The 230,686-nt window shown below is 51.8% G+C and carries 197 protein-coding genes, 1 tRNA gene, 4 pseudogenes and 2 riboswitches (1 of these 204 cut by a window edge); of the genes and pseudogenes, 143 read left to right on the forward strand and 59 right to left on the reverse strand.

The genetic code is table 11. The annotated features are described in order from the left end of the window. Window positions 1-182 precede the first annotated feature (182 nt). From AB1S56_RS08980 to AB1S56_RS08990, 3 genes and pseudogenes are all read left to right on the forward strand, one after another. Window positions 183-395, forward strand: a pseudogene (locus AB1S56_RS08980) (YHYH domain-containing protein); the annotation flags it as partial. Between the two features lie 640 nt (window positions 396-1,035). Beyond that, complete coding sequence (locus tag AB1S56_RS08985; protein WP_340870001.1) at window positions 1,036-2,142, forward strand: DUF4236 domain-containing protein; 1,107 nt, start codon at window positions 1,036-1,038, stop codon at window positions 2,140-2,142. Between the two features lie 39 nt (window positions 2,143-2,181). Next, the gene (locus AB1S56_RS08990) at window positions 2,182-2,760 is read left to right on the forward strand and encodes a hypothetical protein (protein ID WP_340870003.1); all 579 of its coding nucleotides are present in this window, start codon (window positions 2,182-2,184) and stop codon (window positions 2,758-2,760) included. Between the two features lie 146 nt (window positions 2,761-2,906). Here the strand turns inward: AB1S56_RS08990 and yhbH are convergent, their stop codons facing one another. Further along, window positions 2,907-4,067, reverse strand: coding sequence for a sporulation protein YhbH (yhbH, locus tag AB1S56_RS08995; protein ID WP_340870004.1), 1,161 nt, complete (start codon window positions 4,065-4,067; stop codon window positions 2,907-2,909). Window positions 4,068-4,256: 189 nt separating this feature from the next. Between yhbH and AB1S56_RS09000 the strand changes: the two genes are divergently transcribed. Both AB1S56_RS09000 and AB1S56_RS09005 read left to right on the forward strand, forming a co-directional pair. Beyond that, window positions 4,257-5,432 (forward strand): exonuclease SbcCD subunit D, encoded by a 1,176-nt coding sequence (locus tag AB1S56_RS09000; protein ID WP_340870006.1) that lies wholly within the window; start codon window positions 4,257-4,259, stop codon window positions 5,430-5,432. After that, window positions 5,429-8,551: an SMC family ATPase gene (locus AB1S56_RS09005; RefSeq protein WP_340870007.1), complete on the forward strand. Its 3,123-nt coding sequence runs from the start codon at window positions 5,429-5,431 to the stop codon at window positions 8,549-8,551. The genes AB1S56_RS09000 and AB1S56_RS09005 overlap by 4 nt, the downstream gene beginning before the upstream one ends. Before the next feature lie 112 nt (window positions 8,552-8,663). Here AB1S56_RS09005 and AB1S56_RS09010 read toward each other — a convergent pair whose 3' ends face one another. Further along, window positions 8,664-9,155, reverse strand: coding sequence for a hypothetical protein (locus AB1S56_RS09010; RefSeq protein ID WP_340870008.1), 492 nt, complete (start codon window positions 9,153-9,155; stop codon window positions 8,664-8,666). A 64-nt stretch (window positions 9,156-9,219) separates the two neighbouring features. On the opposite strand from AB1S56_RS09010, the gene AB1S56_RS09015 reads away from it, so the two are divergent. Continuing rightward, window positions 9,220-9,603 (forward strand): DUF423 domain-containing protein, encoded by a 384-nt coding sequence (locus AB1S56_RS09015; protein ID WP_340870010.1) that lies wholly within the window; start codon window positions 9,220-9,222, stop codon window positions 9,601-9,603. A gap of 156 nt (window positions 9,604-9,759) precedes the next feature. Next, window positions 9,760-11,658, forward strand: a complete 1,899-nt coding sequence (locus AB1S56_RS09020; RefSeq protein WP_340870011.1) for an EAL domain-containing protein — start codon at window positions 9,760-9,762, stop codon at window positions 11,656-11,658. An 85-nt stretch (window positions 11,659-11,743) separates the two neighbouring features. On the opposite strand, the gene AB1S56_RS09025 is transcribed toward AB1S56_RS09020, so the two are convergent. Further along, window positions 11,744-12,217, reverse strand: a complete 474-nt coding sequence (locus tag AB1S56_RS09025; RefSeq protein ID WP_340870014.1) for a hypothetical protein — start codon at window positions 12,215-12,217, stop codon at window positions 11,744-11,746. A gap of 167 nt (window positions 12,218-12,384) precedes the next feature. Between AB1S56_RS09025 and AB1S56_RS09030 the strand changes: the two genes are divergently transcribed. After that, on the forward strand, window positions 12,385-12,690 hold the full coding sequence (locus tag AB1S56_RS09030; RefSeq protein WP_340870015.1) for a DUF1805 domain-containing protein: 306 nt from the start codon (window positions 12,385-12,387) through the stop codon (window positions 12,688-12,690). Window positions 12,691-12,763: 73 nt separating this feature from the next. Here the strand turns inward: AB1S56_RS09030 and mtnA are convergent, their stop codons facing one another. Both mtnA and mtnK read right to left on the reverse strand, forming a co-directional pair. Beyond that, window positions 12,764-13,819 (reverse strand): S-methyl-5-thioribose-1-phosphate isomerase, encoded by a 1,056-nt coding sequence (mtnA, locus tag AB1S56_RS09035; RefSeq protein ID WP_340870018.1) that lies wholly within the window; start codon window positions 13,817-13,819, stop codon window positions 12,764-12,766. Window positions 13,820-13,871: 52 nt separating this feature from the next. After that, a complete protein-coding gene (gene mtnK / locus AB1S56_RS09040; protein ID WP_340870020.1) occupies window positions 13,872-15,083 on the reverse strand; it encodes an S-methyl-5-thioribose kinase in 1,212 nt (403 codons plus the stop codon). Window positions 15,084-15,261: 178 nt separating this feature from the next. Between mtnK and AB1S56_RS09045 the strand changes: the two genes are divergently transcribed. The 6 genes from AB1S56_RS09045 (at window position 15,262) to sufB (ending at window position 21,154) form a co-directional block, all read left to right on the forward strand. After that, a complete protein-coding gene (locus tag AB1S56_RS09045) occupies window positions 15,262-15,846 on the forward strand; it encodes a DUF1802 family protein (RefSeq protein WP_340870023.1) in 585 nt (194 codons plus the stop codon). A 147-nt stretch (window positions 15,847-15,993) separates the two neighbouring features. After that, on the forward strand, window positions 15,994-16,773 hold the full coding sequence (gene sufC, locus AB1S56_RS09050; protein ID WP_340870024.1) for a Fe-S cluster assembly ATPase SufC: 780 nt from the start codon (window positions 15,994-15,996) through the stop codon (window positions 16,771-16,773). A gap of 21 nt (window positions 16,774-16,794) precedes the next feature. Further along, window positions 16,795-18,102: a Fe-S cluster assembly protein SufD gene (gene sufD / locus AB1S56_RS09055; RefSeq protein ID WP_340870025.1), complete on the forward strand. Its 1,308-nt coding sequence runs from the start codon at window positions 16,795-16,797 to the stop codon at window positions 18,100-18,102. Beyond that, complete coding sequence (locus AB1S56_RS09060) at window positions 18,099-19,325, forward strand: cysteine desulfurase (RefSeq protein WP_340870026.1); 1,227 nt, start codon at window positions 18,099-18,101, stop codon at window positions 19,323-19,325. Before sufD ends, AB1S56_RS09060 begins: the two co-directional genes overlap by 4 nt. Next, window positions 19,312-19,731: a Fe-S cluster assembly sulfur transfer protein SufU gene (gene sufU / locus AB1S56_RS09065; RefSeq protein WP_340870028.1), complete on the forward strand. Its 420-nt coding sequence runs from the start codon at window positions 19,312-19,314 to the stop codon at window positions 19,729-19,731. The genes AB1S56_RS09060 and sufU overlap by 14 nt, the downstream gene beginning before the upstream one ends. A 25-nt stretch (window positions 19,732-19,756) precedes the next feature. After that, window positions 19,757-21,154: a Fe-S cluster assembly protein SufB gene (gene sufB, locus AB1S56_RS09070; protein ID WP_340870030.1), complete on the forward strand. Its 1,398-nt coding sequence runs from the start codon at window positions 19,757-19,759 to the stop codon at window positions 21,152-21,154. A gap of 64 nt (window positions 21,155-21,218) precedes the next feature. Here the strand turns inward: sufB and AB1S56_RS09075 are convergent, their stop codons facing one another. The 3 genes from AB1S56_RS09075 to AB1S56_RS09085 form a co-directional block, all read right to left on the reverse strand. After that, the gene (locus tag AB1S56_RS09075; RefSeq protein WP_340870031.1) at window positions 21,219-22,304 is read right to left on the reverse strand and encodes an HD-GYP domain-containing protein; all 1,086 of its coding nucleotides are present in this window, start codon (window positions 22,302-22,304) and stop codon (window positions 21,219-21,221) included. A gap of 117 nt (window positions 22,305-22,421) precedes the next feature. Then, window positions 22,422-23,474 carry a ThiF family adenylyltransferase gene (locus tag AB1S56_RS09080; RefSeq protein ID WP_340870032.1) on the reverse strand — a complete coding sequence of 351 codons (1,053 nt, stop codon included), beginning with the start codon at window positions 23,472-23,474 and terminating at the stop codon, window positions 22,422-22,424. A 29-nt stretch (window positions 23,475-23,503) separates the two neighbouring features. After that, window positions 23,504-24,232 (reverse strand): molybdenum cofactor biosynthesis protein MoaE, encoded by a 729-nt coding sequence (locus AB1S56_RS09085; RefSeq protein WP_340870033.1) that lies wholly within the window; start codon window positions 24,230-24,232, stop codon window positions 23,504-23,506. Window positions 24,233-24,347: 115 nt separating this feature from the next. Between AB1S56_RS09085 and moaA the strand changes: the two genes are divergently transcribed. From moaA to AB1S56_RS09120, 7 genes are all read left to right on the forward strand, one after another. After that, entirely contained in the window at window positions 24,348-25,349 is a 1,002-nt protein-coding gene (gene moaA, locus AB1S56_RS09090; RefSeq protein ID WP_340870034.1) for a GTP 3',8-cyclase MoaA, read from the forward strand. A 41-nt stretch (window positions 25,350-25,390) separates the two neighbouring features. Further along, on the forward strand, window positions 25,391-26,836 hold the full coding sequence (locus tag AB1S56_RS09095) for a bifunctional metallophosphatase/5'-nucleotidase (RefSeq protein WP_340870035.1): 1,446 nt from the start codon (window positions 25,391-25,393) through the stop codon (window positions 26,834-26,836). 185 nt (window positions 26,837-27,021) lie between these two features. Next, the gene (locus tag AB1S56_RS09100) at window positions 27,022-28,140 is read left to right on the forward strand and encodes an HD-GYP domain-containing protein (RefSeq protein ID WP_340870036.1); all 1,119 of its coding nucleotides are present in this window, start codon (window positions 27,022-27,024) and stop codon (window positions 28,138-28,140) included. A gap of 120 nt (window positions 28,141-28,260) precedes the next feature. Then, the gene (gene yfkAB, locus AB1S56_RS09105) at window positions 28,261-29,406 is read left to right on the forward strand and encodes a radical SAM/CxCxxxxC motif protein YfkAB (RefSeq protein WP_340870037.1); all 1,146 of its coding nucleotides are present in this window, start codon (window positions 28,261-28,263) and stop codon (window positions 29,404-29,406) included. Between the two features lie 24 nt (window positions 29,407-29,430). Beyond that, window positions 29,431-30,462, forward strand: coding sequence for a sporulation integral membrane protein YtvI (gene ytvI / locus AB1S56_RS09110; protein ID WP_340870040.1), 1,032 nt, complete (start codon window positions 29,431-29,433; stop codon window positions 30,460-30,462). A gap of 78 nt (window positions 30,463-30,540) precedes the next feature. Beyond that, a riboswitch (TPP riboswitch) is annotated at window positions 30,541-30,643 on the forward strand. 187 nt (window positions 30,644-30,830) lie between these two features. Next, the gene (gene thiC / locus AB1S56_RS09115; RefSeq protein WP_340870041.1) at window positions 30,831-32,588 is read left to right on the forward strand and encodes a phosphomethylpyrimidine synthase ThiC; all 1,758 of its coding nucleotides are present in this window, start codon (window positions 30,831-30,833) and stop codon (window positions 32,586-32,588) included. A gap of 100 nt (window positions 32,589-32,688) precedes the next feature. Continuing rightward, window positions 32,689-33,417: a GT-D fold domain-containing glycosyltransferase gene (locus tag AB1S56_RS09120; protein WP_340870043.1), complete on the forward strand. Its 729-nt coding sequence runs from the start codon at window positions 32,689-32,691 to the stop codon at window positions 33,415-33,417. Between the two features lie 72 nt (window positions 33,418-33,489). On the opposite strand, the gene AB1S56_RS09125 is transcribed toward AB1S56_RS09120, so the two are convergent. After that, window positions 33,490-34,488 carry a ketoacyl-ACP synthase III gene (locus AB1S56_RS09125; RefSeq protein ID WP_340870044.1) on the reverse strand — a complete coding sequence of 333 codons (999 nt, stop codon included), beginning with the start codon at window positions 34,486-34,488 and terminating at the stop codon, window positions 33,490-33,492. A 214-nt stretch (window positions 34,489-34,702) separates the two neighbouring features. Here AB1S56_RS09125 and AB1S56_RS09130 point away from each other — a divergent pair, with 214 nt between their 5' ends. The 4 genes from AB1S56_RS09130 to AB1S56_RS09145 all read left to right on the forward strand — a co-directional run bounded on the left by AB1S56_RS09130 (window position 34,703) and on the right by AB1S56_RS09145 (window position 39,108). Next, complete coding sequence (locus tag AB1S56_RS09130; protein ID WP_340870047.1) at window positions 34,703-35,440, forward strand: YhcN/YlaJ family sporulation lipoprotein; 738 nt, start codon at window positions 34,703-34,705, stop codon at window positions 35,438-35,440. A 168-nt stretch (window positions 35,441-35,608) separates the two neighbouring features. Next, a complete protein-coding gene (locus tag AB1S56_RS09135) occupies window positions 35,609-36,943 on the forward strand; it encodes a nucleotide sugar dehydrogenase (protein WP_340870050.1) in 1,335 nt (444 codons plus the stop codon). A 36-nt stretch (window positions 36,944-36,979) separates the two neighbouring features. Further along, window positions 36,980-37,894, forward strand: coding sequence for an SDR family oxidoreductase (locus tag AB1S56_RS09140; protein WP_340870052.1), 915 nt, complete (start codon window positions 36,980-36,982; stop codon window positions 37,892-37,894). Next, the gene (locus AB1S56_RS09145; protein ID WP_340870055.1) at window positions 37,891-39,108 is read left to right on the forward strand and encodes a glycosyltransferase; all 1,218 of its coding nucleotides are present in this window, start codon (window positions 37,891-37,893) and stop codon (window positions 39,106-39,108) included. The genes AB1S56_RS09140 and AB1S56_RS09145 overlap by 4 nt, the downstream gene beginning before the upstream one ends. Window positions 39,109-39,141: 33 nt before the next feature. Here AB1S56_RS09145 and wecB read toward each other — a convergent pair whose 3' ends face one another. After that, on the reverse strand, window positions 39,142-40,215 hold the full coding sequence (wecB, locus tag AB1S56_RS09150) for a non-hydrolyzing UDP-N-acetylglucosamine 2-epimerase (RefSeq protein ID WP_340870056.1): 1,074 nt from the start codon (window positions 40,213-40,215) through the stop codon (window positions 39,142-39,144). Window positions 40,216-40,411: 196 nt separating this feature from the next. On the opposite strand from wecB, the gene AB1S56_RS09155 reads away from it, so the two are divergent. The 11 genes and pseudogenes from AB1S56_RS09155 to AB1S56_RS09205 form a co-directional block, all read left to right on the forward strand. After that, window positions 40,412-41,464: a Gfo/Idh/MocA family oxidoreductase gene (locus tag AB1S56_RS09155; RefSeq protein WP_340870058.1), complete on the forward strand. Its 1,053-nt coding sequence runs from the start codon at window positions 40,412-40,414 to the stop codon at window positions 41,462-41,464. Beyond that, window positions 41,452-42,573 carry a DegT/DnrJ/EryC1/StrS family aminotransferase gene (locus tag AB1S56_RS09160; RefSeq protein ID WP_340870059.1) on the forward strand — a complete coding sequence of 374 codons (1,122 nt, stop codon included), beginning with the start codon at window positions 41,452-41,454 and terminating at the stop codon, window positions 42,571-42,573. Before AB1S56_RS09155 ends, AB1S56_RS09160 begins: the two co-directional genes overlap by 13 nt. Before the next feature lie 6 nt (window positions 42,574-42,579). Then, window positions 42,580-43,296: a DapH/DapD/GlmU-related protein gene (locus tag AB1S56_RS09165; protein ID WP_340870061.1), complete on the forward strand. Its 717-nt coding sequence runs from the start codon at window positions 42,580-42,582 to the stop codon at window positions 43,294-43,296. Window positions 43,297-43,325: 29 nt separating this feature from the next. Next, entirely contained in the window at window positions 43,326-44,264 is a 939-nt protein-coding gene (locus tag AB1S56_RS09170) for a glycosyltransferase (RefSeq protein WP_340870114.1), read from the forward strand. 182 nt (window positions 44,265-44,446) lie between these two features. Beyond that, the gene (locus tag AB1S56_RS09175) at window positions 44,447-48,274 is read left to right on the forward strand and encodes a glycosyltransferase family 39 protein (RefSeq protein WP_340870062.1); all 3,828 of its coding nucleotides are present in this window, start codon (window positions 44,447-44,449) and stop codon (window positions 48,272-48,274) included. A 34-nt stretch (window positions 48,275-48,308) separates the two neighbouring features. Next, complete coding sequence (locus AB1S56_RS09180) at window positions 48,309-49,319, forward strand: glycosyltransferase family 2 protein (RefSeq protein ID WP_340870063.1); 1,011 nt, start codon at window positions 48,309-48,311, stop codon at window positions 49,317-49,319. Then, window positions 49,291-49,749, forward strand: coding sequence for a GtrA family protein (locus AB1S56_RS09185; protein ID WP_340870066.1), 459 nt, complete (start codon window positions 49,291-49,293; stop codon window positions 49,747-49,749). The genes AB1S56_RS09180 and AB1S56_RS09185 overlap by 29 nt, the downstream gene beginning before the upstream one ends. Window positions 49,750-49,751: 2 nt before the next feature. Continuing rightward, a complete protein-coding gene (locus AB1S56_RS09190) occupies window positions 49,752-50,483 on the forward strand; it encodes a class D sortase (RefSeq protein ID WP_340870067.1) in 732 nt (243 codons plus the stop codon). Window positions 50,484-50,611: 128 nt separating this feature from the next. Continuing rightward, a complete protein-coding gene (locus AB1S56_RS09195) occupies window positions 50,612-50,836 on the forward strand; it encodes a LuxR C-terminal-related transcriptional regulator (RefSeq protein ID WP_340870069.1) in 225 nt (74 codons plus the stop codon). A gap of 243 nt (window positions 50,837-51,079) precedes the next feature. Continuing rightward, window positions 51,080-51,445, forward strand: a complete 366-nt coding sequence (locus tag AB1S56_RS09200) for a nucleotidyltransferase domain-containing protein (RefSeq protein WP_340870071.1) — start codon at window positions 51,080-51,082, stop codon at window positions 51,443-51,445. A 66-nt stretch (window positions 51,446-51,511) separates the two neighbouring features. Next, window positions 51,512-51,829, forward strand: a pseudogene (locus tag AB1S56_RS09205) (HEPN domain-containing protein); the annotation flags it as partial. 345 nt (window positions 51,830-52,174) lie between these two features. Here the strand turns inward: AB1S56_RS09205 and AB1S56_RS09210 are convergent. Next, entirely contained in the window at window positions 52,175-52,690 is a 516-nt protein-coding gene (locus tag AB1S56_RS09210) for an HPr family phosphocarrier protein (protein WP_367903450.1), read from the reverse strand. A 9-nt stretch (window positions 52,691-52,699) separates the two neighbouring features. Then, the gene (locus AB1S56_RS09215) at window positions 52,700-54,316 is read right to left on the reverse strand and encodes a catalase (RefSeq protein ID WP_340870115.1); all 1,617 of its coding nucleotides are present in this window, start codon (window positions 54,314-54,316) and stop codon (window positions 52,700-52,702) included. A gap of 219 nt (window positions 54,317-54,535) precedes the next feature. On the opposite strand from AB1S56_RS09215, the gene AB1S56_RS09220 reads away from it, so the two are divergent. From AB1S56_RS09220 to nagZ (AB1S56_RS09250), 7 genes are all read left to right on the forward strand, one after another. Next, on the forward strand, window positions 54,536-56,152 hold the full coding sequence (locus AB1S56_RS09220) for an SWIM zinc finger family protein (RefSeq protein WP_340870076.1): 1,617 nt from the start codon (window positions 54,536-54,538) through the stop codon (window positions 56,150-56,152). Beyond that, window positions 56,149-59,055, forward strand: coding sequence for a DEAD/DEAH box helicase (locus tag AB1S56_RS09225; protein WP_340870078.1), 2,907 nt, complete (start codon window positions 56,149-56,151; stop codon window positions 59,053-59,055). Before AB1S56_RS09220 ends, AB1S56_RS09225 begins: the two co-directional genes overlap by 4 nt. A 5-nt stretch (window positions 59,056-59,060) precedes the next feature. Beyond that, a complete protein-coding gene (locus AB1S56_RS09230) occupies window positions 59,061-59,255 on the forward strand; it encodes a hypothetical protein (protein WP_340870080.1) in 195 nt (64 codons plus the stop codon). 114 nt (window positions 59,256-59,369) lie between these two features. Further along, entirely contained in the window at window positions 59,370-60,737 is a 1,368-nt protein-coding gene (locus AB1S56_RS09235; protein WP_340870081.1) for an extracellular solute-binding protein, read from the forward strand. A gap of 13 nt (window positions 60,738-60,750) precedes the next feature. Beyond that, window positions 60,751-62,562 (forward strand): sensor histidine kinase, encoded by a 1,812-nt coding sequence (locus AB1S56_RS09240; protein ID WP_340870083.1) that lies wholly within the window; start codon window positions 60,751-60,753, stop codon window positions 62,560-62,562. Further along, window positions 62,559-64,205, forward strand: a complete 1,647-nt coding sequence (locus tag AB1S56_RS09245; RefSeq protein ID WP_340870085.1) for a response regulator — start codon at window positions 62,559-62,561, stop codon at window positions 64,203-64,205. Before AB1S56_RS09240 ends, AB1S56_RS09245 begins: the two co-directional genes overlap by 4 nt. Window positions 64,206-64,251: 46 nt before the next feature. Beyond that, window positions 64,252-65,868 carry a beta-N-acetylhexosaminidase gene (nagZ, locus tag AB1S56_RS09250; protein WP_340870087.1) on the forward strand — a complete coding sequence of 539 codons (1,617 nt, stop codon included), beginning with the start codon at window positions 64,252-64,254 and terminating at the stop codon, window positions 65,866-65,868. Window positions 65,869-65,933: 65 nt separating this feature from the next. On the opposite strand, the gene AB1S56_RS09255 is transcribed toward nagZ (AB1S56_RS09250), so the two are convergent. Next, window positions 65,934-67,073, reverse strand: coding sequence for a YfbR-like 5'-deoxynucleotidase (locus tag AB1S56_RS09255; protein WP_340870088.1), 1,140 nt, complete (start codon window positions 67,071-67,073; stop codon window positions 65,934-65,936). A gap of 154 nt (window positions 67,074-67,227) precedes the next feature. Between AB1S56_RS09255 and AB1S56_RS09260 the strand changes: the two genes are divergently transcribed. From AB1S56_RS09260 to AB1S56_RS09280, 5 genes are all read left to right on the forward strand, one after another. Further along, a complete protein-coding gene (locus AB1S56_RS09260; protein WP_340870089.1) occupies window positions 67,228-67,560 on the forward strand; it encodes a metalloregulator ArsR/SmtB family transcription factor in 333 nt (110 codons plus the stop codon). Window positions 67,561-67,565: 5 nt separating this feature from the next. After that, complete coding sequence (locus AB1S56_RS09265) at window positions 67,566-69,845, forward strand: cation-translocating P-type ATPase (protein WP_340870090.1); 2,280 nt, start codon at window positions 67,566-67,568, stop codon at window positions 69,843-69,845. Between the two features lie 87 nt (window positions 69,846-69,932). Next, complete coding sequence (locus AB1S56_RS09270; protein ID WP_340870091.1) at window positions 69,933-70,910, forward strand: bile acid:sodium symporter family protein; 978 nt, start codon at window positions 69,933-69,935, stop codon at window positions 70,908-70,910. A 48-nt stretch (window positions 70,911-70,958) separates the two neighbouring features. Further along, the gene (pnpS, locus tag AB1S56_RS09275) at window positions 70,959-72,737 is read left to right on the forward strand and encodes a two-component system histidine kinase PnpS (RefSeq protein ID WP_340870092.1); all 1,779 of its coding nucleotides are present in this window, start codon (window positions 70,959-70,961) and stop codon (window positions 72,735-72,737) included. A gap of 96 nt (window positions 72,738-72,833) precedes the next feature. Continuing rightward, window positions 72,834-73,556 (forward strand): response regulator transcription factor, encoded by a 723-nt coding sequence (locus AB1S56_RS09280; protein WP_340870094.1) that lies wholly within the window; start codon window positions 72,834-72,836, stop codon window positions 73,554-73,556. Window positions 73,557-73,596: 40 nt separating this feature from the next. Here the strand turns inward: AB1S56_RS09280 and AB1S56_RS09285 are convergent, their stop codons facing one another. Further along, window positions 73,597-74,466, reverse strand: coding sequence for an AraC family transcriptional regulator (locus tag AB1S56_RS09285; RefSeq protein WP_340870095.1), 870 nt, complete (start codon window positions 74,464-74,466; stop codon window positions 73,597-73,599). A gap of 17 nt (window positions 74,467-74,483) precedes the next feature. After that, the gene (locus AB1S56_RS09290; RefSeq protein ID WP_340870096.1) at window positions 74,484-75,665 is read right to left on the reverse strand and encodes a M20 family metallopeptidase; all 1,182 of its coding nucleotides are present in this window, start codon (window positions 75,663-75,665) and stop codon (window positions 74,484-74,486) included. A 205-nt stretch (window positions 75,666-75,870) separates the two neighbouring features. On the opposite strand from AB1S56_RS09290, the gene AB1S56_RS09295 reads away from it, so the two are divergent. From AB1S56_RS09295 to AB1S56_RS09355, 13 genes are all read left to right on the forward strand, one after another. After that, entirely contained in the window at window positions 75,871-77,097 is a 1,227-nt protein-coding gene (locus AB1S56_RS09295; protein ID WP_340870097.1) for a methyl-accepting chemotaxis protein, read from the forward strand. Between the two features lie 127 nt (window positions 77,098-77,224). Beyond that, complete coding sequence (locus AB1S56_RS09300; RefSeq protein ID WP_340870098.1) at window positions 77,225-78,238, forward strand: PstS family phosphate ABC transporter substrate-binding protein; 1,014 nt, start codon at window positions 77,225-77,227, stop codon at window positions 78,236-78,238. A gap of 107 nt (window positions 78,239-78,345) precedes the next feature. After that, window positions 78,346-79,290 (forward strand): phosphate ABC transporter permease subunit PstC, encoded by a 945-nt coding sequence (gene pstC, locus AB1S56_RS09305; protein WP_340870100.1) that lies wholly within the window; start codon window positions 78,346-78,348, stop codon window positions 79,288-79,290. A gap of 1 nt (window position 79,291) precedes the next feature. After that, window positions 79,292-80,167: a phosphate ABC transporter permease PstA gene (pstA, locus tag AB1S56_RS09310; RefSeq protein ID WP_340870102.1), complete on the forward strand. Its 876-nt coding sequence runs from the start codon at window positions 79,292-79,294 to the stop codon at window positions 80,165-80,167. A gap of 23 nt (window positions 80,168-80,190) precedes the next feature. Beyond that, complete coding sequence (gene pstB / locus AB1S56_RS09315) at window positions 80,191-80,946, forward strand: phosphate ABC transporter ATP-binding protein PstB (protein WP_340870103.1); 756 nt, start codon at window positions 80,191-80,193, stop codon at window positions 80,944-80,946. 20 nt (window positions 80,947-80,966) lie between these two features. Then, complete coding sequence (gene phoU, locus AB1S56_RS09320) at window positions 80,967-81,626, forward strand: phosphate signaling complex protein PhoU (protein WP_340870116.1); 660 nt, start codon at window positions 80,967-80,969, stop codon at window positions 81,624-81,626. A 203-nt stretch (window positions 81,627-81,829) separates the two neighbouring features. Continuing rightward, window positions 81,830-83,305, forward strand: coding sequence for a GGDEF domain-containing protein (locus tag AB1S56_RS09325; RefSeq protein WP_340870104.1), 1,476 nt, complete (start codon window positions 81,830-81,832; stop codon window positions 83,303-83,305). 44 nt (window positions 83,306-83,349) lie between these two features. Continuing rightward, window positions 83,350-84,528, forward strand: coding sequence for an EAL domain-containing protein (locus AB1S56_RS09330; RefSeq protein WP_340870105.1), 1,179 nt, complete (start codon window positions 83,350-83,352; stop codon window positions 84,526-84,528). 121 nt (window positions 84,529-84,649) lie between these two features. Beyond that, window positions 84,650-87,328 carry a DNA polymerase I gene (gene polA / locus AB1S56_RS09335; RefSeq protein WP_340870107.1) on the forward strand — a complete coding sequence of 893 codons (2,679 nt, stop codon included), beginning with the start codon at window positions 84,650-84,652 and terminating at the stop codon, window positions 87,326-87,328. A gap of 67 nt (window positions 87,329-87,395) precedes the next feature. Beyond that, on the forward strand, window positions 87,396-88,250 hold the full coding sequence (gene mutM, locus AB1S56_RS09340) for a DNA-formamidopyrimidine glycosylase (protein ID WP_340870108.1): 855 nt from the start codon (window positions 87,396-87,398) through the stop codon (window positions 88,248-88,250). 164 nt (window positions 88,251-88,414) lie between these two features. Further along, on the forward strand, window positions 88,415-89,125 hold the full coding sequence (locus AB1S56_RS09345; protein WP_340870109.1) for a manganese efflux pump: 711 nt from the start codon (window positions 88,415-88,417) through the stop codon (window positions 89,123-89,125). Between the two features lie 33 nt (window positions 89,126-89,158). Continuing rightward, complete coding sequence (gene coaE, locus AB1S56_RS09350; protein ID WP_340870110.1) at window positions 89,159-89,761, forward strand: dephospho-CoA kinase; 603 nt, start codon at window positions 89,159-89,161, stop codon at window positions 89,759-89,761. Continuing rightward, the gene (locus AB1S56_RS09355) at window positions 89,758-90,357 is read left to right on the forward strand and encodes a lytic transglycosylase domain-containing protein (RefSeq protein WP_340870111.1); all 600 of its coding nucleotides are present in this window, start codon (window positions 89,758-89,760) and stop codon (window positions 90,355-90,357) included. Before coaE ends, AB1S56_RS09355 begins: the two co-directional genes overlap by 4 nt. 100 nt (window positions 90,358-90,457) lie before the next feature. On the opposite strand, the gene AB1S56_RS09360 is transcribed toward AB1S56_RS09355, so the two are convergent. Beyond that, on the reverse strand, window positions 90,458-90,673 hold the full coding sequence (locus AB1S56_RS09360; protein ID WP_257445210.1) for an alpha/beta-type small acid-soluble spore protein: 216 nt from the start codon (window positions 90,671-90,673) through the stop codon (window positions 90,458-90,460). A gap of 136 nt (window positions 90,674-90,809) precedes the next feature. Between AB1S56_RS09360 and nrdR the strand changes: the two genes are divergently transcribed. From nrdR to AB1S56_RS09400, 8 genes and pseudogenes are all read left to right on the forward strand, one after another. Then, complete coding sequence (gene nrdR, locus AB1S56_RS09365) at window positions 90,810-91,286, forward strand: transcriptional regulator NrdR (protein ID WP_340870112.1); 477 nt, start codon at window positions 90,810-90,812, stop codon at window positions 91,284-91,286. Between the two features lie 747 nt (window positions 91,287-92,033). Further along, a tRNA-Ala gene (locus AB1S56_RS09370) sits at window positions 92,034-92,109 on the forward strand. A 573-nt stretch (window positions 92,110-92,682) separates the two neighbouring features. Then, on the forward strand, window positions 92,683-93,975 hold the full coding sequence (gene ltrA / locus AB1S56_RS09375; protein WP_138224102.1) for a group II intron reverse transcriptase/maturase: 1,293 nt from the start codon (window positions 92,683-92,685) through the stop codon (window positions 93,973-93,975). A gap of 742 nt (window positions 93,976-94,717) precedes the next feature. Further along, window positions 94,718-96,154 (forward strand): group II intron reverse transcriptase/maturase, encoded by a 1,437-nt coding sequence (ltrA, locus tag AB1S56_RS09380; RefSeq protein WP_367903451.1) that lies wholly within the window; start codon window positions 94,718-94,720, stop codon window positions 96,152-96,154. 504 nt (window positions 96,155-96,658) lie between these two features. Continuing rightward, window positions 96,659-96,754, forward strand: a pseudogene (locus AB1S56_RS09385) (transposase); the annotation flags it as partial. A 549-nt stretch (window positions 96,755-97,303) separates the two neighbouring features. Then, window positions 97,304-98,020, forward strand: coding sequence for a type II toxin-antitoxin system PemK/MazF family toxin (locus tag AB1S56_RS09390; protein WP_340873744.1), 717 nt, complete (start codon window positions 97,304-97,306; stop codon window positions 98,018-98,020). 225 nt (window positions 98,021-98,245) lie between these two features. Beyond that, a complete protein-coding gene (locus AB1S56_RS09395; protein WP_340873742.1) occupies window positions 98,246-99,436 on the forward strand; it encodes a hypothetical protein in 1,191 nt (396 codons plus the stop codon). Then, on the forward strand, window positions 99,433-100,446 hold the full coding sequence (locus AB1S56_RS09400) for a hypothetical protein (protein WP_340873741.1): 1,014 nt from the start codon (window positions 99,433-99,435) through the stop codon (window positions 100,444-100,446). The genes AB1S56_RS09395 and AB1S56_RS09400 overlap by 4 nt, the downstream gene beginning before the upstream one ends. A gap of 101 nt (window positions 100,447-100,547) precedes the next feature. On the opposite strand, the gene AB1S56_RS09405 is transcribed toward AB1S56_RS09400, so the two are convergent. The 4 genes from AB1S56_RS09405 to AB1S56_RS09420 form a co-directional block, all read right to left on the reverse strand. After that, entirely contained in the window at window positions 100,548-101,729 is a 1,182-nt protein-coding gene (locus AB1S56_RS09405) for a site-specific integrase (RefSeq protein ID WP_340873740.1), read from the reverse strand. Between the two features lie 185 nt (window positions 101,730-101,914). Continuing rightward, window positions 101,915-102,142 (reverse strand): DUF5348 domain-containing protein, encoded by a 228-nt coding sequence (locus AB1S56_RS09410; protein ID WP_367903452.1) that lies wholly within the window; start codon window positions 102,140-102,142, stop codon window positions 101,915-101,917. Continuing rightward, window positions 102,139-102,939 (reverse strand): ExeA family protein, encoded by an 801-nt coding sequence (locus AB1S56_RS09415; protein WP_367903453.1) that lies wholly within the window; start codon window positions 102,937-102,939, stop codon window positions 102,139-102,141. Before AB1S56_RS09415 ends, AB1S56_RS09410 begins: the two co-directional genes overlap by 4 nt. Further along, on the reverse strand, window positions 102,932-103,417 hold the full coding sequence (locus tag AB1S56_RS09420) for a Mu transposase C-terminal domain-containing protein (RefSeq protein ID WP_340873595.1): 486 nt from the start codon (window positions 103,415-103,417) through the stop codon (window positions 102,932-102,934). The genes AB1S56_RS09415 and AB1S56_RS09420 overlap by 8 nt, the downstream gene beginning before the upstream one ends. A 337-nt stretch (window positions 103,418-103,754) precedes the next feature. On the opposite strand from AB1S56_RS09420, the gene AB1S56_RS09425 reads away from it, so the two are divergent. Together AB1S56_RS09425 and AB1S56_RS09430 are read left to right on the forward strand one after the other, a co-directional pair. Then, entirely contained in the window at window positions 103,755-104,132 is a 378-nt protein-coding gene (locus AB1S56_RS09425; RefSeq protein ID WP_340873611.1) for a Mu transposase C-terminal domain-containing protein, read from the forward strand. After that, on the forward strand, window positions 104,129-104,917 hold the full coding sequence (locus AB1S56_RS09430) for an AAA family ATPase (protein WP_340873596.1): 789 nt from the start codon (window positions 104,129-104,131) through the stop codon (window positions 104,915-104,917). Before AB1S56_RS09425 ends, AB1S56_RS09430 begins: the two co-directional genes overlap by 4 nt. Window positions 104,918-105,024: 107 nt before the next feature. On the opposite strand, the gene AB1S56_RS09435 is transcribed toward AB1S56_RS09430, so the two are convergent. The 3 genes from AB1S56_RS09435 to radC all read right to left on the reverse strand — a co-directional run bounded on the left by AB1S56_RS09435 (window position 105,025) and on the right by radC (window position 106,894). Next, a complete protein-coding gene (locus AB1S56_RS09435; RefSeq protein ID WP_340873597.1) occupies window positions 105,025-105,417 on the reverse strand; it encodes a hypothetical protein in 393 nt (130 codons plus the stop codon). Between the two features lie 104 nt (window positions 105,418-105,521). Then, window positions 105,522-105,896 (reverse strand): helix-turn-helix domain-containing protein, encoded by a 375-nt coding sequence (locus AB1S56_RS09440; protein WP_072327831.1) that lies wholly within the window; start codon window positions 105,894-105,896, stop codon window positions 105,522-105,524. Window positions 105,897-106,291: 395 nt separating this feature from the next. After that, on the reverse strand, window positions 106,292-106,894 hold the full coding sequence (gene radC, locus AB1S56_RS09445) for a DNA repair protein RadC (RefSeq protein WP_340873599.1): 603 nt from the start codon (window positions 106,892-106,894) through the stop codon (window positions 106,292-106,294). Between the two features lie 316 nt (window positions 106,895-107,210). Here radC and AB1S56_RS09450 point away from each other — a divergent pair, with 316 nt between their 5' ends. From AB1S56_RS09450 to AB1S56_RS09460, 3 genes are read left to right on the forward strand one after another with little or no spacing between them, the layout of a single operon-like run. Then, on the forward strand, window positions 107,211-108,740 hold the full coding sequence (locus AB1S56_RS09450) for a hypothetical protein (RefSeq protein ID WP_340873600.1): 1,530 nt from the start codon (window positions 107,211-107,213) through the stop codon (window positions 108,738-108,740). Next, window positions 108,715-109,248 carry a hypothetical protein gene (locus AB1S56_RS09455; RefSeq protein WP_340873601.1) on the forward strand — a complete coding sequence of 178 codons (534 nt, stop codon included), beginning with the start codon at window positions 108,715-108,717 and terminating at the stop codon, window positions 109,246-109,248. Before AB1S56_RS09450 ends, AB1S56_RS09455 begins: the two co-directional genes overlap by 26 nt. A 3-nt stretch (window positions 109,249-109,251) precedes the next feature. Next, entirely contained in the window at window positions 109,252-112,074 is a 2,823-nt protein-coding gene (locus tag AB1S56_RS09460) for an AAA family ATPase (RefSeq protein WP_340873603.1), read from the forward strand. Window positions 112,075-112,823: 749 nt separating this feature from the next. Here AB1S56_RS09460 and AB1S56_RS09465 read toward each other — a convergent pair. Then, entirely contained in the window at window positions 112,824-113,483 is a 660-nt protein-coding gene (locus AB1S56_RS09465; RefSeq protein WP_340873604.1) for a transcriptional regulator, read from the reverse strand. Between the two features lie 449 nt (window positions 113,484-113,932). Here AB1S56_RS09465 and AB1S56_RS09470 point away from each other — a divergent pair, with 449 nt between their 5' ends. After that, window positions 113,933-115,084, forward strand: a complete 1,152-nt coding sequence (locus AB1S56_RS09470; RefSeq protein WP_340873606.1) for a glycerate kinase — start codon at window positions 113,933-113,935, stop codon at window positions 115,082-115,084. Window positions 115,085-115,090: 6 nt separating this feature from the next. Here AB1S56_RS09470 and AB1S56_RS09475 read toward each other — a convergent pair whose 3' ends face one another. The 3 genes from AB1S56_RS09475 to AB1S56_RS09485 form a co-directional block, all read right to left on the reverse strand. Then, entirely contained in the window at window positions 115,091-116,044 is a 954-nt protein-coding gene (locus tag AB1S56_RS09475) for an NAD(P)-dependent alcohol dehydrogenase (RefSeq protein ID WP_340873607.1), read from the reverse strand. 58 nt (window positions 116,045-116,102) lie between these two features. Beyond that, on the reverse strand, window positions 116,103-116,528 hold the full coding sequence (locus AB1S56_RS09480; RefSeq protein WP_340873608.1) for a DUF6326 family protein: 426 nt from the start codon (window positions 116,526-116,528) through the stop codon (window positions 116,103-116,105). 191 nt (window positions 116,529-116,719) lie between these two features. Then, window positions 116,720-117,112, reverse strand: coding sequence for a hypothetical protein (locus AB1S56_RS09485; protein ID WP_340873609.1), 393 nt, complete (start codon window positions 117,110-117,112; stop codon window positions 116,720-116,722). Between the two features lie 168 nt (window positions 117,113-117,280). Between AB1S56_RS09485 and AB1S56_RS09490 the strand changes: the two genes are divergently transcribed. After that, complete coding sequence (locus tag AB1S56_RS09490; protein ID WP_340873610.1) at window positions 117,281-118,186, forward strand: helix-turn-helix domain-containing protein; 906 nt, start codon at window positions 117,281-117,283, stop codon at window positions 118,184-118,186. 24 nt (window positions 118,187-118,210) lie between these two features. Here AB1S56_RS09490 and AB1S56_RS09495 read toward each other — a convergent pair. Further along, window positions 118,211-119,331 (reverse strand): IS3 family transposase gene (locus tag AB1S56_RS09495; RefSeq protein WP_340873823.1). Its coding sequence is split into 2 segments (ribosomal slippage): window positions 118,211-119,106 and window positions 119,106-119,331, totalling 1,122 coding nucleotides; the frame shifts between segments, so codons are not numbered across the junction. A 216-nt stretch (window positions 119,332-119,547) separates the two neighbouring features. On the opposite strand from AB1S56_RS09495, the gene AB1S56_RS09500 reads away from it, so the two are divergent. Next, the gene (locus AB1S56_RS09500) at window positions 119,548-121,077 is read left to right on the forward strand and encodes a nitrilase-related carbon-nitrogen hydrolase (RefSeq protein ID WP_340872112.1); all 1,530 of its coding nucleotides are present in this window, start codon (window positions 119,548-119,550) and stop codon (window positions 121,075-121,077) included. 164 nt (window positions 121,078-121,241) lie between these two features. Here the strand turns inward: AB1S56_RS09500 and AB1S56_RS09505 are convergent, their stop codons facing one another. The 4 genes from AB1S56_RS09505 to AB1S56_RS09520 form a co-directional block, all read right to left on the reverse strand. After that, window positions 121,242-121,469, reverse strand: a complete 228-nt coding sequence (locus AB1S56_RS09505; RefSeq protein ID WP_340872109.1) for a hypothetical protein — start codon at window positions 121,467-121,469, stop codon at window positions 121,242-121,244. Window positions 121,470-121,553: 84 nt separating this feature from the next. Further along, window positions 121,554-122,750 (reverse strand): MFS transporter, encoded by a 1,197-nt coding sequence (locus AB1S56_RS09510; RefSeq protein WP_340872108.1) that lies wholly within the window; start codon window positions 122,748-122,750, stop codon window positions 121,554-121,556. Between the two features lie 112 nt (window positions 122,751-122,862). Next, entirely contained in the window at window positions 122,863-123,165 is a 303-nt protein-coding gene (locus AB1S56_RS09515) for a metalloregulator ArsR/SmtB family transcription factor (protein WP_340872105.1), read from the reverse strand. A gap of 57 nt (window positions 123,166-123,222) precedes the next feature. Next, on the reverse strand, window positions 123,223-123,858 hold the full coding sequence (locus AB1S56_RS09520) for a nitroreductase family protein (RefSeq protein WP_340872104.1): 636 nt from the start codon (window positions 123,856-123,858) through the stop codon (window positions 123,223-123,225). A 110-nt stretch (window positions 123,859-123,968) separates the two neighbouring features. Between AB1S56_RS09520 and AB1S56_RS09525 the strand changes: the two genes are divergently transcribed. Further along, complete coding sequence (locus AB1S56_RS09525) at window positions 123,969-124,334, forward strand: MerR family transcriptional regulator (RefSeq protein ID WP_340872102.1); 366 nt, start codon at window positions 123,969-123,971, stop codon at window positions 124,332-124,334. Window positions 124,335-124,391: 57 nt separating this feature from the next. Here the strand turns inward: AB1S56_RS09525 and AB1S56_RS09530 are convergent, their stop codons facing one another. Further along, window positions 124,392-124,964 carry a CGNR zinc finger domain-containing protein gene (locus tag AB1S56_RS09530; RefSeq protein ID WP_340872101.1) on the reverse strand — a complete coding sequence of 191 codons (573 nt, stop codon included), beginning with the start codon at window positions 124,962-124,964 and terminating at the stop codon, window positions 124,392-124,394. 154 nt (window positions 124,965-125,118) lie between these two features. On the opposite strand from AB1S56_RS09530, the gene AB1S56_RS09535 reads away from it, so the two are divergent. Together AB1S56_RS09535 and AB1S56_RS09540 are read left to right on the forward strand one after the other, a co-directional pair. Further along, complete coding sequence (locus tag AB1S56_RS09535) at window positions 125,119-125,556, forward strand: VOC family protein (RefSeq protein WP_340872100.1); 438 nt, start codon at window positions 125,119-125,121, stop codon at window positions 125,554-125,556. Continuing rightward, entirely contained in the window at window positions 125,556-126,410 is an 855-nt protein-coding gene (locus tag AB1S56_RS09540; protein WP_340872098.1) for a pyridoxamine 5'-phosphate oxidase family protein, read from the forward strand. Before AB1S56_RS09535 ends, AB1S56_RS09540 begins: the two co-directional genes overlap by 1 nt. An 18-nt stretch (window positions 126,411-126,428) precedes the next feature. Here the strand turns inward: AB1S56_RS09540 and AB1S56_RS09545 are convergent, their stop codons facing one another. After that, window positions 126,429-129,215 carry a polysaccharide lyase family 8 super-sandwich domain-containing protein gene (locus tag AB1S56_RS09545; protein ID WP_340872096.1) on the reverse strand — a complete coding sequence of 929 codons (2,787 nt, stop codon included), beginning with the start codon at window positions 129,213-129,215 and terminating at the stop codon, window positions 126,429-126,431. A gap of 221 nt (window positions 129,216-129,436) precedes the next feature. Beyond that, the gene (gdhA, locus tag AB1S56_RS09550; RefSeq protein WP_340872095.1) at window positions 129,437-130,819 is read right to left on the reverse strand and encodes an NADP-specific glutamate dehydrogenase; all 1,383 of its coding nucleotides are present in this window, start codon (window positions 130,817-130,819) and stop codon (window positions 129,437-129,439) included. Window positions 130,820-130,969: 150 nt separating this feature from the next. On the opposite strand from gdhA, the gene AB1S56_RS09555 reads away from it, so the two are divergent. Further along, on the forward strand, window positions 130,970-131,863 hold the full coding sequence (locus AB1S56_RS09555; RefSeq protein WP_340872094.1) for a LysR family transcriptional regulator: 894 nt from the start codon (window positions 130,970-130,972) through the stop codon (window positions 131,861-131,863). 78 nt (window positions 131,864-131,941) lie between these two features. Here AB1S56_RS09555 and AB1S56_RS09560 read toward each other — a convergent pair whose 3' ends face one another. Continuing rightward, complete coding sequence (locus AB1S56_RS09560) at window positions 131,942-132,409, reverse strand: SRPBCC family protein (RefSeq protein ID WP_340872093.1); 468 nt, start codon at window positions 132,407-132,409, stop codon at window positions 131,942-131,944. Between the two features lie 150 nt (window positions 132,410-132,559). On the opposite strand from AB1S56_RS09560, the gene AB1S56_RS09565 reads away from it, so the two are divergent. Beyond that, window positions 132,560-133,495 (forward strand): YafY family protein, encoded by a 936-nt coding sequence (locus tag AB1S56_RS09565; RefSeq protein ID WP_340872092.1) that lies wholly within the window; start codon window positions 132,560-132,562, stop codon window positions 133,493-133,495. A gap of 113 nt (window positions 133,496-133,608) precedes the next feature. Next, entirely contained in the window at window positions 133,609-134,112 is a 504-nt protein-coding gene (locus tag AB1S56_RS09570) for a DinB family protein (protein ID WP_340872116.1), read from the forward strand. Window positions 134,113-134,580: 468 nt separating this feature from the next. Here AB1S56_RS09570 and AB1S56_RS09575 read toward each other — a convergent pair whose 3' ends face one another. Beyond that, window positions 134,581-136,086, reverse strand: a complete 1,506-nt coding sequence (locus AB1S56_RS09575) for a phytoene desaturase family protein (RefSeq protein WP_340872091.1) — start codon at window positions 136,084-136,086, stop codon at window positions 134,581-134,583. Window positions 136,087-136,345: 259 nt separating this feature from the next. On the opposite strand from AB1S56_RS09575, the gene AB1S56_RS09580 reads away from it, so the two are divergent. From AB1S56_RS09580 to AB1S56_RS09630, 11 genes are all read left to right on the forward strand, one after another. After that, window positions 136,346-137,503 carry a glycosyltransferase gene (locus AB1S56_RS09580; protein ID WP_340872090.1) on the forward strand — a complete coding sequence of 386 codons (1,158 nt, stop codon included), beginning with the start codon at window positions 136,346-136,348 and terminating at the stop codon, window positions 137,501-137,503. Then, window positions 137,503-137,967, forward strand: a complete 465-nt coding sequence (locus tag AB1S56_RS09585; RefSeq protein ID WP_340872115.1) for a glycosyl-4,4'-diaponeurosporenoate acyltransferase — start codon at window positions 137,503-137,505, stop codon at window positions 137,965-137,967. The genes AB1S56_RS09580 and AB1S56_RS09585 overlap by 1 nt, the downstream gene beginning before the upstream one ends. A gap of 19 nt (window positions 137,968-137,986) precedes the next feature. Next, the gene (locus AB1S56_RS09590) at window positions 137,987-138,898 is read left to right on the forward strand and encodes a MerR family transcriptional regulator (RefSeq protein ID WP_340872089.1); all 912 of its coding nucleotides are present in this window, start codon (window positions 137,987-137,989) and stop codon (window positions 138,896-138,898) included. Between the two features lie 80 nt (window positions 138,899-138,978). Next, complete coding sequence (locus AB1S56_RS09595; RefSeq protein WP_340872088.1) at window positions 138,979-140,529, forward strand: phytoene desaturase family protein; 1,551 nt, start codon at window positions 138,979-138,981, stop codon at window positions 140,527-140,529. Continuing rightward, window positions 140,526-142,052, forward strand: coding sequence for a phytoene desaturase family protein (locus tag AB1S56_RS09600; protein WP_340872087.1), 1,527 nt, complete (start codon window positions 140,526-140,528; stop codon window positions 142,050-142,052). Before AB1S56_RS09595 ends, AB1S56_RS09600 begins: the two co-directional genes overlap by 4 nt. Beyond that, window positions 141,985-142,863, forward strand: a complete 879-nt coding sequence (locus AB1S56_RS09605) for a phytoene/squalene synthase family protein (RefSeq protein WP_340872084.1) — start codon at window positions 141,985-141,987, stop codon at window positions 142,861-142,863. The genes AB1S56_RS09600 and AB1S56_RS09605 overlap by 68 nt, the downstream gene beginning before the upstream one ends. Beyond that, entirely contained in the window at window positions 142,860-143,606 is a 747-nt protein-coding gene (locus AB1S56_RS09610; RefSeq protein ID WP_340872082.1) for a carotenoid biosynthesis protein, read from the forward strand. The genes AB1S56_RS09605 and AB1S56_RS09610 overlap by 4 nt, the downstream gene beginning before the upstream one ends. Then, window positions 143,554-144,315, forward strand: coding sequence for a lysophospholipid acyltransferase family protein (locus tag AB1S56_RS09615; RefSeq protein WP_340872081.1), 762 nt, complete (start codon window positions 143,554-143,556; stop codon window positions 144,313-144,315). The genes AB1S56_RS09610 and AB1S56_RS09615 overlap by 53 nt, the downstream gene beginning before the upstream one ends. After that, window positions 144,291-145,433: a glycosyltransferase family 2 protein gene (locus AB1S56_RS09620; protein WP_340872080.1), complete on the forward strand. Its 1,143-nt coding sequence runs from the start codon at window positions 144,291-144,293 to the stop codon at window positions 145,431-145,433. Before AB1S56_RS09615 ends, AB1S56_RS09620 begins: the two co-directional genes overlap by 25 nt. Next, a complete protein-coding gene (locus AB1S56_RS09625; protein ID WP_340872079.1) occupies window positions 145,433-146,911 on the forward strand; it encodes a phytoene desaturase family protein in 1,479 nt (492 codons plus the stop codon). Before AB1S56_RS09620 ends, AB1S56_RS09625 begins: the two co-directional genes overlap by 1 nt. A gap of 219 nt (window positions 146,912-147,130) precedes the next feature. Further along, window positions 147,131-149,584: an S-layer homology domain-containing protein gene (locus AB1S56_RS09630; RefSeq protein ID WP_340872078.1), complete on the forward strand. Its 2,454-nt coding sequence runs from the start codon at window positions 147,131-147,133 to the stop codon at window positions 149,582-149,584. 83 nt (window positions 149,585-149,667) lie between these two features. On the opposite strand, the gene AB1S56_RS09635 is transcribed toward AB1S56_RS09630, so the two are convergent. The 3 genes from AB1S56_RS09635 to AB1S56_RS09645 are packed head-to-tail and all read right to left on the reverse strand — an operon-like array spanning window position 149,668 to window position 151,545. Then, window positions 149,668-150,045: a GntR family transcriptional regulator gene (locus tag AB1S56_RS09635; RefSeq protein WP_340872075.1), complete on the reverse strand. Its 378-nt coding sequence runs from the start codon at window positions 150,043-150,045 to the stop codon at window positions 149,668-149,670. Next, window positions 150,045-150,698 carry an ABC-2 transporter permease gene (locus AB1S56_RS09640; protein ID WP_340872073.1) on the reverse strand — a complete coding sequence of 218 codons (654 nt, stop codon included), beginning with the start codon at window positions 150,696-150,698 and terminating at the stop codon, window positions 150,045-150,047. The genes AB1S56_RS09635 and AB1S56_RS09640 overlap by 1 nt, the downstream gene beginning before the upstream one ends. After that, complete coding sequence (locus tag AB1S56_RS09645; RefSeq protein WP_340872072.1) at window positions 150,691-151,545, reverse strand: ABC transporter ATP-binding protein; 855 nt, start codon at window positions 151,543-151,545, stop codon at window positions 150,691-150,693. The genes AB1S56_RS09640 and AB1S56_RS09645 overlap by 8 nt, the downstream gene beginning before the upstream one ends. Before the next feature lie 286 nt (window positions 151,546-151,831). On the opposite strand from AB1S56_RS09645, the gene AB1S56_RS09650 reads away from it, so the two are divergent. Together AB1S56_RS09650 and AB1S56_RS09655 are read left to right on the forward strand one after the other, a co-directional pair. Beyond that, the gene (locus AB1S56_RS09650; RefSeq protein ID WP_340872071.1) at window positions 151,832-152,365 is read left to right on the forward strand and encodes a cyclase family protein; all 534 of its coding nucleotides are present in this window, start codon (window positions 151,832-151,834) and stop codon (window positions 152,363-152,365) included. 242 nt (window positions 152,366-152,607) lie between these two features. Beyond that, window positions 152,608-153,786, forward strand: a complete 1,179-nt coding sequence (locus AB1S56_RS09655; protein ID WP_340872070.1) for a nitrate/nitrite transporter — start codon at window positions 152,608-152,610, stop codon at window positions 153,784-153,786. A 38-nt stretch (window positions 153,787-153,824) separates the two neighbouring features. On the opposite strand, the gene AB1S56_RS09660 is transcribed toward AB1S56_RS09655, so the two are convergent. Beyond that, on the reverse strand, window positions 153,825-154,676 hold the full coding sequence (locus AB1S56_RS09660; protein WP_340872069.1) for an AraC family transcriptional regulator: 852 nt from the start codon (window positions 154,674-154,676) through the stop codon (window positions 153,825-153,827). A 121-nt stretch (window positions 154,677-154,797) separates the two neighbouring features. On the opposite strand from AB1S56_RS09660, the gene AB1S56_RS09665 reads away from it, so the two are divergent. From AB1S56_RS09665 to AB1S56_RS09690, 6 genes are all read left to right on the forward strand, one after another. Beyond that, window positions 154,798-156,852, forward strand: coding sequence for a beta-galactosidase (locus AB1S56_RS09665; protein WP_340872067.1), 2,055 nt, complete (start codon window positions 154,798-154,800; stop codon window positions 156,850-156,852). A gap of 156 nt (window positions 156,853-157,008) precedes the next feature. Then, a complete protein-coding gene (locus AB1S56_RS09670; RefSeq protein ID WP_340872066.1) occupies window positions 157,009-157,356 on the forward strand; it encodes a DUF805 domain-containing protein in 348 nt (115 codons plus the stop codon). An 80-nt stretch (window positions 157,357-157,436) separates the two neighbouring features. Then, entirely contained in the window at window positions 157,437-158,141 is a 705-nt protein-coding gene (locus AB1S56_RS09675) for a GDSL-type esterase/lipase family protein (RefSeq protein ID WP_340872065.1), read from the forward strand. Window positions 158,142-158,413: 272 nt separating this feature from the next. After that, window positions 158,414-159,049, forward strand: coding sequence for a glycoside hydrolase family 11 protein (locus tag AB1S56_RS09680; protein ID WP_340872064.1), 636 nt, complete (start codon window positions 158,414-158,416; stop codon window positions 159,047-159,049). Window positions 159,050-159,122: 73 nt separating this feature from the next. After that, complete coding sequence (locus AB1S56_RS09685) at window positions 159,123-159,989, forward strand: SUMF1/EgtB/PvdO family nonheme iron enzyme (RefSeq protein ID WP_340872063.1); 867 nt, start codon at window positions 159,123-159,125, stop codon at window positions 159,987-159,989. 237 nt (window positions 159,990-160,226) lie between these two features. Further along, window positions 160,227-161,279, forward strand: coding sequence for an ATP-binding protein (locus tag AB1S56_RS09690; protein WP_340872114.1), 1,053 nt, complete (start codon window positions 160,227-160,229; stop codon window positions 161,277-161,279). Between the two features lie 80 nt (window positions 161,280-161,359). Here AB1S56_RS09690 and katG read toward each other — a convergent pair whose 3' ends face one another. After that, window positions 161,360-163,552, reverse strand: a complete 2,193-nt coding sequence (katG, locus tag AB1S56_RS09695; protein ID WP_340872062.1) for a catalase/peroxidase HPI — start codon at window positions 163,550-163,552, stop codon at window positions 161,360-161,362. 181 nt (window positions 163,553-163,733) lie between these two features. Continuing rightward, on the reverse strand, window positions 163,734-164,576 hold the full coding sequence (locus AB1S56_RS09700; protein WP_340872060.1) for an AraC family transcriptional regulator: 843 nt from the start codon (window positions 164,574-164,576) through the stop codon (window positions 163,734-163,736). Between the two features lie 126 nt (window positions 164,577-164,702). On the opposite strand from AB1S56_RS09700, the gene AB1S56_RS09705 reads away from it, so the two are divergent. The 12 genes from AB1S56_RS09705 to AB1S56_RS09760 all read left to right on the forward strand — a co-directional run bounded on the left by AB1S56_RS09705 (window position 164,703) and on the right by AB1S56_RS09760 (window position 180,526). Further along, the gene (locus tag AB1S56_RS09705; protein WP_340872059.1) at window positions 164,703-166,781 is read left to right on the forward strand and encodes a beta-galactosidase; all 2,079 of its coding nucleotides are present in this window, start codon (window positions 164,703-164,705) and stop codon (window positions 166,779-166,781) included. 331 nt (window positions 166,782-167,112) lie between these two features. Next, window positions 167,113-169,380, forward strand: coding sequence for a helix-turn-helix domain-containing protein (locus tag AB1S56_RS09710; protein ID WP_340872058.1), 2,268 nt, complete (start codon window positions 167,113-167,115; stop codon window positions 169,378-169,380). Between the two features lie 252 nt (window positions 169,381-169,632). Continuing rightward, the gene (locus tag AB1S56_RS09715) at window positions 169,633-170,595 is read left to right on the forward strand and encodes an ABC transporter permease subunit (RefSeq protein WP_340872057.1); all 963 of its coding nucleotides are present in this window, start codon (window positions 169,633-169,635) and stop codon (window positions 170,593-170,595) included. 17 nt (window positions 170,596-170,612) lie between these two features. After that, the gene (locus tag AB1S56_RS09720; RefSeq protein ID WP_340872056.1) at window positions 170,613-171,512 is read left to right on the forward strand and encodes a carbohydrate ABC transporter permease; all 900 of its coding nucleotides are present in this window, start codon (window positions 170,613-170,615) and stop codon (window positions 171,510-171,512) included. Window positions 171,513-171,574: 62 nt separating this feature from the next. Further along, window positions 171,575-173,203 carry an ABC transporter substrate-binding protein gene (locus AB1S56_RS09725; protein WP_367903454.1) on the forward strand — a complete coding sequence of 543 codons (1,629 nt, stop codon included), beginning with the start codon at window positions 171,575-171,577 and terminating at the stop codon, window positions 173,201-173,203. Between the two features lie 72 nt (window positions 173,204-173,275). After that, entirely contained in the window at window positions 173,276-174,313 is a 1,038-nt protein-coding gene (locus tag AB1S56_RS09730; protein WP_340872053.1) for a glycoside hydrolase family 88 protein, read from the forward strand. 241 nt (window positions 174,314-174,554) lie between these two features. Further along, window positions 174,555-175,586, forward strand: a complete 1,032-nt coding sequence (locus AB1S56_RS09735) for a BMP family protein (RefSeq protein WP_340872052.1) — start codon at window positions 174,555-174,557, stop codon at window positions 175,584-175,586. Window positions 175,587-175,641: 55 nt separating this feature from the next. Next, entirely contained in the window at window positions 175,642-177,141 is a 1,500-nt protein-coding gene (locus tag AB1S56_RS09740; RefSeq protein WP_340872051.1) for an ABC transporter ATP-binding protein, read from the forward strand. Then, window positions 177,134-178,201, forward strand: a complete 1,068-nt coding sequence (locus AB1S56_RS09745) for an ABC transporter permease (protein ID WP_340872050.1) — start codon at window positions 177,134-177,136, stop codon at window positions 178,199-178,201. Before AB1S56_RS09740 ends, AB1S56_RS09745 begins: the two co-directional genes overlap by 8 nt. After that, a complete protein-coding gene (locus tag AB1S56_RS09750; RefSeq protein ID WP_340872048.1) occupies window positions 178,185-179,108 on the forward strand; it encodes an ABC transporter permease in 924 nt (307 codons plus the stop codon). The genes AB1S56_RS09745 and AB1S56_RS09750 overlap by 17 nt, the downstream gene beginning before the upstream one ends. Before the next feature lie 19 nt (window positions 179,109-179,127). Further along, the gene (locus AB1S56_RS09755) at window positions 179,128-179,799 is read left to right on the forward strand and encodes a sulfite oxidase-like oxidoreductase (protein ID WP_340872047.1); all 672 of its coding nucleotides are present in this window, start codon (window positions 179,128-179,130) and stop codon (window positions 179,797-179,799) included. Window position 179,800: 1 nt separating this feature from the next. Then, complete coding sequence (locus AB1S56_RS09760) at window positions 179,801-180,526, forward strand: nucleoside phosphorylase (RefSeq protein ID WP_340872046.1); 726 nt, start codon at window positions 179,801-179,803, stop codon at window positions 180,524-180,526. Between the two features lie 137 nt (window positions 180,527-180,663). Here the strand turns inward: AB1S56_RS09760 and AB1S56_RS09765 are convergent, their stop codons facing one another. Both AB1S56_RS09765 and AB1S56_RS09770 read right to left on the reverse strand, forming a co-directional pair. Then, the gene (locus AB1S56_RS09765; RefSeq protein ID WP_340872045.1) at window positions 180,664-182,187 is read right to left on the reverse strand and encodes a NarK family nitrate/nitrite MFS transporter; all 1,524 of its coding nucleotides are present in this window, start codon (window positions 182,185-182,187) and stop codon (window positions 180,664-180,666) included. Between the two features lie 323 nt (window positions 182,188-182,510). After that, window positions 182,511-183,083 (reverse strand): TetR/AcrR family transcriptional regulator, encoded by a 573-nt coding sequence (locus AB1S56_RS09770; protein ID WP_367903455.1) that lies wholly within the window; start codon window positions 183,081-183,083, stop codon window positions 182,511-182,513. Between the two features lie 176 nt (window positions 183,084-183,259). Between AB1S56_RS09770 and AB1S56_RS09775 the strand changes: the two genes are divergently transcribed. The 7 genes from AB1S56_RS09775 (at window position 183,260) to gndA (ending at window position 190,252) form a co-directional block, all read left to right on the forward strand. Continuing rightward, window positions 183,260-183,832, forward strand: a complete 573-nt coding sequence (locus AB1S56_RS09775) for a hypothetical protein (protein WP_340872043.1) — start codon at window positions 183,260-183,262, stop codon at window positions 183,830-183,832. A gap of 3 nt (window positions 183,833-183,835) precedes the next feature. Next, window positions 183,836-184,066 carry a hypothetical protein gene (locus AB1S56_RS09780; protein WP_340872042.1) on the forward strand — a complete coding sequence of 77 codons (231 nt, stop codon included), beginning with the start codon at window positions 183,836-183,838 and terminating at the stop codon, window positions 184,064-184,066. Between the two features lie 169 nt (window positions 184,067-184,235). Next, window positions 184,236-184,799 carry an alkyl hydroperoxide reductase subunit C gene (gene ahpC / locus AB1S56_RS09785; RefSeq protein ID WP_340872041.1) on the forward strand — a complete coding sequence of 188 codons (564 nt, stop codon included), beginning with the start codon at window positions 184,236-184,238 and terminating at the stop codon, window positions 184,797-184,799. 11 nt (window positions 184,800-184,810) lie between these two features. Further along, complete coding sequence (gene ahpF, locus AB1S56_RS09790) at window positions 184,811-186,340, forward strand: alkyl hydroperoxide reductase subunit F (protein WP_340872040.1); 1,530 nt, start codon at window positions 184,811-184,813, stop codon at window positions 186,338-186,340. A gap of 247 nt (window positions 186,341-186,587) precedes the next feature. Continuing rightward, a complete protein-coding gene (gene zwf / locus AB1S56_RS09795) occupies window positions 186,588-188,102 on the forward strand; it encodes a glucose-6-phosphate dehydrogenase (RefSeq protein WP_340872039.1) in 1,515 nt (504 codons plus the stop codon). Window positions 188,103-188,118: 16 nt separating this feature from the next. Then, a complete protein-coding gene (gene fsa / locus AB1S56_RS09800) occupies window positions 188,119-188,787 on the forward strand; it encodes a fructose-6-phosphate aldolase (RefSeq protein WP_340872038.1) in 669 nt (222 codons plus the stop codon). Between the two features lie 25 nt (window positions 188,788-188,812). Further along, window positions 188,813-190,252 (forward strand): NADP-dependent phosphogluconate dehydrogenase, encoded by a 1,440-nt coding sequence (gene gndA, locus AB1S56_RS09805; RefSeq protein WP_367903456.1) that lies wholly within the window; start codon window positions 188,813-188,815, stop codon window positions 190,250-190,252. A 29-nt stretch (window positions 190,253-190,281) separates the two neighbouring features. Here the strand turns inward: gndA and AB1S56_RS09810 are convergent, their stop codons facing one another. Next, window positions 190,282-191,361 carry a serine hydrolase domain-containing protein gene (locus tag AB1S56_RS09810; RefSeq protein ID WP_340870625.1) on the reverse strand — a complete coding sequence of 360 codons (1,080 nt, stop codon included), beginning with the start codon at window positions 191,359-191,361 and terminating at the stop codon, window positions 190,282-190,284. A 130-nt stretch (window positions 191,362-191,491) separates the two neighbouring features. Between AB1S56_RS09810 and AB1S56_RS09815 the strand changes: the two genes are divergently transcribed. Continuing rightward, window positions 191,492-192,751 (forward strand): FAD-binding protein, encoded by a 1,260-nt coding sequence (locus AB1S56_RS09815; RefSeq protein WP_340870626.1) that lies wholly within the window; start codon window positions 191,492-191,494, stop codon window positions 192,749-192,751. 95 nt (window positions 192,752-192,846) lie between these two features. Here AB1S56_RS09815 and AB1S56_RS09820 read toward each other — a convergent pair whose 3' ends face one another. Then, entirely contained in the window at window positions 192,847-193,158 is a 312-nt protein-coding gene (locus AB1S56_RS09820) for a YbjQ family protein (RefSeq protein ID WP_340870628.1), read from the reverse strand. A gap of 207 nt (window positions 193,159-193,365) precedes the next feature. On the opposite strand from AB1S56_RS09820, the gene AB1S56_RS09825 reads away from it, so the two are divergent. The 12 genes and pseudogenes from AB1S56_RS09825 (at window position 193,366) to AB1S56_RS09880 (ending at window position 208,930) form a co-directional block, all read left to right on the forward strand. Further along, a complete protein-coding gene (locus tag AB1S56_RS09825; protein ID WP_367903457.1) occupies window positions 193,366-194,772 on the forward strand; it encodes an MATE family efflux transporter in 1,407 nt (468 codons plus the stop codon). A gap of 32 nt (window positions 194,773-194,804) precedes the next feature. Further along, window positions 194,805-195,905, forward strand: a complete 1,101-nt coding sequence (locus tag AB1S56_RS09830) for a metallophosphoesterase (protein WP_340870630.1) — start codon at window positions 194,805-194,807, stop codon at window positions 195,903-195,905. 129 nt (window positions 195,906-196,034) lie between these two features. Continuing rightward, window positions 196,035-197,060 (forward strand): annotated as a pseudogene (locus AB1S56_RS09835) (LacI family DNA-binding transcriptional regulator). A 95-nt stretch (window positions 197,061-197,155) separates the two neighbouring features. Next, on the forward strand, window positions 197,156-198,238 hold the full coding sequence (locus AB1S56_RS09840) for a Gfo/Idh/MocA family oxidoreductase (protein WP_340870631.1): 1,083 nt from the start codon (window positions 197,156-197,158) through the stop codon (window positions 198,236-198,238). Between the two features lie 190 nt (window positions 198,239-198,428). Then, complete coding sequence (locus AB1S56_RS09845) at window positions 198,429-200,171, forward strand: sensor histidine kinase (protein ID WP_367903458.1); 1,743 nt, start codon at window positions 198,429-198,431, stop codon at window positions 200,169-200,171. A 2-nt stretch (window positions 200,172-200,173) separates the two neighbouring features. Beyond that, window positions 200,174-201,784: a helix-turn-helix domain-containing protein gene (locus AB1S56_RS09850; RefSeq protein ID WP_340870633.1), complete on the forward strand. Its 1,611-nt coding sequence runs from the start codon at window positions 200,174-200,176 to the stop codon at window positions 201,782-201,784. After that, window positions 201,785-203,263: an ABC transporter substrate-binding protein gene (locus AB1S56_RS09855; RefSeq protein ID WP_340870634.1), complete on the forward strand. Its 1,479-nt coding sequence runs from the start codon at window positions 201,785-201,787 to the stop codon at window positions 203,261-203,263. It abuts the gene before it with no gap. 96 nt (window positions 203,264-203,359) lie between these two features. Beyond that, the gene (locus tag AB1S56_RS09860) at window positions 203,360-205,006 is read left to right on the forward strand and encodes an extracellular solute-binding protein (protein WP_340870635.1); all 1,647 of its coding nucleotides are present in this window, start codon (window positions 203,360-203,362) and stop codon (window positions 205,004-205,006) included. A gap of 77 nt (window positions 205,007-205,083) precedes the next feature. Continuing rightward, window positions 205,084-205,989, forward strand: coding sequence for an ABC transporter permease subunit (locus tag AB1S56_RS09865; protein ID WP_340870637.1), 906 nt, complete (start codon window positions 205,084-205,086; stop codon window positions 205,987-205,989). An 11-nt stretch (window positions 205,990-206,000) separates the two neighbouring features. Further along, window positions 206,001-206,882, forward strand: a complete 882-nt coding sequence (locus AB1S56_RS09870; RefSeq protein WP_340870638.1) for a carbohydrate ABC transporter permease — start codon at window positions 206,001-206,003, stop codon at window positions 206,880-206,882. 62 nt (window positions 206,883-206,944) lie between these two features. Continuing rightward, entirely contained in the window at window positions 206,945-207,856 is a 912-nt protein-coding gene (locus tag AB1S56_RS09875; RefSeq protein ID WP_340870639.1) for a nucleoside hydrolase, read from the forward strand. A 21-nt stretch (window positions 207,857-207,877) separates the two neighbouring features. Continuing rightward, window positions 207,878-208,930: an NAD(P)-dependent alcohol dehydrogenase gene (locus AB1S56_RS09880; RefSeq protein ID WP_340870640.1), complete on the forward strand. Its 1,053-nt coding sequence runs from the start codon at window positions 207,878-207,880 to the stop codon at window positions 208,928-208,930. 79 nt (window positions 208,931-209,009) lie between these two features. Here AB1S56_RS09880 and AB1S56_RS09885 read toward each other — a convergent pair whose 3' ends face one another. After that, window positions 209,010-209,987, reverse strand: coding sequence for a glycoside hydrolase family 43 protein (locus AB1S56_RS09885; RefSeq protein WP_340870641.1), 978 nt, complete (start codon window positions 209,985-209,987; stop codon window positions 209,010-209,012). 120 nt (window positions 209,988-210,107) lie between these two features. Then, the gene (locus AB1S56_RS09890; protein ID WP_340870643.1) at window positions 210,108-210,689 is read right to left on the reverse strand and encodes an NAD(P)H-dependent oxidoreductase; all 582 of its coding nucleotides are present in this window, start codon (window positions 210,687-210,689) and stop codon (window positions 210,108-210,110) included. Between the two features lie 121 nt (window positions 210,690-210,810). Here AB1S56_RS09890 and AB1S56_RS09895 point away from each other — a divergent pair, with 121 nt between their 5' ends. Then, window positions 210,811-211,821 (forward strand): AraC family transcriptional regulator, encoded by a 1,011-nt coding sequence (locus AB1S56_RS09895; RefSeq protein ID WP_340870645.1) that lies wholly within the window; start codon window positions 210,811-210,813, stop codon window positions 211,819-211,821. Here AB1S56_RS09895 and AB1S56_RS09900 read toward each other — a convergent pair. The 3 genes from AB1S56_RS09900 to AB1S56_RS09910 form a co-directional block, all read right to left on the reverse strand. Then, window positions 211,806-212,468 (reverse strand): NAD(P)H-dependent oxidoreductase, encoded by a 663-nt coding sequence (locus tag AB1S56_RS09900; protein ID WP_340870647.1) that lies wholly within the window; start codon window positions 212,466-212,468, stop codon window positions 211,806-211,808. The two genes, AB1S56_RS09895 and AB1S56_RS09900, sit on opposite strands and share 16 nt — an antisense overlap. A gap of 99 nt (window positions 212,469-212,567) precedes the next feature. Continuing rightward, a complete protein-coding gene (locus AB1S56_RS09905; RefSeq protein WP_340870649.1) occupies window positions 212,568-212,960 on the reverse strand; it encodes a helix-turn-helix domain-containing protein in 393 nt (130 codons plus the stop codon). Window positions 212,961-213,089: 129 nt separating this feature from the next. Then, window positions 213,090-214,010, reverse strand: coding sequence for an aldo/keto reductase (locus AB1S56_RS09910; protein ID WP_340870650.1), 921 nt, complete (start codon window positions 214,008-214,010; stop codon window positions 213,090-213,092). 180 nt (window positions 214,011-214,190) lie between these two features. Between AB1S56_RS09910 and AB1S56_RS09915 the strand changes: the two genes are divergently transcribed. Next, a complete protein-coding gene (locus tag AB1S56_RS09915) occupies window positions 214,191-214,592 on the forward strand; it encodes a MerR family transcriptional regulator (RefSeq protein WP_340870651.1) in 402 nt (133 codons plus the stop codon). A gap of 90 nt (window positions 214,593-214,682) precedes the next feature. Here AB1S56_RS09915 and shc read toward each other — a convergent pair whose 3' ends face one another. The 3 genes from shc to AB1S56_RS09930 all read right to left on the reverse strand — a co-directional run bounded on the left by shc (window position 214,683) and on the right by AB1S56_RS09930 (window position 218,619). Then, window positions 214,683-216,578 (reverse strand): squalene--hopene cyclase, encoded by a 1,896-nt coding sequence (gene shc / locus AB1S56_RS09920; RefSeq protein WP_340870652.1) that lies wholly within the window; start codon window positions 216,576-216,578, stop codon window positions 214,683-214,685. Between the two features lie 82 nt (window positions 216,579-216,660). Continuing rightward, window positions 216,661-218,286 (reverse strand): hypothetical protein, encoded by a 1,626-nt coding sequence (locus AB1S56_RS09925; protein ID WP_340870653.1) that lies wholly within the window; start codon window positions 218,284-218,286, stop codon window positions 216,661-216,663. 30 nt (window positions 218,287-218,316) lie between these two features. Then, window positions 218,317-218,619: an antibiotic biosynthesis monooxygenase gene (locus tag AB1S56_RS09930; RefSeq protein WP_340870654.1), complete on the reverse strand. Its 303-nt coding sequence runs from the start codon at window positions 218,617-218,619 to the stop codon at window positions 218,317-218,319. A 363-nt stretch (window positions 218,620-218,982) separates the two neighbouring features. Here AB1S56_RS09930 and AB1S56_RS09935 point away from each other — a divergent pair, with 363 nt between their 5' ends. Together AB1S56_RS09935 and AB1S56_RS09940 are read left to right on the forward strand one after the other, a co-directional pair. Then, window positions 218,983-219,609 carry an FMN-dependent NADH-azoreductase gene (locus AB1S56_RS09935; RefSeq protein WP_340870655.1) on the forward strand — a complete coding sequence of 209 codons (627 nt, stop codon included), beginning with the start codon at window positions 218,983-218,985 and terminating at the stop codon, window positions 219,607-219,609. Window positions 219,610-219,707: 98 nt separating this feature from the next. After that, window positions 219,708-220,184 carry an Rrf2 family transcriptional regulator gene (locus tag AB1S56_RS09940; protein ID WP_340870657.1) on the forward strand — a complete coding sequence of 159 codons (477 nt, stop codon included), beginning with the start codon at window positions 219,708-219,710 and terminating at the stop codon, window positions 220,182-220,184. Window positions 220,185-220,491: 307 nt separating this feature from the next. Here the strand turns inward: AB1S56_RS09940 and AB1S56_RS09945 are convergent, their stop codons facing one another. Together AB1S56_RS09945 and AB1S56_RS09950 are read right to left on the reverse strand one after the other, a co-directional pair. Continuing rightward, window positions 220,492-220,863, reverse strand: a complete 372-nt coding sequence (locus AB1S56_RS09945) for a helix-turn-helix domain-containing protein (RefSeq protein ID WP_340870658.1) — start codon at window positions 220,861-220,863, stop codon at window positions 220,492-220,494. Between the two features lie 126 nt (window positions 220,864-220,989). Beyond that, on the reverse strand, window positions 220,990-221,703 hold the full coding sequence (locus tag AB1S56_RS09950; RefSeq protein ID WP_367903459.1) for a FadR/GntR family transcriptional regulator: 714 nt from the start codon (window positions 221,701-221,703) through the stop codon (window positions 220,990-220,992). 122 nt (window positions 221,704-221,825) lie between these two features. Here AB1S56_RS09950 and AB1S56_RS09955 point away from each other — a divergent pair, with 122 nt between their 5' ends. From AB1S56_RS09955 to AB1S56_RS09970, 4 genes are all read left to right on the forward strand, one after another. Then, complete coding sequence (locus AB1S56_RS09955) at window positions 221,826-223,247, forward strand: FAD-linked oxidase C-terminal domain-containing protein (RefSeq protein ID WP_340870660.1); 1,422 nt, start codon at window positions 221,826-221,828, stop codon at window positions 223,245-223,247. Next, a complete protein-coding gene (locus AB1S56_RS09960) occupies window positions 223,240-224,610 on the forward strand; it encodes a (Fe-S)-binding protein (protein WP_340870661.1) in 1,371 nt (456 codons plus the stop codon). Before AB1S56_RS09955 ends, AB1S56_RS09960 begins: the two co-directional genes overlap by 8 nt. Window positions 224,611-224,764: 154 nt before the next feature. Further along, window positions 224,765-224,936: riboswitch (cyclic di-AMP (ydaO/yuaA leader) on the forward strand. Window positions 224,937-225,032: 96 nt separating this feature from the next. Then, window positions 225,033-225,698, forward strand: coding sequence for a TrkA family potassium uptake protein (locus AB1S56_RS09965; RefSeq protein WP_340870662.1), 666 nt, complete (start codon window positions 225,033-225,035; stop codon window positions 225,696-225,698). Beyond that, the gene (locus AB1S56_RS09970) at window positions 225,698-227,053 is read left to right on the forward strand and encodes a TrkH family potassium uptake protein (RefSeq protein ID WP_340870663.1); all 1,356 of its coding nucleotides are present in this window, start codon (window positions 225,698-225,700) and stop codon (window positions 227,051-227,053) included. Before AB1S56_RS09965 ends, AB1S56_RS09970 begins: the two co-directional genes overlap by 1 nt. Here the strand turns inward: AB1S56_RS09970 and nagZ (AB1S56_RS09975) are convergent. Further along, window positions 227,043-228,371 carry a beta-N-acetylhexosaminidase gene (nagZ, locus tag AB1S56_RS09975; RefSeq protein ID WP_340870664.1) on the reverse strand — a complete coding sequence of 443 codons (1,329 nt, stop codon included), beginning with the start codon at window positions 228,369-228,371 and terminating at the stop codon, window positions 227,043-227,045. The genes AB1S56_RS09970 and nagZ (AB1S56_RS09975) overlap by 11 nt on opposite strands. Before the next feature lie 57 nt (window positions 228,372-228,428). Beyond that, entirely contained in the window at window positions 228,429-229,439 is a 1,011-nt protein-coding gene (locus tag AB1S56_RS09980) for a UTP--glucose-1-phosphate uridylyltransferase (protein WP_340870665.1), read from the reverse strand. Between the two features lie 212 nt (window positions 229,440-229,651). On the opposite strand from AB1S56_RS09980, the gene AB1S56_RS09985 reads away from it, so the two are divergent. Continuing rightward, a protein-coding gene (locus tag AB1S56_RS09985) for a UDP-glucose/GDP-mannose dehydrogenase family protein (RefSeq protein WP_340870666.1) crosses the window boundary here: on the forward strand, window positions 229,652-230,686 show its 5' portion. Its footprint extends 249 nt past the window's final position; 1,035 of the gene's 1,284 nt are visible here — the first part of the coding sequence; the start codon lies at window positions 229,652-229,654; its stop codon lies beyond the right edge, outside the window.

Genomic DNA, 230,686 nt, shown 5'->3' on the forward strand with positions numbered 1-230,686 from the left:
TCAGAGCGCGAGTTCAGGAACCGCGTCATCCAATAGAAGAAGCTGCGCGCAACGTATTTCTCGAAGGAGCCCATGGATGAGGGGATATTATCATTAACTATAAGACATAGGGCTTGCTTCTGCCCTAAGTAGCTAGTTCCAAATTCTTCATTTTCATGTATAATGGTGGGGAATTTAAAAAAATGGGGGAGACTTACCTTGATAAGAAAGATTTTTTAATCAGTACATCGTTATTCCTACTTGTGAGCAGTATTGTAAATGCTCATCCAGGAAGGACAGACTCATCCGGAGGACATACATGCAGGACGAATTGCGAGAAATGGGGCCTTAGTTATGGGGAGTATCATTATCACAACGGAGGTAGTAGCAGCTCGTCAACGTCGTCATCCGCTTCGTACGAATATGTTGATACAAGAAGCGAGGAAGAAAAAGAAGCAGACGAGTACATCTGGCAAGGCAATTATTATTATAAACAATCTAGTTACTACAATGCTTTGTATTATTATTTGAAGGCTAAAGCCACAGCATTTGGTTGGAAAGTGGATTATTTTTATTACACGATCGCTGCGCAAAAATTGGCGGATCAAGCAATAGTTAACATGAATAAAGATAACTTGGCAGCTGCAAAACAGTATTTTGTTCTACTAGAACAAGACACATTATTGGCATATACATACAATGTTTCATCGAATATGGAATGGATAACAGAAAGACAAGCTTTCTTGAATGCATTTGGTGATGCGCGTTGGTACTACTCTCAGAAAAATTACATTAATGCTGTTTTGCTGGCTGATCAAAAGATGAATCTGGGACTTGCTAACAATTCTCATGCAATTAATTTTATCAATGATTCTGCACTTAAGCTCTCGCAACAAGCCTACGGAGCATTCCTTAAAACGGATTATGATCTTTCTCTTAAATGTTACACTGTTCTCGCGAATTCTAATTACGCTCCTAAGAAGTTGAAGGATGGAGCTGCTGTAAACGTTAAGGTTGTACAAGGCTATTTGCAATAAGTTATAAGGGGGAAGTGCTATGGGTTTTGGGTTTCGTAGGAGTTTTAAAATTGCACCAGGTATCCGTATGTCTGCTAGTAAATCAGGTATAGGGCTGAGTTTCGGCGGCAAAGGGCTCCGTTATAGTGTCCATAGCTCGGGGCGAAGACGAATGACCACAAGTATCCCTGGTACTGGCATTTCTTATACATCATCTAACTCCACACGAAGAAATTATCGGTCTAACCCGTATCAACGGCATCAGCAGATACTTCAAAGAGAACAACAAGCGAGAGAAGAGAAGGATCGAAATCGTTTGATTGTTGAGAAGTTTGATAACCGAATTGAAATGATTAAATCGATACACAAAGAATGCGATGATGAAATTGATTGGCTTGATATTAAAAATGTGCCAGCACCATTTCAAAGAGATCAGAAGGGGCCACTTGAAATTGCGGCGACAAGTAAATATCTAAACTATCGCCCTGGATTTTTTGTAAAGCTATTCAAAACGGAAACCAAACAAAAAAATAAATTATTATTGGATATTCAAAACGCATCGAAAGAAGATACGAGGGCTTACCAAGAATGGCTTGAACTTAACATTATTGCAAATCGTGTTTTAAAAGGGGACGTGGATGCTTTTTTCGAAGTCATTGATCAAATGTCACCGCTTGATGATTTACTTGAATTTGGAAGCGGATTCGAGTTTTTCTGCGAGAATCCAAATTTCATGAATATTGAATTCGATGTGCATAGCAATTCTGTTGTTCCTCAAAAAGCACTTACGCTTACTAAAACCGGTAAAATTTCTGAAAAAGAAATGACGAAAACCCAATATTACGATATACAGCAAGACTATATATGTAGTTGTATCCTACGTATCGCTCGGGATATGTTTGCTATATTACCGCTGAAGCATCTCGTTATAGATGCAATGGATGAGCAATTAAACACTGCAACTGGCTATTCGGAAAGAGTATGTATCCTTTCGGTTCATTTAAAGCGTGATCAAATGAACAGGCTTAATTTTGAATATATTGACTGCTCAGATGCTATAAGCGGTTTTGAGCATCGAATGAAATTTAAGAAGACGGGTGGTTTTGCACCTGTTCAACCAATTACAAGTCACGATATTCAAATATAACATAAAGAAAGGTTTTCAAGTAATTTATGAGGTGTTTCAATGAAGATTTCTCAAAAGAGTAAATGGCTATTTATCGTTAGTGCAGTTCTTTTTATGATTCTTCTTCTATTTGTACTCTTTAATCGGAGGTTAGATGAGGAACAGGTAAAGAACCCAATAAATTTAAACGTAAGCACAATATTCGAGCAATTAAACCTTGATACCTTAAAGGATGCTACCATTTTGGCTCTCATAACAGAAGAGGATAACTCGACAATTATTGTTGCTGATGATCCGAGAGAATCAACATTTTACGTACTCAAGGCACAATGTCCACTAATAAATGACTGCAAACTCATTTGGTTTGATGATATAGGTTATAATGAAAATGAACAAAAATGGATTAACTGGGGATTTGGGAATGGTAATATACCAAGTGGGGGATTGGTTGTAGGATTAATTCAGGATGAGATAGACCGTGTCCGACTAATAGGTATTCCTGAGCAGACCAGCCTGACTTACCACCCACTTGAAGGAAGTCATCTTAAATTGTTCTACGGTGTGTTCCAGGAGAGTATTGATCCTCCCGTAAATATCCAAGGTTTAAGCAAATCAGGAAAGATTCTGTTTGAAGATTAACGGACTTCTACAATTCGGATGACCTTATCAGATACTGAATAGAAAAAGCCATAGCGGATTTTTATCCCGCTTTGGCTTTTTCTATTATAGGTACCAAATGGAGAGCAACCGCTGAGAGATCATAAGCATGAGCTTTCATGATTTATTTAAGCTTGAGCCTGCTTTCTAGAAAAGAAAGTCGTCAACGCCTTATAAACCTCGCCTTTCTCCTTAATAATGGAGTACATAAACTTTTTATCGCTAATGTGCTTATAAGCCGACATCAACGTACTGCTTCGATTATACTGGTTAACCTCGCCATAACCGAACATATTGCAGCGTTCCATTAACTGAGAGATCAACCGAACGCATCGTTCGTTATCGGAGGTCAGATTGTCTCCATCCGAGAAGTGGAACGGGTAGATATTCCATGCGGAAGTCGGATATCTGCCGTCGATGATATCCAGCGCCTTCTGGTACGCAGAGGAACAAATCGTTCCGCCGCTCTCGCCGCGAGTGAAAAACTCCTCTTCCGTAACTTCCTTGGCTTCCGTATGATGGGCGATGTATATAATTTCGACGTGTTCGTATTTACGGCGGAGGAAGCGGGACATCCAGAAGAAGAAGCTGCGAGCGCAGTACTTTTCGAACGAGCCCATGCTTCCCGAAGTGTCCATTAGCGCGAGGATGACGGCATTGGATTGCGGTTTCACGATTTCGTTCCACGTTTTATAACGAAGGTCATCCGGGGAAATACCGCCAATACCGGCAATGCCGGCATTGGCATTCCTGCGCAGGTTTTCGATAAGAGTTCGTTTCTTATCGATGTTGGACATAATGCCTTTTTTGCGGATATCCGTAAATACGATTTCCCTTGTCTGCAGCTGCTCCTTCTGCTTTTGCTCCAGATTCGGAAGCTCAAGCTCCTCGAACAACATATCCTCTAATTCGTCGATGCTAATTTCCGTATCGACCATATCCTCGCCAGGCTGATCGCCGGCGCCTTCACCCTTGCCGCCCTTCTTGGAAGCCTGGGGATCGACGCCCAGCACGTCTCCGACCTGGCTGTCACCGTCGCCTTGACCCACATGCTTGTTCTTGTTGTAGTTATATACAAAACGGTATTCATCCAGGCTCCGAATCGGTACTTTAATGACCTGCTTGCCGTCAGACATGACGATGCTTTCCTCGGATACGAGATCCGGCAAATTTTGTTTGATCGCCTCGCGCACCTTCTGCTGATGTCGGGCTTGATCCTGATACCCTTTGCGGTGCAGCGACCAGTCTTCCTGTGAAACAATGAACATGCCTTTGTCCGATGGACGCATTTCAGAGCACCTCCTCGCTGAATGGTTGCTGTTATTCAATATATTCAGGAGACGTGCGGTTATGTGAACGAAATAAGTCCAAACTCACGGGGGACTATGGTTGATTGTGCCAATCCTGTGCCGCTGTGGCGATTCTAGCAGCCGCGATGATAGAATAGGAGTATGGAGCTAGATTTGAGGAGGGATTATATGAAGCTGCTGCATACGGCGGATTGGCATCTGGGCAAACTGGTGCATGGCGTCTATATGACAGACGATCAGCGGTATGTGCTGGAGCAATTGATTCAGGCTGTCCGCGATGAGAAGCCGGACGCTGTTATTATAGCCGGCGATTTGTATGACAGGGCCGTACCGCCGACGGATGCCGTCGATCTGCTTGACGAGACGCTGGAGCGGATCGTGATCGAGCTGAATACGCCTGTCCTTGCAATCGCGGGCAATCATGACAGTCCTGATCGGATCAGCTTCGGCACTCGCATGATGGAGAGCCGCGGCTTATACCTGGTGGGCCAGCTGCGTGCGGATGCCCCGCCTGTTGTGCTGCGCGACGAGCATGGAGAGGTCTGCTTTCATTCCATTCCTTACGCAGATCCCGCCGTCGTCCGTCATGTGCTGGAGGATGAGACGATTCGCTCGCACGACGATGCCATGGGGGCAATCGTGAAGCGATTGGAGGCGCGAATGGACCCCGCTGCCAGGCATGTGCTCATTGGGCACGCGTTTGTTACACCGACGGGCGAAGCAGCGGAGAATACAAGCGAATCCGAGCGTCCGCTGGCAATTGGCGGAGCGGAGTACGTCAGCGCCTCTCACTTCCGTTCCTTTCATTATACGGCGCTTGGGCACCTGCATCAGGCGCATTATGTGCGTGATGAATCGATCCGTTATGCCGGCTCGCCGATGAAGTATTCCATTTCGGAAGAAAAGCATCATAAGGGCTATTATATAGTAAACATCGACGGCACCGGAGCGGCGCAAGTAGAGAAGCGGGAGCTGAAGCCTCGGCGCGACATGCGAAGGGTCATGGTCGCTGTTGAAGAGCTGGAGTCGCATCCCGTGAATGAGGACTACGTATATGTCACGCTGATCAGCGACCATCCCGTTCTATTCCCGATGGAGAAGGTGCGGGCCGTGTATCCCAATGCCATGCATGTGGACAGGGTCAGCCAAGTGAGGGCGGCCGCTTCAGCGGAGCAGGCTGGGGACAAGCCGGCAGCCGCACCGCGGCGAAGCGAGACGGATCCTGTCGAGCTATTCGCCGCGTTCTATCAAGAGGTGAAGGAGCAGCCGCTTTCGGATGAGAAGAAGGCATTGTTCGCCAAAGAATGGGGAGCCTTGCTCCAGGAGGCAGGTGAAGGGCGATGAGGCCGCTTCGATTAACGATGAGGGCGTTCGGTCCTTACCGCGACGCCGAAATTATTGATTTCCAGAAACTGGAGGACCGCCGTCTATTCGTCATCTCGGGTAATACGGGAGCGGGTAAAACAACGATTTTCGATGCGATCTGCTTTGCGCTCTACGGCGCGGCGAGCGGGGAGGACCGCTCGGACACCCGGATGCTTCGCAGCCACTTCGCAGACGATGACACGCATACGTCGGTTGATCTCGAATTTGCCGTAGGCGCCAAACGGTATCGGGTATTCCGGCAGATGAAGCACCGCAAAGGCAATAATCGGAGCGAGACGGGGGAGAAATGCGAGCTTTATGAGTGCGGGAGCGACGGTGAGGCTCCGGCGGTTGATCGGTTTATGGCCACGGAGGTGAATGCCAAGCTGCTGGCTATTATTGGGCTGACGAGGGAGCAATTCAGCCAAATTGTAATGCTGCCGCAAGGAGAGTTCCGCAAGCTGTTGACCTCCGATACGGAGAACAAGGAGGAAATATTGCGCCGAATCTTCCGCACGGAGCTGTTCGAGCGGTTGGAGTCGAGGTTTCAAGCGAAAAATCGTGAGCTGCAGGATGCTTTGCGAGAAGCCAGAGCACAAGCGGGCGCGATTATGAAGCAAGCAAAGGAGGCGCTGCCAAGCCGCGAGGACAGCCCGCTTGCAGGGACGTTCCGACAAGAGGTGTACAGCCCTTCTCAGGTATATGTCGCAATGAAGACGGAAGCCGCTTTCTACAAGGAGCAGGCGGAGGTGTTGGCCAGAGACAAGGAGCGCTTATCTGCCGGGCTGGACGAATCGCACCGGCAGTACCGGGAGGCATTGGAACGGAACGGCAAGCTGGACGAGCTTGCGGCCAAGAAAACTCAGCTGGAGCTTTATACGGAGCAGGAAGCAGGCATTCGGGAGCAGGAGCAAGCGATTGAGCTGGCGGCCAAAGCGGCAAGGCTGCTCCCTTATGAGGAGCAGGCCGTGGCAGCTGCCCGTCAGCTGACTGTCCGCCGCGAAGGGCTTGTGCGGCGGGAAGAGGAGCGGCAGGCCGCCCATCAAGCGATGGAGGCCGCCGGTGCGGCGCATCGGGAGCAGTCGGCGAAGGAGCCGCTGCGCCGGGAAGCGGAGCGAGAGGTTATGCGGCTGATGGAGCTGACGCCGGTGGTGGCGTCGCTGGCTGCCCGGAAACAGGAGGTCGAGCGGCTGGAGAGACTGGAGCGAAGCGCTTCGACGCGTCAGGCCGATATGGCGAAGGGGCTTGACGAGCGGCGTGAGCTGAAGATAAGGACACAGGCGGAGCTCAAGGAGCTGGAGCAGGCCGCTCGTGAGCTGCCGGCTAAGCTGGAGCAGCTTCGGCAGATTGAGCAGCAAGGCAAAGCCGTGAAGAGGCTTATCGAATTGACTGCTGAGCAGCTGCGCTATGCCGAGCTGGAGCGCGAGTGCGGTCTGGCTCTGCAGCGGGCGAAGTCGGAGCATGAGCGGCTGGAGCGGGCTTGGCTGGAGGGCCAGGCTGGCATGCTGGCGGCGCATCTGAAGGCGGGAGAGGCTTGTCCCGTCTGCGGCAGCGAGGCTCATCCCTCCAAAGCGCATGCTTCGGAGGAGATCCCCACCAAAGAGAGGCTTCAGCAGTCGCTGGATACGCTCAATCATGTGCAAAGCGAGCTGTTGACGGCCAGGGCGCAGGCTGCTGCCGCTTCCTCCTCGCAATCGGAGCTTCTCCGTGAGCTCGCGGAGGAGGAGCTTGGTCTGGAAGCCAGAGCCTGCGGCGATGCTCTCGTAAGCAGGCTGCGGACGGAGCAGGCAACGCTTCGCGACCGCTGGAAGGCGCTGAAGGAGGAGATCGATCGGCAGCAGCTTCAAGCCAAGCGATTTGAGGAGCTGCGAGAGCAGCTGGAGCGCGGCGAGCGAGAGCTGGAGAGGCTGGAGCGCGAGCGGGAGGGGCTGAGGTCGGAGGAGCAGAAGCTGATGCTTGAGCGAGCTGCGGCACGCGCGGCGCTGGAGCAGGAGCTGGAGCGTATTCCGGCAAGTCTGCGTTCGCCGGAGGCGCTTGCGGCTCGTCTCCTGACGGAGCGAACGGCGTTCGAACAGCTCGAAGCGAGCTGGAAGAGTGCGCTGGAGGGGCTTCAGCAAGCTTCCGCCAAGCTGTCGGAAGCGAATGCTTATGCGGAGCAGGCGAAGGAGGCGCTCGTTGAGGCCGAGAAGGCACAAGCGATGGCGCAGGAGAGGTTCCGGGAAGAGCTGGCCAGGGCGGGATTTGCCAATGAGGAAGCCTATCGGGCTGCTGCCCTAAGCGAGACGGAGCTTGCCAAGCTGGCCGCTGGCGTACAGGCTTATCGCACCGAGGTTGCGGGGCTGAAGGAGCGCGTGGCGGCGCTTGAGCTTGAGCTTCAAGGCGCGGCCAGAGCAGACCTGCCTCAGCTCGCGGCAGAGCTTGCCGCTCTGAAGGAGCGTTATGAAGAAGCGGTCGCTTCGGAGGGGGGATTCCGGAGCTTCAGCCAAGAAGCGGAGCGGCTGGCGAATGCGATTGGCCAAGCCGCCTCGGCGATGGCGAGGCTGGAGCAGGAGCTGGAGAGCGTGCTCGACATTTATTCCATGCTGAAGGGCGATAACGCGCTGCGCATGTCGTTCGAGCGTTATATTCTAATTGAATATTTGGAGCAGATTCTGGCAATGGCGAATGAGAGGCTCTCGAAGCTGTCGAACGGCCAATTCCGGCTGGAGCGAAGCGACAGGCTGGAGACGAGGGGCAAGCAGAGCGGGCTTGGGCTGGATGTCTACGACTCCTACACGGGGCAGAATCGGGATGTGAAGTCGCTCTCTGGCGGCGAGAAGTTTAACGCCTCCTTATGTCTCGCGCTCGGAATGACGGATGTCATTCAGGCGCATCAGGGCGGCGTATCCATTGAGATGATGCTCATTGACGAAGGGTTCGGCTCACTTGACGAGGAATCGCTCCACAAGGCGATTGCGGCGCTTGTGGACCTCCAGCGGGCAGGACGAATGATTGGGGTTATCTCCCATGTGGGAGAGCTGAAGGAAGCGTTCCCCGCCTGTCTGGCAGTTGCCAAAACGAAGGAAGGCTTCAGCACTACTCAATTTATTTTGAAATAAAACATAAGGGATAGAATGCCCGGACAATAAATGAACAAGGCCTCACCCGTACCGCAGACGCGGGACAGGGAGACCTTGTTCTCCTCCGGCAGAATGGTTGGGCGGATGAGTCTTAGGCGGCCATCAATCCAATAGCCATTAACACGATGACGCTGAGGACCATAAGTCCGTTCAGAATGAGACCGATAATGGCAAATACTTTTTTGCGATTCTTCATAACAACGCCGATAATAGCCAGTATAAGGCCGATGATCGCAATGCCAATGGACAGCATCATCAGCAGTCCCGCACCGATAAGGGAAGCGGCATCGCCTCCGCCGCCTGAGAGCAGCTGCTCTTCGATCTCTTCGGGCGTGGCGCCAATAAAGTCTGTGGAGTTGGCTACTGCTACTACGCTAAGAATAACGCCGATGACTAACGCCAGCACCGCCAGTAAAGCGATAATGAAGGAAGCGATGCCGGGTCCGGAATGCTTCAGCTTCGCTGGGGGGACGCTTTCATGGTTGGCCATTGGCGTAAAGGCAGCGTTGCCGGCTGCGTTCCTGTCCTGGTGCTGGGGCTCGTTCGACAAGCTTGGCTCGTTCGATTGATGCTCATTGGTCATTTATGTATTCTCTCCTTCAATGGTTTGGGAAAATTATACACAATTTTGAAAGGGTTGAAAACAGATGTTTCCAAATTATTTTTTAATTGGGGCGGTTAATGCTGCGCTTGCCATTGCTTTAGGAGCTTTTGGAGCGCATGGACTGGAGGATCGGATATCAGAGCATTATTTAGACGTGTTCGAGACGGGTGTCCGTTACCATATGTACGCGGCGCTTGGCCTGATGCTTATAGCGGTTATGGACAAGGCTGTCGGCGCGGGCAAGCGGGCGCTGCTGGGCGGCAGGCTTATCTTCCTGGGCATGCTCCTATTCAGCGGAAGCCTGTATATACTGGCTTTAACGGGCTTCAGCAAGCTTGGCATGATCACGCCGCTGGGCGGAGTGGCGATGCTCGCGGGCTGGGGCTTCGTCATTGCAGCTGTGGCGAAATCGTCGAAACGCGTATAAAAAAGTTATGTTTTCGATCAATTGTGACAGCGATCGATTATTTTTTCGTCATTGTTATCCCCGTATAACAAATATTTCTATGCCAAATCGTTCAATTCGTTTATAATAATGCTAGCTATCGCTTAACAGACTTATATGAAGGAAGGAAGTTTGTGTGTGGCGAGACGGATTGAGAGTGGGATGGATCAGAAGCAGCAGCCCCGGGCGTATTTGCTCGCGCAGCTGCCATGGTCGATTAGCGCGGGGATAACCGTTTTATCTGCGACCTGGATCGCATTTTCGTTTTTGGTCATATCCGATGAAAGATACAGATGGGCTTCCTGGGCGGTTGCGGCTTCACTGCTGCTTACGGCGGTCATTCTTATGTTCAAGCGGCATAGTCCGAATCCATTGCACAATTATCATACCGCGCTTATCGATACGCTGATACGTTCGGAGGCGGTGCCCCTAGCCGTATTGAACCGCGATGCGATGGTCGTTGAGATGAATGAGGCATCGAGTCGAATGCTCGGCTATCACCGCAACGATGTTATCGGCGAGCCTATTATGCGTATGGTGGATCCCGGAAGCAGAATGGAGCTGCAGGAAGCGCTGGAAGAAGCCATGGACGGGAAGACCCATCAGAAGAATATTCTGATTACCCATCGTTCGGGCTTTCCGCTTGAGCTGCAGGTCGTATGCGCGCCGCTGCACCAGGACGGCGAGGTAATCGGGGCTCTCATGATCAGCCAGGATTTGAGCGACCGTAAGCGGAATATGGAGCGGATTCGCTACATGGCCTATTATGACGACATGACGGGCTTGCCGAACCGCACGCTGTTCCAGATGAAGCTGACGGAGAGCTTGTCCAGGGCGAAGGAAGAGGAGCGGATGATCGGGATATGTTATTTGGATCTCGATCGTTTCAAGCTGGTCAACGCTTCATTCGGCAGAGAGTTTGGCGACATGCTGCTTATGCAGGTGGCGGAGCGGCTTAACCGCGGACTGACCGGCGACGATTATGTCGCGCGCATGGAAGGCGACGAATTTGCCTTGCTGCTGGGCGGCATTCAGTCCGAAGAGGAGCTGATCGCGCGCTCCCGCGACATTATGAAGACAATCGAGGAGCCTTACGAGCTGAAGGGGTTCCCAGTACATATAACGGCGAGCGTTGGTCTTGTGACGAACCTGGTGGAGCAGGACGACGGGTATACGTTATTCAAGAAAGCGGATATTGCGCTCGTCAAAGCGAAGGAAAGCGGCAAAAACGACTGCATGCTGTATTCCGAGACGTGGAGCAACTCCTCCTTCGAGCGGCTCAAGCTGCAGCACGAGATGTATCGCGCGATTCAGCGCAATGAATTCGTCCTGCACTACCAGCCGCAATTCGACCTGGTGAGCGGCAAGATGGTCGGGGTGGAGGCTTTGGTCAGGTGGAAGCATCCCGTACGCGGTCTATTGTCTCCCGGGACCTTCATCCCGCTTGCGGAAGAGAGCGGCATGATTGTGCAAATCGGCGATTGGGTGCTGCAGGAGGCGTGCAGGCAGAACAAGGAGTGGCAGGATGCAGGCTTGCCTCCAATGCCGGTATCCGTCAACTTGTCCATTCGCCAATTCCTGCAGCATGATCTTGCCCGCCGTATCGCGGAGGTGCTGGAAACGACGGGACTTGAGCCGCAATATCTGGACCTGGAGATTACGGAGTCTATGACGATTGATATCGGCCATATATCCCGGTGTCTGCTGGCTATTACGGATCTGGGTGTTGGCATTAGTGTGGATGATTTCGGCACGGGCTACAGCTCGTTCCACTATCTGAAGAACTTCCCGATTGACAGGCTGAAGATCGATCGCTCCTTTGTGCGGGATATTCAGCAGGACCCAAGCGATGCCGAGATTGTAGCGGCTATCATCGCGATGGCTCACAACCTGAATATTCAAGTTATTGCGGAGGGTGTGGAGACGGAGGGGCAGATGGAGTTCCTTCGCAAGCATCAGTGCGACGAGATGCAAGGCTACTTCTGGAGCCCGCCAGTTCCCAGTGAAAATATTGAGCAGATGCTCAAGGCAGGATAAGCGACGATTACGAACCCTATATGTTGCAACAACAAAGGACGATAGTTGGCCGGGGGCCGATCTATCGTCCTTTGTTGTTGCCTTATTAGCCGCTAAAGTCCTCAATTTCGGTGAAACGGAATGTATATACTTGCTTCTCATCAACATGATAGACCGTCAGTATGTTCTGATGGTCGTCGATATTAATGATACGGCAAGGAATGTTCAGCTTAATGCCCAGCCCTCTGTTCACGATCAGGCGAATGAGCGTGTTGCTTTTCATGAGTGAACGCAATTGCTCCAGCCCCGGGAATTCGGCTTGCGCGGAGCTTGTCTCCTTCGCTTTCTCCTTTTCCTTGGGAGGGGTAATCGGAATCGGCGTTTGAGCTTCCGCCATTTGGGATCGCTGCTCGATTAAGCGGCCTAGCTGAATCCCTGACGTTATTCGATAATCCGGCCATTCGCCGCGGTTCAACCCCGCAATCAGCTTCGCAAGCGCAGTAGCATGATGCGAAGACTCAACCATAATATCAACTTGGAAAACGAAGGTTTGGTGTTTATTATCCTGCTGCTTGGTCATCTTCTACTCCCCGCCACCTCTTCTAGTCGATTCGTCGAACAATACCCCATACTTATAGACGGTTACCCATAATATGCATGTATCCACACTGGATTCGAATAGCCGCATATACTGGTTGTGCGGTTGGCATGCTGCGAATACTTACGCCCGAAGGAGGTGGATACGATATGATGCGGTTGGTTCCTCTCCTTCTGGAGAACGGAGAAACCGTGCTTGGCGCAGAGGTGAAGCTGCCCAAGACGACTCTCCTTTCCATCTCGACGGATCGAGGATACATTATGTGCGGAGCTCTCGATGTAGCTCTTCTGAACGAAAAGCTTAGCGATCGGGAAATCATCGCGGCTCGCGCGGTTGGTGTGCGCACGTTGGAGGAGCTGATGGAAGCTCCCTTAGAGTCGGTCACTCGCAAAGCGGAATCGCTTGGTATCGTTGCTGGAATGAAAGGCTCTGAGGCATTGCGCCTAATGCTGTAGCATTCCCGCCCTGATCGTATTCTTAGTCTTGAGCTTGACCGCAGCCCCGGACCGGGGCTGCGGCATTAGACCGTTATTGCTCGAACAGCTTGCGAAGATTAGGTCCGAATGGCGCTCGTACGATACCTTTTTCGGTAATGATGGCTGTTACATACTCATGAGGCGTGACGTCGAACGCGGGATTGTACACCTTGACGCCCTGCGGCGCCGTGCGCTTGCCAAACCCCTCGGTAATTTCCTCGGCGTCTCTCTCCTCGATCGGAATATCCGCACCCGTCGCGGTGTCCAGGTCGATTGTCGACAGCGGACAGGCCACATAGAACGGAATGCCATGAGCCTTGGCCAGTACGGCGACGCTGTAAGTGCCGATCTTGTTGGCAACATCGCCGTTCGCTGCCACGCGGTCTGTACCGACGATAACGGCGTCGACCCAGCCCTTGGACATAACCATGCCGGCCATATTGTCACAGATGAGGGTTACGTCAACTCCCGCTTGCTGGAGCTCGAATGCCGTCAGCCGGGCGCCCTGCAATACCGGGCGCGTCTCATCCGCGAATACCCGAAGCTTCATGCCTTGCTCCTTCGCCAGGTAGAAGGGGGCAAGCGCTGTACCATATTTCGCGGTTGCCAAGCCGCCTGCGTTGCAGTGCGTCAATACGCCCATGTCGTCCTGGAACAGCTCAAGCGCATGCTCGCCGATCAGTCTATTCGTTTCCTCGTCCTCGCTTTGAATCGCGATGGCTTCCCGCAGAAGCGCTTCCTTGCAAGCGTCCAGCTCAAGCCCCGAATCCATCAGGCGTTTCGCTGCCGCTTTCATCCGGTCCAGCGCCCAGAACAGATTGACCGCGGTAGGCCGTGAAGTGGCCAGATACTCTGATTCCTTGGCGACGGCGGCGCTCCAGTCCTGGAGCGTGGCCGCGGAGCGGCTGCCGAGCACGACGCCATACGCCGCGGAGATGCCGATAGCCGGAGCGCCGCGCACCTTCAGGTGACGGATGGCCTCCCAAACATCCTGCGATGTCGTAAGGGGCAAATAAACAATTTCTTCCGGCAGCAGCCGTTGATCCAGCAGGTCGAGCTGTTCGCCCCTCCAAATAACGGATTGCAGGCCAGCGTAGTTCTCATTCATAGGTTTCGTTCCTCTTTTCTTAGCTTATCCATTTGCCATTCCAATTCATGAATTATTCAGCCGAAGCTGTTGTGACGATGTCCACCAGCTCTTGGATGGTGGTTGCTGTTCTTCCGCGTTTGATGAGGCTGGTGCCAATGGCAAGCGCGAGGCGCTGAGCCTTCTCGCGGGCAGCGTCGTCTGGAATTCGGTCAATGTCCGCCACATGGGCGAGACCCACGATTCGGCGAACAATCTTGCAGCCCGCATAACCGAAGGTGTCCTGCAGCAGACGGTTCATATAGAATGCTTGATAGCCCGGCGCGGCAGAGGCGAGACGATCGACGCCATTCTCGTTCCATAGCGCGCGGAATTTCTCATCGAACAGACGCCAGGTGTCCTGGATCGTATCCAGCAAGTATTGGCGGAAATCAGCGCGGGCATTCCTGTCGGCGCTCCAATGCTCCTGGCCCGCATAGTTGAGAATCAAATTGGCGAATACCGCGCCAATATCGAAGCCCATAGGTCCGTAGAATGCAAATTCGGGATCGATGACCTTGGTGGATGCCGGTGTCGCGAAGATGCTGCCCGTGTGCAAATCGCCATGCAGGAGAGCCTGTGCGCTAGTCAGGAACTTGTCCCGCAGAATGACCACCTCCAGCTGCAGCTCGCCATCCGCGCGCAGCGCCGCGGCCGCATCCTCCACTGCGGGTGGAATGTTGTTGTTCGGCGATTCCGTATAGGGATCGTCGAAGATCAGATCCTCCGTTATTTTGCACAGCTCAGGATTGATGAACGCTTTCACCTGAAGCTTCTTCTCCTGCTGGTTCATGCCCAGGTCAGAAGTGAAAAATAATGTGCGAGCCATAAAGGTGGATATATGCTCGGCGAACAGCGGATAGCGTGTCCCGTTCATCAAGCCTTGTCGCATAATGGTATGGTCGCTAAGATCCTCCATCACTGTGAGCGACAGCTCAGGATCATATTTGTAAACAACCGGTACCAGCCCTGGAGCCAGCTTGCCCTCGATCAGCAGCTTCTCGCTTTCGATGCGGGCTCTGTCCAGTGTGAGGGGCCATGATTCGCCGACAACCTTCGCGTAAGGAAGGGCTTGCTTCATAATAAGGCTCTTGCCGCTGGCGCTGTCCGTTATATGAAATACAAGGTTTAAGTTTCCGTCTCCGATTTCTCTGGACGCCAGCTTGGCGCCAGGAGGGAAAAATCCTTCGAGGCCCTGCGCGATTTGGATCGCTTCTTGTTCGCTCAAGGGATGATAGGTAGACATATCGTGCACCTCCGAAATGATAGTGGCGTTCAAATACCATACCTTTTAGTATAATGGATATTTTTTTGTCATGGAATACCTTAACGCGGCAATGATTGACTTCAAGCGTTCTTTTTTTCAAAATAGAGAAAGAAGAAGGCGGAGGCTGCTGGAGCCGCCCCAGGATGGGAGAGGAACTATGGAAACGCAATGGAACCGTGAGGCTATCGCCCTCAAGGAATGGGCGGTATCGGTGAAGGCGCTGCAGGAGGGAAAGCAGATCATCGTGATGCGCAAGGGCGGCATTATTGAGGAAACGCGCGACTTTCAGCTGCTGAGCAACAGCTTCTACCTCATGCCGGCTTATGAGCATCAGAGGAAGGAGCTGCTGAAGGAGCCCTTCAGGGAGGAGATGGACGACACGCTGAAGGAATGGTCTCCGGAAGCCAGCTCCATCAAGCTTGAGGCCTATGCCGAAGCGACGCATGATATCGAGATTAACGATCAGGAGACGCTGGATAAGCTTCGTGATCTGCACATTTGGACGGATACGTTCGCGGAGGAGCGGCTGAAGTGGAAGCGCAAGAAGCCTCTGCATCTGCTGATCCTTAAGGTCTTCCGGCTGGAGGAGCCTATCTACGCGCCGATGCGCCCCGCGTATACGGGCTGCAAATCATGGGTAAGGCTGGAGGATGAGGTTGCCGAGCCCGCTATGGCGCCTGTTCTGACTGTTGATCTATTCGAGAGAGAGACGGAGCGTATTCTGAACGCGCTGAAGGGATAAGCGGGCGGTCAGCAATCGGGGGAATTCGCCATGCGCCGCACCGCTTACATTGATTTATAACAAAAGTTATATTAAAATGATTATTGAGAATCAAATGAGAATCAGTAATTAGATGAAGTAAACCAACCTTGGAGGGATCAGTATAATATGGCAACACATTTTGTCATCGACGGCCTGAAGGCCGAAATTGAAGGAAAAGAAATTTTGAAGGGCATCAACCTGGAGATCAAGGGCGGCGAAATTCACGCAATCATGGGTCCGAACGGTACGGGTAAATCCACCCTGGCTTCCGCGCTGATGGGCCATCCCAAATATGAAGTGACAGCCGGCACCGCTTCGCTGGACGGCGAGGATCTGATGGAGATGGAGACGGACGAGAGAGCCCGCGCTGGCCTGTTCCTGGCCATGCAATATCCAAGTGAAATTCCTGGCGTGACCAACTCTGACTTCCTGCGCAGCGCGATCAACGCTCGCCGCGAGGAAGGCAACGAGATCTCTCTGATTAAGTTCATCCGCCAGATGGAAGGCAAGATGAAAGAGCTGGAGATGAACCCGGAATTTGCGCACCGCTACCTGAACGAAGGCTTCTCCGGCGGCGAGAAGAAGCGGAACGAGATTCTTCAGATGATGCTGCTTGATCCGAAGATCGTCGTGCTGGACGAGATTGACTCCGGTCTGGATATCGACGCGCTCCGCATCGTGGCTAACGGTGTGAACGCTATGCGCTCCGAGGACCGCGGCTTCCTGATCATCACACATTATCAGCGTCTGCTTAACTATATTACACCTGACTTCGTTCACGTGATGATGCAGGGACGCATCGTCAAATCCGGCGGACCTGAGCTTGCTCAGCGCCTGGAGAACGAAGGTTACGATTGGGTGAAAGAAGAACTTGGCATTCAAGACGAAACGGTCGGCCAGGCTTAATCGGAGAAGGGGGATTACGAAATGAGCACACAACTAACCACTCCGACTGACCGCCAATCCGCGGAGACACTGGCGCGCGGCAAGGGCGAGCCGGAATGGCTCGTCAGCCTTCGCGGCGAAGCGGCGGAGCTCGCCGGCTCCATCGAATGGCCGAAGCCGGAGAAAGTACGTATTGAGCGCTGGAATTTGACCGCAGTTGGCAGCTATGAGCAGCCATCGGCTGTGTCCTCGCTTGCCGAGCTTCCTGCCGAAGTGAAGGAGCTTGTTGCTGAGGATGCGGAGAACCTGCTGGTTCAACGCAATTCCGGCGTTGTCTGGAAGCAATTATCGGCGCAGCTGGCGTCCAAGGGCGTTATTTTTACAGACCTGGAGACGGCCTGCAAGGAGCACGGCGAGCTCGTGCAGCAATACCTGTTCCAAGCGGTAGGCAAGGACGAGGACAAGCTGACGGCGCTGAACGCCGCGATCTGGAACGGCGGGGTATTCGTCTACGTTCCGAAGAATGTAGAGGTGGAGCTTCCGCTCCAGGCTGTGTTGTTTAATGACAACGCGGGCGCGACCTTCGCTCCTCATATTCTGATCGTTGCAGACGCCAACAGCCGTGTGACCTACGTTGACTGCGTTGTAACGGACAAGTCGAAGGCGAACGGCGAATTCGTGCATCCTGCCATCGTAGAGGTGTTCGTGAAGCCGGGAGCGCTCGTTCGTTACGGCTCTGTACATGCTCTTGGCGAGGGTGGAGTCGACATGTCCATCCGCCGCGCTGTCGTGGAGAACGATGGACGCGTGGAGTGGATTATCGGCGATCTGAATGACGGCCACACGCTGTCGGACACGAAGTCGATCATGAAGGGCCAAGGCTCGACCTCCGACGTTAAGGTAATCAGCGTAGGCAACAAAGCTCAGCAGATGAGCCTGACGACTCGCGCGGTTCACTTCGGCAAAAGCTCGGACAGCAACATGATCACTCGTGCGGTTATGAGGGATACGGCTTCGGCAATCATCAACGGCATTACGAAGATTGAGCATGGCGCAACCAAAGCGAACGGCGTTCAGACAGAGCGCGTTCTGATGCTCAGCCCGAAAGCTCGCGGCGACGCCAATCCTATTCTGCTGATTGACGAGGATGACGTAACGGCGGGTCACGCGGCCAGCGTAGGCCAGGTCAATCCCGAGCAGGTATATTATCTGATGTCGAGAGGCATCAGCAGACAGGACGCAGAGCGGCTTATTATTTACGGCTTCCTTGCTCCGGTCGTATCGGAAATTTCGGTCGAAGCGGTGCGGAACCAGCTGCAGCGTCTGCTCGAAAGGAAGCTTGAAGGATGAACATACATGCGATACGGGAGCAATTCCCGATATTGCATCAAGAGGTGAACAGGCATCCGCTCGTTTACTTGGATAGCGCGGCGTCTTCCCAGAAGCCGCGTTCCGTCATTGATGCGGTCAAACGTTACTATGAGCTGGATAACGCGAATGTGCATCGCGGCGTTCATACGCTAGGCTCGCGCGCTACGGACGCCTATGAGGGCGCTAGGGCGAAGGTAGCCGCATTTCTGAACGCGGAGACGCCGGAGCAGATCATTTTCACAAGAGGCACAACAACGGCTCTGAACCTTGTAGCCTCCGGATACGCAAGAGCGGTCTGCGGCGAAGGCGACGAGATCGTTATTACGCCGATGGAGCATCACAGCAATCTCATTCCTTGGCAGCAAGCGGCGAAGGCGACAGGCGCAACGCTGAAATACATTCCTCTGCAGCCTGACGGCACGATCTCGCTGGAGGATGCGGAGAAGACGATTACGCCGAATACAAAGGTCGTGGCAATGACTTATGTGTCCAATGTGCTGGGTGTCGTCAATCCTATCAAGGAAGTTGCCCAGATTGCCCATCGGAACGGCGCCATCATGGTTGTGGACGGCGCGCAGAGCACCCCGCACAAGCGCATTGACGTGAGGGAGCTCGGCGTTGACTTCTATGCGCTGTCCGGCCACAAGATGTGCGGACCAACCGGCATTGGCGCTTTGTACGGGAAGAAGGAGCTTCTGAATGGCATGGAGCCGATCGAGTTCGGCGGCGAAATGATTGATTTCGTCGAGCTGTACGACTCCACCTGGAAGGAGATCCCTTACCGATTCGAAGGCGGCACGCCGATGATTGCAGGAGCGGTGGGCCTTGGGGCAGCCATCGATTTCCTAGAAAGCATCGGCATGGATGAGATTGAGCGTCATGAGCGGAAGCTTGCCGCATATGCATACGATAAGCTCTCCGCTATCGACGGCATCGAGATTTACGGACCAAAGCAGGATCGTGTAGGCCTGGTCACCTTCAATTTGGAGGATGTGCACCCGCATGATATGGCGACCGTTCTCGATTCCAAGGGCATTGCTATTCGTGCCGGACATCACTGCTGCCAGCCGCTTATGAGATGGCTGCAGGTATCGGCAACGGCCAGAGCAAGCTTCTATCTATACAATACCGAAGAGGATATCGACCGGTTGGCCGACGCCCTAATCCAAACAAAGGAGTTCTTCGGCCATGCAATTGGATGATTTGTATCGCAGAGTTATAATGGATCATTACAAAAACCCTCGCAACCGCGGCACCCTGGAGGATGACGCGGTGACGATCAACCTGAACAATCCGACCTGCGGCGACCGCATTTCGCTGCAGCTGCAGGTTGTTGACGGCAAGGTGACGGATGCCAAATTTACGGGAGAGGGCTGCTCCATCAGCATGAGCTCCGCTTCCATGATGACGGAAGCCGTTAAGGGCCGTACCTTCGAGGAGGCTGTGAACATGGCGGAGAGATTCTCCGCACTGATGAAGGGCGAGCCCGTAGAGTTCGAGGAAAATGAAGACATCGAAGCCTTGTCGGGCGTGAACAAGTTCCCGGCGCGCATCAAATGCGCCACGCTGGCTTGGAACGCGCTCCGCAAAGGCATCGAAAATCAATAAACATTACGATAAGGAGTGAGACACCATGGCAAAATCAATGCCGGAAATGGAAGAGTATAAGTATGGCTTCCGCGACGAACATAAAGCGATCTTCCAGTCGGGTAAAGGTCTTACGCCGGAAATTGTTCGCACAATCTCCGAAATGAAGAACGAGCCGGAATGGATGCTGGAGTTCCGCCTGAAATCGCTGGAGCAATTCAACAAGATGCCAATGCCTCGTTGGGGCGGCGATCTGGACGATCTGGATTTCGACGACATCCAGTACTACGTGAAGCCTTCCGAGAAGCAGGGCAAGACGTGGGAAGAGGTGCCGCAGGAAATTAAGGAAACGTTCGACAAGCTGGGCATTCCGGAGGCGGAGCAGAAGTTCCTCGCGGGCGTCTCGGCGCAATACGAATCCGAGGTTGTCTACCACAGCATGCAAGAGGATCTGGAGAAGCAGGGTGTAATCTTCACAGATACGGATACGGCGCTGCGTGAATATCCGGAGCTTATGAAAGAATATTTCGGCACCATCATTCCTCCGAACGACAACAAATTCGCGGCTCTCAACAGCGCGGTATGGTCGGGCGGCAGCTTCATCTATGTGCCGAAGGGTGTTCAATGCGAAATTCCGCTGCAGGCGTATTTCCGCATCAACTCCGAGAACATGGGCCAATTCGAGCGTACGCTCATTATTGCGGACGAAGGCAGCTCCGTGCACTATGTAGAGGGCTGTACAGCTCCAATCTACAGCACGAACTCGCTGCACAGCGCGGTTGTTGAGATTCTCTGCAAAAAGGATTCCCGCGTCCGCTATACGACGATTCAGAACTGGGCTCCGAACATCTACAACCTCGTAACAAAACGTGCGGTTGCCGATGAGAACGCTCAGATGGAATGGATCGACGGCAACATCGGCTCCAAGCTGACGATGAAATATCCAGCTGTCGTGCTTCGCGGCCGCGGCGCCAAAGGCATGGTATTGTCCATCGCCGTAGCGGGCAAAGGCCAGCATCAGGATGCCGGCGCCAAGATGACGCATCTGGCTCCTGACACAAGCTCGACGATCGTATCCAAATCGATCTCCAAGCATGGCGGCAAGGTGACGTATCGCGGTCTCGCATCGTTTGGACGCAACTCCGACGGAGCGAAGGCGAACATCAAATGCGATACGCTCATTCTGGATAATGAGTCGACATCGGATACCATTCCTTACAATGAAATTCTGAACGACAACATTACGCTTGAGCACGAAGCTACGGTTTCCAAGGTTTCCGAGGATCAGCTGTTCTACCTGATGAGCCGCGGATTAACAGAGGACGAAGCGACGCAAATGATCGTTATGGGCTTCATCGAGCCATTCACCAAGGAGCTCCCAATGGAGTACGCGGTGGAGATGAACCGCCTGATCAAATTCGAGATGGAAGGCTCCATCGGTTAAAACAAATAGCCCTGCCCGCCTCACTGAGGCGAGCAGGGCTATTCTCTTGTATACGTTACGTCAGCTACATGTAGACGTGGGTAATTTCGTATTCGCGCTCAGCGGTCAAGTCGATAAAGCGCTGGTCAACCTGGATCAGAGGGCTGAAAAATTCAGTGGGATGAGTCATGACGATGATCCCGATGCTTCCATTGCTCAGCTTCACCCGTTTGCCTATAAAGTTCGGGATCATATGCTTGATGAAGGTATGTGTGACGACTGGATCCAGCTCCTTGAAGCTGAGTCGATGCAGCTCCTTCAGCACGAATAGAAGATCTCGTTCCTCCTGATAGACGCGAGCCGAAATCATCGCGCTGTAAATATCGACAACGGCGATAATCTTGGAAACGGGATGGATTTCATCGCCTGACAGCTTGCCTGGATAGCCGCTTCCGTCGATCCGCTCATGGTGCTGAAGAGCCCCAAGCGCTAATGATGTATCCTCGAAGGACTGAAGGATGATGTCATGTCCGAACTCCGTATGCCGCTTCACCAGCTCGTATTCCTCAGGCGTCAGCTTGCCTGGCTTGTTCAAGATGGCATCCTCGATGCGGCACTTGCCGATGTCGTGTAGAAAGCCAGCTTTGCCAATCTTCACCGCTTCTCCAGCTGGATAGCCAAGCCAAGTTGCCAAATAATAGGACAACATACCGACCTGAACGGAATGCTGGTACGTATAGTCGTCCTGTGTGTTAAGAAGCAGCAGCATGGAGACGACATCCCGTTCCAGCTGCAGATTGTTCAATAGCGGCTGCAGCACGTTTGTTACCTCTTGATCGTCTACCTTGCCCGTCTCGAGCGCAGCGGCGAAAAACTTCTCAAAGCTTTTGACAGCGTTCTCGTAAATAGGCTGAACCTTAGGCAGCCACTTGGGATTAACCGTTGATTCCAGCGTTCGAGCGTCCGCAGGAGCCGCCTCCGCGGAAGAGCTCGCTTCACTTAACTTCTCGCGGTCTCTAATATCTACAAAATCGATATGGTGCTGAAGCAGTCTTGAAATTTCATTTTTGTAGAGCTTTGTACCCTTGGACAGCACATGGAGCCCATAATCATTAAAGACATCGCCGCTCAGTTGGTCTCCGTCAATGATATCGGTAATATGTATACGCATAGAGACACCTCAGAAATTAGATTCAGCACTCGTGTAGGATAGGAGTATTAAAAAGTTTCACTCACTATAGTAACAATGAATTCACGAAATGGCAATATGAGCCATCGCAAAATACGACTAAACGCCTAATATTTCGGCATAAATCGATCTTGCTTTTGCTAAATCCTCGGTCCCTTGAACGAGGGCTCTTCCGTCCTTGAATAAGACCAATGACATGCCAGCGGGCAGCTCCAGCTTGAGCAGGAAAGCGTTGCAGGAAACAGGGCCTGCGGCGGAAAGCGATCTGGACAGCTGCTCCAGATCCAGATGGGCGGGAGCAGCAGGCGTCACATGTACGGAATGTCTGCCGCAGAGAACAACGGCCATGGTCTCCGAATGGCCGCCGTTCAAGTAGTCATATTGTCCCTTGCCGCATGCGGGGCAGTCTGGGCGGCGAGCTTCTCCCATCTGCAGCGGAAGCCAGGAATTGTTCCACAGATCGACCTGAAACAAGGTGCCATGCAGCGCGGCGATATTGCCTGTTAGCCATTTGAGCGCTTCAGAGGCTTGAACAGAAGCAATAATGTCTATAATGGGGGAGATAATGCCAGCCGTATCACAAGTGTCTGTTGTACCGGGAGCAGGGGCTTCCGGGAACAAGCAGCGATAACAAGAGGTATAGCCGGGACGGAAGGTCATCGTCATGCCGGACGCGCCCACAGCCCCGCCATAGATCCAGGGAATGCCGGACCGCAGGCTGTAATCATTCATTAGATAGCGAACACTGAAGTTGTCAGACCCGTCGAGAATGAGCCCTACATCTCCAAGCAGCTCATCGGCGTTCAAGGAGGTCAGGTCGGCGGTGTGAGCTTCAATCGTGACCGAGCTGTTCATCTCTCTCAGCCTGCTTGCGGCCGCTTCGGCCTTCGGAAGCAGCGCAGAGGCGTCCTGCTCTGTGTAGAGCATCTGCCTCTGCAGATTGCTCCATTCCACAACATCTCTGTCAATGATGCGTACATAGCCGACTCCGGCGCGGACCACATGCTGGGATATGGCGGAGCCAAGCGCGCCCATCCCGACAATGGCGACTCGCCCTCTCTGCAGCAGTGCTTGTCCGTCGCGGCCAATATGGGAGAAACGGATTTGGCGTGAATATCGATCCTGCAAGCTGTCTGTCGTCCATTCCTTCATCGTTGCCGCCGTCCTCCCGTTCTATTGCTCTATTCTAATGAAGCTGTTGGATCCCAGGGGCCCTTCTGATGGCCCTTCCATTCCGATCCGTCCGCCCATATTTCCTTTTTCCAGATGGGAACAATTTGTTTGAGCCGCTCAATAGCGTATCGGCTGGCGTCGTAGCAGCTGTCGCGATGCGGCGACGAGACGGCGATGACGACACTGGTCTCTGCTAGCTCCACTACACCAATTCGGTGCGTAATGGCGCAGAGCGTGCCTGGCCAGCGCGCGTCTATCTCGTCGCCGATCTGACGCATCATAGCCAGCGCCATGGGCTCATACGCCTCATAGGCCAGATGAACGGTGCGCTGGCCTTCAGTCCACTCCCTTGTGGTGCCTACAAACGCGATGGAGGCGCCATGCTCCTTCACAATAACCTTACGGGTTACAGCCTCGACGCTGATCGGCTGTGACGTGATGACGTAGCGCTCTTCCTGCTCAGTTGTCGCCTCCTCCTCAGTCTCTCCCCCGGATACGGGCGGCAACAGCGCCAGCTCGTCTTCGGCGCGCAGCTCCTGCTGGTCTGAGGAATAAACGTGATTGCGCGCGGCGAATGATATCATAATGAGGGAGGCATGCTCCGGAAATGCTGCAGCCAGCCCCTCCTTCAACTCGCGCACGGTCATCAGGCCTCGATCGTTCTGCAGAGTGAGCTCAGCCTTGCCCAGCCGCTCCTGCAGGCCTGCGAATAGCTTTATTTTCCATTCATATGTCATGTCATAAAACCTTTCATGATTAAGTAGTTTGCGTGTCTCTAGAATACCACAATCGTCGAAAAAATGTTATGCTAATAGGTACGAGAGGGACGAGAGCACGAGAGGGGGCGTAGTCATGGAAGCGTTGACCGACAGATTTGGTCGCATTCATAATTACTTGAGAATATCTGTGACGGATCGCTGCAATTTGCGCTGCGTCTATTGCATGCCGGAGGAAGGAATGGCGTTCACGGAATCGTCTAACCTGCTTTCTTACGATCAGATCGTAGAGGTTGTAGAGGCCGGTGCGGCGCTGGGCATACAGAAGCTGAGAATAACCGGAGGAGAGCCGCTGGTCAGGCCGAATCTGGATCAGCTAATCGGAAGGCTCGCGAGCATACCCGGCATTGACGATATATCGCTGACGACAAACGGTGTGTTTCTGGCCAAACAGGCGAAGGCCTTGAAGGCGGCCGGATTGAATCGAGTGAATATAAGCCTGGATACGCTGGATGCCGCGAGATTTGCTTTTATCGCGAGACGGAGCGAGCTTCGCAGAGTGATGGAGGGCATTGAGGCGGCCGCAGAAGCAGGGTTCCATCCCATCAAGCTCAACTGCGTGCTGCTCAAAGGAATTAATGAAGACGAAATTGCCTCCTTCCTGAAGATGGCCTATGAGCAGCCGCTGCATGTCCGATTCATTGAATATATGCCCATCGGCCACGCCGATGAGAATTGGCGCAGCATGTATCTGCCATTGTCGCGCGTCCTGGAGATCGCCGAGGAGCAAGGCTACAGCTTCTCCAGCAGAGACCAAGTGAAAGGCAATGGTCCATCCGAGGATTATCAGCTGGAGGGGGGCATCGGCTCGTTCGGGCTCATTCATCCTATCAGTGATCATTTCTGCAAAAATTGCAACAGACTTCGTTTGACCGCTGATGGGAATTTGAAGCCCTGCCTGTATTGGGTTGACGAGTTGAATGTGAAATCGGCGCTTGGCGATGTAAGCGAGATGAAGAGAATGTTCGCCAGAGCGATGGATATTAAGCCGGAAAATCATGAGATGGCAGCCAAGCTGGCGGACGGAGACCTGTCCCATGTGCCGACGGATCGGCGCATGTCCCAAATCGGAGGGTAGCGAGCTTGATTGACTGAAGACTGAGGAGGCGCGCAGGAAGGATGTCCCACACATTGCAGCATACAGAGATTATACTTCTGCACAGCAATGACATTCATAGCAGATTGGAAAACGCGGCTCGGATATCTACCATGATAGCGGAGGAACGCAGGGTGTGGGGGGCGCATCGGGTGCTTGCCGTTGATTGCGGCGATCATATGGACCGAATGCGGATGGAATCGGAGGGCACCGGCGGAAGGGTCAACCGGGACCTGCTCCAAGAGGCGGGATATGAGGCCATAACACTGGGTAATAACGAGGGGCTCACCTGCTCCGCGGATATGCTGGAGCAGCTCTATGGCACGACCTCCAAGCTGTCGGTTGTCTGTGCGAACATGAAGATAAGCAGTACAGGAGCAAGACCGGCTTGGATGCGGCCGCATATTCTGATTGAAAAAAATGGCTTGAAGGTTGGTCTTGTCGGCGCGACGGCCAATTTTGCGGAATTCTACGCATTGCTGGGCTGGACGACCACGGAGCCCTTGGCCGCTATCCGTGAGCAGGTGAGCGCCATTCGAGGGCAATGCGATATATTGATTGTTATGTCCCATCTTGGCATTACGCTCGATCGGCAGATGGCGGAGGAAATTGACGGCATTGATCTCATTGTTGGCGGGCATACCCATCATTTGCTGGAGGAGCCTCTGGTTATAGGGACAACGACGGTGTGCGCGGCGGGCAAATTCGGCGATTATTTGGGCCGCGTTGAAATCGGCTGGGATGCGGATACGAGCAGGCCAAGCTTTCGGGCGACCTGTGTGCCTACGGGGGCCTTTCCGGAGCGGGCTGAGGCGGATGCGGTCATCCGCGCTCACAACGAAGCGGCCAGGGGAACGTTAAGCCGAGTTATTACGCGTCTCAAGGAGCCGCTCCCGGCGCGAACGGACGCGGAATCGCCCCTCGCTAATTTGCTGGCAAGAGGGCTGCGGCGCTGGACGGACGCGGAGATCGGTCTGGTCAATACGGGGCAGCTGCTGGGCGGCCTGGCTGGTGGAGAGGTGACAGCGGGAGAGCTGCACGCCTTGTGTCCATCCCCTATTAATCCGTCTCGCATTGTCATTGCAGGTCGACATATTCGCTTGGCTCTGGAGCAAGCGCTTCTGGCGCATTATGTGACGAAGCCGATCAAGGGTTTCGGATTCCGCGGAGAGGTGCTTGGCACGTTAGCTATGGACGGCATGACGGTCCGCTATGACCATAGCCGGGAGCCTATGGGCCGCATTGTAAGCGTGCTGGCGAACGGAGAGCCGCTGCAGGATGAAAGGCTGTACGTTGTTGGCACCATTGACATGTTCAGCTTCCGTGTAGGCTATGAGTCCCTTGCGGATACGGAGAGCTGCAGGTTCTATTTGCCAGAGTTTATTCGAGACGTTATCGGCTCCGAGCTGCTGCGGGAGGATGCGATTGCGGCTTGTCGAGTACAGAACTGGATTCCACAATCGACTTGAGCTCCGGTGCTGATAACTGGACTTATGGAACATGAACAAAAAGGCTGGGTTCGACTTTTCGTGGCGCAAGCTGTCGAAATTTAGCACAAAACGGTTGCAGTTGGGCGCATTTTCACGTAAATTAACAATATATACGGTTTACTCCGATGTATAAGGTACAGAAGTCATGAAGGGGATGGACCGAAATGCGTTTGCTGCCCATAGCGAAGTGCGAGCCCGGCATGAAGCTAGCCAAAAAAATATTTTCCGCTGAAGGCATCGTGCTTCTTGGCGACGGCATGGAGCTTACGTCCCGGCTGATCGCCAGACTGGAGCAATGCGGCGTTCAGTATGTCTACATAGAGGATTCCCGCACGGAGGACGTGCAGGTGCCTTCCATTATTAGCGAGGAAACGTTCCGGATGGCCATTAAGGAAATCCGCACCAATTTCCGCGAGATGATGGATCGACCCAAGATGAAGAAGGGCGTTACCTATCCCTTTATCGCCGCACCCTTCCGCAGCATGATGAACTCCATTATCGACGAGCTGTCCAATCATAAGGACGCTATGATTATGCTTATGAATATGGGGCAAGTGGACCACTATTTGTTCCAGCATTCCTTGAACGTGTGCGTGTATACGACGCTGCTCGGCATGTCGAACGGCTACTCGCGAGACGAGGTGATGACCCTTGGGCTGGGGGCTCTCCTGCATGATATCGGGAAGACGCAAATCTCGATGCAGGTGCTCCAGAAGCCGGACGCGCTTACCAAGGAAGAGTTCGAGCTGATGAAGCGCCATGCCCAGCTCGGCTACGAGCTGCTGAAGGATGAGCCCAATTTGCCGCTTCTTGTGGCTCATTGCGCATTCCAGCATCATGAGCGCTTGGATGGCAGCGGTTATCCGCGCGGCATCAAGGGCAATGAAATACATGACTACGCCAAGTGGGTTGGGCTTGTCGACTCCTACGACGCGATGACGACGAACCGGGTCTACCGGTCGCCGATGCTGCCGCATGAAGCGGTGGAGCGGCTGTACGCAGGGACGGGCACCTTATACGAGCAGCGCATGCTGCAGCTGTTCCGGGACAAGGTGGCGATCTATCCCATCGGCATCAACGTCAGGCTGCAGAGCGGCGAGCGAGGTATTGTCGCCGGCTTGAACAACACGTATCCGCATCGTCCAACCGTGCGAGTCCTATACAATGAGGCTGGAGAAGAGCTGAAATCGCCATACGAAATCGACCTGTCCACGCAGCTGACGGCGATGATTGTCGGCGTGAATGAAGAGGAGTATTCGGAGCCGCTGGTTGCGGGCATATAAGGGGCCAAGCGGCTCCTTTTTCTATTGCTGGCCTGCGCATACTTCATTTGCTTCCTGCTGTCGCGGACATTACAATAAAAGAATACGCAATTACGAGAATATGAAGTCAGGTGCTGAATCATGAACGTATTAAACGCAAGGAATCATAGCTTTCATTCTGCCTTAACCCCGCTTTCGCCGGACAATGACCCCTGGGACCCTATTCGTTCCCTTCGCCAATACGGGCAGCACCGTTTGACCAGTGTTGAGATGACGGTCACGAATCTATGCAATATGCGATGCGAGCATTGTGCGGTCGGAGACACGCTAGTGCTGGCTGAGCCGGACAAGCTTCCGCTTGCTGACATGCTGAGACGACTGGATGAGGTGGAATGTCTGGAGACGATCAGTATAACGGGAGGCGAGCCAACGTTCTCTGGCCGCACGGTAAGCGAATATATGGTGCCGCTCCTGCAGTATGCAAGAAGCAGGGGCATCCGTTCTCAGATTAATTCCAATGTGACGCTGCCTTATTCAAGATATGAGCAGCTGGCTCCGTATCTAGATGTTATGCATATCTCCTTCAACTATACGAGCGCGAAGGACTTCCACGAAATCGGCTTTGCGAAGTCGGGACACAGCGTCTCGCTGGAAGCGGCCACCAAGCTGTACAATCGTATGATCGACAACGCTCGCCGGCTCAGCGACGCAGGTGTCCTGGTGTCTGCAGAATCCATGATTAATTACCGCACATACAACAAGATTGACCAAATCCATCAGTTAATTGTCGACATGGGCTGTCAGCGGCACGAGGTGCATCCCATGTATCCGAGCTCCTTCGCCAAGGATCTGCCCGTCATTTCAAGAGAGCAGATGAGCGAAGCCGTCAAGACGCTGCTGGATACTCGAGATCAAGAGGTTTGGATGCTCTTCGGCACACTTCCGTTCTACCAGTGCAGCGACAATGCGGAGGAGCGGGCGCTGCTTAAGAGGCTTTCGCAAGAGCGCAATGTGACAGTGAGGAATGATCCCGACGGACGCAACCGGCTGAATGTCAACTTGTTCACGGGCGACGTATTCGTAACGGATTTCTCTGATGTGCCGGCGTTCGGCAACATTGCGGACTCCAGTCTGGACGAGCTGTTCAATCGCTGGCTGGAGCATCCGCTGGCCCAAAGCGTTAATTGCCATTGCCCGGCGGCATCGTGCTGCGGTCCCAATCTGCTGGTCAAAGATATGTATTACAAGGAAGAGAATTTTCTCATGCGCAGCGCGAAATTAGAATAGAATCTGGGAGAGGAGGGAAACCGCATGTCCATTCGCACGATCGTGATGATTGCCGTTGGCCTGCTGTTGATTTATCTGTCATTCACAGTTGGAGCTCCGTTCCTGCTGGCCCTTGTCGTGGCCATCTTCCTGGAGCCTCTGAACGGTATGCTAATGAGGCGCTTCAAGCTGAACAGGCTCGTCGCGGCTATTATATCCAGCACGCTGTTCACCGTTCTGCTTATAGGCTTAATTGTGCTGCTAGGCATCAAAATAGTGGCCGAGCTGATCGCGTACCTGCAGAAGGTTCCGCAATATTTTGAAAACGCAAGCGAAATCGTCGACCAGCTCCTGGTGGATGCTCGGGGCTTGTACCAGAATCTTCCGCCTGACGCTATCGAGACACTGGAGGGCTACCTCCTGAAGCTCACCGGCACCATCACGACAATGGTGGGCAAGCTGTCAAGCTCTGTCGTGTCGTTCGCCTCTTCGCTCCCTGGCGTCTTCATCTTTTTTATCGTGTTCCTGGTCGCTGTCTATATGTTCAGCTTCAGCCTCCATACGATGAAGGCCTCGGTGCTGTCATTGTTCGATGAATCGTCTCGTCCGCAGGTGGATCAGATGCTGAATAACTTGCGCCGATCCATATTCGGCTTCCTTCGCTCGCAGATTATTTTAAGCGCCATGACCTACGTAATTTCCCTTGCGGGCTTGCTTATCCTGGATATCAAATATCCCATGGCGATTGCCCTGCTCATTATTATCGTGGACATTATGCCGATACTGGGCACGGGGTCGGTGCTGGTGCCTTGGGCGGCTTATCTGATTCTGACAGGTGATGTATATACAGGCATCGGACTCGTTATTCTGTTCCTGTTCATTACCGTATTCCGCCGTATCGTTGAGCCCAAAATATTGGGGGATTCTGTTGGAATCGGGGCTTTGTCGGCCCTTATCAGCCTATACGTGGGCTTCAAGCTGGTGGGCGTCATCGGCGTATTTATCGGACCGCTCATCGTCATTATTTATATGGCGGCCAGACAGGCGGGATTGTTCCAGCAGAAGATCAAGCTATAGGCTGGCACGGTATCGTTCACATAAAAAGTTGTATGACAGGTTGACAATAGCTGCCAGACAATCGTATATTGTAACAAGGAAATCCACTAGGGGCGCCGAAAGGCTGAGATAAAGCGATTGCTTTGGTCCCTTTGAACCTGATCTGGGTCATGCCAGCGTAGGAAAGTGGGAATACAGCTTTGCGAGCGCAAGCCGTTGTTATCGTTCCATCGGTGACGCGCAGGCTCGTCGCAGCTAGCGGCTGGCGGTATGCCTTGCCGTTAGTATAGTCTGCATGGGTGAGCCTTCTTGCCAAGCTGAAACTTTCTTATAGGTCTGAGTATGCCTCCAGGTGGAATTCCAATTCCATTTTAGGAGGTTTTTTTGTTATGCAAACAACACCAATCTCAGGAAGCCGCAAGAAGTACGTGCAAGGCTCGAAGCCCTGCATTCAAGTGCCTGTAAGGGAGATTGAGCTGAGCCCTAGTACGGGCAGGGATGGGCAGGAGAAGCCGAATGAGCCTATCCTCGTATATGATTCCAGCGGTCCCTATACCGACCCCTCTTATGTCGCCGATGTTCGCGCAGGTCTGCCGAAGCTTAGGGAAGGCTGGATTATGGAACGCGGAGACGTGGAAGCGTATGAGGGCCGGGAGGTGAAGCCTGAGGATAACGGCTTTACGACCGCCGAGAGAGCCCGTGAGAGAGGGGCGGAGCTTTTCCCGAACGTGAACAGCCGGCCGCTGCGCGCCAAAAAGGGGGGTAACGTCACCCAGCTTCATTACGCGCGGCAGGGCATCATTACGCCGGAGATGGAGTTTATTGCGATAAGGGAGGGCATGTCGCCCGAATTTGTCAGGGATGAAGTAGCCAGGGGACGAGCGATCATACCGGCGAACATCAATCACCCTGAATGCGAGCCTATGATTATCGGCAGAGGGTTTCATGTGAAGATTAACGCCAATATTGGCAACTCCGCGGTTGCCTCCTCCATCGAGGAGGAGGTAGAGAAGATGACATGGGCGACTCGCTGGGGAGCCGACACGATTATGGACTTGTCCACGGGCAAAAACATTCATACGACGCGGGAGTGGATCGTGCGCAATTCACCGGTGCCCGTAGGCACTGTACCGATCTATCAGGCGCTGGAGAAGGTGAACGGCAAAGCGGAGGATCTGAGCTGGGAGGTGTTCCGCGATACGCTGATTGAGCAGGCGGAACAGGGGGTTGATTATTTTACCATTCATGCCGGTGTGCTGCTGCGGTACATTCCGCTAACGGCGGCGCGCGTGACGGGCATCGTCTCCAGGGGCGGTTCCATAATGGCTGCTTGGTGCCTTGCGCATCATAAGGAAAATTTCCTGTATACCCATTTCGAGGAGATCTGCCTCATTATGAAGCAATATGACGTGTCATTCTCGCTCGGCGACGGCCTTCGTCCCGGCTCCATCGCGGACGCCAATGATGAGGCGCAGTTCGCGGAGCTGGAGACGCTGGGAGAGCTGACCAAAATCGCTTGGAAGCATGATGTGCAGGTCATGATCGAAGGTCCGGGACATGTGCCGATGCATCTGATTCAGGAGAACATGACACGTCAGCTGGAAGTATGCGACGAGGCGCCATTCTATACGCTGGGCCCGCTGACCACGGACATTGCTCCGGGCTATGATCATATTACTTCCGCGATTGGCGCGGCGATGATCGGCTGGTTCGGAACGGCGATGCTCTGTTATGTGACCCCTAAGGAGCATCTGGGGTTGCCGAATAAGGAGGATGTGAAGGAGGGCGTGATCACATACAAGATAGCGGCGCATGCGGCGGATCTGGCGAAGGGGCATCCCCGAGCGAAGGAGAGAGACGACGCCTTGTCCAAGGCTCGCTTCGAGTTCCGCTGGCGCGATCAATTCCATCTGTCGCTGGATCCCGAGCGGGCGATGGCTTACCATGACGAAACACTGCCGGCGGAGGCGGCCAAGTCGGCGCATTTCTGCTCCATGTGCGGTCCGAAGTTTTGCAGCATGAGGATTACGCAGGATATTCGTGATTATGCGGCGCGCAGCGGACTCGAGACCTCCGAAGCTATCGAAGCCGGCATGAAGGAGAAGGCGGAAGCGTTCAAGGCGGCGGGCAGTGAAATGTATACATAGACAGACCCTTGGCGCGGGCAGCTGTCCAATCCCTCCCTTATTCCACTCATATACTATCAGGACGAAGAATGAGAGGATCTGAATACTGGGAGGATTGCACATGATTGCACATATTCCGAACGAGAGCCTGCTGGGCAAGGATGAAATCATATCCCGCCTGAGGAACGCGCTCGTCGAGAAGAAGCCCTATTGTCTCGTACGCATTGGTGACGGGGAAAACTTTGTATTGTCGCAGGATTCCGTATATTCAATGGAGCAGACACTGAAGCAGCTGTGGGTGCAGGAGGCGAACAAAGGCAGGAAGGGCATCAGGCTGCCCAACCTTCCATTCCGGGATCAGCTGGTGACAGCCATTCGCGAAGCCGATATCGTAGGCATTTTGGCTCAAAATGATAATGTAATCCGGGCCCATCCCAATCACAAGCGGGCGCTGACAAACCGGATATTCCAGCATTTTGCCCTGGAGCCCAAGGCCGTCTGCAATGCGATTGTGAACCGGGAGCTGGTCCAATATCAGCCCTTCTGGAGCATGCTTGCGGAGCAAGGCGCTCGTGTTGTCCTGGTATCCCGCTGGGCGGGAGGAACGAAGCAGCGGCTTATTAAACCTCCCTTCAACCTGACCATCCCGTTCACGCTGCCGTTCGAGCGCAACGGAATGATGGAGGATACGCTGAGAGTGCTCGAGGAACGGAAGGACGAATACGATATGGTGCTCGCCTCCTGCGGCGTCAATGCCGTCGTGCTGGCCCATCAGGTAGCGGTACGTATGGGGAAAGTCGGAGTGGACTTCGGCATCGGCTCACAAATCATCTCCTATATGAAATCATAAATGGATTCTAAAGGATACAGCTATGCGCGCGGCAATCGCACGCACAAGCTGTATCCTTCTTTGTTGGCTAAGCTAAAGGGACCAGCGCATAATGACGCCGGCTTGCGTCAGTCCGCCGCCGAAGCCATAGAGCAGCAGCGTGTCGCCGCTCTGTACGCGGCCGTCCTTGACCGCGTCATCCAGAGCAAGAGGGATGGATGCTGCTGAGGTGTTGCCGTAGCGCGAGATACTGGACAAGGCTTGCTCCGGACGAAAGCCAGTTCTCTCGCACAAAGCGTCGATAATGCGTTGATTGGCATTATGCGGCACGAACCAGTTGAGCTGCTCCGCGTCCATGCCGCTGCCCGCCATCAGCTTGCGTATGCCCTCCGACACGTGGCTGACGGCCCAGCGGTAAACCTCACGCCCGTTCTGCACAATCTTCCCATGATCCAGCAGCTCATGCTCATCGATGCGATTCGCACTGTTGCTCAAATAAACATGGTGCCCGCCGGAGCCGTCCGTGTCGGAATAGGACGCCAGCATACAGCCTCCGCCTCCGCTCGAAGCTCGCTCCAGCAGCATGGCTCCCGCGCCGTCTCCGAACAATATACATGTCGTGCGGTCCGTATAGTCGGTCACTGTGGTCAACGCATCGACGCCGACAATTAATATTTTGCGGTAAATACCCGTCAGCAGCAGAGCATTGCCAAGCTGAAGCGCGGCAGTGAAGCCGGCGCAGGCGGCCTGCAGATCGACGGCGCCGCAGCCGCTAATGCCGAAGCGGGATTGAATGCGGGCAGCCATACTTGGGAATACGGTATCAGGAGTGGAGGTTGCGACAATAATATAATCGACATCGTCTAATGGAATCCCGTACCGCTCGGTCATGTTGTGCACGGCGCCGACGACAAGGTCAAAGGCACCTTCTCCTTGCGATAAGGCTCTGCGTTCACGAATGCCCGTTCTCTGGACGATCCACTCATCGCTTGTGTCCACCAGCTTCTCCAAATCGGAGTTCGTGATGATGTGCCCGGGGACATAAGTGCCAATTGCGGTTACGCACGCGTTCGATTGCAGGGTAGTTGTCATGAAACGGCTCACCTCGCTCTAATTGTTAGCACCAGGTACTAATACTTGATACTAATATAAGATGCCGGCGGCAAAAAGTCAATGCAGCCGAAAGCCGAATAGCGAGTATGCAAACTGCAAAATATATAGAGGATCAGGCCCAATATCGAAGCGCGGCGCACGGCGCGAGGCTTTGAAGGCTGGAAGCGACGACACGAGGAGGTAAGGAAAGCCTATGCGTAAACAGTTAGCGGCGCTGTCCGCCAGCGTGCTGATCGGCACGATGCTTGGCGGCTGCAGCGAATACCAAGGCGATCTCGGCAATAAAAATATTCGGATGAATGAGGTCCGGATGGACAGCTTCGGCAATGTGATTCGGGACAAGCGGTTCGCGCATGATAACGAAAACGAAAAAAATCGGGTGCGAGGCAGCCAGCAAACCAATAATAACGTAATCGGGTCTCATCAGAATTATCGTCTGGAATTGAGCGAGCAAATCGCCAACCGTATTCAGGATATAGACGGCGTAAAGGTCTCGTATGTGATGCTGGCCGATAAAAATGCGTATGTCGCGGTATCTCTGCAGGACGAATTGCCTCAAGGGGACGCCAGAATAATGAGCCGAACCCAAATGGGGATGATGGATCATGACAACCGGGACGAGCGCAAACGCATGAGCGCCATGTCCACGGGAGAAGAGCATTTGACTGCCCAACTGAAGGGGCAGATCGCTTCGGTGGTCAAGCAGTCCCATCCACAGATTGCCAATATTTACATCTCCGCCAATCCCGATTTCGTCATGCGAATGGGCAGCTATATGAATGACAGCGCGCATGGATACCCCGTGCAAAATTATATTATGGAGTTTAACGCGATGGTGGAGCGCATCTTCCCGGTAGGGCAGCCAGACGCGACCGGAGACGGCCTGATGAAGTCCACAAGCGTTAAGCGCAGACATCGCCTGCTGGAATAGAATATGAAGTACGAAGGCAAGAGGCTGATCGCCAATTAGGCGGTCAGCCTCTTTGCGCGGGAAACGCTCATTCGTCCATTCCATTTCTACCATTTCGTCATATGGTAATTCTAGCTAATTGAAAACCTGGCTGGAAAGAAGGCGAGAGACTACGAGATGGTTGAAAGTATGAATGAACAACAAGACGGGTTAATACCGGATGGACAGCATGTGAAGACGGTTGCGATTCTTGGCTTAGGTTATGTTGGTCTTCCACTGGCGCTCCTGTTCATCTCCAGAGGCTTCCGCGTTCTGGGCATCGATCCCGATATGGGCAAAATTCAAAAGCTTCAGCGGGGGATCAGCTACATTCACGAAATCTCCAATACGAGCATACAGGAAGCCATGGGAACCGAGCGCTTCCTCCCGACCAGCCAGCACGGAGCTATTCAAGCGGCAGAAGCGATCATCATCTGCGTGCCGACACCGCTCACAACATACGGCACGCCGGATCTCAGCTATTTGACAATCGCCGCGACCCAGATCAGCCATCGTCTCCAGAGGGGACAGCTGGTCGTGCTGGAAAGCTCGACCTACCCCGGCACGACTCGCGAGGTACTGCTGCCGCTTCTGGAACGATCGGGCCTGAAGGCGGGCGACGGGTTCTATCTGGCTTATTCTCCGGAGCGCGTGGATCCCGGCAATCGCCATTTCCCTCTAGAGCGTATACCCAAAATCGTCAGCGGCACAACGTCGGATTGCCTGGACCGTGTCCAGTCGCTGTATGGCGAGGTGTTCCCGAGCGTTCATCCCGTATCCAGCACGGATGCAGCGGAGATGGCCAAAATTCTCGAAAACGCCTATCGGCTCGTCAATATTTCATTTATTAATGAAATGGCGATGCTCAGCGACGAGCTGAATCTGGACATATGGGAGGTCATCGACGCCGCGGGAACGAAGCCTTTCGGCTTTATGCCCTTCTATCCCGGACCTGGAATTGGAGGCCACTGCATTCCTGTAGATCCTTCCTATTTGCTATGGAAGGTGAAGCAGCATGGACTGACCTCTGAGTTTATTAGCATGTCCAACGCTGTGAACCACAGGATGCCCCTCTATATCGTCCAGCAGCTGAAAAAAGCGATGGCACAAGGCTCGCTGTCTGACCGCAATGTGCTTGTATATGGAGCTGCGTATAAGCCCGACATCGCCGATTGCCGGGAATCCGCTTCGCTTGATTTGATGAAGCTGCTGCAGCTGGAGGGGGCGAATGTGTTCTATCACGACCCCTATATTCCTCAGCTGAAGCTGGGCGAGGACCAGCTGGCAAGCGTAGAGCTGACGCCAGAGCGGGTCGCAGGAATGGACGTCGTGATCATCGCCACACATCATAGCGCTCTGCCCCTTGATATGCTGGCTGCTCATGCGCCGTTCATCTATGATACCCGGAATGTGACAAGGCATCTGGCGGGCCATGGCAATTGGATGAGGCTCGGAGCTGGCCGTGGCGGCCGTTCTCTTCCGTAAGAGGAGTATGGAATATAGATACAGGGAGGGCTGAGCGTGAGCAGGGTAGTCGTATTAGGCGCTGGCGGCATGGCGGGGCATATGCTTGTGCAGTATTTGACCGAGCGGGGCCATGACGTAACGGCTGTAAAGAGGCGAGGAACGGACTCTCCTCTGAACACGAGGCAGGTGCATTTGGATTTGCGGGACCATGACAGGCTGCTAGCCGCGCTGAGCCAGCTCCGGCCAGATACCGTTGTGAATGCGGCCGGCATACTGAACGACGCGGCGGCGGAGCGGGCGGAGGAGGCGAGGCTTATTAACAGCCTTCTCCCGCATCGTCTGGCGGAGTGGGGGGATAAGCTGGGCTATCGGCTTATTCATATTAGCACGGATTGCGTATTTTCGGGGCAGGACGGACCCTACAACGAGACGGCTGAGCCTGATGGCACCTCCGCGTATGCCGTGTCCAAAAGCTTGGGAGAAGTGATGCAAGCGGGACATCTTACGATCCGGACATCCATTATCGGACCCGAACTCAAGCGGGACGGTATCGGCCTCTTCCATTGGTTTATGATGCAGGAGGGCAAGCTCAGCGGCTATTCCAGGGTCTACTGGAATGGCGTTACGACGCTAGAGCTCGCCTCCTTCGTAGATCGTATGCTGGCCAATCCGCTTGACGGCATCGTTCATCTCTCTGCCAGCGAGAGGGTGTCCAAGCATGAGCTGCTGATGCTGTTCAGGGAGGCGTTCCGGAACGGGCATCATGTCGACATAGAGCCCTGCGACAAGCTTCAGCACGACAAAAGCCTGCTCAATACGAGAAGCGATATGGCCCCTTATCCTGTGCCTGATTATCCGGAGATGCTGAGGCGTTTGGCGGAGTGGATGAAGGACCATGAGGAGCTGTACGCACAATACCGGCTGGATGGCATCGCGGGCAAAGCTTCTGATCGGAGGAGCCTAGATTGAAAATATGCAAGCTGATTCGAAGGCATTCCTTTCTTGACGCCAGAGTGTTCCGGAAGCAGGCCAGAAGCTTGGCGGCGCTTGGGCATGAGGTTTATCTTCTGGCGCCCCGATACAATGGGGTGCTGCTGAATGTGAACAAGGCTCCGCTGAAGGATAAGCAATACGAAGCTCCTTCATTCTTGCTGGATCAGGTTACGGTCATGCCGTACACGGCCAAGAGCTATTCTTCAGACCTGCAGAAGGCGAAAGCCGAAAAGGCCATGCTGCGCAGCCTGCAGCAGCTGTCGTTGCCGTATCAGCTGGATGGCTTGCTCGTGAAGGCAAGGGATGCGGGAGCCGACGTCTATCATGCCCATGAGCCGGAAACGCTGTACGAAGCGGTGCAGGCCAAGCGCTATTGGCGCGAGCAGGGGAGACCGGTCAGCGTAATATTCGACGCCCATGAGCTGGAGAAGGATACACCCTTGCTGCGAGAGCTGATGAAGGAGACCGATCGGCTCATTACGGTATCGGATCACATCGCCTCCCTATATGCCGCACGGTATCCGCAGGTGCCTGTTGTCGTTATTTATAATTCGCCGAAGCGGCTTGAGCGGCTGGCAGAGCCGGATATCTCGTCTCCTTTTACTATGGAGCGGCCTATGATCATCGGTTATGAAGGCATGGTGAAAAGGGAGAAGGGCGATCCAGCTCGCATGATTGGCATTCTGGACAGCTTGTCTCAGGCGGGTCTGCATGTACGGTTCAAAATATTGGGACAAGGCCAGCACGCCTCCAGGGCGGAGCGGGCGCTCATCGATAACCGCCTTCGTTCACACCCTCTCATCGACTATGCTTGGGTCGACTATGAGAGGCTCGGCGAACAATGGAGCAGCGTGGATGTTGGATATATCTACTTCGACCTTGGCTCGGAGAATCGAGCCAACGCGCTGCCGAACAAGCTGTTCAGCCTGTTGAACGCCGGCGTGCCCGTGGTTGTGAACGATGCTCCTGCGATGGCGGCTTTGCTGCGCAAGCATGGCTGCGGGCTTGTGGCGGGACGCAGTCCGTCAGCAGCGGATTATGCCAAGCTGTTTGCGCAGCTGTACCACGACCGACAGCTTCTCGCAGCCATGCGAAGGCAAGCCCTTGCGGCCATGGATGAGGAGTATGTGTGGGAGAAAATGGAGAAGCGTCTGTATCTGCTGTATCAGGAGCTGGAACGCCAACCATAGAAGCCTGCCGCGATTGTACGCGGCAGGCTTCTTCTATCCCTCCATATATTGTTCTATTGCATGGCATATCCGCGGGGCTGTTCTGCCATCTCCGAATACGCTGGGGTGATGCTCCGGCGTGTTCAAGCTGCTGTACGCTTCCCAAATCCTGTTCGTGTCCGCAGCGGCAAGTCGGTTCCAGCCATGGGCCACGGTCTCGACCCACTCCGTCTCTCGCCTCATCGTGACGCAGGGAACGCGAAGGAGGTAGGCTTCCTTCTGCAGGCCGCCGGAATCCGTTAGCACCGCATGCGCGTTGCCCGTCAAGTGGAGCATATCCAGATAGGACAGCGGTTCTGTCACAATGAGATTGGACGCCTCCAGCAGCGATTCCATCGTCCACTTGCGAAGGAAAAAGCGCGCTCTGGGATGAAGCGGAAGCACAACGGGGCGGTCCAGCCGGGCTAACGCTGTTAGAATATGGCGCAGGTTGCTCTCGGAGTCCGTATTTTCATTGCGGTGCACCGTCGCAACGTTATAGCGCTTGGGCGACAGTCCCAGACGGCTCAGTATCGTAGATTGCTTCCCGGCGATAGGGCGGAAGGCGAGCACAGCATCGCACATAATGTCGCCAACCATATGCACGTGTTTGCTGATGCCTTCTCTCCGCAGATTCGCCGCCGCATCATCCGTTGGACAGAACAGGATGGAAGACATGTGATCCGTCAGCACGCGATTCGTCTCCTCCGGCATGCGTCGGTTGAAGCTTCTCAGACCGGCTTCGACGTGAGCGACAGGTATGTGCAGCTTCGCCGCCGCAAGGCTGCCTGCAAGAGTGGAGTTTGTATCGCCGTACACAAGCACCAGATCGGGCGTTTCCCGAATGAGCACCTCTTCTATACCGGCAAGCATTCTGGCTGTCTGGCTGCCATGCGAGCCAGAGCCTGCTCCAAGCTCAATGTCCGGCGCGGGCAAGCCCAGCTCCTGGAAAAAAACATCCGACAATGATGGATCGTAGTGCTGTCCGGTATGGATCAGCAGCTCCTGGTGGTGCTGGCGAATCGCTCGGCTAAGCGGAGCAGCTTTGACGAACTGGGGACGGGCCCCAACGACGGTTGCTATCTTCAATACAAACATCCTCCCCTATCATTCGACTGCTTCTCTTACTCTTAGCGTATGACCGGTCCGTCTGGATGGCATATTGCATTCGGCTAGAGAGGGACCTAATTCGCAAGAATGATAGATTCGTCCATAGCAATCTCTCGGCCTATTCATATACTAATGGAGCGGTAACGTTCGATAGATAAAAAGGAGGAGGGCGATCATGGAACCATTGCGCGCCGCGATTATCGGATGCGGCCAAATCGCCGGCAAGCATGTCGCTGCGATGGCTGAGCTGGAGGGAGCCCTCACGCTTGCCGCAGTATTGGACCTGAACGAGAGCAGGCTGCTCCGTTTCGCTGAGGAGTGCAGGCCGATCTATCCGGCTGTTCGGGCTTTCCGCTCAGTTGATGAGCTGCTGGAGAAGTCGGACGCCGAGCTTGTGGTCATTGCCACAAGCAGCGATTCCCATTCGGAGCTGGCGCTGAAGGCGCTTCGCGCGGGCAAGCATGTGCTGGTGGAGAAGCCGCTGGCGTTGTCTATGAGAGAAGCGAGAGAGGCCGTCGCAGAAGCGAAGGCGCGAGGGCTGAAGCTGGCGGTGTCGTTCCAGGCGCGCTATATGCCTCAGCTGAAAGCGATGAAGGCAGCGGTGGAGCACAGCCGGTTCGGCGCCATTGGCCATGGCGTTGTGAAGATGCGTTGGAATCGCAGTCTCTCCTATTTCAAGGAAAGCCCATGGCGCGAGAGCTGGGCGAAGGGCGGGGGACTGTTCATGAATCAATGCATTCATTATGTGGATCTGCTTCAATGGCTGCTGGGTCCCGTTCAATCGGTCTACGCGCGAGCCGCCAGCTTCGGACAGGATATCGGAGTGGAGAACACGGGAGTCGCCGTACTAACGTTCCAAAGCGGCGCGATTGGCTTCATCGAAGCGACAACTAACGCTTATCCAGCCTCCCTTGGCACATCCATCGCGTTATTCGGGGAGAAGGGGTCCGCCGAGCTGGAAGGGGCGCTGCTGGATAAGGTGGCGCTGTGGCAATTCGCGGAGAAGGACGCTGTGCCGGTGCCGCAGCCTGAGGGCATATCCCATACACCGTTATATCGGGACTTGGCGAAAGCCATCCGTTCGGGTGCCGGCTCGCTTGTTGAGGCGGTCGATACCCTGCCGGCGCTTGAGATTGTTTTTGCGATCTATCGTTCCATCGCCAGCGGCGAGGTTGTCAAGCTTCCGCTGAACCAATTCGAGATGAGGGGCATGTCATGGATGGAGTGAAGGCGTTGAATATCCCATTAATTGATTTGAGAGCGCAGTATAAGGAGCTCAAGAAGGAGATTGACGCCGCCATGCGGCGCGTTCTGGACAGCGGCGTCTATATCGGTGGACCAGAGGTGGAGCTTCTGGAGAAGGAAATTGCGGCGCTGACGGGAGCGAGATTCGCGATATCCGTAGCGAATGGCACGGACGCGCTGACGCTTGCGCTGGAGGCGGCGGGCATAGGCGCCGGCGACGAGGTCATTACGACTGCGTTCACTTTTTTTGCTACGGCGGAAGCGATTGTCAGGGTAGGAGCGATTCCGGTGTACGCCGATATTGATACGGCTACCTTCAATCTGAATCCGGACGATGTGGAGGCGAAGGTTACGCCGCGGACCAAAGCGCTGCTTCCCGTTCATATATTCGGGCAGCCTGCCGATATGGACGCTCTGCAAAGCATTGCGGAGCGCCACAATCTGCTCATTATTGAAGACGCCTGCCAGGCGATCGGCGCAGCGTTCAAGGGACGGCCAGTGGGCGCAATCGGAGACATCGGCTGTATCTCCTTCTTCCCGACCAAAAATTTGGGCGGCTACGGCGATGGGGGCATCGTCGTCACCAACAATGAAGCGATTGCCGATCGTATTCGTCTGCTCTGCCATCATGGAAGCAGGAGAAAATATTTCCATGAGGAGGTTGGCTATAACAGCCGTCTTGATCCGCTGCAAGCGGCCGCGCTCCGCGTGAAGCTGGGCAAGCTTCATGAATGGAACGAGCGGAGGCGCGAGGCTGCGGCCTATTACCGCCAGGGACTGGATGGTCTGCCGCTGGAGCTGCCTGCCGATCCGCACGACAGCCGGCATGTGTATCATCTGTTTGTCGCGCTGACCAAGGATCGAGACCGGCTGGCGGTACAGCTCAAGCGCCATGGCATCTCGACGGGACACTATTATCCATGTCCGCTTCACCTGCAGCAGGCCATGCGAGCCTTCGGGATGAAGCGTGGAGATCTTCCCGTTACGGAGAGGATATGCGACCTTTCCTTTGCGCTGCCGATGTCGCCCCATCTGACCCGTGAGCAGCAGGACTACATTGCAGATAAGCTGAGAAGATACGCAAGGAGGTAAGGGAGCATGGGACAGCAGGCAGTAATAGGGCTTCACGCCGTTATCGGCCAAGGCGTTATTATTGGCGAAGGCGCGGTTATTGGCCATCATGCGGTTATCCATGACGGCACCCTCATCGGCAGCGGCGCGGTCATTCACGATCATGCCGTCATCGGCAAGCTGCCGATGAGGGCCGCCAACTCCGCGACGACAACCGTTGGCGAGGCATTGGCGCCCTCGATCATCGGAGAAGGCTGCACGATCGGAACGGGAGCGGTCATATACAGGGGGGCGGAGCTGGCGCCGCATGTATTCGTCGCCGATCTGGCTACTGTTCGCGAGAGGGTATTCATCGGCAGGAAGACGATTATTGGCCGGGGTGCCGCTATCGAGAACGACTGCCGGATCGGCTCCAATTGCAAGCTGGAGACGAACAGCTATATTTGCGCATACTCGGAGCTGGAGGATCATGTATTTGTGGCGCCATGCGCAGCAACGACCAATGACAATTATCTCGCCCGCTCAAGCGCCCGCTTCGGACAATTCAAGGGCGTGACGATCAAGAGGGGCGGCCGCGTCGGAGCGAATGCCACTATTCTGCCGGGCAGAACGATCTACGAGGACGGCGTTGCGGCCGCCGGAAGCGTCGTGACGAAGGACATTCCTGCCAGGACGATTGTGGCCGGCAATCCCGCTCGCAAGCTGCGGGACGTGCCGCCGGAGCAATGGCTGGATAACCAGTAAGCGGAGACGGGAGGAGAACTTATTTGTCCATGCAGCAGCAGCCGAAACAACTGAATGTTCTGATGCTCGCCAAGCGATTTGCGGATGCCATGCCGAAGCATCAGCATAAATTCGATATGCTGGAGGCGATTGGCGAGGCGGCCAAGGTCCACTATTGGACCAAGGACGGGGATATCCTTGATATTTTGTCCCGCCTCGACTTTAAGCCGGACGTGATTTTCCATTACGACTTCGAGTGGAGGAACGCCTTCGCCCCCCGCATACGCAATCTGGATCGCGTAGATATCCTGAAGGCCTGCTATGTGCTTGATATCCATTACAATCCCAAGGAGAGACGGGAGTACTTCGACCGCGCCGCCAAGCCCGACATCATCTTCTCCGCGAGCAAATATCCGTTCCTGAACGCGTTCCCCGAATGCGCCTCGCGCTTCGAGTGGCTGCCCTTCGGCATTAACAAGGAGCTGATCAAGGATTACGGTCTGCCGAAGGACATCCGCTTCTCCCTAATGGGGCTGCTGGAGGACAAATACCCCTTCAGGCGGGCGGTCGCGTCCCGTATGCGGGGCGTGGAAGGCTTCGTCCAATTCCAGCATCCCGGCCATCGGACGGCGGATCGGCCCGGCTTGTTCGTCAAGGAGGCTTATGCAAGAGCGATCAACCGGTCGATGATCTCGTTCACCTGCGGGAGCACCCTGCGCATACCGGTCGCGAAGTTCTTGGAAATTCCGGGCTGCCGCGCTCTGATGCTGGCTGAACCTAACCGGGATGTGGAGGAGCTGGGCTTCCGGGACGGGGAGCACTTTGTCGCTTGCGACAGCGGGAATATAAGCAGCAAGGCATTGTATTACGCGGCAGCGGACGAGGAGAGAGAACGGCTGACGGAAGCGGGCTTCAGATGGGTTCACGAGGCGCATACCAACGAGGTTCGAGCCCGGCAGTTTGTGGACGCCATCAGGGCGAAATTATAGGTCGCCTGCCGGCAGGCGCAGCCTGACGCGATATGTGCCGGGGGTAGAAGGGCTCCCGGCGCACCTATTTTTGCCAATGGGATTGACCATGAATGCCGCATTCGATAAAGTGATTATGAGTTTGATAACTTTTGACAGCCATAATCGTTAGTCAGCGTACTTGGAAAGGATCTGTGATCACAATGTGCAAAGGCTATTCCCGACTGACCGCGATACTGCTGGCGCTGCTTCTGCTGCTGGCGATCGTGCCGGGGACAAGAAGCTTGGCGGCGGACAATTTGCTGAGCAACGGAAATTTCGAGTTGGCGGATGGCAGCTTGCCCAGCGGCTGGACGATCGAAGCGTGGGTGAAGGATGAGGGCGTATCCCATTACGGCCTGGATCAGAACGAGGCTTATGACGGAGAGCGGGCCGCATACATACATAATACGAGCGACAATCACGCGCGGCTTGTGCAGACCATTAAGGTGAAGCCGAATACGAGCTACCGGTTCTCGGGCTACGTGAAGACGGAGGGAGTTCGCCAAGACGCGACGGGAGCTCACTTATACGTGGACGGCACCGCGCTGTACTACCCGGAGTTCAAGGATACGAACGGACAATGGGCGCACCTGGAGTTTTACGGCAAGACGGGACGCGAGCAGAAGGAATTGCTGTTCGGCGTCAGTCTTGGCGGATATGGCAGCCTGAATGAGGGACGGGCCTGGTTCGATGCCGTTGAGGTAGCTGAAGTGGCGAACGCGCCTGATGGAGCGGAGCTGTTCGCGCTGGATCAGACGGGTTCGGGCGGCGAGGAGGAGCAGAACCACAAGATATCGATCCTGAGCACGCTTATCTATGCCGGGCTGTTCGCCTCGCTGTTCGCCGTTGTTTATTCCCGGCTGCTGCGCGGCGAGGAACGGCTGGGCAGAGGGAAGGGACGGGGCGCCGCTCTGCCGATTCTGCTTGCGGCGGGCTTTGCTGTCGCGCTTACGATTCGCTTGTATATCGCGGCAGGCCATGGCGGCTATGCCAATGATGTGGCCCTGTTCATGCATTGGTCCAATCAAGCCGTGCTGGAAGGCATAGCGGGCTTCTACCATACCGATATGTTCGTCGATTATCCCCCAGGCTACATCTATGTGTTGTTCGCGCTGGGACATATCAAGAGCTGGCTTGGCATAACATCCGGCTCAGGGGCTGAGCTGCTGCTGTACAAGCTGCCCGCTATTCTCGCTGATCTTGGAGCGGCGGCTCTAATCTACCGGACGGCTCTGAAGAAGCTGGGAGGCGCGCCGGCGGTTGGCCTTGCGCTGCTGTGGCTGTTTAATCCGGCCGTAATACTGGATTCTGCGGCATGGGGGCAGGTCGACTCCGTGTTCGCGTTTGTGCTGACTCTATCTATATGCGGCATCGCGGAGCGCCAATTCGGGCGGGCTTCCGTCTGGTATGCCATTGCTGCGCTGATTAAGCCGCAGGCGTTCATCTTTATGCCTGTGCTGCTGCTTGCGCTCTGGCTCAGCAGGAAGTGGAGGAATGTGGCCATCAGCGCCTATTATGGTTTTGGCACGTTTCTTGTGCTTGCGCTGCCTTTCTTCTGGAGCGGCAGCGGACTGGGAGGACTGTATGAGCTGTATAAGGGTACGTTGTCCTCTTACCCGTACGCGACTTTAAACGCGTTCAACCTCTATTCGCTAAGCGGCTCCAATTGGAAGCCGATTACGGAGCAGTGGCTTTTTATGCCATTTGGCTATTGGGGCAACCTGTTCATTGTGGCGGCTGTCGTGCTGGCGGTGCTGTATGCGCGGCTTGGAAGGGGACGTAATGAAGGGGACCGCTCGTTCTATATAGCGATGGTGCTGATCGCCGTTGTCTTCCTGCTTGTGACCAAGATGCACGAGAGGTATATGTTCCCGTTCCTGCTGCTGAGCTTGTTCGCTTATGTGCAGTCGAAGGACCGGCGAATGCTTGGGCTGTTCCTCGGGTTTACCCTCACGAATTTCGTGAATATGAGCTATGTGCTGGCTTATAGCGCCTATACAACCAATGTGCCGAACGATGGCATTGTGCTGCTATGCGCGATCGCCAATTTGAGCCTGCTGCTGTATATGCTGTACGTAGGCTACGACCTGTACGGGCAAGGACGTCTGAAGGCTATGAAGCCTCTGACGGCGAATGACCGAAGGGCGGCCGATGATAGGCTGTTAGCGGCTTTCAAGCGAAAGGATACGATAGAAGAGCGCGCTTCTGGCAAGAATAGGATGAAGCGCAAGGATTGGTGGTGGATGGGCGGCTTGACCGGGGTGTACGCCTTCGTCGCGCTGGTTAATCTGGGCTCGTTCAGCAGTCCCGAGTCGGTATGGCAGCCCAGCCGTACCGGGCAGAGCTTCTATATTGATCTAGGGGCGCCTGTCGCGCTGGACCGCGTGACGACCTTCGGCGGCGTTGGCACCGGCAAGTATACGCTGGAATTCGGGAACGAGCCAGGCCAGTGGAGCAACAAGCTGGAGGTGGACAGCAGCCATGTCGCGGTATTCGCCTGGAAGGTGCATCCGGCTTCGTTCGAAGCGCGGTACATGAAGCTGACGGCGACTCAGCTTGGCTTCTCCATTCATGAGCTGGCTCTCTATGCCGCCGGCAGCCAGGAGCCGCTTGCCATCGCAGATGTGAACGACGATGAGGCGAAGGAGGCGAAGCGGGGTGCAGTCGCCAATCTGTTCGACGAGCAGTCGCTGGCGCAATACGAGCACAGCTTTCGCAAGGGCAGCTATTTCGATGAAATCTATCACGCGCGCACCGCGTCGGAGAATATCGAAGGCATTGTCGCTTACGAGAATACGCATCCCCCGCTGGGTAAAATCATTATAGCGGCGGGCATCAAGCTGTTCGGGCTGAACCCGTTCGGCTGGCGGATTGCGGGCACGGCACTTGGCATCGCCATGATTCCGATTCTGTACATGACCGCAAGGCGCCTGTTCGGCAGAACGTCCTTTGCCGCGCTGGCAGCGGGTCTGCTGGCGGCCGATTTTATGCATTTCACCCAAACCCGCATCTCGACTATCGACGTGTACGGCGTATTCTTCATCATGCTGATGTTCCATTTCATGAACAAATACGCGTCGCTCAGCTTCTACAAGGCGAAGCTGGCCGCTACGCTTGTGCCGCTGGGACTTGCGGGTCTGTTCTTCGGACTAGGCGTCGCTTCCAAATGGATTGTATTGTATGGCGGAGCGGGACTTGCGATTATGCTGGCCCTCTCGCTATGGGACCGCTATCGTGAATATTTGGCTGCAAGGCGGAAGCTTCGTGAGGACGGAGGCAAGGCGGAAGCGTTCGATGCTGAAGCGCTCAAGCGAATCGTATCGGTATTCCCGCGCTATACGCTGGCAACTCTCGCCGCGTGCCTGGTGTTCTATATCGCGGTTCCCGCCGGGATCTACGCCTTGTCGTACCTTCCCATTCTGTCGGTGATGCAGGGCGGCTACACCTGGAAGGCGTTAGTGGATTATCAGGTCAATATGTACAACTATCACAGCAATCTTGTATCGGCGCATCCGTTCTCCTCGTCATGGTGGGAGTGGCCCTTCATGAAGCGTCCAGTCTGGTATTATTCCGGGGACGGGCTTGCGCCGGAGCTGAAATCGACAATAGTGGCTATGGGCAATCCGGTCATCTGGTGGTTCGGGATCGCGGCGATGCTGCTCACGATCGCCATCAGCGTGAAGCGCCGGGACAAAGCGATGTATATGGTATGGATCGCTTTTCTGGCGCAATATGTGCCGTGGATGCTTGTGCCGCGCGAGACGTTTCTTTACCATTATTTTGCCATGGTGCCGTTTATGATTCTGAGCATTGTGTATGTGCTGGGCGTTGCAGAGGAGCGAAGCCCGTTCTTCCGCAAAGCTCGGATCGGCTATGCGGCTGCCGCTGCGGCGATGTTCATCCTGTTCTACCCCGCGCTGTCGGGCATGATTGTGCCGAAGTGGTATGTGGATGTCCTGCTTCGCTGGTTCCCGAGCTGGGTATTCTAGCGATGCAATTAGATCAAGGAGAAGGAGTCTTGCCATGAATGAGAAGCGCGTCACCTACAGCGTAATCGTCCCGATGTACAACGAAGAAGAAGTCATTGAGCATACGTACGGCAGGCTGAAGGCTGTTATGGATACGGCGGACAAGCCTTATGAGCTCATATTCGTGAACGACGGAAGCAAGGACCGTACCGTGCCGATTATGAAGGCGATTGGGGAAGCCGACGCCAACGTGCGAATGATCGACTTCTCCCGCAATTTCGGCCATCAGATCGCCATCTCCGCGGGCATGGATTATGCGCGAGGAGACGCGATTGTCGTCATCGACGCCGATCTTCAGGATCCTCCCGAGGTCATCCTGGAGATGATCGAGAAGTGGAAGGAAGGCTATGAGGTGGTGTATGGCCGCAGATTGAAGCGGAAGGGCGAGACCCTATTCAAGAAGCTGACGGCACTGGCATTCTATCGGCTGCTCAAGAGCATGACAAGCGTCGATATTCCGCTGGATACCGGAGACTTCCGGCTGATCGACCGCAAGGTATGCGATGTGCTGCGGGGCCTCAAGGAAAAAAATCGGTTCGTGCGCGGATTGATCAGCTGGATCGGCTTCCGGCAGACGAGTGTGGAGTACGTTCGCGAGGAGAGGTTCGCCGGAGAAACCAAATACCCGCTTAAGAAGATGGTCAGCTTCGCCTTGGACGGCATTACGAGCTTCTCTTACAAGCCGCTCAAAATCGCCAGCTACCTCGGCTTCGCCTTGTCGGTCGGCGGGTTTGCTTATCTGCTCATCGTCATCTCCCAGCGCCTCTTCACGGATACAACGGTAGAGGGCTGGACGACGATTGTGGCGCTTAATCTGCTGTTCAACGGGATTATTCTCATTCTGCTCGGCGTTATCGGCGAATATATTGGGCGTATATACGATGAATCCAAAAACCGTCCGCTCTATATTGTTCGGGAGGTGACCGGACATGGGGGAGATGAAGACGCCCATAACGAAGGTGGGGAGCGTCCGAAGCATGCCGAACGCGAGAAGCAAATGGTATAAGCTGATGGGCAACCGGACAACCCTCAAGCAGCTTGTGAGCTTCGGCGCCATCGGCGCGCTGAATACGGGGATCGATGTGGCTGTGTTTGCTCTGCTTGTTTTTTTTCACATGCACTACGCGGTTGCCCAGCTTGTCGCATACAGTGCCGGAATGGCGAACAGCTATCTCCTGAACCGGGCGATTACTTTCCGTACCGAGACCGCGAAGCGGGACAAGGCGGTGGAGCGAAGAAGGAGACTGCGGTTTCTCCTGTGGAATGGCAGCACGCTGGCGTTGTCCATCGCGCTGCTCGCCGTGACCCGGCATTGGCTGATGTGGAACGAGCTGGCGGCCAAAGCTGTTGTGACGGTGCTGATCGTCGGGATTAACTTTTATGGAAGCAAAAAGTGGGTATTCGCCGTGAAGCCGGCGGCCAAGATGGGAGGTTGAACATGAACAAGCTGAGCGCCTGCGGGTTGGTCGTTATCGGCCTCTTCATTATAGCGTTTCCCAAAGCGAGTGAATGGTACGAAACGAGGCAGGAGCAGAGTCTGCTGGCTGAGTGGGAGGAAGCTGCCGCGCAGGAGGAGGCGAACCGGGAGGCAGTAGAGCAATACGACAATCTGACGAATTTGTTCGCGGAGACGGAGTTTGAGGCTGCGGCAGATCCGGAGGCTGAGTTGACCGGGGTGGCTGAAGGGGAGTCCACCACGCCGTCATCGGGAGAGGCATCGTCTACAGCAGCCGCACCGTCCTCCGCGACGCCGGCTCAAGCCAAGCAATCCCCGAAGCCGCAAGCGATTGCCACCATCCAAATTCCGAGCATCGACCTGCTGTTGCCCGTGCTGGAAGGCGCCACGGAGAGCAACATGAAGGTAGCGGCGGTGCACCTGAAGGAAACGACGAAGCTTGGCGAGGTCGGCAACGCCGCCATCGCCGCTCATCGCATGCGGATCAAAGGGCGGCTGTTCAATCGTCTGGACGAGGTGGAGGTAGGCGACAGTATCACGATCAAGACGAAGACGGAGACCTTCCAGTACAAGGTATACAAGGTTTCAATTGTGGAGCCGAGCGACGTATCCGTGCTGCGCTACAACAATACGGACCGCCGGCTGACGCTTATTACATGCGATCCCCTCATCAATCCGACCCATCGCCTCATCGTTCACGCCCAGATGGAATAAAGACGGTTCTAATGCGCCCAAATTGCACATAGACAGCACCATCGGTTAGCCCCCTTCATATGATAATTTGACTGTATCCCTTGCCCTTGTTACACCACAAAATCCCGAGCAAGGAGGGGTGACAAACTTTGAAGGGAAGCGACCATAAGAGCAAGTTTTTATTGACCCATCGCGAACGAGAGGTATTCGAGCTGTTGGTGCAGGACAAAACGACAAGAGATATTGCGCAGCTATTGTTTATCAGCGAGAAAACCGTCCGCAATCATATCTCCAATGTTATGCAAAAGTTGAACGTCAAAGGTCGTTCGCAAGCGGTTGTCGAGCTAATTAAGCTTGGGGAGTTACAAATCTAACATAACAAGGTCTCTCCATTCTCGTTTATCAGGGCTACAGCCCTTCCACTGTAATAAGAAAAGTCAAGGTAGCATATCTCTATGCTACCTCTTTCTTATGCTCTCCTGTGCTTATGGATTCGCTGCTAAGGAAGATGATTAAAGAAAGCTTGAGATTTGCGCGTCGGATGGTACAATCAAAATAATAATTTCAAACTAGAATAGATTTGCACATTAGTATCTTTTTTAAGGAGGGACAAGTAAATGCGCAAAGATGCTCCTTCGGAAATAAACTCGTTAACTCTTCAAGAAAAACAAGCTTTAATCCATCTGCAGCACAGACTTGCGCTCGTCTTTCAACTAAGTGAGTTGATTATTTTCGGTTCCAAAGCAAGGGGAGATTATGATGAGTGGTCTGATCTTGATATATTGGTGCTTGTAGAGGACGAAAAAAATTGGCATAATCGTGAACTGCTCTCCGATATGGTTTATGAAATTTACTTGCAGTATGATACTCAATTGACGTGTATACTGGAAAACGCTGCTGAATGGCGGTCAGAAAAAGATTGCATATGGCTCCCCCTAAAAGACAATATTGTTGAGGAGGGGATTGTTATTGCGATATCTTAAAGCGATGGAAATAATGGTAAGCAAGGCAGAACAGAAATTCAAGCTTGCTGATTTTCTTTTTCCTCTGGGATGTATGATAGTTGTGTTAGCGCTTTGTATTATTCCGCTTTTCAATATGTGACAGCATTGATTTTAGCAAGAGGCGAAAAGGTTAGCAACAAACACACTTATGTCCGGGGTTGGGTCAACAAAAATCTTGGCGCAGCAGGTCTTCTATCAGTTGAACTTGTAAAGCTTTATAATCGATTAATGGATCACCGAGCAGAAGCCGATTATAGTGCCACAGTTACATTTTTGAAGGAAGATGTTGCCGAGTTGCTCAATCAGGTCAGAACTTTTAACCAAGCCATCGTAAAGATCATGGAGCAGGAAGCTGCCAAATGAATAAATGATTTCATTCAAAATGAAGTGGGGGGGCAGCATCATGTTGCGCCCTCTTTTTGTTGTGCAGACAGTTTGAGGCTTACGCTTCGAGCTCCGTCAGTTGAGCTATAACACAATCATGACGTTATATCCTGCGAATCTGCAGTAATTGATGCTCGTGAAGCTGGTTTGGAGTCAAATTGATGCGATTGTGCAGGATATGAGCCTGTTTGTGGACGTATTTGGCCCGATGTGTTTAAAATCCTGCACTTTCGCAACAATTCCTTCGTTTAAGCAAGGGGCTTAAATAAATCATGTATTTTTGCAACAATGTTCACCCGACACCACATAGCAAGCTCTTATTCTTCAGGGCTGATAAGCACCTGGCTGTACGCTGGTGAGCAGGTCGCCTATGGTGTCGACAATCGCTATCGCCGCCATGCCGTCATTTGCGCTGACGGTGACGATGTCTCCATATTTGGCGTCGGCGGACAGCACCTGCACGAGGCTTTTGGCGTCATATCGTTTGCCGTTAATTTCGAGCGACACGCTTGACGGGAATGTCTTGGCTGCTTGCGCGATATGGCGGGCCGGACTGGGCTGCAGGCCGAAGGGGTTTTGAATGGTAAATTGTTTCTCCAATTGCTGTAACCTCCGTGTAGATGATTCGGTTAAAAAGCGGCAAACCTGCTGCAGGCACGAGGCCTGCAGAGGTTTGCCGCTACTCAGCATGCCGCTACTCAGCATGCCGCTACTCAGCATGCCGCTACTCAGCATGCCGCTACTCAGCATGCCGCTACTCAGCATGCCGCTACTCAGCATGCCGCTACTCAGCATGCCGCTACTCAGCATGCCGCTACTCAGCTTACCGCTACTCAGCATGCCCCTTCGTCAGTAGCCGTCGGTGGAGCGGCCCAGCTCTGTCGACATCTCCATGCCTTCATTCGCGGACGGCGTGCCGACATGTCCCATTGACGAAGGGTGAGCGGCCTTAAGCCCTTCTGCCACTCTCCGGCCGTAATCGGGATCCGCTTCAGTGAAGTGGTGCAGCATCCGCTCCTGGATAAACGGCGTGCAGCCGCTTAGCGCGTCCACCAAATTCGCGATCAATTCGTCTCGCTCCCAATCCTCGAATTGCCGGTAGGTTTCCCCGGCTTGCTGGAAGTTGTTCGGCCGGTCGATTGGCTCGCGCGTCAGCTTGGCGTTGTATGGCGGCTCATGGGGAGCGCCAGGACGCTGAGCTTCCTTGAGTCCGCCAAGGGAGGACGGCTCGTAGTTGATATGCGGATTCTGGCCAGGCGCGATATCTACATAGAACGCCATTCCGCCATCGCGCTGATTGGTGGCGACCTTTTTCTTGGGCGCATTGATCGGCAGCTGCAGATAGTTGCTGCCGACGCGGTAGCGCTGCGTGTCGGAATAAGAGAACGTCCGGCCCTGCAGCATTTTGTCGTCGGAGAAGTCGAGTCCATCCACCAGCACGCCAGTGCCGAAGGCCGCCTGCTCCACCTCGGCAAAGTAGTTCTCCGGATTGCGGTTCAGCACCATCTTGCCCACGGGCAGCATCGGGAATTGGTCCGGCGGCCACAGCTTTGTGTCGTCCAGCGGGTCGAAATCCAGCTCGGCGTGCTCATCGTCGCTCATCCACTGCACCTGAAGCTCCCATTCCGGATAATCGCCCCGCTCAATCGCCTCGTACAAATCCTGTGTCGCATGATTGAAGTTTTTGGCCTGCAGCGCCTCCGCCTCCTTCTGCGTCAGGTTGCGAATGCCTTGCTTCAGCGGCTCCCAATGATATTTCACCAGCACCGCTTGGCCTTCATTGTTTACCCATTTGTATGTATTGACGCCTGAGCCCTGCATTTGACGGTAATTCGCCGGTATTCCCCAAGGCGAGAACAGGAACGTAATCATATGCGTAGCCTCCGGCGTCTGGGACACAAAGTCGAAAAATCGCTGCATGCTTTGGACGTTCGTGACGGGGTCCGGCTTGAAGGCATGCACCATATCGGGGAATTTCATGGCGTCGCGAATAAAAAATATTTTCAAGTTGTTGCCGACTAAATCCCAGTTGCCGTCCTCTGTATAAAATTTAGTCGCGAACCCGCGTGGATCCCGCAGCGTCTCCGGCGAGTGGCCGCCGTGCACGACGGTCGAGAAGCGGACGAAGACGGGTGTCCGTTTGCCGGGCTCCTGGAACAGCTTGGCTCGCGTGTAGCGCGAGATGGGCTCATCGCCAAGCTTGCCGTAGGCCTCGAAGTAGCCATGCGCCCCCGCGCCTCTGCCGTGAACGACGCGCTCCGGCACTCGTTCCCTGTCGAAGTGGGATATTTTTTCGATAAAATGATAGTTTTCCAGCGTAGAGGGCCCTCGGCTTCCAACCGTTCGAATATTCTGGTTGTCCGTAATGGGGTGGCCCTGACGATTCGTCAGTGTGTCCGGGGCTTCGCCCGGAGCCAGTCTGGAGGAGCCTGTCTGCTGTTCGGTATCGGGAGGCTCGTTGTTCATCATCGTGTTTCATTCCACCTTTACGCAAATTTTGGAAATACCTCCATGGTAGTATGAGAGGAAGGCTCTCCTTTTATTCTGGTCTAGAGTCCATCATTTATTGATGAGAGGCTGAGCCAAGCCCCCACTGTTCCAAGCACTTGCAGTCGGCGCGACCCTTATTATTTGTGATATAATAGTTGGAATGTATGGCGTACGGAAGGTGAGGCGAGAAGGACGATGAGTGAACATAATCTGCTTGACGTGCTCAAGGAGCGGATCGAAACCGAGCTTCCCGCTGTCCTCGTCAAGCGAGGCTACGAATATTATCAGGAAGGAAGGGTCCAGAGCACTCAGACTACGATGCACAGGACACTGACGGGGGTAGTCCGGGGCTCGGACCTGTACGCGGTTGTTATGGATGCCGACCACTTCCGCTACAGTACTTGCACTTGTCCATTCGGCGGCTTCTGCAAGCATATGGCAGCTGTTTTCTTTCAATATTTCTCGGAGACCCGTGGAAGAGAAGCCGCCGAGCGAGTCTACTTCCGCATGCTGGGGCTAACGATGGCGAGCGAGATCTGGCCGTCCGCTGCGCGGTCCGCTCCGCAGGAGGCTATTGCGCCGGAGCAACCAGCCGATGCGCGGCAGCAGCGTCGAGCGCCTGGCGAGGGAGGAACGGCTGAGGAGTGGATGGATTGGATGGAGGCCGAGTATGGGCAAACCTGGTTGAAATGCCGCCATTCGCTCCATGCGCTGCAGCCTGTGTTATCAGCCCTTAAGGGGCTGTCGAGAGATTGGGAGAAGCCCATGCAGCGTCTGCACTGGTCGACCTCGATCCTGTTCGTGCTGGAGCAGTCCGAGCGCGCCATTACAACGGTGGACAGCTTCAGCCGCTATTACCATGAAATGTCGTTTATTCGTATGGCTGAGCCTTGGATCGAGCATCTGCAGACGCTGATCGGCGAGCTGGAGCCGCAGCATATGTCCGAAGAGCAGCTGGCCTGGAGCGGCGTCCTTATCGGACTTGCGAAGCGCCGGGCGCTGCACCGCGACCGCCAGCTGTTCGAATGGGGGTTCCTCTATCTCGCTTTCTGCGAGAGGTTCAGCGAGCTTCGCGATTGGTTCCACAACGAGAAGATGTCCTTGCTGTCGGAGCTCGCGTCCCATCCGGACGGAGAGCTGAACGAAGAATTTGTCTATTCGTCGCTCGGGATGCTTTATTTCTTCGAAGGGGACGATGCGCGGTCCATTCAATATTTCGCCCAAGGACCGTTTGAGAAAATACAGAAGCTGATCTATCCCTGCGTCGCGCAGCGAATGGAGCTGGGAGAGTGGGCATGGACGGAGCGCTGGATGAGCTTTCTGTACGAGCGGGTGTACGCGAACAGAAGCGCGCGCAGCATCGGGCCCTTTATGGCGCTCTGCCGCAGAGCGGACGAGGATCGTCCGGACCTGCCGATCTGGAACACCTATATGACAGAGCTGCTGCCCTACTCGTACACAGAGCTGTCCGAGCATTGGCTTAGCGTGAAGCGATACGAGGATTGGGCAGATTTACAGCTGTTTGTGGGCGTGAAAGCGGAGGAGCTCAACGCGCCTGAGCTGCGCGAGGTGGCCAAGGCGGTCCCGCAGGCGCTGCTTCCGCTCTATCATCAGTCGATTGAGGCGGCGATCGCCACTCGCAATAGGCAAGGCTACCGCGTAGCGGTGAAGCAGCTCAAGAAGCTGGAGAAGCTGTACAAGGGAATGAAGGATACGGGCAAATGGGATACGTATCTAGCGGAGCTTGTGAACAAAACCCAACGGCTCCGAGCGCTTCAAGAAGAATTATGGAAGGGAAAAATCGTCACATGAGGACGCTAACCAGCGGTAGAGATATGAACATCGACGGATACGTAAGCGTGGAGGAAGGCGAGCTTTATGTCTGTCTGAGCGGCGGAGAACGCAGGGACCAAGTGGAAGGAAAGCTTCGGTCTATGCTGTTCGCGTGGCATAAAGCGAGCTGGTACGGCGGGAGAATCCAGGAAAGCAAGGCGGGAGCGCAGACGATTCTGAAGCTGTCCCCGCTAATGGCGGTCGATTATTTGTCAGCGCCGGCGCCTGTCCGACTGCTTCGGCCCACATGGTCGCCGCGTCTGCAGGCGTTAATGGCGCTCGCTTCGCTTATTCGGGAGGCGCTACTGAGCGGCTGGTATCTGCCTGACCATGCAAGCTGGTCGGAGCGGCGTCGCGCCTGGAAGGCGGCTTTCCCTGAGGAGCGTCCCGAGCTGGAGGTCAGATGGCTTGCAGCGTTGGGGGAGGCGCGGCAGGAAGGCTGCGCCGGCGTCGAGCTGTGGCTTGGCGAAGCGATCGAGGAGATATTGGCTGGCGACGAGAAGGCAGGCGCAATATGGCAATCCATCGGAGCCGCTGCGGGAGAAGGCGTGCTGAGGCGCAAGGGAGCGGACGAAGCGGATTGGCTTATTGCAATCGGCATTCAGAAGGATCTACTGCCGTTCCGTGTGGCGCTTCAGCTGGTGGAGCCGGAGGACGGCAAGGACTGGCGGCTGCGTCCCGCGCTGCAGGATCGCGCTGGGGGCGCTTGGCTTCCGCTGCATCGACCGGATGCAGCAGAGGCGGCCGCGTTAGGCGGAATGGCCGCGGAAGCGGCGCTGCCCGAGGAGTGGCTGCCTATGCTTGCAGGCAAGCTGGCCAAAGAGGAGGCCAAGTGGCTGGCCGCGCTCCCTGCTTTGGAAGCGGAAGAAGGCTCGGGCAAGGTGAAGGCGTCTCTCTCGGAGCAGGAAGCGTGGTCATTCCTTGAGCATGACAGCATTACGCTGCTGGAGGCGGGGGTTCCCGTGCTGCTCCCGGCGTGGTGGGAGGCGGTGCGTTCCCGGAAGCTGAGGCTGAAGGCGAAGATGAAGCAATCCGCCGGCTCCGGGGGTGAATCGTTATTCGGTCTGGACCAGATTGTGCAGTTCGACTGGAAGCTTGCGCTGGGCAACGTGGATCTGACGGAAAATGAATTTCTCCGTATGGCGGAGGAGAACCGAAGGCTGTTCCGAGTCGGGGATGAATGGGTTCATCTGGATCCTCAGGACGTGGCCCAGATCAAGCAGTGGATGAAGCGGGTTGGCAAACGTCATGGCCTGACCTTCCGCGATGTGCTGGAGATGCATCTGCGCGGCGGGACAGAGCTGGATGTGCTGGACGATTCCGAGCATGCGATGCGCGCGGAGGTCGAGCTGAATGAGCATCTCGCCATATGGCTGGAGCAGCTCCAGCATATATCGTCCATGCCGCTCGTCAGCCCGCCGGACTGGTTCAGGGGGGAGCTGAGGACGTACCAGCAGCAGGGGCTTACCTGGCTGCTGTTCCTTCGGAAATTCGGACTGGGAGGCATACTCGCCGACGACATGGGCCTTGGCAAGACGATACAGTTCATGGCCTATCTCTCTTGCGTCGTGGAGGGGGAGAAGGGGGCAGGCGGTCCGTCTCTGCTTATATGTCCGACGTCGGTTATCGGCAACTGGGAGAAGGAGCTGAAGCGGTTCGCGCCCCAGCTTCGAGTTCTGATTCATTACGGCGGCAAACGGGCAAAGGGAGACGAGCTTGCTGAGGCCGCTCGTGAAGCGGATCTTGTGATTACATCCTTTTCGCTGGCGCAGCTCGACGAGGAGGATCTTGCTCTTGTGCAGTGGAACGCGCTTTGTCTGGACGAGGCGCAAAATATAAAAAATGTGTACACGAAGCAATCTGGTGCTATCCGCCGCTTGGAGGCGCGCCACCGGATAGCCCTCACGGGCACTCCGATGGAAAATCGGCTGACGGAGCTGTGGTCGATTTACGACTTTGTAAATCCGGGATATTTGGGCAGCCTGAACGACTTCCGCAGAGCAATTGTCGCACCGATCGAGAGGACGCGGGACAAGGAGCTGATAGAGGGCTTGCAGCGCTGGGTGAAGCCCTTCATGCTGCGCCGCGTGAAGAAGGACCCGCAGATCCAGCTTTCGCTGCCTGACAAGATCGAGTCCAAGAGCTATATGACATTAACAGCGGAGCAAGGCGCCCTGTATGAGAATATTGTATCTGATCTGATGGAGAAGCTGGATAAGATGGACGCCATGCAGCGAAGAGGACTCATTCTCGCGACGCTGACGAAGCTGAAGCAGCTCTGCGATCATCCCGCTCTGCTCCTGAAGGAGACGGGAGTGGAGGCTTGGCAGGCGGAGCGTTCGGCCAAGATGGCGAGGCTGCTGGAGATGTGCGAGGAGATTGCGGCGGAGGGAGAGCGCTGCCTGATCTTCACGCAATACGTCGAGATGGGCGAGCAGTTGCAGCGTATGCTGGAGGCCGGACTCGGCATGCGGGTGCCTTATCTGCACGGCGGGGTGCCCAAGGCGAAGCGGGATGAGATGATAGCCGCCTTCCAATCGGAGGAGGAGCCGCGCTGCGCGTTTGTGCTGTCCCTTAAAGCGGGCGGCACCGGCCTTAATCTGACAGCGGCGAACCATGTATTCCACTTCGACCGCTGGTGGAATCCTGCCGTTGAGAATCAAGCAACGGACCGGGCGTTCCGTATCGGCCAAACCCGGCAGGTGCAGGTGCATAAATTTATTACGCTCGGCACGCTGGAGGAGAAGATTGACGAGATGATTGAGAGCAAGCAATCGCTTAGCGAGCAGGTGGTCAGCGGCTCCGAGAACTGGGTTACGGAGCTTAGCACGGATGAGCTGCGCGAGCTGTTCACGCTGCGCGAGGGTTGGCTGAAGGGGTGATTGTTGTGACGGGAGACACGCTGAAGGAAAGGGAGGGCCGGCTTCAGCTGGCTCGAGCAGCCGCGAAGGGAGAGCCGCGGAGCGAAGGCGATGAGACGACTCCTGCAGCCGCGAATCCGCCGGGACCAGCGGATTCCAATGAGCAATGGAAGGCGCTGTATGCCCGTATTCGGGAGGTAACGGAAGGCCTGCGCCAATAAATAATAGAAATGTATCCCTCTCCTTGTCGTTTTTTAACCTCGTATCGCTTAGGCGGCAGGGGCTATAATGAATGAGCAAGGGGTAATGCACTCTCCATAAGGAGGCTTCAAGCGTTGAATAAAGGCAACATCCTGATGGTGTTCATGCTTGCTTGGATGACGGTCGGAGCCGCCTGCGGCTTAATGAGGCAGAACGAAGAGGATACGAGCGTCCGCCATGATTATCGGGAAGTCACGTTGTCGCTTCGCCATACGCAAATCAAGGAAACGAGCCAGACGCGGCTGCGCGTGCTGGCGGATGTCGTGAACCAGACGATGCGCGAGAACAAGGGCGTGACGATCACGATGGAGGGCATCGACGAAAAAATTAACCGGGATACGAAGCTGAAGCAGGAGATGGCCGCAGGCAATCCTCCCGATATATTCGAGGTGTTCGGCGGCGCAGACTTGAAGCTGTACGTGAAAGCGGATCGCATGCTGGATTTGACGCCTATTCTGGAGGAGCTGGGCCTGACGGACCAATTCGCCAGCCTGGCGGAGTTTACGATTAACGGCAAGGTATACGGCATTCCGTATGGCGGCTACAGCGAAGGCATCTTCTACAACAAAAAAATATTCGCGGAGCTAGGGCTGGGCATTCCGCAAACCTGGGATGAGCTGATGGCAGCGGCGGAGAGGCTGAAGGCAGCGGGGTATGTGCCGTTCGCTATGGCGGCGAAGGATGCCTGGGTCACGGGAATGATGTGGAACACCATTATGGAGCGCTACGTCGGGATTGAGGCGTTCAATAAGCTGGTGACGGGCGAGACCAAGTGGACGGACCCCGCATTCATCCAAGGCTTCGAGGCATACAGGGAAATCGCAAGCAGGGATTATTTCCCCAGCGGCTCACTCGGCATCGCGGATCACGCGCTTGGCTCTCAGCTTATTCGGGGGCAGGCGGCGATGGTATTCACAGGCACATGGGATGTGAATCAATTCTCCGGTCCCAATGCCGGCGCGTTGAATGGACATATCGGATTTTTCACGTTTCCTTCCATCCCTGGGGGAATGGGCGACCAGCGCTCCATTAACGCCTCCTATTCCAACGGGTTCGGCTTCTCCTCCACATTGTCGGGGGAGCAGGTTGAGATTGTGAAGGCGTTTATCGCCAACTTCTTCAACGAAAAGGTGCAGAAGCGGGCGTTAATGGAGGACAAGCTGCTGCCCTCTATGAAGCTGTCTGATTTAACGGGAGTCGATCCGCTCATGAACGAGGTGTTGACGGTTATGTCCGAAGCGTCCAGCAGCTGGCCGGCCTTCGACGCGATTGTCCAGCCTACGGTCACGGCGGAGATCGGCGTCGGCCTGCAGGAGCTGATCGGCGACCTGAACACACCAGAGAACGTGGCTGCCAATATTCAAGCGGTGCAGGAGAAGGCGAATGCCGCCCAAATGAACGCCACAGGACTTATCACCCTGCCCGAGAAGGGAAGACAATAGGAGGCCAGGCGGAATGAACTTGCGGCCCAAGCTTATGCTTGCGTTTATTTCACTTATCATCATTCCCATGATCGGTCTTGGCATCTTCTCCTTTCTGAACTCCGAGACCCTGCTGGAGAAAAAATACAGCGAGCAGTCCGAAATTACGCTGAAGGCAATCGGCGGCAATATCTCGTATTTTTTCCGTGAGCTGGATCAGCTCTCCAATGGCAACGTCATAAGCTCCGAGGTGCAGAATACGCTTAGGCAAAGCGAGCTGCCCAAGGATGACAACAGCGCCCTTATTCGGATCACGCAGGCCGAGAAGGAAATGAGCAGCATCCTGTTCCAGCATCCCTCTGTCAGCTATGTCGTGCTGTATGCGGGGGACGGCACCATGTTCAGGGCGAATCGGAACGATCCAACGACCTTTAAGCCGATCTCGTTCGACGGTCTGCAGCGCCACTCCCTCTACGATGATGTCATCGAGCGAGGAGGGCGGCCGCTATGGATTGGACCTTACGAGCAGCGGGAGCTTACAGGCGTGGACCCTCCGCTCTTCACGATGATGCGCGTAGTGAAGGAGCTGGAGTCGCTGAACGATCTTGGCATCATGGTGACGCAGTACAAAACCGAGGAAGTCAGCAGCATGCTGAAGGCGTTCCAGAATCCCGAGGACGAGTCGTACGGCGCGCGTTATTTTATATTGAACAGCGAAGGGCTTGTCATGCTGGACAGCAACAGGCGTTATGACGGCCACAGCATTGATTTGTATACGGATTCCATGCCGCAGCTGACAGAAAATTACGAAAGCGCCCGCATGAGGTTCGACGGCGTGGACAGTCTCGTCTCGTCGTATCAACTGGATCGGAACGGCTGGATATTGCTGTCTGTGCAGCCTTGGGATTCGCTGACGGACGAGAATGTTCGGTTCGTGCAGTGGATTGGCATGATTACCGTGCTGGGGCTGCTGTCGGCGGTGCTGTTCAACGTCTTCTTCGTCAATCGGGTAGCCAAATCCATCATTAAGGTAGTCCGCAAAATGCGTCTGGTGGAGCAGGGGCTGCTGGATATTCGCGTGACGGCGCAGGGCAAGGACGAGACGGTGCTGCTCGCCAAAAGCTTCAACAGCATGGTGCAGCGGATCGGCGATTTGCTCAGCGAGGTGCGCAGGGAGCAGGAGCGGAAGCAGCATGCGGAGATGATGCTGATGCAGGCGCAGATCAAGCCTCATTTTCTATTCAATACGCTGGAGTCGATTAACGCGCTGGCCGCGCAGAATGAGGGCGGCAAAATCATGCTGATGGTGCGCCGTCTGAGCATTCTGCTTCGCACGAGCATGCATCATTCCGAGGAAATATCGATTAAGCAGGAAATTGAGCATGTGAGAAGCTACCTGGACATTCAGAAATATCGATTTGAGGAGCTCTTCTCGTATGATTTGGCTGTACCGGAGGAAGCCTTCGATTATAGGATTCTGAAGCTGACGCTGCAGCCGCTGGTCGAGAACAGCATTCAGCACGGCTTCGACGGCTATGAGGATGGTCAAGGCGTCATAGCCATTCATGTGAAGGTCGAGCCGCAGAAGCTGGTCATTATGGTGAGCGATAACGGAACGGGCATGAGCGGGGATGTGCTGATGAAGCTGTCCGAAGGCTATAATCCGTCCCGGAAAACGCATGAGGATGCGGAGATGGGCGAGCGGAGAGGGCTTGGCATCCGCAACGTGGCCGATCGCCTGCGCATTCATTACGGTCCCGGGTTCGGGATGATGATTTGCAGCTCGGAGGGGTGCGGCACTACCATTCGATGCGTAATACCGAAAAGCAGAGGTGAGGGGCTATGATAGGCAAAGTGCTCCTGGTTGACGACGAAGCACACATCACGAGAAATTTGGAGAAGGTCATTCCCTGGGAAATGCTCGGGCTTGAGGTGGGAGGCGTCGCCAAAAATGGCGTGGAGGCGCTGCAGCTCATGGAGAAGGAGGCCTTCCAGCTGCTGCTGTGCGACATCCGTATGCCTGTTATGGATGGGCTGGAGCTTGTCCGGCAAATCCGGGAGAGGGATATGCCTTGCGATATCATTATGCTGTCGGGCTATCAGGACTTCACGTATACGAGGGCGGCCATACAGTACGGCGTCAACGATTATGTGCTGAAGCCTATCCCTTACGATGAATTAACGGGCGTTATCGCGCGCATTATGTCTAATCAGCGCAATAAGCTGAAGCAGCAGCAGGAAGAGCAGCAGAAGCTGGGAAGAATGATTGATCTGGCCAGCGAAAAAATATTGTACGACATCATCATGGATTACACCGACTTCTCCGGCAGCCACTGGCTGTTCTCCGGCGATGAGAATCAGCTGCGGCTTCAGCAGTTCATTATGATTGTTCTGGATCTGGACGTCAGCTCCGAGCAAACAAGGGATTGGCGAGATTGGTCTGACAAGGATCGCAAGCTATGGAATTTCGCCGTCTGCAACGTGCTTCGGGAGAAGCTGCAGCATAACGGGCTTCATCATGCCGTTATTCAAACCCGGGACGGGGAATGGTGCGTGCTGATTGAGACGGGCATGTCGATGGCGTTTAACAGGGATGTCATTCAGGGCTGGGCAGAGATGCTCCTGACCGCGGTTCGCAATCATGTGAAGCTGTCGCTGAATGCCGGCATTTACCGCGATTTCGCCAAGGTTGAGGAGCTGTCGGAGGCCTACAAGCTTGTGCAGATGGGACTCCAGCTGACGCCTGCGCATAATGCCATAACGTTCTACCCTGCCGATCAGCAGGATTCCGCCGTGGCGGATCAGGCATTCTGGATGAACGCCGAGAAATTGATTGGCGCTGTCAAGCGAGGGGATCATTCCGCTGCGGACCAGGAGGTCGATCATATCTCACGCCAGCTTCAGCAGCTGTGCGAGCAGGATGGAGCGAAGGTGAAGCCGCTGCTGCATTTTTTTGTGCTGCATCTGATGCGGGAGATGAAGGAGATGGCTGTCTTCCCTCGCGAGCAGGAGGAGCTGCTGTGGAGAAGGCTGGACCATCGATTCGGCATTAAGGATTTGCTGTCGTTTATCCGGCAGCTGACGTCTGCCGTGTCGGAACGGTCGATGGATAAGAAGAAGCAGTCTGAGCATTCCATCACGGAAGCGAAGACGTACATGGACCGTAATTTGTTCCGAGATATGAGCGTGGAGGAGGCGGCGTCCCATGTCGGGCTCAGCACCTCGTATTTCAGCCTGCTGTTCAAGCAGACGTTCGGCGAGACGTTTATTGAATATGTCACCCGCCAGCGTATGGAGAAGGCGAAAAGCCTGCTGGCGGAAACGCAGAAAAGCGTCGCCGCGATTGCCAGAGAGGTGGGCTATGCGGAACGGCGTTATTTCACCAAGGTATTCATGAAATATACGGGCGACAATCCTACCGATTACCGGAGCAAGTTCGGCTTGCCGGTCCGAGGGACAGCGGCCGAAGGCTTGGAGGATGAAGGGTAGGAAGCGGTCCAATTGGATGAGCTGATGACATGAGGGAGGAAGATATATGGCACTTCGCAACGGGGATTGGAGAAGCTGGAGCTTAAAAGAAAAAATTGGCCAATTGTTTGTATTCGGCTTCTATGGCTATGAGCCTACGGAATCCATGAAGGAGCTTATCGATCAATACGGAATAGGAGGCACCATCTATTTCACTCGCAATGTGCAGGACGCGGAGCAGGTGCATGGCCTGTCCAGAGGGCTTCAGCAGCTGACGGAGGAGGCGGGGCGGCCGCCGATGTTCATTGCCATTGACCAAGAGGGCGGCATGGTGGCCAGGCTTGTGAACGGCGTCACGTTAATGCCGGGCAATATGGCGCTTGGCGCGACCGCTTCAGCGGAAGCTGCGGAAGAAACGGCGCGCATTTGCGGTGAGGAGCTGCGCAAGCTGGGCATTACAATGAATTATGCGCCTTGCATTGACGTCAACAATAACCCGGACAATCCCGTCATTAACGTCAGATCGTATAGCGACCGTCCGGAGGTGGTGTCCGAGATGGGTGCGGCAGCGGTCATCGGTTATCAGTCGGCGGGAGTTGCTGCGACGGTGAAGCATTTTCCCGGACATGGCGACACCAGCGTGGATTCCCATCATGCGCTCCCGGTACTGCCTCATGACCGCAAGCGTCTGGAGGCGATTGAGCTTCTGCCGTTCCGCGCCGCGATCAAGGCGGGTACGGATTGTATCATGACGGCTCATGTCTGCCTGCCGGCTCTTGAGCCAAGCGGCGTGCCGTCTACCTTGTCCGAAAGCGTGCTGACCGGCTTGCTCCGCAATGAGCTTGGCTATGATGGCGTTATCGTGACGGATTGCCTGGAGATGAGCGCGATTGACGAGTTTTATGGACCGGAGCAGGGAGCGGTGAAGGCGATCAAGGCTGGCGCGGATATGGTGCTGATCAGCCACACGTTCCAGAAGCAGGCGGCGGCGCTTGAGGCTGTTGCGGCGGCGGTGGAGAGCGGTGAAATCAGTCTGTCCCGCATCGAGGAGGCGGTTGAGCGCATTATGCGCCTGAAGGAGAAGCTTCGCCTGGATGAACCTATAGCTCCTTGGGAGCAGGTTCGGGAGGAGCTTGGCACCTCAGCGAGCAAGGCAGCCGCCCGCAAGTGGAGCGAAGCCTCGGTCACCCTCGTGAAATCGGAGGAAGGCGCATTGCCGCTGTCCAGAGAGACGCAGACGCTGGTCCTTTGGCCCGACATTGTGCCGGTGTCAGTCGCAGACGAGATGCTGTCAGGAGACGGCACGTTAGGCGATTTCCTGAAGCTGTACGGCGCTTCAGTTGTAGAACGGCGAATGGATGCAGCGGATGCGCTTGCGGATCTGGAGCAATTCCAGCAAATCGTCGTGGTCACCTATGACGCCTCCAAGCACCCGCAGGAGCTGCAGGCGGCGCGGGAGGCTGTAAGGCTGGCGGGCGACCGGGTTGTGGCGGTATCTGTACGCAACCCGCTTGATCTGCTCCTGTATCCCGATGTGCGTACGTATCTGGCCGTCTACGAGTGCAGACCTCTGGCTCTATCTTCAGCAGCTAAGGTATTGCTTGGCGAGTTGAAGCCGGAAGGCAGGCTGCCGCTTGATATATCCCCTGCATATCCGTTCGGGTGGCGCGCTCCTGTACAATAAGTTTTGTTGCCCGGCTGTCCGCCGGCTCCTGAGATGGGGCTGGGCGGACAGTTTTTTTTGCTTGTTTATTTTACAAAGTGATCGTAGGTCAGGTCATGAAGGATGTAGGCGAGGAAGAAGATGACGCAAGGATTCTCGTACGAATGCTGAATCTGAAGAAGCTGCTTATAATATTTGTCGCCGTAATGGGGATTGTTGCGCATCTCCATATTGCTTTTGATTAACGCGTCGATCTTGTCTGCAATATCCACCAGCTCTCCCTCATAGGTGGAGTCCTTGGCATGAACGAGGAAGTCCGTCAGCTCGTCATGGAATATAGCCGGCAGCTTCGCCACCATTCCCTTGGCTACATCCTGCTCATACCGCTCGAATGCTTCGCGAATCGCCGGAGAGGATTTTTTGATGGGGGAGGCGACATCCCCGCTTACTCCTTCGACAACATCGTGCAGAATCGCCTTCCCGATAAGACGATAATGATCGATTCCACCCCGTCCGAACCGTTCGGTCTCAAGCAAGCCGTTGAACAAGGCCATGGCGGCAACCCGGAAGGAATGGGTGGCGTCGTCGTCGGGAATAAGATTGAAGTTGCCGCCCCAGCGCTCGATTAAGTCGAGATTCAAGATGTGCTGGAGGAACTGCTTCACACCGTCATCGGACTCCGCATGCTCCAGCAGCCACCTCACCGATTGGCACTGGGATTGCGCCAGACCGTTCCTCAGCTCCTCATATTTGGCTCCGAACAAGGGACTGGAATCCCGCTCCAGCTCACGCTTGCAGAAGAGCATCCCATCAAAGGAATCGATGCCTCGCACAAGCTGGCCGATATAGCTGTCGTCCTCGGCGTTCACAATGTAGTCGTGGAAGCGGGGCTGCAGCGACTTGGACAGACGCGAGACGATTTCGACATTGACCTCAGCCTCCAGTCTGCGAATATGCTGGGACAGATGCTTATCCTTCTTCGTTACATATTTGATAGAGCCGGTGACGGTCTCGTTCAGATCGTGCAGCAGCGCGCGCGCCACAAGCTGCAGCTTGTCCAGCGGCCGCCCGAACACCCGCTCCTCGACGATCCCGGCCAGAATGGCGATTGCAGCGCAGCGGAAGCTGTGGCTTGCTGCATTATCCTTGTATCTTGGCGAAAATTCCTTCCAGCGGGACACGTATTGCATGCCAATAATCGCATGGGCAAAACGGCTGTTATTCATAGCACTCTCCTCTGGCATCATTAGAGAAATCAAATACATCTATATGGTAACACAACTGTCTCGGGAAACCAGACGACATTTCATATTAGCCAAAACGAATATGATGGTATATACTACATATTAGGATGATCTAATATGAAGGGGTGACTTACACATGGATCACACCATGTTAACAACTAAGGTTAAATTTATTCGCGGCTTTGGCGATAAGACGAGATTGCAAATTCTAGACAGCATCAAGCAGGAGGAGAAATCCGTCACTCAGCTGATGGCGGAGGTGGAAGCAAGCCAGTCCAGCATATCTCAGCATTTGGGCTGTCTGAAGGAATGCGGGCTGATTGTGGGCAGACAGGAAGGGAAATTTATGTATTACAGCTTAAGCAGCGACAGAATCAAACTTTTGCTCGATATGATGGATGAGGTATTCATGGAAGTACAGACAGGCGTCGAATGCTGCGACCAGCATTTCGAGACGTGTGAGGGGTGATAGGCATGGCAGACGAGCAACGAAGATTCAAGAAAGTCATATTGACGGCCTCTATGGAGAAGGCGAAGCCTGGCTGTGACGATGGCTGCTGCGGGGATGCTCCCGTGAAGGAGACGGCAAGCCAAACGTCATGCTGCAGCCAGGCTGAGCCGGCCATGACTGCAGATATCAAAGCTAATGACTTGATAGAGTCTAAAGGCAGCACCCGCGTGTACCACGTGGAAGGGATGGACTGCGGCTCCTGTGCCGCTACCATCGAAAATCATCTTAGACAAAACCCAAAGGTCAGAAGCGTAAGCGTAAATTTCCCCGCGGCCAGGATGCACATTGAGCATGACAACAGCATCGAGGACATTGTGAGGGAGGTAGCCAAAGCGGGCTATAAGGCCAAGCCGATGAGCACAAGGCGCAGCGGCGAGGAGCCAACGAAGACGAGCCAAACGGCTATGATTGCATCAGGCGTGTTCCTGGTCCTTGGCCTGATCGGCACGCTTGCCAAGTTGGACGCCTATCTCATTACGGCTCTCTATGCGGCATCTATCGTTGCGGGCGGCTTGAAGCCCGCCAGAAGCGCCTACTACGCGGTCAGAAGCCGCTCCTTGGATATGAATGTGCTGATGACGGCAGCAGCGGCTGGCGCGGCGTTCATCGGCGAATGGCTGGAGGGAGCGACGGTGGTGTGGCTGTTCGCGCTCGGCAACGCCCTGCAGACAAGATCGATCGAACGGACGCGCAATTCCATTCGCAGCTTAATTGATTTGGCTCCGCCCGCGGCATGGGTCAAGCGTGACGGCGAGCTGGTCCACATACCTGTTGAGGATATTGGGGTAGGCACGGTCATAACGGTGAAGCCGGGTGAAAAAGTACCGCTGGATGGAGTCATTGTGCAAGGCGCGTCTACCATTAATCAAGCGCCGATTACAGGGGAATCCATTCCAGTAGACAAGGAGATCGGCGATACCGTCTATGCGGGAACGATCAACGAGCACGGCTCCCTTGACATTGAGGTAACAAAGCTTACCCAGGATACAACCTTATCCCGCATCATTCATCTGGTGGAGGAGGCGCAAGCCCAGAAGGCGCCTGCTCAAGCCTTCGTGGATCGGTTCGCGGGCATATATACCCCGATCGTCTTCGCGCTGGCTCTCCTCGTGATCGTCTTCCCTCCACTGCTCGACATGGGGACGTGGGAGGAATGGTTCTATCGCGGGCTGGAGCTGCTCGTTGTGGCTTGTCCTTGCGCTCTTGTGATCTCGACGCCAGTCGCTATTGTGTCGGCTATCGGGCATGCCGCCAAGAGGGGTGTGCTGATTAAGGGTGGAGCCTTCCTGGAGGCGGCTGGGCATCTTACGGCCATCGCCTTCGACAAAACGGGAACATTGACCGAAGGAAAGCCTCAGGTCGTCAGCAATGTACCGATTGGTATGGATGGGCGTGAGCTGCTGTCCATTGCCAGAACGCTGGAGTCGCATTCTAACCATCCCATAGCGAAGACCGTTGTGGCATACGCCTCGGAGCGGGGAATCGCGGCACGCAGCGGAGATTCGTTTCATCATATCGTGGGCAAGGGTGTTGGGGCGAATATAGACGGAGCGGCTTATTACGCTGGCAATCTGAAATTATTCCAGGAGCTGAAGACGCCCCTTCGGGAGCTCGAAGGAAGGATCGAAGGGCTGCAGCACAGCGGACATACCTTGGTTATTGTAGGCACAAAGGATGTAATCATCGGACTGATTGCCCTAGCGGATACCATTCGAGGCACAACGGAGTCGGCCTTGCAGGGGCTGCGCCAGGCTGGCATTGTGGAGGTGGTCATGCTGACGGGGGATCATGAAGGCACTGCGGCAAGTGTCGCTGCAGGGACGAGTATCACACGGTATCACGCCAATCTGCTGCCGGAGGACAAGGTGGCCGCCATTAAGAAGCTGCAGGCGGAGGGCCACAAGGTAGCGATGGTGGGCGACGGCATCAACGATGCGCCTGCTCTTGCCGTGGCGGATCTGGGTATCGCAATGGGCGGTGTCGGAACGGATACAGCGATGGAGACAGCCCAGATCGTGCTGATGGCCGACAATCTGGAGAAGCTGCCTCATACGATAAAGCTGAGCAGGAAGGCTCTTGGCATCATTAAACAAAATATTTGGTTCTCCATCACTGTGAAGCTGGCTGCGCTGGCGCTTATCTTCCCTGGCTGGCTGACGTTATGGCTAGCCGTGCTCAGCGATACGGGAGCCGCCCTGCTGGTTATCTTGAACAGCATGCGATTGCTGCGATTTAAGGGATAATGAAAGTGTCTGCCAAGCTTCGTTTGTGCCATCTCGCATTTGGGCTTACAATATAACGAGACTATACGTGTAAATGAGGGATAGGCTTTGCGGGAGTGGGGGCTTGGATTTAACCGTTATTTTGAAAAATGGATGTTTCTTATTATTCCGGGATCGCTGGTGCTCGGATTTGCTGGAGGGGACGCGCTGCTGCCGATGGTGGGAGCCGTCCCCTATCTGTTCGCGTTCGTGACGTTTGCGATGGCGATCGGCTGCGGGTTGAGGGAGCTGTCCGGCGTGATGAAGAAGCCGGGCGTTATGGGGCTTACGTTCATCATTGCCCATATTGTGTCGCCGCTGGCCGCATACGGTATCGGATCGGCAGTATTCGGAGCGGATTCGCCGTACGTTGTAGGTCTTGTCTTGTTCACTATTATTCCCCTAGGCGTATCCACTGTGCTGTGGGTAGGCATGTCAGGGGGAAGCATACCGCTTATGCTGGCCATGGTGGTGCTAGATTCGCTGCTTAGCCCGCTTGTTGTGCCTGCCGGCATTCATCTGTTTTTTGATACAACGGCGCAGGTGGAAACATGGCCTATGATGGTGGATCTTATCGTCATTATTGTGCTGCCAACGATTGTCGGGGTTGGACTGAACGAATGGTCGAAGGGCAAGGCGCAGGCAGCGCTGAAGCCTTATACCGCTCCTTTATCCAAGCTATGCTTCGTTGGCGTAGTGGCGCTTAACGCCGCTGCGATCTCTCCGTATATGGAGCAGCTAAAGAAGGATATGGCCGTTCTGGTGCCGGTCGTTGTGCTGCTGGTGGGACTCTGCTATGCGCTGGGGTTCATCGGAACGTCCGCCGCCAAGGACAGCAAGGTGCAGATTACAGTTTCCTACGCGACAGGCATGCGCAATATATCGCTTGGCATCGTGCTTGCGCTTGGCTATTTCAGCCCGCTGGCTGCCGTGCCCGTCGTGCTGTCGATTCTGATCCAGCAGCCCATTGCGACGGCGCATCATTATATTTTACAAAAAATTAATAAGGATAAGACTAGCGCTCGCGGCGGCGCGCATGTAGGATAAGCTTTGAATGTTGTGTAAGGCACCGGCCAATTGGGGAGTGGGACAATAGTGAACAGCTTTCGTACGAGATTGACTCTGATTATGATATCGATGATTGCCGTTGCCGTATTCGCGGCGGGCTTCCTCATGATTAAGACCTTCAAGGATAATCATATTAAGGCGCTTGAGGAAAATATGGTCCGCACAATGAAGATTATAGCGGCCAATCTGGATTGGCGAAGCGGCGAGCTTCCGCAGCTTGTGGATTATTATTCGCTCAAGGCCAGCGAGCTCAGCGAGCTCGCCGACACCAGGGTCACGATCATTAGAAGCGACGGCGTTGTGGTCGGCGATTCCGATTACGACGTCGCCAAGATGGACAATCATCTGATGCGCCAGGAAGTTCAGGAGGCCTACGAGCTCGGAATCGGCCGTTCGGTGAGAGTGAGCGACACGGTGCAGAAGAATATGATCTATGTGGCGATGCCTGTGACGATTAATGAAGGAGAGCAGCCTTACATCTTACGAATGGCGATGAGCCTGGCTGAGGTGGACAAAAGCATCGGACAATTGACGATGGTGCTTATCGTCAGCCTGCTTATCCTGTTTGTCGTTGCGGCGGCTATCAGCTACAGCATTGCCCAGAGCATGACGCGGCCGCTGGAGCAGATTACCAAGGTGGCCAAGCGGATCAAAAACATGGATTACCGGGCGAGGGTCAAGGTGCGCAAGCAGGATGAAATCGGCGAGCTGGGCACTGCGATCAATGCTATGGCTGACAGCCTGCAGGTCCAAATGACGCGGATCAAGCAGAATGAAAGCCAGCTGGAGAGCGTCCTTGAGAACATGATTAACGGCGTAGTGATGATTGATGCCCAAGGTCAGATTCTGCTGATGAACCGCAGAGCGGAGGAGGTTCTCGGCTTCTCGGCAAGGGAGCTTGTCGGCCGGCATTTTGCGGAGGCGAAGCAGCAATATGAGCTGTCGCAGATTATTCAGGAGGCGCTGGACACCAGAAAATATTTGCGGGAGGAAATAACGTTCTACTTCCCTGAGGAGCGGCTGCTGGAGCTGAATCTTGTGCCGATTAGCCAGAGTGGGCCAGGTGAATTCGGCGGCGTTCTGCTTGTTCTGCAGGATGTGTCGGCGATTCGGAGACTGGAGCGGATGCGCAGCGAGTTTGTAGCGAATGTCTCGCACGAGCTGAAGACGCCAATCGCTGCGGTGAAGGGCTTCGCAGAGACGCTGCTGGGGGGAGCCGTTAAGGATGAAGAGACGGCCAGGTCGTTCCTGCAAATTATATTCGACGAAAGCGACAGGCTGAATCGTCTGATCGGCGACATTCTAGAGCTGTCCAAGATCGAATCCCGCCGGGTTCCGCTGCTGTTCTCGCCAGTGGAGCTCGAAAGCTTTGTGGCCAAGACGTTTGCTTTGCTGGAACCTGAAGCCGCGCGCAAATCCATTACGCTTCATCATAAGGTGGAGTCGGGGCTGTATGTAGAGGCGGACGAGGATCGGCTTCGTCAAATCGTTATGAATCTGCTCGCCAACGGCATCAATTATACGCCGGAGGGGGGGCGCGTTACGCTTACCGTTCTGGCGGCGGACGCTGACCATATCCGGTTCCAGATCAGCGACACCGGCATCGGCATTCCCAAAAAGGATCTGCCACGCATATTCGAGCGGTTCTATCGGGTAGATAAAGCCCGTTCGCGCAGCTCAGGCGGTACGGGGCTCGGGCTCTCCATCGTCAAGCATCTTGTGGAGCTGCACAAGGGCACATTGTCCGTTACCAGTACGGTTGGCGTCGGTACCACCTTTACAATTGAGCTGCCGATCATCCAATAACAAAAAAGGTTTACCTATTCTTTATGAATCCATGGTAAACTATATGCGATGATTCTGCGAATCCGAAGCGGATTGCAAGATGGAGGTCCATATGTCATGTCTCACAAAGTGCTTGTAATTGAAGACGAACCTACACTAGCTAGATTGTTATCATATAACTTGACCCAGGAAGGCTATGAAACGACTGTAATCGATCATGGCGGAGAAGGGCTGCAGGCTGCGCTTCAGCGCAGCTTCGACCTGATCATTCTGGATATTATGCTGCCTGGGCTGAACGGCTTCGAGGTGCTGAATCGGCTGCGCCAGAACGGCGTGCGAACGCCTGTTATTATTCTGACGGCCCGCAATGCGGAGGAAGAGGTTGTGCAGGGCTTGAAGCATGGCGCGGATGATTATATTACCAAGCCGTTCGGCGTAGCGGAGCTGCTCGCGCGCGTATCGGCCGTGCTGCGCAGAACGCAGCAGGATGAGACGCCGGTCATCCAGACGAACGAGAAGGTTATTTCCGTCGGCGAGCTGTCCATTTATCCTGAGAAATACGAGGTCATCGTAGATGGGGAGCCCATTCCGCTGCGTCCGAAGGAGTTCGAGGTGCTGCTCTATCTCGTTCAGCGCCCTGGCATGGTCATAACGAGGGATGATCTCATGAATGTCGTTTGGGGCTTCGATTATATTGGAGGCCAGCGTACGGTGGATGTGCATGTCAGCTCGCTCCGCAAGAAGCTGGAGCTGGGCCAGCAGTCCGTCCAGATTGAATCCATCAGAGGCGTCGGCTACAAGCTGGTTATGCCCAAAAAGCTCGCAAACCCTAAACGTTAGTTAGGGGCTGCGAGCTTTTTTGTCGTATATGGAGCGTCTGTCATTGCCGCTGCCACATCGTCATTTTGCGTTGAAACTGCTTAGGCGAGCAATCGTTGTATTTCTTAAACATCTTGTAGAAGTGGGCCATATTGGGCATGCCGATTCGCTCGCCAACCTCCGAGATACTGAGGTCCTTGGTGAGCAGAATACGCTCCGCCCATTTCACCTTGCGGTAATTGACATATTCCGTGAAGGAGAGGCCGACCGTTTTTTTGAAATATTTCACAAAATAATAATAGCTCATATTGGCGATCTTGCACACCTCCTCCACCAGTATGCGATCGTTCAGATGATTCTCCACATAATCCAGGACAGGCTTCAGTCTAATCTTGTCGAAGTTGTCCTGCTCCACCAATAGTTTGCGCGTATCGCCTCTCAGCAGAAGCAACAAAATCTGCTTGATCAGAATGCTGACCGCCAGCTCATAGCCGGTTTCCTTGCGAGACGCTTCCTGCAGGATACCTTCAATACAAGAGGCCGCCTGCGCCTTAATGGCTTCGTTCTCCTTGAATATATAATTCGCTCTGCTGAGGGGCAGCTGCGAATCCGAGAAGTAACGGATATACGGGATGGAGCTATGGTCGAAAAACTGCTCCAAATCAAATTGCAGCACAATGTAATCCAGATCCTTGCTGCCGCGGTCGCGGTGAAGCTCGGAATCCCCGATAATCAGCAAATCCCCGGACCGCATTTGATAGCTGTCAGCCTCCAAATAGACATCAAGCTTGCCGCTGAGCACGAGGAGTAATTCCAACTGCTTATGGTAATGCCAATTTGTATACTGGACTTCCCCCCTCCTCTGCGCCCGGAAGATCCGAATGGAAAGAAGCGGGTTTTCGTACATCACCTTTTCGTTGATTGCTTCCATAAGCCACAGAGCCTCCTCTAACCTTTGGACTTGCTGGCGGCGACGAATTCCGACTTCATTCGCGTGAGAAGCTCCGGGCTGGAGACAGCGTCGTAAGCCGTCGCTGCAAGCATCTTGGCCCCAAATACCATCCGGTCCATTGCGCGATCCGTCATCGCAGCGTCTCGAAACGCTTTGGTATGAAGGGCAAAAGGCTCCTCAACGATTTTGACATAAGGGTGGATTGCGGGGCATCTCACGGACACATTGCCGAGATCAAGCGAGCCGTGATCCTTGCCGGAGGCGATCTCGCTCTGGTCTACGCCGGCCTCCAAGAGGTTCGCCATAAACCGCTGGGATAACGTTTCGTTCGTCAGCAGCTCGTCGTACGAGAACTCATAGTAGCCCGTCCGGAGCTTGCAGCCCGTCGCCATAGCGGCCGCCTCCGCACAGCGGATCACCTTCGCCGTCAGCTCGTTGGTATAAGCGCGGCTTGCGGACCGCACATAAAATTTCGCCGAAGCGTAATCCGGAATAATGTTGGGAGCCCGGCCTCCGTTATCGATAATGCCGTGTATACGCGCGTCGCTTCTCGTCTGCTGCCTCAGCGCGTTGACGCTGTTGAATAATTGAATTACCGCGTCCAGCGCGTTAATGCCTTCGTACGGGCTTGCTGCGGCATGTGCAGCTAGGCCGGTATATTCGAAGGAAATGGCGTCCAGCGCTAACGAGCTGCCGGATTTCTCGAATGAATGGTATGGATGCGCCATTAACGCGAAGTCGCAATCGTCGAATAAGCCGGCTTCAGCCATTGGTACCTTGGCGCCTTTGGTTTCTTCCGCAGGCGTGCCGTAGACGCGGATCGTCCCGCCGTACGTATCCATCACCGACTTCAAGCCTACGGCTGCCAGCATGCTCATGGAGCAGATCAGGTGATGGCCGCAAGCGTGGCCGACCTCGGGAAGCGCGTCGTATTCGCACAGAAACGCCGCGACTGGTCCTGGCTTGCCCGTGTCATATGTCCCAAGGAAGGCGGTCGGAATGCCTAAGGTCCCACGTTCGACATGAAAGCCTTGACGCTCCAGCTCCTCTGCCAGCAGACCGGCAGCAAAGTGCTCCTCATGCCCAAGCTCAGGTCGATTGCCAATGGCGCGGGATATATGCCGGAACGTATCGGCATGCTGTTCTATGACGGCAAATACGTTAGGTTTGGTGCTCATCGGGCTGCCTCCGATTCTAATAAGGTACGTTTGAATTCTAGTGTATCATAACGGAGGCATAACGGAGAAGGAATCCTGATATGTGCATATCTATTCGGTAAAATTCGACATTTTACACTGCGTTGACATTTCCCATGAATCCAGATAATTCATCTGTCCTATATTGAATGTAGATATATAGTCTATAGGCGGGGAGTGTGCAGGCATGGATTCATTGGAGATGGTTTCACGGCACATGGGGCAAGAAGACATGGGACAGGCTGACATCATAGAAGAAGTGGAATCGAAGGAAGCAAATGAAGAAGCTGAAGCAAATGAGTCAGAGTCGCTGGAGTCGAATGATGCAGTCTGGCCGGAGCCGGATAATAGAATCGTCATGCTGCTGGATTACGCCAGAACGGTTCCAACCGTGACTTCCGATTTAACATGCAGCGAATTATTAACTGTAATTGGGAACAATAGGAGCGAATGCGTTGTGGTTTGCGATAAGGAGGGCCGTCCTGAAGGGCTCCTGATGCGCAACAGAATATACGCCAAGCTTCAGGGTCGATTCAGCGCCGAATTGTATTACGACAAGTCCATTATGAAAATTGCGGACACGTCGCCTCTCATAGCCGCTTGGGATATGGCGCCCCAAAAAATTATCGATCTGGCATTGTCCCGGGACGAGGAGACGCTATATGACTGCGTGCTTGTTACCAAGCACGGCAAGCTGGCCGGCGTGCTAGCAGTGTCCGATCTGCTGAAGCTGTCCCGCATGCTTCAGGAGAGGGCGGTAGTGGAGCAGCGCAGAACCATCCTATCAGCGGAGCGCCGTGTCAAGGAAATCGAAGAAATCGTCAGACAGACGAGGCATTCCGCCGGACAAGGCGAGACGCTGTCCATGGACATGGTGGATTTGACGCTGTCGGGCAAAAACGAGCTGGACAAAGTCAAACGAGCCTTCCATTCCTTTGCGGAATACGCCTCTCAGCAAGAGCAACGGATGACGGACTTGCAGAAGGAGGCTGGTTTTATTAGCAGCTTCAGCAAGCTGATCAAGGAGCTGGCGGAGCAAAGCAATCTGCTGGCGATCAACGCTTCTATTGAGGCGGCGCGAGCAGGCGAGTATGGCAGAGGCTTCTCCGTGGTCGCCTCAGAGGTGATGAACTTGGCCAATCAAACCAAGAAGTCGGCTGGAGAAATTACAGCGTTGACGGAGAGGATTGTGCGCGCCATTCAGGAAACAGCCGCACTTGCCCAAGAAGGACAAGCCGTAACCGCATCCAGCGAAGCCTATATGAATGAGACGGAAAATGTATTTAACTTGCTGTTCAAATCGGCAGCCGAAAACAGAAGCTCCGCCAAATCAATCGATGGGCTGTCGGAGCAAGCGCATTTGCGCGCCGTAGAGGTTACTGGCGAGATGGAAAGCTTGCGTCAGAATCTATGAATTAAATGATAGAGCAACATAAATCAAAATTTTTAACACGGATTTTACAAAAGAGGAATACCGGATTTACAAACGGCTAGTAATATTGAACTCGTAAAGGGAACAAGAGCTTATAAACAAATGAGGAGTGGTAAAGTTGGTAAAGAGCAAGGGTACTAAGGGGATTCTTACGTTGGCTATGGCAGCTATGCTGGTGTTCGCTGCAGCTTGCGGAAACAATGGTAACGGAGAAAACACAAATACAGGCGGAGCGAGCAACACGCCTTCGAATTCGCCGACTACTGAGCCAACTGAAGAAACAGCTAAGCTGACTGGCGAAATCAAAATCGATGGATCCAGCACAGTATTCCCTCTGACAGAGGCTGCTGCTGAAGAGTTCAGAGTTGAACACCCAGACGTTCGCGTACCAGTAGGCGTATCCGGAACAGGCGGCGGCTTCAAGCAATTCTGCGCAGGCGAGATCGCAATTGCAGACGCTTCGCGTCCGATCAAAGACGAAGAAGCTGCAGCTTGCCAAGAGAAGGGCATTGAGTTCACTGAGCTTTCCGTAGCTTATGATGGCCTGTCCGTTGTAGTAAGCAAAGAAAATGACTTCATCGACCACCTGACAGTTGAAGAGCTTGCCAAGATCTTCAAAACAGGCAGCACGGTTAAAAATTGGAGCGAAGTGCGCGATTCCTTCCCTAACGAGCCAATCGTTATGTTCTCGCCAGGCGCTGACTCCGGTACTTACGACTACTTCAACGAAGCGATTCTTGACAAAGAAGGCATTCGCAACGATGGCTCCATCTCCTTCAGTGAAGATGACAACACGCTTGTTGTAGGCGTATCCGGCAGCAAATACGGCATCGGCTACTTCGGTTTCGCATATTACGAAGAGAATCAAGACAAGCTGAAAGTAGTGCCAATCGACGGCGGCAGCGGTCCTGTAACACCGACTTACGACACCATTAAGGACAGCACGTATGCTCCACTGTCCCGCCCGCTGTTCATCTACGTAAGCAACAAAGAGCTTGAGCGTCCTGAAGTGAAGGAGTTCACGACCTTCTACATCGAAAACATCGGTCCTTTGGCTGGTGAAGTAGGTTACGTGGCGCTTCCAGATGAGAAATACGCGGAAGAAGCGGCTAAAATTCAATAAGTTTTCTGAATGAAAATTAGCCCGGTGATAAAGATGTGGTGTCTCGATGGACATCACATTTTTATCGCCAATAATGTTAAAGATTTGTAAACTGGAGGCACGCTATAATGCCGAATAAAGACACATCAAGCTTGAATACATCCACAATAAGCGGAAGCAATCCTTTCAAAAACAGCAAGGTTAGCATAATGAATAAGGTTATGCCGTTTCTTCTGTTTCTGTGCGCGATTGTATCTGTACTTACGACCGTCGGAATCGTCATTACCCTTGCGACCGAAACCTACCAATTCTTCAAGCATATACCGATATTTGATTTCCTGTTCGGAACCAAATGGTCTCCGCTCATCCCGCCGAAGAGCTATGGCATCCTGCCGCTGCTTGGCGGCACCCTGCTGATTACCGTCATTGCGTGTCTGGTAGCTGTACCGATCGGCCTGGCCAGCGCGATCTACTTGTCGGAATACGCGCCGAAGTCCGTGCGCAAAGTGATCAAGCCGATCCTTGAAGTGCTGGCTGGCGTTCCGACTATCGTTTACGGTTATTTTGCACTGAGCTTTGTAACGCCGATCATTCAGTTCTTCTTCAATAGCGCCGGCATATTCAACGCGCTTAGCGCTGGTATCGTTGTTGGTATTATGATTATTCCTATGGTTTCCTCGCTGAGCGAGGACGCGATGTCGGCCGTGCCGCGTTCGCTTCGCGACGGAGCCTACGCGCTGGGCGCAACTCGCTTCGAGGTAGCACTCAAAATTGTGGTGCCTGCCGCATTCTCCGGCATTGTTGCTTCAGCCGTATTGGCATTCTCGCGCGCCATTGGCGAGACGATGATCGTAACGCTGGCTGCGGGCTCAACGCCGAACCTGACTGTGAATCCGCTGGACAGCATCCAGACGATGACCGCTTACATTGTACAAGTCAGCCTTGGGGATACTCCGCATGGATCCCTGGAATACGGCTCCATCTTCGCCGTCGGCATGACCTTGTTCGTCATTACGTTCCTGCTTAACATATTGGCCCAATACGTGGCGAGACGATTCAGAGAGGAGTACTAGCATGAATATATTTGAAGACGCGAATCGTCGGCAAATCGCGAATCGCAGAAATATCGATTTCATCCTGCATATTCTGTTCGTGCTCGCCACGTCAATCGGGGTTGTCGCGCTTTGCGCGCTGATCGTCGATATCGTTGTAGACGGAGTCGCGCGGCTGCAGCCGGAATTGTTCACGGAGTTCCCTTCCCGCAAGGCCGAAAACTCCGGCATGAAGTCCGCTCTGGTGGGCACCATCTACATGCTCATCATTATGGCGCCAATCTCCTTTATCTTCGGGGTAGGCGCAGCCATCTATCTGGAGGAGTACGCCAAAAAAGGCTGGCTCACCCGATTAATTCAATTGAATATCAGTACGCTTGCCGGCGTACCATCTATTGTATACGGCATTCTGGGCCTTGCCTTGTTCGTTCGGCTAATGTCGCTGGAAAAAAGCTTGATAGCGGGCGCACTCACCATGACGCTTCTCGTCCTGCCCATTATTATCGTGTCTGCGCAGGAAGCCATTCGGGCGGTGCCGAAATCCCGTCGTGACGCATCCTTCGCGCTTGGAGCAACCAAGTGGCAGACCGTATCCCGTTCCGTTATGCCATCCGCGATTCCCGGCATTCTGACAGGTGTGATTCTCGCGATGTCCCGTGCGATTGGCGAGACCGCGCCGCTCGTTATGATTGGCGCTCTCACCTATGTTGCGTTCTTGCCTGATGGCTTGAAGGATTCATTCACGGTCATTCCGATTCAAGTGTACAACTGGCTGTCCAAGCCGCAGATTGAATTCAAGGAGCTTGCCGCGAGCGGTATCATCGTACTTCTGGTTCTGCTGCTTCTGATGAACCTGTCCGCGATCCTGCTGCGGAACAAATATCAGAAGAATGTGTAACGTAAACGATGGAGGGAAACGTTATGGAAACGTTAATCAATATTAATAAGCTGAACTTATATTATGGTTCATTTCATGCGCTAAAGGACGTCACAATGACGATTCCCCAAAAAGCAATTACCGCCTTTATAGGACCTTCCGGCTGCGGCAAGTCAACGCTGCTTCGCACGCTCAATCGGATGAACGACATGATTCCAGGCACAAGAATTGAAGGCGAATGCTCCATCGGCGGCACGGAGATCTACTCCAACGAGGTGGACGTGGAGACGCTTCGCAAGAAGGTTGGCATGGTGTTCCAGCAGCCCAACCCGTTCCCGAAATCGATCTACGATAACGTGGCTTATGGCCCGCGCCTGCACGGAATTACGAACAAGAAGCAGCTGGATGAAATTGTAGAAACGAGCTTGAAATCCGCTGCGCTGTGGAATGAAGTGAAGGATCATCTGAAGCGTTCCGCGCTGAGCATCTCGGGCGGACAGCAGCAGCGTCTCTGTATTGCCCGCGCGCTTGCGGTCAATCCGGATATTCTGCTTATGGACGAAGCGACATCGGCGCTTGATCCTATCTCCACGCTGAAAATCGAGGAGCTGGCTCAGGAGCTGAAGGACCGTTACACGATTGTTATGGTTACGCACAACATGCATCAAGCCGCGCGCGTGTCCAACCAAACCGTATTTTTCCTCAATGGCGAGGTTGTGGAGTACTCGGATACGGAGAAGCTGTTCTCGAACCCGTCGGACCAGCGCACAGAAGATTACATCAGCGGCCGATTCGGATAAGCGGAGGGATAAGCGATATGATGACAAAACGGAAAGAATTTGATCTGGGGCTGGAGCAGCTTCATAATTTGCTTGTAGAGATGGGCGGCTTCGTGGAGCGAGCGCTTGTTCAATCCATTGATGCGCTTAAGGCTGTCGATATGGAGAAGGCCAAAGAGGTTATTGCCGAGGATCCCAAGCTGAACGCGATGGAAGAGCAGATTATGGAGATTGGCTCCAAGCTGATCGCCACTCAGCAGCCTGTAGCCAAGGATTTGCGCCGCATACTGTCGGCCTTCCGCATTGCCAGCGATTTGGAGCGTATGGGTGATTTGTCCGTTGACGTGGCCAAGGTTGTGCTGCGCTTGGAAGGACAGCTCTTGATCAAGCCGCTGATTGACCTGCCTAGAATGGCGGAAATTATTCAGACAATGACCTACGAATCTATCCAGGCGTTTGTGCAGGAGAATGTGGATCTGGCCTACAAGATGGCTAAGGACGACGATCAGGTGGATGCTCTTTACGGACAGATTACAAGAGAGCTGATGCTGCTGATGATCGAGAATCCGCGCAACATCGCTCAAGCACAGCTGCTCAGCTTCGTTGGGCGTTATATGGAACGTTTCGGCGATCATGCAACCAATATCGGGGAGAGCGTTGTCTACTTGGTAACGGGCAAAAGACCTGACTTGAATATGTAGGTATGAAGAGGGACTACTTGACTCGCTGTGCTGCGATTCCAGGAATAGTCCCTTTTTACTATCCTTTTTATTATCCGTAAGCCATTTGTCGTTATTATTTTTACTTTGCACAAACAATTGATTGGAACATATTTCACATTTCAATGTTATTGTAAATAAAAGCTCTTATCATGTGCACGTACGAGTTCATTGAGGGGATGCCCATGGGCGAAGTAGGATATGGATTACTGAATGCCGAATTGCTGAAGGCTGTCAAGCGTGTGTGGGGACGGTACCCGGTCGTCTTGCTCTTCTTGCATATTCGTCTGCCGCAAGAGAAGTTGGAGGAAGCTATGCGAGCATGGGAGAGAGAGGAGCGCGGACTGTTCTGGAAGCAGCGACTAGGTCAGGATTATGTGTTCTTCCTGACAGACGAGGCGTGCTCGGCGCAAGAAGCTGGCGAGAGCTCTGGCAAGCTGCTGAGAGCGAAGCTGGCGAAAGCCTACATAGAAGGAAATGAGCACCATGACCATCAGGGCGGATTCCATATCAGCCGCTCCATCATTACGCCGCAGCAGGGAGTCCGGGCAGAGGATATCGTCTTTCGCGCCCTACTGCAGGCATGCGAGCAGCGTTCGGTGCCTGGAGCCATGCGTCACGATCCAATGGAGTCCGCAGCGGGCAGCCTGAAGGCTGAAAGCATGCCGGATGGGGGAGAGGATCGGAGAATCGGACAGCTGGCTTCGCCAATCGCCACTGTTCCTCATTATACACATGTGTCTGAGGTGGCGAATGTGTTCGAGAGGGACGCGCTTGTACCAGGCGTTGTGGTGTTGAAGAATGGGAAGCCTGTCGGACTGTTAATGAAGGAGAAGCTCCATCAGCTGCTTGCCGGCCAGTACGGCCTGCCGCTGTATTGGAACAGGCCGGTGGAGAAGATTATGGACGCACAGGCACTCATTGTGGACGAGTCGATGCCCGTGGAGCAGGTATCACAGCTGGCTATGTCCAGAACGGATTATCGGCTGTATGATGTCGTTATATTGACAAGGAATGAGTCCCTTCTGGGGGTCGCTACAATTCGGTCGATGCTGGAGTACATCACAGCGCTTCGAACGGAGGAAGCCCGTACGGCTAATCCGCTCACAGGGCTGCCGGGGAATGAAGGCATCCATTCAGAGCTTACCCGGAAAATCAAGGCAGGCAAGCCTTTCGCTATGCTGTACGCCGACTTGGACTATTTCAAATGGTTCAACGACTGCTTCGGCTTCGGGTTAGGCGATGATCTGATCCGCTATGTCGCAAAGCTGCTGCGAACGGTTCTCTGCAAGGAGGGAAGAAGCTCAAGCTGCTTCCTGGGGCATATAGGGGGCGATGATTTTATCGCGATTCTGGACCCTCATATAGCGGAGGAGGCTTGCCGGGAGCTCATTCAACGATTTGACCAGGGAGTTGTCGATTTCTACGGCGGCGCCGAAGTGACTGAGGTTGAGGATAGACGAGGTGCTCGAATTCAGCAGGATGGGGTATCGATATCCTTGTCCATCCTGTACTGGGACGGGATCGGAGAGCTGTCTCCGGAGGTTATTTCGCGGGATGCCGCCAAGCTGAAGAAGCAAGCAAAAGCCATCAAAGGCAGCGTTTATGTTATGGAAAATATTACGGAAATGCATCGCAGAGAGGAACGAACGCAGTCGTGAAATCATTGCGCATCTATCAAAGGCCCTCATCTCACAACAGGAGCATGATGATCGGCATGAACGGTTATCTGGGTATGATTTATTTGACCTGGTCTTGGTCACATGAGCTGGAGGACAGCTCCCAGTGGCATGCCATGCGCGAGCTATGGCGAAGAACGGCGGAATGCGAGGCCGAGGATGCTTTCCGTTCAGCGGTATTGAAGCCCGTTATGTGCTGGTGGAATGACGATCTGTATTTGTCCATCCAGCTGCCTGACGGGAAGCCGAGTGTGTGGGAGAAATGGCTGCAGCAGCTGGCCCATGACGCGGGACAAAAAATAGCGGATTCCTACCTGTCTGCAGCGCGAAGCGCATTCGGCAGCGCGGCTGAGGGCTCGGCACGTGTAGGCGCTGTCGTGCTTAATCCCAGGGCATACTCCGATGAGGAGAGCTTATGGTATGAGGCCAGCAAACGCGCCCTGCTGCAGGGACAGAGAGACGGCGATCTGCTGAAGGGCAAGCGCCGTCGCGCGCTCGATGATTTGCTGGCCGAGCGGTCGATACACCCCGTGTTCCAGCCTATTGTCTCGCTGCAGAGCCAAAGCGTCTTCGGATATGAAGCGTTGACAAGGCTGAAGGATAATCGTGTATTCCCTGGACCTCTGGAGCTGTTTCAATGCGCAGGCGAAGAAGGGAAGCTGTATTCGCTGGAGCGGATCGCGCGGGAGAAGTCGATTGAAGCATGCGACGCTCTAGGAACGGATCAGAAGCTGTTCATTAATGTAATGGCCCAAATTATGGAGGATCCCGGCTTCTCCCCCGGTCGGACGGCAAGACTGCTGGAGCAGCATCAGCTATCGCCTGAGCAGATTGTATTCGAAATTACAGAGAGAAGCGCCATTGAGGATTATCCTGCCGTCAAGCGGGCGCTTCAGCATTACCGCAATCAAGGCTATCAAATCGCGATTGACGATGTAGGCGCCGGGTATTCCTCACTCCAATCCATCGTGGAGCTGAGACCGGATTATTTGAAGGTGGACCGTTCCATTATTAGCAATATTCATGGGGATGATGTGAAGAAGCATATCTTGCATACGCTTCAGGAGGTAGGCGCGAAGCTGCAGGTGTCCTTGATTGCGGAAGGCATTGAGCTTGAGGAAGAGCTTAGCGTGCTGAAGGCGATGGGCGTGCAATACGCGCAAGGTTATTTATTGGGCAGACCCGGCCCGCTCCCGAGATCATAGATGGGCTTTTCCCAAGCGGTCGTTCGGCTTCATGCCGCTTGGGAAAAGCCCATTTTGTGGTATGATAGACTATAGCTCAGGATCAAATGAAAGCCAGTTGAAACGGGGTGCTACATAGAAGATGGAGAAATGGATGTTAATAGACGGGAACAGTGTGGCTTATCGCGCTTTTTTTGCGCTGCCGCCTCTGACGAATGCCAGTGGACTGCACACGAATGCGATATTCGGGTTCACCACGATGCTGCTGAAGCTGCTTGAGGAGCATAAGCCGACGCATGTGCTTGTCGCCTTCGACGCGGGTAAGGTAACGTTCCGGCATGAGGGCTACAGCGAATACAAGGGAGGGCGTCAGAAGACGCCTGCGGAGCTGTCCGAGCAGTTCCCCGTGCTGAAGGAGCTGATTGCCTCGTTCGGCATCGCCCAATTCGAGCTGTCCGGCTATGAGGCGGACGATATTATCGGCACGCTGACGAAGCAGGCGGACGAGCAGGGCGTGGATGCCATTGTTGTATCGGGCGACAAGGACATGCTGCAGCTGTCGTCGGCCCGGGTCACCGTGGCTGTCACGAAGAAGGGCGTCAGCGAGGTGGAGCTGTACACACCGGAGCTGATTCAGGAGAAATATGGCCTGGAGCCTGGGCAAATCATTGATCTGAAGGGCTTGATGGGCGATACGTCAGACAATATACCAGGCGTTCCGGGCGTTGGAGAGAAGACGGCGCTGAAGCTGCTTCATGAATATGCCTCCGTCGAGAATGTATTGGACAATCTGGACAAGCTGAAGGGCAAGCTGAAGGAAAACATGGAAGCGCATCGGGACGATGCTCTCATGAGCAAGAAGCTGGCGACCATCTTCCGCGAAGTGCCCATGGAGCGGGAGATCGAGGAAATCCGTTATGGCGGCTATGAGCCGGCGAAGCTGAGCGAGGCCTTCCGCAAGCTGGAGTTCAGGTCGCTGATGGAGAAGCTGGAGTTGAGCGGAGAGGGCGGAGCGACAGCCGCAGAAGCTAAGGCTGCGGCTGCAGAGCTGAAGATGACAGCGCTTGAGAGCGGAGCCGAGGCGGCGGACTGGGAGCGTCTCCTGGGCAGCCTGGCTGATTCAGAGCGACACGGCCTCTACATCGAAGCAATTGGCGAAAATCCGCATCATTCGGAGCTGATTGGTGTAGCCATCGCGACGGAGGACGAGGTGTTCGTCATGTCGATGGAGGCTGTTCGCGAGGAAGCTGCGGCCAAGTTCCGCGAATGGCTGGCGGATGAGACGAAGCCCAAATACGGCTTCGACATGCACAAGGCGGAGCTGGCGATGTTGTGGGCGGGGCTGAAGCTGGGAGGCGCCGCATTCGACGTGCAGCTGGCGGCGTATCTGCTCGACCCTACGGACAGCGCGCTGTCGCTCAGCGCGGTTAATGACCGGCAAGGCTTCGGCGGGGTGCCGTCCGATGAAGCGGTCTACGGCAAGGGCGCCAAGTTCAAGGTGCCCGGCGGAGAGACGTTGCAGCGCCACTTGGCGCTGAAGGCGGACGCGGTGAGGAAGCTTGTGCCAATCGTTACGGAGGAGCTGGCTAATCGCGGCATGAGCAAGCTGTACTTCGAGCTGGAGCATCCGCTTGCCCGTGTGCTGGCAGGAATGGAGCATCAGGGCATCAAGGTTGAGAAGGCCGTGCTTGAGGAGCTGGGCCGGACTCTGGAGGCGAAGCTGTCTTCCATTAACAGCGAGATCTATTCGCTGGCGGGAACGGAGTTCAATATTAATTCGCCGAAGCAGCTGGGCGAGGTGCTGTTCGAGAAGCTGGGCCTGCCGGCGAGGAAGAAGACGAAGACCGGTTATTCCACTGACGCTGAGGTGCTGGAGGAGCTGGCTCGCTACCATGATATCATTCCGCATATTCTGAACTTCCGGCAGCTGTCCAAGCTGCAGTCTACCTATGTAGAAGGACTGCTGAAGGAGATTCGCGAGGAAACCGGCAAGGTGCATACGTACTACCGGCAGACGATTGCGGCAACGGGCCGTCTCAGCAGCCAGTTCCCTAACCTGCAGAACATACCCATCAGGCTGGAGGAGGGGCGGCAGATCCGCAAGGCGTTTGTGCCATCCCAGCCCGGCTGGACCATACTAGCCGCCGACTACTCCCAGATCGAGCTTCGCGTGCTGGCGCATATCTCAGGCGATGACAATCTGAAGGAAGCGTTCATCCACGATATGGACATCCATACCAAGACGGCGAGCGATGTGTTCGGTGTGCCTGCGGAGCAGGTAGACTCCAATATGCGCCGTTCCGCCAAGGCGGTCAACTTCGGCATCGTATACGGAATCAGCGACTTTGGCCTGTCGCAGAATCTGGGCATTACCCGCAAGGACGCTGCTCAGTTCATCGAGCAATATTTCAGCGTGTTCAAGGGTGTGCGCAAGTATATGGACGATATTGTGGCGCAGGCGAAAAGCGACGGCTATGTGACGACACTGCTGGACCGACGCCGCTATCTGCCGGAGATCAAGGCCTCGAACTTCAATCTGCGTTCCTTCGCGGAACGGACGGCGATGAATACGCCGATTCAAGGCTCCGCTGCAGATATTATTAAGCTGGCTATGGTGCAGATGGACGAAGCGCTGCGGGAGCGCAAGCTGAAGAGCCGCATGCTGCTTCAGGTGCATGACGAATTGGTGTTCGAGGTGCCGCCAGACGAGCTGGAGCTGATGAAGAAGCTGCTGCCTGAGGTGATGTCCGGAGCTTTGAAGCTGGACGTGCCGCTCAAGGCGGATGTCAGCTTCGGCGACAATTGGTACGAAGCCAAATAATGGCGCTGCGGCGTTAGCCGCCACAGTGACGCTTCATGCGTTATAATGGTAGCTGAGGTGAGGAGAAATGCCAGAACTGCCAGAGGTAGAGACGGTTAGACGAACATTGATGGAGCTTGTGGCGGGCAAACGCATCGCGTCCGTGACGGTGAAGCTTCCAAGAATTATACAGAGACCGGCGGAGCCGATGGCTTTCGCTGACGCGCTTGCCGGTCGCACGATTCACACGGTTGAGCGGCGGGGCAAGTTCCTGCGCATTATTCTGGACGGCATGGTCCTGGTATCGCACCTCCGTATGGAGGGCCGCTATGGGGTATTCCCTGCCGCGGAGCCAGTAGAGCCGCATACGCATGTACTGTTTCACTTCGATGACGGCATGGACCTGCGCTACAAGGATGTGCGGCAATTCGGTACGATGCATCTATTCCTCCCTGGCGAGGAGTTTCAGCTTCCTCCGCTGAACAAGCTGGGGATCGAGCCGCTGGACGATGAGGCGTTTACACTGAAGGCATTCCGAGAACGGCTCCAGAAGCGTACAACGAAGCTGAAGCCGCTGCTGCTGAATCAGGAGCATATCGTCGGGCTGGGCAATATATACGTTGACGAAGCGCTGTTCCAGGCGCGCATTCACCCTGAGCGCGCGCCTGAGAGCCTAAGCGCCAATGAGTGGAAGAGGCTTCACGCGTCGATCCGGGCGACACTTAGCCGCGCGGTAGACGCGGGCGGGTCGTCCATCAAGTCGTATGTGAATGGACAAGGCGAGATGGGCATGTTCCAGCATCAGCTCCTGGTGTACGGTCGCAAGAATGAGCCTTGTCCAGCCTGCGGCAGACCGATCCATAAGTTTGTGGTGGGCGGAAGAGGCACTCATATTTGCACGAAATGCCAGAGGGTGAAGGTGAAGAAGGACCTAAAGGATTAACAGGATATGTGCTCGATCCGGGCGATCAGTCGTGCACCGGAAGCAGAGCCCCGCATATGATGATGTTACGAACGATAGGCGCATGCCCTATCGCCTCCCTCGGAAGCTTCATGCTTCCCAGGGAGCAGGGTTCGGGCATCCGCAATGCGGGGAGGAGCTTGAAGTTGATTGCACATCTGATGTCCCTGGTCGTGCTTGCGTTCGCCGTCAGCTTGGACGGCTTTGGCGTCGGCGTAACCTACGGCCTGCGCAAAATTCGTATTCCCATGGTGTCGGTGCTCATTATCGCGTGCTGCTCGGGCTTTATTATATGGCTGTCCATGCAAGCCGGGGGCTGGCTTAGCGGATATATCTCCGAGGCCGCTGCAGGGCTGATCGGGGCGATTATTCTGATCGGCATTGGCTGCTGGGCTCTGTATCAGCTTACGCGAAGCAAAACCGATGATGGCGAATCGGAAGCATGTACAGGAGAAGGCGAAGGCAAGATGGCTCCCGAGGGGGCTGCGCTGTCATCCGGAGCCGCTCTTGAGACCGCTCAGCTGCTGAAGCTTGAGCTGAAGCGGCTGGGGCTGGTCATTCAAATCCTGCGTACGCCGCAGGCCGCGGACGTCGACCGTTCCGGTATCATATCCGCCTCAGAGGCGGTGATGCTGGGTGTTGCGTTATCGCTGGACGCCTTCGGGGCGGGACTTGGCGCGGGGCTGCTGGGCTTGCCGGCGCTGCTGACCTCGATCATCATTGCAGCGGCCAGCGCGATTTTCCTCGTGACGGGAACTCAGCTGGGCTTGCGGTTTGCTGCTAAGCGAGGCATGCAGGCGCTCTCTTATTTGCCAGGTATATTACTGATTATGATGGGCATTATGAAGCTGTTGTAAGTGCAGAATAACAAGTAATTGGAGGTGATCGCTTTGATAATAGGCTTAACCGGCGGCATCGCAAGCGGCAAAAGCACAGTCGGCAGCATGCTGTCGGAGCTTGGCGCGAAGCTGGTGGACGCAGATAAGGTCGCCCGCGAGGTTGTGCTTCCCGGAGAACCAGCGCTTGAGGCGATCGCCTCTCTCTTCGGACAAGCCGTGCTGCAGGAGGACGGTACGCTGAATCGGGCTGCGCTGGGCGGAATTGTATTCCAGGATCCCGAAGCGCTGGCGAAGCTGGAGGGAATTACGCATCCCGCTATTCGTGAGGAGATGTGGGAGCGCATGCATACATACGCCGAAGAAGAACCCGGCGCACTCATTATCGGCGACGTTCCGCTGTTGTATGAGAAGGGACAGCAGGAGCAGTACGAGGGAGTATTGGTTGTCTATGTGCCGGCAGCGCAGCAGGTTGAGCGGCTGATGAAGCGGAATGATATGCCTCAGGAAGAAGCCAGGCGCCGGGTTTCCCTGCAGCTTGACATCGAAGAGAAGCGAAGGCGCGCGGATTGGGTAATCGACAACAGCGGCACGCTGGAGGAAACGCGCCAGCAAGTAAAGGCATTCTGGCAGCGCTGGCAGGCAGGAGCGTTATGATCCAGAAGATGCAAATGACGAAGAGAAGACGGCGTATTCGAGTGAAAAAGAGGTTTTTTCTCATCCTGTTAGCAGCGTTCTTATCCCTTCTATTCCTCAAATCCGATTGGCTGGCGCATTGGATGTATCCCATCCATTATAAAGCCGATATAAGGGCCAGCGCGTCGAATTACGGCTTGGAGCCTCATCTGGTGGCGGCGATTATTCGCGCGGAATCCAACTATGAGACGGGCAGGGAATCCCATAAGGGAGCGCTTGGCCTTATGCAGCTTATGCCGGATACGGCGCATTGGGTTGTGGAGAGGGCGGGCTTCAACAAGGTTACTGACGATATGCTGCGCCATCGTGCGGATATCAGTATCGAGGTGGGTTCGTGGTATTTGGACTCCTTGCACACGCAATTCGACCAGAACCAGGTCGCTGCTGTGGCGGCTTATAACGCGGGACCCGGCAACGTTCGCAAGTGGCTGGAGGCCGGCAGCTGGGATGGAAGCATGGACACCGTCAAGGACATTCCTTTTGGGGAAACAAGGCACTATGTACAACGGGTCTTTTATTATTATAATAAGTACAAGGATTTGTATCCCGAGTTCTGAATGACTGAATTCATTTTGCTGAACAGGAAGGAAGCCTTGAAGGGTTTTGTCGCTTCAGGACAAGCACCTCCAAGACTTCCATTATCTTACGGATAAATCATTATTTTGTGCCGGCCAGGGATTGTTCAGCAATTTGTACCAGGCGACGGGTGATGTAACCCCCGATGGAGCCTGCGTCACGCGTTGCCATGTTCCCATAGTAGCCGTCTTGAGGAATAGCGATGCCCAGCTCTTGTGCGACCTCAAATTTCATTTGGTCCAAAGCTGCTGTCGCTTGCGGCACTACCAGTTGGTTACTGCTGCGGGATGCGCTCATTGATGTTCACCTCCTTGCGGTTGGTAACTGTATTATGTGCGTTATTCCAGAGATCATTACAGGAAACGGCTGGGATTTACTCATTGCTGATGTGGAAGCCTTGTCTAGACGAACAATGGAAGGGAGGAACATAAGGATGAAATGCCCTTATTGCGATTATTCGGGAACCAAAGTGCTGGATTCCAGACCCGCGAACGAAAACAAATCCATTCGCAGACGCCGAGAGTGTGAGAAGTGCAGCCGTCGCTTTACGACCTTCGAGATGATCGAGGAGACGCCGCTCATTGTCATTAAGAAGGACGGCAGCCGCGAGGAGTTCAGCCGGGACAAAATATTGCGCGGGCTTATCCGCGCCTGCGAGAAGCGGCCGGTCCCCGTTGAACGGCTGGAGGTTATCGTCTCCGAGGTGGAGAAGGAGCTCCGCACAACGGCTAACGCCGAGGTCGACAGCAGCGAGATTGGCGGCTATGTCATGAATCAGCTCTACCCTGTAGACGAGGTAGCCTACGTCCGCTTTGCGTCCGTCTACCGCCAGTTCAAGGATATCGACATGTTCATGAAAGAGCTGAACAGCCTGCTGAACAAGCATCCCCTGAACGGCGGCGACAAGTAGCGCTCGAAATATTGGCGTGGGGTGAAGGTAGTGTGCGTGGCGAGAAATAGGTCGTTTGGCGACGGGGCAGCGTGCGTGGCGAGAAATAGGTCGTTTGGTGACGGGCAGCGTGCCTGGAGAGAAATCAGGTTGTGTGGTGACAGGTAGTGTGTGGAGAGAAATAAAGACGTGTGGAGACAAGCAGCGCATTTGGTGAAAATAGACAGCGTGCGACGAGATGTAGCGCGTTTGTTGGCCAACGTGAAGCTGCAAGGGCGGCAGCAGCCGCCTTGGTGGCGTTTGGTGCGTAGAAGTCGAGCAATGAAGTCCTTGGAAGAATGTGCTGGTTGTGTGGGGGGTGGCGATTGATCGTTGCGTAGGAGGATTGCCGCTAGCTATTGATACCAATTGTCACCAACTACACCAACTTCAATCTATTGCCACGAACTGCCTCAATCTGCCACCAACTGCTGATCTCTCCTCCTAATTCGTGCAAAAATGCAGTATTGTTGCTCGTCATGAGGAGTTCAGAGAGTAATTGATGTAATTTGTGCAGTATTATCCGCGTCATTTGGACCAAAAATGTGCTCCTGTAAACTAAAATAATGTACATTTGCAATAATTCATACGTTGGAGCAGAATTGAGGCATACATTGATGTATTATTGCAGCAATTACATCGCGACCGCAACCTAGAAAATAAACCGCACCATACTATTGACTCCATACGCCGCGCATGGTATTATCTATCTTGTCGCTAATTTTATACGGGGCCTTAGCTCAGCTGGGAGAGCGCATCGCTGGCAGCGATGAGGTCAGGGGTTCGATCCCCCTAGGCTCCACCAAACTTAAAAACTTTGAAACCCTTGCGTAGCAAGGGTTTTTTTGTGTGGCGTGCCCAGAAGCACGCATCTTCTAGCCGGTGAAAGTCCGGTCGCGGGAGGGGCCAAGCCCCCGCGTAGCTAGGATACCTGCGTACGGCGAAATCTGTGCGTAGAAGCGTATCGACGAAAGTACCTGTCGGAGACAGGGCGAGCGAAATACCAGGCCGTAACATGAAGTGAATCCTGCCGCGTCGTCAAAAAGGCCTCGCAAGAGGGACAAGAGGAAGCCGAGTCCCGCATACATGGACGAAGGCCAGGGAAACTGCTCTGAACTTGGAACGGCAGTGAAGAATCCTCCGGCGTAGAGGGAGCGGCATGGTATGAAAGAGGATGTAGTGAACTGGGGAGGCCCTCCCCTGCACGAGAAAAAAAAACTCGTAGCGAGGCGCTCTATAAGCTGAAAAAAAGGTGAAGTGAGATGTCTGCAGGAAGGGAGTCCGAGGGGCTCGTAGTACCAAGGAACCGTAGGACAACATAACCTGCGGGAGGGAAGGAGCTCTGCTTTGTTCACGTTTCTTAAGGAGGTACGAGTCAGTGAATGCCAATCGGCTAACAACACCAAAGGAAAACGTTCAACAACTCCAAGAGAAACTAGGTCATGCGGCCAAGGAAAACAAGAAACGCAGATTCCACGCTTTGTATGACAAGGTCTACCGAATGGACATTTTGTGGGAAGCATGGCGCAGGGTGCGAGCCAATAAAGGCTCGGCGGGCGTCGACGGTGAGACGCTGACGGACATCGAGAAGCAAGGCGAATACCTCTTCTTGCTTGAATGCCAACGGCTTTTAAAAGAGGGGCGCTACCACCCACAGCCTGTTCGGCGGCATTACATCCCGAAGAAAGATGGGAAGCAAAGACCGCTTGGTATTCCGACCATTCGAGATCGCGTCATACAAATGGCAACAAAACTAGTCATGGAACCGATCTTTGAAGCCGATTTTCAGGAATCCTCATTTGGATTCCGTCCGAAGAGAAGTGCGAAGGGAGCGCTGGACCGGATCCGGAAGGCATGCAATCGCAAGGGAAATTGGGTGATCGACGTCGACATCCAAGGCTACTTCGACAACATCAATCAAGAGAAGCTTATGAAACTGGTTGAAATGCGAATCAGTGACAGACGAATGTTGAAGCTGGTTCGGAAGTGGTTACAAGCGGGAGTGATGGAAGAAGGGACGGTAAGGCGCTCAGATTTGGGAACACCGCAAGGCGGGGTAATATCTCCGCTGCTTGCGAACATTTACCTCAATTACTTCGACATTCTGTGGGAACGACATGGGAGCGGTCACGGAGAACTAACGCGTTATGCGGATGACTTCGTGGTTGTATGCAAAACGAAGAAAGACGCAGACCGATCGTACGAACTTATTCGTGCGATTATGGATCGTCTCGAACTCACCTTGCATCCAACCAAAACGCGCATCGTCGGACTGTGGACAGGAGAAGAAGGCTTCGACTTTCTCGGTATGCATCATCGCAAGACGAAAGCAGAAACCTCCAAAGGAAAAGTGTATTACACCACTCAGCAATGGCTGACTCGGAAAGCAGAAGAACGCATTCGGGAAGTCGTAAAAGACCGTCTGGCACCGCCGGGTATGCGGCACAAGTCGTTACTTGAACAGGTCAATTGGTTAAATCCCAAGATACAAGGCTGGCGGAATTATTACTACACCGCCCACAGTCAGCGGAAGATGGCAAAGCTGGATTGGTACATTCTTCAGAGGCTTGCGAGATGGTACGCGAAGAAGCGGCAACGCGCACGATGGATGAGTTCTGTGCGCGAGGTTAAATTCATGGCTAGACAACATGGACTCAAAACGCTCTTGTAATCTGCATGCACATGAATGACGAACATCGGAAAGCCGTATGAGGGAAAACCTCACGTACGGTTTGATGAGGAGGGGCTGAAATTTTCAGCCCTTTACTCTAGCGACGGGCAGTCGTATCACTAGCGCTTATGCGCTATGAGTGATCAATTACAGGCGGCGGTAACGATACCTAAAGTAAAAACGAGCCGAGAGCCTGGAACGAAAACTTTTCTCGAAGGTGTAAGTCCTTCCTCAAGAGTTCTGGTACAGCTTGAGAAGCCTAATCTAGGGCAGGAATCGCGAGGTACTTGTCTGAAGGAGATGCGGATAGTCGAGAGACCCGTAGGCGGATGAGCAGACCCAAATGCGAAAGCGTGAAGCACGCAGCGGCGGGGTAAGTCGGCGACTGTGCGTAAATAACGGGAAGCCTGCTACACGGCAAACTGTTGCCCCAAGAGCCAGACGAGCAACAGTGACTTATCATGTGAAGGTGCTGGGTATGTTCAGAAGGAAGATAGGATGACCCCGTGAGGTTCTCTGTCCTCCCTGCAAAGGATGGGTATCTATAAGGCTTCGCCGAAGTGATACTCATGTCAGAGAATTCAGACGTTCTCATAGTACGGAAGTAGGCAGGCGACCAAACGTCTGCTGAACGGAAGGGGAACGACCTCGTGAACGAACACTTGAATGTAGCGTCGAACAACCGTAACGATACTGCGGTAAGAACGAACGGAATGGGCGCAATGAAAGGTGGGAGATAGACATGAATCAAGAGTTGAAGCTAAAGTGGCACAGCATCTACGGGCAGATTTTGTTCGAGAGGCGACTTTATGAAGCGTGGGAACAAGTCAAGGCAAATAAAGGAGCCGGAGGCATCGACGGAGTAACACTGGAAACGTACGGGAGGAAACTGGAGGACAATCTTGCCAGTCTCCTGAACAAGCTGAGGGCGAAGGAGTATGTCCCATCTCCCGTGCGCAGACGGTATATACTCAAGAAGAACGGGAAATTGCGACCGCTAGGTATACCCAATATCGAAGATCGGATCGTACAGCAAGCCATTGTCAACGTTCTTCAACCAAAGTGTGAAGAACTCATCTTCCATCGTTGGTCATGCGGATACCGACCCAACTATGGGGCGAAACGGGTAGCACAGATCATCCTATGGAACGTCGAGACAGATCACAATTACATTTACGACTGCGATATCAAGGGCTTTTTCGATAACATTTCGCACAAGAGTCTTATGCGAGTGCTTACGAAATATATAGCGGATGGAACAGTGTTAGACATGATCTGGAAATGGCTGAAGGCAGGGTACATGGAAGAAGGAAAATACCACGAGGTAGACTCTGGCACCCCCCAGGGGGGCGTGATATCGCCGCTACTTGCCAACCTGTATCTAAACGAGCTCGATTGGGAGCTAGAGGAGCATGGCATCCGATTCGTGCGCTATGCAGATGACTTCTTGCTTTTTGCCAAAACAGAAGAGGAGATCAAGAGAGCCGCGGAAATTACCCAAACGAAGCTACAAGAGCTAGGGCTCGAAGTAGCCATAGAGAAAACGAAAACGGTAAATTTCAATGACGACGATTTTGATTTTCTGGGCTTTACATTCCAGCATTGGCGGGAACGCAAGAAAGATGGAAAGCGCTACTTCATAGCCAAGCCGAAGGACAGCACGTGGAAGGACTTCAAACAGAAGATCAAAGCCAAAACGAAGAAGACGCTGACCCTCAACAAAAAGGAGTGGTTGGAGAGAGTAAATCCCGTCATACGTGGGAAGGTGAATTACTTTCTGAACTTGTTCAAAGCGATGGAGGAAAACAGAAGGTACGGGCAAGAAAGCCGCTGCTTCGTAAATGCATGTCGTAATAACCTACTAGACGTGGATGGGGATATAAGGAAGAGGCTACGAGTCGCCATGATACACAAACATCCAAGTCAAAGGAAGGGACATGCGATGAAAACGAAGTGGAACAACGAGTTCTTTGCTCGTATTGGACTCATTCCTGCGCACTGGCTGTACCTCCATGAGCAATATGGCTACTCCCTTGACGATTACCTAGATTACATGAAGACGCGTCAGGCAGCAAAACAACAACGTAAAGTGCAAAAAGCAAAAGAACGCGGCGAGGAGTATTACACTCCCGAGCGCGTTCGTAAAATGCAATATGCCCAGCGACTAGCAACTTATTGATCACATGTTGAAACACGTTGGTGAGCCGTATGCCTTAGTAGGGCACGTACGGTTCGATAAGGGGGAAGCCATGAGAGTGGTTTCCCTACTTTATTTTTTATGAATCAGAATTTGTACTCATCGAGCAAAGTTTTTGAACTTGGGGACGAAAATGGGGACGAAATTTAAAATATATTCCATTTCCTTGGATGACGCAATTAAATTTGTGTGCACTCTAATGAATCGAACGCGTGAACAAGGAACTACGTTAACGACTCTGGATTCCAGACAGCCCGACAAACATTTATGTAATCTGTGGGCTCTAGATTACAATGAGAAATGTGCCTAAGTGGTTTCTTAAATCGTACGGAACTGACCCAATAATGTGAGTCAAATTTAAATACCTTCAAGAGAATGACTCCATTTTGAATTGAAAAAAAATCAGCTAGCCGATTGAAGTAAGATGCAAGCAATAAAAAGGTGATTAGATGGTGTGCCGGTGTGAGAAGTTATGGATATCAACATGGAATCAAGAATGTGACTTAGGTGAAGGAGTGGATGGTGTGGCATCGTAATGGTGAGTTCCATCGGTTGGAGCAACCTGTAGGTAAGCAGTACAGCAAGCCAAAGACCCTGAGTATGTTCCGGCTCGAGAAGTTGAAACTAGAGAACCTGTTTTTGAAGTAACTATTGGATGTGCTAAAAAAGTACAAAACGTTGTTGAAGATATGCGGCTTAAAACGTAATCGCCGAGATAGAAGCTCTTCGAGGAATACTCATTGTAAAGCAGGTTTGTGCATGGCTAGGATTGAACGTTCTAATTACTATCGGTGGAATGCGAGCCATGAGACAAAGTAAGTGAATCAAATTAGCGGTAAAATTCGTTAACTCCGCATTTAGCACAAACTTAGGCGAATTAGATTAGGGATCACATTACTCTCCTCTAAAAGCAATTCTAAATAGATGAATGCCCTTGTGAAGGAAGGTTTTTTGCTCATTATATATCATCGAAACTATCTCGAGAGGCTTTAACTAAATAATTCTCAAAATCAAGTAAATGTCGATAAGAGCAGTCGAAAAATCAGTCGGTAAGTCGAAATAAAGGTTTTTTTCTATTTGTGACGAATATAAAAATTCATAGAATAATAATCTTGAAAAAGGGGTAATTTTGTGAAAAAGAAGTACAAAGATAAACTGCTTGAAGTCCAGGGGAAAAACCCGAAACCTAAAGTGAAAAGTGATGCTGAATCAATTCTAATGTTGAGAGAATTGATAGATCGAACTAATAAAGTAATGCTCGATTATGAAGTGGAATATGCAATGAAATGGTTAAATGGGCTAGAGAAATTCATTGAAGATAAAGAAGGCCGTGTAAATGCTAATTGGTTTCAAGCTCATTTAAGTCGTGGCCATATTGTTGAGGTAGAATTGTTTGGTCATTTTAATAAAGAATTGACGTTTGTACATCCGTGTGTTGTATTATACGACGGTTCATATACGAGTGGCGGAGGTTGGATGTTAGTTGCACCTATTTCAACACCTCGTTTTGGACGAGGAGATTCTTTGACAATTGACGTGAATGTAGAGGATGGTTTAAAGCATGAATCTGGAGTATGTCTTGATAATTTAAAAATTATTGACAAAAGACGTGTTCTCTATCAACACGAAAATAATGATGGTTCAAAATCTAAATTGAGATCAATTAAATTGGATGAAATCGACAATGCGATTCTAATTAATTTTCTTCCTAAAGCTCATGAAAAATATACAGCTTTGGATTCTTTGTATCAACAAGAAAAGGCTGCTCACGATCAGACCAAACAAGCATTGGAAGAACTTAAAGAAAAGTTTGAACAACTTAATAAGAAAGAAGTAACAACTAATTAAATCCCTCTTGATAAATGCAACAGTATATTGTATAGTTAAGTCACGAGCAGGACATAATTATTTTGGGCCCTAGCGCCCCGCGCAATTAAGCGCATTTAAAAAATGTTTTTCTGGGTCTTAGCGCCCCGCGCAATTAAGCGCAAGTAATAGCTTTCACATTAGTGAAGGCTATTACTTTTTTGTTTACTTTTTAATTTGTGAATTTAATTTCTGGAAGGTGATCCGATGGATTTTAGTTCAAGGAACAAAGTGTTTACGTTTCTTGATGAATATTCAAATGATGTTAAAGGACAAATTAATTCAAAAAAAACAATAAACATGCTCTTAAAATCTTATATTTTTGAAACTTATACATCAACCTCTAAATCTAAAAAAATTGAATTAGCTCAACTTTTTGCACTGAAAAAGTTTACTACTGTACAAATTGATGAAGAATTATTTTTAATCAAAAGAGGTAATGAAACTATTGGGTTTGTTGAAAAAGTTGATGAACGATTTTCAATCTTGTATTCAATAGATAAAGCTCAAAGAGCAGATATTTTGACAAACTTGCTTGTCAAGCAATTTCCTGTTCTTGATAATTTATGGATATCAGGGAAAATGTTTGACTACTTTTGGGATAACATTCAATCAGAACATATGCCGCATAGATATATTAAATTGAAATTTGAGTATGACGGATTTTTTGAAGTGCTTCAAGGATATAATATTAATAATGAAGAGAATATTGATGAAGATGAGATATTAGATGATCAGAGAATTACATCTATTTCTTTAGTAGAAGAGTTAGATAATCTTAGAGATAAAATAGATCAAGTCCGTTTATTATTTCCTGCATTTTTTGCTGTTGGGCTATTGAGATTTCCAAGCTTGGTAGGTAAAGGAGGGCATGATTTTTACCGCCATGGTAAAGTTACAAATCGTTCTGAAAGTTTTAATGATCATAGATACCAGATTATCAGCACAGTAAAACAATACAAACATATCACAGTTAATATTGAAAGTGATGTGTGGTTGAAATTTGATAAATTTACATCTGATAAGTTAGGTGTCAAAATGGAAGGAAGTCCAGTTGTATTTAAATTTTCTAAACGATTACAAGAAAAAGTTTTTTTGAATTTTGTTAATTATACATTTCCTACGGGAAAGGAACCGTTCAGGATTTTAGGAAGCCCAATTTGGGTGAATGAAAATAAGGTACATATTTACGGCAATGACATTCATCTTTGGCAAAAGGTGTTGATGGAGTTGAGTAGAGAGGAATTTGTAGTGATTTTACCTAGAGGAACATGTGGTAACACCATTCACAGATTGGTTACCAATATACAACGTTTTCTAGACCCCGCTGTTGACGTATTTATAGGTGATCAACGTTACGAGAAGTTTCTACGAAGTGGAAGGGAGTCGGACGTTTGAACACATTTAATTCCCTACACCATTTAAATTTATTTCTACATATGGCAATGAATTATCCGAAGGGCTCAAGTTTCACCCCGTTTTTTTATAATCTAGGTTATAGATTGCAGTACATAGGTCTTTCTATTCCGGTATCATCGCAAAAGAAAGAGATTTTAAGTCAATATATTAACTCAAATATTAATTCTGTTGTAACACCGGAGATGATTTATCGACAAGAAAATACGAATAATTATTTATTAATTGAGTGTAAATTAATTGATATTGTTGCAAAACTGGATACAAGAGACTCCAGACAAGCATTAGGATATCTTTCACTAACTGATAATGAATTAATAACGTATCTAGGATCTTTAAATAACAAAAAAGTTACAGGGATGTTAGAATATTCTGTTTTGGATGAGCACATTCATTCGTATAATAACAATCTCAAAATATTATCCGATGTGGTGGATAGGGCAATTGGCGATCATTTTCCCTACAGAATATCTAGTTTAAAGTTTGAAGGTTCGATTATTTACTATACTTATACGTTAAACGGAAAAAAAGAATCAATAAAAATAACATCTGATCCTCTTTTGTTGCTAATTCCACTAGATCCAGATGTTAATTTAAAAGATGAATACGGTAAAAAGGTCTTGGAAGAAAATTTGCGTATGACAGTGGCAAATAAAATATGTCCCTTCATTGGTATAATGGAATTTTCATTTAATTTAGAAGAAGTTTGTGAGGAAGTAATACCAGTTTGGGGGCTTTGGTCGAGAACATCTAAGAGAAAAATAAAAGAGTTGCTAAAATATTATCTCAATGAAATATCGAAAGAACTTAAAAAGAAAGGATTACAAATAGAGTATAATAGGGGAACTTATAATATACCTATGGTTTCTATAAATATTGCAGAAAAAGTTAGAGGCTATTTCAGAGTAAGTGACTCAAATAAAATAGCTAGTGATTCAATTAATTTATTAGATCAAATGGTAATAGATGAATTCACCAATGAAGAATTATAAGGGCACTTTAATCAGAACCAAAGATATAAAATTGCTTGTAATATTAGAATAATCAAATGGCTGATGAAAACTTATCAGCCTTTTGATTATTCTACAACGATCTAATTTTTCGATTTAAAGAAAGTTATATTGTTAAGTAGTGAATTGAAAGTGTTGGCAGCAGCCTGATCAGCACTTTGCAATACATGTCCATACACATTCATAGTGGTACGGATGTCAGCGTGTCCAAGTCTGCTGGCTATAATTTTCGCATGTACTCCCTGATTAATCAGAAGAGTGGCTGATGTATGACGTAGGTCGTGAAACCTAATCGGTTTAAAGTTATTCCGTTTAATAAAACGTGAAAGCCATTTGCCTGGTGCAGTGTGATAGAATGGCTTGCCAGTCTCCGAAAAGAAAACAACAAAACGTTCTCCTCCTTGCCACATGTCACCTAGCTGCTGTTTCATAGTTTTAGATTTTTCATAATAATGCTGCAGTTCTTTTATTAATGAATCCGGTATAGAGACTCTACGTTTGGAGTTCTTTGTTTTGGGTTCTTTTATTATGTTTACTCCTTTGCTGTGACTCAGTGACTGAGCTACTTGAATTACAGAGGAGTCAAAGTCAATATGCTTCCATTCTAAAGCTAATAATTCCCCTCTGCGCATACCGGTGGTTAGAGCAAGTGTGACCATGATCCGCCAATGTATAGGCTCATTCTCAAGGGCTTGAAAGAGCTTTGAGGCTTCCTGTTCATCATATACCTCAGATTCACGTTCTTTAATTTTAGGCCGTTTAACAGCGGATACAGGATTACTAGATATGATTTGCCACTCTACCGCTCTTTCAAAGATGTCTTTAAGCACTCTATGTATGAAACGGGTTGTGGTCGTTGATAAACCACCATTCTTACCATCTTTCCTTGCACCATTACGGGTCAGGGAATCAAGAAAACTAAGGATATGCATAGGCTTCACATCCGTCATCTTCATAGATCCGAAAATAGGTAAGATATGATTCTTAAGTAAGTGTTCATAGTTCTCCAAGGTTTTTTGTTCTAGATGCTTTTCTCCGTATAGTTCTGTCCACTTCTCAACAAAAATTGAAAATGATATTTTCTGAGGAACCACATACTGTCCGGATTCGACTTCAGACCGAAATTTGACAAGCTCCTTTTCTGCCTCTCGAATACCAGACACATTCACTGTTTTATAACGTTTAACTCGTTTGCCTAACTCGTCATAGCCAGCTTCTACGATCAGTCTAAAAGAATTCTTACTTCTTTTTTCAATACTAGCCATTTAGATCACCTGTTTAAGTTTTTATTATTATTCTCTCCAAGTTAAATTGGTAGAATACATGCTGTTGCTGCTGATCCATACTGTCCAGAAAATGATCGCGTTAGTTGTCCGAGGTCTGATCGTAATCATGTCCATAGAGATTCGATAAATGGGAAAGCCAAGAAATTTCGGCTTTCCCATTTCTGTTAAACGAATCGAATATGGTAAACTTCCTTATTCCTCAAGTTAAATCGCGTTTTTCTCATGATCACGTACCAATATCGGTCAAGCTCGAGTCGACAGGGAATGCCACGATCTCCAATGCGAATTTCAAAACATTCACCGCAATAAACAGGATAAGCTTTCTCTCCTAGCAGGACAAACCAACTATTCGCGTCCCGATCGTACGTCATCTGGTTCCAAGGCTCGTTCATGACAATTCACCCTGAATCACGTGCTTCACCATATGATCGTCAATGATGCGGCGCTTGATCTGGGCTCCGTAGATGAGGCAATGAGTGCTCAACTTGTTGATGAGTCTGGCCGATCCACCCGAGAATCGGTAAACTTCATTTACCGCCTCATCAGAGAATATCTCATGATTGGTGCCGGCATACGCTAACTGACGCTTCAGATATTCACCGACTTGGGAACGGTCGAAATAGGGCAGCTTGCACTGAAGGTCAATCCGCTGACGAATCGCTGCATAGGATTGAAGACGAAGCTTGTCCCATAGCTCGCTCTGCCCGACGAGAATCGGTGCCATAGGGCTTTGCGCATCCATCTTGCAGTTGAGCAGAAAGCGCACTTCCTCCAGCATCTCCCGATCGAGCAGATGGGCTTCATCTACGACGACAACCGGTTCCAGTCGATGGATGCCGCGCATGAGCTCCACTTCGCGATGCAACTGACGCTTCGCATCGCCTCGGTAGAACTTCGACTCGCATCCGAGTTGTTCGAGCAGCCCTTTGTAGAAGTGGCGCGGCGTTAGCTTGGAGTCCGACAGGTACAGCAGCCTATACTTCGCGGCATCCAGCATGGCGGCAAACCGGCGGACGGTCGTCGTCTTGCCTGTCCCGCAGTCGCCGCTGATGACGGCGAATAATTGGCGCTCAGCAGCGTATTGCAACCGGTCCAGCATCTCTTCCATAGCACTCGCCGGATAAAGCTCTGTCACGGGAATATCCCGAGCAAATGGTGTACGGGTCATGTCGTAGAAGGATTCAAACATCCTTGCCAGCCTCCTTCCTCAGCATGCGGTAGGAGACGGCCGGCGTTTGGATTTGTGTACGTTCGTCATGCTTCCGCTCGGCACCTCGGAGCAAGCGGGATTCCGTTGCTGGCTGCTTCTGCAAATGCTCCGGAAGGGCCGGCCGCTTGCCAGCCCTTTCTCCAATGATGAGCTCCCGTGCTTTCCATGGCGTACATCCCTCGTATTCAATCGTCACTTCTGTAATATCTGCCGGGTCATATACGACTTGAACCGTTTGCCCAATGAACAACAGCCCAACTTCATACTTCTTGCCTTGAAAGCTGATACAGCCGGCCTTATCCACTTTCCGCTGTTCCGCGTAAAGGAAGCTGGCCGCGAGGTGCTCAGGATTTACGAACTGCAGCGCTGCCGGATCGCTCCGAAACGCCGCTCCGGGTGTTTGTTTGTTCGCCAGCGCGGCATGGGGCTTATTCTGGTAACACTCTGAGAGCCACACTTGGAACCAGTCGTTAAGAGCGGTGAGCGTCTTAATGTTCTCGAGCGCGACCTCGTCCAGAAAGCTCTGAACAGCGCCGTTTAGACGCTCAACTTTGCCGCGTTTATGCGAAGCTTCGCATAATAAGGGGAAGGTTGAAAGGCTGTTCCAATTTGTAGACTCGAGCTTCCGTCCCGAGGTACAGGCGCTCGTGAATAAGGGTGGGGTGACAACGCTCGAAGAGTTGAATGCCGCACTGCGCAGTTGGCTCGATGGCTACTACCACACGCGCGAACATGGCAGCACAAAACAGTCCCCTAAGGAGCGATTTGTTGCGAGTGGCAAGCCGCGTAAGCGCATGCCGCTGGTGGATCTCAATGAACTCTTTCTGTGGGAAGAGACCCGGAAGGTGGACAAGACGGGCTGCATACGGCTTGATGGCAACACCTATGAGGTGGACAGCGACCTTGTGCGCCGGACGGTCACCCTGCGATACGACCCGTTTGATCTGAGCGAGCTGCAGGTATGGGACGGAGAGCAGCAGTATGCGGATGCTGTACCGGTGGAACTCAACAACAAGCGCAGCCGCAAGGCCGCTGCTGCTGCGCTTGACGGGGTGCCCGAGACGCCAGCGGACGAGACACTCTCGTTTCTGGCGCTAGCCGAGAGAAAACGCCAAGCGGCATGGACCACTGAAGAGCTTCGCTTTACTGGAAAAGGCGGTGATGTGCGATGAGCCTACGCCCATTTACCCGTGAGGTGGCGCCTTGTTATGCGTTTGGGGCCCACCAAGAAGCGTTTGAACGATTAAACATGGCTGTGGAACACCGTTTACTTGGCGTCTTGACCGGCGAGGTCGGCAGCGGGAAGTCTGCGTTGCTCAGGCGGTTATTTAGTGCGCTGGATCCCATGCGAACGCTGCTGATCTACCTGAGCATGGCGGATTTGAAGCCGCGGGATTTCTATGCACAATTGCTTGCGCATGTGGATGAGGAACCGCCTTACTCCGTCGCCAAGGCCCGGCGATTATGGGGCGAGGTGATGGTGCGCAGAGAGGCGCAGGCGGAACGAAGCGTCATCGTCGTGATTGATGAGGCACACGAGATGAGTGATGCGATGCTGCTCGAGCTCCGCTTCGTAATGAGTCACCAGATGGATGCACGATCCTTGTTTCCCGTATTGTTGGCCGGACAGCCGGAACTGCGCAAAAAGCTGCGGCTCAAGAAGAACGAAGCGATTAGCCAACGTATTGGCATCCAATACCATTTAAGCGGCATGAACAGGGAAGAAACGGCGGGGTACGTCCGGCACCATCTTGAAGCCGCAAAGATGGAACGCCCACTGTTCTCGGAGAGTGCTATTCAGACGTTGCATGCAGCGAGCCAGGGCATCCCGCGGGTCGTAAACCAGATTTGCAGCCAAGTTCTATTTCATCTGCCAGAGGGTCAAGAAGTTGTGGAAGATATGCACATTGGGCGAGTACTTACGGATATGGACAGGCAACGAGGCTCGGCGGGGTAACCCGCCGTTTCCGCCGCTATGAATGAGTGGCGTTCGGCCACTCACCAAATTGACGTGAGTGATGCATAAACGCTCACGTCATTGACGGCGAGGATTAAACCGACAAATTACGTGAGCGTTAACAGCGTTGTCGTATTTTTGAACGTAAAATATACGCCCCATGCTCCTTTTTCAATTTTAAAATCGGGATGTTGATTTATTGATGATAATTGCGTAAATAATTGATCGTCCGTTAAAGGTCTTGCCAGAGAATAATCCTTAAAATTTAATTTGAACAGCTTAATTCCCGAGACTCCTTGCATAAAGATATAAGACGCTGTCCATCCGATGACTGCTCCAAATAGAGCACCTACGGCCCCTCCCATTGCAGCAAGAGCAATCGTTCCTGCGGGAATGAGGATGAGGTATGCTTTTTTATAAGCTTTCATTGGGTTTTCAAGCTGGATTGGCTCTATATCCACTTTGGGAATAACAACGTTTTTATCGGCTTCGATTGACATAGCGATGCTCCTTTTGTTTGAATATGATCGACTACTTGACCTTGCTACACAACGCGGAACTCAAATTTGAATCTATAAATGCATCCTTTCATCGAGAATAGCTGTCATGGTAGGCTCATTCCATTTTTAACAGATTCATTGCTCTTGCATTCCGTTCGTTGACCTGACACTCTACTGTTTATGGTATCAACGATAAGCTTCTTTAAATCCTCAGTAGTAAGTACAGTCAGAACGGCATTTTTATCATTTGTCCGGTTGTCTAGCGGTGATTCACTACCAAACAAGTTTTCCAAAGAGCACCCCAGACCAGTCGCTATCTTTTCGAGTGTATTAATCGTGCAATTGTTTTTTTCTCCCCGCTCAATCTGTCCAAGGTAACTTATGTTAATAGATGAGTGAAGTGCCAGCTGTTCCTGGCTCATTCCTTTCTGTAGTCGCAATAGTCGTATTCGCTCACCGATATGTTGTCTTGGATTCATAATTCACACCCCCATAAAAATGATAGATTTTTCCTGTTTTTGCTTCAATATGATATAGCCACTAAAAAAGTATCTGGAGATACGATATCGTGAATAATCATCCGTATTTTATGGCTACATATATGAATTTCCGCCTTTGGGCAACAAAAAAGACGCATACAACGAAGGCAACTTTAAAGATTGCACGAGAAATAGTCTTCATCTCATGAATCTTTGAAGTTGTCCTGTGTCTGCGTCAAAATGTTTGTTATTATTGGCAGCTAGTGCAAAGTCATTATACTTTACGGCTGTGGAACCCTTTGCTGAAATCGCGAGTTCCATATCAAAAGTGGGAAAACCATTTATGATAATAATATACATATACTTACCAATAGTTTCAAGGGTTATTTTGTTCTTCACATTAAGCCTTTTTCTTTTAGACTGACGAAGGTGTTTCCTCCAATTATGAGGTGATCTAGCACTTCTATGCCCACAATTTCTCCTGCTCTCGCCAGCCGTTTGGTTAATTCAACGTCTTCTGGAGAGGGATTAGGGTCACCACTCGGATGGTTATGAGCACAGATGAGAGAGGCGCTACAACGTTTAATCGCTGCGCGGAATACTTCCCTTGGATGAACGATTGCAGCGTTGAGAGAGCCAATCGAAATGATTTCTTTAAAGATCACTCTGTTCTTTGTATTCAAAAATAAGCAAATGAAATGTTCTTTGGTTGCATACCTGAGTTCAGGTTCAAGTAAGTCAAATGCGTCTTTAGGACTGCGTATTGTTGTTTCCTCATAAGTTGGAATGGTCAAGTTCTTTGCAAGCTTTAGGGCTGTTAACTGACGAGCTTTACCCATGCCGATTCCTTTAATGCTCATGAGTTGCTGCTCGGTTACGTCCATTAGTTCTGCTATAGTCGGAAACTGGTTGAGTAGTTGTTGGATGGGATAGCTGTCGGCACGTTCACGTAAAACTTCTGAAATCAAATTTATCAGATCATCTTTGCGATTGTTCATTTAAATCTACCTCCTGATTATATTTATGGTTACAAAAAGGCTAGACACTTATGAAAGTGTCCAGCCTTTTTGTCGCCTCTCGCGAGGACTACCTATCTGTATAGGTATCAGAGGTATAATATGGAAACCAATGCACTCATTTTACTAAGCGAAAGCTTAATCTCAATTTAACGAAAATAGAACGTGTGTTTGGAAGGTGTTGGTAATTAATTGGCGAAATATGTAGAAATGAGTAGTTCTGCAGTCTTAGTGGATCCATCTAGTGTAGTTCACTAAGATAATTGATTTTATTATAGTGAACGGAAAGAAGGGAAATATGATGAGTTCTACGGATGTAAAGCATACAATTGCAGGGTTTTATTATCAACTACTGATTGCGGTTCGTGAGCTTGTTGGTATATCAGATTTTCCGAAGGGGTATGTTGGTGTCGAATGTGATGCTGATGTGCGAGTAAATAAAGGTCAAGATTTATTTATAGAGGTTAAATTTTATAAAGCGAACTCATTTTCAAGAAACGATGACCCGATAAGGCATACAATTTATAATTTTTATAATCATTTTAAGAAAACTAAAACAACTGGGTTATTCAATATTAGAACGAATGTTCCAATTTCCCTTAATGATCAGCATTTCTTTGTAAATTGGAATAATGGTATTTTTACTAATATTGATGAATACCTTATCTATATTAAAAACTGTCTAGTATCTGAGAATTTAAGTAAAAAACCCGTTAAAGAGCGGTTCGAACTGTTTAAGAGTCAATACGATATTAATCATCCTAATATGATAAAGCCTCAGTATAACAAAGAATTTATTAAATCATTAGTTAATGATCCTAATGAACTCTCATTTTGTGCTGATCCGGATGGTATTTTATCAGATGAAGAGTTAAAAGTGTTCATAAATCAAATATTCTTCAATTTTCCTTTATCAAAGGAAGATAAATATGACAGTGTTATTAAATTGAAAGATGAAACGGAAATGCTATTGAAAGAAAAGTTTCCAGATATTGAATCTAGTCAATACGATAATATTCGATTTATGATTCTTGATTCATTCTTAGATACAACGGTTGACGGCAAAAGAACGCACGTAACAGTGCAAGAATTGCACGCAATAGTTCATGATTATGATGCTCGCATTAAACTCTTTATGGAAAAACAATCTCTCGCTAAAACAATTGCTGAGATTGAAGCAGAAATAATACGTTACGAAAAATTGCTTCAAAGAAAAGGATATAGCGATAATATTCAACATATACTGAGAGTGGTCAATGACTGTACAGAACAGTGGTTTCAAGAAATTGGGAAATTTGGCCAAGATAAAGTGAATTCTAGGTACTTAATGGATGCGGAGCATCCTTACCCCTTGAAAATCCATGACTTATTTAAAGTAATGGGAGAAATATATTCTATGGCTGAAAGAAGTCTCGGGGAAGTTAGTCTTTCTGAGCAAGAGGGCTTAAATAATATCCAATTTTCGAATTTTAAAGCCTTCTCATTGATAACATCAGTTTCGAGCATTGTGCAGGAAGATGAATCTTCCTCCATTATTTCTTTTATTCATCACACTCAAAAAACTAATGATATTGAAAAAGCTCTTGGTGATGAAACAATTATTATGGATTTAGCCTGTGAAGTATGCAAGTTTAATAAAACAGAAATTGATAACTTAGTTCTTGACATTGGTAAACCAATTGAAACTGTTATAAATCAAAGTTACTATAAGTCATTCGACTACAAGTGTACGAAATGTTTGAAGTTAAACTCAAACGGAAACACATGTGAATTTTCGGAGTATTTTAAAGGGGTGGCTAGTTATGGAGGAGTTGTTACGCTTACTTGAGATAGAGAGATACTTGCTTTTCGAAGAATTGAATGGTGCTTACATATGTAATCTAAATGAAGATAAAATTCTGATAATTATAAGAATTGAACAGCTTGATGAAATAAACAAATTGGTTAATCATATTCCTTCCGTCCGAAATAAGATTATTCACGAGATTAATAATGAAAAAAATTTAGAATATGTAGAAGGTAATAAAATACCTATGGCAAAGTTTTTATGGGATTTATATATAATAGCACTTCATAATGTGATAAAACCAGAAAGTAAATTTCCTTCAGAGGTCTTATCTAGATACGAAAGAGATCGATTCATTGCACGAAAAATAATAATTCAATATGAACACGAGCAAGAACTTATCGATGAGTTTAGAAGAGTAGTGTTTCCACATAAAGAACTTGATAGAATTTCTTTATTAGATACTTATGAAAATGAGCCAGATATAAATTATGAAAAGTTAGACGAGTTCTTGAATAATGTTAATATTTTGGTTGATAAGGAGGCTTAATAATTGTATTTAACAGAAGTGAAAATTAGAAACTTTAGAGGGTATGGGGAAAACAATGCAAGGGAAGATAAATGTTATGTGTATAGTGCCCTTGACTCACAATTAGTCGTTTTCCACGGATTTAATGGCTTTGGAAAGACATCATTTTATGAAGCAATTGAATGGTGCTTAACGGATAATGTGTATAGATTAAACAAATTTTATGACGATGATACCTACATTGCAAATGAATTAAAAAAAAGCCATTATTTAAAATTCTATCATCCATTAGATGGGGCAAAAAGAAAAAGAGAAATTTATGTAGAACTACTTTTTGGCAATGGACTGTCTATAGTTAGAACTTCAAACAGCCCAATTCTGAAGACATCGAAGAACGATAAAGGGTATACATCTAATGTGTATATGGGCTTCAATGGGCAACTAGAGCGCGTAAGTAATGAGGAGGTATTGAATCAGTTTATTAAAGAGACTGAAGATAAGGATACCTTTTTCAATACACATATGTTGGGACAAGAAAGTATAAGTGATTTTCTTCGAAATAATTCGCCTTCAGAGCGAAGAGAAATATTTATGCGGTTGCTTCAGGAGGAGAAGCTTGCTTCTACAATACAACTCTTAGGAAAGCTTAAAGGACCAAATAATAAGGTTAGTAACAAACTTAAACAACTAAGTACGGATTTGACTCATTACAATAATATTAAGTCTGGGATCAGTCAATCGTTCACTAAACTCGGGTTTGAGAATGAATTACAATATCTAGATACTATAAGGCAAACGCTAGGACCAGTTTTAGAACTTATAAAAGTTGATATACTCAGTGAAGAGCTAAAGCTGTCTTTGCTCTCTAATAAGGAGATAAACTTACACAATATTGCAGAGTTATTCGAAAACATTTCAATTGTACATCAAAATGCTTCGAATCAGCAGACCTTATTGAATACAGAGATGGGAGAGCTGAACCGTAGGCATGAACGAACAAAGAAACTTGGTTTACTTCATAAAGCTGAAGAAATGATGAAGTTATCACACCATGCACAACTTCTTAAAGCAAGTAACATAGTAGAAATTAAACAGGAGATTTCGAGTATAATTGAAAGCGGAAATGTTATAAGGGGGAAAATTGAAAATATCTCTCATAAAAAAAATGAACTTAGTAAATACAACGCATTGTTTTTATCCATTACTAACAATCTTGATTATACCAATAAAGCTGTAAATGAAGCCTATTGGTCAAAATATATTATTGATAGAAATGAACTGAGCAAATTTAATCAAGAGTTTGTAAATTTATTACTCTTACAAGAAAATGAATACGTATTAATTAAAACTAGTACGGACTATGAATTATCGGAGTGGAAAAATAAAGAAGAATTATTCCAAAAAGAAAGACAGGCCCTATTACAAGAACTAGAGAACTGTAGTAACACTAAAAAAGAATTATCAGATTTAAATACAGAATATCAAAGATTGTTAACTATGGTTAAAGAATATATAGCAACTAACGAGGCAGATATCAGGGAATGCCCAGTATGTTTAAACAATAATTTCTCGGATGAGCGTTACAGAGAGTTATTTGTTAATTGGGGTGTTGACATAAGTGTTGCAAGTAAACTAACTTCAATTATTGACTTAACATTTGCAAAGGGAAACAAACAAATTGATATTATCTCCAAAAAGGAAACCGATGTACTAGCAAAGTTAAAAGAACTAGAAAATAATTTTGAGAAAGACATATTAAACTCAATGAAATTAGAAGTGGAATCCGTAAGAAATGCATTTGTTAAACAGTACACCTTTATTTTAAACAAATTAAATAGTGATAACCTTGCTCTAGATGAACAGGAAAGAGAGATAAATAATAGAAAAAATGAATTAGAACACAGTATTACTCAGGCAAGAGAATCGATAAAGGTTTTGTTCAATGATTTGGGGAATGAGGAGCAAATTAACAAGGATGAACTTGATAAATATATAGTTGACTGTAGAGAATGGATTCAAAAAAATCATATTGAAATGGGAATCTTACATCAACCTAATTTGTCAGATATTCAAACGGAAATAAAGTCGCTAAAAACTCAAGACTCAGGAGAAAATCAAGAAGAAGATAATTTGCTTATTAGTATTCAGCTCAATAAAAAAAACAAAGAGTTTGCTGAGCAACTTTCTAGATTTTTAAATGAAATATTAAAGTACAATATTCCTACTGAATTCTCTAAATCATTAGGGGAATTTAGCGAACTGGATAAAAAAATTGAGAAACTTGACAACCACATAAAAGCACTTGAAAGAGCTAAGGAAATTATAGATGACCAGTACGATAGATTATTTAATAAACAGAAGAGAGTTATTAAGCAACGCCTAGAAAATCACCCTGTAATTAGTTGGGTATACGAAGCAATTAATCCGCATCCTTTTCACAAAAAACTTCATATTACCAATACAGATCGTGGTACCAATTTTATTGGAGAGACACAACTTGAGGATAAAGTTGATCTCTATCTTGATCAAATTTTCAGTGCTGCTCAACTTAATATACTAGCGCTGAGTATATTTTTAGGTTTGGGTCTAACACAGAGCTATAGTGAATTAGAACAGCTTTTTTTAGACGATCCTATTCAAAGTATGGATGATGTAAATATACTAGCATTTATAGATGTCTTGAGAGCTATTATGGATTCTTCTAGATACCAACATAAGAGACTTATAATTTCAACTCACGATGATAACTTTGCACAATTATTGTCAATTAAAATGAGGAACAAAAACACGATCCAATATCATATCGTGGGGTATACTGAAGAAGGTCCGATTATAAAACAGATTTAAAAGATATTCAAATAGTTCTTAATGACATAAGCCACCATGAAATGTCATGAGGATTGTATTCTCGTTACTGACTGCGTGTGGTCACATTTCTGGTCACACTTTTTCTTTTACGAGCGCCGCGGCGCATTCGAACGTAGAAGCATAATATTCAAGAAAGCCTTGCCCCACAAAGCTTTCTCCCGCATTTTCCTTAACGCACAAAAACCCATCTCTCCACTGGCAGCGATGAGGTCAGGGGTTCGATCCCCCTAGGCTCCATACATAAGCAAAATCCGATCCAAATAATGGGTCGGTTTTTGCTTTGTATGGAGTGCCGCAAAGGGAGCGAACCCCGGGGTTCAGTCCGCGCGGAGGGAGTGGCAGGGATGCTTCAAAGAATAAGCTTCGAACGGACGAGCACGGCGTCTGAATCTACCGCTAAAAGTCATCGTCGATTATGCTTCGTCAGCCATTCGATCAAGATTCGGACATCCCATGTGGGATAGACGAGTTATTGCGAGTCAATCCCCCTAGGCGAAGGGGGCGAACCCCGGGGTTCAGTCCGCGCGGAGGCAACTGGGGCGGCGATTCTAACGGTTCTCATGGAGCTTAATGTGCCTGTTGCAAATAAAGTTAGAGTCTAACGGTTGTGAGTGTTGTTATTTTCCCTTTGTTTGCGATAATCCGGTACATTTCAAAGTATTAAGCACTGCTGCAACCGTTAAACTGCTATAGCTGCTATTTCCCATGAATAACCGTTATAGCAACCATTAGAATGAATCGCTTAACTGATAGGTCCGATATCTCTGTATGCCGCTGGCTACTATAAGTAATCTTTTATCTAACAGAGAACGCAAGACAACTCGGGTTCGGTTCTCTGAAAGCAGCAGGTGATCAGCAAGCTCACGAGGTTCAAAGGCTCGCATGACTCTGCGTGCATATCGAATAGTCTCTGCCTCGGCCCAGGTTAACTTCAAAGATATATCCACGGATAAGAACTTCCCTACAAATGACAGCACCAATTGCTTGCATACTTCCGGATCATCACGAATAGACAAATAAGCGATAGGGAGAAAATACCAATCATCAAGTACCAGCATTGCTTGCTTCATACATAAATCCTTAAAGCGACTGGTATCAACATCTCGGGCATGACTGCGATAATCATGAATTTCAATACAGCTTTTGGTGCCATTGGGCATATAAGCAAGATCCAGGTAACGATATTTATTGTTGAGGTCACGGACTTCATACTCAGGATACAAGTTGCTCAGGCTTCCAATTGTGGGGAACCATATGGACTGCAGAAATTTAACGGTACTGTGACTCAAGCCTTTATTAAGTAATTCTTTGCGTTTGGGATTTTTTTCGTTAGAAATATGGAAATTTAACCATTTATCATACTGCTTTTCAAATAGTGCGCTCATCATAGCTACCACCTTCGCCATTTTTCGCTATCGGAACTTTTCTTATTCGGAATTAGGCTTTCATAACCGTATAAAACAAGCAAGCCGCATGAATGGCTTTATGCTTCAGGAGTAGAAGCATAAAAGTATTCATGCGGCATGTTCTTCACACCATTTTTCTTCTTGTGTAATCCAATTCCAATTATATCATAAACGAAGACCGGGTACGTCGGTTTTTTATCCTAAAAAGTCAGTCGCGAAAGTAGACAGCTTGCTCCCGAAACGCGAATGGCACCGTCCATGACATATCCCGCGAGTCCTTTTTATGTGCCTATCGCATCATGATTCCACCTGAAATGGAAGAGATATTTGGACCAGTATTGTGTATGATAGAGGTGGGAGATATCTAGACCTGATGAGACTGAGAAAGTTGATATGATGTCAAGAATAAGGCATGAAAGGCGGAATGATGGATGAAGATTGTAATCGCGCCAGACAGCTTCAAAGGCTCCATATCTGCAGAAGCATTATGTGATGCGATAGAAACAGGAATCAAAGCCGTTTGCCCGGATGCAATCATTCATAAGCTCCCCCTCTCTGATGGAGGGGAGGGGTTGGTGTCATCGCTTATTCAGTCTTGCGGGGGCACTTATCGGCATGCGATGGTCCATGATCCACTGGGCAGAGAGATCAAGGCTCGATATGGCCTCATGGATGATGGACAGACGGCAGTGATTGAAATGGCGGAAGCCTCCGGACTGACTTTGTTGCAGCCTGAGGAGCGCAATCCCATGCGGGCCGACAGCTATGGCACGGGACAGCTCATCCAGCATGCCTTGAATCTGGGCTGCCGACGCTTTGTTATTGGCTTAGGCGGAAGTGCCACAGTGGATGGCGGGATGGGAATGCTGCGCGCCCTCGGCATGCGCTGGTTGGATGCACAAGGCAACGAATTGGAGCAAACGGGTGGTCAAGCTTTATTGGAGCTCCAGCATTACGACCGTTCGAGACTGGATGAAAGGCTGCGGCAATCGAGCTTTGTCATCGCCAGTGACGTCACGAATCCACTCTGCGGACCGAATGGGGCTGCAGCGATCTTTGGCCCGCAAAAAGGAGCCGATGCCGAACAAGTGTCTGTGCTGGATGAAGCTCTTGCTCGGTACGCCCAGTGCGTGGAAGCACAAGAGGGAATCAGGGTAAGCACGTTGTCCGGCGCTGGCGCAGCCGGGGGCATGGGAGCGGCCTTCGCGGCATTTCTGGGAGCGAAGCTGGCATCTGGCATCGATTATGTGATGGAAGCGACAAGACTGAGTGAGGCCATGGCCTCCGCGGATCTGGTCATTACGGGAGAGGGCAAGTTGGATCAACAAACGCTTTCAGGAAAAGTAATAGCTGGCGTATGCCAGTTGGGACAACGGCATCAGACCCCAGTGGTTGCGTTATGCGGATCGGTCAGCCTCTCCCTGCAGGAGATGAAACGGATCGGACTTGTAGCAGGGTTTTCGATTGTGCCTGGTCCGTGCAGCTTGGAAGAAGCCATGAAGCAAGCACCAGAATGGGCTGCTGAACGGACGATGCACATGATGAGAATCATGCAGTGTTTCGCAAATGGATCATGCAGATAGATGGGATCATTCCACATGAATCAATATTTTCCCTTTTGCATGCCCTTCCGCTATATAACGCATCGCATCGGCAGTTCTGTCAAGGGGGAATTGCTTGTCAATAACAGGGGTTACATCCCCCCGTTCTACAAGGCTTGCTATATAAGCTAAATCCTGTTGATTCGATTTCGCCATCAGCATCCGCATTTTTTTCGAACCAAACGACATCAGCCGAGCAAACAGCATGGACTTGAAAATTTGACTCAAAGTACCCCCAACCATAACAGATCTGCCGTTAGGATTTAACATGCGCTTATAAAGAGAAAGAGGATAATTGCCGTTAATGGCTAAAATCAGGTCATACGTCCTGTTCGTTTTAGCGAAATTCTCCCTTTTGTAATCGATGACGGAATCTGCGCCCAAGATTTTGGTCTGCTCAACATGCTTCGTACTGCATACGCCTGTTACGATTGCACCGAAGTATTGTCCAAGCTGTACGGCGAATGTCCCAACTCCACCACTACTGCCAACAATCAGAACATGTTGACCCCTCTGAATATGGCCTATGTCCCTCAAACCCTGCAGTGCTGTCACAGATGCCATAGGCAAGGCTGCCGCTTCTTCAAAAGAGATATTGGCCGGTTTATGTATTAAAACGGTTTCGAGAGCAACTGCGTATTGGGCAAAACCTCCAAACCCAACGTTAGATAGTTCGCCAATGACTTCATCCCCTGGTTTAAATTTTTTAATATTTTTTCCAACCGCCTCAACTATGCCTGCTAGATCGGCTCCAAATATCTTTTTCTTGGGGATCATGCCCATTTTCATAGAACGATAATCTGCCGCGTTTACTGACGCAGACTTCACCTTTATTAATACTTCATTGTCAGTAGGCGTTGGTATTTCTACATCACAATAAACGAACTTGTCAGGTGAAGCTTGTTTGTTATAGATGACCGCTTTCATCATGTTTTTCATCATCAACACCCTTTAATTGGAGGTAATATGACGGAACAGCATTAGCCCGAAACCGTGTTGCTTAGCTATCCAGTCTAGGCCACTTCCAGGCATACCATATAATTAGGCAAAGAAGAGTGACTTCTACAACAGTGCCAAACACCATGTGCACCCAAGCCTCTCCTGCCAAATTAAATAATGTATAGGGAATATACACCACTGAAACAAGGATATTTGTCCAGCGACTTGCTTTTGCCGGCAGGGTTACAGAAAGGAAAATCATGAGAGCAGGAATGGTTACAGAAATCAGCGCGACCAATAGAAAGACATAGGAGATGTCAAATATATAGATTTCTCCTGCCAGAATGCCTTCGATTTTGCCCGGCATATATAATGCGAAATAATCAACATAAATATAGAGAAACATAAAACTTGCCCACAGCGCAGCAATCTTCAGCCTCGAACTGACCTTCATGTCCTCCAGTGCATGTTGTGCTTTCTTATTCATATTATTCTCCTTCCGCCTCCATCACAACGATTATCAACACTTCTTAGTCTAAAGGGGAAGTATAAACATCCTCGAAAGCAATTCTAAATATTTTCTAAAACTCAGTAGACCCGAGCACGACGAAAGACGGCGCACGGAATGCGCCGCCTCTCGTCGTTCTTGATGGTCGTGTACTGGGCTTGGGAGGCTTCTTAGTAATAACCGCCATAGCCGCCATAACCGCCATAGCCGTATCCGCCACCACAGCCACCGCCGCAGCCACCACCGCAGCCGCAGCCGCCGAATTTGCCGAAACCGAACGGTACGATGAAGAGCGCGGCAATAAAGGCTAACGCAATGGCAGCTCCGAAGAAAAAGAAGAAGGAGACATGGGCTTTGTTTTTGGCTTTACTTCGTTTGGAATTTCGTTTCTTCAGACGATTATAAGTGGGACCCGAGCCTTTGTGGATCTTGGAGAACACGATGCGCCCATCTTTGAGCGCCTTAATGGTGCCATATACGCGAGACCCGTCCTTCAGGCGCGCCATCACGGTTTTGCCGATATACGGGCGCAAGGCCGCTTCGTGAAGAGGAATTCGAAACATGTAATCACCTCGCTTTCGGGGGATATCTATTACTATATTCCTCTCAGTTGTTCATAGTTTGTATGAACGCCACGGGTGTACGAAATGTTGTCCGCTCCATCCAAATATATACAACCATTTTCTGGTGACTTATAATGCTCTTGAGTACCAGGGAAGGATGGGATGGCGATGAATTATTTGCAAGCGATCCAGCGTTTCGCGGACGAAGTGGAAGAACGCATAGAGGAAACGCTTGATATTGATCGTCTGATTGCATCGACTTATGTTTCAAAGTTTCACTTTTATCGCCTGTTTAAGGCAGTGGTCGGCATATCGGTATACGATTACATACGCAAAAGAAAGCTGATTCGAGCCGCGGCTGATATCCGAGCGTCCCATGACCGAATACTGGACATTGCGATCAAATATGGTTTTGGCTCGCAGGAGGTGTTCAGCCGCAACTTTAAACAAATGTATCGTATTTCCCCGGCCAAATATAGAGAAAGCGCTGCAGGGCAGGAGAGGGTGACGGAGGCTATCGCCTCGAAAATCGATATTGAATCGATTTGGCTGGATATTAAGGCAAGACATGGCCATGTGGTCGTAGTAGACGCTATCGAAACGATTGAAGAGATGCAGCTGGTGGGCATCGAAAGACAATCCAACGATAACAATATCGATACGATTTTCCCGTTTATTCAAGCATTTATTGACCAAGCCGAACAAATTCCGAACAGGAAATCGGATTCGCTGTTCCGGTTGTGCTACGATATTGCCTTCCTCGACGAAGTTGCCTATTTCAAGGAGATGGTTGCCGTTGAAGTAGAGAAGGTTGGAGCGCTTCCCCTGGGTATGCAGCTAGTCACACTGGAGCAACGCAAAGTGATGAGGTTTGTGCATAAGGGCAAATTGTTTCATGAGCATAAGGATGGAATTCTCTCATCCTATCATTTTATATACGAATATCGGATTCCGGCTGCTGGAGAGGTATTGACCAGCGAGCTTTTACTAGAAAAATACGAGCCGACATTTACGAGTCCCTATTCAGACGATGCGCAAGTCGAGATATACCTTTCCGTGGACCTCTGTCAATAGATTGGACACATCAAACCGAGAGAATTACGCCATCTTTTGGAACGTACGTTCGTACTGATTGGGTGTAAGGTATCCTATGGAAGAGTGGATCCTTTTTCCATTGTAGAAACAGGTTATATATTCAAAAATTTTGGCCTTTGCCTCGGCCCTCGTTTTGAACTTATTTAGATAGATCAGCTCTTTCTTCAGAACGCTATGGAACGATTCGATGCAGGCATTGTCGTAGCAATTTCCTTTGCGACTCATGCTGCCAGTTATCTTGTAATTTTGGAGACGTTCCTGGTATTTGGCTGACGCGTACTGGCTGCCGCGATCGGAATGATGCAGCACCCCCTCCTCCGGCATTTGGAGGCGATAGGCCTGATCTAGAGCCTTTAAGCACAGCTCCTTTGTCATCCGTTCATCCATGTGAAATCCTGCGATTTTGCGTGTGCAGAGATCTTCCACACTAGCGAGATAAAGCCAACCTTCATCTGTGGGAACATAGGTGATATCCGCCATCCATACCTGATTGGGCTTCTCGGCCGTAAAGTTCTGATTTAAGACATTCTCGGCCACCGGCAAGTTGTGTTTGGAGTTCGTCGTAGCCTTATATTTCTTGACCGTACGCGATCTCAAGCCCATTTCGCGCATTCTCCGGCCTACCGTCTTCTCTGAAACCATTACGCCTTGCTGTTTCAATTTCTGATGGATTTTCGGGCTTCCGTAAAGCTCTCTGGAGTCCACGAATGCTTGCCGTATATGCTTATCTAGTTCTTTACGTTTAAGGCTTTGCTCACTTTCTTCACGAGTCGTCCACTCGTAATAACCGCTTCGGGATACACCTAACCAAGAGCACAACTTCGTGACACAGCGCTTTGAGCGGTGTTCATGAATGTAAGCATAAATCAACGCCGGTCTTTGGCGAAGTAGTGCATGGCCTTTTTTAGGACTTCATTTTCTTCCTCCAGATCACGGATTCGCTTCTGGAGATCACGCATGGCTTTGTCATCTGGCTTCAGTTGACCGCTACCAGGAAAAGCTTGAGCTCCGTCCGCTTTAAACTCTGCTAGCCAACGGTAAAGGGTATTCTCATGCAGCCCCATTTCGCGGGCTACCTGCGCCACCGTTTTCCCTTCTTCTTGAATGAGCCGCACGGTGTGCATCTTGAATTCTCTGTCATACTTTTTGGTCACGTCAAACACCTCGATTAAGAATGGATTTATTGTCGCACTCTCGGTTCGATGTGTCCAATTAAAAGTCTAGCACCACCGTTCAATAGCCCAACGCACAAGAAGCTGTAAAAAGAGAGCAAGGAGCGTCAAAGCGACGCGTTGCTCATCTGTTACAGTTAGGGCATCAACGAAAAGGAAGTGAAGCTTGTGCGAAAGCTGTCCAATGTGTGGTTGCTGGCGGTTGCATGCTTGTTCTATTTGGTGCCGATTACTTCGAATTTCTATGCGGTCACCGCCTGGGTTGCCCCTATCGTATTGCTGATGTACTTTTACAAGGAAAAAGCGAAGCGGGCAGCCCCTCTTGCATTAGGATCCTTAAGCATCGTGATGGCGATTGCTTATTACGGCGTAATGCCAGGCGGCTTGGGGCTTGTCTTGGTCACGATGTTGGTTTCCGTTGCGATGTTGATTGTGCTGCTGCTTGTAAATAAGTGGGTGGTCGACCGAATAGGGCATGTGGCATCGGTAGTGTTTTTCCCCTTATTGATGACGGGATACGAATACTTCTCAAGCTATGGAAGTGCGTTCGGGACATTCAATTCCTCCGCGTACAGCCAATTGGACATCCGCCCCATCGCGATGCTGGCCTCCGTATCAGGCATATGGGGGATTGTGTTTATCCAATATTTGGTTGTATCCGCGCTAGCCTATGCGTTCAAGTCCGGATTTCGTCATGGATTCCGCCATCATAGGAGGCTGTGGATAAGTACATTAACGGTGGTATCCCTGCTAGTGGGGGCAGGCGCCATACTAAGTTCAGGCGTAGAGGAACCATCCAGAACCGTCAAGGCCTCAGGCATTACGCCGGATCGGGTATTATGGGATGATACAGTCCTTTCATTAATCGAACGCTGGGGGACGCCAGGATTCTATGATGGGTTAACTAGGGGACCAGCAGGGCTCGAGCAAATCCGTCAACTCAATGAAAGTATGTTGGGTCGCACCAAAGAGGAGCTCGAAAGAGGCAGCCGCTTGATCGGCTGGTCGGAGGGCGCCGCTATTGTCATGGAGCATGAGGAGGGTGAGTTCCGGCAGCGTCTGCAGTCGCTTTCGGGTGAGTTTGAGGCGGTTCTAATCGCTGGCTATTTAAAAGTAAATGCCCAAGACGGACAAAAGATGGACAACAAATTGGTTGTCGTTGATGTTGATGGCACAATAAAAGCGGATTATTCCAAATATTCGTTGGTAGCTGGCGAGGAGCGCTACTTCAATAAAGGGGAAGAGGTAGTACCGGTTGTCGAAACAGCCCTTGGAACAATTGCGGTAGCGATTTGCTTCGATGCGGACTTTCCTCATCGAATCCGGGAAGCGGGAATAGGCAACCCTAATATTCTGATCCTTCCATCCAGCGACTGGAAAGCCATCTCCCCCTATCACACTGAAATTAGCGCTTTCCGAGCGATTGAAAATCATATGTCAGTTCTTCGCGTCACACATGCCGGCATGAGCGCAGCCTATGACGCGAAGGGTCGTCAGGTTGGCCAAATGAACGACTGGGATAACGAGCATGGAACCGTCATCTCCGTGGAGCTTCCTCTCCCAGGCGGGAAGCATACGCCATACAAGACGCTCGGCGATCTATTGCCGATTCTGGCCGGAGCGGCAGCACTGATGATCTTGGCTGTTTTAGTCGTACGAGTGATCATTGGCAGAATGCTGCTCGGATTGAAGAAATAAGTATGCTGAAATATCTGCTGCTGGATGAGGGCTTGGATGCCTAAGAAGCTCAAAAGTGCGGCTATACCGAGATGCGCTTGCGGATATGGAGAAGGATATACGGGACTAACTATTGTAAGCCTAAAGGCAGAAGGGGACGAATTTCGTCCCCCAGCCAGCTGTCATCATGTCCATAAATCCAACATATCCCGGTTTCTCGTTTCCTGCTCTTCGCTAGAGACAAGATCATATTTCTTCAGCAGGTGGAATAAGCGATTAAGCTCATCCTGCCCGGGATTGCGTTGCAAATATGAGAGTGCCTGCTCGTAAAGAGAAGCGGGCAGGAATTCCCGCTGGCTCTCCAATTTATTCACAACCTCTTCATTTAAATGGTCCAGATTGCATGTACTCATTGACCTACCTCCGCTTTCTCTGCTGCTTTTGTCTAACTCCTTTCTAGCACACCAACTGGGAGCATGTAAAGATGGGGACCCAATTTATCCCGCATCTCGGATACTGCAAGCTGCAGTCTGCTCGCGCGGACGCATCCGCACATGTAAGAATAATACCAGTACGAACGCAATGGCGACTCCAGCCACTCCGACCCATGTCACCGATGACAGTGACACCCGGTCAACCATGACTCCGCCAACGGCAGCGCCGGCAGCCATGGACAATTGCATCATGGATTGATTCAGACTTAGCATGATACCAGAAGAATGGGGTTCAATTCGCACCAGATTGAATTGTTGTGCAGGTCCGGAGGACCAAGCCGCAAAGGACCATAATATCAAAAGAATAATGAGCGGCACCCATGATTGGATATAGGCAACGAAGAGAGAGAGGAGAAGCAGCATTGTTGCGTGCAAGAGCATTCCTCCGAGCAAGGTCGGGATTACCCCCCATTTATCCGTGCTGAAGCCGCCGAGCTTAGACCCGGCCAGACTTGCGATGCCGAACGCCAGCAGCACGCTGCTAAGCATGCCTTCCTTCAAGCCGGCAACATCAAGCAGATAGGGTGAAATGTAAGTGTAGGCAACAGAATATCCACCGAGCCAGAAAAAGGTGATCGCAAGTCCAAGCGCTACATTCCCGTTTCGGAGGAAGGCAAGCTGCTGGGACAACGGAACCGGTTTATCTCCTTCTACGCGAGGGATGACAGCTTGCAGCACGAATATCGCTGCTATGCCTGCCAATGCTATTAAACCAAAGATTGACTTCCATCCGAACTCTGCTGCAACGATCCGTCCCAGCGGCACGCCGATAATCAAGGAAGCCGTAAAGCCCATAACAACAGTAGCTATTGCGCTTCCCTGTTTGCCTGGGGCAGCGATTTTTGCGGCGACATCCAGGGAAGTGACCACGACCATTCCCGCGCCTAGAGCCATAATAATGCGAGCTGCGACAAACATTGAATAACCAGGCAAAACGAATGAAAGAAAATTACCAAGTATAAAAATGCCCAGCGCCCAAATCAGCAGCTTTTGTCGTTCCACCTTAGCCGTCAATGCCATAAGGACTGGTGTGCTAAACGCGTACACGACGGAAAAGATGGTGACCAGCTGCCCTGCGGAAGTTACAGAAATGCCCATCGAATCTGATATTTTATCCAATATGCCAGAAATGACGTATTCCGATGTGCCCACCAAAAAAGTAACCAGAGCTAAAAAGTAGACCTTCCATGTATTAGACACTGCCTTCACTTCTCCTTTTTTATGATCATATTCATAATGAATTTACATATCGTGATTTGTAGATATGATATGCGGAATAAAAACTGAATACTGGTGAGGTATTCAGTCCGGATTAGAGTTCCTGTTTCAAATATGCAGCCAGCTCGCGGAGCTTCTCTTCGTCACGTTTGTAGTACGTATATTTACCGATCCTCTCGGTTCGAATGAGCCCGGCCCGCTGTAGAATGGACAGGTACTGAGAGGCGGTTGATTGTGTCATATTCAACTTATCTGTTACTTGACTGACACATACCCCGATCGTTCTCATATCCACTCCTTCATGGGGCAAAAAATGTTTTTCGGGCTCCTTGAGCCACTGTAAAATTTGCAGCCTTGACTCGTTAGACAACGCTTTGAATACTTCAATTGGATCCATGTCACCTATTATATCTATATTTTTCGATATGTCAATCCAATTACTTTGAATGATATTTTACCGCCAGAAGGTGATTTGATCAGGAGCAAGACGGACGGATGGATAGCCTTCCTCCGCTGCTTTGCCAATGGAAACGATAATCACAGGTGTGTAGCGCTCGGGATCCAAATCGAAGGCTTCGGCTAATTGATCCGCTTCAAAGCCAGCCATTGGATTAGTCTCATAACCATAAGCTCTAGCTGTCAGCATCAATTGCATGGTGAAAAGCCCACAATCAAATCGAATCACATCATTTGCTTTTTCCCTGGACAGCGCGGGGTAATAAGCCTTAATGGTTGCCAGCTGCAGGTCACGTACCTCTGGCGGCATCTTTCCTTGTTCAACGGCAAGATTGTAGATGTAGTCAGCGTTCTCATAATATTGTTGATCAGCAAAGATTAATAGCATGGCTGAGGAGGTATCATTTTGCCGAGTATTAAACATAACAAGAGGACGAAGCTTCTTCTTTCCTTCTTCCGAATCCACAACGACCACACGCCATGGCTGAAGGTTAGCGGACGACGGGGCCGATGATGCGTCCTTAATGATTTGAGTCATCTCATCCCTGGGAATCTGGTGATCTGACTGGTAGACTTTCACAGATCGGCGACCTTTCATAATACTCTCAAAATGGTTTTGCTTGAATACGGACATGCTGGATCTCTCCTTCTATGTTTTTTGTGAATACGTGCACGTATCTTCACATTGCAAAGTGTAAACTATGAAGTATACTTTATAGCAAGAGGGTGAATGGGGGGATGTTTATGAGGATTAGTGAGGTAGCAAAACAGTCTGGACTTCCGATATCAACCATTCGATATTACGAAAAAGAAGGAATCATTCCAGATGAATTTACATGTAGAGATCAAAATAATTATCGAATATACAATGTGGATATTCTTCGCCACCTGGAGGTTGTGAAGACTTGCTTGGCTGTCGGGTTTTCGATTCACGATTTGAAGGCCATGATGGCGATGAAGGGAATTCCAAAAGAAGAGCAGGCACGTATGCTTAAGCATAAAATATCCGAAATAGAAGCAGCACAAGCGAACCTGGAAAAATCCAAACAAGCGCTTGTCGACATTCTGGGATCGAATATTTGGTGTGAGGAAGGGTTCGGGAAGCATTAGCGAAGGAGTCATAAGAAAGAGGCTGATCCATAGGGCAGCCTCTTTCTCGTTGTGTAATCAATGCGCTGGTTTTGTTTTGTGGCGAGCTACCTTAGCCCGATTCCCGCATATACTCATCGAGCACCATTTTCGACGGCCGGTTGTATCCATGAACAGCAATACGCAATCGGGGTTGGCACAACGACGGAGCAGCAGCAAATCCCCCTGTGCCAGTAATTGCAGCGTATCGAATGCAATCAGGGAGAGGATGGAAGCCTCTTCGGAGCCTTCAGGTATGGGAAGCAACGAGCCATTCATGAATTGAAAAGATAATGGAGCTTGCTTTACCAAATGTTCAAGCTGAACGATCCAGTCTTCCTTGGGCTGATGTCCATCTGCGATATGTTCAAAGCCGCCACGCAAAATACCACGAAGCTCCTTCAAAAGAGACATTCCTATACCTGTAAATTGTTTTTCTTCCCACAGATGTGAGAATAAGAGATTAGATTCTTTGATTACGTTGAACCATTCGGCAACATCTCTATCGGTTGAGAGCAGGTCATAACGTATTCCACGCTTCACAACCTCAGTATTCACAAGATCTAAAGCAACATGACCGGATATTAACGAAAAACCTGTAGGTGAAGCCATCCCTGCGCCTCCAGACTAATGTTGATTGAAACTAACCATATAATAACCTATTGACAGGTTAAAATAAAGCGGCTAACATACTAACCATAAACATTGACTTCAAACGGTTAGTTTGTTGCGGTGATTCACATAACCTAGAAGGAGGTTGTTGGAAATGAATGTTGGCCATGTTGGATTAAATGTAAGCAATCTTGAAAGGTCTCACGCTTTTTATTCAGACCTATTTGCGCTAGAAACGATTCGTAAATCCGAGGAGGAGGGAAGGCGGTATGCCTTTTTGGGCCACAACGGAAGGGTAACGCTCACTTTATGGGAGCAAAGCAGCACGGCTTATTCGAAAAGTCATGCTGGGCTTCATCATTTAGCTTTCGAAGCGGATACCATAGAGATTGTTAAAAGCATGGAGCATAAGCTGGCGCAAATGGGGGTCCAGATGATCTATCAAGGAATAACTGCGCATGAAGAGGGCGCAGATTCCGGTGGTCTATTTTTTCTGGATCCGGATGGCATTCGTTTGGAAATTTATTCGCCTTCAGATATGAAAACAAACCAACATAGCCATACAGAGGGTCCGGCCTGCGGGTTCTTTTAATGGACTATCATGGAGGAGAATTGAAGGTTCAAGAACGGGCGGGCTTGCTTAAAGAGGCTTCAGCATTAAAAAAGAGTGTGCGGGACCACCTTCCAGAAGTCGCGGCGCGGTTCATTGAGCAGCAGGTGATGCTAATCATTGGTCTAAGGGATGCAAAGGGCCTTGTATGGGCAACGGTCATTTATGGTAGTCCGGGGTTTGTTAAGGCTCTGGATCCAACTACGTTATCTATTTCATCGCTGCCTTTGACGTCTGATCCTGCCTTTGATGGCATTCGGGCAGGCCAAGCAATTGGTATGCTGGCTATTGATTTTTCCTCGAAGAGACGGATGCGTGTGAATGGCAAGATTACGTTCGTTCACGAGGGCGGGTTTCAGGTCCAAACAAGCGAGGTTTACGCCAACTGTCCCAAATATATACAATCGCGCTCATTTTCTGAATTCAGACCTTTGACCAAAAATAAGCCTATCCTATCGACCCAGCTGAACCAAGAGCAGATGAATCAGATCAGTCAATCCAATACGTTTTTTATTGCGACTTGCAGCTCAGAGACCGGTGCGGACGCCAGTCATCGAGGAGGTTTAGCAGGATTTGTTCAAGTCGTAGATCAGCGTACATTGCTGGTTCAGGATTATAGGGGTAATGCAATGTTCAATACGCTGGGGAATATAGAAGCTAACCCTCAAACGGGGCTGCTGTTTCTTGATTTTGAGGCGGGTGACATGCTGCAGATGAATGGAGAGGCAGCTATACAGTGGACGGGGCTGGAGCGGGCTCTTTGTATTAGAATCAGTCAAATAAGAAGCGTGGCCATGGGCTTCCCACTGAGATGGGAAGCCGATGGCCACACTTAAAACTCCCGATAGAAATGTTTACGGCACGTATTCGAACTTGACGGCATCGGCCAAGACGTATCCCGTTGTGCCGTCTGTGCGGATCGTCACGCTGCCGCCGCTAGCCGAGAAGCTGTAAGTCCCAAGTATGTTCCACTGCCCGCCATCGTCCTTCTGATTAATATAGACGGTGTCCGTTCCGCCGTTGTGCACAATATCCACCGGAATATTCGCGTCGCGATTGGCGTACTCAGACCACATCATGGATACCCTGTACGTACCCGTTAGCGGCAAAGCCGTCGTAAACGTCACGGACTTCGCGCCTTTGTCCTCTTTGTTGTCATGGATATAGTTCGCTCCATAACGATCGCTTCGTGCCGAGGAGACTAACCAAGTGCCGACCATCGTTACACCTGCATCCAAGTTATCTACGATGACCGGTTCCGGATTTGGGGTGGTTGATGTCTCTCCAAGCACAAACGATGCTTTAAACATCTTGCCTCTGGCCGCATTTACGTTGACCGTCAGCTTAATGGTAGGACTTGTCTGACTAACCGTCACGCCTGGATCGGCCACATACGACACCGCCGAGCGATCCAGCTCCAACTCGATCGTGCCCGTATTCGCCTGCGTCGGATCGCTGACGGACAATTCGAGCAATTCGCCATTGCCCGATTCCTTGGTCATGACGGATGCCTTCTTGTTGGATTTGATGAAGTCGACTTCATGCGCGCCGTCGGTCCAGAAGTTCGCGCCGACAATACCCAGTATGTTGTCGCGCACCGCCTGCACCTCCGCTGTATTGGCCAGCACTTCTATTGACGGGGCAGCAGCGTAAGAGGCAACCTGAGCGCTCGTCTTGTTCGGCAACAACACGTATTCATATGACGCTGCTGAAGGATTGGCGCCATGGTTGAACCACATGGTCATGTAGTTGTTCGTAATCGAGTGGCTAGGCGTACCCGGACGCGTATTGATCTGGCTCCACTTGCCCGTACGCGCCTCCCTGAGGGCGTTTATGTCCGCGGTCTGAGGAAAGTAATACCCGATGTCGGAGCCGGGGGGGCTGCCAGCCAGATGCGCCCACTGCACGCCCGTCAGCGTGTCGCTCCAGCCGAGGGTACTGGACTGGGCGGTTCCGTTAACGGTTAACGTCTCGCTGCCCGCAGCGCTCAGCTTGCGGTTCTCCACGATCGTCTCGACGGCAATGCCGTCCGTGCTAGTGATACCCGAGCCTAGCGCGACGATCTCATCATCGAACATAAACCAAGATTTGCGCGCGTTCAGCGTACGGCCGCTATAAGTCAAATCCATGCCGGATATGCCGTAAAGCCCAGACATTTCCGTGCCGCCAGTCCAATGGTTCACGCTTCGGTGATTACCGATACCCGTTGCGGACAATACGGTCGTTCCCGGTAGACGATAGCTATTGACCGTAGGCCAGTACCCGTCGCTGTATTGTCCAAGATCTCCGTTATATAGGTTCGTTACCCCAGCGGACGTGTACCATCCTCTAGCATTCTCGCTGTTGATCGCTTCGTAAGTAGAAATCCGGCTGGAATACATGGCGAGACCGGAGCCATAGCCCGGACGCAGCTGGACGGCGCGATCCATGCCGGAATATTGTTTGTACAGAAGAAGCTCGTCAGCCGGCATCACCGATACGTCGGCCGCAATCGATTTAGCGTAGCTTACCAAGGGGATCGTCGCCGATTCATAGAAGCTTTGGTAGGTATCCTGCGCAACCCAAGCCTTGGCCATCCTTTTGAAATCGACCGCTTGCTGAGGGGGAGCAACTTTGGCAAGCTGAAGGATGCTTTGAATCGCGGAATGGCCGGCATCGTGGTCCTGTGAATATTCTCTTGATATTTCCCTGCCTCTTACGTTATCCATTATCGCGCCTTTGTATATCAATGGCTGATAGGCATCGTATACCCAGCGCCAGACGTTAGCGAGATCCGGGTCCGTCACTTGCCATGTCGTGCCCTGCAGCAGGTTCAGCAGCTCGCTCATTGTTTTGATGAGTGGAAGTCCGTAACCGCCGGTGTAAGGAAATCTTGTATGCTGGATGAACGAGCCGTCCGCATAAAAACCGTCGCCGCTCGTCACGTAATCGAAGATTTGAGACAAGCCGTCCCGTGTCGCGACAAGTTTGGCCGGATCTTTGACAAGGACGCCTCTAATGCCCACTATAAGCGCTTTCCACGAACGATTGGCTCCCGTCAGCGTCACAGCTGGCGTAAATTTTTCCACGGATGCCGCATAGTTTGCGATCTGCGCCGGACTAAGCGAATCGTACATAAGCACGACGATATCATTAAGCTGCAGCGGTATGCCGATCTGCCAATCCCACCAGTTGCTCGTGCCGCTCGGCGTCGTCGTCACGTTCTCGTGATAACGGGTCGCGTACATATAGTCCAGCGCCTGGACGATATCCGTCTCCAGAACGGTATTTCCGTTCAGCCCCGAGCCCTCTGTGGAATAGGCCAGCGCCATAACCCGCAAGCGTTCGTAGGTCTGCCTAATATGCACAGAGTTTCCCGTACTCGCTATATTGCTCCAAAGGGACGTACGATTCGATGACGTATTCATGGACGACCAATAACCCTGCGCATCCGTGGTGAGCTTCGCCACAGCCGCCGCAATGTCGGGATCCGTATTGTCTAATCCTTCCCCTCCGGTAAGCAGTACTCGCCAATTTTCCCTCATGGAGTCGAACTCGTCGCTCGCATAGGCCTTTCCCACTGGCCAACCTCCTATCGACGAGAGTGCCAATAGCATGATCAACATAATCCAACCGCCCTTCTTCGTCATCTTCTTCTTCATTCATTTCATCCTCCTCATCAAATATAAAGCGCTTTCAACGGATATTATAATGGAGGGTACTATCCCATCGAAACCATCCCGAATCGAGAAATGGTATTCGATTTCGAGATGGTAAGCGTAATGTTGAAGCGGAAGATCGTGACGTCGAAGAAAGCTCTTTCATTGCGGCTCCCCAAAAAGAAACCACTTCTCCGGATTGGAGAAGTGGTTGTGCAAGGTACTTAGACGCCCTGAGCAATCATGGCGTCGGCGACTTTAACGAAGCCGGCGATGTTCGCGCCGACCACCAGGTTGCCTGGAACGCCGTAATCCTGGGAGGCCTTCAAGCTTTCGCTGTAGATGTTGTGCATAATCTGCTGCAGCTTGAGATCGACCTCTTCCATTGTCCAGGCCAGTCTAGCGCTGTTCTGCGCCATCTCGAGAGCGGAGACGGATACGCCGCCCGCGTTCGCCGCTTTGGCTGGGGCAAACAGGACGTTGTTGTCGAGGAACACGTCGATCGCTTCCAAGGTGGAAGGCATGTTGGCGCCTTCACCGACGGCCTTGACTCCGTTGCGGACAAGCAGCTCGGCAGAGAGCTTGTTGATTTCGTTCTGCGTCGCGCACGGAAGCGCAATATCGCAGGCAATCGTCCAAATGCCCGAGCAGCCTTCAACGTAGACAGCATCGGGATGCTCCAGGACATAGTCCTGGCATCTCCGGTATTCGACCTCTTTGAGCCGTTTGATCGTATCCAGGTTAATGCCGGCTTGATGATAGATATATCCGCTGGAGTCGCTGCAGGCAACGACCTTTGCCCCAAGCTGCATCGCTTTCTCCATGGCGTAGATGGATACGTTGCCCGACCCCGACACAACGACTGTGCTTCCATTGAAGCCAAGCCCTGCGCTCTTGAGCATTTCTTCCACGAAGTAGACAGCTCCGTAGCCTGTCGCTTCCTTCCGGCCAAGACTGCCGCCGTAGCCGATTCCTTTGCCGGTCAGAACACCTGCCTCGTATGCGCCGACCAGCTTCTTGTATTGCCCGAACATATAGCCGATTTCTCTGGCGCCGACGCCGATGTCGCCAGCCGGCACGTCGGTGTCGGGACCGATATGCTTGCTAAGCTCGGTCATGAAGCTTTGGCAGAATCGCATAATTTCCAGGTCTGATTTGCCCCTTGGATCGAAGTCCGCCCCGCCCTTGCCGCCGCCGATCGACTGGCCAGTCAATGCATTTTTGAATATTTGCTCGAACCCCAGAAACTTAATGATGCTTGCGTTAACGGAAGGATGGAACCGCAGACCGCCCTTGTAAGGGCCGATCGCATTGCTGAATTGCACACGATATCCCCGATTTACTCTTATCTTGCCGGTGTCATCCGTCCAAGGCACGCGGAACGAAATTAACCGGTCGGGCTCGACCAGCCGGTCTAATACGGCATGCTCCATATATTTGGGCTTTTGCGAGAGGACAGGAATGAGGGAGATCAGCACCTCTCTCACCGCTTGATGAAATTCAACCTCGCTGGGATTCCGTTCTTGAACGGTTTCAAGCAATTGATTAATGTAACGATGGGCGTTATCCGTACCTAATGTTTGTTCGACGAATTGCACGAGACTCATAACGATACCACTCCTTATAGCAGCTGGTCCAACAGCCTATTTCTCATTCGTAATGAAGTAGTTTAATATTAATATCAAATAATTCATCGCAACAATATATAGATCGGATAAAGTTGATGCGTTTTGCGCATAAGGGATGGGAGGGTTTCGGTGGACATTAGAGGGATGCGTTATTTTTTAGAAGTGGCCAAGCGGGAGCATGTAACGGAAGCGGCTCATGCGCTGCATGTCGCACAGTCCTCTGTCAGCAGGCAGCTGGCCCAGTTGGAAAGCGAGCTGGGAGTTGATCTGTTCATACGTAAAGGCAGGAGAGTGAAGCTGACACCCATTGGCCATATCCTGCTGCGGCGAGTGGAGCAGATGATGCATTTGCTTAACGAGACGGAGAGAGAGATGAAGGAATACCTGGATCCGGAAAAAGGAGTCGTTCGTATCGCTTTCCCGATCAGTCTGGCGGCGCATGTGCTGCCGAAGGCGATTTATGCCTTTCGTAAACGGTACCCGGAAGCTAAATTTCAGATGAGACAAGCCCTCTATGGCGATCTTATTGAAGGCGTTATTCAAGGCGAATTTAATCTGGCCATGATTGCTCCGCTGCCGCCAGAGGATACCCAGCTCCAGCAGAAGCTGCTGTTCACGGAGCGCATCGTTGCGCTGCTGCCTTTGCAGCATCCGCTTGCGGATCGGCCTCATATTGGATTGTCGGAGATGAAGGACGAATCGTTTGTTACGCTGCCCGAAGGGACGATCTTCCGAAAGATCGTATTAAATGCGTGCCATGAACTGGGGTTTACTCCGCATATCGCCTTCGAAGGGGACGATATAGACGCGTTGAAGGGACTCGTGTCGGCAGGCCTGGGCATTGCGCTAATGCCCGAGGTCACCTTGGTGGATAACTTCCCGCAGTCGACTGTCAAAATACCAATAAGGAATCCCGAGGTGACCCGAAGCATCGGAATCATATGCCCGGCCCAGCGCAAATTGCTGCCGACAGAGGAGCTGTTTTATAACTTTCTTTCGGAGTTTTATTCGCAGGATTTGTGACACGGAGAAGAGCGCTATCGCTGACGCTGCCTGGGGTGCTTATAAGCAGGCAGCGTCTTTGAATGGTCTTGAGTACTGCTAACGAGCCACATTGTCGTCAGGTGCCTTGTCAGCCACAAGATTTAATTCGATGCCATGCTCAAGCCATGCCTTAAGTCCGCAAAGCACCATCGTATAGCCGCCCATATCATCAATGGCTCGGCTTATGATCTCTTCATTATTTCCTGTAAAACCGAAGCTTGTAATGGTAACGAGAGTTCCGCTTTCCTCTATAGGGATAAATATCCATTCCGTTTCGGTGCGATCCGACCATTCTATTCGGAATCTATTATTTTCTTCCATTTCCTTTACTTTCAAAATATCTGAAACACCATACATCTCCCAGTCCCATCTGACGGTGGTTCCTGCTTGTAATCTTCCGCTGCTTTTGGTGAACCAAAATTTTGTAGTCACGTCCGGATCGATAAAAGCCTCAAAAACCGTATCAACTGGTTTTCTGATAAGCATTTGCGTTTTAACAACTGGATTTACACGCCACTGTTCCATATCCTTTTCTCCCTCCGACTTGGAATTAGCTTCGTCTTACTGTAAACCTTTTTCTATCATACCACCAAAGCGGTGTAAAGAAGTTCATGCTCTGTGAAAAATAGTATAATATAAACGTGATTACATCGTAGCCTGAGGAGGGCGTTGTCATTGAAGCTCCAACGAATGCTTGGCATCATCATGCTTTTGCTCAGCCGGAAGAGAGTGGGAGCTCAGGAGCTGGCTAAGCGGTTTGAGGTGTCGCTGCGGACCATATATAGGGATATGGAGTCGATAAACGCTGCGGGTGTACCTATTGCGTCATTTGCCGGAATAGAAGGCGGCTATGAGATTATGCACGAATACCGTATAGAAAGACAGCTTGTCACTCTTGATGACCTCACGTCAATCGTAACGGCTCTTAAGGGCATGCAGTCGACCTTGCAGGATGAGCACTTAGATCAGCTGCTTGCAAAGATGAACGCATTGATTGCCAGGCAGGAACAGCAACGTCTTGAACGAACAGGTGAGCAAATATTAATAGGCTTGAGTCCGTGGACAAGAGTGGCGGCGGACAGGGATAAGCTGGTCGAGCTGCGGCTGGCTGCCAGAAATAGACAAGTCGTATGGTTGGACTATACGAATCCCCAAGGGGACACCGTAGAGAGGGCGGTTGAGCCGATTGGGCTTGCATGGAAAGGAAGCGCATGGTATTTGTACGCCTACTGTCGGCTTAGGAATAGCTATCGGATTTTCAAGCTGTCCCGTATTCGGAAGCTCTGTGTCGACATGGAGGTATTCCCGGAACGGAAGGAGAGGCTGGAGGATTTGGACGCCGACTGGGGGAGGTGGAATGCGGGCTCGTATATGACGATTGTCCTGCGTTTTCATCCAAGCGTCAAAGTGCGGGTGGAGGAGTTTTTTGACTCGGAGGAAATAAAGCTTGAGGAGGATGGATGGCTCCTGGTCAGGTCTGAGTTTCCTGAGGATGAATGGCTTTATAGCATGCTGCTGAGCTATGGTGCAAATGTTCGCGTGCTGGAGCCATTGTCTCTCGCTGACAAAATCAGCAGCCAAGCAAGACGGATTGTTGAAATGTATCTGTAATTTCTATGTAAACCCACATTTCACTGACAATATGCTGTCAGTTGTTTTCCTTTATTCTAAGTCTGCTAGGCTGTTATGAAGCATGAACATTAAACGGGGAGGCTATACTCATGATGTACACATCACTGCAACAATTTATTGCTGATTATTCGAATGAAGCGGAAGGGACGCAAAAGCTGCTGGATTTGTTGACCGACGAAGCTTTAGGTCAAGAAGTGTCTCCAGGCTATCGGACGCTCGGTAGACTGGCTTGGCATATCGTAACTACAGTTCCAGAGATGCTTCAACGCACGGGGCTGCAATTCGATGCTCCTTACGCGCATGCAGAGGCGCCAGTATCAGCAACGGAAATAGCCGCAACCTACAGGAGCGCCGTACAATCCATGCTGGAGGCGCTTCGTTCCCAATGGACGGATGAAACCTTGCAGCATGAGGTCAATTTGTATGGAGACCTTTGGAGGAATGGGTATTCCTTACATGTATTTCTCATGCACGAGGTTCACCATCGCGGTCAAATGACGATCTTGATGCGGCAAGCGGGGTTAACATTGCCTGGCATGTATGGTCCAGCGAAGGAAGAATGGACCGCAATGGGTATGGAAGCTCCTGTTGTGTAGCTTGGAGCTGGGGCTTGATGTTGAGCTTGATTGGACGAGACAGCTTAAGTCAGGCGCTAGTTGAGTAGGGAGTATAGATTTGTGTATAATGGCTATGTTACTAAACAATACGTGGCGAAGTACGCCCCAGGGATTCTGCAATCGCAGCAGAGACCCAGGGGCTTTTTTATTTTATTTTGATCAGAGAGGTGATTAGGATGAGCTGCGAGATTGAGCATGAGAAGTGGATTAAAGGGCACTTAAAACGCCGCGAGGGAGAACGAAAAGATGCGCTTAAGCGGGGACATTGGTGCTACTACAATGTGACCATTTTGCGAGAGTTGAACGAAATATCGTTCAAAGTGACATAGCGGCTGCAAGCCTGCCATGTGAGCGTCCGAATGGGCAGTTTGGCAGTATGATGGGAGTGCGAGCGCTCCAGATCGAGCACCCGCACTCCCATGCACTCCCATGCACTCCCATGAATCACTAACCAATTTGTGAAAGGCCGTTGCTCAAATCCTCCTGAATCAAATCCGCAGTCAGTTGGCCGGAGAGCGTCACCATGGGCACGCCGCCGCCTGGATGCGTGGAGCCTCCTACAAAATAAAGGTTGCTCAGCAGCGAGCTTCGGCTTGGAATTTTGAAGCCGCCGTTCAGCTTGCGGTCGGTCACGACGCCGTAGATGGAACCGCCGTTGGAGCCGTACAGTCGCTGCAGATCATCCGGAATAAACGAATATTCAAATTCAATACCTTGTCGCAGTCCTTCAAGCCCCATTCGCTCCAGCTTGTCCAGCACAAGCTCGCGGTATGACTCCTTGTAGCCTTCCCAGCTTTCTCCAGGCTTGAGCGGAGGCACGTGGGTTAGGATGAACAGGTTTTCCTTGCCGGCTGGCGCTTGCGTTGGATCTGACTTGCTGGATACTCCGATATATATGGTTGGATCCTTGGTCGGTATGCCCTTGACGAATACATCTTGAAATTCCTGTTCGGGATCCTCTGAGAAAAAGAAATTGTGATGCTGCAGCTGATCGTACACCTTGTTAACGCCCAGAAGCAGCACTAAACCAGAGACGGTTGGCTTAAATTTGTCCAGACGGGCAGCCGCTGGCTGAGCCTGCGGGTGAGCGCTCAGAATCGTTTGGTAGGCGGGGATCGCCTCCAGATTGGATACGACGATATCGGCGCTCAGCACAGTGCCGTCAGCAAGCTGGACACCCGTCGCCCTGCCGCCGTCATGAACAACCGCGGCGACCTCTTGACCCGTCAACACCTCGACGCCTAATTGCTGCAGCAGCTTCAGCATGCCGAGAGCAATCTGGTACATGCCCCCTTGGACATAATAGATGCCGAGGCCAAGCTGTACATAGATCAGCTGGGACAGGACAGCGGGGGCGGCATAAGGCGAAGAGCCGATATACATGATGAAGAAGTCAAACAGCTGTCGCAGATGCTTGCTCTTGAAATGCTTGGCCGACATTTGATTCATGGAGCGCAAGGGGTCCATGGCAAGCAGCTCTTTGAGCTTGTGATGGGAGCGCAGCTCGCCGAGGCCGCTCAGGCTGCGTTTGTAGACGCTTTTGCAGCTGATCTCGTACATGCTCTGGCACTCGCTCAGGTAGGCCAGAAATTGACGAGCATCCTCGGACGATACGGCTCGAAGCTGCTCCAGCATGACGGGCAGGTCGCCCGCTACGTCGATGGTTGTCCCATCCTCAAAAAAAGTTCTCCACTGAGGCTCGATTCGGACAAGCTTCATGTAATCGTGAACATTCCTTCCCGCGCTTTCGAACAGCTGCTCCAGGACCCAAGGCATCGTTAAGATCGAAGGGCCTGTGTCGAACTGAAAGCCCGCACCAGAGCGAATATTCAGCTTGCCTCCAGCCCTCTCGTTTTTCTCCAGCACGGTGACTTCATGTCCGTCGGACGCAAGGCGTATTGCCGCAGAGAGACCGCCTAAGCCTCCGCCTACCACTATTATTTTTTTCCTCATTTTTATCCACCTTTCATAGGCTCTCAATAAACTATGAGTTGACATCTTGCCCAACCTTATACAAACTAATATTAATTTACACAAATGTGTATAAGGTTAAACGCTTCTCTCTTAAAAAGGTTTAACGGCAATTGATATTTTTAAAACCTAGCCGCCTTATATTTTTTTCATGCCTCAGATGAAGGGGGCTGAAACGTCTGCAACCAAGGGAAGCTGGCGATACTGGTAGCTAATAGGAATGGGGAGGTGGAGGAAGCATATGATCCTGCAGTCCGCTATTGTGCTGATGGGTTTATTATGCGGCGTACTGCTCATGCGCGGTTTTGTACGGCTCGGTGCCGGCGGAAGGGGTAGTCCTGAGGAGCTGGACACGGGGGCCGCGCGGGTAACGGTCATTATTCCCGCCCGGGATGAGGAAGGCAATATTCCGCGGCTGCTGGAATCGCTGCGACAACAATCGAGACCTCCTGATGAAGTGATTGTGGTCGATGATGGCTCTAGTGATCGGACGGCGGAGCTGGCTGCCGGCATGGGAGCCACAGTGCTTCAGCCTGAGGAGCCTCCCGCAGGCTGGGCGGGGAAAAGCTGGGCTTGCTGGAGCGGGGCGAAGGCGGCGCGGGGCGACTATTTTATTTTTTTGGACGCAGACACCGCTCTTGGCGAAGACGGCATTCGTCAGCTTATGGGGGAATGTATGGCGATGAAGGGCCAGGGGATTCTCACCGTGCAGCCCTTCCACGGCATGGCGAAGCTCTATGAGCAGCTATCCGCTTTTTTCAACCTTGTTGTCGTGTTTGCGGTGGGACCCGGCCATGAAGCTGGTCAACCGAAGCTTACGGGAGATAGGGGGAATCAAGGCGGCTTTGGTCCTTGTCTTGCGCTGTCCAGGGAGCTGTATGAAACGTTGGATGGACATCGCGCAATCGCCGGCAAAGTGCTGGAGCATTATGAGCTCTGCCGGCACGCTTCCTCGCTTGGGGTGCCCATACGGAACAGGCTGGGAGACAAGGGCGTCTCTTTCCGCATGTATCCGGACGGACTGCTGGCGCTGGCGAACGGCTGGGCCAAGGGTTTTGCCGCAGGAGCGGCACGCACCGGCACGTCCCGGCTGCTGGGGGTCGCTCTCTGGCTGTCTGGCGCCGCGACAAGCGCCAGCATGGTGCTTCAGTATGGGGCTGAAGGATGGGGGGCAGAGCTGCTTCTTGCGCTTGCGGCTTATCTATTATTCGCGCTGCAGCTGAGGGGATGGCTAGGCAGAGCAGGGAGCTTTCACCCTCTGACGGCTTGGCTGTACCCCATTCCGCTAGCCTTCTATATGCTGCTGTTTCTCTATTCATGGCTTCGTATTTTTATCCTTCGTAAGGTGTCTTGGAAGGGACGGTCGCTGCACATGGGGAATGGGCGTGATCAGCCTTGATGCTTCAGCTTCCGGCTTATGGTGTATGGCTTGCGAATATAGGGGGCTGGCTTGTTATTCAGCTGGGGCTGTCGTACCTGTTCGCCCGCATGCCCGCGCATTGGTTTCAGCGGCCTGACGTTGTATCCCCGAGCGAGGTTGCCTTCTACGAGCGAACGCTTCGTATTCGCCTCTGGAAGGATAAGCTGCCGGATGGCGGAGGGCTGTTCAAGGGTGGCTTTCCCAAGAAGCGCCTCCTGAGCCGCAAGCCCGAATACCTGCGGACATTCGCTGCGGAGACGAAGCGAGGGGAGTGGAATCATTGGTGCGCGATGGTGCCGGCGCCCTTGTTCTTCATCTGGAATGAGGCGCTCGCCGGCCTGATCATCATGCTCTATGCCTTTGGCGCCAACGCTCCATTTGTTGCGGTATTGCGTTATAACCGCTATCGGCTGCAGCTTATGCTGCGCAGCATAGCGGAATAGAGAGGAGAATATTCGGACGATGTACACGATCAAACAAGTGTCCGACATGCTGGGTATTCCAGCTGTAACGATTCGCGCGTGGGAGAATCGTTATCAGGCTGTCGTTCCCAATCGAACGGAATCCGGTTATCGGCTTTACGGCGCCGATCAGGTTGAGGAATTAAAGTGGCTCAAGGATCAAGTCGATCACAAGGGTCTATCCATTCGCCAAGCTGTTCAGCTGCTGGAGCAGCATCGCAATCGAAGAGGGACTGCCGCACCGGGCCATGCCTATCAACGGCCTGAGCCCGCTTTGACGGAGGGGCATCAGGAGCATCTGGACCAGCTGTACGATCTCCTCATCCGGTTCCGGACAGAGGAGGCTCACAATCTAGTTGAATTAGGTTTTACGATGTTCGGTTACGAGGCTATGGTGTATAAGGTGCTCGTGCATCTGATGGTACGTGTTGGCGACGCCTGGGAGCAAGGCATCGTGTCGGTTGCGCAGGAGCATTATGTCACGCAATTTGTCATTCAGCATTGTTTTCGTTTTTTTAACGTATTCCCGATTAACCCCGCTCTGCCTAAGGCCGTATCCTTCTGCCCGCCCGGTGAGCAGCATCATGCGGGACTGCTTATGTTTTCGCTTTTTCTTCGGAAAAGAGGGCTTGAGGTGCTTTATCTGGGTCCCGATACGCCGGAGGACGGGCTGCGCTCGATTTTCAACTCGGAGAACATCGATCTGGTATGCCTTTCGTTGACTGACCGCAAGCTGCAGGGGCAGACGCTGACGTTCATCGACAGACTTGTTAATGGCATGACCCAGCTGGAAATTGTGCTGGGCGGACATGGCTTCGAGGGTGCGCCCGAGCCCTACGCGTCCTGGCTGCTGCCCCCTGCTATGGAGGCGTGGGAGCAATGGTTGAACGAAAGGCTGAAGGCGGTTCATTAGGGTGCTGAAATTCAAATCTTGCGACCTCATCATTCATTTTGTATAATGTTTGTATAATGTTTCGGAATGGAGGGCATGAGATGAACAAAAGCAAAGTCGCTGTTATAGGAGCTGGGCCAGGCGGACTTGCTGCTGCCATGCTGCTAAGCGGCCAAGGCTACGAGGTAGACGTCTACGAGAAGCAGCCGTTTATTGGAGGCCGGACTTCGCGTCTGCAGCTGGGCGACTATCAGTTCGACCGCGGGCCTACCTTTTTTATGATGCCGCATTTGTTGGAGGAGCTGTTCCAGAGTGTGGGGCGCTCGCTGCACGACTATGTAGAATTGAAGCGTCTGGACCCGTTGTATCGGCTTCGCTTCGGAGAGGTCGACTTCTGCCCCACCACAGATCGCGAAGAGATGGCGGAGAGGGTGGAGCGTCTGTTCCCGGGAAACGCGGACGGCTACCGGCGATTCATGAAGGAGGAGAGCGAGAAATTCAGGCGGGTATCGCCGCTGCTCCAGCGCCCCTTCGCCAAGCCTTCGGATTATTTGGCTCGCGAGGTGTTCGCCGCACTGCCCAAGCTGCACGCGACGGACACGGTATACAATCGATTGTCCCGGTATTTCAAGGACGAAAGATTAATTTACGCCTTTACGTTCCAGGCCAAATATTTGGGCATGTCCCCTTGGGAGTGTCCCGGCACATTTACCATGCTGTCCTATCTGGAGCATGAATTCGGATTGTTCCACCCTATCGGCGGCGTAAATCGGGTTTGCGAAGCCATGGCGGAGGTGATAACAAGCTTCGGCGGCCGCGTTCACACCTCTGCTGGCGTTCGGCGCGTATTGACGAAGAGCGGCAAGGCCGTCGGCATTGAGCTTGGCAACGGGGAGCGTTTCAGCTATGACCATGTTGTGATTAATGCGGATTTCGCTACTGCGATGAATACGTTGTTCGAGCCCGGCCAGCTGAAGAAATATACGCCAGAGAAGCTTGCCGCCAAAAAATATTCCTGCTCCACCTACATGCTCTATCTGGGTGTGGACAGGAAGGTGTCGCTGCCTCAGCATACCATTCTGTTCGCAGATGATTACCGGCGCAACGTGCACGATATCATGACGGCCCAAACCTTGTCCAAGGATGCGTCGGTCTATCTGCATCACCCCGGCGCTGCGGATGCCACGCTTGCTCCAGAAGGGAAAAGCGCATTATATGCCCTGATGCCCGTACCGAACTTATCGGGGAAGGTAGACTGGGAGCAGCAGGAGGAGGAAGCTCGCGCGATTGTCATGGAGAAGCTGGAGCAGCTGCCGGAGCTGAAGGGCCTCTCCTCCGATATCGAGGTAGAATCCGCATTAACGCCTATCGGTTGGAGGGATTCATTCGGCGTTTATCGCGGCGCAACCTTCAATCTGGCCCATACCTTGGATCAAATGATGATGTTAAGGCCGCATAACCGGTTCCAGGAAGCCGCCAATTGCTGGCTGGTCGGCGGAGGGACGCATCCCGGCAGCGGGCTGCCCACCATTTTCGAATCGGCTCGCATTAGTGTAGGCCTGCTGATGGAGCAGGACAGGAAGGCATCGCTGCGATCCGGCAAGGGCTTTGGGCTGAGCAGGCTGAAGCGGGAGAAGGAGGCAGTCCTATGAGCAAGAGAGCCGCGTTTGTCGGAGGCGGCGTAGGGGCAATGACCACGGCGCTTCTGCTGACCCGTCAGGGCTATCAGGTCACCATTTACGAGAAATCGGCACGACTTGGCGGGCGATTGGCATTCCAGGAGGGACAAGGCTATAAGATAGATCAAGGGCCGACCATCGTGCTGCTGCCTGACATGCTGCTGGACATACTGGAGGAAGCGGGCATCGAGCGTTCACGGCTTCCGCTTCTGGCCTGCGATCCCATGTATAATATCCATTATTCTGAAGGGACGGTGCTGCGCAAGCATCGAAGCGTCGAGCGCATGGCGGAGGAGCTGGAGCGAGTATTCCCAGGCGAAGCGGCAGGGTTCCGACGTTACATGGAGGAGACAAGAGAGCTGTTCCTGCAGGGGAAGCGCTCATTTCTGGATCAGGCCTTTACCCGGAAAAAGGATTTCTACACCTGGCGCAACCTCTCGCTGCTGATGAAATTCAAAGCGTATAAGAGCGCCAGGTATTATGCCTCCCGCTATTTCAAGGATGAACGCCTGTTGGATGCTTATTCCCTTCAGACCTTGTATATCGGCGGCGTGCCTGAACGCTCCCCAGCCTTGTATACGCTTCTGCCGTACGCGGAGCATGAATATGGCGTCTGGTACCTGAAGGGCGGCTATGCTTCACTTGTTGACCTGCTGCGAGAGGAGCTGGAGCGCAGAGGGGTTGAGATTCGGACGAATACAGCCGTTGAGAGACTGCAAGTGAAGGATGGCCGCTGCAAGGGCGTTAGGGTGATGGGCTGCGAGGAGGCTTTCGACACCGTTATCTACAATGGAGACTTTCCGCACTTGCACAGCTTGCTTCCGGGTGAGAGCAAGCCTCCCGCGAGACGTTATGAGCCCTCTACGGGCTGCACGCTGCTCTATCTGGGCTTGGGAAGGCGTTATGAGCATGCGGCTGCGCACCAGTTTTTTCTTCCTCCGTCGCTGTCCGACAGCCTGCGAGAGATGAGTGAAAGCGGCATGCCGCCGGAGAAGCCTTCCTATTATATCTTTTATCCCACTGCTATTGATCCCGAAGCGGCGCCGGAAGGGGGAAGCGTCATGTATGTACTGATTCCGTCGCCTCCCCAAGGCTCCTTCAACTGGAAGGAAGGCGCGGCGGCGCTTGCGGAGCGCGTTCTTGCCGATGCAGAGCGCCGAGCGTTCCCTGGTCTGCGAGAGGCTGTTCAATGGCAGGACATTCGCACGCCCGAGGACGCCGCTGCGGACGGCTTGTACCGGGGAGGCAGCTTTGGCATTGCGCCAACCTTGAAGCAGTCAGCCGTATTCCGTCCACAGATTGTACCGTATGAAGAAATCAAGGGCCTGTACGCGGTAGGCGCCTCTATCCATCCCGGTGGAGGCATTCCCATCGTCATGCAAGGCGCCAGGCTGCTGGCAAACCAATTGGCAAAGGAGAGTTGTTCGCATGTTGACCGCCGAATATCTCGCGAGCTGCGAGAAGATGATTCGCCAAGGATCCTCCACATTCCATAAAGCGTTCGGGTATTTGCCAAGTCCAAGAAGGGAAGCCGTCTTCGTCATCTACGCATTCTGCAGAATGATCGATGATTCCGTAGACGAGCCGGATCGTTCCCCTTACACCATTGACGAGCTTGAGGAACTGTTCACCTCCTTGGAGACCGCCTCCGGACACTTCATCTGGCCGTCGCTTCGTTGGCTGTTCGAAAGCTTTCCCGTTACGAAGACGCCCTTCCTTCGGCAGATGGAGGGCCAGCGCAAGGATTTGATCCTTACCCAATACGATTCCTTGGAGCAGCTGGAGCAATATTGTTATCTGGTGGCGGGCACCGTCGGCGAAATGCTGCTGCCTGTACTGCATGACGCGCCTGACCAGGCTGTGTCGGAAGCTGGCATCTCGCTTGGCAAAGCGCTGCAGATTGTGAACATTGTACGGGATATTGGAGAAGACAAGGGGCGAGGCCGGCGCTACGTTCCGCTGCAGTGGATGGAGGACTCCGGCTACACGCTGCGCGATTTCGAGCAAGGAACGGTTAATGATGCATTCCGTTCGCTGATTGATCGGCTGGAGCGGCTTGCAAGGGAATGGCTGGAGCAAGGGCTGCATGGCATCGAATCTTATCCGGCGTCCAGCGGCTTCTCCGTAGAGCTTGCGGCTAGGTATTATGCGGCGATTCTGGACGAAGTGAAAGCGATGGATTATGCCGTATACCGCAAGCGGGCTTATGTGGGGTCTTTTGCCAAGCTTAGATTGTACCGGGCTATGAAGCGCAAATACAGCGAGGAAGGCGGCGCCGAGTCGGGCGGAGCTGTATCGGCGTTATGAGCATTCGTTATTTGTTCTGGTTCTGGTACGCGGTAGGGCTCCTCATGATGCTGACGACAGGCGTGCCGGAGTGGCTGGCGTTCTCCAACGGGCTCTTTCTGTTGTTCTATGCGCTCTACGCGCTGGAGATTGAAGCGGGGCTCGGAGAGCCGCGCGGAAGAAGGCTGACTCGCGCCGCGTGGGTAGCCGGCATTACGTTTCTAGTTGAATATATTGGGGTGTCTACAGGCTTCCCGTTTGGCGAATATGCTTATACGCCAGTGCTTGGTTGGGCCGTAGGAGGGGTTCCCTTAGCCATTGCCTGCGCCTGGGTCGGCGTTATCATGAACGCAGTTGTCCTCTCGGAGCAAAGCTCCCGATGGAGACGCGCCGTTATGGTTGGATTATGGGTAGTGGTGTTCGATCTGGTGCTGGACCCTGTTGCTTACGCCAAGGATTTCTGGATATGGGAGCACACAGGCGGTTACTTTGGAGTGCCTGCGACGAATTTCGTCAGCTGGTTCGTCATTGCGTTTGTTGCGTCTCTTGCCTTCCCGGTTCGCTCTGCGCCGTATCCCGTTCGCCGGAGCTCCGCAAGGCTGCTCCAGGGCATGCTGCTTATGTTCGGCTTGCTTGGACTGAAGGAGGGCATACCCGCAGCCTTATTCATTGCGATCGGAGGCGCTGTTGCCGCGGAAGGGGTGCTGCGATTTGATCTTGCCCGAGCGAAGCGAAAGGTTCATCCGTCTGTTCGCGTTTTATAATGATAAATATTTGCTGCCCAAGCATTTGCATGCGGTGGCCGTTCAAGGCTCATTGGTTCCAGAGACCTCGAACGGTCCGTCGCTATATATCATGAACCACAGCTCATGGTGGGACGGTCTGCTTGCTTTCTATGCCTTCACCAATCTATCCGCTCCTGGACAGGAGCATTATATTATGATGGATGAAAAGCAGCTCTCGAAATTTCGTTTTTTCCGCAAGCTGGGCGCGTTTTCGGTGGACAAAACCTCTCTCAGGGGTGTGCTGGAGTCGCTTGACTTCGCGGAGAAGCTGCTGCGTGCCGGACATCATGTGTGGATATATCCGCAAGGAGACATCCGGCATCAGGAGGCGCGTCCGATGAGCTTTCAATCCGGTGTGGGCTACTTGCTGGAGCGCTGCGGGAACGCCATAGTGAAGCCGGTGACGGTATATTATGCGCTTGGACAGGAGCAGAAGCCGATCGCAACTTTATGCTTCGGCAAGGAGCGGTCGGAGGACTGGGCTGGAATGGGGAGGAGAGGCGCGACCGAGGGGCTCCGGCTATGCTTGGAGCGCCAGCTGGATGAGCATCGTGCCAGCTCCATTGCCGCAGACGGCGGAGTCATGAACGGCTATCGCGTCATGGTTCGGGGGAGCGGCTCGACCAGTGAGCGCTTCGACGGCTTCAAGAGGAGGATGGGGCGATGGTTTTCTTTTTTTGGCTCATAGCCTGTATGCTAGCTGCCCAGCTGCTGTTCGTGCTCTGGAATTTGTCTCAGCTGCCCAAGCTTGGACGATGGAATACGTCTACGGGCTCAGCGAAGCTGTCGGTGCTGATACCAGCCAGGAACGAAGAGGAGCGAATTGGTGCCTGCCTGCAGTCGGTGTCGGAGGAGCCGCTGGACGACATGGAGGTACTGGTGCTGGATGACCGCTCCACCGATGGCACGGCAGAGCTTGTGAGGCGGGCAGCGGAGGCCGATTCCCGCATGAAGCTGGTGCAGGGCCAAGAGCTGCCCCCTGGCTGGACGGGGAAATCCTATGCCTGCCATCAGCTGGCGGAGGCGGCCTCAGGAGATTGGCTGCTGTTCCTGGATGCAGACGCGCGCCTGGCGCCTGGCGCAGTGGCTTCTGCCATGGCGGGTGCGGCTCGACAGGGCAAAGGGATGATTACCGGCTTCCCGCTGCAGCGTACGGCGACTTGGCTGGAGAAGCTTGTTGTGCCTATGATGATGTTCACCATCGCCTGCCATCTTCCCATTCGGCTTGTCCGCCATTCGCGAGATGCCAGGTTTGCCGCCGCGCACGGCGCGTTTGTGCTGGTGCATCGCGACAGCTACCGCAAGGCGGGTGGACATGCCGCCAATCGGGGCCATCTGGTGGATGACGTGCAGCTGGCCAAAGCGATGAAGGAGGCGGGCGAGCCGCTGACGCTAGCCGATGTCAGAGGACTGGTGTCGATGCGGATGTACGGCAACGCCCGTGAGGTATGGAACGGCTACAAAAAAAATATGTTTGCGGGACTGGGGCGCAGCCGAGCCCTGCTCTTAACCGTCGTTGCTGCTTATTCCGCTATGTATCTTGTCCCTCCGGCCGCCGCGCTCGCGGGCGGCTTATCCCTGCTTGCCGGGGGAACGGACATAGGGGTCTGGCTGCTGCCGGCGATCGTCTGCTGGCTGCTTGGCATGGCTGTCAAAGCCGTGGTGGATGTGAAGAACGGGCAGCCCATATGGCTGTCGGCGCTGCTTCCGGCAAGCATAGCGGCTTTATGCGCAATTGCTATCGCCTCTTGGTGGTCGGCGGGCCGACAAGGCGGATACGAATGGAAGGGGAGGACCTATTCCTAATGAACAAGGTTATTGTTATTGGCGCCGGCATAGGCGGGCTGTCCACTGCCATTCGTCTGACTGCTCTGGGGTATAAGGTTACGGTAGTGGAACAGCAGCCTTCCGCCGGCGGCAAGCTTCAACGCGTTGAGGAGGGCGGCTACCGATTCGATCGAGGTCCCAGTACGATTACGATGCCTCAGGCATTTCAGCGGGTATTCGAATCTGCGGGGAAGCGAATGGAGGACTATTTGGACCTAACTCGTCTGGAGCCTGGCACAAGAAACGTATTCGCTGATGGGACCGTTGTGGATTTCACCAGTGATCGTTCTGCCATGGAGGAGCAGATCGCTGTGTTCAGTCCCAAGGACGCGCTGGCTTATCGCTCCTTCATGGCGGAATCCAAGGAGCTGTTCGACATCTCGGACCGCTTGTTTCTGAATCATCTTCTTACGGACTGGAGAAGCAAGGCGGACCCTCGTCTCTTGGCGGGGCTGCTAAGGGTCAGGCCGCTTACATCGCTTCATCGTCTGCTTCGCCGGTATTTCCAGCATCCCAACACGCTGGCCATGTTCGGCCGATATGCGACGTACGTCGGTTCTTCGCCCCGCCAGGCGCCGGCGATCTTCGCCATGCTTCCGCATTTGGAGCAGCAGCTTGGGGTGTATCATGTGAAGGGCGGCACGTATCGTCTTGTTGAGGCGTTGCGGACGCTTGCGCTGGAGCTGGGCGTGGACTTTCGGTACGGGGTGAAGGTGACGGCGATACGGTCGAACGGCCGAAGGGTTGTCGGGGTCGGCACGCAGGAAGGGGAGCTTGCCGCTGATATCGTTGTGGCCAACGGCGACCTGCTGTCCATCTCGCAGGAGCTCCTGCCCGGGAAGGAGCGGCCCTCTATGCCTGACCGGAAAATTCAGGCTATGGAGCCTTCCCTCTCCGGCTTCGTTGTGCTGGCAGGGGTGCGCCGAAAGTATAAGAAGCAGCTGCTGCAGCATACGGTATTTTTCCCTGAGTATTACGAACTGGAATTCGAACACATTTTCCATCAGCAAAAACCGCCCGCCGATCCTGCTGTTTATGTTTGTCATTCCGGCTATTCGGAGCCGGGCATGAGCCCGGAGGGGGGGAGCAATCTGTTCCTCCTGGCGAATGCGCCCTATACTGGCGGCGGCCATTCGTGGCAAGGCTTTGAGAAGCTGTACGCGAAGCGTCTGCTGAAGACGTTGGAGCGCCGCGGGCTGGAGGGCCTGACGGAGGGGCTGGAGGTCATGCAGACCTATACGCCGGAGCAGCTGCAGAGGGATACCTCGGCTTATCGAGGCGCGATCTACGGCATTTCCTCCAATTCTGCGCGGCAAACGTTTTTCCGGCCGTCGAATCGTGGCGATCTCAGCGGCCTTTGGTTTGTGGGCGGGACCACACATCCAGGCGGCGGAACTCCGCTGGTGGCACTGTCAGGGCTGTTGGTCGCAGATGAGATAGCCAAGCGGGCGTATTGACAAATGACCAGTTATATTTCAGATGTTGATTTGGCGGCTCCCTTCGGGAGTCGTCTTTGTTTTGCTAGGATAAATCTATCATGTAAATTGGCTAGAAAGATTGTCTAAACCTGTCGAGCGTGATAGACTAGGTCTAGCGACTATCTTCAAATTAATGGTAGTTGTATGACATAGGTTGTTCGATCTAATTCTTATACATATTACTAGAGAGGTGAGAGAATGAAGAAGAAAGTATTGAAAGTATCCGTAGCTGCCAGCTTGGCCTTCGGCACCATTGCCGGGCTTCCGCTGAGCGCAACAGGCGTCCAGCAGCTGCTGGGTGCGAATACGGCCTACGCAGTTGGCGCTCCGCTGCCGGCTGAGACGGATGCGTGGGTTCAGAACATTGTTGATATTTATTCCAAGCTAACACCGGCAGAGAGAAAGGATGTCAAGGATTTCCAAGAAGCGATGGAAGGTCTTCAGATTAATGTTAGCAATGAAGATCTGATTGAGCCGCTTGTTTCTTTCTTGAATCTGGAAGCGCCGGTTGATTTAACGCCTGAAGAGGTTCTTAACATCATCAAATTTTTCGGCAGCATAGCTTCTACTGACGACGCGACTGAACTGAGCATTAACCTGAACGCATTCCGATCTGATTCGGACGTGCGCGGCGCTGTCAGCAAGGTGCTGGAAGGAAGTGGGATTGCGCTTGATGGTCCTACAGCCCAACAAATTCAGTTCTCAGACATTACAGCATTCCAAGATGCGCTGCAAACCGCTCTGATGAATGAGATTACAATGGTTGATGCGCTTGGATACATTCTGGCGTTAAGTACTAACTCTCTTGACGATAAGAAGGATGAAATTAAAGAAGACCTGAAAGGTGCTTTCACGGTTGTTCTGGGCGATTCAAGCTTGAAGTTGTCGCAGGCACTGGCTTACCACGCTTCAAGCGATTTGGAACGATCCCAGCTGGCTGACGCGATAGCTTCTAGTTACTTGAATTTGGTAGATGTGATTGACAGCGACATGAAAGGCCAAGTCGCCATTATGAAAGCTTTAATGCGTTCCGAGGCGAGCTTGGCGTCTTCAGCGGGTACAACAGAGTTAACTCCTGCTCTTAGTGTATTTGGGCATCCTGTGGGTAACAGCCTTTTAAAATGGTCATCAAACAATAGTTTGATCACTTTCTCCGAAAGTAGCAACAAGTTTGTGCTAAGCGGCAGCGCACCAGATAACACGACGGTAACTGCGGAGGTATCGGCGCATTCAGTGCTACTTAATGAGCTCATCTTCAAAGGCAATATCACTCTTCGGAGAGATGTGTTTGTAGGCAACCCTGGCAACCCGCCTGCTTCCCCGCAGCCTGACACAAATCGTGAATATAATAGCTTGAAAGCGAATGAAGCCGTCAATAAAGCAAAGGAAGCTGCACAGAACGCATCGCCGAGGGAGAAAGCAGAGCTTGTGCAAGATGCTCTCAAAGAAATAAAGGAAGCCATTAGCAATATGAGCAAAGCAACGACGTTGGGCAACCAGCTTGTAACGGTAGTCGATGGCAAGACGGTTCCTGTGTTTAAAGAAGGGAATGTTATTGAACACATAAAGGAAATTAAAAATCAAGTAGACAAATTACAAAAAGAAATTAGAGAAGTTGAGCCTAGAGCGCAGGTGCCTTTTGAGTTTACATTGGATTTTGGTAATATTGAAGCCGAAACCGTTAGTATACCGCTCAGTGGAGAGCTGTTAACGGGTGCCAAGGATAACGGTGTGACGAAGCTTAACGTTGAGGCGAATGGAACTGGCGTTGGCTTCAGTCCGGAACAATTTGACGGCGACGTGACCTTAACAATCGATAAAGTTCCGCAAGACACTGTGAGTTCGCTTTCGAGCAGATCGATTGTTTCGCCAATAGTGGATGTTTCATTCCACTCGTCAAATGGAACAGAGATCAATAACTTTGCGACGCCTGTGGACTTGAGATTGAACATTCCGACTCATCCAGAGCCGGATTATCTGTCGATCTTCAAGGTTGAGACAGATAATCGCCTGACGAATTATGGCGGCATGTATATTGACGGTGGAGTAAAAACACAACGGATTACACTTTCTCCTTATGTTGTGCTGGAGAACAAGGTGTCGTTCGAGGACACGGCATCCGTTAGCACCTGGGCTGGCAAGGAAATTAGCGTTATCGCAGCCAAGGGTATTGTTCAAGGACGCGGTGAGGGCCAATTCGACCCGAATGCCAATGTTACACGCGCTGAATTCGCGAAAATGCTTGCAAGCGCGCTTGGTATTACTGGCGGCGAAGCAACAGAAACGTTCAGCGATGTAACCGAGCAAGATTGGTTCCAGCCGTATGTTGCAGCTATTCAGACGCGTGGTATTGCTAACGGCAAAGGGGATGGTCAATTCGATCCGCACGCAGCCATTACCCGCGCGGAGATGGCAGCCATGATCGCGAGAGGCTTGCAAGCCGTACGCGGCACGCAAAGCTTTGTCGAAGCCGAAGACATGCTGGAAATTTTCACGGATGAAGAGCAGATCCATGCGACTCTGCAAGAGGGTGTTGCATTCACGGCTGAGCAAGGCATCATTCTAGGCATGCCATCCGGCGAATTTGCTCCTAACAAGCTGTCCACACGCGCACAAGCGGCTGTCATGATCTACCGCCTGCTGAATCTCTAATAAGTTTGAATGGACAATAGGTTATAAGGAATGAATAGAGTCGTATCGTGAGACAGCCAAGCTGCCTGCGATACGACTCTTTTTCATTGCAAATGGGGATACACTTCCTTCAGCAGCTCGAACGCTTCCTCCAGCGTAAGTCCAAATGATTTGTAATACTTGGCGTCGAGCTCCATCTGCTGCTTAATCAACTGATTTCGTTTTTGAAGCATTTCCATTGGAGTCAGCACTGCGACAAAACAGCCTTTTCCCGTTATGGTATAGATTAAGCCCATCCGTTCGAGCTCCTCCCATGCTTTCTTTACGGTAATGATGCTTACGCGAAGCTCGGTTGCGGCCAGGCGAATGGGGGGCAGACTGTATCCGCTGACAAGCTCGCCCTTTAGAATTTGTGCGCTAATCTGCTCGTAGAGCTGCTGGTAGATCGGTTTGTCTGAAGCGTTTGAAATCGCAATATTCATTACATTTCCACTTTCTCAAATCGTTTGATGGCAATATAATAAGCGCTAATTGTGAATATGGCAAATATGGCGATGCCGGAGAACAAGATTGCAAGCTGGGTGGCTGGCTCGTTAAGACCCGAGCCTTTTAGCAGCTCGAACACATACGGATTCTGGATACTAAGCCATTCTGCACCGCCGGCGAACAGAACCGCAGCCGTTATGGACATGACCGACGCAGCCCCGTATTTGTATGCCGTCTTGAAGTACATGGCAAAAAAGATAAGGTTGAAGATCGCAAGCATGACGAAATTAAGCCCCCAGAAGCCAAGCGACGGTTCAAAAAAAAAATATTGCAAATGGGGATACAAGCGGACGCTGATGAGCCCATAGATGACAGCGATGATCATATGCAGCAGCTCAAGGATGACAATAACAAGCATTTTAGCTTTTACGATATCTTCTTTAGTGACAGGAAGAATGCTTGTGAAAATGAGGTCATTTTGCGACTTGTATCCTGCAAAAATATTCGGAATCGTAAGAAAACAAAAATATAGGACAACAAGAAAATAAAGCCATGCGGGGATTAGCATTAAGGCGCCTGTTAGGAAAGGCAAGACATAGAAAAATGGATTTACGCCGAGTCTTAATTCTTTTAGCAGCAGATTATACATGGGCGCTCTCCTTTCTCGCAAAATAAATCATAATGTCCTCCAAACTGGGTACGGCTGACCGGATATCGAGGTTCGGATTAAAATCTTCTGTATGAATCAAGCCCGTGAAGCCGAAGGTGTTTATTTTATAAGCGATCATCTTGTTTTCTAGCTGGCTTAGCTGGTCTTCGCGTCCTTTCACCAAGCGATAGGTATTCAAGAAAGTTTCTTTGTCTGCGCTGTTAATGATTTGACCATTATGAATAAAGGTTATATAGTCCGCGCATTTCTCCAGATCGGACGTGATATGAGTGGAGAACAATATGCTGATCTCTCCTCCTTGCACGAGCTCTTGGAAAATATCAAGAAGCTGATCTCTCGCCACGGGATCCAAGCCGCTGGTTGGTTCATCAAGAACAAGCACCTTCGCTCCGTGCGATAAGGCGATGGCCAAGCTATATTTCACCTTCATACCGGTCGACAGCTCGGCGATTTTTTTGTTTTCATTCAAGTTAAACTTTTTCAAATAGCTATAATAGACATCATCATCCCAATGTCGATAAAACCTCTTGATGACGTTCGTTAATGTACGAATCTTGCTGCGAGTGTAGAAATCGATGCCGCCGAACGCGGAGCCAATTTCTTGCTTCAGCTCAAGCTCATGAGTTCGCATATCCTTGCCAAGAATGCGGATCTCCCCGCTATCCGCCCTTACCAGATTCAGGATGGATTTAATTGTGGTTGTTTTGCCTGCACCATTAGCTCCTATAAAGCCCATGATGTAACCTTTCTCCAGCTCGAAAGAAACATTCTTTAATTGAAAATGCTCGTATTGCTTATTTAAATGACGGATCTCCAATGCCAGCATTCATGACGCCTCCTCTATCTTACATTGTGTATATCGTGCATACACAATGTAACATTTTATCGACAAATGCGTCAATCGTTATTATTTGAGATTACAGTCACCGAGATTTCCTATACAATAGGGGATGCCGGACAGAAGGTTTATTGTCGCTGTGCAGTGGCATCCGGAATTCAGCTATGGCTCCGATCCAAGCCAACATCGATTGCTCGAGGCTTTTGTGGGGGCTTGCAAGTCGTAATTGCATGGTCGGAAAATGGATTCTACAGCGGGGGAAGGAGTCGTTCCTATGAAAATTATTGATTTGTCCATTCCAATTGCTGATGGGATGTCCGTCTACCCTGGCGACCCGGAGGTCCGGGTCAAGGTTGCGCATCATCATGAGAGTCATACCTGGGAGCTGCGGCAGCTTTCCATGGGCAGTCATACGGGGACGCATGTGGATGCGCCCTCCCATATGCATCCTGGCGCCGCGACGCTGGATGAATTGCCGCTGGATCGGTTTTTTGGCCAATCGCGTCTCGTGCGGCTGGAGGAGGCTGAATGGCCGGAAGGCAGAGGGTTGTTCTTCCTGGGGTCCGTAGGGCTCGAAAGCTTGGACAGGCTTGTCAAGCTTTGTCCGCCATTTGTGGGCGGCGATATCTCGGAGGAGCTTGAGCGGGCGTTGCTAGGCCTGGGTATCGTGACCTATACGGGGTTGCGCCAGCTGGAACGCTTGCCCATTGGGGTGGATTTTATGTTCTACGGCTTCCCGCTCCGTATCGCTGGAGGCGACGGCTCCCCTGTTCGGGCTGTTGCGGTTTTGACTAACGGTTGTGATTGATCTGGGAAGCTCATCTTTAATAACAAGCAGAAGCGTTACCACTTAGTGTGGAACGCTTTTTTTGTGTTATTTTATATGACGTCATTGACGTTTATTGCTGAAGACACTAATATGAATATAGTTATTTGTTAGGTTATATTACACAATAATTAGGTTGGATATCGTATATTATGCATATGTTCGATTATCTAACCTTTTATGAAATATAACATAATGATGATAACGGAATTGAGGTCATGCGGATGAATCAAACAAAAGCACTTATTTTATCCACGGCTGCGATGGCAGTTTCTTTTATGATTTGGTCGGTTTTCCCGCCTATAGCGGGGCAAATTCAGGAGCTGTTCGGGCTCAGCAACGTAGAGAAGAGCATTCTGGTCGCAACCCCCGTGTTGCTGGGATCCATTATGAGAATTCCGATGGGCATCCTGACGGATCGATTCGGCGGCAAAAAGGTGTTTACACTAACGATGCTCTTCCTGATCCTGCCGATGGTATTGGCCGCATCCGTTGATTCGTTTGCGGGAATGCTGATATGCGCCCTGTTTATCGGCATGGCAGGCACCACATTCGCCATATCCATCACCTTTGTATCCAAATGGTATCCGCCGGAGCGCCAAGGCTTTATACTCGGCATTGCGGGACTCGGCAATTTAGGAAGCGCAGGAGCAAACTTTCTGATACCCTCCATTTCTTCATCATTTGGTCTGCCTTGGGTGTTTTTGAGCTTAGCCATTGCCGTTGCCGTTATGGCGGTCATCTTTCAGGCGTTCACGAAGGATGTGCCGAAGCCGGCTGTACCCAAGACGTTGAAGCAATCGTTGTCCGTTACGAAAGAAAAGGCGACATGGCATTTATCGATATATTATTTTTTAACCTTTGGCGGATTTGTTTCCTTTAGCGTTTATTTGCCAACACTGCTGAAGGACTTGTTCGAACTGAACGCATTTGATGCGGGAATAAGCACTGCGGTTTTTGTGTTGGCGGCTACGCTGATTCGGCCAGCAGGGGGGTATCTGGCAGATCGGCTGGGCAGCAGAAAGGTATTAAACCTGGTATTTGTTGGCATATTAACAGGAGCGCTTGTGTTATCTGCGACGCTCGAGCAGCTTGTAGGCTTCACCTTCGTATGCTTGCTGCTATCCTTGCTGCTTGGAATAGGTAACGGGGCGGTGTTCAAAATGGTGCCGGAGGTGTCCTCCGGCAATACAGGGGCGGTAACGGGCTTTGTTGGGGCAGCTGGAGGCATTGGCGGATTTTTCCCGCCAATCGTTCTCGGTATCGTGCTGGATTCCACCGGGCATTACCATTTGGGCTTTGCGTTCATGGCGGTGTTTGCTTTGGGTTGTTTAATCCTGAACTACTCCGGCCAGAAGCCTAGAAGCTCGCGAGTTCAGCGAGGCGTTGAATATACGGCGTAACAGACGAGCGTGTCCCTGGGACGCGCTTTTCCTTTCTTTTAGATTCCCGAAGTCTCAGCGTCCCGTGCTTCCCCATACAGCTTCCGATAAGCCTCCGGCGTCATACCCTCCAGCCTGCGGAAGGTCGCCACGAAGTGGCTCGCGTCGCGGAATCCCACAGCTTCACCGATGCGGCGGACGGTCCAATCCGGCAGCGAGGGCAGCCATACCTTTGCCTTGCGGATTCGCAGCCGGATGAGATAGGCGTAAGCAGTCTGTCCGAACAGCTCACGAAATCGTTCGTTCAGCTGTCGTTCCCCGATGCCGAGATGAACAGCCATCTCGCTCAAGCCGATGTCGGGATTGCCGAAATGCTCCTCCAGCCAGTCGAGCAGCGCTTGAATTCGCTCCAGCCGCTTCGACATAGCGGGACGGTTGTCCGTGCGGGCATCCGTTCGCAGCAGCGTCAGAAACCGGTACAGATCTCCCGAGTAGCGCCAGCCCGAGGGGTCGCCGCCAGCTTCGGCGAAGGACAGCAGGCTCTCCAATTGATCGGTAATGATTGGCTTGTCAGTCTCCCACTGCAACCATTCAGCGTCGCCAAAGCCTAATGCTTGGACGATGCTGGCGGCCGAGCTTCCATGAAAGGTAATGAAGCCGGTCTGCCATTGTCCAAGGCGGGCTTCATACCGGTGGGGCGTTCCCGGGGAGAGCAGGACGCCGGTGCGTTCCGTCATTCTCCAGGTGCGGCCATGAGTGGACAGCTCGCCTTCGCCTTGCAGCGTCTGAAGCCAGTGATAATAGGGATAGCCGTTTGGCCGGTCGATGTTCTCTTGGTCATATTTGATGCCTATGGTTTCCAGCTGTAAGGGTAGCAGCTCCGCTGGAGAGGCAGGCACAACTCTTCGCATGTAATAATACCTCCATATTCTTATATGTGTAAGCGGTAATTTTATATTGGATATCGTCATTATAAGCCATAAGATTAAAGTGTTGTAGACAGTTTTATCATATATGATGAGGTGTAATGACATGATTAACGCGAAAAAACCGAAAATTTGGTATGGCGGCGACTATAATCCCGATCAATGGGAGAAGGCGATATGGGATGAGGATGTACGAATGTTCAAGCTTGCCGGGATCGATGTGGCGACGCTGAACGTATTCGCTTGGGCAAAAAATCAGCCTGACGAGCATACCTACGATTTTGGCTGGCTTGACGAGATGATGGACAAGCTGCACGCGGCTGGCATCGGAGTGTGCCTCGCGACAAGTACGGCGGCACACCCTGCATGGATGGCGCGCCAATATCCCGACGTGCTTCAAGTCGATTTCAACGGCGCCAAGCGCAAGTTCGGCGGGCGCCATAACTCTTGTCCCAACAGTCCGACCTTTCGTAAATATTCAACGATCATGGCTGAGAAGCTGGCGGAGCGCTACAAGGATCACCCGGCTCTCCTGATTTGGCACATTAACAACGAATATGGCGGCGCGGGCAATTGTTATTGCGATAATTGCGAAGCGGCTTTCCGCAATTGGGCGAAGGCTCGCTACGGCACGCTTGAGGAGCTGAATCGCGCTTGGAATACCGCTTTCTGGGGCCATACCTTCTATGCTTGGGAGGACATCGTGCTGCCTAGCGGGCTTAGCGAGGAGTGGATCGGCAACGGTCGTACGAATACGAATTTCCAAGGTATTTCGCTCGATTATATGCGCTTCCACTCAGACAGCCTGCTGGAATGCTACAAGCTTGAATATGAAGCGGTGAAGAAGCATACGCCTGACATCCCTGTCACAACCAATTTGATGGGCGCCTTCAAGAAGCTGGATTACCATAAGTGGGCGAAGCATATGGATGTCATATCCTGGGACAATTATCCCCGCTTCGACACGCCTCACAGCTACACGGGCATGATGCATGATCTGATGCGCGGCCTGAAGGACGGCCAGCCGTTTATGCTGATGGAGCAGACGCCCAGCCAGCAGAACTGGCAGCCCTACAACTCGCTGAAGCGTCCGGGCGTTATGCGCCTGTGGAGCTATCAAGCGGCGGCCAGAGGCGCAGATACCATACTGTTCTTCCAGCTTAGACGCTCCATCGGCGCCTGCGAAAAGTATCACGGTGCCGTCATCGAGCACGTCGGCCATGAGCATACGCGCGTCTTCCGTGAGTGCGCTCAGCTAGGCGCAGAGCTGGATAAGCTTGGCGACGCTCTGATTGATTCCCGCGTTCAGTCCAAGGTAGCCATATTGTTCGATTGGGAGAACTGGTGGGCAATTGAAATGTCCAGCGGTCCATCCATTGCTCTGCAATATGTAGATGAGGCGCACAAGTATTACGACGCGCTGTACCGGCTTGGCATTGCGGCGGATGTCGTCAGCGTGGAAGCCGACTTAAGCGGCTATGACCTGGTTATAGCCCCGGTTATGTATATGGTGAAGCAAGGGGTAGCGGACAAGCTGGAGCAATATGTGCAGGGCGGCGGCACGTTCATTACAACCTACTTCAGCGGTATAGTGGATGAAAACGATCTGGTCAAGACAGGCGGGTATCCCGGCGTGCTGCGCAAGCTTCTGGGCATATGGGCGGAAGAGATTGATGCCTTGCTTCCGAGCCAGCGCAATCGGATTGTAATGACGGACGAGGCTCTTGGCATGAAGCGGGAGTATGAATGCGGCATGCTCTGCGATCTGATTCATTCGGAAGGCGCAGAGGTGAAGGCGGTGTATGGCGAGGACTTCTATGAAGGCATGCCAGCGCTTACCGTCCATTCATTCGGTTCCGGCGAAGCGTGGTATATGGCTACAAGTCCCGAAGCTTCGTTTCTTGAGGAGTGGCTGTCGAAGCTATGCTCTGCCCGCGGCATTAAGCCTCTTGTTCAATCAGCGCCGGAAGGGGTAGAGACGACGCTCCGTACGAAGGATGGCCAGGATTATTTGTTTGTGCTCAATCATAACGCCGAAGCAGTGAACGTCGAGCTGGGCGAGGAGCGCTCTGGCGTCGATCTATTGACGGGTCGTCTGCTTGACGGCGGCCAGGCGGAGCTCCCGGGGCGGGATGTATGGATTATTAAGGTTGAGAGATAATCGTATACTATTTAAAATATTTTGAATTTACGACAGCATTCGACAGACTCCGCTAGAGGTCTTGCGCTATACTCATGGCAGTTTCGTTCCAATAGGCACGATTGTTCGTTGGAACCGACCCTATGAATGGTCCAATAGACCGAAGGAGAGATCGTTGTGGAATGGTATTTGAAGGTCATTAAAAATTATGTCGGATTTACGGGGAGAGCTCGCCGCAAGGAATATTGGATGTTTGTATTGTTCAATATTATCATTTCCGTGGCGTTGTCAATCATCGAGATGATTGCGGGTATGCCCTCCATTCTGACGTGGCTGTATTCTTTGGCTATATTCCTGCCTTCTTTGGCAGTGCTGGTTCGCAGACTGCATGACACGGGAAGAAGCGGCTGGTGGGTGCTCATCGGCTTGATTCCGCTTGTAGGCTTCATCATCCTGCTGGTCTTCGCTTGTATGGAAGGCGAAGGGGATAACCAGTACGGCCCAGATCCGAAGCAGTTCGCTTAAATGAATCAAATGACAATCAGATGGGATAAGGCTGGCCGACATGCTCGGGCTGGCCTTTTACCTTTAGAGGAGAATGCAGATTGCTGCAACAAAACGAACCTAACACAGCTGTTATTCCAGTGCCCAAGCTGGAGGAGGATTGTTACGATTGGTGGGAGCGTCATGAGGGGGTGCTGCGGGAGCAGGGAGACATTCGTCCGGAGATTGTGCTGATCGGCGATTCGATTACACACTTCTGGGGAGGTCAACCGCAAACAGAAGGCATAAAGGGCGCGCCTGGAGCATGGAATTCTATTTTCAAGCCGTACCGGGTGCTGAATTTGGGCTTTGGGTGGGATCGGACCCAGAATGTGCTCTGGAGACTCCATCACGGTCAATTGCAAGGCTTGTCCCCGCGGAAGGTTGTGATATTGATTGGTACCAACAATACAACCGCAACCGAAAACGCCAGGGCCAACGAGCCTGAGGAAATTGCGGCAGGCTTGCGCGCGATATGCGACAGAGTGGAGGCGTTAACTCCGGAGGTGAGCATCGTCATTATGGCGGTTTTCCCCCGTGAGCAGCGTCCGGAGCATCCCCGACGCAGGCTGATTAAAGAGATCAATAGACATTATGAGGAGCTGGCGCGCGAACGGCAATATGCCTTCGTTGATATCGGACCGCGATTGCTGGAGCCCGACGGTACGTTGTCTACAGATATAGCTCCGGACTTCTGCCACCTTACGGAACGCGGCTACCAGCATTGGGCAGAGGCGCTGCGTCCTCACTTGCGAGGGATTCGTTGAAGCGCTCTAGCGATTGTGACAATGAAGCTGCTCATTTCGTGAAGCCATCCCCTTGGAGGATGGCTTTTTCTTGTTATGATATTAAATATGTGTAGAGAGATCTATAGTTTGTTAGGTAGTTGTGTATACGCTTTCAATCTATAATTTTCCTCGTGAGGAGGTGACCATCCATCGATTAGGCAGCATGACACGACATAAGTTGAGGCACAGCCTCAGGCTGGACGGTACGTAGGCAAGTGGTGTCACATTCAAATTATTGGAGGTAGGTATTGATGATGAAGCTGAGCAAAAAAATGTGGTTAGGCCTTCTTGCGGCGACAATGAGCATCGGCATGTTGTCTGGGTCTGCGAGTGCAGCAACAGACTATTGGCAGAATTGGACAGATGGCGGCGGCACCGTTAACGCAACCAATGGAGCAGGCGGGAATTACAGCGTGACATGGTCCAACACAGGCAACTTTGTTGTCGGCAAAGGCTGGAACGCGGGTTCACCCAATCGTGTCGTGAATTATAATGCCGGCGTCTGGGCGCCATCCGGTAATGGCTATCTGACCTTTTATGGCTGGACCAGAAATTCACTTATCGAATATTACGTTGTAGACAGCTGGGGCACTTACAGGCCTACAGGCACACACAAGGGTACCGTCACCAGCGATGGCGGCACCTACGACATCTATACAACCATGCGCTATAACGCGCCTTCCATCGACGGCACTCAGACCTTCCAGCAATTCTGGAGCGTTCGACAGTCGAAGCGGCCCACGGGAAGCAATGTGAAAATTACGTTCAGCAATCATGTTAATGCCTGGAAGAGCAAAGGCATGAATCTGGGCAGCAGCTGGTCGTATCAAGTTATGGCGACAGAAGGTTACCAGAGCAGCGGCAGCTCTAACGTTACGGTGTGGTAACAGCTTGAGGGTGGGGCTGCCGGCTTAAGACCGGCAGCCCCACGTCGCTAATTTTTGTAGAAGGAGACCGTATATGACGATAAGATTCGTCTTCCTGATGATCGCCTTCATTGCGATTAACGCTGCCTGCTCGCAGGAGAGGCCGGCAAAGCAGGAAGCTCCTCCGATAGTCAAGGATGATCTCGTGTATGTTGAAGGCGGGGCTTTTGTCCATTCAGGCTCCAATTATTATTATACAGGGGAAGCTGTTGCAAGCTTTTATATGGGCAAATATGAGGTTACACAGCAGGAATGGACGGCTGTCATGGGCGGCAATCCCTCTGGCTTCCGCGGAGAGCGGCTTCCGGTGGAGATGATCAGCTGGTACGATGCCGTGGTGTACTGCAATCAACGGAGCGCGCTAGAGGGCTTGGAGCCGTATTACAGAATCGATAAGAGCAAGAAGGATACTGCCAATCGAAGTGAATTTGACTCTATGAAGTGGACGGTTGAGATTAACGCTGGAGCGAACGGTTATCGTCTGCCGACCGAAGCGGAGTGGGAATATGCGGCTGGAGGCGGCCAAGCGAGCGGCAGCTACACATATAGCGGCAGCAACGAAGTGGATGAGGTGGCCTGGTATTGGCGGAATGCCGGTGAGCAGGCGCTGACGGGGGATTGGAGCTGGCCCGCCATCGAGAACAACCGGAATCGAACCCATGCTGTCGGCTCCAAGGGGCCCAATGAGCTGGGGCTCTACGACATGTCTGGCAATGTGAGAGAATGGTGCTGGGATTGGTATGCGGAGAATGGGCAATCCGCTGAAACGGGCTCGCATCGCGTTGTGAGGGGCGGGGGGTGGATGGGCGATGTATCGAATACCGAACCCGCCTTCCGAGGCAAGTTCGACGCCAATGGCTTTGGTCCCGATCAGGGCTTTCGCATTGCTCGAAGCCTATAAATGTCCATACGTTTCGCGTTAAAATACAAGCCTAATATAGAGAAAGCTTATGCTTTCTTATATTTTAAGAAACGCAACCTCGCGAGGTTGCTTTTTTTGTTTTCGATATGGCATTAGAAATGCTAGAATAGACTAATATTAGAAAAATGAAGGCGAAGCTCGTTAGCGGGAAGTTGAGCGGCGAATATACATACATTGTGGGTGATTCCGGTGACGAAACTATTCTTTGCGAATGAAATGGACAAGAGGCTATTCTATGAAGCTTTATTTAATCAAACCTCCGATTGTGTAGCGGTCTTCGACCTGGAAGGCCGGGTTATGGCTGTCAATAAAAAATTTGAGGAATTGCATCAATGGCGGCAGGAGGAAATCGTAGGCGAGGTTGCTCCAATGGTAAGCGAGGAGAACCGGTCCGGGCTGCTAGAGATGTTCCAGCGGATTCTGGCGGGAGAGGAAATTGCCGGAGTCGAGATTGTTATGATTCGAAAGGATAGCAGTACTTTTTTTGCCAATGTATCTGTATTCCCATTAAAGGATGATGACGGCGGGACAATCGCTTTTGTCGGCATTGGGAGAGATGTTACGGAGAACAAGAAGGCCGAGGAGCTGCTGCGCAAGTCGGAGAAGCTGTCCATTGTGGGGGAGCTGGCCGCAGGCATCGCTCATGAAATCCGGAATCCGCTAACCTCGCTAAAGGGCTTCATGCAATTGCTGAAGGAAAAAAATACGGACTACGTAGATATTATGCTGAACGAAATTGAGCGCATTAATCGAATTGTCGATGAATTTATGAGCCTGGCCAAGCCTCAGAGCATCCACTTCGTCAGTGTTCATCTCAATCAGCTGATTGAAAGCGTTGTATCGTTTATGCAGCCGCAGGCTCGTCTCCACGGTGTCGAGATTATTGTAGCGAGCAAAATAGAGCTGACAGCCTTCATCTGCGAGCCGAACCAGATGAAGCAGCTGCTCATCAATCTGATAAAAAATGCGATTGAAGCGATGCCAGGCGGAGGCAATGTGCGCATCACCGTCTGTTCCGTCAATAACAACAAGGTCGGCATTAACATTATGGATCAGGGACTAGGTATTCCGGAGGATGGACTGAATCGATTGGGCGAGCCCTTCTACTCCGCAAAGGAGAATGGCACGGGTCTTGGATTGGTCATTTGCCACCGGATCGTAGAGGCTCACCAAGGGGTTCTGTCCTTTGAGAGCAAGCTGAATCAAGGCACAACGGTTAAGATTGTATTGCCCGTTTCGTCATCTGCTCCAGCAAACGGTTCTCATTAATCCACTGTGAATGACAACAAAGCGGAGCCAGGGGAATAGCCCTGCTCCGCTTTGTTGCGGCTTTCGCATATCGAAGGAAATTAATGAGGCCGCTTCAGATCGAACCGATCCGCGTTCATAACCTTAACCCATGCCGATATAAAGTCGTGTACGAATTTCTCTTTGTTATCGTCCTGAGCGTATACTTCCGCAATTGCGCGAAGTATGGAGTTGGAGCCGAAGACAAGATCAACGCGAGTGGCGGTGCGAACGACTTCGCCGGTTTTGCGGTCACGGCCTTCGTATACGATGCCGTCCACAGGCTTCCATGCAATATTCATGTCCAGCAAATGAACAAAGAAATCATTTGTAAGCTTACCTGGCCGATTCGTAAACACTCCGTGCAAAGAGCCGCCGTAATTGGCGCCAAGCACGCGCAAGCCGCCGATCAGTACAGTCATCTCGGGAGCGGTCAGGCCCAGCAGTTGGGCTTTGTCGACAAGGAGCTCTTCAGGGCTTACACTATATTGCTTCTTCTGATAATTACGGAAGCCGTCAGCCATTGGCTCCAGCAGGGAGAAGCTTTCGACATCCGTCTGCTCTTGCTCAGCATCGCCTCGACCAGGAGCGAATGGCACTGTTACCTGGTAGCCGGCATCGCGCGCCGCTTTCTCCAGAGCTGCGTTGCCCCCAAGCACGATCAGATCCGCCAAGCTTACCTGGCTGCCATAATCCTCTTGAATACCTTCCAGAATCGAGAGCACATTGCCCAGCTGCTCTGGCTGGTTGACCTCCCAGCTCCGCTGAGGCTCCAGACGAATGCGGGCGCCATTAGCTCCACCGCGCATATCGGATCCACGGAAGGTGCTGGCTGAAGCCCAAGCTGTTGTGATCAGCTCGCTGACCGATAGTCCTGACGCCAATATTCGGGCTTTCAGCTCTTCGGCCTCCGCCTCGGAGAGAACGTGTTCGGCAGCAGGCACTACATCCTGCCAGATCAGCTCCTCCGCCGGCACCTCTGGTCCCAGATATCTGTCGCGAGGTCCCATGTCGCGGTGCGTAAGCTTAAACCAAGCGCGGGCGAACGCGTCCGCAAATTCATCCGGATTCTGATGGAATCGACGAGAAATTTGTTCATAAGCGGGATCAACGCGCAGCGCCATATCTGCGGTCGTCATCATTGTGCGGACACGGATGGACGCATCCTCGGCGTCAGGCGCCAGATGCTGCTCGTCAGGATTGACGGCATGCCAGATATGCGCGCCAGCAGGGCTCTTCGTCAGCTCCCACTCATAGCCGAACAGCATATCGAAGAAGCCGTTGTCCCACTGCGTCGGATTAGCCGTCCACGCGCCTTCGACGCCGCTCGTAATGGCGTCGCGACCTTTGCCGGAGCCATGCTGGCTTATCCAGCCGAGTGCTTGCTCTTCAATTGGCGCAGCTTCCGGATCGGGGCCGACTAGAGCGGCATCGCCAGCGCCGTGCGCCTTGCCGAATGTATGGCCTCCAGCAACCAGTGCGACAGTCTCCTCGTCATTCATTCCCATCCGGCCGAATGTTTCCCGAATGTCTCGCGCGCTGGCGAGCGGATCAGGATTGCCATTAGGGCCTTCAGGATTCACGTAGATGAGTCCCATCTGAACAGCAGCAAGCGGATTCTCCAGCTCGCGGTCGCCCGAGTACCGGTTGTCGCCCAGCCATTCCTTCTCGCTTCCCCAATAAATGTCCTCTTCAGGATGCCAGACGTCCTCACGGCCGCCGCCGAAGCCGAACGTTTTGCCGCCCATTGATTCAATGGCCACATTGCCAGTCAGTATCATCAGGTCAGCCCAAGAAATTTTGTTGCCATACTTTTGCTTGATGGGCCATAACAAACGGCGGGCTTTGTCCAGGTTGCCGTTGTCCGGCCAGCTATTCAGCGGTGCGAAGCGCTGCGTTCCGCTTCCCGCGCCGCCACGGCCGTCGCCCGAACGATATGTACCCGCAGAGTGCCATGCCATGCGGATAAAGAAGGGACCATAATGACCGTAATCGGCTGGCCACCACTCTTGACTGTCAGTCATCAGATCACGAAGATCCTGCTTGAGCGCCTCGTAATCCAGCTTCAGGAATTGCTCCGCATAGTTAAAGTCTTCTCCCATAGGATTCGATTTCCGATCATGCTGACGGAGAATGCTTAGGTTCAACTGGTTAGGCCACCAATCCTTATTAGACGTTGCAGTAGATTTGTGACTGGTTGCGCTGCCATGCATGAATGGACACTTGCCTGCGTTAGTCGTAACAGAACCCTCCATACGATCAGCTCCTATGAAATAAAGTAGCAATAAAGGATATGCTCTACTTCCTGTTATAAGTCTATTTCGTCACGAAATCAACGACAGAATGCAAGTTTCATGCAATCTTCACCCCATCATCATGTGGCGTTAATCCAAGCTTCATCAGCAGTCAAATTGTGGCTTAACACGTTAACCTCAGTTAGGAATGCCCCTTGGCATATTGTTTCGGCGTAACCCCGTAAGTTCTTTTGAACATTCGGATAAAATAACTGGTGTCCATTCCCAGTATGTCCGCTACGCGATCTACCGTGATGCCCGGTTGCTCCTCGAACAGTTGAAGCGAACGCCGCATGCGGAGCTGAAGAATGTACTGCTGCGGCGTTACGCCGTAATTGGCCACAAACAGCCGGTGGAAATGCTGGATGGAATAGCCAGTCGCCCCGGCCACGTTCGACAACAGCAGCCTTTCGTCATAATGATCGTGAATAAGCTGAACCGCCGATTGGAGAGCGGGATTGGGCTGGTCTGCCGGATACACCTTCTTGGAAGCTTGTCCGACCGGATACTTTCCCTCCATTAAGGTTAACAGCATATCGTACATTCGTTTCGAAGCTTCGTAGGCGTGCTCGCTGCCCAGATTGATGACATGCCAGATCGCTTCCAACTGATGCCACAAGGCGTCGAAGTTGGTGACCTCCAGGGCGCTAAGCACCAGCTCATCCATCTGCTGAAGCAAATCAGCCGCTGTTGCTCCGCTGAAGGCAACGAAGCCAAGATCCCATACGTCCTCGGATTCATCAGGTCGGTATTCATGACCGGTATTAGCGGGCAGCAGCAAGACCGAGCGCTTCTTTAAAGTCAATTCGCGGCCATCGTTCATACGAAACATCCCTTTGCCGCTTCGGGTCAGGAACAGCTGATGGGCAGGGTATCCCGACTTTCTCCGGTCGATTTCCTTCTGTTCATGATTGCCTACGCAAAACACGTAGAGCGGGAGCGGCTTGTTCACATTGGCGTTTTCGGCGAGCAGGAACGGCATCATACAGGATTTCACCCCATGTTAAGATCAGACGATTTATTGATGGATCTGTTCTATGATTATAACCGTACTTTGGACTATGATCAAAATGAATAAGCGAATATGACGATTATGAGGTGGATGCTTACCATGACTATGAGACATGCACCGGTCAGCCCCAAGCTGCCGGTACTGATGCACGGAGCCGATTACAATCCCGATCAATGGCTTCACGATCCCAAAGTGTTGGAGGAAGATATCCGGTTGATGAAGCTGGCAGGCTGCAATGTCATGGCCATCGGCATCTTCTCTTGGGCGGCGCTGGAGCCGACGGAGGGCGAATTCCGGTTTCAATGGATGGACGAGGTGCTTGAGCGATTCCAGCAGAACGGCATCTACGCCTGGCTGGCTACGCCGAGCGGCGCGCGTCCGGCCTGGTTATCCGCGAAGTATCCAGAGGTGTTGCGGCTTGAGGCGAATCGCGTTCGGAACCTGCACGGCATGAGACATAATCACTGCTACACCTCTCCCGCCTACCGGGAGAAGACCGCGATTATTAACGGCAAGCTGGCCGAGCGGTATGCCCATCATCCAGCCGTACTTGGCTGGCATATCTCCAACGAGTTCGGCGGCGACTGCCACTGCGGCCTGTGCCAGGACGCATTCAGAACGTGGCTGAAAAAGAAATACGGCACGCTGGATGCTCTGAACATGGCTTGGTGGACTAATTTCTGGGCCCATACGTACACGGATTGGAGTCAGGTTGAATCGCCGGCTCCACACGGGGAGAATATGGTGCACGGCCAAAATATCGACTGGCGCCGGTTCGTCACGGATCAGACGATTGATTTCTGCAAGCACGAGATCGACTCCGTGAAGAGCGCGAATCCCGAGCTTCCCGCCACGACCAACATGCACATGATCGAAGGCCTCGATTACCGCAAGTTCTCGCGCGTGTTGGATTTCGTTTCCTGGGATGCTTATCCGACCTGGCATAAGGGAAATGACGATATCGAGCTTGGCGCTTCGGTTGCGTTCTATCATGACTTGTATCGTTCCATCATGCAAAAGCCGTTCCTGCTGATGGAGAGCACGCCAAGCCTTACAAACTGGCAGCCCGTGAGCAAGCTGAAACAGCCGGGCATGCATCGTTTATCTTCGCTGCAGTCAATCGCCCATGGCTCGGATTCCGTGCAGTACTTCCAATGGCGCAAGAGCCGCGGCTCCAGCGAGAAGTTTCACGGCGCGGTCGTCGACCATGCGGGGCACGAGCATACTCGGGTGTTCAAGGACGTCGCCGAGCTTGGCCAGTCTCTGGCGGACATCTCGGAAGTAACGGGGGCTTCAACGCCAGCCGAGACGGCGATTTTGTTCGATTGGGATAACCGCTGGGCGGTGAAGGATGCGCAAGGACCGCGCAATATGGGCATTCATTATGAAGAAACGGTCATCAAGCATCATCGCGCGCTGTGGGAGCAGGGCGTACCGACGGACGTCATCGGCAGCGAAGACGACTTTGGCCCGTACAAGCTCATCGTGGCTCCGATGCTGTACCTGTGCCGCGAAGAGACTGGCCGCAAGCTGGAGCAATTCGTCGAGAATGGCGGCACGCTGGTCGCGACATACTGGTCCGGCGTCGTCGACGAGCATGATCTATGCCATCTTGGCGGCTTCCCTGGTCCGCTTCGCAAAACGCTCGGCATCTGGGCGGAGGAGATTGAAGGGCTGTACGACGAAGACAGTAACGGATTATCGATGCTGGCAGACAACGAGCTTGGCATCACCGGCCGCTTCGAGGCGCATGAAATTTGCGAGCTGATCCATGCGGAGCAGGCCGAGGTGCTGGGCACATATACGGACAGCTTCTACGCGGGGCGTCCCGCTTTGACAGTCAACAGGCTTGGCCGAGGCAAGGCCTACTATATGGCTGCCCGCCATAAGGAGGATTTCCTGCTGGCGTTCTACACTTCCGTCGTTAGCCAAGCGGGAGTCGCGCGTGCGCTGGAGTCGGAGCTTCCGTCCGGCGTAACGGCGGCGCTGCGTACTGATGGAGAAACGGATTACGTCTTCCTGATGAACTTCAGCGGGGAAGCGAAGCGGGTGGAGCTGGACGGCCGAGGGTATAGGGACGTAGAGACAGGCCAAGTGGCAGAAGCCATTGTAGCTTTGCCGGTAAACGGAATAACGGTACTGAAGCGGAAAGCCAATCCAGCGGGCACTGCTTCATAAGATTATATGGTTGGAAAAGACGAGGCTGCCGCTCCAGTTAACGGCAGCCTTGTTCCCGTCGGGCCATGCTTATTCATTCAGAAATTGATGAATATTCGCAAACGGGATATGATCGCTGGTATGTTATCATTGCAATAACCCTGTGTCAATGCGATCAGCTTCAAATATTAGGTAAATACTTGCTGGTAATACAATCCCGCCATTGACGGGAAGGGATCGTTAGAATACCATGGGGATGTACATCATTCCATTTGCAGGCAAGATGGAAATGTAAGCGCTGTCTAATATGTATAACTTGTGGTATATAGAGATACAAGCAGGAGGGTCTCCCATGAAACGGTTTTCAATGATGCTTCAGCTGACTGTCATTCTGATCTGCGTTATGGCTATTCCGACGGCCACGCTCACTTGGTACAGCGGCTCGGAAATTATGAAAAATTCCGAAAGCGCTATTGCCGCTTCATCTCTGGCGGGTCTGCACGCCAGCAGCAGGCTGAACGAAAATGCGCTTAACAACTTGGCGCAGGACGCGGTGAGGCTGACCTCTACCAAGGTATTCGATCGTGTCCGCGATTTCGGCACCTATTCGCAGCTGAACGCCAATTACAACAATATGAGCACCGCCCTAGTCGTATTGCGCGAGCTGGTCAACATGAAGCATCGGGTAGACGGTGTTTATTCATCGTTTTTTCAGCTTGAGGGTGCAGATTATGTCATCTCGACGGACAAGAGCATCACAACATTGGATCGTTACGATTCAGTGTCCTGGCTGGATGAAGCGTTGTCTGACAGAAGAGGCATCAGCGGCATCTGGTATTCCCGCAAGACGGATTCCGGCATTCCTGTCATCTCTTACGTGCTGCCTCTGAATAGGCTGTCAACAAATACAAGAGGCGTTATCGTCGTTAACATGCTGGAGAGCCAGGTTGCCAAATATTTGCGATCATCGGAGCAAGGCGCCCAGGGCTTTCTGCTGATGGAGCCGGACGGGACGATTATATCGCATAACGACAAGTCGCTCCTTCTGACAAACGGCATGGAGCAGCCGCATCTGCACAATATTTTGAACAGCTCCTCTAAGGAAGGATATTCGTATCGAGAGCTGGATGGAGAACGGCTGCTGTACGCGTGGTCTCGTTCCTCCAGCTTTGGCTGGTGGAACGTGAGCGTATATTCCATGGATGAGCTCATGACAAAGACGCACACGCTGCAGCGCAGTATCTTCTGGATCACGGCCATTATTATTGTAGCGGGTACAGCATTGTCTGTTTTCTTAGCCACTTGGCTGTCCAAGCCTCTGCGCAAGCTTGTAAGGTCGATGCGGGAGCGGGGCAATCTGATGGTGACGAATGCCAACGAGCTGGCGTTTCTGGATTCCGCGTTCAAGCGCATGCAGGAAGAGGAGGAGGAATTATACGCCTTGCTGCAGGAGCGTGAGCAGGATACACAAAGTCTCGCCGTCCATCGCCTGCTAAGGGGAGAGGTGACCAAGGAATTGGATGAAATGTTCACCGAACCTGATTATTTGGTTGCTGTCATCTCCATCGACCGGTATCGGAGATATGTAAGCAAACGTAATCCGGAATCGCGCAGCTATCACCGATATTTGCTTATTGCGAAATTTGAGGGCCTGTTCCAGCAAGGAGCCATTGCGAAATGTGTTTATCAGGGGGAAGGAAGCTTTGCCTTGGTGCTTAATTATTCGCAGGAGGAGCCGGCAAGCGAAGCTGAAGCGTGGAAGGAGTCGTTCGTCCAGATACGGGATTACGCGCTGGAGGTGCTGGGACATTCCGTCACGATTGGCGTAAGCCGGACCTCGGATTCCACCTCGCTCATTAAGGAGCTTCATGCGGAGGCGATGGAGGTCATCAAGCAGCGGATGATGAATGGAAGCGGCTGTATCTTCTATGCGAAGCAGGAGGTGGACCGCGATAAAAAATATATGTATCCCGCCAACAGTGAACGAAAAATCATTAACTTTCTGGAGCTTGTTGATTTGGACAGCATAATGACGGAGCTGGATCAGATACGAAGCGACATTCAATCGGCGGAGTATATATCGTACGACAACATTCTATTTATTTATCATCAACTCGTCGGTGTCACGATCAAGCATCTGCGGGAGAAAAATGTCAGCACGGCGCGTATATTCGCGGGCCGCGGCAATATCTATTCCGCGATTGCGACAATGGATACGCTGGATGAGCTGGAAAAATACTTGCGAGAGTTTTTTGCGGAAATTATTCAATATCTGGAACGCAATCAAGGTGAAGCGAAGCATGGCGAGCGAATTATTCGTTATCTGGAGGAGCATTATTGCGAAGAAATTCAATTCGAGGATATGGCGAAGGAAATCGGAATCAGCTATTCCTATATGCGCAAAATCGTATTCGACCTGACAGGCAAAAGCTTAATTGATTACACCAATCATCTGCGCATACAGAAGGCCAAGCAATTGCTGCATGAATCCGATATGACGATTACGCAGATTGCATCGGAAGTGGGATATTTTAATGTGCAGAGCCTTAACCGATTTTTCCGCAAGTACGAGGGCATGCCTCCCAGCAACTATCGGGCGCTGAGATCCAAGTCGTCATAATAAACGTTTTGATGAAGCTGCCGGTCGGTCATGAATGACGATTGGCAGCTTCACTTTTGCTATGAACGATCAAATTTGATTTATCGTTGCCGCAAAAGCGCGCAATATCAAGCTTTTTAATCAAAAATGACAGGGATAATCAATACTCATGATTTACCGATCAACGGCAATCGGGGTACGATGGGCACATCCCAAGCAGATGCCTGGAGCACCCTAAGAGTCCGAGAAAGTCCAAAGCTAGGAGGTGAAACTATGAAAGCTGAAAGCGCTTCAAACCAATATGAAATCGCTTTAAAATTTAAAGGGCCCAAACGCGGGATGGCGCATTATTTGAAAAAAGACTGGCAGCTGTATTTGCTCCTGATGATTCCGCTTTCCTTCGTGCTGGTGTTCAGATATGCACCGATGACCGGACTCGTGCTCGCCTTCAAGGATTACAAGATCGCGAGAGGGTTCTGGGGAAGCGAATGGGTCGGATTCGAAGTGTTCCAGGAAATCATGGCGAGACATGATTTCTTAAGAGCGGTACGCAACACGCTGATGCTTAACGGTCTGGATCTGATCTTCAGCTTCACGGCGCCGATCATACTCGCGTTGCTGCTGAATGAAATTAGAAACGTGAAGTTTAAAAAAGTAAATCAAACGGTTCTCTATTTGCCACACTTCCTGTCCTGGGTCATTATCGGCGCGATTGCTTATCAGCTGCTTGGTGAAGGCAATGGCATGGTTAATAACCTGATCGAGATGATGGGTGGCGAACGGGTTCCATTCCTGCAGGAGGATACCCACTGGCTGTTCAGTTATTTGGCCATTGGCGTCTGGCAGAGCATGGGCTGGGGAACCATCCTGTACCTGGCTTCAATCAGCAGCATCAACCCTGAGTTGTACGAGGCGGCGACTGTCGATGGCGCCGGCAGATGGAGGAAGATTTGGAACGTGACGCTTCCGTCGATCCGCGTAACAATTGTAACGCTTCTCATCTTGAACCTTGGAAGAATGATGGACGGATCGTTCGAGCGGATCTTCGCCCTGCAGAACAAGGCGACGACCGAGTACACGACCAATATCCCTGTTCTTGTGTACCGCTGGGGAATTGAGAAGGGAGACTTCAGCAGCGCGATTGCGCTTGGATTGTTCCAGGGCGTGATTGGTCTCGTGCTGGTGATCATGGCCGACCGGATCGCGAAGAAGCTTGGCCAAGACGGATTGTTGTAGAGAGGAGGAAACGTACTATGGAAGCATCCACCGGCATAGTGGGCAGCAGAAGCAAAAAGCGCTTTGACATATGGGACGTGCTCATTAACCTCTCGGTCTTATCCGCTTCGTTGGCCTGCTTGCTGCCATTCGTTCATGTTGCATCAAAGTCGCTCAGCGCGGACGCCTATGTAATCGCTAACAAAGTGATGCTGTGGCCGATGGGTCTTAACTTCACCGCATATGGCAAAATTTTTGCCGATGCCAGTATTATGCGATCGTTGTACATCTCTATCATCGTGACCATTATGTTCACTATTCTGGGCATGATTATCACTATCTGCGCCGCTTACCCGCTGTCCCGCCCAACCTTGAAGGGAAGGACAACACTGACAGTCATCTTCTTGTTCACCATGTACTTCAGCGGCGGTATTATTCCTGAATATATGCTGGTTAACAATCTGGGATTGCTGGATACCATCTGGGCGCTGGTTCTTCCGCTCGCGTTCAGCCCGTTTAATTTGCTGATCATGAAGACATCGCTGTCGCACAGTATTCCGGTCAGCTTGGAGGAATCAGCCAGAATCGACGGTGCCGGACATTTCCGCATCCTGTGGAACATCGTCTTGCCCCTCTCTAAGCCGATTCTCGCGACACTGGCTCTCTTCTATGCGGTGGGACGCTGGATCGCTTATCAGGATGCATTATTCTACATTAAGCAGGCGGTTGATCTGAGGCCGTTGCAGCTGAAGCTGTATTACCTGGTCATCCAGGCAAGCGAAAGCTTCCAGCTGGAGGCTACGCAAGTACAGCTCACTAATCCGGAAGTGCTTAAGGCATCCTGCGTCGTGTTCGCGACGCTGCCGATACTCCTGGTCTACCCGTTCATCCAGAAATACTTCGTTCAAGGGGTTATGCTGGGAGCCGTAAAAGAATAATTTCGATTTCGAAAATCCATTATTGGGGGAATGTATCGATGAGCACAAAGAGAAAGTTATCTATGTTTACGGCACTGTTCGTCATTGTTGGTCTGTTGGCCGGTTGTACGGGCGGCAATAACAATTCAAACACAAACAGCTCGCCTAGTCCGACTTCATCCAGTACAAACAGCGCAACGGAAACGCCGGATGGCGCATTCCCGGATTATTCAAAAGGCTTCCCTGAAAAGGTGACGCTCGAAATTCCGGTGTATGAGCGGGCATTCGAGGGCTGGAACGTCACAGACAATTATTATACACGTTGGGTTCAGAAGGAGTTTGGCGACAAATACAACATTACAGTGAAGTATGTGCCGATTACTCGGGCTAACGAGGTGCAGGATTTCGAGCAGCTGCTTGCATCGCGCAAAGCGCCGGATATCATCTTCCACTACGACATGCCGCAAGCGCTTAACTACTATGGCGAAGACGTGCTGCAGGAATTGAACCATGATGAAATTGCGAATTACGCGCCTACTTATTGGGCCAATATGAGCGAAACGATTAAGCAATACGGCACGGTCGAAGACAATCAAGTGTTCTTCTTCGCCGCGCGTCCCAATGCCGACAACTTCACCTCGCTGATCCGCAAGGACTGGGTGGAGAAGGTAGGCATGAAGGTTGAGGACTTGACTTCACTTGAGAAGTACAACGAGATGCTTGCGAAGTGGAAGGAAGCTGGTCTGGGAACGGCGGGCGCAGGCTTGCTTATGAACAACTACATCTACAGCTACCCGTTCCGCGAATGGCCGGTTGATCCCAAGTATCGCGCGCTTTATTCCGATCTGGGCGTAGCCGACCTGACGACAGCGGATTCCGAGCGTTTCCTGCGCAATCTGAACTACCAATACAACAATGGCTTGATCGACAAGGAATTCTACCTTCGTGATGACGCCAACAAGGTGAAGGCAGAGTTTGTAGCAGGCAAGACGGGTACCTTCGGCGTATACTTGACCAACAATCTGGATGTAATATCCGCTACTCTGGCGAATAACCCTGAGGCTGAATTTGCTGTTGTCCCTCCTACTGCAGGCGTGCCGGAAGGCTACAAGCCGCAGGCTCGCGCATACTGGCCGTTTGGCTTCATTATGGGCATCAACTACGAGTCGTCCGACGAGGAAAGAGCGGCAGTATGGATGTATCTGGAATGGCTGAGCCAGCCGGAGAACCTGTTCTTCTTCCAGAATGGCGTGGAAGGACAGAACTACACGCTGGACGCTGAGGGCATCGCGGTCCGCAATCCGGACTTCAAGGGCGAGTCTGTTCTGTCGCAGAACAATAACAAGGATTATTGGGGTCTTGTAACGGAAATTGCACAATATGACGACCCTGAGAAAACACGTAAAGCCAATCTTCGCAACTGGAGCCCTGTCGGCTACGAATATTTGGCAGAGGACCTTGTGAAGTACTATGATCAGGTAGCGGAATATCGTACACCGGACGCGCTGTTCAGCGTCGTTCTGGAGAAGGTGAATGAATACAAGGCGGACCTGAATTCCTTGTTCCAGGAGCAGTATGTCAAGCTTGTGCTTGCTAAGCCGGAGGAGTTCGACGCGCTGTACGAAGAGGCGAAGAAGCAATACCTGCAGCAAGGCTATCAGGAAATTCTGGATGAGAAGCAAGCAGCGATTGACGCAGGACAATTCCGTTAAGCTGTGAGCTAACCAATACCAAAGCCCCTGCCCCCGGCGGGGGCCTTTGGACATGATGGAGGCATATAAGAGATGAAAATAATCGCGGATAGCAGGGAGCTTCAGGCGGTGGTCGACCGCGTCGCGCAATATACGTTCGGGATGGATCTGACCTGGGATTGGCCGGGCGGCGTCGCTTATTACGGCGTCTGCCGAGCGTATGAGGTTACCGGCGAGGAAGCGTATCTGGAACGGATGATCGCTTGGGTGGATGAATATATGGAAGCGGGCTTGCCAAAGTCATGGACGGTGAATACGTGCGCGATCGGACATATGCTGCTTACGCTGTACGAGCATACCAAGGATGAGAAGTACGTCGATCTGATCATGAGCAAGGTAGACTATCTGGAGAACAAGGCGCTCCGCTTCGGTGACCGGGTGCTCCAGCATACGGTTTCGTCCAAAAACGACTTCCCCGAGCAGGCTTGGGCGGATACGTTATTCATGGCGGCGTATTTCCTGCTGCGCGCGGGCATCATGTTCGAGAGGAAGCATCTGATTGAGGATGCGCTGAACCAATATTTCTGGCATATCAACTACTTGCAGGATGAGAATGACAGCCTATGGTACCACGGCTACAATCATATTAATAAAGATCATATGTCCGGTATATATTGGGCTCGCGCCAACGCCTGGGCAGCCTATACGATGTCCCGGGCGGCAAAGGTGCTGCCGGAAGCGTATTTGTATCCGCCCATGATGCATATATGGAGCTCCCTGCGCGATCAGCTTGCGGCGATTAAGAAGCTGCAGAAGGCTGATGGGCTATGGGGCACCGTACTGGACTATCCGGAGGCTTATGGCGAGGTGTCGGCGACGGCGGGTATTGGCGCGGCGATGGTTACGCAAGGAAATCCGCTGCATGGCAAATACGTGCAGAAGGCGCTAGACGGCTTATTGGCCAACATCGCGGATAACGGCCGCGTTATGAACGTGTCCGGCGGCACGGCCGTCATGAACGACATTGCCGGTTACCTCGGCATCGATCGGAAGTGGGCGCAGGGCTGGGGACAAGGGCTTGCCCTTGCTTTTCTTGCAGCAGTTCTGGAGAATAATATGGAGCAGCAATAAGCTTTGCTAGAGAAGAGGGCAGCCCAATGGCTGTCCTCTTGCTTATGGGCCGAGACGGAGGGTTGTTACAAATTTTTGACGATTCCATAGGTGAACTTGCGTGTGATATACTATCATGTAGAATAGAGTTGAAATATGTCGAATAACTACGAAATGAATGCGGATTCCGACAACGGACACGTGATTCGTTAGGGATTCGCATTTTTGCTGCATAGAATTGAAAAAAGAAGGAGAAATCATCATGAAAAAACATTTAGCGTTTGTTTTGACACTCATGCTTGCGATCAGCGTCATCGCCGCTTGCGGCGGCGGCAATACCAACGAAGGAGCCGCGAATGGCGGCGGGGACGAAGCGGACAAAAAAAGAATAGCGCTTGTTCTGCCTGAGCAAATCGGCGTCAACCCTTTCTTCGCTCTAATGGATGAAGGCTTCAAGCGCGCAGGCGAAGAGTTTGGCGCGGAAGTGAAAACAATCGAATCGACAGACCCGGCCGGCTTCGAGCAGAACCTTCGCTCCACGGTGGCTGAGAATTACGATCTGATTATTACGGCTACATTCCAAGCAGAGGACGCGCTGAATAAGGTTGCGCCGGAAAATCCGGACAAGTCCTTTGCAATTATCGACACAGTGGTGGATCAGCCAAACGTTCGCAGCGTTGTATTCCGCGAGCATGAAGCGGCGTTCCTGCTCGGGGCGGCTGCAGGCCTCTCCACAAAAACCAATAAGGTAGGTGCGGTTGTCGCCATCGACGCTCCGCTGCTGAGCAAATATACAAAAGGCTTTGAGCAAGGCTTGAAGCACACCAACGCTGATGCTGAGTTTTTCGTGAACTACGTCGGCAGCTTTACGGATTCCGCAAAAGGCAAGGAGCTTGCCGTATTGCAGCATTCCAAAGGCGCAGACTTCATCGCGGGTATGGCAGCGGTAGGCGATCTCGGGGTATTCGAAGCGGCGAAGGAGTTTGGCTTCTACGCTTCCGGCCAGGACGTGGACCGCACGGAGCTGGACCCTGAGCATATCGTCTTGTCGCAGCTGAAGGGCACGGATGCTGTAGCATACGAAACGGTTAAAGCATTCATGAGTGGTACATTCGAATTCGGAGCCGCAGACTACGGCTTGAAGGAAGACGGTGTCGGCCTGACGTTTGTTACGAGAGAGAGCAAGTCTCCTCTCAGTCCGTTCGTCGGTCAGGAAACGGTAGACAAGGTGAAGGCAATCGCCGAAGACATCAAGTCCGGCAAGATTGAAGTTATCAACCCGCTAGCTCAATAGTTCATGATACCGGCTGCGATTAGCAGCCGGTTTGCTTGTTGAAAGGAGCGACTGTATGCTGCTGCAAATGGATGGCATTACGAAAAGCTACGGGAGCGTGACCGCGAACCGGAACGTTTCCTTTCAGCTTCAAAAGGGCGAAATTCATGCGCTCGTAGGCGAGAACGGCGCCGGCAAAACGACGCTTATGCGGATTCTATACGGAATGGAGCTTCCGACGTCCGGCGAGATTAAGCTCGGCGGCAAGGCCGTGAGCTTCGACAGTCCGACGGATGCCATTAAGCATGGCATTGGTATGGTGCATCAGCACTTTATGCTGTTCCCCTCGTTCACTATAGCTGAGAATATTGTAATCGGTCGCGAGCCCTCCCGCGCAATCGGCTTCAACCGCAAGGCTGCGGCCGAGGAAACGCTTCGTCTGGGCAAGCAATACGGCATGCCCGTCGATCCTTGGAAGCGAGTTGGAGAATGCTCGCTAGGTGTTCAGCAGCGGGTCGAGATATTGAAGGTGCTCTATCAAGGCGCGGAAATTATTATCTTGGACGAGCCTACAGGTGTATTGACGCCGCTTGAGGTCAAAGAGCTGCTCGTCGCGATCAAGGAGCTTGCGCGGCAAGGGAAAAGCTTCATTCTCATCAGCCACAAGCTTGGTGAAATTATGGAGGTAGCCGATCGGATTACGGTGCTGCGCGATGGCCAAGTAACGGGTACGGTGCATGCATCCGATACGGATGAAGAGCAGCTGTCACGTATGATGGTGGGGCGTGAGCTTGCTTCGCTCCGCCGTTCAGCGGCTGCAACGGGAGACATGGTGCTGGAGGCGAACGGGCTGATTCTGCGAGGCGGGAAGACGAAGCCGCTCCTGGATAATGTCAGCCTTTCTGTGAGAGCGGGGGAAATTGTTGGTATAGCCGGCATTTCGGGCAACGGCCAATCGGAGCTTCTGCAAGTGCTGGGCGGCTTGCTGCAGCCGGATGCTGGCCAGATCAGGCTGTGCGGCCAGGATGTGACGGGTGCGTCGGTAGGAAGGATCCGGACCGCCGGGCTCGCGCATATACCGGAGGATCGTTATATGTGGGGCGTATCCAAGGAGGCGGACGTCACAGAGAACGGCATCATGGGCCATGCCAGCAAGCTGTCGAAGCGCGGGATTCTACGGAGAGGCCAAGCGCGTTCCATGGTTGCCGGCTGGGTGGAGCGGTTCGGCATCAAGACGGGATCGCTTCAGACGAAAGCTCAGCATCTGTCCGGCGGCAATCTGCAGAAGCTGATCGTGGCCCGCGAGCTGGCGCAGCAGTCGCCGTTCCTGATCGCCGCTGAGCCGACGCGAGGCGTCGATGTTGGCGCGATGGAGATCATACATAGCGAGCTGCTGAGCAAACGGGAGCAGCAAGGCGCTATTCTGCTAGTCTCCTCTGAGCTGACGGAGGTGCTCAAGCTGTCTGACCGCATCCTGGTTATGTTCGAGGGCCGAATTGTAGGAGAGCTAAGGGCTGAAGAGGCTACGGAAGAGAAGATAAGTCTGCTTATGGCGGGAGGTAAGGCAGTTGGATAAGCTGGTGAATGGGTTCAAGCCGCTGCTGCAGCCGCTCCTTGCGCTGATCGCTGGACTTGCGGTGGGAGCGATCGCGATTGTTATCGTGGGAGGCTCTGTTACGGAGACATACGCGGAAATGTGGAAGGGCGCATTCGGCAATTTTTATTTTGTCACCAATACGCTCGCCCGGGCTACACCCATTATCTTAATCGGCCTAGGTGTGGCGCTTGCGTTCCGGGCCGGCTTCTTCAATATGGGCTCGGAAGGCCAAATGGTGCTTGGCGCGTTAAGCGCAGCCGTAACCGCTATTTATTTGCCGGGTCCAGGCTGGCTGAAGCTCATTGGAGCGATTATGGCAGGTATGCTTGCCGGGGGCATATGGTCGGCCTTCGCAGGCTGGCTGGATGCCAGGTTCCGGATGAATCTCCTAATTACGACGCTGCTGCTCAATTATATCGCAACGTATTTCGCGGGATATGTCGTCACTTACCCGCTCAAGGATACAACAGGCTCTGCGGCAATGGCCCAGACCGTCATGCTGGACAAGGCGGCCTGGCTGCCGAAGCTGTTCCAAGGATACAGTCTGCATGCAGGCTTCGTGCTGGCGCTGCTCGGAACGATCCTCTTGTACCTATTCATGAAGCATACCGTCAAGGGCTACGAAATTCGTATGCTTGGCGGCAATCCGCTGTTCGCAAGCTACGGCGGCGTGCAGCGCGGCCAATTAATGTTCCTCAGCATGTTCGTCAGCGGCGGACTTGCGGGACTAGCGGGCTCCGTAGAGGTGCTCGGCACACAATATCGTTACCTGGACGGCGCGCTGACCTCTCCGGGCTATGCGTGGTCTGGCATCATGGCGACTCTGCTTGCCGGCTCGCATCCCATCGGCACGGCGATCGCTGCCCTATTGATCGCTGCGCTCCAGACTGGCGGAATGGGCATGGAGCGCAATACCGAGGTTCCGCTGGAGGTTTCCAGTATTATTCAGGCCGTGCTTATATTGTTCGTGTCGGCCAAGCTGACTTATTCATTCATTAAACGGAAGAAGGCGGGGGCGGGGAATGGACCAGCTGTTTGACGTTTCGTTGTTCGCTTCGGCGCTGCGCATGTTAACGCCGATTCTGCTCGCCGCTCTTGGCGGCGCGATTTGTGCCCGAGTCGGCCTGTTCAACGTTGGCCTGGAAGGGTTGATGCTGATTGGTGCGTTCTCGGCAATCGTAGGCAATTATTTGACAGGCAGCATTGCTCTGTCCTTGCTGTTCGCGATTGGCTGCACGCTCGTCTTCTCCATGTTGTTCGCCTACATGAGTATACAGCTTCAAGCGAACGTCATCGTTGTCGGCATCGCGCTGAACTTCCTTGCGCTGGGGCTGACCACATTCTCCCTGAGGGCAATCTTCGATGTGAAGGGCGCTTATTACGATAAAAACATGGTGGGCTTGCCTAAGCTGCATATCCCCATTGTGGAGGACATTCCTTGGCTTGGCTTCGTATTGTCCGGGCATTCCGTGCTTGTCTATGCTTCGGTGCTTATCGTTGCAGCGCTTCATTATTATTTGTTCCGGACGGTGTCAGGCTTCCGCCTGCTCGCTGCCGGAGAGAATCCCACCGCTGCTCGCAGTCTGGGCATCAAGGTGACGCGCATACAGTATGGCGCCGTATTGCTATGCGGCGCGTTATGTGGACTCGCCGGCGCTCAGCTGTCACTGGGCAATGTGACGATGTTCACGGAAGGCATGACGGCGGGGCGAGGCTTTATCGCGCTTGTCGCCACCATGCTGGGACAATCAACACCGCTTGGCGTGGCCGGGGCAAGCTTGTTGTTCGGATTCATGGAATCGCTGAGCATCCGGCTGCAAGGCTTTGCGCTGCCGACCCATTTCACCATGATGGTTCCATATGTGGTGACCATTCTGGCTATGCTGTTTTTTAAGGATAAAGGATATATGCAGGAAGCACGCAAATCGAGCGGAAGCTCGCGTTAATGGAGGAGTGATTGGGAAGATGCATAACAAAGCGGAAAGACTGAAGAAAGCGGCTCCTAAGCTGCCTGAGGTGCCAGCGGAGATCGCTCATCGCGTACCGCCGGGACAGACCGTGACGGAGCGGTTCCCGATTCTGCATGAGGGAGATGTGCCGGAGTATAACCTATCGAGCTGGACGCTGAAAGTATTCGGCGAAGTGGAGCAGGAGCGGTCGTTTTCGTTCGAGGAGCTTAAGGGGCTGCCGCAGACGACTATTCTGCGCGACATTCACTGCGTAACGCGTTGGACGAAGCTGGACACGGAATGGGAGGGGGTCAAATTCGCCGACCTGCTGCCGCTTCTGGGTGCCAAGCCGGATGCCCGCTACGTAATGATTCATGCTGACGAGGAATACGAAACCAATCTTCCGCTGGAGGATCTGCTTCGGGAGGACGTCATTCTGGCGCATTCATTCCAAGGAGAGCCGCTTACGGACAAGCACGGCTGGCCGCTGCGTCTGATCGTTCCTCATCTCTACTTCTGGAAAAGCGCCAAGTGGATTCGCGGCATTGAATTTATGAAGGAGGATCGGCCGGGGTTCTGGGAACGTAACGGCTTCCACAATTATGCCGATCCCTTCAAGGAGGAGCGCTTTTCCAGCGAGGAGTTTATTATGCCAGAGGATGAATGGCTGAAGAAGGAGTTCGATTAATATGTATCTTCCTATTCTGGAGGTTCACTCGGAGCAATTGCCGGCGTTCGCGATCGTCTGCGGCGATCCCCGTCGAGCAGAGCTAATCGCGAAGAAGCTGGATGGCGCGAAGGAGCTGGCTTACGCCAGAGAATACCGGACTTTCGTCGGCGAATACAAAGGCGTGAAGCTTGCCGTGGTCAGCCATGGAGTCGGCTCCCCGGGAGCGGCTGTCTGCTTCGAGGAGCTGATCAAGGGCGGCGTGAAGACGCTGATTCGCGTAGGCACCGCCGGCTCCTATTCTGCCGACCATCCTGCGGGCAGCCTCATTGTAAGCACGGCGGCGGTTCGGGCTGATGGATTGACGAAGCAGCTTGTGCCGGAGGGATTCCCGGCGGTTGCTGATAGCGAAATCGTGAATGCATTGTATGAGTCGGCGCGGGCGTCCGAAGGCATCGTGAAGAAGGGCATTACCGTTACGCTTGATGTCTTCTTCTCTGGTGTGGTCGAGGTGCCGCATAAGCTATACAAGGGGGCGGGCGCGCTGGCTGTCGAGATGGAGATTGCTGCGCTCTACGTTGTGGCCGCGCTCCGCGGCGCGAGGGCAGGGGCGATCGTTGCGCTTGACGGATACGCAGATTCTGATCTGGCGGCGGAATATGATCCCCATACCAATGTGGTGGCGGATGCCGTCGAGCGCGAGATTCAAGCCGCGCTTGAAGCGATCGCGAAGCTGGCGGTGGAATGAATCGCGCATTATTGGGATTGATGCAGCGTCTGGTCAGAGTCTTTTCTGTGGGGATGAAAAAGCCCCCTTCACCAGTTTTCGGTGCGGGGGCTTGGTTAAAGATCGTTATTTCGATTGTTCTTGTATGACGAGCGCTGTTACTTAGTCGAAGCGGCAGGCAAATCTCTGATAACTGAAGGGCTTGCTGCCGACGGTTGGGTTAACGCTCTGTCGACGGAGGACAACACGTATTCGTCTCCGTGGGCATTTTTGGGTTCCTCGAGCAGCAGCGCGCAGCTCAGGAAGCTTAGAACGGCTCCTCCGGCCAGCACGAAGAAAAATTGCTGCGGCGTCACGAAGGTCAGGATGGTCAAGTAAGTAAGCGCCCCGACGTTGCCGTAAGCTCCGGCCATACCCGCAATTTGTCCCGTAACGCGTTTTTTGATCATCGGTATGATCGCAAATGTCGAGCCTTCAGCTCCCTGTACGAACATGGAGGTTAAGATCGTAAGGGCGACTGCAGCGACGAGCGGGAAGCTCTCCGTCATGAGTCCCATGCTCAGGAAGCCCAGAACGATGCCGCCCATATAGACCAACATGACCTGTTTGCGGCTTTTCAGGCGATCCGACAAGTATCCTCCCAGCGGCCTGGCGAACAGATTGACGAATGCGAATGTCGATGCGATCAGGCCCGCTGCTGTCGGCGATAACGAGAACGTTGTTTGGAAGAACATCGGAAGCATGGAGACAACCGCCAGCTCCGCTCCGAAGTTTGCGAAGTAAGTCGTGTTGAGGGCAGCTACATTTTTGAACTTATAACGATCGTCTTCCGGCACGCCTTTCTTCAGGATCGGTACGTTGACTTGCAGAATGCGAATCACTTGATAGACAAGCACCAGACCCAGAACAATATACACGATCGTTGAGAAAGAAGCAGACAAGAGGTCAAATTTGTCGATTCGCCATGTGAGCAGCGCCAATACGCTAACTAGCGGTATCGTCCATAGGATCAGCTGCACCAGATCGCCCCAGCTGCTGACTTCCAGCGCGGACGATTTCTTTGGTTTGAAATAAGCCTTGTTCTCCGGCGTATCTTTGACAAGCGCGTAGTAGATAAAGCCGTATATCAAACAGATCAGTCCGGTCGTTGCGATCGCATATCTCCAGCCGTTATCTCCACCGATCAGCGTCAGAGCCACCCATGGCAATGTCATGGCCGCAAACGCGGAGCCGAAGTTGCCCCAGCCTGCATAGAAGCCTTCAGCGAATCCGATCGATTTTGGCGGGAACCACTCGGATACCATGCGGATCCCGATAACGAATCCTGCGCCGATCGAGCTTAGCAGCAAGCGGGAGATCGCAAGCTGCGCCCATCCGTCACCAAAAGCGAATACGAAGGTCGGTATGGACATGGTGACTAATAAAATACTGAACACTTTCCTTGGTCCAAATCGGTCAAGCAAGCTGCCGATAATAATGCGCGCCGGCACCGTAAGCGCTACGTTCAGCAATCCCAGAACGGCGATATGCTCCTTGGTCAACCAGCCCATGTCGCTTATCATCGTTGTTGCCAGCGGAGCCATGTTGAACCAGGTCACGAAGGTAATGAAGAAGGCAATCATGGTTAGGTGCAGCACTTTAATGCTTTCGTTTTTCACTTTGAACAAATCTACAACCTTCATAGACAATCCCTCCTGAACATTTTTTTGCGCGAAAAGGCCCTGTACAAGCAAGAGAAGCGCAACATCGCCAAAATGCGTTGCCTCATCTTGCTTACACAGGGCCACATTGCCCTCAGAGACCAGAACATCGTTGTGCCGGTTTCTAATTTCAAACAAATGATGTTAATTTATCTTACACTTGATGCTTATGCCCTCCCTATTCTCCAATGAATCAAGGGCTTTTACTCTATAATAAGTGCTTTTTGCGGGACGTCAAGAGGTTTGTGTTAGGTTTTTGGGATTTAATTAAAGAAAGCGCATTGTTATGTGAGGTTTTATTACACTTATCCGCGATCGCTGTCCGCCGCTTTTATTGCGGTTTGGCCCATTAGCCCGTAGAAGAACAGATGCAGCAGCTGGTCGACCGCTGCTTCCTGTTCGGCTTGGCTGCCGGAAGTGGAAATATGGCGCAATTCGCTCATATACATGCGGAAATATCGCAGCAGCAGTACATCCGTTAAGCTCCGATCCATATATCCTTCTGCCTGCCCCTCGTCCGCAAGTCGAACAAAAAACGACTGAAGCCTGTCCTCGCTGCCCTCCGGCAGCAATGGCAATGACGGCAGAGATGCCTCGGGAAGAATGGCTTTGACGTTGCGGGATTCCATCAGCATAATCGCTTTTACCTTCTCCGGATAGGGCCTATTGGATGCGAGGATTTCCTCGTACGCCACGATCTGCTCATTCACCCAAAATTCCAGCATGTCCGCGTGCAGCTGCTCTTTGGTGCCAAAATAATTATAGATCGTTGCCGGCGATACACCGGCTTTGTCCGCAATGTCCTGTACGCTGACTTTTGCGAAGCCATTACTAGCTATCAACTCGGCAGCCGCTTCATAAATATGCTGTTTCTTCATCTGAGTTCTTCGTTCAAAGCCGTTCATCTGATCCTTCACCCCTTACTAAGTGTAGCGAAAGATTTGTAGTAAATCAATTAAATTGCTACAAAAATATTGACATTAGAAATGAATGACAGCATACTAATATTGTAGTATTAATTTAGTTTCACTACAAAATTTGAGGAGGCGTTGTCATGAGCATAAATAAAGTTCGAATCCCTGCGTATCTGCATGAAATATTCGGCAGAGAGCAGAGCGTGATCGCCATCATTACCATTCTGACGTTCGGCACCGCATGTGCCGCAGTTTTGTTTTCGATCTACCCGTCCATCCATGAGGAGCTGCCGTTATGGCGGAGCCTCTTCGCTTATCTGCTCGTGTTCGACGTCTTATGCGGCTGCATAGCGAACTTCACCCGATCAACAAGCGATTATTACGCGGCACATCCGCGAAAACGTCTTTTGTTTATTTTCGTGCACGTTCATATCCTGCTTATTGCGGCATTGCTTGAAGCGCCTATGTTGGATTCCGTGCTCGTATGGCTGTATACTGCCGCTTGTGCATTGTTCATCAATGCTCAGAGAGGAAGCCGGCAATTGATGCTGGGAGGCGTGCTGCTGGCAACTGGACTTGTGTGGATTCCGATGCAGCAAGGGGGCGGGCCATTCATGACGATTGTTAGCCAGCTGTTCATGCTGAAGGTTGTATTCAGCTTCGCCGTGGATCATTATGGCGGACGTGATTTCGTTCATACCTCCGGAGACTGACGAATGAAAGCAGGGATGGACATGTTGAAGGAAAACATACATATTGCGGTTCCGACGGCGTTCCATAATGATGAATCGTTGAACGCGGAGGCGACGCTGGCGCATATCCGAGATCTGCGCGGCCGAGGCATTCGCTCCGTGCTCATATGCGGTTCGACCGGAGAACAGCATAGGGGAGTGGTTGAGCGGCAGGAAGGCGACGGTGATACGTCGGTCATGTGCCGCGATGTATGAAAGCTGGTGAATTAGGTAACTCTTTATGTGTTCAACTTGTAAAGTGAGAATTATTCTCGAAAAGCTGTTTAAACCACTTGACAAGCCGTGCCGAAATGATTATATTTAGTTTTAGATTCAGTTTATAATAATTACAAACAAAGAATGATAATCAAAGGAGAGAATATCAATGTCCCTTATTGGAAAAGAAGTACTACCGTTCAAAGCGTCCGCTTACCACAATGGCAAATTCATCGATGTATCCGAAGCTGATTTCAAAGGCAAATGGAGCGTTGTGTGCTTCTATCCGGCTGACTTCACTTTCGTATGCCCGACTGAGCTTGGCGACCTGCAAGATCAATACGCTACATTGAAGTCCCTTGGCGTAGAAGTATACTCCGTATCGACAGATACTCACTTCACGCACAAAGCATGGCATGACAGCTCCGAAACAATCGGCAAAATCGAGTACATCATGATTGGTGACCCATCCCATACGATCTCCCGCAACTTCGACGTTCTGATCGAAGAGGACGGACTTGCTGACCGCGGCACATTCATCATCGATCCGGACGGCGTAATCCAAACGGTAGAAATCACTGCTGGCGGCATTGGCCGCGATGCAAGCTCGCTGATCAACAAAATCAAGGCTGCGCAATACGTTCGCAACAATCCAGGCGAGGTATGCCCTGCCAAGTGGCAAGAAGGCTCCACAACGCTTAAGCCAAGCCTTGATCTTGTTGGCAAGATCTAAGGAGCTTTGCGATGTTATTAGACGCAGATATTAAGGCACAGCTGCAGCAGTATCTTCAGCTTATGGAAGGCGATGTGCTGATCAAAGTCAGCGCGGGAGCCGATCCCGCGTCGAAGGACATGCTTGCTCTGATGGACGAGCTTGTAAGCATGACTTCCCGCATTCAAGTGGAGCGCGCGGAGCTAAGCAGAACACCTAGCTTCAGCGTTAACCGAGCAGGAGAGGATACCGGTGTTGTATTCGCCGGTATCCCGCTCGGCCATGAGTTTACGTCGCTTGTGCTGGCCTTGCTTCAAGCAAGCGGCAGAGCGCCGAAGGTGGATCAAAGTGTAATTGATGGGATCAAAGGCATCAAAGGCACTTATGCCTTCGAATCCTATATCAGCTTGAGCTGCCACAACTGCCCTGACGTTGTACAGGCTCTTAATCTCATGAGCATTCTGAATCCCGGCATCTCGCACACTATGATTGACGGAGCCGTGTTCAAGGATGAGGTTGAAAGCAAGGGCGTAATGGCTGTACCGACGGTATTGCTGAACGGCGAGACCTTTGGCAGCGGCCGTATGTCGATTGAGGAAATTTTGGCCAAAATCGTGGAAGCTCCTGACGCTTCTGAGTTTAACGACAAGGCTCCGTTCGACGTGCTTGTAGTGGGCGGCGGTCCAGCAGGTGCCAGCGCGGCGATCTATGCGGCTCGCAAGGGCATTCGCACAGGTATCGTTGCTGAGCGCTTTGGCGGGCAAGTGATGGACACGGTTGGCATCGAGAACTTCATCAGCGTGAAGTACACGGAAGGTCCGAAGCTTGCTGCAAGTCTTGAGGAGCATGTGAAGGAATACCAAGTCGACGTGATGAAGCTGCAGCGGGCTACTCGTCTGGAGAAAAAGGATCTGATCGAGCTCGAGCTCGAGAATGGCGCCGTGCTGAAGAGCAAAACCGTCATCCTGTCGACTGGCGCTCGCTGGCGCAATATAGGCGTGCCTGGCGAAGAGGAGTTCAAGAACAAAGGCGTGGCTTATTGCCCGCACTGTGATGGCCCTCTATTCGCAGGGAAAGATGTGGCGGTTATCGGCGGCGGCAACTCCGGCATCGAGGCTGCAATCGATCTTGCGGGCATCGTGAAGCATGTGACTGTGCTGGAATTTAATCCAGAGCTGAAGGCTGATTCCGTGCTGCAGGATCGTCTGTACAGCCTGCCGAACGTTACGGTGATCAAAAACGCCCAAACCAAAGAAATTACCGGCACTGACAAGGTTAATGGCATTTCTTATACCGACCGTGACACGGGGCTGGTGCATCATGTGGAGCTTCAGGGCGTGTTTGTGCAGATTGGTCTTGTGCCGAACACCGACTGGCTGGGCGATGCCGTTGAGCGCACGCGCATGGGCGAGATCGTGATCAACAACCACGGAGCTACAAGCTTGCCTGGCGTATTCGCTGCGGGCGACTGTACAAACAGTCCTTATAAGCAAATTATCATATCTATGGGATCTGGAGCGAACGCTGCCCTCGGCGCATTTGACTATTTGATCCGCAACTAAATATATGGATCACGAAGAGAGCTGTTTCCTCGCCACTTGGCGAAGGTACGGCTTTTCTTTGCATTCGTTCCGTCTAATGTCGTTAAGGGTACGATAAGGGTATAGACTGTATTTATAGCTATTGTTAATTATACGAATTACATGTATAGCTCCTCCTTGTATTATAGTGTAATTACAAAAATAAAACAGAGCAGCCGATCGAAATCGCCGACGGAATAAGCGTAGCTCTGAAGGGAGGAGAAGGGATATGGAGCCGACCACATTTGTATTGTTTGGCGCAACTGGGGATTTAGCCAAACGCAAAATCTATCCTGCCCTTTATAATTTGTTTATCGACGATAAGCTGCCTCAGTCCTTTTCCTTAATTGGGCTTGGCCGCAGGGAGCTTGCTGATGAGACGTTCCGGGCTAATATCGAGCGATCTCTCAAGGAATTTTCCCGCAGACAGCCGAATGATGACGCCAAGATGGAGCAGTTCCTACAGGCGTTCAGCTATAACGTATTAGATATAGGCCGCAAGGAAGATTATTTGAAGCTTCTGGCCAAGATCGAGGAACGGGAGAGCAGACTCGGCATAGCGCCGAACCGTTTGTTCTACTTGTCAGTAGGACCTGAGTTCTTCGAGACAATTGCCGCAAATATTCAGGAGAGCGGACTTGGTTCTGCGGATGGCTGGAAACGGCTCGTTATCGAGAAGCCTTTCGGCCATGATCTGAAGACAGCCCGAGAGCTCAACGGGATGTTAGGCAAAGCATTTGCGGAGGAAGAAATATTCCGTATCGATCATTATCTTGGCAAGCCGATGGTTCAAATGCTGAAGGTGCTTCAACAGACCAATCCAGTTATCCAGGCAATCTGGAACAATCGGAATATCGCCAACGTACAGATTACAGCAGCGGAAACTGTCGGAGTAGAAGAACGAGCGGGCTATTACGATCATGTAGGCGCCATTCGTGATATGTTCCAGAATCATATGCTGCAGCTGTTAATGATGACTGCGATCCGAACGCCGCATAAGAGCGACGCGGAACAAGTAAGATACAAGAAGAAGCTTGTTATGGAAGCGCTGGAGACGCTGCAGAAGCAGGATGTTGGCACTTCGGTCGTCCGCGGCCAATACGGAGCCGGCACCATCAAAGGCAGCTCCGTTGTGGGATATACGTCCGAGCCAGGAATCGCTCCTGAATCGACGAACGACACATTTGTTGCGGCAAAGCTTACCATTGACGATTCCTTCTGGAGAGGCGTGCCGTTCTACATTCGTACAGGCAAGCGTATGAAGGAGAAGGCTACACGTATCGTCATCGAATTCAAGGAGCCCCTGAAGCAAGCCACGGCTTCGACAGTGGAGCCCAATCTGCTCGTTATCGAGATGAGTCCTACAGACAGCATCAAGCTTCAATTGAATACGATGGACTCCAAAAGCAAAGGCGAGTTCAAGCCGGTTCAAATTGATATACATTCCAGCGGCGATGACGTTCCCGAAGCTTATGAGAATCTGATTCGCGACGCTCTGCTGGGCGATTCCACGTTTTTTGCCCATTGGGACGAAGTGGAGGCTTCATGGGCTTGGGTACAGCCCGTTCTTGAAGCTTACGAGGAGAACCTTATTCCGCTGCATGTTTACGAAGCAGGCTCCTACGGCCCAGCCGAATCGGATGCCCTGCTGGCTAGAGACGGCTATCACTGGTGGTTCGACGCAAAGCCCGAGCAAGAGGGGACAGCAGTTGAAGTCAAGCCATTAGCACATATAAACCAATAATTGGAGGTCATGAACAATGAAGTTTTTTATTGACACAGCGAATCTGGCAGATATTAAAAAGGCATATAAAATCGGCGTTTTGTCCGGTGTAACAACGAACCCATCGCTTGTTGCCAAGGAAGGCGTAAAATTCGAGGACCGTATCGAGGAAATCCTCAAAGAAGTGCCTGAGGTGGAGTCCGTATCGGCCGAAGTAACGCCAGACGCGGTGACAGCGGAAGAAATGATCGCGCAAGCTAATGAGCTGATCAAAATCAACAACAACGACAAAAACATTACCATCAAGCTGCCTATGACGATTGCGGGTCTGGAAGCATGCCGCTACCTGGCCAAAAAAGGCGTCAAAACAAACGTAACGCTGATCTTTACAGTGAACCAAGCGCTACTTGCGGCTCGCGCCGGCGCTACTTACGTGTCTCCGTTCCTGGGCCGTCTGGACGACATCTCCGAGGATGGCGTACTGCTTGTATCGAAGGTTGCTGAGCTGTTCCGCACACATAATCTGGATACACAAATTATCGCTGCTTCCGTTCGCCATCCCGATCATGTTACACGTGTTGCTATGGCGGGAGCGCACATCGCTACGATTCCTTTCTCGGTGATCGAGCAAATTTCCAAGCATCCGCTGACTGATCAAGGTATGGAGAAATTTGCGGCTGACTGGAAAAAAACCACATTGGTTTAGTTCGATACAAGAAGGAGGATCAACCATGTCTAAACAACAAATCGGCGTAATCGGTCTTGCCGTTATGGGCAAGAACCTGGCTTTGAATATTGAAAGCAGAGGCTTCACGGTATCGGTGTTCAACCGTTCCCGCGAGAAGACGGATGATCTGATGAAGGAAGCGGCGGGCAAAAACCTGGTGCCGGCTTACTCCATCGAGGAGTTCGTGCAGTCGCTGGAGACGCCGCGCAAGATCCTGATCATGGTGCAGGCGGGCGCGGGTACTGACGCGACGATCGAATCGCTTGTTCCGCATCTGGACCATGGCGACATCATCATCGACGGCGGCAACGCTTATTTCCCTGACACGCAGCGCCGCAGCAAGGAGCTGGAGGCGAAGGGCTTCCGCTTCATCGGTACGGGCGTATCCGGCGGCGAAGAGGGCGCGCTGAAGGGCCCATCCATTATGCCGGGCGGACAGAAGTCGGCCTACGAGCTGGTGGAGCCAATTCTGACGGCTATCTCCGCCAAGGTTGGCGAGGACGCATGCTGCACGTACATTGGACCGGACGGCGCTGGCCATTACGTGAAAATGGTGCACAACGGCATCGAATACGGCGATATGCAGCTGATCTGCGAAGCGTACGACCTGCTGCAGAACGTGCTGGGCGTCAGCACGGAGGAGCTCCATGAAATTTTCACGGAGTGGAACAAAGGCGAGCTGGACAGCTACCTGATCGAAATTACGCGCGACATCTTCGCGAAATACGATCCGGAGACGGGCAAGCCGATGGTAGATGTGATTCTGGACTCCGCGGGACAGAAGGGCACAGGCAAATGGACGAGCCAAAGCTCGCTGGATCTGGGCGTGCCGCTGTCCATCATAACGGAATCCGTATTCACTCGCTTCCTGTCGGCTATGAAGGAAGAGCGCGTAGCGGCAAGCAAAGTGCTGAAGGGCCCTGCGAAGGCGCCGTTCCAAGGCGATAAGGCGGCATTCATTGAATCCGTGCGCAAGGCGCTGTTCGCGAGCAAAATTTGCTCCTACGCGCAAGGCTTCGCGCAGATGCGCGCGGCTTCCGAGGAGTACGGCTGGGATCTGCGCTACGGCGACATCGCGATGATCTTCCGCGGCGGCTGCATTATCCGCGCGCGCTTCCTGCAGAACATCAAGGACGCGTACGACCGCGATCCGGAGCTTCGCAACCTGCTGCTGGATCCGTACTTCCAGAACATCGTGGAATCGTACCAGGGCGCATGGCGCGAGGTTGTCGCTGCAGCCGTGACGAACGGTGTGCCGGTACCGGCATTCGCGAGCGCGCTGGCGTACTTCGACAGCTACCGTACGGAGCGCCTGCCGGCGAACCTGCTGCAAGCGCAGCGCGACTACTTCGGCGCTCATACGTTCAAGCGTGTAGACAAGGAAGGCACGTTCCATTTCAATTGGATGGAAGCTCCGAACGGACAGGCTGTTCCAACCAAATAATAAGAGTGCAACTTACACTCCCGGCGGGGCTATGAATACCTCGCCGGGATTTTTGCATTTCGATACAGATCTGCGGAGATGATCCTTGCCAGCTTATCCACATTCATCCTATTGATGCCGATGAGCGGCAGCTGGCTTCTGATATCTGTGCCATAATTGGACAGGATCACGAAGCCTGCTCCATGCTGGGGGTTAAAGGATAGGAAGCTCGTGGAGCCATAAGTGCCGCCGTTATGCCAATACGTAGTAGAGCCATCCTTCTCCTTATAGAACATCCATGCATAACCGACGCCAATGCCTCTGCTCTTGAGAAGGGGATGATGCTCCTTCTGGCTGTGCTGAATGGCGAGGTGCAGAGCTTCATCCGCCTGGCCTAGCTGAGCCTGTATGTAGCGAAGCATATCGGGCATCGTGGAGCAGACGGCACCGGCGCCAGCCATTGCTTCATGGAAGTCCCAATGGGGGACAGCACTGCCTTTGGCGTTGAATACTGGGGGGAGACTCTGGGTGGAGGACTGCTCTCTCGCGCGAAGCTTCGTGGCATTCATGCCTAGCGGCTTCAGGATGTGCTCCTGCAGCAGCTCGCCCAGGCTGAGCCCGAGGCGCCTTGCGAGAATCCAGCCAAGCAGGCCGAAGCCGTAATTGGAGTACAGATGCTTAGGGGAACTCGGCTTCTTATTCTCAGCAAGCACAGCTGCTGCTAGGTGCTCCTCCTTGTAATTGGAGTAAGGATTAAGCTTATCTGTAACGGTTTCGCGGAAATTGGCTGGAATTCTAGGCAAATGAGAGGTGTGCGTAACAAGCTGGTGCAGGGTTGCAGCTTGGGCGAAAGGGCTTGCGGACCATTCCGGCACGAGTTCGGCAAGCGAGTCTGTCGCGCTCCAATAGCCTTTCCTCTCGCCAATGGCCAGGAGCAGGCCTGTCATTGTTTTGGTAAGCGAGCCGATTTCGTAAGCATCCTCCGACTCCATATGGGCAATGGGTTGACCGTCAGACCATATCAACAGCCGTCCATTCTGAATCAGACCGATCGCCAGTCGGTGGTTGGGCTTGCTTGAGAAGCGGCTGACGCGGCTTTGCTTTAATATTTTCCCAATTGCTTGCTCCAAAGTGTTCACTTCTTTCTCTAAGTGCTTGGCAGGTAAGCCAGCATTGGATTGTACGTACAAAAGGAATCATGGTTACATATCCCGTATGATGATATACTCGGGACAAATCATCAAAGGAGCTGTCATTGGTATGTTGGAACGTAACTGGGGGGGCAATTATCGTTATCACTCAATCGGCCTATATGCTCCGGAAACTGTGGAGCAAGCCCAGGAGCTGGTCGCAGCCGGCCAAGTTGTCAAATCCCTGGGCTCACGCCACTCCTTCAACGGCCTTGCGGACACTGAAGGTGTCCACCTCTCCCTGGAGCGCTTGAACCGTGTCCTATGGCTGGACAAGGAGCGTGGGAAGGTGACTGTAGAAGGAGGCATTCGTTATGGCGAGCTCGGGAGCTACCTGCATAAGCACGGCTATGCGCTTCGCAATCTGGCGTCGCTGCCCCATATTTCCGTCGCTGGCGCTTGTGCCACGGCAACGCACGGCTCCGGCGACAGGAATGGCAGCCTAGCGACAGAGGTGGATGCCCTGGAGATTATAAAGTCAGATGGCGAGCTCATCTCATTGTCTCGCGAGGAGCATCCCGATACGTTCCCCGGAGCGGTTGTAAATGTCGGTGCGCTGGGGATAGTGACGAAGCTGACACTGAATGTAGTGCCGGCGTATGAGGTCAGCCAAACCGTCTACGAAGGCCTTCCGCTGGCCAAGCTGGAGGACAGTCTTGACGCTATATTCGCCGGCGGCTACAGCGTGAGCTTGTTCACGGATTGGCAGGACTCGCTGTTTAACCAGGTGTGGCTGAAGCGTCAGCATGCTGAGGATGTATCCTATCCAAGTCATTACTTTGGGGCGAAGGCCTCGGCGGTAAAGCTGCATCCCGTGCCGGGCTTCGCATCCATCAATTGCAGCGAGCAGCTGAGCGTCCCGGGTCCATGGCATGAGCGGCTGCCGCATTTCCGAATGGACTTTACGCCAAGCGCTGGAGAGGAGCTGCAGAGCGAATATTTTGTCGCTCGAGAGCATGCGTATGAGGCACTGTGCGCACTCGATAGGCTTCGGGCGAGGATCTCTCCGCTACTGTACGTGTCGGAGGTTCGGACAGTAGCGGCCGATGATTTGTGGTTAAGTCCTTATCGCGGCCAGGCTACAATAGGCATTCATTTTACCTGGAAGCCAGTGTGGGACGAGGTTCGTCAAGTGCTCCCGCTGATCGAAGAGAGCCTGGAGCGATGGAGCGCTCGTCCTCATTGGGGCAAGCTGTTCACGATGGGTCCAGAGCACCTCCAGCCGCTCTATGAGAAGCTCGGCGACTTCCGGAGCTTGGCTGAACGCTTCGATCCCGAAGGCAAGTTCCACAATTCTTTTCTTGAGCGATATGTGCTGAACAGGGCTTGAATGACACCTTTGCCGCATATGCCGGAAGCCCTCTCGATCAGCGATTTGGCTGAGGGGAGGGCTTCTTCATGATGCTATTGGATTTCCTGATGCTATTAAATGATCACTGCGGTGCCGCTTACCGCTACCATCAGCATGCCTTCGCGAATAACCTCGTAATCGATGTCCACCCCGACGATGGCATTTGCGCCCATGCGGGAGGCGTGCTGCGTCATCTCTGCGAATGCGGCGTCTCGGGCTTCCTGGAGCTTGGACTCATATACGCCGGAGCGTCCTCCTACAAAGTCCGTGATGGACGCCATAAAGTCTCTTACTACGTTCGCTCCCATAATAACCTCGCCTGTCGTGATGCCCAAATATTGCTTAACTGGATAACCTTCAACGGTTGCCGTAGTTGTGATTAGCATGTCTACATTCTCCTTCGCTAAATAAATAGAATAAACGTTCATACGTTGCTGAAGCATGTAGGTTCCGCTTTCTATTCAAGCGTTTCCTGTATTTTTGCAAGAAGAGGTTGCTTGTGAGGGGAGAATGACGGACAATAGGAGCATTGCATGATGCAGTCAAGGCAAGATGGAGCATAAATAATTAGGGTAGAAAGCCGGTATGCCACAATGGAAGCTAGAGAAGCTAAAGCAACTACAGAAGCTAGAAATAAGCTGGAAGCCATGTTACATCGTTTTTTCTCCGGCAGCTCGATGGATTATCGACAAGTATTCGGTATTATTATTCCCTTGTTTGTTGATTCCGCCTTTATCGTGCTGCTCTCGTTCCTGAATACAGCCATGATTAGCTCCTCGGGGGTCGCGGCTGTCAGTGCGGTCAGTATGGTGGACTCCATCAATATATTTATTATGAATTTGTTTATTGCGGTAGCTACGGGAGGCACCGTGCTGGTTGCGCAGTACCGGGGAAGCGGCAATCAAGAGATGGTAGCGAAGGCGGCCTCGCAGTCTATATCGTCAGCGGCGATTGTTGCCCTTGTCATTAGCTTGCTGGTCATCCTGTTCCACAATCCGATCTTGCAGTTTCTGTTCGGAGATGCAGATGAAGAGGTGCTGCGTAACGCGAAGATCTTCTTGATCGGCAGCTGCATCTCGTATCCCTTCTTCGGCATTTATTCCGCAATTACGGGGGCGCTGCGGGGCGTAGCGGAGACGAAGGCAAGCCTGATATTGTCCTTGATTCTGAATGTGGGCTACTTTTTGCTCAATATCCTGTTTGTTATTGTATGGGATCTTGGCGTATTAGGCCTGGCTATATCCATCATACTGGCGCGTATAATCGGAACAGCTGCGTCCTTCTTCTATTTGCTGCGTTATAATCAGTCATTACGGTTTAAGATAAGAGAAACGCTGCGATTTCATAGAGACATTATGAAAAAAATAATGTATATCGGCGTGCCCTTTGCCGCGGAGCAAATGTTCTTCAATGGCGGCAAGCTGCTGACTCAGACGTTTATCGTGCAGCTGGGAACCTTGGCGATTACAGCTAATGCGATCGCTGGCTCGCTGTCGATGCTGTTCCAGATTGGAGGAACCGCGCTGAGCGTAGCGATTATTACTGTGGTGGGGCAAAGCATCGGCCGCAAAAATATAGAGGATGCCCGTAAGTTCATTGGGTCGTTCATGTGGCTGTCAACGGCGTTTTTTGTCCTCATCACGGGTATACTGCTGCTGCTGTTCCCGTGGCTTGTCCGCTTATATGCGCCGCCAGAAACGATTATCCCGCAGATCTTTGCGTTAATTATACTCATTTCGATAGCACAGCCCTTCCTCTGGTCGCTTAGCTTCATTATGCCTTCGGCGCTGCGGGCAGCAGGAGATTCCAAGTTCACCTCCATCGTATCGCTGCTAACCATGTGGCTGTTCCGTATTGTATTCGGCTACCTGCTTGGCATTACCTTCGGTTATGGCTTAATGGGCATATGGATTGCGATGGTGGCGGAATGGGGCGTCAGAAGCCTCATCTTCTATATCCGCTTCAGGGGAGAGAAGTGGTATAAACACAAGCTGGTTTAGAGGGTACTAGATAGAGAGGGAGAGGGATTCATTTGTTTATCGTGATAGGAAGCGCATTTCTGCTGCTGTACGCGCTAATCGTCTTCTACATTGGATGGAGCGGCTGGCGATGGATGACACCGATATTATCGCTTAGATTTCGTATCGTCTACAGCATCATGTTAGTCTTTTTGGCGTGCTCCTTCATGTTGGCTCGTGTCTTTGAGGGCTCTGTACTGCTAAGCATTATTGGCTCCTATTGGCTGGCTATGTTCAGTCTGCTGCTGATGCTGCTGCCTATCGTTCATCTGATCACATGGCTGACTCGTCTTGCTCCGCTTCCTCGACACGCGGTGCATCGATGGTCGGGTGTAATCACCCTTATCCTGCTGGCTGGTCTTATGGCATATGGAAGCTTCAACGCTTATACCCCGTACGTACGCAGCTATGATATTGCCATCGACAAGAAAGGCAGCGATTCAGGGGAGTTGAATGTTGTAATGGCCTCGGACATGCACTTTAGCTACTTGTCAGGCAAGAAGCATGCTATGCGAATGGTGGAGGAGATCAATAAACTGAAGCCCGACATCGTCTTGTTCCCCGGCGATATTATCGATGACGATATTGTACCTTACGTGGACCAGGGAATAGGACCCATTCTCGCGGAAATTCAGTCCACCTACGGAGTGTATGCCTCTCTAGGCAATCATGACCGATACCATGGCGAGATGGACGCCTTAATTGATTTGCTGGAAGAAAGTGGAATGAATATATTGTACGATGAGTCGATAGAGGTGAATGGCTGGTTAACGCTGATCGGACGCAAGGATTATAGCGAGGAGGAGCGCGCCGACTTGGCCTCTTTGACGCAGGCTGTGGACTTAACGAAGCCTCTTATTCTGCTGGAGCATCAGCCAAGGGAATACGATATCGCGCAGCAGCAAGGTGTCGATCTTGTAGTATCAGGACATACGCATCGCGGTCAGATCGCCCCCGGCAATCTTCTAACCAATCGACTGTTCGAGAACGACTGGGGTTACCTGCGCAAGGAGCAGCTTCATACTATCGTTACATCTGGCTATGGCTTCTGGGGGCCGCCGATCCGGATCGGCTCGCGCTCAGAGATTGTTCACATTACGCTGACCTTCTCCTAGTAGGTCAGCGCATGATGAGCTGCAGATGGTCATTAACTGCTTAAGCTTGACGGGAAGCTCTCTTTTGCAATAGAACAACTGTAAAAACGTTTACACTATTAAGGTATGTAATAATGAGGATGGTTCTTCATGAAAAAGATAACGATCAAAGAAGTAGCAAAGGAAGCAGGCGTATCAATCGCTACTATATCTAGAGTCCTGAATGGAAAGGATCGAGTGAAGCTGCAGACTCGACAGAAGATTGAGGAAGCAATCAGAAGGCTGGATTTTCAGCCGGATCAGACCGCGAGATCGATGATCAAGAAGGAAACCAAAACCATCGGGCTGATCGTGCCGCAGCTATCCAATGAATATTGGGCTTTATTGGCGGAGGTCATGCAGGAGAAGCTTTGGGATATGGGATATTCGTTGATCGCCTGCTCCACACAAAATAATGTTGAAAAGGAACAGGCTTTTCTGAAGACGCTGCTGGAAAAAAAGGTGGACGGTATCATTTATGGCTCAACCTCGTTTTCGGCTGAAGATATGTCACCCCTTCAAGCATTGAGAGAGCGAGAGATACCCGTCGTTTCGATGACACAGCGTATTCCCGGTGTGAACTGTGTCGTCGGGGACCATCTTCAGGGAGCCAAGGATGCCGTGGAGCATCTGATCTCTCTTGGCCACCAACGAATCGCTTATTTAGGCGGTCCTCATGTTACACATGATAGAGAGCTAGGCTACCTGAATGCTATGTTCATGCATCAATTGGCGGTGGACGATGCGCTTATTAAGCGGGATTAACCCATTCAATTCAGCCATTTTGGTTATACCTCTATTATGGAGCTGCTGGATGCCAAATCCGATTTCAGCGCGGTTTTTTGCGGCAATGATTTAATTGCGATCGGAGCGATCAAGGCACTAGCCCACAAGGGACTTCTGGTCCCTGAAGTGGTTGCTGTTGTTGGCTTTGACGATATTAACATGGCCCAGCTGTACAACCCCTCATTGACAACCGTGCGGCAGCCCATTCGCGAAATGGGCGGGGCATGTATTGACCTTATGATGGAATTGATTCAAAAGGGCGACCTATCTCCGCACAAGAAAATTATGTTCCAGATGGAGCTTGTGAAGCGGGAAAGCTGCGGCGCGAAAGTGAAGCTTCCACTTGGTTAATTCATTGGCGGGATAGAGAACGTGATATCATGGGGAGGTGAGTACATTCAAGTTTTATCGCACAAAATGTAAACGTTTTTACAAAATGAAAAAAGTTGAAGGAGAAAAGGAATGAAAAATTAAAGGTTGGCGTTATCGGATTAGGTGAAGTGGCACAGGTTACTCATTTGCCCATCTTGGAGTCCATGTCCGATCGATTTGAAATTGCTGCGATATGCGACGTTTCACCGCGGCTGCTAGAGGTGTTGGGAGATAGATATCGAGTTCATAACCAATACACCGATGCTCAGGCCTTAACGGTTCAGCAAGACCTTGACGTTGTGTTTGTATTGAATAGTGACGAATATCATGCAGAATGTGTCATCGCGGCGGCAAAAAACAAAAAGCACATACTGATCGAAAAGCCAATGACGTTAACGCTTGCCGATGCAGATGCCATCATTCGCGCCAGAGATGAAGCTGGTATTCAGGTGATGGTGGGGTATATGAGACGATTTGCTCCTGCCTTTCTCCGGACGGTTGATGAAGTCAAAAAGCTTGAAAAAATCAATTATGTCCGAATTCGGGACATTATTGGAGTTAACCGATTGATGGTCGACCAGGCGTGCATGGTGCATCGATTTGACGACATACCTGCGGATTTATCCCACGACAAAGCAGAACGAGCGAAGCGGATGCTGTCCGAGGCCATCGGGGAATCGCCGCTTGCGTTGCAAAAGGCTTATCGACTGTTATGCGGCTTAGGCAGCCACGATCTCTCCGCGATGAGAGAGCTGCTCGGCGTGCCGAACCATGTCATTGCAGCTTCACAGTGGAATGATGGAAAGTTTATTCATGCCACTCTCGAATTTAACGATTATCATGCCGCCTTTGAAACTGGAATTGATCAGCAAAGACGCTTTGATGCGCATATTGAAATTTTTGCCGAAAAAAAGACGCTAAAGCTGCAATATGATACGCCTTATATACGCCATCTGCCTACTACCCTGACGGTGCATGAGACAATAGATGAAGCCTATCAAGAAACGGTGATAAGACCGACCTTTAAAGATCCTTATACCTATGAGCTGGAGCATTTTTATGACGTGGCGACAGGGGCCATACCTCCCAAGACGACACCTGAAGACTACAAGCAAGATTTAAAGCTGTTTCAGCAAATAATTGGTGCTATGAAATAAACCTAATAAAGCGTAATTTCCTGTAAGCCATACTGGGGAGTTGCGCTTTTTTGCTTAGCTAAGAAGTTTAGCTAAACTACAAAAAACTAATACTGAATTTCAACTAAAATGTTGACCAAAATTGATAGGGGTGCTAGATTGAAATCACATCAAGTTTGACTATCACACGGTAAGGGAGAGGGAGTGGCCTATGAATTGGAATTCTATGCGTATGAAGCTGATAGCAGGCATTCTCATCATAACCGTTCCGCTCATATTGCTGCTTATCTATTTAAACATATATGCTATTCAAATTGTTCGAGATCGAACCGCTGACTCCAGCCGGAATCTTCTTGCCCAGTATATGAGGCAAATGGACGAAAGTCTAGGGAGCGCTGAACGTTATATGATAGCCTTGATTTCCAATAACAACCATCTGCTGCAGCTGGGCTTCTCTCAGACCGGTGATAATAGCTACAACATGGCTAAGATTGCATTATCTTCTAAGTTAATGGAGGATATCATCATTCAGCAGTCGATCGATGCATACTTCGTTTATTCCATTCCAAGGAATGATTACTTTGATGTATACAATGAAAGAGGGCAGCCCCGGACCACCTATCCACAGAAGGAGCAAATTCGAGGTTTTATACGAGAATTTATTCATTTTGAAGTAAAGGAATATAAGCTGCGGCCAAATGAATGGTTTGTGCAGAAAGTTGGCGACCGATTTTACCTATTCCGAATCATTCAGTCAGGAGGCCTCTATGTAGGGGCTTGGACGGAGGTGGATGGCTTGTGGAGCACAATAGACGCCATCGGTCATGATCATCAGGGTTTAACAGTCTTTTTGACACAGCACGGTGAGCCTATGAATCGATTTGCAGAGCTGGGGAGTGACAAGATTAAGCTCGATCGTCAGGTTCAAAATATAATGCTTTCCGGTAACCGCTCAAAGCATCTGGTGGTCGGTGAGCATTCGCAGAGTGGAAATTATGCTTTGGCTATGCTTATTCCTGACGATAAGCTGCTGGCTGACCTGCCAGGCATCCTTCAATTTGTAATCGGCATTTCGCTGTTGGCACTGCTCTTGCTGCCTGCGGGATTAGTAGTGCTTCGAAATACAGTTTTTGTGCCTCTTAACACTGTATTAATGGGGATGAAGCGAATTCGTCAAGGCTATTTGCAAACCCGGATTGAAATGAAGCGAGCTCCTGATGAATTACAGCTTTTTGTACAAACCTTTAATCTCATGATGGATGAAATTCAGACGCTTCGGATTCATGTGTACGAGGAGCGGCTTGAGAAGCAGCGAGTTGAGCTTGAACGTCTTCAGCTGCAAATTAATCCTCACTTCTTTATTAATTGCTTAAATATGGTGCACTCTCTTGCTTATTTACGTAATGTGGAGCAGATTCAGAAGCTGACTATGTCACTGGTAAGGTACTTCCGTTCCAGCTTTCGAAGCAATGATACCTTCATTGCGTTAGGGGACGAGCTGCGCCATATCGATCATTTTTTGGTTATTCAGCAATTTCGATACCAGGATCGCATTCACTATACCACCGACATTGATGAGAGTGTTAAGGACGCGAATCTGCCTCCCATGCTCATTCATACCTTTGTGGAGAACGCAGTCAAACACGCCTTTAATCATGAGAGAGGCTTAAGCTTGCATTTAATCATACGCCAGTCAGAGCTGGACTCCGTATCGGGATTAGAAATTACAATCCAGGATGACGGCAGCGGCTACCCGGGACATATCCTTGAGGGGATACGTGAGGGCAGGCGAATCGTGGATGCGGAGGGCGACCACATTGGCATTTGGAATGTTAAGGAACGTATTCGGTTGCTATATGGCGAGCAAGCTGCTATTACCTTCGAGAACCTTAACCCTTCTGGTGCATGCATCCGTATCCGGATACCGTTTATACCAACTGAGAGGGAGTGCTGAGCATGGCTCAAATCCTGATTGTAGATGATGAGATGATTACCGTTGAAGCGATAGTGTCCGCAGTGGACTGGGCAAAGCTAGGAGTAGCCGCCGTACACAAGGCTTACAATATACAGCAGGCTAAAGCGCTGTTTATTCAGAATAATATTGAGCTCATGCTAAGCGACATCGAAATGCCAGGGGGTTCGGGGCTGGAATTGTTGTCGTGGGTCAAGGAGTATTCCCCGGATACAGAATCAATTCTGCTGACCTGTCATGCGGATTTTGGCTTTGCGAGACAAGCTGTTAAGCTCGGAAGCTTCGAATACATGCTAAAGCCGGTTGTTTATCCGGAGCTAGAGGTGATCATAGAGAAAGCAATGGACCGGATTATCAGGAAGCGCGAGCTCGCGGAGCATTCGCGAATGGCGGAATGCTGGAAGCGCAATCGCAATCGAATGGTCGATCGTTTTTGGGTGGATATCGCGTATCGAACCATTCCCTCCAATCCGAATGCCATTCGCGAAGCGGCACAGGATCGGCAAGTGGATTATTCGGAGAATCAACATTATTTACCGGTTATGATTGCGGTGAAACGGTTTCGCAAAGAAATTAGTGAAAGCGAGACCAAGCTACTGGAATATGCACTTGTCAATGCCGCCAAGGAGCAGTTTTTAAGCGGCGGTCAAGCTGGCGAGGTTGTCGTGTATAGCGATGATTACCTTCTTGTGCTTATAAAAGGCAACGATAAATCTCAGGTGTCCGCAGAATCAGTGGTTGATGCCAGTGAAGCTTATGTTAATTTTTGCCATCGTTATTTTTATTGTGACCTTCGCTGCTATTTGGGCAAATTGATCAAAGTCCATGAATTGGCGGATGAGATGCAGACATTGCTTATTCGGGACCGGAACAATGTGGCTTACGACAATCGTGTGTTTCTGTATGCAGACAGTCAGCTGCCTTTAAAAATGTCTGATGCTCCGAACCATAAAATCTGGGAAACCTTGCTCATCAATGGAGAAAGTGAGAGGCTGCTCATATCCGCTAACGAATACCTGTCCAATTTGGTCCGCTTGGGGGATATAGATGCGGATCGTCTGATTCAAATTAAACATGATTTTCTCCAAATGGTGTATTCCGTTCTTAAGAATAAGGGTATCCAAGCTAGTGAGCTATTTAAGGATAAGAGGTCTATCGAGGTATTTGCCTATGCAACCCGCTCTGTAACGGATTTATCCGACATGTTCCGTTATACCGTGCACATTGCCGTGGATTCTATGGTTGCCTCAAAATCTCTTTCCGTTATTGATGTCGTCAAAAATTATATCCGGGCCAATATTAATCAGGATTTGAAGCGTGACGAAATCGCTCATCAGGTTTATTTGCATCCAGATTATTTGACTAGACTGTTCCGTAAGGAGGAGGGAATGTCAATCTTCGATTATATTTTGCAGGAGCGGCTTAAGCTGGCCCAATCCCTTCTGGACGGAACCGAATGGAAGGTTCGGGATGTTGCGGGGGCGGTGGGCTACTGCAACTTCTCGCATTTTGCCAACATATTCAAGCAGCATATCGGCTTGTCGCCGTTAGAGTATAAGAATCGTCTTGGACAGCGTATCAAGGATGGGATATAAATGCGGTGGAAAATAAAGGTGCTTCTAGTTATCCTTCTGCTTTCTATTCTCAGCTGGAAGCTGTTCGGGGGCAAGCAGCAGCAAATGGCCAACTCCAATGAGGTTGAATTAACCGTGGCGTTCCCTGTTCATGGCGCTGTATCCTCGGAGTGGGAAGATATTCAGCGCAGGGTTAATCAAATTGTGAGAAGTAAACTTCAGGTCTCAGTTCACTTCCTGCCCGTTAATGAAGGATCATGGGAGCAGCGTATTAAGCTGATGCTGACGGGAGGAGAGGCGCTTGATCTGGTCGTTGTCAGACATCCCAGCTATTATACTCATGTAGCCGAGAAGCGGCTGCTCCCTCTTCAGGGTCTATTGGATAAGTATGGAAAAGATATAAGGAAACAATTAAGTGCCGAGCAGCGTGATGCAGGAAAGGTGTGGAATGCTATATATGCGGTTCCTGTGGTACGTGAAACAGCCGTTCAATATGGCATCCTGCTGCGGGAGGATTTGGTCAATAAGTATAAAGTTGATGTCAGCTCTGTTCAAAGCTTAGAGGATGTTGAAGCTGTCTTGAAGCGTATTCACGAGCTAGAGCCGGAGATTGTTCCACTTGTGCCCAAAAAGGCAGGCAGCTCCATCTTGGAGGAGTTTGCTCCTTATGACCCTCTGGGCGATGGCTTTGCGATCCTTCCAGATTACGATAATGATGGGAAAGTAGTGAATGCTTTCGCAACAGAGCAATATGAGCAACAGATTCGGCTTATTAGGGAGTGGTATGTCTCCGGGTTAGTGCATCAAGAGTCTGCAACGAACAATGACAGCGCTTATGAGCTTATCCGATCCGGAGAAGCCTTCGCTTATTTGTCAGTTCTGCATCCCGGTATAGAAGCTCAGGAATCTCGTGCCGCTGGAAGGGCCATGCTTGCGATTCCGCTTACTGAAGCTTATTCGACAACATCCTCAACAGGGGCTGTGATGTGGGGAATTCCACTGTCGTCTCGTCATACGGATAAGGCCATGCAGCTGTTGAATCTGCTTTACGCTGACTCAGATATTGTTAATCTATTAACTTGGGGAATTGAAGGACAGCACTATTCGATACAGTCGGACTCAGCAATAGACATCCCTATTGGGGAGCAGCAATCCCAATGGATGCCCGTTATGATAACAGGACGAATCTTTGGGAATCCGCAGCTCGCCTACAGCTTAGAGGACGAGCCTTCAAACCTGTGGGAGAGGCTGCACACCTTCGGTATAACGGCAAAGCGTTCCTATGCATATGGCTTTAACTTTTATGCCAAGCCGGTTCAGACTGAAATTGCGGCAGTGGAAGGGATAGCGAAGCAATACAGGCTGGGGCTGGAGTCAGGCGTATTGGATCCGGAGATTTATTTGGAGGAAATGCTTGATCAGCTTCAGCAAGCGGGTATAGAGAGGCTCGTGAACGAAAAACAAAATCAGCTGGATGAATGGTCGACTTTACAAAGGTAGGTCTGCAAACCGATAGGAATAGGTCGGTGAACTGTTAGTTACTCTCCGGATGATTCTGTATGCTGAATAAGCAAGATAAAAAAAGGAGGGTACAGCATGTTAACGAAGAAATTAGGTTTGGTTCTGGTCATTCTCAGCATGATGCTCACGGCGTGTTCCAACGGGAACGAAGGCTCCAATTCGAATTCATCAGTGAACAGCAGCAAAGGTGAAGTCAGCAGCTTTTCGGCCGAAAATCCACTGGAAATTAAATTTGGCACCATGAACAATCCGCAAGGCAATGATTACATCGAGCTGGAGAAGATGACAGGCGAAACGATGGATAATAATCGTTGGACCAAGCTGTTCAAGGAAGAGCTTGGTATCGAGACAAAATACACACTGTCTGGTGCAACAGGTCAATATTCCGATAAATTGAAGCTTGCCATCGCATCAAATGATCTTCCTGATATTTATAATGTCCCTGAAAACAATTTGGCCGATCTGAAGCAGCTGGCGGAAGGCGGGGCCGTTCAAGATATTGGTCCATTGTATGACCAATTCGCCTCCCCGCTTCTGAAAAGCATTATTGAAGGTGAAGGCTCAAGCATCTTCGATTCGGTAACATTCGATGGGAAGCGGTATGGCATTCCGGTCAAAATGCCGTCCACCAATGGCTACAACCATTTATGGATTCGAGAGGACTGGCTAAAAAAGCTGAATCTCCAGCGTCCAAAAACGATGGATGATGTTTATGAAATTGCAAAAGCGTTTGCCAATGATGATCCGGATGGCAATGGGCAAAAGGATACAATCGGCTTGGCCATGAACCAAGGCTTCTATAACAACCTAGGCATGTCCGGCGTCTTCTGGGCATATGGTGCGTTTCCTGAATTTTGGCTGAAGGGCGCCGATGGTAAGGTTACCAATGGCACCATTCAACCTGAAATGAAAGAGCCGCTGAAATGGCTGGCTAAGATGTTTAAGGAGGGGCTTGTCGATCCAGAGTTTGGCAGCAAGGACTGGTCCAAAATGGGTGATATGATTACTTCCAACAAAGCTGGAATGTTCTATGGCACACATTGGTATGCCTTTATGGCGGAGGGCTCCATCAAAAATGATCCAAATGCCAAGTGGATTACTGTGCCCTTACCTTCAGGGAATGGTCAGCCTGTAAAAATTGCAATGAAGAATGCTGCAGATGGAGCTTGGGTTGTACGGGAAGGCTTCGAGCATCCAGAGAAAATGATTGAAATGTTGAATTTATACGTAGAGACGCTATTTGGCGATGATGCGGAGATGAGCAAATGGTGGTCAGAGGGCAGCGTAGGAGGCGTATGGATGATGTCGCCGGTTCGAGTGCTTAAGCCTACGCTTGACTTGGAAGCTCATGCGGATATTAAGGTAGCTTTGGCTAATGGAACAACAGATCAATTAAAGGGTATTGGTAAAAACTTCTATGAGTCTATGCAAAATGGCGCATGGACAATGGAAATGATGTTTGGACCAAAGGATACGCCATTTGATTTTGTTGCAAGCTCTTACCCTGACGCAGTGATCTGGGATGAATATCAGGGTGCGCCAACACCGACACAGCTTACAGCTACAAGCACGATGCATGAATTTATGGAAACGGGCTTAACCAAGTTTGTACTTGGTCAAGTAGATGTGGATAGCGGCTTCGACAAGTTTGTAGAGGATTGGAAGAAGCTAGGCGGACAGAGCATTATGGATGAAATTAATGAGATTAAAGGAATTAAATAATCGTGTTCATATCGCGGTACCGGTGGTTTTGACCAGCGGTACCGCCTAGTATACGAAGGGCAAAAGGCGGGATTGTGATGTTCAAGAATAGGAGTAATCGAAGAGAAGTTCCGCTTCATCTGATGTTAATGCCTGGTCTAATATTCGTTATTATCTTTTCCTATATTCCCATGTCGGGAATCATCATTGCTTTCCAGCAGTTTAACCCAGTCAAAGGTCTATTCGGCGATCAGAAGTGGGTTGGATTTGCTAATTTTGAATATGTGTTTTCCATGCCCAATATTTGGCGAGTTGTATGGAATACACTTTTTATCGCAATTATGAAAATCATAGCAGGTATGGTCGTTCCGATCACCTTTGCTCTGCTTTTGAATGAAGTGCGTCGTATGATTTTTAAACGTGTGACACAAACGATCATTTATTTCCCTTATTTCTTATCATGGGTCATTCTTAGCGGGATATTAATTGATATCTTGTCACCTTCCTATGGGCTAGTCAACAAGTTGATTTCCGCCGTAGGACTCGAGCCTATCTATTTCCTCGGAGAGAACAAGTGGTTTCCTTACACCATTGTGATGACAGATATATGGAAAAACTTTGGTTTCTATACGATTGTATATTTGGCGGCTATCACAAGCATAGATCCTTCCTTGTACGAAGCCTCAGCCGTGGATGGCGCTAATCGCTGGAGACAAGTGTGGCATATTACGCTGCCTGGCATGCGTCCTATCATCGTCTTGCTGATGGTACTCAATTTAGGCTCTGTTCTTGATGCAGGCTTTGATCAAATCTTTAATCTATATAGTCCGCAGGTATATGAATCAGGCGACGTTATTGACACGATGGTGTACCGAATGGGATTACTGCAATCGCAATACAGTGCTTCGGCTGCTGTCGGCCTGCTGAAATCGGCTGTATCATTGATCCTGATCTCTGCTGCCTATTATACGGCATATCGGCTATTTAAATATCGCGTGTTCTAGGAGGTCTTACTGTGGGGTTGAATAATACGACGGGGCGAAGCGTATTCAATGTAATAAATTATGGTATTCTGTCTGCAGCGGCATTAATGTGTCTGGTTCCATTCATTCATTTGCTGGCGATTTCGTTCAGCAACACGGCAGCTATTCAAGGCGGGCTGGTCGGCTTCTTGCCGGTTAATTTCACACTGGAGCCCTATAAATATGTTATCGGCAAAGATGCGTTCTGGGCTTCCTTCTTAATGACCGTGATGAGAGTGCTAATTGGACTTGTGATTAATCTCATATTGGTTGTGCTGACTGCTTATCCGCTCTCCAAGTCAAATGAAAGATTCCGCAAGCGCACGAAGTACGTCTGGATTTTTTTCTTCACGATGCTGTTTAGCGGCGGCTTGATTCCCAATTATTTGCTTGTTAAGGAACTGCATTTGATGAATACCATTTGGGCGCTCGTGCTGCCTTCTGCGGTGATGGTATTCAACATTGTACTAATGCTTAACTTCTTCCGCGAGGTGCCGGAGGAAATGGAGGACGCGGCTTATATCGATGGTGCTGGACATTGGCGTATTTTGTTCCAGATTTATATTCCCGTTTCCTTGCCTGCTGTCGCCACAATAGCGATGTTCTCTATCGTCTTCCACTGGAATAACTGGTTTGATGGACTCATCTATATGAAGGTGGATAACTATCCGCTACAAACCTATCTGCAGTCCATTATAATTAATTTCAACTCTATGACGATGAGTACGACGGATGCGATGATGATGGCTAAGTTGAACGATCGTTCCATTAAAGCATCCCAATTGATTGTTGGAGCTATTCCGATCTTGATGGTCTATCCATTCCTGCAGAAGTACTTTGTGGCTGGTATTAAAGTGGGCGGTGTAAAAGGTTAATCATTGGGAATGGCGAAATGGATAACAAGCCGAATAAGGTGACCTAATAGGAGTGTGATAAGATGAATAGATTACCATTCGATGTACCTCAGAATAAAAAAATTCGACTTATTATGAACACCGATGCCAAAAATGAGGCAGACGATCAATTCGCAATTGTTCATGCCCTGCTAACTCCCCGTTTTTTGATTAAAGGTCTTATCGCCGCACACTTTGGCAAGGATCGTACAAACAATTCCATGCAGGAAAGCTACGATGAAATTCAGAAGGTGCTTTCCATTATGGATATGGAAGAACAGGTTCCCGTTTTTAAGGGAGCAACAGAGGCATTGGTAGATGAGTTCACCCCACAGATTTCCGAAGGTGCTGAGCTGATCATACGTGAAGCGCTATCTGACGATCCAACTCCTTTATATGTCGTTTTCCTTGGTCCAATTACGGACTTGGCTGCTGCTTTCTTGATGGAGCCTGCTATTGCCGGGCGATTGACTGCGATCTGGATTGGCGGGGGGCAGTGGCCAAATGGCGGCTGGGAATTTAATCTTCGCAACGATATTCATGCCGCAAATGTACTATTTCAATCTGGAATCGATGTGTGGCAGGTTCCGATAAATGTGTATTCGAATGTGAAAGTCACGCTTGCCGAGCTAGCTCTTAAGGTGAGGCCATGTGGAGAGATCGGGCGGTATCTCTTCGACCAGTTAATAGCGTTTAATGATTGGGCAGCGCAAGTTATGCCCAACAACGACTGGCCAAAAGGCGAAAGCTGGTCGCTTGGCGATTCACCTACTGTCAGCCTGCTTCTGGACGACCATCGTTTCGAATATGAGATGAAGCCGGCGCCGCGCATTACGGAGGATATGTTATATGTACATGCTCAGACGGAACGCTATATTCGGGTTTATCAAAATGTCGATCCGAGATATACACTTGAAGACATGTTTGCCAAGCTGGCATTGTACGCTGGACTATAATAACGAATGGAAGTGCTGAATATGGGGAAGATGTATGCGGCAATTCTCGACGAGCCCATGAGCATCGGGATTAAGCAGATAGACATCCCGGTGCCGAAGGATCACGAGGCGCTTATCAAAGTATATTGTATTGGGGTTTGCGGATCAGATGTTCATTATTATGAGCATGGCAGAATTGGACGTTATATAGTTCGGGAGCCAATTGTGCTGGGTCATGAGGTGTCTGGTGAGGTTGTTGCAGTAGGCAAACATGTAAAAAATATATTGGTTGGCGACCGTGTAGCGGTAGAGCCAGGTGCAACGTGCGGATGCTGCGAATATTGCAAGACAGGGCGTTATAACTTATGTGAAGAGGTTGTGTTTTTGGCCACCCCACCCGTGAATGGCGCTTGGGCGGAATATATTACGGTGTCGAGCGATCTGCTGTTCAAGCTTCCTCAGGGCATGAGCTTCGAGACTGGAGCGATGCTGGAGCCGCTGTCCGTAGGCTTTCACGCCATGCAGAGAGGAGGGGCCAAGCCGTTTGATCGATTGCTTGTGACAGGACTTGGGCCAATTGGCTTGCTGGCTGGCCAGGCGGCGAAGCTGTTCGGCATATCTGAAATTTACGGAACCGATGTTGTGCCGTATAGGCGCAAGCTAGCTCTCGAAATGGGCTTTACGGCGGCACTCGATCCCTCTTCAGAAAATGTGGCACAACGTTTAAATGAATTGACAGATGGAGGAGGCATTACGCTTGTTGTTGAAACTTCAGGCAATGCACGCGCTATGGCTGACACGATTAAGCTAGTTCGCCGCGGAGGACGTATTGTCTTTGTTGGTCTTCCAGCCATGGATGCGGTCCCGATGGACATGGGTGCATTTATAGATGCTGAGATCGATGCTTTTGGTATTTTTCGATATGCCAATACGTATCCTGCAGCGATTCACGCCCTTCAACGGTCCACTGTTGACATTGAGAAAATCATTACTCATCGTTACGCCTTGGCAGATATTAGGGAAGCAGTGGAGACGGCGCGAACACAGAAGGATACGAGCATCAAAGTGATGATATATCCAAGCTTGTCTTTATAAAACAGAAAGCCCGGCATTCAGGAAGTCCTGCGACTTCGCGATGCCGGGCTTTTGGTTAGCGTGTACAGCATGTTCTCTCTTATGCTTTGTCGTAAGGATGGATCGTCACGATGGTGCCGTCTTCGTTATATTTCAGCTCCGTGAATTTGACAGAACGTTTGTTGTCTGCTCCACCGGATAAGGAGCTGTCGTGGTAGAACAGATACCACTTGCCGTCAAACTCAACAATGGAGTGGTGGGTGGTCCATCCGATCACCGGCGTCAGGATTGTGCCTTTGAAGGTGAAGGGTCCTGTAGGGCTTTCGCTCACCGCATACACGAGCTTGTGCGTAGAGCCTGTCGAGTAGGACAAATAATACCGTCCATTGTAAGTGTGCATCCACGGCCCTTCGAAATATCTGCGCTCCTCATCACCGGCAAGAAGGGGCTGCCCATTCTCATCGACAATTGAGATTTCTTGAGGAGCAGTCTTGAAGGTGAGCATATCCTCGCTTAACTCGGCGACAATTGGTCCAAGCGCAGGCGCGTCGGCGGCTGGTCCCTCTGCCTCTGGCACGAAGCTGCCAGTCTGCCATTTCTCGAGCTGGCCTCCCCATAATCCGCCGAAATACATATAAGCTCGATTATCTGAATCAATGAATACGGCGGGATCAATGCTGAAGCTTCCCGGGATATAGCTTGGCTCAGGAGTGAATGGACCGGCAGGCGATGCACTTGTGGCAACGCCGATGCGGAATATGTTGTCGTGATCCCGCGCCGGGAAAAATAAATAATACGTATTGTTTTTGAAAGCGGCGTCCGGAGCCCACATTTGTTGCTTGGCCCACGGCACGTCCTTGATGTGAAGCGCTTGTCCATGATCGACGCAGGGCGCGTCCGGGTTATCCATGGATAGGACATGATAGTCCTCCATATCATATTGATCCCCGTTGTCATTGGACTGCTTCTCATGATCCAGGTCATGGGAAGGGTAAACATAAATTTTGCCTTCGAACACATGAGCGGACGGGTCAGCGGTATAAATATGAGTCACTAACGGTTCATTCTGCTTCGGCATGTCGTAATCTCCTTCTCCGTTTCTGAACAGGCATAGGTATCCGTTTAATTTTAATAAATTTTCATCGCTCCAGCCACCTTAGAAAGTATTGCTTTTATTATAAAATCTATAGGTTTTTCTTCAGGCAAGCCGGGAGCCTAATTGCCGGATGCGCTCCAGCCACTTTGCACGCTTCTCGGGGGTGGATGTTTTGACCGGTCCAATCTCCGTTACCCGAACGGGACGAATCCCGCAAAAACTCAGTATATTCCGCTTCATCACATTGTGCCCTGCCTGCCGATAAATGAATCGGTTGTACCACGAGGGCGTATCCATCGTGACAATGAGATGCGCTGTTCTGCCCTTCAGGAGCTTATCCCATAAGCTGGAGCTCTCCCGGTACTTGAAGGCGAAGCCCGGCAGGAAGATGCGGTCGATGAAGCCCTTGAGCACAGCCGGCATGGAGCCCCACCAGGTAGGATATACAAACACAAGATGCTCGGCCCATTGGATCAGCCTCTGCGCCTCCAGCAAGTCCTCCTCAAGCTCCGTTCTTTGGCGGAAGCCGAACTGCAGGTTCGGGTTGAAGGTGATGCGGCTGAGGTGGATGGTCTGTACCTCCGCTCCCCTCTCAGCCGCTCCCTTGCTATATGCGTCAGTCAGAGCCGCACAATAGCTTAGCGGGTCGGGATGTCCGTTGATGATGAGAATTTTCATAGTCATGAGGGTGTTCCTCCTATATGATAGTAATGAGCAGCTGCAACTAGCATATAGGGATACCTTGAAATAAAAAATGATGGGATGCGCAACAAAGGTGTGAAATGACGCAAAGGAGGGACCAGGCTTGGCGGATCAAGGCGTAGCGGTCTCGATGGTGTACCCCCTGTTGAAATCATTAACACACAGAAGGGTTGAGCCCTCCAAGTTCTTCGAGCATGCAGGCTTCGATGCCCGTGTGCTGAAGGATGTGGAGGCGCGAATTCCGGGAGAAGAGCTGGAGCGATTAATGAAGGAGGCGGCAGCTTATACGGGTGATGAGCATTTTGGTCTGCAACAGGGCCAGATTACGGATTTCGCCGATATGGGCATCCTCGGTTACGTCATGATGCATTCCGGGAAGGTAAGTGACGCGCTGCAGGCTTATGAGAGATATAACACGATATTGTGCAGCGGCTTCAATCTGGAGCGGGAGCTGGCCGGAGATGAGCTGAGGCTAAGGTTAGTCCTGCAGCAGCCGGGCAGCATGTCTCGGCACTGCGTCGAGGATATGGCGAGCTCGGTCTACCGGATGATCTGCCGCATCAGCAATCGGACTGTGCCTCTGCTAGGCATTCAATTCTCACATGGCAAGCCATCGGATACGGCTCCGTATGTGTCTTGCTTCGGCACGGTTCCCGTATTCCAAGGGCCGGATAATATACTGAGGCTGGCGCGTGAGGTGCTCGATTATCCCGTCCTTTATGCCGATCCCAAGCTGCTGGCGGCGTTCGAGGCGATCGCGCAAGAGACGATGGACGGCTTGACGCCAGCGGACAGTGTGTCCGCACAGGTGACGAGATGGATAAAGGCGAATATGGGTGCTTATTTCCCCACGCTGCGGCAGACCGCTGAGGCGCTTGGCACCAGCGCGAGGACACTCCAGCTCAAGCTGAAGAAGGAGAACACAACCTTCCACAGCTTGACGGCAGCCGTTCGCAAGGAGCTGGCCATGGGCTATCTGAAGCGACGAGAATATTCAATTGGCGATATCGCGTACGCGCTTCACTTCTCGGAGCCGAGCGCATTCCAGAGCGCCTTCAAGAGATGGACGGGAATGACGCCGGGACAATACCGGGAGCTTTATTCCACCCACTGAACGATCTGTTCAACAGCTCTTCTTGTTTTCTCGCGGGGCTCTCGTGCCCGGTAACCGAATGCGGCCATGCAGGAAACGCCAAACTCATTGCCCTTCAGAAGTCCTTCGCTTCGCAGCAGCTCTTCAACCTGATGTTTATCGAAGCCCTCAATCGGGCAGGAATCGATGCCGATCATCGCAGCTGCCGTCATCATGTTTCCTAGCGCAATATAAGTCTGACGACTGGCCCATTCGAACATCGCTCGGTCGTTGCCAAGCAGCTCGAAGTCGTGTTCGAGAAACTTGCCATACCTCTCTCCTTTCTGGCCAATAACCTCCTCGGGAAGCTGCTGGACCTCTCTCATCATCGTCTGGATATGCTGGGACGAAGGATGCATGCTGTCTGCGGTACGAGTCAGCAGCACCATGAAATGGCTTGCTGTTGGCAATGTTTTTTGCGCTCCCCACGTGATCGGCAGCAGCTTGCTCCGCAATTCGGAGCTTTGCACGATTAGAAATTTCCACGGCTCGAAGCCGAATGAGCTGGGGGACAAGCGGCCAGTTTCCATTATAAAGTCGAAGTCAGCCCTCGAAACTTTACGGTCAACGTCAAATTCCTTGGTTGCATGACGGAAGCGATAGGCCTCCAGAATTTGTTCCTTTAACATGTAGCATCCACTCCTTTAATCTTATTAGCCCTTATTATAGGAGATAGGCTCACGGGATGTAAGTACGCACAATGATGTGCCGTAGTATCAAGAATGATACTAATGGGAGCTTTGCTCAAGATCTGAAGTGGCTGACTCGCAGGTCCTGTTCCTGTTCCTGTGAGCATTGCCCCAGTCCCGCATCATCAGAATAATGGGCTCAAGCGTACGGCCGAATTCCGTTAACGAATATTCCACTCTCGGAGGGATCTCCTGGAACACTTCGCGATGAATAACCCCGTCCTCCTCCAGCTCTCTCAGCTGTAATGTGAGCATACGCTGAGTGATAGTGGGGCAAATATTACGAAATTCGTTGAATCGTTTGGTCCCGTCAATCAGATGGTATAAAATAATGCCTTTCCACTTTCCGCCGATCACGTCGAGTGTATATTCTACCGGACACCCGCCTCCCGTTTGATGAAGGGGTCCATATCCAGCTTTCCGGTTGCGCATAACGGCACACCTCTTTCTTGCTTGCATGATTACTTATTGTAAGGATTATGTCGAGCAGGAGCAACCATTGGCAGTGGAACATAGAGAAAGCCGTTCGCATCATGGACGCAAACGGCTTTTTTATCCAGCTTATGGAACGATCTTGCCCCCGGCCTTGTACATGGCATACCACTCTTCACGCGTGAGCGGAATGTCGGAGCCTTGGCAGGAATCCTTGAGTCGGGTAACGTTGGTTGTGCCGGTTATGACTTGAATGTTCGCAGGATGGCGTGTAATCCAGGCAACGGCTATCGCCGTGGTCGTCACCTCGTATTTGGCGGCGAGCTCGTCCATCAGCTTGTTCAGCTCCGGATACGTCTCCAGATCGCCTAGGAACGGACCGTTGAAGAAGCCCTTCTGGAACGGAGACCAGGCTTGAACCGTCATATCGTGCAGTCGGGAATAATCCAGTATGCCGCTGTCCCGGTTCACAGATTGGGCATGGTCCATATTAAGCGCGATGCCGGAGTCGATCATCGGCGTGTGAGTCACGCTAAGCTGCAGCTGATTGACGACAAGCGGCTGCTTGACATATTTTTTGAGCAGCTCGATCTGAAGCGGAGTATGGTTGGATACGCCGAAATGGCGAACCTTGCCGCTTGCTTGCAGCTGATCGAACGCTTCGGCAACCTCCTCCGGTTCAACAAGCGAGTCCGGACGGTGCAGCAGCAGGATATCGAGGTAGTCGGTATTCAGCCGTTTCAGAATGCCATCCGTTGATGCTAGAATATGCTCCTTGGAGAAGTCGAAGTAGCCGCTGCGAATCCCGCATTTGCTCTGCAGAATCATCCCATCACGAATGGAGGGGTTCATGCCGATTGCTTGAGCGAAATGCTCTTCGCATTCGCCGCCGCCGTAGATGTCGGCATGGTCGAAGAAGTTCACGTTCTCCTCCATAGCTGTGCGAATCAGCGCCTCTGCCTCCGGCAGCGACAGTTGTTTAATACGCATGCAGCCCATAATAATATTGGATGCTTTCAGATCAGTGCCCGCAATGTTTATGTATTTCATTCCAATATTGCTCCTCTCGATTGATCTTCATTTATAAGATAAGGTATAGAGTGAACTCGAGGTCAACAACCTTTTTGCAAAGTTTTCTGGGGGGCCGCTAACGCTTGACATTGACAAAAAAGTTTCCCTCTAGTAATCTCAAAGCACCGAACGACGACACGAACGGGAGAGGGACATCATATGAGCTTTACCATCTCACAGGTTGCCCAAAGAACAGGGCTTACCATACATACGATCCGATATTACGACAAAGAGGGGCTGCTGCCGTTCGTCGATCGAATGAACGGAGCAAGAGTGTTCCAGGAGCAGGACATTGATTGGATCGATCTCATCTGCTGCCTGAAGCAGACGGGCATGCCGATCAAGGATATTCGAATACTGATCCGGCATTGCATGGATCACGACGCGGTGCTGGAGAAAGGGCTGCAAATTTTGATCCGCCACAGGGAGAACGTCGAGGCGCAGCTGAAGTCGCTGCAGGACAGCTTGAACACGATTAATTATAAAATTCAGCATTTGCCGCGAATGTACCGGGAGAAATTTTCTTCGGAGGCGGCGGTCGCAGCAGGCAAGGACGAATAACACAATGAAAAACATCGATCCCAGGGGGTCGATGTTTTTCATTGTAGCAAGCAATTTTAAGAGGCGTAGATGGAGTGCCAATCGATAGTGCTACTCCGGGACAGCACCTCCGAATCGATTCTTGAACCGCGAGAGCGCAATCAAGGGCCATATGTAGCGGTAGCTGTGATAATGGATGTAGAAGGTGCCAGGCAGACCCGCACCCGTAGGGTAACGGGACGTCCAATTGTCCTCATGCAGCATATCGCATAGTCGGAGCATGCCTCGTTCGATCTCGGAAGTGGCGGAAGGGGACGCCGCGATCAGCGCTTCAAGAGCCCATGCGGTGTGCGACGGCGTGCTGGCACCAAGCGGTACGTAGCTCCCACTGGAATCGCTGCTGCAGGATTCGCCCCAGCCGCCATCCTCGTTCTGAATGTGGAGCAGCCACTCGCAGCCTTTTCGCACGGCATCATGCTCGGAGCTAAGGCCGGCTGCAGTCAGGCCTGTTAACGCTGCCCAAGTTCCATACACATAACAGATTCCCCATCGCCCGTACCAGGAGCCGTCCTCCCGTTGATTGCGGAGCAGCCAGTCGGCGCCGCGGCGCATGATGCGGTGATCGCCGCGCAGACGGGCGAATCGGCCTAGAAATTCAAGTGTTCTGCCCGTCAAGTCCGGCACGGAAGGGTCGATTGCCGCAGCCTTGGCCCCATCAATGGCAAGCATCGTCAGCAGCTTATTGTCGATATTTCTCTCGAAGGCTGGCCAGCCGCCGTCCTTGTTCTGCATCGATAACGTCCAGGAAAGTCCTCTGTTCCATGCGTCCTGGAAGGGTTCGTCCATGGATGAGAATGGTCGGATGGCGCGAAGCGCGGCTGTCGTATCGTCAACATCCGGGTTGATCGTATTCGTCTCGGAGAAGCCCCAGCCGCCTGGAGCGGCGTTGGGGTTGTTCCTGCTCCAATCTCCCTTGCGAGTATGCTGCTTGCCAAGCAAATAATTAGCGGCTTTCACGATGACGGGATGATGACGCGGCACGCCGGCTTGCTGCAGCGCATAGGCCATCAAGGCCGTATCCCAAATGTCGGCAGGAGAATTTTGAATCGTTGTACAGGTTTTGCAGCGCATGGCCGCGAGTGCTTCGCAAGCTTTATGGATAAGGGGATGGCTGCGCTCATAGCCAAGGGCAAGGAGAGCGAATACAAGGAGCACTGTGCTGGTAGCATAGCTGTATAGAGAGCCGTCCGATTCCAGCCGCTGAAGCATAAATTGTTCCGCCTTGTCTGCGGCGGCATCTTGCAGAGAACGGGGGCTGCCGATAAGCCGGGCCAAGCCTTCGCCAAACGCTGCGAGCGAAGCGTTGCCTGTATGGCTGGACGGCTCGGTCGCTTCGCGTGACGGGAAGAGGTCCGACAGGTCAGGAAGCCGGTCCGGTCGAATCGCAAACGTCCGGGACGCCATAACTAGCATGGGCACAAGATGCACACGCGCGTATCCGGAGAAGGAGAAGAGGTTCAGCGGCATCGAATCTGGAATGAGCATAATTTCCAGCGGGATGGAGGTGAGGGAGAGCGGCCAATCCTGTTGCCCGGTTGCGGACAGAATAGCTTTGGTCAGGATGCTGTCCGCTTGATCCGCACCGCCTTTGGTCAGTATAAAAGCCTTGGCCCGTCTCATTGCAGCATCCTCCGGCCGGCTGTAGCCAGAGCTCAACAGGGCGTAATAAGCCTCAATAGTGGCAGACAGGCTGCCATCGGCTTCGTCCCGAAACCAACGCCAGCAGCCGTCCGGCTCTTGCTGCGATAGAATCCGATCGTGCAGCTGCTGGATTAACGCTTCGTTGTCGTCCCGCTCCAGGCAGCGATACAGCAGGATGACATACGCGTCAATGATAGTGCCGTTCTCGAAGCAAAATCGCCAAGTGCCGTCCTCCTCTTGCCTGCCGAGCAAATCATCTGCCAGCATTCCGAGCTCGCGATCGACCCGCCTTTTCGTCTCATTCAATTCACCTGCACCTCCCGCCGGCGTTTTTACCATTGTATGAGTGCGTTGAGGTGGAAATGTGGCGAGGGAGGTAAGAAAGAGCTTAAAACTGCCACATCGGTTCCCCGTTGACCTTAGCAGCCGGTGTATTGTCGTCTTCCAGCTGGAGCTCAAGCATGTCGCCGTTAAACAAGCTGTAACGACCTCCAAGCTTAGCATCGGAGAACAAGGGCTGTCTGTTACGGCTGGAAGCAATAAATGCCCCTAATGAATCGATATGGTGCAGCGAGGCTTCCGCTACTGTCACGGCTTCCATCACGATAACGTTGCCCTCGGAGCCTTCTGAACGCACATCATATCGATCCGTTCCCCGTTCGATTCGGAGATGATGCAACGCATGTATGGCTATGTACGTGTCATTGACCTTGCCATAGAGCGATGTACCCTCCAGCGTCCACTCGGTGCCGGAGTCGGGGAGAGGAAGAATTCCTGCAATGTCGCTCCCTTGTGGATGCGGCCGGTATATGGCAATTACACACCCGCGATGGATCGCAATTTCTTCACAATCGCCGCTATGCCGTGCGTCGTGGGCGCCCGCAGGGGAATAGAAATACGCTTGATTAACAGAGTCTTCTCGTATAGGAAAAGAAAAATCCCATCGCCGCTGCTCGTTGTCGAACTCCAGCCGCCGTTCCTTCATGCCGCCGAGAGCGAATTGTTCCGTCATGTAGGTATAGCTGTGCAGCCTGCTCTGTGGTTGTTCAGCGGACAAAGGGTAAGTACGTTTATGCTCAATCGGGTATGTTCTATTGAACACGCGACTGCGGACCGCATCAGAAATATCATAAGCAAGCAAGCCTGCATATTCCACTCTCGGCCATTGATCCGGCATCGGGATATCGCCGAATTGCACATAATCCATTGCCAAGTTGCGATCGGCAGGTGCGTCATGCGGCCAGGAGCGACAGTGAGGGCCAACCCATGCACCATGCAAATAATAGGAGGCGCGTTCCTCCCACAGCCATTCCAGCAATTCCGATAAATCCTTGCGAACCGCTTCGTCGGTTGCCAGCTCCCATGCAGCGGCGAAAGCCTGTACCCAATGCCAGAACCATGGGAGAGAGCCATATTCCGTCATGCCGTATGTCCGGACTTGGCTTAGAGTAGCCCGGATTCGCTCATGGCTTGCCCGAAGCAGGCTATCGTCGTTATATATGACCGCGTAGATGAGCGCGCCTGCCGTATGCTTCGCTACATGATGACCGAATCGCTCAAGTGGCGTAACATAATATTGGGACTTGTACATGTGCCAGACCGCATTATCGAACGAGTTCCGCAAGGAGCTTGGCATATGTTCGCCGAACTGCTGCAGGAATAAAGCCATGAGCGGTCCCATCAGCTCCACGGGCAGAGGGTGTGGCTTGGCCAGATGGAGCTCTTCTCCGAGCTTAAGCGGGAAATGTCCGTAAGTGGCGCTTGTCGGATCCATGTCCTGCAAGGAAAGCACCTTCTCCAATACGCTTGCTGCAAGCTCGCTCGCCCGTTCGGCCTCCTGCCCGGACAGCAGCTTGCTTTGCGCGGCTGCAAATAGATAAGATGCATCATAGAAATTATCGCGAATATCGCCATGGTACCATAGTCCGCTGGGCAGCAGCGGAGCGGCGAGCGCTCGGCTCGCAATATGGCGAATAACTTGTTCCTTACGTTCTGCGTTACCTGTGGCAGCCAATGAAATCATCCTCTCTCATGTATGTCCCTCTTAATAGCCTTTCCCACCGACTGGACGGAGCTTGATAGGCTCAATTCCGGCAATGAGCGGTCGGGCTCCCTGAATGAGCGCGACTGTAGACGGATTTTTTAGCGATTGCGCATGAGCTTCGGCACTGGTCCATAGCTCCATGACCCAGATCGCATCGGGATTATTTTCGTCCAGGTTGACGAGATACAATTGGCAGTCCTCATTGTCCTCCAAGCCTTGAGCGGCTTGCAATAAGATATGTGCGAGCTCCTCGCGTTTGCCGGGCTGCGCAATTAATTTGCCTGTCATGGAATATTTGCTCACAATCATTCATCCTCTCATGTAGACGTTCTTTAAAAACGATATAAGCCGAGCTTACCACAATTTAGGCAAGACGCTCCATTATTCAAAGAAAATAAAGTGTGAAGACATGGGGATGTTATGTGCACACAACAAAAAACCGTCGTGATAGGGAATACCTTCGCGGCGGTTTATTGCGTCGGCGCCATAACGAGCGTAACGAAATAAACTTTATAAAAGTTAGTATTGCACATTGAGTTAGAAGGGTTTATAATGTGCCTATGCCGGTTGCATTTCAATGGCGGAGGGCGAATGGGAATGCAGCCGATAAAAATAATAAAAATTGTGCTAGATCCAAGCACATATTAAAAGGGAGAGAATGTTTTCATGAGCAATGTTTTATTCATCAAAGCGAACGATCGTCCAATCGAAATGGCAGTCAGCGCACAAATGTACGATTCCTTTCTGAAGGGCTTCAAGGAAGCTAATCCTGAAGCAAACATTACGGAGCTGGACCTGTTCGGGGAGAAGCTCCCTTATTATGATAACGCCATGATGACTGGCTTATTCAAGGAAGCGAAAGGCATGGAAGCAACGGCTGAGGAGCAGGAGCTTGCGGCTGTCGCGAACCGTTACCTGGAGCAATTCTTGGCGGCGGACAAGGTTGTATTCGCGTTCCCGCTCTGGAACTTCACAATTCCTGCGCAGCTGCTTACGTATTTCTTCTACATTACGCAAGCTGGCAAAACGTTCAAATATTCGGAGCAAGGTCCTGTTGGACTTGTAAGCGACAAAAAAGTGGCGCTGCTGAACGCAAGAGGCGGCGTGTACAGCGAAGGCCCGGCTCAGCAAATCGAGATGTCGCTGAAGTATGTCGCTACAATGCTTGGTTTTATCGGCGTTCATCAGACAGAAACGATTGTCATCGAAGGGCATAACCAATTCCAGGACCGCAAGGAAGCCATTATTGGCGAAGGTCTGCAGAAAGCTTATGAGGCTGGCCAAGCATTCTAAGTTTCACTAGATGATATTCCAGTAGATTGCCAAGGCTGGTAGAACACCATATAATGAAGGGAGACTGCGGGAGCCGCCGACCAAGGAGGAGAACGAAAATGAGTGTAGCGGATAAGGGGATTGACTTCGGACCGCCGCATTTCAAGATCGCGATGCACGCCGTTGCGAGACTTGCCCAGAAGAACTGCGTGTTGTCAAGCGCCGTCATTGCGGGCCAAGTGGATTCGCACGCCACGTTTTTGCGAAGAGTTCTTCAATCGCTGGCGGCTGCGGGAATCGTAGAATCCCGGGGTGGGCGAGAGGGCGGCTACTTCCTGAAGAAGCCTGCCGACAGCTTGACGCTGGGCGAGATTTATGAGGCTGTCCATCCGGGCAAGAGGGAATGCTGCGAGGAGGACCCTTGCGGGACGGGGCAGAGCGAGTGCGGGGAAGCGGGCATTCAACTGGATCGGGAGCTGGAGAATATTTTGCACGAAGCGGAGAGGCATACGATTCAATATTTGAATCAATTCACCCTGCAGGAAGTGATGTGCAGAATTCCCTATTTCCAGCATGGTGCGAAGTCAACAACTTAATGACAATGACAAAACCGGGGCTAGCCCCGGTTTTTTGTCATCTCAAGGGTGGGTCCAGATGCGTAATACGTGCTATTCGCCCCGTATCGACGAAACCTCGTATATTCTGACAAAAAAGGCTCGTTTACAGCGTATGTACGGCTTAGTATAATGAATTCGTTCAGCATTCCGGCCAGGAAAGGGTGTTGCCCCTTGCGCGAGAATCAACGAATTGTTATTGATGTCTATGAAGTGCTGGAGCAGCTTGGCATAGAGCCCGAGGCTGTCCCATTTCTGAATGAACAGCCCAGCGAAAGCGGGGAAGAGGCTAGCCTAAAGCGCGTTCCGCTCTTATAAAATCAATAAATCTCCTGGTTTCCTCGTTCGTCAGCGTACGTCCGTCGATGGTGAGCTCGAAGCGCTCCGTGACGGATTCGTCGGCAAGCTCCACACGGCTCAAAAATTCAGACACGTGAGGGTTCACCGAGGCTGTCGGATTCATGCTTCTGCCCATCAGATAGTCCAGCGAGACATGGAAAAAATCAGCGATCCGGCTGAGCAATTCATAATCCGGCTCCCTGCGGTTCGTTTCGTAATGGGATAGCGACGCGCGCGTAATACCGAGCAGTCCGGCAAGCGTCTCCTGGTTCATGCCCCTCTTCTTGCGGAGCTCGGCAATCACCTTGCCATAACGTTGCATAGTCATTTCCTCCCGATCAAGGGTCCCGTTATTGTGACAATATGCCTATTATTATACCAAGCTTGATCATATAGTGCTATACGCAACCTATTCGCCTGTCGGATTATGCCGTGAGGCTTGTTTGCGTTAACTGGAGGGATGCTCTTCCCGGAGCACGGACTCCACCTTGGCAAGATGCTCCCGGATACGCCTTACTGCTTCAGCCGGACTGCCCTCCGCGATGGCTTGGTAGATAGAGCGGTGCTCCTCCAGCAGTCTTTCCGCCGTTGCTTGCTCACGGTAGAACCACAGCTCCCGGGTTTGTCCAATCGTTTCACTAAAGCGCTGGGACAGCGAATCCATCAGCTGGCTGAGCAAGGAATTGCGCGATGCTTGGGCAATAGCCGCATGGAAAGCTGCGTCTGCGCGTTCACCCGCTGCGGTATCCTGGTCGCGAAGCGCCAGCTCCATGCTGTTCAGGATGTCCGATAATTGCTGCAGGTCCTCCTCCGTTCGCCGTTCCGCCGCATAAGCGACGGTTCCCGCCTCCAATATGTGCCGGACCTCCAGAAGCTCCAATATGGACTGCGCCCTTTGGAAAAGAGGCACTCCGCCAGCAGGATCAGAATCTGAGGGCAGCTCCTTCTTCACAAATGTGCCGCCTCCGTGCCGGATATCCAGCCAGCCCGTCGCTTTGAGGGCGCTCAAGGCTTCCCGGATAGTCGAACGGCCGACGCCGAACTGGGTGGACAGGTCCACGACAGATGGAAGCCTGGAGCCTGGCGGCCAGACGCCTTCCGCTATTTTCTCCAATATAATACGGCCTACGATTTCATGCCCCTTCTCCGTCTCGATCCTCATGGGATTCATCGCCTTCCTCTATACGCGTCTCAAAAAATAGATGTATTTCTATCTAAGCATAAGCTATAATGATTGAAAAGTCATCTGATGACCTGATCAATTAGAGGGAGGCTCTATTACATATGCCCAAGCTTAAGCCTGAATTGTCGCAGCAGCTCCGCTCCATCGTTGGCGATGCCTATTATCGCGAGGATCGCGAGGCGCTTGTCGCCCACTCCTATGACGGAACGCCTATGCTCCAATCGCTTCCCGACGGTGTCATCTATCCATCGTCAACAGCTGAGGTATCCGCCATCATGAAGGTGCTGCATGCCCATCGCGTGCCGCTCGTCAGCCGTGGCTCAGGCTCCAATCTATGCGGCGGCACGGTGCCCGTTGAGGGCGGCATCGTCATGGTTATGCATCGGATGAACCGGATATTGGAAATTGATGAAGAGAATCTGACGGCAACGGTGCAGCCCGGCATCATAACAGCGGATTATATTGCAGAGATCGAAGCGAGGGGCTTATTCTATCCGCCGGATCCCAGCAGCATGAAGATCAGCACAATTGGAGGCAATATCGCGGAATGCTCCGGCGGGCTTCGCGGGCTGAAATACGGCACCACCAAAGACTATGTGATCGGACTGGAAGCGGTGCTGGCGGATGGCAGCGTCATTCGTACAGGCGGCAAGCTGATGAAGGATGTCGCGGGGTATGATCTGACCAAGCTCCTTGTCGGCTCGGAAGGCACGCTTGCGATCATTACAGAGGCTACCCTGAAGCTGATTCCGCCGCCCAAGACCAAAAAAACAATGCTGGCCATGTACCGCGATTTGTACGGCGCGGCAAGAACAGTGTCGCGCATTATTGAAGCCCGGATCATTCCGGCCACGCTTGAATTTATGGACAATCCGACGATTCGCGTCGTGGATGATTACGCCAAGCTTGGCCTGCCTCGCGATATGGAGGCTATTCTGCTGATCGAGCAGGACGGCGATCCGGAATCGGTGGAGCGGGACATCGCGCGAATTCAGGGAATCTGCGAGGCGGAGCGCGCTGACCGCGTAGAGGTGGCGGAGAGCCGAGAGGAGGCAGAGCGGCTGCTGACAGCTCGGCGCAGCGCCTTCACCGCGCTTGCCCGCCTTCGTCCCACCACCATATTGGAGGACGCAACGGTTCCAAGATCGCGTATAGCCGATATGGTGCTCCGCATTAACGAAATTGCGCGCAAATATAACGTCACGATCGCCACGTTCGGTCACGCGGGAGACGGCAATCTGCATCCTACCGCCACCACCGACGCAAGGGATGCGGAGGAAATTCATCGCGTGGAGGAAGCCTTCGCGGAAATTTTCGAGGCCTCCATCGAGCTGGGCGGGACCATAACGGGCGAGCATGGCGTTGGGCTCGTCAAGGCGCCTTATTTGGCATGGAAGGTTGGCGAGCCCGGCATAGAGGTGATGAAGGGCATCAAAGCCGCCTTCGATCCCCATAATCTGTTGAATCCCGGCAAAATATTCGCCAAGCAAACCAAAAAAAGGGTGGTCATTCAGCATGGCTGAAATAAATATCAGACGAAAACCGAATATCCAGCATGCGAATCCTCTGGCGCAGACGCTGCTGAACAAGCTGGATTATGATCAGCTCACGAATTGTATGCGCTGCGGCTTTTGTCTTCCGGCTTGTCCCACCTTCCGGGAGACGGGCATTGAGCCGGAATCCCCTCGCGGCAGAATCGCACTGATGAAGGCGGTCGCCGACGGGTTAATGGATCCGGACCAGGCGTTCCAGGATCAGATGAATCATTGCCTGGGTTGCCGCGCCTGCGAGCCGGCTTGTCCAGCCGACGTCAAATACGGGGCGCTGATCGAGCAGACCAGAGACGCCATTGAGGCTCATGCGGAGCACCGCGCCCCTGTCGCAGGCTTACGTAAGCTGATGTTCCGCGGCGTATTCCCGAAGCGGGCAAGCTTGAAGCTGCTGGGCGGCTCCATGGCGTTGTATCAGAAGTCGGGGCTGCGCAAGCTGGCCAGAGGAAGCGGGATCATGAAGCTGCTGCCGGAGCATCTGCGCGAGATGGAGCGTATATTGCCTGACGCAACATCGAAGGGTGTTGTGGAGCGGCTCGGCTCGTTCTACCCTGCCAAGGGAGAGCCGATTGCCAAGGTCGCGCTGTTCCGGGGCTGCATAATGGACGTGATGTTCGCGGGCACCAACGTCAATACGGTGAAGCTGCTGTCAGAGGCGGGCTTTGATGTTGTGATTCCGGAGTCGCAGGCCTGCTGCGGCGCCTTGCACGCGCATAGCGGTGAGCTGGCCGAGGCTCGGTCGCTGGCGAAAAACAATATTGCGGCGTTCCGGGAAGCGGGAGTTTCGTATATTGTTTCCAACGCGGGCGGCTGCGGCGCGCTGCTGGTGGAATACGATCATCTTCTGCAGGAGGAGCGGGACGAGAGGCTTAGAGAGGACGCCAGGTGGTTCGCCTCCCGCGTTATTGACGTGAGCAGCTTGATTATGGAGCGGGGGCGTGTGCCACGCTTCACGGAGGGTTCCGGCGAGGCTGGCGCCATCGCGATTACCTATCAGGATTCCTGCCACCTGCGCAACGTGATGAAGAGCTCAGACGCGCCCCGGAAGCTTCTCCGAAGCGTGGAGGGTGCCGCATACACGGAGATGAAGGAGGCGGATCGCTGCTGCGGCTCCGCAGGCATCTACAACGTAACCCAGCCGGAGATGGCGGGACAACTACTGAAGCACAAGATGGAGCATGCTTCGGCTACCCAAGCGCGTTATATGCTGACGAGCAATCCCGGCTGTCTGCTTCAGATGAAGCTCGGCATCCAGAAGCATGCTCCGGAGACGCATATGGAAGCCCTTCATATTGTGGATTATTTGCATGAGCGCCTTCAGCCTGCTTCTACATGAAAAACGGCAAAAAAACGAAATAATTAAAGCTTGCGTGCCCAATGCCTGAATGTAAGCGCTGCAAGCTTCGTTTTTTTATCGGAATCCGCTTATTGCGAACGGGAATCGACTTTTACAATATGGCAAGAAAGGAGTAGCATAGGCTCATAACCGAATAAGTGAAACGCTGAGTTTTCCGAAAGGAAAAGCGGGGGAACCAAAGTGGCGCTTACGCAACGATTGAACGATACATTGCGCCGTCACAGGGGTGAATCCATTTGTATGGTAGGGAGAGCTCGACTCCCGAATCCGACAGCTAACCTCGTAAGCGTTGCTCGAGAGATAAAGGCGTTCACTTGTGACCTATGTTACCTAGACCACAGAGAGCTTGTTTCTCTGTGGTCTTTTTGCTGTTGTGAATTGAGGAGAAGAGAGGCCTGGCGATGATGAGGAAGCAATTTGTGGTAATTGGCTTGGGCAGGTTCGGAGGCAGCGTCACCAGGACGCTGCTGTCCATGGGCCACGAGGTTATGGGCATTGACAAGGACGAGAGGATTGTGCAGGAGTTCGCCTCCGTTATGACGGAAGTGTTCCAGGCGGATTCTACAGACGAAAATTTGATGCGAAAGCTTGGCGTCCGCAATATGGATCATGCCATCGTGGCGATTGGAGAGGATCTGCAGTCCAGTATTCTGACGACGCTGATCTTGAAGGATCTGGGGCTCAGGACGGTGACGGCCAAGGCGACAAGCGACTACCATCAGCGCATGCTGGAGGGTGTTGGCGCCGATCATATCGTACACCCGGAGCGGGATACCGGCATCAGGGTTGCTCATCAGGTAACCTCCAAAAATATGATCGAATATGTGGAGCTCTCCCCCGAGCACAGTCTAGTGGAGGTGCTTGCGCCGTCCACATTCAACAGCAAAACGTTAAAAACGTTAAATTTTCGAGCCAAATACGGCTGCTCCGTTATGGCGATCCGCAGAAAGCGGGGCGAGCTGATCGTATCCCCTTATGCCGATGAGGTCATTTTTGAGGGCGATATGCTTGTCGTCATTGGCAATAATAAGGATATTCAGCGTTTCGAGAGAGCGCTTGAGGATTAATGGGGGCCATTATGGACATTGCGGGCTTACGGAACAAAAGGGGGCTGAATCCGCATCAGTGGACGATTATTGGCTTTGCGGCCATTATAGCGGCGGGCGCGCTGCTGCTGGCGCTTCCGGTGTCGTCGGCAGACGGAGAATCCGTCGGCTTGCTGGACGCCCTCTTCACCGCGACATCGGCCGTTTGCGTCACCGGACTGACAGTTATTGATACGGGAACGTCCTTCTCATTGTTCGGACAATACGTCATTATGCTGCTTATCCAGATCGGCGGTATGGGCTTTATGGCTTATGGGGTTATTATTGCCTTATTGCTGGGCAAACGAATTGGACTCAAGCACCGTGTATTCATCCAGGAATCCACCAAATCGACCTCCATTAAAGGGCTGGTCAAGCTGGTCAAGGCGATTGTGCTGATTACCTTCTCATTCGAGGCAGCCGGCGCCGCGCTGCTGTGGCTACGATGGATGCCGGAGCTGGGAGCGGGGCAAGCGGCTTATTATGCCGTCTTCCACGCGGTTTCAGCCTTCAACAACGCCGGCTTCGGGCTTTGGCCGGACAGTCTCGTCGGTTATGCAGGGGATCCTATCGTGAATCTGGCCATTACGAGCCTATTCATCATGGGCGGCATCGGATTTATTGTTATTGTGGATGTGTATCGCAAAAGAAGCTGGAGCCGCTTCTCGCTTCATACCAAGATTGTGCTGCTTATAACAGCGATGCTGTCAGGTGGAGGGTTTCTGGTCATACTGGGGCTTGAGCTGCTTAACCCCGCTGTGTTCGGCGCCCTGAGCTGGCCCGAGAAGCTGTGGGCCGCTTATTTCCAAAGCGTAACGACTAGAACCGCAGGCTTTAATACGGTCGATTTGACGGGAATGCTGGCCGCTTCGCAATTTTTGATGATCTTTTTGATGTTTATTGGCGCCTCCTCCGGCTCCACGGGCGGGGGGATCAAAACCAATACGTTTATGGTGCTGCTTGTGGCGATGTACAGCAGCATTCGCGGACGCCGCCAGATTCATGTGTTCAACCGAAGAATATCGACCGAAATTGTGCTGAGCGCCTTGTCCGTTATTATCATTTCGCTAGGGCTCGTATTAACGGTTTCCTTCTTGCTCTCCATTACGGAAGCCGGCCAGCCATTTCTTAGTCTGCTGTTCGAGGCGACCTCCGCATTCGCTACGGTAGGCATGACGATCGGGGTGACGCCGGAGCTTTCGCCCATTGGCAAGATCATTATTATATGTACCATGTTCGCCGGACGGCTGGGGCCGCTTACGCTTGCTTATGCGTTAGCCAGCCGGCAGCGGGATAGCAAGATCGGTTATCCGGAGGAGAAGGTGCTTATCGGCTGATAGACGATGGATGGTCATCCATAACGCTGTCCATGCGTTCATTAAGCGCCTCAGGGTCGACGGGTGGGGAAGGCTCGTCGGACAAAGCATATTGATATTTGAGTCGAAGCAAGCGCAAGAGGCTTTCATCGATTCGCTGCTCGGTCAGAATGCCTTGCTCTGCGGCCTGCTCCAGCGCTTGCAGCACCTCCAGCTGAAGCCTCTCTTCATGGCAGACGAGGAGCAGGTCGGCGCCGGCCAGCACAGACTGGACTGCCGCCTCACCCATTCCATACCCCTTGCGCAGGGCGCCCATAGTCATATCATCTGTCATGACAACACCGTCATACTGCAGCCTGTCGCGCAGAAGCTCCCTGATGACGGCAGGCGACAGCGAAGCGGGGCGCTCATCGTCCAGCTGCCGCATGAGCAGATGGCCGACCATTACGGCGTCCGCCCCTTGCCGAATGGCTTCGCGGAACGGAAGCAGCTCGAAAGACTCCAGCTCCTCCAACGATTTGTCGATAAGCGGCAGATCGAGATGGGAATCAACCGCCGTGTCTCCATGTCCCGGAAAATGCTTGACGACAGCCGCGACGCCGCCCTCCGAGAGGCCATTCATACTGGCCAGGCCATGCGCGATAACGTCCTTGGGATTGTCTCCGAACGCGCGGTCACCGATGACCGGGTTGCGCGGATTGCTGTTAATGTCAAGCACCGGCGCAAAGTTCATATTGAAGCCAAGCGCCTTCAGCTCGGTGCCAATCGCTTCGCTAATCTCACGTGTAAACGCGGGATCATTGGCGGACGCGACCTGGCGGGCTGAAGGCGTTTGCCTGAGTTCGCTGGGCAAGCGGCTCACTCGCCCGCCTTCCTGGTCAACTCCAAGCCATAATGGCACTGCATTCTCTCCGTTAGCGGTCTTCAGCTCGTTAAGAAGCGTGTTCGTCTGCTCTGCGGACTTTATATTGCTTCTGAACAGAATAAAGCCTCCCACCTTATCCTCCTGAATCATTCGGAGAGCCGATTCGTTCAGAAAAGTGCCGTCGAGCCCAACCATCACCAGCTGTCCCACCTTGGCTGTCAAATCCATCCTGCGGATGGTTTCCAGCAGCTGGTCGTCAACGGATGGCGTTGGCGTCGGAGTTGCGGCTTGGGAGGGTGCTGGCGTGACGATAGTGGACGTAGGGGCGTCGGTTATCGACGGGCGGTCAGGCTCTTCTTGGCGGTCGCGGTTCGCCAGACCGCAGCTTGCGGTAGCCAGCATAACGGCAATGGCAGCAAAGCATAAGCTTATTCGAACAATATGGGCGTGACGAAGGGTACGGACATGCGGCATCGATGGGCAGCCTCGATTCTCATGTTTTTTTTATTGTAACCGTACGCCCGAAGGGGGTCAAACCCCGCGCTTTTTCATTTGATAAGCTTTTTGCTGTATTTTGAGATAATCGGCGTCGACGCTCGTATCGTACCAGCGGTTCGTATATTCATAGCCGACAAGCGAGCTGGACAGCGCGCCAGCTGCGGAATGGCGGATGTTAGCCACAGGGGAATACGGACCATGAGCATGCGTGCAGTTCTGCTCGGTGTCCAAGCGAGAGGAAGTCATTTCCTGGGATGGAGCTGAGCGACAGGCCGCTTGCTCTGTTTGCCCTGTCGGTTTATCCGGCTGAGCGGGCTCAGGAACCGCGGGCCCCATGGACGTCGGGCATAGCCGAGTAAGCGCGTCGGTCAATTGAATTTCACCGCCGAGACCCGGCTTTGTCTGCTCCAGGCTATCGAATATATCCGGCAGCAGCAGGTAGCGTCCCATTATTGCAAGATTGGACGGCGGATTCGATTGCGGCTTCTCGATAATGGAGTCTATCGCGAATTCACGCTGGCGAAGCGGCTCTACAGAGACGACTCCATAATGCTGGAGCATATGGGAGGGCACACGCTGCAAGCCGATAATATGCGTGCCGTGCGTCTCATAGCTGCGTATTAACGGAAGCAGCATGGAGCGGCGCGACAGACTGACTTGATCTGGCAGAAGCACAGCTGCCGGCTGGCCCTCGGCGAAGGAGCGGCCTTGCAGAACGGCATGGCCAAGCCCCAGCGCTTCGTGCTGCCGAATGTAGTGGATGTGGGCCTTGGGAGGGCTGATGCTGGGGATCAGATGCTCCTTGCCGCGCCGGGCAAGGAACCACTCTATCTCAATCGATCGGTCAAAATAATCCATAATCGCTGTCTTGTGACGAGAGCAGACGATCAATATTTCCGTTATGCCGGCCAGGAGTGCTTCCTCCACAATGTAGTCAATTGTCGGCCTCCCGGCGATGGGGAACATTTCCTTCGGGACGGCTTTAGTAATCGGCAGATTTCGAATCCCATAGCCGGCAGCTGGGATGATGGCTTTATGAATCAATCGGTTCACCTCTCATGGGATTCTCGTTCACCATAGTATATCTGGTCCGCTAGGTTAATGAAGCATGTACCCCGGCAAAAAAGGGCAAGTGTACAGCCCGTTTCTCCAAGCAGCAAATGAAAAATCGGCAGACCCTGTTAAACGCCGTTTCTCTCCGGCGCCGTCCCGCACATGATGATATACAGCCAAGTTGCAAAGAGAGGATGCAGCTCATGAATATTTGTATAGTAGGGGCAGGGTATGTGGGGCTTACGACCGCTGCTGTTCTGGCCGAGCTTGGCCATCGAGTCGAGTGCGTGGACCGGGATGAGGGACGGATCGAGCGACTGAACCGTGGGATCATACCGATCTATGAGCCGGGCTTGGAGGAGCTGACGGTCCGGAACCGGCAAAGCGGTAGACTGCTCTTCTCCGCGGACGTGCCGGCATCCATGGAGAATAATGAGATGATCATGATTGCGGTCGGCACACCGTCCGGCGAAGACGGAACGGCTGATCTGGTCTATGTGAGAAGCGTTCTGCTTACGCTTGCGGGAGCGATCAAGGATTACAAGATTATTATAATGAAGAGTACTGTGCCGCCTGGCACGGGGGAGTGGGCGGAGCGCTTCCTGCTGGGACGCGATGTCCCTCCGCATAAGTTCGACATCGTATCCAACCCCGAGTTTCTGAGGGAAGGGACAGCGATATACGATACGTTGCATCCTGATCGGATCGTGATCGGCTCCTCCAGCCGCGCGGCGGCGGAGGCCGTTCGCTCGCTGTATTCCGGCATTGGGGCGGAGACGCTTATTACAGGCCGCGCAGAGGCGGAGCTGATCAAATACGGCTCCAACGCGTTCCTCGCGACCAAGCTGTCCTTCGTCAATGAGCTGGCACGGGTGTGCGAAGCGTTTGGCGCAGATATTACGACGGTATCGGCAGGCGTTGGCATGGATTCCCGCATCGGGAGCAAGTTCATGCAGGCCGGCATCGGGTATGGCGGCTCCTGCTTGCCCAAGGACGTCAGCGCCCTGATCGCAGCGTCCGCCGCGAGGGAGGAGGACTTGACCCTGCTCAAGGCCGTTGAACGCGTCAACCAAACGCAGGTCGATGTCTATGTGAGGAAGCTTGCAGCTGTTGCAGGTCCGTTAACTGAAAGCAAGCATGTGGCGGTGTGGGGAGCGACCTTCAAGGAAAATACCGATGACATTCGGCACTCGCAGGCCATTGCGCTCATGAAGCGGCTTGCCGCCATTGGCTGCAGA

This window comes from Paenibacillus sp. PL2-23, from assembly GCF_040834005.1.
In the GTDB taxonomy this organism is placed as follows: domain Bacteria; phylum Bacillota; class Bacilli; order Paenibacillales; family Paenibacillaceae; genus Pristimantibacillus.

Excerpts from the sequence above, each read along its gene's own strand:
- AB1S56_RS08985 (WP_340870001.1), top strand. The coding sequence starts at position 1,036 with ATGGGTTTTGGGTTTCGTAGGAGTTTTAAAATTGCACCAGGTATCCGT.
- AB1S56_RS08990 (WP_340870003.1), top strand. The coding sequence starts at position 2,182 with ATGAAGATTTCTCAAAAGAGTAAATGGCTATTTATCGTTAGTGCAGTT.
- yhbH (WP_340870004.1), bottom strand. The coding sequence starts at position 4,067 with ATGCGTCCATCGGACAAAGGCATGTTCATTGTTTCACAGGAAGACTGG.
- AB1S56_RS09000 (WP_340870006.1), top strand. The coding sequence starts at position 4,257 with ATGAAGCTGCTGCATACGGCGGATTGGCATCTGGGCAAACTGGTGCAT.
- AB1S56_RS09005 (WP_340870007.1), top strand. The coding sequence starts at position 5,429 with ATGAGGCCGCTTCGATTAACGATGAGGGCGTTCGGTCCTTACCGCGAC.
- AB1S56_RS09010 (WP_340870008.1), bottom strand. The coding sequence starts at position 9,155 with ATGACCAATGAGCATCAATCGAACGAGCCAAGCTTGTCGAACGAGCCC.
- AB1S56_RS09015 (WP_340870010.1), top strand. The coding sequence starts at position 9,220 with ATGTTTCCAAATTATTTTTTAATTGGGGCGGTTAATGCTGCGCTTGCC.
- AB1S56_RS09025 (WP_340870014.1), bottom strand. The coding sequence starts at position 12,217 with ATGACCAAGCAGCAGGATAATAAACACCAAACCTTCGTTTTCCAAGTT.
- AB1S56_RS09030 (WP_340870015.1), top strand. The coding sequence starts at position 12,385 with ATGATGCGGTTGGTTCCTCTCCTTCTGGAGAACGGAGAAACCGTGCTT.
- mtnA (WP_340870018.1), bottom strand. The coding sequence starts at position 13,819 with ATGAATGAGAACTACGCTGGCCTGCAATCCGTTATTTGGAGGGGCGAA.
- mtnK (WP_340870020.1), bottom strand. The coding sequence starts at position 15,083 with ATGTCTACCTATCATCCCTTGAGCGAACAAGAAGCGATCCAAATCGCG.
- AB1S56_RS09045 (WP_340870023.1), top strand. The coding sequence starts at position 15,262 with ATGGAAACGCAATGGAACCGTGAGGCTATCGCCCTCAAGGAATGGGCG.
- sufC (WP_340870024.1), top strand. The coding sequence starts at position 15,994 with ATGGCAACACATTTTGTCATCGACGGCCTGAAGGCCGAAATTGAAGGA.
- sufD (WP_340870025.1), top strand. The coding sequence starts at position 16,795 with ATGAGCACACAACTAACCACTCCGACTGACCGCCAATCCGCGGAGACA.
- AB1S56_RS09060 (WP_340870026.1), top strand. The coding sequence starts at position 18,099 with ATGAACATACATGCGATACGGGAGCAATTCCCGATATTGCATCAAGAG.
- sufU (WP_340870028.1), top strand. The coding sequence starts at position 19,312 with ATGCAATTGGATGATTTGTATCGCAGAGTTATAATGGATCATTACAAA.
- sufB (WP_340870030.1), top strand. The coding sequence starts at position 19,757 with ATGGCAAAATCAATGCCGGAAATGGAAGAGTATAAGTATGGCTTCCGC.
- AB1S56_RS09075 (WP_340870031.1), bottom strand. The coding sequence starts at position 22,304 with ATGCGTATACATATTACCGATATCATTGACGGAGACCAACTGAGCGGC.
- AB1S56_RS09080 (WP_340870032.1), bottom strand. The coding sequence starts at position 23,474 with ATGAAGGAATGGACGACAGACAGCTTGCAGGATCGATATTCACGCCAA.
- AB1S56_RS09085 (WP_340870033.1), bottom strand. The coding sequence starts at position 24,232 with ATGACATATGAATGGAAAATAAAGCTATTCGCAGGCCTGCAGGAGCGG.
- moaA (WP_340870034.1), top strand. The coding sequence starts at position 24,348 with ATGGAAGCGTTGACCGACAGATTTGGTCGCATTCATAATTACTTGAGA.
- AB1S56_RS09095 (WP_340870035.1), top strand. The coding sequence starts at position 25,391 with ATGTCCCACACATTGCAGCATACAGAGATTATACTTCTGCACAGCAAT.
- AB1S56_RS09100 (WP_340870036.1), top strand. The coding sequence starts at position 27,022 with ATGCGTTTGCTGCCCATAGCGAAGTGCGAGCCCGGCATGAAGCTAGCC.
- yfkAB (WP_340870037.1), top strand. The coding sequence starts at position 28,261 with ATGAACGTATTAAACGCAAGGAATCATAGCTTTCATTCTGCCTTAACC.
- ytvI (WP_340870040.1), top strand. The coding sequence starts at position 29,431 with ATGTCCATTCGCACGATCGTGATGATTGCCGTTGGCCTGCTGTTGATT.
- thiC (WP_340870041.1), top strand. The coding sequence starts at position 30,831 with ATGCAAACAACACCAATCTCAGGAAGCCGCAAGAAGTACGTGCAAGGC.
- AB1S56_RS09120 (WP_340870043.1), top strand. The coding sequence starts at position 32,689 with ATGATTGCACATATTCCGAACGAGAGCCTGCTGGGCAAGGATGAAATC.
- AB1S56_RS09125 (WP_340870044.1), bottom strand. The coding sequence starts at position 34,488 with ATGACAACTACCCTGCAATCGAACGCGTGCGTAACCGCAATTGGCACT.
- AB1S56_RS09130 (WP_340870047.1), top strand. The coding sequence starts at position 34,703 with ATGCGTAAACAGTTAGCGGCGCTGTCCGCCAGCGTGCTGATCGGCACG.
- AB1S56_RS09135 (WP_340870050.1), top strand. The coding sequence starts at position 35,609 with ATGAATGAACAACAAGACGGGTTAATACCGGATGGACAGCATGTGAAG.
- AB1S56_RS09155 (WP_340870058.1), top strand. The coding sequence starts at position 40,412 with ATGGAACCATTGCGCGCCGCGATTATCGGATGCGGCCAAATCGCCGGC.
- AB1S56_RS09160 (WP_340870059.1), top strand. The coding sequence starts at position 41,452 with ATGGATGGAGTGAAGGCGTTGAATATCCCATTAATTGATTTGAGAGCG.
- AB1S56_RS09165 (WP_340870061.1), top strand. The coding sequence starts at position 42,580 with ATGGGACAGCAGGCAGTAATAGGGCTTCACGCCGTTATCGGCCAAGGC.
- AB1S56_RS09170 (WP_340870114.1), top strand. The coding sequence starts at position 43,326 with ATGCAGCAGCAGCCGAAACAACTGAATGTTCTGATGCTCGCCAAGCGA.
- AB1S56_RS09175 (WP_340870062.1), top strand. The coding sequence starts at position 44,447 with ATGTGCAAAGGCTATTCCCGACTGACCGCGATACTGCTGGCGCTGCTT.
- AB1S56_RS09180 (WP_340870063.1), top strand. The coding sequence starts at position 48,309 with ATGAATGAGAAGCGCGTCACCTACAGCGTAATCGTCCCGATGTACAAC.
- AB1S56_RS09185 (WP_340870066.1), top strand. The coding sequence starts at position 49,291 with ATGCCGAACGCGAGAAGCAAATGGTATAAGCTGATGGGCAACCGGACA.
- AB1S56_RS09190 (WP_340870067.1), top strand. The coding sequence starts at position 49,752 with ATGAACAAGCTGAGCGCCTGCGGGTTGGTCGTTATCGGCCTCTTCATT.
- AB1S56_RS09200 (WP_340870071.1), top strand. The coding sequence starts at position 51,080 with ATGCGCAAAGATGCTCCTTCGGAAATAAACTCGTTAACTCTTCAAGAA.
- AB1S56_RS09210 (WP_367903450.1), bottom strand. The coding sequence starts at position 52,690 with ATGCTGAGTAGCGGTAAGCTGAGTAGCGGCATGCTGAGTAGCGGCATG.
- AB1S56_RS09215 (WP_340870115.1), bottom strand. The coding sequence starts at position 54,316 with ATGAACAACGAGCCTCCCGATACCGAACAGCAGACAGGCTCCTCCAGA.
- AB1S56_RS09220 (WP_340870076.1), top strand. The coding sequence starts at position 54,536 with ATGAGTGAACATAATCTGCTTGACGTGCTCAAGGAGCGGATCGAAACC.
- AB1S56_RS09225 (WP_340870078.1), top strand. The coding sequence starts at position 56,149 with ATGAGGACGCTAACCAGCGGTAGAGATATGAACATCGACGGATACGTA.
- AB1S56_RS09240 (WP_340870083.1), top strand. The coding sequence starts at position 60,751 with ATGAACTTGCGGCCCAAGCTTATGCTTGCGTTTATTTCACTTATCATC.
- AB1S56_RS09245 (WP_340870085.1), top strand. The coding sequence starts at position 62,559 with ATGATAGGCAAAGTGCTCCTGGTTGACGACGAAGCACACATCACGAGA.
- nagZ (WP_340870087.1), top strand. The coding sequence starts at position 64,252 with ATGGCACTTCGCAACGGGGATTGGAGAAGCTGGAGCTTAAAAGAAAAA.
- AB1S56_RS09255 (WP_340870088.1), bottom strand. The coding sequence starts at position 67,073 with ATGAATAACAGCCGTTTTGCCCATGCGATTATTGGCATGCAATACGTG.
- AB1S56_RS09260 (WP_340870089.1), top strand. The coding sequence starts at position 67,228 with ATGGATCACACCATGTTAACAACTAAGGTTAAATTTATTCGCGGCTTT.
- AB1S56_RS09265 (WP_340870090.1), top strand. The coding sequence starts at position 67,566 with ATGGCAGACGAGCAACGAAGATTCAAGAAAGTCATATTGACGGCCTCT.
- AB1S56_RS09280 (WP_340870094.1), top strand. The coding sequence starts at position 72,834 with ATGTCTCACAAAGTGCTTGTAATTGAAGACGAACCTACACTAGCTAGA.
- AB1S56_RS09285 (WP_340870095.1), bottom strand. The coding sequence starts at position 74,466 with ATGGAAGCAATCAACGAAAAGGTGATGTACGAAAACCCGCTTCTTTCC.
- AB1S56_RS09290 (WP_340870096.1), bottom strand. The coding sequence starts at position 75,665 with ATGAGCACCAAACCTAACGTATTTGCCGTCATAGAACAGCATGCCGAT.
- AB1S56_RS09295 (WP_340870097.1), top strand. The coding sequence starts at position 75,871 with ATGGATTCATTGGAGATGGTTTCACGGCACATGGGGCAAGAAGACATG.
- pstC (WP_340870100.1), top strand. The coding sequence starts at position 78,346 with ATGCCGAATAAAGACACATCAAGCTTGAATACATCCACAATAAGCGGA.
- pstA (WP_340870102.1), top strand. The coding sequence starts at position 79,292 with ATGAATATATTTGAAGACGCGAATCGTCGGCAAATCGCGAATCGCAGA.
- pstB (WP_340870103.1), top strand. The coding sequence starts at position 80,191 with ATGGAAACGTTAATCAATATTAATAAGCTGAACTTATATTATGGTTCA.
- phoU (WP_340870116.1), top strand. The coding sequence starts at position 80,967 with ATGACAAAACGGAAAGAATTTGATCTGGGGCTGGAGCAGCTTCATAAT.
- AB1S56_RS09325 (WP_340870104.1), top strand. The coding sequence starts at position 81,830 with ATGGGCGAAGTAGGATATGGATTACTGAATGCCGAATTGCTGAAGGCT.
- AB1S56_RS09330 (WP_340870105.1), top strand. The coding sequence starts at position 83,350 with ATGATGATCGGCATGAACGGTTATCTGGGTATGATTTATTTGACCTGG.
- polA (WP_340870107.1), top strand. The coding sequence starts at position 84,650 with ATGGAGAAATGGATGTTAATAGACGGGAACAGTGTGGCTTATCGCGCT.
- mutM (WP_340870108.1), top strand. The coding sequence starts at position 87,396 with ATGCCAGAACTGCCAGAGGTAGAGACGGTTAGACGAACATTGATGGAG.
- AB1S56_RS09355 (WP_340870111.1), top strand. The coding sequence starts at position 89,758 with ATGATCCAGAAGATGCAAATGACGAAGAGAAGACGGCGTATTCGAGTG.
- AB1S56_RS09360 (WP_257445210.1), bottom strand. The coding sequence starts at position 90,673 with ATGAGCGCATCCCGCAGCAGTAACCAACTGGTAGTGCCGCAAGCGACA.
- nrdR (WP_340870112.1), top strand. The coding sequence starts at position 90,810 with ATGAAATGCCCTTATTGCGATTATTCGGGAACCAAAGTGCTGGATTCC.
- ltrA (WP_367903451.1), top strand. The coding sequence starts at position 94,718 with ATGAATCAAGAGTTGAAGCTAAAGTGGCACAGCATCTACGGGCAGATT.
- AB1S56_RS09395 (WP_340873742.1), top strand. The coding sequence starts at position 98,246 with ATGGATTTTAGTTCAAGGAACAAAGTGTTTACGTTTCTTGATGAATAT.
- AB1S56_RS09405 (WP_340873740.1), bottom strand. The coding sequence starts at position 101,729 with ATGGCTAGTATTGAAAAAAGAAGTAAGAATTCTTTTAGACTGATCGTA.
- AB1S56_RS09410 (WP_367903452.1), bottom strand. The coding sequence starts at position 102,142 with ATGAACGAGCCTTGGAACCAGATGACGTACGATCGGGACGCGAATAGT.
- AB1S56_RS09415 (WP_367903453.1), bottom strand. The coding sequence starts at position 102,939 with ATGTTTGAATCCTTCTACGACATGACCCGTACACCATTTGCTCGGGAT.
- AB1S56_RS09425 (WP_340873611.1), top strand. The coding sequence starts at position 103,755 with ATGCCGCTGGTGGATCTCAATGAACTCTTTCTGTGGGAAGAGACCCGG.
- AB1S56_RS09430 (WP_340873596.1), top strand. The coding sequence starts at position 104,129 with ATGAGCCTACGCCCATTTACCCGTGAGGTGGCGCCTTGTTATGCGTTT.
- AB1S56_RS09435 (WP_340873597.1), bottom strand. The coding sequence starts at position 105,417 with ATGTCAATCGAAGCCGATAAAAACGTTGTTATTCCCAAAGTGGATATA.
- AB1S56_RS09440 (WP_072327831.1), bottom strand. The coding sequence starts at position 105,896 with ATGAATCCAAGACAACATATCGGTGAGCGAATACGACTATTGCGACTA.
- radC (WP_340873599.1), bottom strand. The coding sequence starts at position 106,894 with ATGAACAATCGCAAAGATGATCTGATAAATTTGATTTCAGAAGTTTTA.
- AB1S56_RS09450 (WP_340873600.1), top strand. The coding sequence starts at position 107,211 with ATGATGAGTTCTACGGATGTAAAGCATACAATTGCAGGGTTTTATTAT.
- AB1S56_RS09455 (WP_340873601.1), top strand. The coding sequence starts at position 108,715 with ATGGAGGAGTTGTTACGCTTACTTGAGATAGAGAGATACTTGCTTTTC.
- AB1S56_RS09465 (WP_340873604.1), bottom strand. The coding sequence starts at position 113,483 with ATGATGAGCGCACTATTTGAAAAGCAGTATGATAAATGGTTAAATTTC.
- AB1S56_RS09470 (WP_340873606.1), top strand. The coding sequence starts at position 113,933 with ATGAAGATTGTAATCGCGCCAGACAGCTTCAAAGGCTCCATATCTGCA.
- AB1S56_RS09475 (WP_340873607.1), bottom strand. The coding sequence starts at position 116,044 with ATGATGAAAAACATGATGAAAGCGGTCATCTATAACAAACAAGCTTCA.
- AB1S56_RS09480 (WP_340873608.1), bottom strand. The coding sequence starts at position 116,528 with ATGAATAAGAAAGCACAACATGCACTGGAGGACATGAAGGTCAGTTCG.
- AB1S56_RS09485 (WP_340873609.1), bottom strand. The coding sequence starts at position 117,112 with ATGTTTCGAATTCCTCTTCACGAAGCGGCCTTGCGCCCGTATATCGGC.
- AB1S56_RS09490 (WP_340873610.1), top strand. The coding sequence starts at position 117,281 with ATGAATTATTTGCAAGCGATCCAGCGTTTCGCGGACGAAGTGGAAGAA.
- AB1S56_RS09505 (WP_340872109.1), bottom strand. The coding sequence starts at position 121,469 with ATGAGTACATGCAATCTGGACCATTTAAATGAAGAGGTTGTGAATAAA.
- AB1S56_RS09515 (WP_340872105.1), bottom strand. The coding sequence starts at position 123,165 with ATGGATCCAATTGAAGTATTCAAAGCGTTGTCTAACGAGTCAAGGCTG.
- AB1S56_RS09520 (WP_340872104.1), bottom strand. The coding sequence starts at position 123,858 with ATGTCCGTATTCAAGCAAAACCATTTTGAGAGTATTATGAAAGGTCGC.
- AB1S56_RS09525 (WP_340872102.1), top strand. The coding sequence starts at position 123,969 with ATGAGGATTAGTGAGGTAGCAAAACAGTCTGGACTTCCGATATCAACC.
- AB1S56_RS09530 (WP_340872101.1), bottom strand. The coding sequence starts at position 124,964 with ATGGCTTCACCTACAGGTTTTTCGTTAATATCCGGTCATGTTGCTTTA.
- AB1S56_RS09535 (WP_340872100.1), top strand. The coding sequence starts at position 125,119 with ATGAATGTTGGCCATGTTGGATTAAATGTAAGCAATCTTGAAAGGTCT.
- AB1S56_RS09540 (WP_340872098.1), top strand. The coding sequence starts at position 125,556 with ATGGACTATCATGGAGGAGAATTGAAGGTTCAAGAACGGGCGGGCTTG.
- AB1S56_RS09545 (WP_340872096.1), bottom strand. The coding sequence starts at position 129,215 with ATGAAGAAGAAGATGACGAAGAAGGGCGGTTGGATTATGTTGATCATG.
- gdhA (WP_340872095.1), bottom strand. The coding sequence starts at position 130,819 with ATGAGTCTCGTGCAATTCGTCGAACAAACATTAGGTACGGATAACGCC.
- AB1S56_RS09560 (WP_340872093.1), bottom strand. The coding sequence starts at position 132,409 with ATGGAACAGTGGCGTGTAAATCCAGTTGTTAAAACGCAAATGCTTATC.
- AB1S56_RS09570 (WP_340872116.1), top strand. The coding sequence starts at position 133,609 with ATGTACACATCACTGCAACAATTTATTGCTGATTATTCGAATGAAGCG.
- AB1S56_RS09575 (WP_340872091.1), bottom strand. The coding sequence starts at position 136,086 with ATGAGGAAAAAAATAATAGTGGTAGGCGGAGGCTTAGGCGGTCTCTCT.
- AB1S56_RS09580 (WP_340872090.1), top strand. The coding sequence starts at position 136,346 with ATGATCCTGCAGTCCGCTATTGTGCTGATGGGTTTATTATGCGGCGTA.
- AB1S56_RS09585 (WP_340872115.1), top strand. The coding sequence starts at position 137,503 with ATGCTTCAGCTTCCGGCTTATGGTGTATGGCTTGCGAATATAGGGGGC.
- AB1S56_RS09590 (WP_340872089.1), top strand. The coding sequence starts at position 137,987 with ATGTACACGATCAAACAAGTGTCCGACATGCTGGGTATTCCAGCTGTA.
- AB1S56_RS09595 (WP_340872088.1), top strand. The coding sequence starts at position 138,979 with ATGAACAAAAGCAAAGTCGCTGTTATAGGAGCTGGGCCAGGCGGACTT.
- AB1S56_RS09600 (WP_340872087.1), top strand. The coding sequence starts at position 140,526 with ATGAGCAAGAGAGCCGCGTTTGTCGGAGGCGGCGTAGGGGCAATGACC.
- AB1S56_RS09605 (WP_340872084.1), top strand. The coding sequence starts at position 141,985 with ATGTTGACCGCCGAATATCTCGCGAGCTGCGAGAAGATGATTCGCCAA.
- AB1S56_RS09610 (WP_340872082.1), top strand. The coding sequence starts at position 142,860 with ATGAGCATTCGTTATTTGTTCTGGTTCTGGTACGCGGTAGGGCTCCTC.
- AB1S56_RS09620 (WP_340872080.1), top strand. The coding sequence starts at position 144,291 with ATGGTTTTCTTTTTTTGGCTCATAGCCTGTATGCTAGCTGCCCAGCTG.
- AB1S56_RS09625 (WP_340872079.1), top strand. The coding sequence starts at position 145,433 with ATGAACAAGGTTATTGTTATTGGCGCCGGCATAGGCGGGCTGTCCACT.
- AB1S56_RS09630 (WP_340872078.1), top strand. The coding sequence starts at position 147,131 with ATGAAGAAGAAAGTATTGAAAGTATCCGTAGCTGCCAGCTTGGCCTTC.
- AB1S56_RS09635 (WP_340872075.1), bottom strand. The coding sequence starts at position 150,045 with ATGAATATTGCGATTTCAAACGCTTCAGACAAACCGATCTACCAGCAG.
- AB1S56_RS09640 (WP_340872073.1), bottom strand. The coding sequence starts at position 150,698 with ATGTATAATCTGCTGCTAAAAGAATTAAGACTCGGCGTAAATCCATTT.
- AB1S56_RS09645 (WP_340872072.1), bottom strand. The coding sequence starts at position 151,545 with ATGCTGGCATTGGAGATCCGTCATTTAAATAAGCAATACGAGCATTTT.
- AB1S56_RS09650 (WP_340872071.1), top strand. The coding sequence starts at position 151,832 with ATGAAAATTATTGATTTGTCCATTCCAATTGCTGATGGGATGTCCGTC.
- AB1S56_RS09655 (WP_340872070.1), top strand. The coding sequence starts at position 152,608 with ATGAATCAAACAAAAGCACTTATTTTATCCACGGCTGCGATGGCAGTT.
- AB1S56_RS09660 (WP_340872069.1), bottom strand. The coding sequence starts at position 154,676 with ATGCGAAGAGTTGTGCCTGCCTCTCCAGCGGAGCTGCTACCCTTACAG.
- AB1S56_RS09665 (WP_340872067.1), top strand. The coding sequence starts at position 154,798 with ATGATTAACGCGAAAAAACCGAAAATTTGGTATGGCGGCGACTATAAT.
- AB1S56_RS09680 (WP_340872064.1), top strand. The coding sequence starts at position 158,414 with ATGATGAAGCTGAGCAAAAAAATGTGGTTAGGCCTTCTTGCGGCGACA.
- AB1S56_RS09685 (WP_340872063.1), top strand. The coding sequence starts at position 159,123 with ATGACGATAAGATTCGTCTTCCTGATGATCGCCTTCATTGCGATTAAC.
- AB1S56_RS09690 (WP_340872114.1), top strand. The coding sequence starts at position 160,227 with ATGGACAAGAGGCTATTCTATGAAGCTTTATTTAATCAAACCTCCGAT.
- katG (WP_340872062.1), bottom strand. The coding sequence starts at position 163,552 with ATGGAGGGTTCTGTTACGACTAACGCAGGCAAGTGTCCATTCATGCAT.
- AB1S56_RS09700 (WP_340872060.1), bottom strand. The coding sequence starts at position 164,576 with ATGATGCCGTTCCTGCTCGCCGAAAACGCCAATGTGAACAAGCCGCTC.
- AB1S56_RS09705 (WP_340872059.1), top strand. The coding sequence starts at position 164,703 with ATGACTATGAGACATGCACCGGTCAGCCCCAAGCTGCCGGTACTGATG.
- AB1S56_RS09710 (WP_340872058.1), top strand. The coding sequence starts at position 167,113 with ATGAAACGGTTTTCAATGATGCTTCAGCTGACTGTCATTCTGATCTGC.
- AB1S56_RS09715 (WP_340872057.1), top strand. The coding sequence starts at position 169,633 with ATGAAAGCTGAAAGCGCTTCAAACCAATATGAAATCGCTTTAAAATTT.
- AB1S56_RS09720 (WP_340872056.1), top strand. The coding sequence starts at position 170,613 with ATGGAAGCATCCACCGGCATAGTGGGCAGCAGAAGCAAAAAGCGCTTT.
- AB1S56_RS09725 (WP_367903454.1), top strand. The coding sequence starts at position 171,575 with ATGTTTACGGCACTGTTCGTCATTGTTGGTCTGTTGGCCGGTTGTACG.
- AB1S56_RS09730 (WP_340872053.1), top strand. The coding sequence starts at position 173,276 with ATGAAAATAATCGCGGATAGCAGGGAGCTTCAGGCGGTGGTCGACCGC.
- AB1S56_RS09735 (WP_340872052.1), top strand. The coding sequence starts at position 174,555 with ATGAAAAAACATTTAGCGTTTGTTTTGACACTCATGCTTGCGATCAGC.
- AB1S56_RS09740 (WP_340872051.1), top strand. The coding sequence starts at position 175,642 with ATGCTGCTGCAAATGGATGGCATTACGAAAAGCTACGGGAGCGTGACC.
- AB1S56_RS09750 (WP_340872048.1), top strand. The coding sequence starts at position 178,185 with ATGGACCAGCTGTTTGACGTTTCGTTGTTCGCTTCGGCGCTGCGCATG.
- AB1S56_RS09755 (WP_340872047.1), top strand. The coding sequence starts at position 179,128 with ATGCATAACAAAGCGGAAAGACTGAAGAAAGCGGCTCCTAAGCTGCCT.
- AB1S56_RS09760 (WP_340872046.1), top strand. The coding sequence starts at position 179,801 with ATGTATCTTCCTATTCTGGAGGTTCACTCGGAGCAATTGCCGGCGTTC.
- AB1S56_RS09765 (WP_340872045.1), bottom strand. The coding sequence starts at position 182,187 with ATGAAGGTTGTAGATTTGTTCAAAGTGAAAAACGAAAGCATTAAAGTG.
- AB1S56_RS09770 (WP_367903455.1), bottom strand. The coding sequence starts at position 183,083 with ATGAAGAAACAGCATATTTATGAAGCGGCTGCCGAGTTGATAGCTAGT.
- AB1S56_RS09775 (WP_340872043.1), top strand. The coding sequence starts at position 183,260 with ATGAGCATAAATAAAGTTCGAATCCCTGCGTATCTGCATGAAATATTC.
- AB1S56_RS09780 (WP_340872042.1), top strand. The coding sequence starts at position 183,836 with ATGAAAGCAGGGATGGACATGTTGAAGGAAAACATACATATTGCGGTT.
- ahpC (WP_340872041.1), top strand. The coding sequence starts at position 184,236 with ATGTCCCTTATTGGAAAAGAAGTACTACCGTTCAAAGCGTCCGCTTAC.
- ahpF (WP_340872040.1), top strand. The coding sequence starts at position 184,811 with ATGTTATTAGACGCAGATATTAAGGCACAGCTGCAGCAGTATCTTCAG.
- zwf (WP_340872039.1), top strand. The coding sequence starts at position 186,588 with ATGGAGCCGACCACATTTGTATTGTTTGGCGCAACTGGGGATTTAGCC.
- fsa (WP_340872038.1), top strand. The coding sequence starts at position 188,119 with ATGAAGTTTTTTATTGACACAGCGAATCTGGCAGATATTAAAAAGGCA.
- gndA (WP_367903456.1), top strand. The coding sequence starts at position 188,813 with ATGTCTAAACAACAAATCGGCGTAATCGGTCTTGCCGTTATGGGCAAG.
- AB1S56_RS09815 (WP_340870626.1), top strand. The coding sequence starts at position 191,492 with ATGTTGGAACGTAACTGGGGGGGCAATTATCGTTATCACTCAATCGGC.
- AB1S56_RS09820 (WP_340870628.1), bottom strand. The coding sequence starts at position 193,158 with ATGCTAATCACAACTACGGCAACCGTTGAAGGTTATCCAGTTAAGCAA.
- AB1S56_RS09825 (WP_367903457.1), top strand. The coding sequence starts at position 193,366 with ATGGAAGCTAGAGAAGCTAAAGCAACTACAGAAGCTAGAAATAAGCTG.
- AB1S56_RS09845 (WP_367903458.1), top strand. The coding sequence starts at position 198,429 with ATGAATTGGAATTCTATGCGTATGAAGCTGATAGCAGGCATTCTCATC.
- AB1S56_RS09850 (WP_340870633.1), top strand. The coding sequence starts at position 200,174 with ATGGCTCAAATCCTGATTGTAGATGATGAGATGATTACCGTTGAAGCG.
- AB1S56_RS09855 (WP_340870634.1), top strand. The coding sequence starts at position 201,785 with ATGCGGTGGAAAATAAAGGTGCTTCTAGTTATCCTTCTGCTTTCTATT.
- AB1S56_RS09860 (WP_340870635.1), top strand. The coding sequence starts at position 203,360 with ATGTTAACGAAGAAATTAGGTTTGGTTCTGGTCATTCTCAGCATGATG.
- AB1S56_RS09865 (WP_340870637.1), top strand. The coding sequence starts at position 205,084 with ATGTTCAAGAATAGGAGTAATCGAAGAGAAGTTCCGCTTCATCTGATG.
- AB1S56_RS09875 (WP_340870639.1), top strand. The coding sequence starts at position 206,945 with ATGAATAGATTACCATTCGATGTACCTCAGAATAAAAAAATTCGACTT.
- AB1S56_RS09880 (WP_340870640.1), top strand. The coding sequence starts at position 207,878 with ATGGGGAAGATGTATGCGGCAATTCTCGACGAGCCCATGAGCATCGGG.
- AB1S56_RS09885 (WP_340870641.1), bottom strand. The coding sequence starts at position 209,987 with ATGCCGAAGCAGAATGAACCGTTAGTGACTCATATTTATACCGCTGAC.
- AB1S56_RS09890 (WP_340870643.1), bottom strand. The coding sequence starts at position 210,689 with ATGACTATGAAAATTCTCATCATCAACGGACATCCCGACCCGCTAAGC.
- AB1S56_RS09900 (WP_340870647.1), bottom strand. The coding sequence starts at position 212,468 with ATGTTAAAGGAACAAATTCTGGAGGCCTATCGCTTCCGTCATGCAACC.
- AB1S56_RS09905 (WP_340870649.1), bottom strand. The coding sequence starts at position 212,960 with ATGCGCAACCGGAAAGCTGGATATGGACCCCTTCATCAAACGGGAGGC.
- AB1S56_RS09910 (WP_340870650.1), bottom strand. The coding sequence starts at position 214,010 with ATGAAATACATAAACATTGCGGGCACTGATCTGAAAGCATCCAATATT.
- AB1S56_RS09915 (WP_340870651.1), top strand. The coding sequence starts at position 214,191 with ATGAGCTTTACCATCTCACAGGTTGCCCAAAGAACAGGGCTTACCATA.
- AB1S56_RS09935 (WP_340870655.1), top strand. The coding sequence starts at position 218,983 with ATGAGCAATGTTTTATTCATCAAAGCGAACGATCGTCCAATCGAAATG.
- AB1S56_RS09940 (WP_340870657.1), top strand. The coding sequence starts at position 219,708 with ATGAGTGTAGCGGATAAGGGGATTGACTTCGGACCGCCGCATTTCAAG.
- AB1S56_RS09945 (WP_340870658.1), bottom strand. The coding sequence starts at position 220,863 with ATGCAACGTTATGGCAAGGTGATTGCCGAGCTCCGCAAGAAGAGGGGC.
- AB1S56_RS09950 (WP_367903459.1), bottom strand. The coding sequence starts at position 221,703 with ATGAGGATCGAGACGGAGAAGGGGCATGAAATCGTAGGCCGTATTATA.
- AB1S56_RS09955 (WP_340870660.1), top strand. The coding sequence starts at position 221,826 with ATGCCCAAGCTTAAGCCTGAATTGTCGCAGCAGCTCCGCTCCATCGTT.
- AB1S56_RS09960 (WP_340870661.1), top strand. The coding sequence starts at position 223,240 with ATGGCTGAAATAAATATCAGACGAAAACCGAATATCCAGCATGCGAAT.
- AB1S56_RS09965 (WP_340870662.1), top strand. The coding sequence starts at position 225,033 with ATGATGAGGAAGCAATTTGTGGTAATTGGCTTGGGCAGGTTCGGAGGC.
- AB1S56_RS09970 (WP_340870663.1), top strand. The coding sequence starts at position 225,698 with ATGGGGGCCATTATGGACATTGCGGGCTTACGGAACAAAAGGGGGCTG.
- nagZ (WP_340870664.1), bottom strand. The coding sequence starts at position 228,371 with ATGCCGCATGTCCGTACCCTTCGTCACGCCCATATTGTTCGAATAAGC.